This is a genomic window from Streptomyces liangshanensis, assembly GCF_011694815.1.
Classification (GTDB): domain Bacteria; phylum Actinomycetota; class Actinomycetes; order Streptomycetales; family Streptomycetaceae; genus Streptomyces; species Streptomyces liangshanensis.
In genome coordinates, this window is the sequence record NZ_CP050177.1 from 2838749 (window position 1) to 3067799 (window position 229051).

Below are 229051 nucleotides of genomic sequence, written 5' to 3' on the forward strand. Positions count from 1 at the left end.
AGGGAGGGGCCGACGACGGCGATCTCCCGCGGGCCGTCGAGGACGGCCTCGGCGACGGCGAGTCCCCAGCCGATGAAGCGCGGGACGCGCGGGCCGAGCGCCTTCACCACACCCAACGCCCCTTCGGCGGCGGCCCGGTGGCGGGCGGAGCCGGTGTGGGCCGCGTACGAGAGCAGGGCGCCGGCGGCGGCCGTCCAGCCGGAGGGGGTGGCGTTGTCCGTCGGGTCCTGGGGGCGGCGGATGAGCCGTTCCGCGTCGTGCGCGGTGTCGTAGAGCGTGCCGCGGCCGCCCTCACCGTCCCGGGCGACGAACTGGTCGAGCACAATGTCCAGCAAGAATCCGGCGAATTCCAGCCACGCTCCTTCCCCGGTCACCCCAGCCAGCGCGAGGAACCCTTCCGCCACATCGGCGTAGTCCTCCAGCACCCCGGCGTTGGTGCCGGCCACGCCGTCCTTGGACGTACGGGCCAGGCGCGCGGCGTCGTCCATGTGCAGCCGTACGAGCAGATCGGCGGCCTCGGTGGCCCGGTCGACCAGGTCGGGCCGGTCGAAGTAGGCGCCGGTCTCGGCCAGCGCGGCGATCGCCAGCCCGTTCCAGGCGGCCACGACCTTGTCGTCCCGGCCGGGGCGCGGCCGTTCCTCGCGCGCCTCCCGCAGCCGCCGCCGTACACCCTCGACCCGCTCGGCGTCCTCCACCCCTTCCCCCAGGGGCAGTTGCAGCACGGAGGCACCCTCCTCGAAGGTGCCTTCCTCGGTCACCCCGAAGTACCGCGCGGCGAACTCCCCGTCGGCGTCCCCGAGGACGCGGCGCAACTGCGCGGGCGTCCAGACGTAGAAGGCCCCTTCGATATGCCTCCCGCTTGTCTCGTCCTCACTGTCGGCGTCGAGCGCGGAGGCGAACCCACCCTCACCGGTGCGCAGTTCACGGACGATGAAGTCGGCGGTCTCCAGGGCGACGCGGCGCGCCAGGTCGGAGCCGGTGGCGCGCCACAGGTGGGCGTACACGCGGCACAGCAGCGCGTTGTCGTACAGCATCTTCTCGAAGTGGGGCACCACCCACTCCCGGTCCACGGAGTAGCGCGCGAAGCCGCCCCCGAGCTGGTCGTAGATCCCGCCCCTGGCCATCGCCTCACAGGTGTCGGCGGCCATCTGGAGGGCGCCCTCCGCCCCCGTACGACCGTGGTGGCGCAGCAGGAACTCCAGCACCATCGACGGCGGGAACTTGGGCGCCCCGCCGAACCCGCCGCTCCGCTCGTCGTACTCCCGGGTCAGCCCGAGCAGCGCCTGCGCGAGCTCCTCGTCGCCGGGCACCCCGTCCCCACCCTGCGCGAGCGACCGCCCGGCCAGCTCCCCCACGATCCGCGCGGCGACCTCGGACACCTCGTCCCGCCGCTCGGTCCACGCGGAGGTGACCCCTTCGAGCACCTGAGCGAAGGAGGGCATGCCCTGGCGGGGCGCGGGCGGGAAGTACGTCCCGAAGTAGAAGGGCTCCCCGTCGGCGTTCAGGAACACGGTCATGGGCCACCCCCCGTGCCCGGTGGCGGCCTGCACGGCCTCCATGTACACGGCGTCCACATCGGGCCGCTCCTCGCGGTCCACCTTGATGTTGACGAAGTGCCGGTTCATGTACGCGGCGGTGGTCGCGTCCTCAAAACTCTCGTGCGCCATGACGTGACACCAGTGACAGGCGGAGTAACCGACCGACAGCAGAACGGGCACGTCGCGGCGACGCGCTTCCTTGAAAGCCTCTGGCGACCAGGGCCACCAATCGACCGGATTGTCCGCATGCTGAAGGAGATAAGGCGAGGTCACACCAGCTAGCCGGTTCATACGAGCCAGCCTCTCACAGCGCCCCGGCTCGCTTCAGGAAGCACAGGACGAACCCCGCATTGAGTTAGGTCAACCGGCCCTAGACGCCCAAGTCGAAGTGAGGGGCGTCCGTGCCCGTGCAATCTCCGCTCCCCCTGCAGGGCGTTGCGGATGGTAGAACCATCATGAAGACACGGAATCGGTTCGTGCTGCAGGTCGGCGAGTCCAGGGGGGAAAGCCACGCTACGCCTTCGCAGCTGTATCGGCCTGGACTCGCCCACCGTCATTCGGTATCGATGTCCGCCTCCCCGGCCTCCTTGTCAGCCGACTTGATGCCCAGGCTCTCGATGAACTGCCTCTCTCGCGCGGCCACCTCATGCTGACGCGCGAGAATGAAGCCGGGGAATTCGTCGGTCTTGAGGTGCTCGATGGACGCGAGACTGACTCCGTGCGAGTCCAAAATGTCAGCCCTCCCCTCCTCTGCGAGCTTGATGAGCGCCTGCCGGATCGACACTCCTGGCGGTGTCCTCATGACGATCCGGTTGGCAGGGCTAGAAGCCCCCGGAACCCCACTTTGGGTAATGATGTGTCGATAGGTCTCGCTGTGTGCCGTCGCCAGCTGCTCCAGTACGTTGGCGGTGCTTCCGTCGAGGTTCTTCCGCTCCGGGAACGTCTGCAAATCCCAGAGAAGATAGGCGCGCACCCGAGCGCTGCGCAGGTCGAATCGTTCGGGAAAGGCACGGGCCCGTTCACCCGAATAGTTGAGCCCGCCCGTCCCCAGGGCGAAGGCCTTCATCTGCTGGATGAAGTTCCGAACCTGAGTAGTGGTGGCACCTGCGAAAGTACCTGCCAGCGACGTGGTCCAGAACCAGTTGCGGAGTTTAGCCCGTTGCTCCATTTCCACCTTTTCGGAAAAATGGAAGAAGACCGCAAGCAACAAAATCTGGATGTTATAGGGAACCAACCGGGCCAGCGGAACCCGGACTTCATCCCGCAAGAACTCAACCACCTCCTGCAGGATCCGATCAGTGTTCTCCACTGCAGTCATGAGATGGCTTTGGACCTTACGGGCCATCGTCTCCCAGGAGGTATCCCGCTGAACGTCCTCCTCACCGGACAACGCAAGGACAGTCTGGAAGATCGTCATAATCGGGATCTCACCAAATCCCGATCCAGCAACTCGCCCCTTGATTTCCTCCATCTTGTCACTGAGCGTCTCCGACCCGATATTTCCGTAGGTCAGGGCGGAAACCATCTGGTCGGGACGCATCTTCTGGCCGCTGCTGTTGATTCTCGAGAAAACCTCGATTGCCTGCTGGAGAGTACCTCCTTCCATGCGCACCACGGAGACCTTGTAGTTCTTCACCCGCTTCGCAATTCGCTCACTCTCCGTGGTGAGGCGGTCGGCTTCCTCTCTGGAGTCAGAGATTTCGGATAGTTTCCGTGCGTATTCAAGGAAGTCAAGGGTCCCCAGCACCGACCTCATGGGCAGGAAATTCCCAGGAACCGTCTCGCCGCGCTTCCAGTGGCGGTAGCGCACGCCGTCGTGAGCGGACCTGACAAGCGGCCGGTAAACCCACCACATCCAGTCCTCCTGCTGCGTCGACTGAGGGGCGTCAGCCGAGCGATGCAGGACCCCGAAGAGTGTCGAAAGCCGCTGATGACCGTCCAGCACGTAGGCGACCTTCGCCCCTTCCGGCGCCGGCGGGATGCTGCGCCCACCGATGGCATCCAGACTCTCGAGCTGCATAGTGGTCTCCCAGATGAGCAAGCTCCCCATCGGATAGCCTCGCTCCATGCTGTCGAAGAGCTGCAGCATCTGTTCGGGTCGCCAGAGGAACGGGCGCTGGAATTTCGGCACCCGCAACTCACCCTGCGAAATCCGCTCCAGTACCTGTTCCAGGAAGTGCACCTCTGGCACCACCGAAATGTCCTTGACCACCCCGAAGTCTCCCATTCTCAAATCACGCTCCGAATTATTTCGAACATTGATCTCAATTCTTGTGCCGCCCTGGTTCCTAGACCATCCAGATCGCGCTCAGATATGCCACCGCGCAGCACCTCTTCCAAGAACAGACTTGGCAAGTCCGTACCAAATCCCTCCTGGAGGACGATGAGATCCCGCTCTGCCACGTCGCCATATAGATCGCCGTGACGCTCCGGGACGAAGTAGGTGGTCCCTACCTTCTTGGAGCGCCGCTCCTTCCGGTTAGCACCCTTCTGGGGCTTTCCTTTGAATCCGTGCTTCATGTCGAAGTGAGCGCGCTGCTCCGGAGATAAATTCTTGAGCGCCTCCAAGCGCTTAGCCATGAAGGAAAACCCGGCAACTTTCCTTGGCTGCCGAGCCAGTACCCGGTTGGGAATATAGTTCTCCATCTCTCGAAAGCCGAGGACGTGTGAACTCACTCCTTCGTGGGCTGCAGCGTCGGCTTTCTCGTGATTATCAGTCCGATCCGCAGGATGGAAACTGTCGCTGTCGATGACAAGGACGACACGCCTAGTTCTGAAAAACTTCGCAGCCTGGTCGACCGCGTGCCGGATCGCACCATCCTTGCCACCTCCGTTGTACACACTGAGACGGTTGCCTTCCTTGGCATCGATGACGTCCTCACACCCCAGCAGACGCGCCAGCGCCTCGATCATCTGCCAGTCGTAGATGGCGTTCTCCACGACCAACACGGCCTGCCTCTCCAGGTCACGGATATCTCCCAACAACGTCTCGCCGGTCACCTTGACCACACCCGTGGTGTAACTGTTCGGTGCCCAGGCCTGCGCCATACTCGCCTTCTGCGCAAGCAGGAGGTAGGTCTGCGCAAGTACGGGGACATGCCGCTGCAAGAAGGTCTGAACGGCCTCCACGTCATGCGGGGAGACGACCCACTCGTGTCGTGCTTCCCTAAAGAACGCGATCAGCTTCAGTACCAATTCTGCGTTCTCGTCACCCTGACTGCCCCTCAGTAGGTCGACCGGTATCTCAACGCGCATCATTGATCCGATTCGCCTGCGCGTCCGCGAGGGCGCGAACCTCCTCGAAGTCCTCCGCGAAGACTCCTCGCGGCCAATAGTCGAGATTACCGAGAGCATCCACTTCGATCTTCCGCAGGGTAGCGGAGCCCTCGACCTGCTCAACGAAGTAGATTTTTACATCCTCCGCCCCCAGCCTCTGCTCCGCCACTCGCCGACGCAGCCTGAGGAGGAAGTTTTCGCTATGCGTCTCCACCAGGAAGCGCACTTGCGAATCCTGCACAGCATCGACATAGAGATCGGCAATTGCGGCGTGTGCCGAGGGATGAAGATGAAGCTCAGGCTCCTCCACGATTTCAATCACAGGCCTGATGGGCGGCTCCACCCGGTCAGCAGCCCGCTGAATCACGATCGGCAAGAACTGGATCACGCCGGTGCCTACATCATCGATGTGAACGACGAGATCTGTGTCGTGCAGGGAACGCAGCTTGGGAATGTACATGCCTGAGCCGACGTCGGCGACTTCGAGGCGCCACCCAGGAAGGATGCCTTCCAATAGGTTATTTACTTCTCGACCGATCAGACCTCGTCCAAACATCTCATCCGCGGCCAGCATTCCCAGGGCCCTGTCCCCCTGGGGGCCAACACTTCCCAGAGCCCTGGCCGGTGATCGAAAGGAGCGCTCCGGACTCTTCCTGAAAGGACCCAAATATCGAACCTCGTCGAGCCCTTCCCGAATTACTCTACTAACTCCACGGACACCACCGACAGAGTCCGACCAGTCATCCGATTCAGGCAACAGGCCACGAAAGCCAACTTTTCTCTCCTGCTGATCAACACGGTACGTCCGCTTGTCGGAAGAGTAAGCATCGAGACCGGGAACCCAGGAAAGGTTCACAACTTCCGCTCCGCTGGAAATTTCCAGCGCGGAGACCAGCTGCATCCCTTGATTGGCAATGTTTTGCACTTCGGCAGCAGCACTGACGACCTCACCACCTCCAATGCCGATCGACACCCCCAGATGAATGCGCCCGTGAGGCGAAGAACCGTGAACCAGATCGGAAAATGAAGGAATGGCTCCCTGAACCAAGTCCAAATCCAGAGGGTACGGGGAATCGCCGCGAATACCGATGGACACGAGCGGGAGCGCTCGCACGACCGCACTCTTTCCAGAATTGTTCCGCCCCATCACCACAGTGATCTTTCCCAGTTCCACCTCCTGCCGATCTCTGAAGCAGCGGTAGTTCTCCAGCGAGAACCGTTCCAAAGGCACCTGAGCCCCCGTTCGGTCAAACCATGTCCAGTGAGGCCACGCCCACCTCGATCAACATCACTCCGGGGGCGGGCGTAGGTACGGCAATACTGTCAGACGGCGGGATCCCAGTACCCGATTTCCGATCCTCTCGCTTGCTAGATACCCAAGGCCCGCCGCGAAGTCGGCCTTTCTGCGAGACCGGAAGACCCCGTGCGACCGGAGCCGGCAAATCACCGCTGCTAGAGTCCCGACGGCTGGACATCGGGCCCGTGTGGCGGGTCGGCTCCTGGGGGATGTGTGATCAAGGTCAGTGTCGTCGTGGCGGTGTACAACACGGGACGTTACGTGGAGGAGTGCGCCCCGTCGTTGCTGCGGCAGAGCCTGGGCGCCGACGAGTACGAGGTGATCTACGTCGACGACGGGTCGACGGACGACACCCTGGAGCGGCTGGAGAAGCTCGCCGCCGAGCACGCGCACGTGCGGGTGTTCACCCAGCCCAACTCGGGGTGGCCGGGGAAGCCGCGCAACACCGGCATGAGCCACGCCCGCGGGGAGTACATCCAGTTCGTCGACCACGACGACCTGCTGGGCCACGAGAGCCTGGAGCGGTTGTACGAGCACGCGAGCCGCAACAGGTCGGACGTCGTCATCGGCAAGATGTCGAGCACCATGGTCCGGCCCCGGCGGATCTTCCGGCACACGATCGACGCCACCACCGTCGAGCACGACGAGCTGATGCAGACGATGTCCCCGCACAAGATGTTCCGGCGGGCGTTCGTCGAGGAGCACGGGCTCCGGTTCCCCGAGGGGCCGTGGATCCTGGAGGACCTCCTCTTCGTCTCGGCCGCGTATCTCGCCGCCGAGCGCATATCGATACTCGGCGACTACCCCTGCTACTACTGGATGAAGCGGGACGACGGCGGCAACAACACCCGCCACCGCTTCGACCTGCGGCACGGCTTCTTCGACAACGTCCGGACGATCGTGCGGCAGATCAAGGACGGTACGGAGCCGGGCGACCTCCAGGACCGGCTGCTCTACCGGCTCTACCACGTCGAGATCCTCTCCCGGACGCGCGAGCCCGAGATCCTCGGCGTTCCCGAGGAGGAGCAGCGCCCCCGGTTCGACGAGGCGCGGCGCGTCGCGATCGAGGAGTTCCCGCCCGGCGTGCGCGACCGGCTGCCCGCCGTGTCCGGGCTGCGGGCCGCGCTGCTGGAGCGCGGGGACTTCGCGGCGGCGCGCGAACTGGCCGCGCGCGTCAAGGAGATCACCGTACGTCCCGAGGTCGGCGGTCTGCGCTGGGACGGGGGTGTGCTCACCGCGGACGTACGGCTGGCCGCGTACCGGGGCGACGGCGAACCCCTCGTCCTGGTCGAGCGGGAGGGCAAGCAGCTGCTCGACCCGGCGCTGCTCGACGGCGTACCGGGGGTGGCGGAGTGGGAGGTACGCGATCCCTTCGCCTACGCGTACGCGGATCTGGTCGTCAAGGACCGCGACCGCGAGGACTGGTGGTACCCGGAGGGCGACCTCGACGTCCGGCTGGAACCGCTGGGCGGCGGCCGCTCCCAGCTCGTCGCCACCGGCCGGCTGCGCCTCGACCCGGCCACGCTCGCGGGCGGCAGGCCGCTGGAGCGCGGGGTGCACGACGTGTGGGCGTACGTCCAGATGCTGGGGGTCGACCGGCACGTGCGGATGACGGTCGACGGCGAGGCGGGTACGACCGCGGTGGCCGGCCCCGCGCTCGTGGGGACACCGGGGCGGATCGCGATCCCGTACGTCACCGGGAGCGGGCAGCTCGCCCTCGACCTGGAGGAACGCCAGCGCCGGCTCCCCGACGACCTGGGCGCGGCGGTCAACACGCACCGCAGCGCGCGGCGCGGGCGGCCCGCCGAACCCGCCGAGCTGCCGCTGACCGGCCTCGTGGCCGCGGACGGGGCGCGGCTGCCGGTCAAGGTACGGATCGGCGAGGGCAAGCAGGCCGTCACGGTCGCGGCGGAGATCGTCGGCGGGGAGATCCCGGTGCTGCGCGTCCCGAGCCGGGTCAAGGCGCCGGCCGGACGCCACCCGGTGACCCTGCGCACGCCCGCCGGGGAGCGCCCGAAGGCAGGCCCGGTCGCGGTCGCCGTCATACACGACGGCCACCTGACCCGCCTGGAAGGCCCCGCCCACGAACCCTCCCCCACAGAACGCCTCACGGACGCGGTCACGGCAAACGGCCAGATCAGACGGGTACGGCGGGTACTGGGCCGAGCGACGCGACGCTCGGGCTGACGGACGCGGAGCGCCCAGAACGGCGTGGGACCGGCCACCGGCCCACGCCCCGCTCGCGCCTCACATCCCGTTGTAATAGTCCCTATGGCACACTGGATGCCATGAAGCAGACCCGCGCCGGAGGCACCGAGAACATCTCCGTGTCCATGCCCACCGACCTCGTCACGGAGCTCCGCTCGCGAGCCGGCCGGCGCGGTGTGTCCAGCTACATCACCGAGGCGGTCCGACACCAGCTCGCCATGGACGGCCTCGCGGAGATCGTTGCCTCGCACGAGGCCGATCACGGTCCGCTGACGGAGCAAGAGGTCGAAGAAGCCCGTCGCGAGTTGTTCGGAGAGGACATCCCTCAGGACACCGGACGGGACGCCGCGTGAAGGAGCAGCCCCCTCGTTCCCTGGTGCTCGACTGCCAGGCGCTCTCCCTGCTTCTCCGTGACGACCGCAAGATGGCGGCTCGCATCGAAGCCTCCCGGCAGGCCGGGGTTCCCGTGCTCGTGTCCGTGCTGACCATTGTCGAAGCGGTGCAGGGGAAGACGGACCTGGCGCGGTTGCACTGGGTCCTGTCCCGGCTGCGGGTGGAGCCGGTGAGCCAGGAGGACGCCCTGACCGCTGTAGCGCTGCTCCGGGACGCAGGCGGGTTGCACGGACACAAGTACGCCGTCGACGCTCTCGTAGCCGCACTGGCGCTTCGCGCGCCCGCCCCTGCTGTTGTACTGACCTCCGACCGCGACGACTGGTCGAAGCTCTGCGGGAACCGCGTGCTCATCAGAGAGGCGTGACCTCCGCGGAACGTGACCGGGCCTGGTCACAGCAGGGGGTCGATCTCGCTCGCGTTCATACCCCCCTCACCCCCCGACGCCGTCCCATCGCCCTCGCGCTCGCGGCGTCCCGGCAGGACAATGGCGTTCCATCGCCATGTTGAGGGGGACGCACATGCGGGAGAGTCACCGGGCCGAGGCCGAGCGGCTGTTGGTGCGGGCCGTGGAGGAGGAGGTGCGGCGGTCCGGGGGGCGGGTGGACGCCGGTGCGTTGCTGGGGCGGGGGCGGGACGCGCTCGACTCGTTGGCCGCCGGGGCGGAGGAGGAGTACGCCGCGTACGTACGGGCCCTCGACGCGGAGCGGCAGGGGCGGCCCGAGTTGTCGGCGCGGTTCAGCCGGCAGGCGCTCGGAACTCCCGCGCTGATCACGGCCGTTGCCGCGGCCGCCGCCATCGGCGCGGACGTCGCGCTCGGCACCGCCGCCGCCACCGCGCTCAGCGCCGGCGCGGTCGTCGCCGTCGCGGGGGCCGCCACCACCGTCGCCCGCGTCACCGCCTCCCACTGGCCGGCCGCGCACCGGCAGGCCGCCGCGGCCGGGCAGCCCGGCGGCGCCGAGCAACTGCGGCTCCAGTGGCTCACGGCGCTGGAGGTACGGGCCATCCGGCCGTTCCTCGACCAGCAGCGCGTCCTGACCTCCGCCACCCGGAGCACCACGAAGAAGCCCGCCGTCGCGCCCTCGCTGCGCGGCGGGGACCGCAGCGCGGCCGCCCGGCGCCGCAGCGTGCTGGAGCAGTCCTTCGGCCATCTCCCCCAGCCGGAGGGGCCGTTCGCCGGGCGTCGCGCCCACATGGCGCAGATCGCGCAGTGGGTGCACGCGGCCCGCGTGTCCACGGAGACGAAGCCGACCGTCGTCGTGCTCCACGGCGAACCGGGCTCCGGGCGCACCGCCCTCGCCGTACGGGCCGCGCACCAGCTCAAGGACCAGTTCCGCGGCGCGTGTGTCGTCGACCTGCGCGACGGCAGCGGCACCGGCGGCGCGAGCGAGGCGCCCCTGCCCACCCGCGACGCCCTGCTCCACCTGCTCAACCGCCTCGGCGCGCCCCGCGAGCAACTGCTGTTCCGCGAGCGGTCCTCCGCCGAGCAACAGGTCAGGAGGCTGGCCGAGTTGTACCACCAGCACCTCACCGGCCTCCCCGTCACCGTCGTGCTCGACGACGCCTCCGACCCCGAGCAGATACGCACCCTCGTACCCGAACGGTCCGACAGCCTGGTGCTGGTGACGGCACGTCAGCCGATCGAGCTGCCCGCCGACGTGCCCGCCTGGGTGCACCAGTTGCCCGTCGAGGCGCTGGACACCGTCGGCGCCGAGGAGCTGCTGCGCGAAGCCGCCGCGCACTCCGCCGAGTCGGCGGCCGCGCCCTACGACAGCCAGTCCACCGACCTGGTACGGGAGTTGTGCGGCGGCCTGCCCCTCGCCCTGCGCATCGCGGGGTCCTCGCTCGGCGCCCGCAGCACCCAGCAGCTCGCCGCCGAACTCTCCGTCGCCGGACGCGGGGTCGGGGCCGTCGAACGCGCCCTGTGGCTGCGCTACAACGACCAGAACGAGCAGACCCGCACCCTCCTGCGCCGCCTCGCCCTCGCGGGCCGCGCCTCCCTCGGCGCCGCCGCCGCGGCGGCCCTGCTGGGGACGGACGAGCAGGAGGCGGGTCAGCGGCTCGTCGCGCTGTCCCGGGCCGGGCTGATCGACCACGTCCGGTCCGGCCGCTACCGGCTGCACGACGCCGTGCGGATCTTCGCGTACGCCCGCCTCCTCGACGAGGAGGAGGCCTCGGACCGTACCGCCGCGCAGGAACGGCTCATCAGGAACTACGGCCAACTCGCCGCCTCCGTGATCCGGCTGGTCGACGGCAAGACGTCCACCCGGGCCGACCTGTTCAGGACCGCCGCCGGCGCCCACGGGTTCACCTCCCTAGACGCCGCGTTGCGCTGGCTGGACGACGAGTCGAGCTTCATCACCGCGACGCTCCGCCACGCCGAGGGCGTCGACCAGGGGGCCGTACTGAACCTGCTCGGCGCGCTCTGCGACTACTGCCTGCTGCGCGGCGACCTCTACCGCCTCGGCGAGATCAGCGAGTTGACCCAGGCCGTCGACCAAGGGCTGCTGGTCCGCTCGGTCCAGTGGCGTACGGGCATCGCCGCCCGCCAGCTCGGCGAGCTGGACAAGGCCCGTACGACGCTGACCTCGGTGGTCGACCTCTACCGGGAGGCGCAGCACGAGTCGGGGGCCGCCCTCGCGCTCTGCTCCCTCGGCATCACCCTCCACCACCAAGGCAACCTCACCGAGGCGTCGGCGAAGCTGCGCGAGGCGCTGGACCTCCAGTCGGCGAAGGAGCTGGCGGGCGACCGCGCCTGGACGCTCCACGCGCTGGCCGCCGTCGAACGCGACCGCGCCAACCTCGCCGAGGCCCTCACCCTCCTCTCCACCGCGCTGGTGCTCCACCGCGAGAACGAGTCCGTGCACGGCGAGGCCTGGTCGCACTTCCAGCTCGGGCAGGTGTGCCTGCGCATGGGTGACGTGCCGCGCGCCGAGTCCGAACTGCGCACCGCCTCCGACCTGTACGGCCGCACCCAGGACCGCCGCGGCGAGGCCTGGGCGCTCACGCAGCTGGCGAGGGCCAAGCTGGTGGACGGCGAACCCGCCCCGGCGGCCGGGCAGTTGCGCGAGGCGCTCGCCCGCCACCGCGAGAACGAGGACGCGCGCGGCGAGGCCTGGACGCTGTACTACCTCGGCCAGGCGCTGGAGGAGAGCGGCGAACCGGGGCAGGCCGTGCGGGAGTTGGAGCGGGCGCGCACGATGTTCTCCCGCATGCGGGACGTGTACGGGCTGGCCTGCGCCCGTCACCACTCGGGCCGGGTCACTCGCGACCAGCAGGCGGATCGGACGGGGAATCTGCGCAACTCGGGGTTCGCCCGCCAGTTGCTGGTCGACGCCCGCGCCGACTTCCGCCGCATCGGCGTCGCGCACGGCGAGGCGTGGACCTGCCTGGAGCTGGCCGTCATCGACGCGGGCAACAACCGCGCCGCCCAGGCCCTCCAGTTGTGCGACGAGGCGACGGCGCTCTTCACGTCGTACGACGACCGGCGCGGCGCGGACTGGTCACGCTTCCTGCGCTGCACACTGCTGCCCTACGCGTCGGCGGGGGGCGTCGAGGTGGGGTCCGTGGTCGCCGAACAGGAACTCGCCGAACTGGCGGCGGCGCGCCACCCGACCCGCGACGGCAAGCTGGAGGACTGCGCGGAGGCCTTCGCGGTGGTGCTGGACCGCGGCATCACCCTGGAGGCCGGCTGGCAGGCGTGGCGCCTGGGCATGATCCCCAACCGCCACGCGCGCGAGGTAATGGGCGTCCCGGTGGAGACAGCCCACCCCTGACGGGGTCCGGCACGGGCGGCGCGACGGTACGGGGCGTACGGGGCCTGCCTGTACGAGCCGGGCGCCGGCTGCGGGGCGACGGTACGGGTCACGCGTTGGCGGCGGCGCGGCAGCCCGGGGGCCGTACCCCTCATGGCGCGGCGGAGCCGGGGCCGTGCCCCTTACGACGCGGCGGGGCCGCGGGCCGGGGCGGCGGCCCGCCAGCCTCGGGGCGGACCCCCCGGCGACGAAGCGCGGCCGCAGGCCTGGGGCGTGCCCCTGATCGCGGGCCTAGGCCGCCTCGTCGTGGCGGCCGCTCGGGCGCCTGGGCGCCTCGGGTGGGCCGGGGGGCGGAGGCGGGCGGCGGGCCGCCCCCGGCTAGTTCTTGCCGGGCGTGGACGCCCGTCCCGGCACCCGGTCCGTCGGGGTGCCCGCTGTTGCCGTTGCTCGCGCCGGGGGCTCCGGGGCCTCCTTGAAGTCGACCTTTCCCATGTGGCGGTTCATCGACTTCATCAGCCACCACAGCCCCGCCGCCATCACCGCGAAGACGACGAAGCCGAGAACACCGGGAGTCACCTTGTTCTCGTCCAGCTCGGCCGCGAGAACAACGTGTGTCACTGCCTGGGTCGCATACATATCAGGCATTGTCGCGGATGCCCGCGAAGAGGTCGCTCTCGGGGAGGGATGTATCGACGTGCGACTTCGCGAGCTCGTACTCCTCGGTCGGCCAGACCTCCTTCTGGAGATCCATCGGTACCCGGAACCAGCCCCCCTCCGGGTCGATCTGCGTGGCGTGCGCGATCAGCGCCTTGTCACGGGTCTCGAAGAACTCCGAGCACGGGACGTGCGTGGTCAGGGTCCGCGGCTCGCGCTCGAAGTCGTCCCAGCGCTTCAGCCAGTCCTCGTACGGCGACTCCATGCCGCGGGCGAGCAGCGCCTCGTGCAGCGCGACCGTCCGGGGGAGGTTGAAGCCCTGGTTGTAGTAGAGCTTCTGCGGCTGCCAGGCGGGGCCGAACTCCGCCTCGGGGTACTTCTCGGTGTTCGCCGCGTCGTCGAACGCGATCATCGAGATCTTGTGGGTCATGATGTGGTCCGGGTGCGGGTACCCGCCGTTCTCGTCGTAGGTCGTGATGACCTGCGGCCGGAACGAGCGGACCAGCCGGACGAGCCGTCCCGCCGCCTCGTCCTCGTCCTCCAGCGCGAAGCAGCCCTCGGGCAGCGGCGGCAGCGGTTCGCCCTCGGGCAGCCCGGAGTCGACGAAGCCGAGCCACTCCTGCTCGACGCCGAGGATGTCGCGCGCCTCGTCCATCTCCTTCTTGCGGACCTCGTGGATGTGCTCCTCGATGTAGGAGTCACCCTGGAGCTTGGGGTTGAGGATGGAGCCGCGCTCGCCGCCGGTGCAGGTCACGACCAGCACGTCCACCCCCTCGGACACGTACTTGGCCATGGTGGCCGCACCCTTGCTCGACTCGTCGTCGGGGTGGGCGTGGACGGCCATCAGTCGCAGCTGGTCAGTCAAGACTCGATCCTCAGTGATTCGTCGCATCAGGCGGCTTCTATAGTGACGGATATCGGGGGGAGGAAATTCCGGCCGCCCGACTCCGAGAGGAACGACCATGGCTGTGGTACGCGAGCGGCTCCCCCAGGGACGCTACGGCCGCTCGGCCGACGAGCGCGCCGACCGCCGCCTCATGATCACCGGCGCTGTCCTCGGGGCGCTCGCGGTGGCCCTGCTCGGCTGGTACGGATACCACTCCATCGCCGGGCAGAGTGTGTCCGGGGAACTCATCAAGTTCAAGCGCGTTTCCGCCTCCTCCGTCGAGGCGCACCTGGAGGTCCGCAAGAGGAGCGGTGCCACCGGCACCTGCACCCTGCGCTCCCTCGCGGAGGACGGCACCGAGGTCGGCCGCAAGGACGTCCGCTTCACCAAGGGCGAGACGCGGGTCGACGAGATCGTCACGATCAGGACGACGGAGAGCGCCACCGCCACGGAACTCGTGGGCTGCACGACCGACTGAGGCGCGGGGGGCGCCGGCCCCCCGCCGACCGGGTCGGCCCGGGTCGGCCCGGGCCGCCAGAGCCGCCGACAGGGCCGCAGGCCCCGCGACAGCCCGTTTCGACCCACCGCACCTTGCCCCTCTGACCTGCGGTGATGTATTTCTGATGGCATTCGTCCTCCCCCTCCCGCCGCGAAATTGTTAGGCTCGTGGTTTCGCCCCACCGAGAAGGCACAATCTTCTGGGTAGGGCGTTGCTTTGTATTCCCAGTACCTACGAGGAGCACCTGTGACCCAGACCAGCGAGAACGTGACCTGGCTCACCCAGGACGCGTACAACCAGCTGAAGGCCGAGCTGGACTACCTGTCTGGTCCCGCCCGCACCGAGATCGCCAAGAAGATCGAGGCTGCTCGCGAGGAGGGCGACCTGCGGGAGAACGGCGGGTACCACGCGGCCAAGGAAGAGCAGGGCAAGCAGGAGCTCCGGGTCCGCCAGCTGACCCAGCTCCTCCAGAAGGCGAAGGTCGGCGAGGCCCCCGCGGACGACGGGGTGGTCGAGCCGGGCATGGTCGTGACCATCGCGTTCGACGGCGACGCCGACGACACGGTGACCTTCCTCATGGCGTCGCGTGAATACGCGAGCGCCGACATCGAGACGTACTCCCCGCAGTCCCCCCTGGGCTCGGGCGTGAACGGCAAGAAGGTCGGCGACGACGCGGAGTACGAGCTGCCCAACGGCAAGAAGGCCGCGGTGAAGATCCTCGCGGCCAAGCCGTACCAGGGCTGAGCGCGACACGAACGCGAGCAGGGCCTTACCGCGTCACACGAGGTGACGGGGCAAGGCCCTGCTGTGCGTACGGGGTCGGGCTCGCGGCCGGCGCGGACCCGCCTCAGACCGACGCGGAGCGGTACTTCCGTACGGCCAGCGTCCGGAACACCACGATGATCAGGATCGACCAGACCACCGAGGCCCAGACCGGGTGCTCCATCGGCCACGCCTGCGACGTCGAGACGCCCGGGTTCCCGAACAGCACGCGGCAGGCCTGCACGGTCGCGCTGAACGGATTCCAGTCGGCGATGTGCCGCAGCCAGGGCGTCATCTGGCTGGAGTCCACGAAGGCGTTCGAGATGAACGTGACGGGGAACAGCCAGATGATGCCGCCCGAGGTGGCCGCCTCGGGCGTCCGTACGGACAGACCGATGAGCGCGCCGATCCAGGTGAAGGCGTACCCCAGCAGGAGCAGCAGACCGAAGGCGCCCAGGACCCGTCCGAAGTTGGTCGGTTCCGCGGAGCCGGTGCGCCAGCCCACGATCAGGGCGACGATCGCCAGCACGAGCAGCGTGATGCAGGTCTGTACGAGGTCGGCGACGGTACGGCCCGTCATCACCGCGCCCCGGGCCATCGGCAGGGAGCGGAACCGGTCGACGAGCCCCTTCTGCATGTCGTCCGCGATGCCGGCCGCCGATCCGGCGGTGGCGAAGGTGACGGTCTGCGCGAAGATCCCGGCCATCAGGAAGTCCTTGTAGACCTGGGGGCTGGTGCTGTTGCCGACCTTGATGGACCCGCCGAAGACGTACGTGAAGAGGACCACGAACATCACCGGCTGGATGATCCCGAACAGGACCACCTCGGGGATGCGGGTCATCCGGATCAGGTTCCGGCGGGCGATGACCAGGGAGTCCCCGGCCGACTGGATGATCCCGCCGCGCGGCCGGGGGGCCGTGGTCCGCGGCGCGTCGCTGGTGATGCTCACTTCCCGGCCTCCTTGGCGGTGATGTCACTCTTTCCGGGGACGTCCCGGCCGGGCCCGCCGTCGTCGGCGCCGCCCTTTCCGGCGTCCTCGCGGCCGCCCTTCCCCGCGCCCTTGCCGCCGCCTCCACCGTTCTCGGGCTCCGCCTTCGCGCCCTCGGCCGCGTGGCCGGTGAGCGAGATGAAGACGTCGTCCAGGGTCGGGCGGCGCAGCCCGATGTCGTCGATCTCGACGCCCCGGCTGTCCAGCTCCCTGATGACCTCGGCGAGCAGCTTGGCCCCGCCGGTGACGGGGACGGTCAGCTTGCGGGTGTGCTCGGCGACCGCCACCAGTTCCTCGCCGCCCTTGCCGAAGCCGGCCAGGACCGTGCGGGTGGGCGCGATCTGGGCCTGTTCGTGGACGACGACCTCCACGCGCTCGCCGCCGGTCTGGGCCTTGAGCTGGTCGGCGGTGCCGCGCGCGATGACCTGGCCGTGGTCGATGACGCAGATGTCGTGGGCGAGGTGGTCGGCCTCTTCCAGGTACTGGGTGGTGAGCAGCAGGGTCGTACCGCCCGCCACCAACTCCTGGATGATGCCCCACAGTTGCTGGCGGTTGCGCGGGTCGAGTCCGGTGGTCGGCTCGTCCATGAACATCACGGGCGGCGAGACCACGAGCGCGGCGGCGAGGTCGAGCCGGCGGCGCATGCCGCCCGAGTAGGTCTTGGTCGTACGGTCGGCGGCGTCGGTGAGGTTGAAGCGCTCCAGCAGCTCGTCCGCGCGGGCCTTCGCGGCCTTGGAACGCATCTGGTAGAGCTGCCCGACCATCCGCAGGTTCTCGCGGCCCGTCAGGTACTCGTCGACGGCGGCGAACTGTCCGGACAGGCCGATGGACCTGCGGACCTCGTTCGGGTACTTCACGACGTCGATGCCCGCGACCTCGGCGCGGCCGCTGTCGGGCTGGAGGAGGGTGGTGAGGACCCGTACGGCGGTGGTCTTGCCCGCGCCGTTGGGGCCGAGGAGCCCGAGGACCGTGCCTTCAGGGACGTCGAGATCGACGCCGTCCAGAGCTCGTACGTCGCCGAAAGTCTTTACCAGGCCTTCGGCGTAGATGGCGCCTGGCATGTGGGTTCTCCCGAGTGGCGGTGAGGGTGTCGGTGCGCTGCGCTGCGTACGCAGAGCCTATGGCGACCCGCCCGTCGGCGCCCGGAATATCCCGGGTCCTGACGGAACGGGGTCAGGGCCGGAACACTAACGCGATATATCGCGAGTCACAAGCGGTTCCGGCACATCGGCGGGAGCCGGCCACACCGGACGCCGGCCACACCCGACGCCGACCGTGCCGGACGCCGGGAAGCCCCGCGATCCCCGCCCGCCCCCGCGTCAGCCGAGAATGGTGTACCCCGCCGCCCGCAACGCCTGGGCAACCGCCGCGCAGTGCGCGGCCCCCTTCGTCTCCAGGTGCAGTTCGACGTCCGCCTCCGTCAGCCCCAGCTTCGGATCGGTCCGTACGTGACCCACGTCCAGCACGTTCGCGTCGGCGACCGACAGCACCCCCAGCATCGTCGCGAGCGCGCCCGGCCGGTCCGTCACCCGCAGCCGCAGGCTCAGGTAGCGCCCGGCCGCCGCCATGCCGTGCCGCAGGATCCGCTGCATCAGCAACGGGTCCACGTTGCCGCCCGACAGCACCGCGACCACCGGCCCCCGGAACGCCTCCGGCGCGCTCAGCAGCGCCGCCACCGGGCTCGCCCCGGCCGGCTCCACCACCATCTTGGCCCGCTCCAGGCACAGCAGCAGCGCACTCGACAGCTCGTCCTCGGAGACCGTACGGATCTCGTCCACCAGCTCCCGCACCAACGGGAACGTCAGGTCGCCGGGGCGGCCCACCTTGATGCCGTCCGCCATCGTCTGCTGCGACCCGATCGTCATCGGCCGGCCCGCCCTGAGCGACGGCGGGAACGCGGCCGCGCCCTCCGCCTGGACACCGATCACCTTCACGTCGGGGCGCAGCGCCTTCACCGCGAGCGCGATGCCCGAGACGAGCCCGCCGCCGCCGAGGCCGACGACGATCGTCCGTACCTCGGGGACCTGCTCCAGGATCTCCAGGCCGACCGTGCCCTGGCCGGCGATGATGTCCGGGTGGTCGAAGGGGTGGATGAAGACCGCGCCCGTCTCGTACGCGTACTCCTCCGCGGCGGCCAGCGTCTCGTCCACGACCTGGCCGTGCAGCCGCACGTCGGCGCCGTACTCCCGGGTCGCCGCGACCTTCGGCAGCGGCGCGGCCAGCGGCATGAACACCGTCGACCGGACCCCCAGCAGCGTGGAGGCGAGGGCGACACCCTGCGCGTGATTGCCCGCGCTGGCCGCGACCACCCCGGCCGCGCGCTCCTCCGGGGAGAGCCCGGCGATCCGCACGTACGCGCCCCGCAGCTTGAAGGAACCCGTCCGCTGGAGGTTCTCGCACTTGAACAGGACCGGGGCGCCGACCAGTTCGGTCAGGTGCCGGCTGCCTTCGACGGGGGTGGTCCTGGCCACGCCCGAGAGCATCTTCTGCGCCCCCCGGATGTCGTCGAGGATCACGGTGCGCGCGGGGCCGGGGGTGAAACGGGACGGACCGAAGCTCATGCCTGCCAGTCTCGCAGCTCACCGCCGCGCCGGTGCCGGATCGCGTCCCGGAACCTGCCCCTGACGACGGGTTTCCGCAGGACAGGTACGGTCCGGGGTGTTGCCGCGTACTCTGTCCCCCACCAACCGACCACCGCACGAGAGAGCCCTAGCCATGCCCCCCATTCAGGACATGACTTCCGCTGCGTCGGCCTCCCGGGAGACGGTCACCGAACTTTCGGGCGACGCCGGCCTTCTGGATGCCCTCCAGCACCAGGTGGCCGTCTTCGCCCGCCGCGCCGAACAGACCCGGCTCGGCGGTATCGGGCAGGTCCGCAACTCGATGGACCGCGCCGCCTACCTGCTGCTCAACCGGCTCCACCAGGAAGGCCCGATGGGCGTCAAGGCCCTGGCCGCCGGGATGGGCATCGACTCCTCGACCGTCACCCGCCAGGTCGCGCCGCTCGTCGACACCGGCCTGGTCAAACGCACCTCGCACCCGGAGGACGGCCGCGCGGTCGTGCTCCAGTTGTCGGCGCGCGGCCAGGCGCGGCTCGAAGAGGTCCGCTCGTCACGGCGTGAGCTGATGGCGCAGGTCACCGACGGTTGGGCGGCGGAGGAGCGGGAGGCCTTCACCACACTGCTGACCCGGTTCAACGGCGCTCTGTCGGCCCGTCAGGCCGGACTCCCGCCCGGGGAGGGCGGCCCGTCCGTCGACCCGGAGGAGACGGGTCAGCCGACCCGCTGACGCCCGGCCGGGTCGCACCCGACCCGGCCCCGGGCCCGGCGCCGACGGGAACCGCCCTCTTGACCGTGGCCCCCCGCCGGGCCTCATATGAGGGCGTGCGACAGCGGCAGGCGGCCACGGACCGCCGGCGGGCCCGCGAGTTCGAGGCGTTCGTCGCGGGCGCGGCCGGCCGGCTTCTGCATGCGGCCACCCTGCTCACCGCGGAACCCGCCGACCCCGCATCGCCGCGCCCCGCGCCACGCGCCCAGCGGCTCCTGACCGCCGCGTTGGCCCGTACGTACGCGCGCTGGGACGAGCTGCGCGGCGAGGACCCGTACGACGTCACCCGCCAGGACCTCGCGCTGCGGTACGCCCACGGCGCCTGGCGCACCCGCCACCACACCGCGGGAATCCTGGGACCTCTGCGCCCGCGGGAACGGGTGGTGCTGGTGCTGCGGCTGTACGAAGGGGTGGCGGAGGAGCAGACGGCCGCGCTGATCGGGCTGCCGCCGGACCGGGTGCGGATGATCTGCGCACGGGCGGTGACGCGGGTACGGGAAGCGGCGTCGGTACGGGAAGCGGCCCGGACCCCGGCGGCACCGGCATCAGCACCGGCGCCGGCGCCGTCACAGGCACCGGCACCGGCACGGAAGGCGGCGGAATGACGCGTTCCGAGCGCGAGGAGGCCGAGGTCAGACAGCTGCTGGACGGCCCGCACCCCACCGTCCCCGCCGACCTCGCGCCCAGGGCCCTCGCCCGCGGCACCCGCCAACGCAACCGCCGCCGCACCGTGCGCCGGATCCTCTGGCTGACCCTGATCGCCGCCGTCGTCGCCTTCGCGGTCTGGGCGGCGGTCGCCGACCCGTGGAATCCCCCACCGATGCGGACGACCCCGCCCCTGGAGGGCGGTTGACCCACGCGAACCGCCTCCCGGGCGGAAGGGCCCGGGAGGCGGTGGAAGGCCGGGGAGCGCTCTAGCCCAGCGCCTGCTGGAGGTCCGCCAGCAGGTCGTCCGCGGACTCCAGGCCCACCGACAGCCGTACCAGGTCCGACGGGACCTCCAGCGCCGAGCCCGCCACCGAGGCGTGCGTCATGCGGCCGGGGTGTTCGATCAGGGACTCGACGCCGCCCAGGGACTCGCCCAGCGTGAAGAGCTTCGCGCGGTCGCAGACCGCGACCGCCGCCTCCTCGCCGCCCTCGACCTGGAACGACACCATCCCGCCGAACGCCTTCATCTGCTTCGCGGCGACCTCGTGGCCCGGGTGGTCGGGCAGGCCCGGGTAGAGGACCTTGGTGACCCGGGGGTGGCGGACGAGCATGTCCGCGATCCGGGTCGCGTTCTCGCTGTGCCGGTCCATCCGGACCGCGAGCGTCTTGACGCCCCGCAGCACCAGCCACGCGTCGAAGGGGCCGGCGATCGCGCCCATCGCGTTCTGGTGGTACGCCAGTTCCTCCGCCAGGTCCGCGTCGTCGACGACCAGCGCGCCGCCGACCACGTCCGAGTGGCCGCCCATGTACTTCGTCGTGGAGTGCACGACGACGTCCGCGCCCAGCGCGAGCGGCTGCTGGAGGTAGGGGCTGGCGAAGGTGTTGTCGACGACCAGCTTCGCGCCGGCCGCGCGCGCGACACCCGCGAGCCCGGCGATGTCGCTGATGTTGAGGAGCGGGTTCGAGGGGGTCTCGACCCAGATCGCCTTCGTACGGGGGGTCAGCGCGGCCCGCACCGCCGCCGGGTCGGAGGTGTCCGCGACGGACCACTCGACGCCCCAGCGCGAGACGACCTTCGCGAAGAGGCGGAACGTGCCGCCGTACGCGTCGTTCGGGATGACGACGTGGTCACCGGGCGACAGCAGCGTGCGCAGCAGGCAGTCCTCCGCGGCCAGGCCCGACGCGAAGGCGAGCCCGCGCCGGCCGCCCTCCAGGGCCGCCAGGTTCTCCTCCAGCGCGGTACGGGTCGGGTTGGCGCTGCGGCTGTACTCGTAACCGCCCCGCAGCCCGCCCACCCCGTCCTGCTTGTACGTGGAGACCTGGTAGATCGGGGGGACGACCGCGCCGGTGAGGGGATCGGCGGTGTTCCCCGCGTGGATGGCGACGGTCTCGAAGTTGCGGTGCTCGCCGCTGTGCTGGTGGCTCATGGGGACCGAGCGTAGCGCCGGAGAGCCGCCTCCCGCGTACGCCGCCCGGCACACCCCGTCCCCGTGACACCCCCGGCGTCCGGGACAATGGGGCCATGGAGATGCTCTGGTTCCTGTTCGCGATCGGCCTGTTGGTGCTGGCCTTCAGCCCTTATCTCAGGCGGCGGCGCGGCGGTCCCCGCCTGGTCGCGCCCGGTTCACCGGACGCCGCGGACCCGGCCGACTACGGATTCGTGCGGCAGGAGGAGCTGGACATCCGGCTCCCGGGGCCCGACGAGGACCTCCTCGACGTGCTCGACGTCGTCCAGGCCACCCAGGACTGGCGCCCCGCCGCCCGGCTGCTCGCCGCGACGCCGAAGGAGGGCGAGCTGCGCTGGCAGCGGGTGCAGGCCTTCGCGGGCGCCGCGTCGCTGGAGCTCCAGCAGCGGCCCGGGGTGGGCGGGACCTGGCTGCGGACGTGGCGGTCGGAGGCGCCGAAGGACGCGGGGGCGGCCGCGGTGTACGCGGAGTTCCTGGTCCAGCAGGCGTGGCGGACCTCGGCCGTCGGCGCGGACGACTTCCGGATCATCCTGGAGGAGGCCCGCACGCTGTGCGGCGAGGCGGCCCTGCTGGCGCCCGGCGACCCCGTCCCGTACATCGTCGAGCTGTCGGTGGCGCGGGGCCTCGGCTATCCGCACGACGGGTTCGACCAGGTGTGGGCGAAGGTCATCGACCGGGCGCCCGCGCACATGGGTGCGCACCTGGCGGCGCTGCGGTACTGGTCGGAGGCGTGGCACGGGTCGCGCGAGGAGGCGGACCACTTCGCGACGACGGCCGCCGCGCGGGCCGCGCAGGGCTCGCTGCTGGCCGCGCTGCCACTGTTCGCGGTGTACGAGCACCTTCCCGAGGTCAATCTGGTGCAGGGCTTCTACCGGAGCGCGGTGGTACGGAAGGCGGTGGAGGGCGCGCTGTTCGCGGTGCACGCGGCGCGGCACGACGACCCGATGCTGTCGCACGTACGGCACCTGCTGGTCCTCTTCCTCGTCCGGTCGGAGCGCTGGTCCGAGGCGATGAACCAGCTGGTGGGGGTGGACGGGCACGTCGGCGCCCTGCCCTGGACCCACACGCCCGACCCGGCGGCGGAGTACGCGGTGTACCGGGCGCTGGCGGTGGCGGGGTTCGAGGCGAACGGCGGCAGCACGGCGTCGCTCCCGGGGTGACCCGGGCCACCCGGCCCGCCTCGCCCGCCCGCACCCCGGCCACCGCGCCCCACCTGCCGGAACGGAATGTCCCGGGCCCCCCGCACGTTGTGAAGCACAGGACCCCACAGCCGAGGAGACCTGAGAGATGTTCGTGTCACGCCGTACCCCCGTACTCCCCACCCCCGAGCAGGCCCTGCGCGGCCGCCCCGAGCCCGAGTACTCGGTGCCGGCCCGCCACACGGTCCTCGGCAACCCCTTGACCGGCCCCTATCCGGAAGGCCTGGAGGTCGCCGACTTCGGCCTGGGCTGCTTCTGGGGGGCCGAGCGCAATTTCTGGCAGACCGAGGGCGTCTGGACGACGCTCGTCGGCTACCAGGGCGGCTTCACGCCGAATCCGTCGTACGAGGAGGTCTGCTCGGGCCTCACCGGTCACACGGAGGCCGTGCGGGTCGTCTTCGACCCCAAGGTCGTGTCGTACGCGGAGCTGCTGAAGCTCTTCTGGGAGTCGCACAACCCCACCCAGGGCTTCCGCCAGGGCAATGACGTCGGCAGCCAGTACCGCTCGGCGATCTACACCCACTCCCCCGCCCAGGAGAAGGCCGCGGCCGACTCCCGGACGTCGTACCAGCGCGTCCTGAACGACTCCGGGTACGGCGAGATCACCACGGAGATCGAGCCGTCGGAGGGCCGCCACTTCTACCCGGCGGAGGCGTACCACCAGCAGTACCTGGACAAGAACCCCTCCGGTTACTGCGGCATCGGCGGCACGGGCGTCTCCTGCCCGATCGGTGTCGCCCCGGCCGCGAGCTGACCTCACCACATGGGCTTCCGCGGGTTCGCGCGGGTGGTGCGTGACGAGAGGGAGCCCCTTGTTCGACGGCATGCCGCGCTGCGGTGTGCCGTCGGGCGTTTTTGCCCGCTCGGCTTCCACGCGACGTGGGCGTACGTGACGACCGTCGCGTTGCCCTCCCCGGACCCGCGCCGGGATCCGGTGGCGCTGGTGCGGGCGCTGGAGGTGCTGGAGGCGGGCCGGGCGGTTCATCTCAGCAACGTGGCGGAGTTCGCGGTCCGTCGTCGTACGGAGAAGGCGCACGGCCGCCGCACCCCGAGGGCCGGCGACACCGGACGCCCGCCCGGGCCGCACTGGCCCGGGGAAACGCCCCCTTCCCGGCTGGGACTTGTCGCCGCCGTGGCGGACCGGCACACCGCGTTCCGGCGCGGCCCGTACCCCGACGCGACGCTCGCCGATCCGGCGCGGGCGGGCCAACTGGCCGGTCTGCACGGCCGCCTGGACGCCTGCGCGGGCGCGTACCTCACCGGCCTCGGCCGCCCGGACGGCCCGGCCCGGCTCGAACTGGCCGACACCACGCGTGCCCTCGACGCCCTCGTCCGCTCCGGTCCCGCGCCCCTGAACGGGTACCTGCTGCCGTGGCTGCGCTTCGCCCGCCTGCTGGAGTACGCCTCGGACGCGGCGGGCTGACAACCCACCGGGCGACGCGCCCCCTCGTACCCCTCACTTCGTCAGTACGTTCGCCGCCACGATGACCAGCCCGATCAGCACGTCGACGGCGCCCACGCGGCACGCGGCCCACCAGTCGCGGCCCGCCGTCCTGGCCGCCCAGAGACCCCAGCCGAACAGCGCGGCGGTGTTGACGGTCAGGGCCGCGTCGATCGCCGCGTTCTCGCTCCACCAGCCCCAGAACGAGCCGAGCAGCAGCGCCCCTGTCGGGACGGCCGCCGCGACCAGCGGCCACTCCGTCAGCACCGAGCGGACGGTGCTCGCGGTCACGGGCTTCTCGTCGGCCGTACGGTGGGCGATCGCGTGGGCGTACCCGTGCCCCGTCGCCGAGACCAGGGCCGCGACCATGATCCATACGGCGTCGTAGCCGGGGTCGTCGGGGCCCGTGTCGTGGTCGAGCGCGGCGGCCAGGGCACTGGCCAGGACCGTTCCGTACACACCGCCGAACAGCAGCCGCTGGAGCGGTTCTTCGCGCCGGCCCGGAGGCTCGGGGGCACGGACGGGTTCGGACAAGGCGCCACCTCCCGGGACGAGGACGTCGTTCCACTCCGGAGATGTAACCGCACACCGGACATATCCCCCGCGAACCCGCACCCGGCCGTCGTGGCGCCCGGCCGGCGGCCCACCGGTGGTTTCCGGCCCCTCAAGCCCCAACCGCGTTATTTTGAAAGGCGTTTACCCCTCCCGAACCGCACCAAATGCTAGCGTTCACGCGCTCGTCGCCGGCCCGACGGTTCCGCTTCACTCCGTGGGGCCACGAGGGATGAGTGGATGTGCGCGCCCCCCGCAGCGCCGCTCCCCGTGCGGGTGCGCGCGCCCACGCCGAGACATGTGGAGACCGTATGAGCGGCTCGTCCCGTACGCCGTCCCAGCCCCGCGGAGCGAGAGCCCTCGCCGGCGGTCTGGCGGCCGGCGCCCTGGTGCTGGGCACCCTCCTCACCGGGAGCGGCCCCGCCCTCGCGGCCGACGCTCCCGCGACCGTGCCGGCGGCCCCTGTCAGCTGTACGGGCCCGAACGCGGCGGCGCTCTGCGCCCGGCCCGGCGACCTCCTGGACGTGACGCTCGACCAGCTGCACCCCACCCAGCCCGCCATCGGCTTCGACCAGATCTACTACAAGCTCGGCCGCTACAGCAGCCCCAAGGACGAGCAGGCCGGCGACCTCAACAAGCGCTTCGACGACTGGTGCGAGACCAACGGGCAGGAAGAGGCGGCGTCCGCGCTGCCCGGCGCCCGGATCTCCGACCCGTCGAGCTTCACCTGCACGGTCGCGGTCGGCGACGAGACGCCCGACACCCTCGCCCAGATGAAGACGGTCGTGGTCGGCCCCGGCGGCGCGCTGTACCTGACCGACGGGCACCACACCCTGACGTCCTTCCTGGAGACGCCCGACGGCGGCCCGAGGACGCACATCCGGCTGCGGGTCACGGGCAACCTGAGCACGCTGTCCACGGCCGCGTTCTGGAAGACCATGCAGGACAACAAGTGGGTCTGGCTGCGGGACGAGAAGAACGACCCGATCACCGTCGACCAACTCCCCACCCGCCTCGGCCTCGCGTCCTTCCACGACGACCCGTACCGCGGCCTCGTCTACCTCACCCGTGACATCGGCTACCAGGCACCGGCCGAGGCGGCCGAGTTCCTGGAGTTCTCCTGGGGCACCTGGCTGCGCGGGCGCCTGGACCTCGCGTCGTACGACCTCCGCGACCCCGCGTCGTACCTCTCCGCCGTCCGTACGGCCTCCGAGGCCATGTCCGCCACCCCCGGCGACACCGAGATCACGCCCGGGCTGACCGCCGACCAGGCGGGCCGCATGGCCGCGTGGAACGACGGCAAGAAGCCGACCGGCGGTGAGTTCGGAAAGCTGGGCCTCCCGCTCTCCGACAAGAAGCCCGGCAAGCTCGCCTTCGCCCTGGACTACCGCGCCAAGGTCGCCGTCCCGCCCGCCTGCACGAAGACACTGACCGGCGCGTACACCGGCCCGCTGGTGGTCACGTCCGGCGTCACCTGCCTGGACCGCACCCGCCTGACCGGCCCGGTCGTGGTCCGCGCGGGCGCGTCGCTGGTGTCGCGGGGCGCGGACATCACCGGTCCCGTCCAGGCGGTGGGTGCCCGTACGGTCAGCCTGTGCGGCACCCGGCTGACCGGCCCGCTCTCCGTTGTGAACACGACGGACCGGCTGACGCTGTCGGGCCCCGGCTGCACCGCGAACACCCTGAACGGCCCGGTCCAGCTCGTCGGCAACCCGGCCGAGGCACCGGTCCCGGCTCCGGCCGGCTGACCGCCTGACCGCCTGACCGCCCGCCGCCCGGCTTATTCGCTGGGCGCCGGGGGGCGGGGCCGCTACCGTTGACGGCATGTTCGCGCACTACTTCTTCCTCTGATTCCGGACCCGCACCCCAGGTCCGAAGAATCCACCCGCCATCAGGGGAAGAAGCATGCGCGAACGCGCCCAACTCGCGATGAAGCACGTCTCGAAGACGTACGGCGACCGGCCCGTCCTCGACCAGGTGTCGCTGACCGTACGGCCCGGCGAGAAGGCTGGGATCATCGGGGAGAACGGCTCCGGCAAGTCCACCCTGCTCCGCCTCCTCGCCGGGGCCGAGCGGCCGGACGACGGCGAGATCACCGTCCGGTTCCCGGGCGGCACCGGCCACCTCGCCCAGACCCTCGACCTGGCCCCGCCCTCCGGAGCGGGCCACCGGGACCGCATCGTCCGGGACACGGACCTGGAGGCGGACCGGGCCCGTACCGTCCAGGACGCCGTCGACGCCGCCCTCGCCGACCTGCGCGACCTCGAACGGCGGCTGCGCGCCGCCGAAGCGGCCCTCGGGTCGGCCGGACCCGCCGAACTGGCCGCGTACGGCGACCTGTTGACGGCGTACGAGGAACGCGACGGCTACCGGGCCGAGACCCGCGTCGACACCGCCCTGCACGCGCTCGGGCTCGCCCACCTCACCCGCGACCGCCCGCTGGACTCCCTGTCCGGCGGCGAGCGGTCGCGGCTGGCGCTCGCCTGCGTGCTGGCGCCCGCGCCGGAGCTGCTGCTCCTCGACGAGCCCACCAACCACCTGGACCTCCGGGCCACGACCTGGCTGGAGGACCAGCTCAGGACGCACCGGGGCACGGTCCTGGCCGTCACCCACGACCGGGTGTTCCTGGAGCGCATCGCGACCACGATCCTGGAGGTCGACCGGGACACCGGGGCGGTGACGCGGTACGGCGACGGCTGGGCCGGCTACCGCGCGGCGAAGGCCGCCGACCGCCGCCGCCGGGCCCAGGACCACGCCGAGTGGCTCGCCGAGGTGTCCCGTACGGAGGAACAGGTCGCCGCCGCCGGACAGCGCCTCGCGGTCACGGGCAAGGACCCGGGCCAGGGCTTCGGCAAGCACCGCCGCTCGCACGAGACGAAGCTGTCCGGGCAGGTGCGGGCGGCCCGGGAGCGGCTGGCGCGGCTGCGCCGGGAGCCGGTTCCCGCGCCGCCGGAACCGCTGCGGTTCACCCCGGGCCTGCGCACGGACTCCGCGCCGGGCGCGGCCGGTACGGAGCTCCTCCTCTCGCTCGAAGGGGTGACGGTCGGCGACCGGCTGCGGGTGGACGCGCTGTCCGTCGGGACGGGCGCGCGGCTGCTGGTGACCGGTCCGAACGGCGCGGGCAAGACCACGCTGCTGCGGGTGCTGGCGGGTGAACTGCGGCCGGACTCCGGGACGGTGCGCGGGCCGGACCGGATCCGCCGGGGCGCGGCCGGCGCGGGCGGCGTCGGTTACCTGCCGCAGGAGCTGCCCGCCGTCGCGTCGCCGCTGCCGCTGCTGGCCGCGTTCGCGGCGGGCCGCCCGGGGCCGCCGGACGAGCACGCGGACGAACTGCTCGGCCTCGGGCTGTTCCGCGAGGCCGATCTACGGGTCCCGGTCGCCGCGCTCTCGATCGGCCAGCGGCGGCGGCTGGAGCTGGCCCGCCTGGTGACCCGCCCCGCCGACCTGCTCATCCTGGACGAGCCGACGAACCACCTGGCGCTCGGCCTGGTGGAGGAGCTGGAGGCCGCCCTCGTGACGTACGCGGGCGCGGTGGTGGTCGTCTCGCACGACCGCCGCTTCCGCGACGGCTTCGCGGGCCGGCGCCTGGAACTGCGCGCGGGCCGCGTGGCGGAGCCCGCCCCGGCGGGGCGCGGAGCTCCCTGACCGGGGGTGTCCGTAAAGGGGCGTCTGTCCGGACGGGCGAACGATGCCGCTTTCGGCACACACCCTAGGGTGAGGAGCGTGCGCATGAGCGAGAAGACGGCGGAACAGGAACCGACGACGGCGGGGGGCGGCGGCCGCGCCGGGGCAACCAGGGGAGCGGCCCCGGCCGGCACTCTCCCCGGCAACCTCCCGGGCCACCGCCCCGCCGGCCTCCGCCGCCCCCCGTCCCCGGCCGCGCGCACCGGCCACCGCTCCGGTACGGCGTGGCGCGTGCCGCTCCTCGTGACCGCCGCCACCGTTCCCTTCTACGTGCTGTGGGCCGTCGTCCTCGCCACCGGCGGGGGCGACCTCGCCGCCCAGCTCGCCTGGGCCGGCTTCATGGCCCGGCATCCCGGCTCCGCGTACAACCTCTCCTGGTACGGCGGCACGCACACCGCCAACTACAGCGTCCTCGCTCCCCCGTTGATGGCGCTCCTCGGCGTCAGGACGACGTCCGTGCTGGCGGGGCTCGCCGGGACCTGGGCCATGGCGGCCCTGTTCGTACGGGCGAAGGTGCCGCACGCCCTGTGGCCCGCGCTGCTGGGCGCGCTGGCGCTCTGGTGCAACGTGGCGTCCGGGCGGACGACGTTCGCGGTGGGGGTGGCCGTCGGGCTGGCGGCGCTGCTGGTCCTCCTCCGGTCCGGGAGGCCGCGCCCGGTCCTCGTCGCGGCCTCCCTGTCCGCGCTCACCGCGCTCGCCAGCCCGGTCGCCGCGCTGTTCCTGGTGGTGGCGGGCGCCGCGTACCTGCTGGACCGGCGGTGGAGCAGGGCGGCCGCGCTGATCGGGCCGCCCTTCCTGGTGGTGGGGGCCGTCACGCTGCTCTTCCCGTTCCACGGCGAACAGCCCATGGCGACCGAGAAGTTGTCCATGCCGCTGTTCGCCTGCGCGGCCGTGTGGCTCGCGGCGCCGCGCGCCCCGCGCGGCTGGCTCACGGTACGGTACGGGGCGGTCGTCTACGCGGTCGGCGTGGTCCTGACGTACTCGATCGCGTCGCCGATCGGCACGAACGTCGAGCGCCTGATAGGGCTCGGGGGCCCGCCGGTGCTGCTCGCCGCGCTGCTGACCCGCGGCCTCGAACCGTCCCGGCTGACGAGCCTCGTACGCGGAGGTCCCCTGCGCGTCCTCCCGCACCTCGTGCTGGCGGCCGCCGTGGTGGTGAACACCGGATGGGTGATCGACAAGACCGACGACGACCTCGGGGTCTCCAACTCCGTGCCGTCCTGGGCCGCGCACCCCGAGGGCGTGATCGCGGAGCTGGACCGGCTGGGCGCGGACCGCACGCGCGTCGAGGTCGTCCCGGCCCGCAACCACCGGGAGGCCGAGGTCCTCGCCCCGTACGTCACGATGGCGCGCGGCTGGAACCGCCAGCTCGACGTGGAGCGCGGCCGGCTCTTCTACGACGGCACCTTCTCCCCCGCCACGTACCGGGCCTGGCTGGACCGCTGGGCGGTGGGGTTCGTCGTCCTGCCGGACGCGCGGCCGGACAGCCCCGCCGCGGCCGAGGCCGCGCTCGTACGGGACCCGCCGGACTGGCTGGAGCCGGTGTGGCACGACAGAGGGTGGGCAGTCTACCGGGTGCGGGACGCGGTGCCGCTGGTGTCCGCCCCGGCGGCGGTGGTGCGCGGCGGTGACGCGGAGCTGGTGGTACGGATGCCCGCGGCCGGCTCGGTGACGGTACGGATCGCCTACTCGCCCTGGCTCAGGGCGCCGGGCGCGTGTGTGGCGCGGGCGGGTGAGTGGACCCGGCTGACGGTCACGCGCGGCGGTGAGTACCGGCTGGGCTCGGCGTACCGGCTGTTCCGGTCGGACGGCTGCGGCTGACGGCCGCGCCCGGGCCCGCGACCCGTCCCGCGGACGGGCCTACAGCTTGGCGAGGAAGAGGCCGACCGGCCGCTCGCGCCGGTAGCCCAGGGCTTCGTTCACGGCGATCATCGACGTGTTGCTGTCGGCGACGGTCGTGCTGATCTCCCGTATGCCGGGGTGCAGTTCGTGCAGCGTCCCGAGGAGGTGGCGTTTCACCGCGCGGCCGAGGCCCCGGCCCCGGTGGGAGGGGACGACCACCGTGTCGTACTGGACGGCGCGGGTGCCCGCGGGGTCGCGCAGGACCAGTTCGGTGTAGCCGACGACGGCGTCACCGGCCGTGGTGTCGATGACGGCGGAGGTGAGGATCGCCCCGCCGCGGTCCTCGATGAGCCGGGCCGCGGCCCGCACTCTGCGGGTGTCCCAGCGCGGCACCCGCTCCTCCAGGGCCCCGCCCGGGGTGTCCTCCATCGCGTCGTGGGCGCGGGAGAAACCTTCCGCCAGCGCGTCGGGCACCACCCCCGACCAGTCGGCGAAGCGCAGCCCCGGCGGGAGCGCCGGCTCCGGGACGTCGTCGAGGGTCTGCCGGACCCGCATCACGTACCAGCCGAGCGGCAGGACGTTCGTGAAGCCGAGGCTGTCGACGAACGCCTCGCCCGCGCCGCCCAGTTCGAGGACGGTGGAGACCGAGGTCCGCCCGGCGGCGGCGAGTTCGTCCCGTATCGCCGTCCAGAGCGCGGCGCCGACACCGCCCCGCCGGGCGTCGGGCCGCACCACCAGGACGTCGAGGAACGCGGTGTGGAGGTGGGGCTCCTCGGTGAAGAGGACGAGCGAGGCGACCCCGTCGTACGAACCGTCGGCCGCCGTCGACACGAGGTGCTTGTTCCGTCCGCTCACCGGGGGCAGCCGCAGCTTCCCCGCGGTCTCGGACCGGCTGGGCTCGGGGACGGACGCCGGGAGATCGAGGACATGGGCGGCGGTGACCACCGCGTGCCAGGCGTCCGTCTCGGCGTCCGTGGGCGGGCTTCCCAGAGTGATCAGCATGAACCGAACCTACGCGTACGGGGGTGAAGACGCCCGCGAGTTGACGGGAGTCCGGGCAGGGGCGCCGCCCCACGGACCTCAGGCGGCGGTCGCGTTCTCGGTGACCGTGACCTTTCCCTTGCGGATGGTGGCGAGCCGGGGAGCACGACGGGCGATGGAACTGTCGTGCGTGACCATGATGAAGGTCAGCCCGTGCTCTTTCCAGAGGCCCTCCAGCAGTTCCATGATCTCGTCACGCATCGACTCGTCCAGATTTCCCGTGGGTTCATCGGCGAGCAGCACCTTCGGCCGCTTCACCAGGGCGCGCGCGATGGCGACCCGCTGCTGCTGGCCGCCGGACAACTCGCCCGGTACGTGACCGAGTCGCTCGCCGAGCCCGACGGACTCCAGGGCCTCGGCAGCCTGTTGGCGCCGGGCGGCGCCCTTGAGGCCGAGCGGGACGAGGGCCGTCTCGACGTTCTCCTGGGCGGTGAGGGTGGGGATCAGGTTGAAGCTCTGGAAGACGAAGCCGATGGACTCGGCGCGCACCTTGGTGAGCCGGGACTCGGGCAGGCTGCCCAGGTCGACGCCGTCGAGTTCGACGGTGCCCGCGGTGGGCCGGTCGAGCGCGCCGAGCATCTGAAGGAGGGTGGACTTGCCGCCTCCGGTGGGGCCCTGGATGACGAGCCTGCCGCCGTCCTCGATGGTCAGGTCGACGCCGGCGAGCGCGTGGACGGGCTTCTTTCCCCGGTGGTAGACCTTGGTGACGCCTTTGAGCTGGTACATCGTGCAACTCCTGCGGTGCGAGGGGAACGAAGGACGAGGTTCGGGTGAAGGGGGGCCGGGACGGGCGGGACGGGCTACTCGACCCGGCGCAGCGCGTCCGCCGGGCGCAGCCGGGAGGCGCGCCAGCCGCCGAAGCCGCCGGCGATCAGGCCGCCGCCGACCGCGAGGGCCACGGCGATCCCGATGGTGGCGAGGGACACGGGCGCGGTGAGCGCGACGTCGAGGGCCTTGGACGCGGTCTGCCGCGCCTGACCGCCGCCGAAGCCGCCGCCACCGCCGCCTCCACCGCCGCCTCCACCGAAGCCGCCGCGTCCGGTCGACGCGGACGCGATCTGTGCCTTGAGGGTCGGGCTGATGGCGGTCACGAGGTAGGCACCGCCGACGCCGAGGGCGATGCCGAGCACTCCGCCGAGGAGGCCGTTGACGAGGGCCTCGCCGATCACCTGGCGGGTGACGCGGCCGGACTTCCAGCCGAGTGCCTTGAGGGTGCCGAACTCCCGTACCCGGCGGCTGACCGCCGAGGAGGTGAGCAGGCCGGCGACGAGGAAGGCGGCGATCAGCACCGCGATGGACAGCCACTTGCCGACGCTGGTCGCGAGGTCGGAGGCGGTGGAGAGCGAGCCGGAGACGGTGTCGGCGAGGTCGGCGGAGGTGGTGACGGTCGTGCCGGGGATGTTCTTCTGGATGGTGGACTTGACCGCGCTGATCTGCTGCGAGTCCGACGCCTTCACGTAGACCGTGGTGATCTTGTCCTTGGAGTCGGACAGGGTCTGGGCCTGCTTCAGCGGCAGGTAGGCGTTGGCGGCGGCGTCGCCGCTGTCCGCCGTGGCCACCCCGATGATGCTGTACTTCGTCCCGGAGACGGTGAGGGTCTTGCCGACCGAGAGGTTGTTCTTCTTGGCGTAGGCGCTGTCGACGACCGCGACCTTCGCGTCCGTCTCCGTCGTCTTGAACGTACGGCCCGAGGTGATCTTCGACGAGGTCAGCGGGCCGAGCGCGGGCTCGGTGACGTCGGCGCCGTACAGGGTGAACGAGTCGACGTCGAAGTTGGCGCCGCCCCCGGAGACCCGGCCGCCGGTGCCGCCGCCCCCGCCGCCCTCGCGGCGGGTGCCCCCGTTCTCGTCGGGCTTGAACTCGCCCCGGGTGAACTGGCCGTTGATCTTGAGGACGTTCAGGCTCAGGCCGCCGACCGCGCCCGAGACGCCGCTCTGGTCGGCGACCTTGGTCACCGTGGAGGACGCCAGGGTCTCGAAGCCCTGGACGACCACGCGGTCGCTGCTCTGCGCCTTGCCGTCCCCGTCCTGCGCGTCGAACCTGAACCGGGGCCGGTCCGTGCCGCCCCCGGTCGCGGCGGGCGCGGCCTTGGTGACGGTCATGTCCGTGCCGAGGCCGTACAGCGATTGGAGGACCTTGTCCTGGGCGTTGCCCATACCGGCGGACACGGAGTTGACGACGATCACCAGCGCGATGCCGAGCGCGAGCCCGGAGGCGACGACCAGCGCCGCCTTCCTGCGGCGGCGCAGTTCGCGCCGGAGGTATGTGAAGAACATGGGCGTGAAGCTAGGCGCGCGGTGTGATGGTCGGTTGAGGCCCCGCTGAGAACGCGATGAGAACGCCGACGGCGGCGGACCCTCACGGGGCCCGCCGCCGACGGCGCGGGTGGATCGGACGGTGGATCAGGCCTGGGAGCCGGCCTGCCACTCGGACCACGACATGTTCCAGCCGTTCAGGCCGTTGTCGGGCTTGATCGTCTTGTCCGGGGAGTTCTTCACGATGACGACGTCACCGACGAGGGAGTGGTCGTAGAACCACGCGGCGGGCATGTTGGCGTCGCCCGCGCCCTTGACGTCCTGGAGGCCGACACAGCCGTGGCTGGTGTTGACGCTGCCGAAGACGGAGGGGGCGCCCCAGTAGTTGCCGTGGATGAAGGTGCCGGAGGTCGACAGCCGCATGGCGTGCGGGACGTCGGGGATGTCGTACTCACCCTTGCCGTCGTCGTCGGTGAAGCCGACCGTCGCGCCGTTCATCCGGGTCTCCTTGAACTTCTCGGAGATCACCATCTGACCGTTGTACGTGGGGTTGTCCGGCGAACCCGAGGAGATCGGGATCGTCTTGATCGTCTTGCCGTCCTGCGTGACGGTCATCGTCTTCGCCTTGGCGTCGACCGTGCTGACCTGGTTACGGCCGATCTTGAAGGTGACGGTCTTCTGCTGGACGCCGAAGAGGCCCTTCGCGCCCTCGACACCGTCCAGGTTCAGCTTGAGGGTGACCGTCGAGCCGCCCTTCCAGTACTGGTCGGGGCGGAAGTCCAGGCGCTGCTGGCTGAACCAGTGGCCGACGACCTGCTGGCCGCTGCTCGACGTGACGGTGATCCCGTCCTGCACGGCCTTCTGGTCGGTGATCGCCTTGTCGAAGTTGATCGAGACCGGCATGCCGACGCCGACGGTGGAGCCGTCCTCGGGGGTGAAGTTCCCGATGAAGCTGTTGGCGGGCGAGACGGTGGTGAAGGAGGCGTTCTCGAAGGCCTTGCGGCCCTTGCCGTCCTTCGCCGTCGCGGCGATCTTGTACGTCGTGGAGCGCTCCAGCTGCCCGTCGGGCTTCCAGCTGAGGCCGTCGGCGGCGACCGTGCCCTTGACGGCGGTGCCGTCGGCGGTCGTCATGGTCACGTCGGTGAGCGTGCCCTTGGTGACCGTGACCTTGGCGTCGTCGTTGATGCCGGCGTTCGACGCCCCGTCCCCGGGTGCGATGACTATCTTGGCCTCGGACGTCGCCTTGGCGGCCGCCTCGTCCACCTGGGCCTGCGAGGACTTCGTGCTGTCGGCGGCTCCCGCGTCCTTGTCGCCACCGTCGCTACAGGCCGAAAGGACCAGTACGCCACCGAGCAGTGCGGACGCGGCCATGAGGCCCCTGCGCCGCTTGCTGTCCGTCATCACACGTATCTCCATCGTCGCCGCTTACCCTGCCGATAACCCTTAAGAACACCTGTACCGGTTCGTCCGGTTCCACTTCGGCCGACGATGTGGTGCATGCCACTTGCCCTGCGCGCACGGCCGAGCCCCGGCCCGCCAGGAACAAGGACCGGGGCTTACCAGGGTGACACGACTCAGCGGGGGCCCTGACCGTCCCGGTGGTCGAAGCGCGATCCCCGGCCATCCGCCGTACCGCCGTCCCCCAGGAAGCCGCCGGGACCGTCGCCGCCTTCCTCGTCGTCTTCGTCTCCGCCCTCGTCCTCCCCGTCGTCCCCGCGGTCGTCCTCCCCGTCGTCCTCCGCCTCGTCGTCCTCGTCGAGCGCCCACTCCACCGCGTCGGGGTCGTAGTCGATCTCCTCGCTCGTCCACGACGCCTGCGCGAGCTCCACCCCCGGCACGTCCCTGACCAGGTCGTACGGCTCCACGAGGTACGCGAGGGCCTCCGCCGGCTCCTCCCGTACCGTCGCCCGCGCGTGGGCCCGCTCGTCCTCGCGCATGGTCTCGTCGGCGACGATCCGGCCCAGCGCGGCGGCGCTCAGCGCGTCGGGCCCGTCGATCTCCAGTACCAATTCGACCCGTAGCCGCACAAACCGTGATGTCTCAGAAGTGGTCATACGACGGAGCGTAGGGCTCCTGGCCTCCACGACTTTCCCGCGACCCGCTGCTTTCACTAGCATCAGCGCACCCAGCCAATTCGGCGTTGTCACAAGGGGGATCGATCACGTGTCCGTCGCACGCCGCCCGCTGCTGACCGCTACCGCAGCCGGAACCCTGCTCTGCGCCCTGTGGTTCGTCCCGTCCGCGAAAGCCGCGGAAGAGCACTCCGGCCCGGAACAACAGCCGGTCGCAGCCGGTCAGAGCTTCACCTCAGCCGGCCTCAGCACCACCTCCGAGGACTCCGGGACCTCGCAACCCCTGGCCCTCGCCGACACGGGCAGCGTGAGCACCACGCCGTACCTGATCGGCGGGACCGCGTTCCTCGGCATCGGCGCGGGCTTCGTCGCGTACTCGGCCCGAAGAAGCGCGAGCCTGATCTGACGTACGTGAGGGGCCGCCCGATGCACCGGGCGGCCCCTCACGCCTTTCCGCTCACTTTCGCCAGGCTCGGGCTCAAGCTCAAGCTCAAGGCTCAGGCGAGTGGGCCCGTGACGGCCTCCACGGCGGCGATCAGGCGGCCGTCCCGTACGAACGCGTCGGCGCCCGCGAGGTCGGGGGCCAGGAAGCGGTCGGGGCCCGGTCCCTCGACACCGGCGGCGCGCAGGGCGTCGATCGCGGCCCGCGAGGCGGGCGCGGGCGTCAGGCCGGCGCGCAGTTCGACGGCGCGGGTCGCCGCGTACAGCTCGACGGCGATGATCCGCGTCAGGTTGTCCACGGCGGTACGGAGCTTGCGCGCCGCCGACCAGCCCATCGAGACGTGGTCCTCCTGCATCGCGGAGGACGGGATCGAGTCGACGGACGCCGGGACGGCCAGCCGCTTCATGTCGCTGACCAGCGCGGCCTGGGTGTACTGGGCGATCATCAGGCCCGAGTCGACCCCGGCGTCGTCGGCGAGGAAGGGCGGCAGGCCGTGCGAGCGGTTCTTGTCGAGGAGCCGGTCGGTACGGCGCTCGGCGATGGAACCGAGGTCGGCGGCGGCGATGGCGAGGAAGTCGAGTACGTACGCGACGGGCGCGCCGTGGAAGTTGCCGTTGGACTCCACGCGGCCGTCGCGCAGGACGACGGGGTTGTCGACGGCGGCGGCCAGCTCGCGGTCGGCCACGATCCTCGCGTACGCCAGGGTGTCCCGGCCGGCGCCGGCGACCTGGGGGGCGCAGCGCACCGAGTAGGCGTCCTGGACGCGCGGGGCGGCGTCCTCCTGGAAGTGGCCGGTGAGGCCGGACCCGGCGAGGACCCGCAGCATGTTGTCGGCGCTGGCGCCCTGGCCCGGGTGCGGGCGGATGGCGTGCAGCTCGGGCGCGAGGACCTTGGCGGTGCCGAGGAGGGCCTCCAGGGTGAGCGCGGCGGTGATGTCGGCGGAGGTGTAGAGGCGGTGCAGGTCGGCGAGGGCCATGACCAGCATGCCGAGCATGCCGTCGGTGCCGTTGAGCAGGGCGAGGCCCTCCTTCTCGCGCAGCTCGACGGGGGTGATGCCGTGGGCGGCGAGCAGCTCGCCCGCGGGGCGCACGATCCCGTCGGGGCCTTCCGCGTCGCCCTCGCCCATGAGGGTCAGCGCGCAGTGCGAGAGCGGCGCGAGGTCGCCGGAGCAGCCGAGGGAGCCGAACTCGTGGACGACGGGGGTGATCCCGGCGTTCAGGACGTCCGCCATGGTCTGCGCGACCTCGGGGCGGACGCCGGTGTGGCCGGAGGCCAGCGTCTTGAGCCGCAGGAACATCAGGGCGCGCACGACGTCCCGCTCGACGGCCGGGCCCATGCCGGCGGCGTGGCTGCGCACGATGTTGCGCTGGAGCTGGGCGCGGAGGTCGGGGCCGATGTGCCGGCTGGCGAGGGCGCCGAACCCGGTCGAGACGCCGTAGACGGGCTCGGGCTTGGCGGCGAGCGCGTCGACGACCTTCCGCGCCTCGGCGATCGCGCTTCGCGCCTCCGCGCCGATCTCGACCTTGGCGTGGCCCCGGGCCACGGCGATGACGTCTTCGGCGGTGGTGCCCGTGGGGCGCAGGACGACGGTGTGCATATCCATATTCAGGAGCGTACGGATTGAATCGCAACGTGTCACTAGCGAAGCTTGGGGCCGGTTGGCCGCGCGGGTCACCGATTTGTCCTCAATCGCCGGACGGGCTTGATCGTGCCGCTGCGGCCCGGTGGCCATCCTCGGGTTGTCGCCGGGGGTCGGCCAGGGGCCATGTCCTGCACTGCATGTTTTACGTCGCGCTCACCAAGCTGTCCTGGTCACCCCCCGTCACGCGACACAAAACACGCTCTACGTTCCGGACACGACCCCTACCCGCCCCCCTCCCAGGCGCACGTCAAGACCAATCAAGCCCGTCCGGCGCTTGAGGACATCCTTGACCCGCACGGGACAACGGGCGCAACAATCCAGCCCGTCCGGCGATTGAGGACGTCTTTGACCGCAACGGTCACGGCCCGACCGCAACCCCTCTCAAGCCCGTCCGGCGATTGAGGACGTCTTTGACCCGCACGGGCAACGGGCACGAGCCGACCCCAGCCCGTCCGGCGCTTGAGGACAGCCTGAGCCGCGCCCGCGCACCCAGCCGACGCGCAAACCAAGCCCGTCCGGCGATTGAGGGCTCAGGGGGCGTCGCGGAAGCGGCGGCGGGACGGGGTGGGGGGTGGGGCGTCCGCGAGGCGCAGGACCGCGTCGTCACGCCCCGCCACCACCGGCCCCCCGGCCCGCGCCGCCTTGGCCCGATACTGGGCGGCGTCCGCCAGGCGGAACAGGCGCCGCGCGGACCGCACCTCCCCGATCGCGTCCCCCGTGGACGCCACCCCGCACGCCACCCCCTCCCCCAGTTCCAGCTCCGCCGCCCGCACGCACAACTCGCCCGCGACCGCGACCACCTCGTCCGCCGACGGCCCCACCGCCAGCAGGCAGAACTCGTCCCCGCCCAGCCGCGCCGCCACCGCACCCGGCAGTTTCGCCGCGCACAGGGACAGGACCGAGGCGAACCGTTCCAGCAACCGGTCACCGACCGCGTGCCCGTGCGTGTCGTTCACCTTCTTCAGGCCGTTCAGGTCGCAGACGACCAGGCTCGTGACGGAGCCGTCCGCCCGGTAGCGCCCGACCGCCTCGTCGAGCCGCATGTCGACCGCCCGCCTGTTCGCGAGCCCCGTCAGGGGGTCCGTGAAGGCGAGGCGGCGGACCTCTTCGAGCCGCTCGGTCTGGGCGATCCCCGACGCCACCACGGACGCGATCACGGTCGCGAAGTCCGCGTCGTCCCGCCCGAACAACGGCTCCCCCGTGCGCCGCGCCACGTACAGCTCACCCCACGCCCGCCCGTGCAGGATGATCGGCGCGACCACACAGCACCCCCGCCCCCGCCGCCGCAGCGCGGCCACCCGCTGGTGGCTGTAGCCGGGCGACCCGGCCGCCGCCCCCTCCGCGATCTCGACCCAGGCGTTCGGCCCCCCGCCCCCCGCCCACCGCTCGTGCAGGAACTCCGCGATCTCCGGGAACCGGTGGACGGGATACGCCTCGTCCTCGGGGAACTCCTCCTCCCCCGCCACCCGCTCCCCCGCATTGACCAGCACCCTGAGCCGCCCGAGGTCCCGTTCCCACACGGACAGCGCGCCGAAGCTCCCGCCGAGCGCCTCGCACGCCCCCTGCGCGGCGGCCCGCCAGGAATCGCGCGGTGCCTGGGCCGACGCCATGGCCTGCGCCAGCGACACCACCGCTCGCAGTCGCCCATCCACTCCCATCACCCCACCTTAGGGCGCTTTGGGATGATTTGATCACTCGGAGCGAGGGGCGCTCACTCTGCGTTCACCCGCCCACGCGCCCCCTCACCCGGTCACTCACCGGGCCACTGGGGCGTCCGCTTCTCGTTGAAGGCCGCGACCCCCTCCGCCCGGTCCCCGGAGAACGCGACCGACCGCCACGCCGCGTCCTCGACCTCCAGGCCGGCCCGCAGGTCAAGGCCCTGCCCGAGCCGCAGCGCGCGCTTCGCGGCGCGCAGGCCGACGGGCGAGTTCGCGGCGATACGGTCCGCGAGGGCCAGCGCCTCCTCGCGATCGTCGCCCTCGTCGACGAGCCGGTCGACGAGACCGAGATCACGCGCCTCCGCCGCCTCCAGACGCCGGGCCGTGAAGATCAGCTCCGCCGCGCGGGCCGCGCCGACCCGGCGCGGCAGCAGCTGCGTACCGCCCCCGCCGGGGATGACGCCGACCGACACCTCGGGCAGCCCGACCACGGCCGTACGGTCCGCGACGATCATGTCGCAGGCGAGCGCCAGCTCGAAGCCGCCGCCCAGGGCGAAGCCGTGCACGGCGGCGATCGCGGGCATGGGCAGCTCCAGGACCCCGGTGTACGCGGCCCGCGTGGTCGGCCGCTGCCGTACCAGGTCGGCGTCGGTGAAGGAGGCGCGCTCCTTGAGGTCCGCGCCGACGCAGAACGCGCGCGCGTGGGTGGACGTCAGGACCGTGACCCGTACGTCCCGGTCCGCGCCGAGCGCCGTGCACGCGGCGGCCAGGGAGCGGGCCATCTCGGTGGACACGGCGTTCATGGCCTTCGGCCGGTCGAGGACCAGCTCGGCGACGTACCCGGACTTCCGTACGACGACGAAGTCCCCGTACCTCTGCTCGGACCCACCCATGGCACACCCTCCCGGTTAACGACGGTTCACCGAGATCATAAAGGCCCCGCTTTTCTTCCCGGAAAGTTCCGTACAACTCTTTTCTTGATCGGCTGGTCTGACCTGACGAACACACAGAAAGCACTCGTGGAGTTACAGGGGGAACAAACATGCGTAAATCTCGTCGTGCTGCCATGGCCGCGGTCCTGACCGCACTCGCGGTCGGGGGAGCCACCACCGCCCTCGCGCAGCCCGCCACCGCGGCACCGGCCGCGGCGGCGGCCCAGGCCGCGTACAACGGCGTCTGTGGCTCCGGCTACAACGTCGTGAACTCGGCGGACATCGGCAAGCAGGGCACGGTGTACCTCACGTACAACGCCAAGACCGGGAAGAACTGCGCGGTCACGATCCGCAAGACCAGCGGAGCGCCCGTGTCCGTCTTCACCTACCTGGGAGTCTCCGAAACGGGTGCTTCCGACTTCGACAGCGGCAACTACACGTCGTACGCCGGGCCCGTCTACGTCTACGGGAAGGGCTACTGCGTCGACTGGGCCGGCGGCATCACCAACCAGGAAGTGTGGACCTACGGCTCGAACTGCGGCGCGCGGGTGGCCACCCGTGTGACGAAGACCGACGGCGCGACCCTGCGCTCGAAGGTCGCCGAGCCGAGCGCGACGGTGGCGGGCGGCACCCGCTGATCCACCGCGGCGGCACTCCCGCCTGACGGGCCGGCCCTCGTGTGCACCGGGGGCCGGCCCGGTCGTTCGAGCTGTGCCGCGGACCCGGATCAGGTGGTGCGTGCGGGGACCCGGCTCAGGTGGTGCGGCGGGCCAGGAGCCAGGGTTCGACCACGCCGAGGCCGCGGACCGGGCGCTGCCACATCGGCTGGAGTCCGAAGCGGTACGAGGGGGTCTCGCGCCCCTCCTTCTCCGCCTCGGCCGCGGCCTCGGCCGCCCCGGCCTCGGAGGCGGGGGCCTCGCCGGTACGGATCAGGTCCTCCGCGAAGGCGCCGTCGACCAGGACCGTGTCCTTGGGAGCTATCGAGGTGAGCCGGCTCGCGAGGTTCACGGTCGTCCCGAAGACGTCACCCATGCGGGTGGTGACCGTGCCGAACGCGATCCCCACGCGCAGCGCCGGCATCGTCTCGTCGTGCGTCATGGTCTCGATGAGGCGCAGCGCGATCTCGGCGGCGGTGCCGGCGTCGTCCGCCGCGAACAGGACCTCGTCGCCGAGGGTCTTGATCAGCCGGCCGCCGTGCGCGGCGACGAGGTCGGCGGAGGTCGTCTCGAACGCCTCGACCAGCTCGCCGAGCTCCTCCTCCTCCAGCCGGCGGGTCAGCCGCGTGAACCCGACGAGGTCGGCGAACCCGACGGCGAGGCGCCGGTCGACCATCTCGTCGTCGTCGGCGGCCTGGACGACGCGCCCCGTGGCGGCGGCGAGCTGGCGGCGCCACACGTAGACGAGGAACTCCTCCAGCTCCGGCAGGAGCAGCTCGACCAGCGGGTACGTGACCTCGGTCCGCGTCATGCCCGGCTCGGGGGGCTCGGTGAGGCCCTCCAGGAACGAGTCGATCTGCCACTCCGCGAGGCGGGCGGTGGTCTGCCCGGTGGACCGGGCGACCTGGATCGCCATGGGTTCGCTGAGCAGCCCGGCCTCCACGAGCCCGGCGAGGCGGCGCAGGGCGAGGACGTCGGCCTCGGTGAGGGCCTTGGCCTGGCCGATGTCGGCGAAGCCCATGGCACGCCAGAAGCGGGAGGCGAGGTCCATGGAGACGCCGGCGGTCCTGGCGGCCTGGAACGGGGTGTAGCGGCGGTCCGCGCCGAGGATGAGCTGCTCCAGCCGGATGGCGAGCGGGTCGTCGGTCGGTTCGGCCGTGTGGTCCACGATGTGGTGGGGGGTGGAGTGGGGGGAGGGGTCGGGGGTGGGCTTGGGCGGTTGCGCGTCGGCTCCGCTCGAATCGTCGACGGTCACCAGCCGCCTCCTGCCCGTTCCCTGCCCACAGTCCTGCCGATCTGTCGTGGATCGGGCTCAACGATACGACAGGTGTGCGCTGGCTCACGTCCAAGGGGTACCCGGGCGTGGTCCCCCCTCGACGAACGCCCCCCTTTCCCTGTCCTCAATCGCCGGACGGGCTTGATTGTGGCGCAGGCCCGTCGCGAGCGCGGCTCAAGGATGTCCTCAAACGCCGGACGGGCTGGAGGTGGCCCGGGCCCGATGCCCCTGCGGGTCAAAGACGTCCTCAATCGCCGGACAGGCTTGATTTGCCCGCAGCGGCACGATCAAGCCCGTCCGGCGATTGAGGACGACCGTGACCGCAACGCGGGCACCCACCCGCGCGGCCCCGGCCCCCGAGCCCGTCCGGCGATTGAGGACACGAAGCGCGTCAGCGCAGGTGGATCACGTCTCCCGCGCCCACCGGCACCCGCCCCGCCTCCTCCGTGGCCACCACCAGGCGCCCGTCCCCGTCAACGGCCACCGCCTCCCCCACCAGCTCCCGCTCCCCCGGCAGCAGGGCCCGGACCGTGCGGCCCAGCGTCGCGCAACCCGCCGCGTACGCCTCCTGGAGGCCTGACGCCGCCGGGTCGCCGCCCGCCTCGCGCCAGTCCCCGTACCACCGCTCCAGGGAACGCAGGACGGACCGCAGCAGCGTGTCCCGGTCCAGGGACACCGCGTTCGCCAGCGCCAGCGACCCCGCGGCCGGGACCGGCAGCTCCTCCTCCCGCAGCGAGACGTTCAGGCCGATGCCCACGACCACCGCCGCGTCCCCCGCCCGCTCCGCGAGAATCCCGCCCGCCTTGCGCTCCTCCCCGCCCACGGTGACCAGCAGGTCGTTCGGCCACTTGAGGGCCGTGTCCACGCCCGCCGACCGCGCCACCGCCGTCGCCACGGCCACACCGGTGAGCAGCGGCAGCCACCCCCACCGCTCGACGGGCACGGCGTCACCCGGCGTGAGGAGCACGGAGAAGAAGAGCCCGGAGCGCGCCGGCGCCGACCACCGCCGGTCCATCCGCCCCCGCCCCGCCGTCTGCTCCTCGGCCACCAGCACCGCGCCCTCGGCGCGCGGGTCCCGGGCGACGGCCGCCGCCGCGAGGTCCGAGTTGGTCGAGCCGGTGGTCGTGACGACGTCCAGGGACGTCCACAGGCCACCCGGCCGGATCAGCCCGCGCCGCAGCGCCTGGGCGTTCAGAGGCGGCCGCTCCAGGTCGGACCAGCGGCTGTGTGGGGTATCGGGATCGCTCATGCAAGCCACCCTAGATGTGGCAAACACCGCACTGCCGAACCGTATCCGCGCCGATACGCTACGGATCAGTAGCCAGGTACGCAGGAGAAGGAACAGCACCACCCCGGCACAGCAAGCGCGACCGAGCAAGCCCGACCCACCGCACCCGCAACCCCGCAGGGAGCCGCACCCCGATGTCCGAGCCCGAAACCGCCCACACCACCGCGGGCAAGATCGCGGACCTCCAGCACCGTATCGAGGAAGCCACGCACGCGGGCTCCGCGCGCGCCGTCGAGAAGCAGCACGCCAAGGGCAAGCTGACGGCACGCGAACGCGTCGGCCTGCTGCTCGACGAGGGCTCGTTCGTCGAGCTGGACGAGTTCGCGCGGCACCGCTCGACCGCCTTCGGCATCGAGAAGAACCGCCCGTACGGCGACGGCGTGGTGACCGGTTACGGCACGGTCGAGGGCCGCCCGGTCTGCGTCTACTCGCAGGACTTCACGATCTTCGGCGGCTCGCTCGGAGAGGTGTACGGCGAGAAGATCGTGAAGGTCATGGACTTCGCGCTGAAGACCGGCTGCCCGATCATCGGCATCAACGACGGCGGCGGCGCCCGCATCCAGGAGGGCGTGGTCGCCCTCGGCCTGTTCGCCGAGATCTTCCGGCGCAACGTGCACGCCTCCGGGGTCGTCCCGCAGATCAGCCTGATCGTCGGCCCCTGCGCGGGCGGCGCCGTCTACTCCCCCGCCATCACGGACTTCACGGTGATGGTGGACCAGACCTCGCACATGTTCATCACGGGCCCCGACGTCATCAAGACGGTGACCGGCGAGGACGTCGGCTTCGAGGAGCTGGGCGGAGCCCGTACGCACAACACCACGTCCGGCGTGGCGCATCACATGGCGGGGGACGAGAAGGACGCCATCGAATACGTCAAGTCCCTGCTCTCGTACCTCCCTTCGAACAACCTCTCCGAGCCGCCCGCCTTCCCCGAGCAGGCCGCGCTGGAGACGACCGACGAGGACCGCGAGCTCGACACGCTGATCCCGGACTCGGCGAACCAGCCGTACGACATGCACCTCGTCGTCGAACACGTGCTGGACGACGGCGAGTTCCTGGAGACGCAGGCGCTGTTCGCGCCGAACATCATCACGGGCTTCGGCCGGGTCGAGGGCTATCCGGTGGGGATCGTCGCCAACCAGCCGATGCAGTTCGCCGGCTGTCTGGACATCAACGCCTCGGAGAAGGCGGCCCGCTTCGTCCGTACGTGTGACGCCTTCAACGTGCCGGTGCTGACGTTCGTGGACGTGCCGGGCTTCCTGCCCGGCCTGGACCAGGAGTACGGCGGCATCATCCGGCGCGGCGCGAAGCTGATCTACGCGTACGCGGAGGCCACCGTCCCGCTGATCACGGTGATCACCCGCAAGGCGTTCGGCGGCGCGTACGACGTGATGGGCTCCAAGCACCTCGGCGCCGACCTCAACCTCGCCTGGCCGACGGCGCAGATCGCGGTGATGGGCGCGCAGGGCGCGGTGAACATCCTGCACCGCCGTACGATCGCGGCGGCCGGCGACGAGGACGCGCAGGACGCGGCCAGGGCGGGGCTGATCCAGGAGTACGAGGACGCGCTGCTCAACCCGTACGTGGCGGCCGAGCGCGGTTACGTCGACGCGGTGATCATGCCGTCGGACACCCGGGCCCACCTGGTGAAGGGCCTGCGCCAGCTCCGTACCAAGCGGGAGAGCCTGCCGCCGAAGAAGCACGGGAACATTCCGCTGTAGGCGACCCGGACGGCAGGAACGAACGGCAGGAACGGACGGCAGGAAAGGGGACGTGACGATGATCAAAGTGATACGCGGCAACCCGACTCCGGAGGAGCTGGCCGCGGCCCTGACGGTCGTACAGGCGCGGGTACGGGCCTCCGGCGCGGAGGCCGGCCCGCCCGAGCCGCCGGCCGCGTGGTCGGCCCCGGGCCGGGTGCTGAGGGACCGGCTTCCCGAGCCGGGGCCGCGCTCCTGGGCCCGTACGTACTGGCCCGGCTGACGGACGTGGTCCCCGGGACCGGAGCGCCCTGAGTACGTGTACTCAGGCGCCCCGGCCGGGTTCGCCGGAGGATCGGGGCATGCTGTGGTCCGACCCGAAGAACGAACCGCCGGAAGAACTGCGCGAGGGGCAGACCATGCTCCACCGCGCCGGAGTGGTCCTCGCGCTGGCGATGATCCTGGCGATGCTCGTCCTGGGGGTGCTGTGAGACCCGCCTGGGGTGCCGCGAGACCCGGCCTCCGCCGACAGCGGGCGGCCGCCCCGGCCCTACGATGGCCCGCATGACCGCTCCCCGTCGCAGGCTCGTGCTCGCCTCCGCCTCCCCCGCCCGCCTCTCCCTGCTCCGTCAGGCCGGGCTCGCGCCCGAGGTGATCGTCAGCGGGGTCGACGAGGACGCCCTGTCCGCCCCGACCCCCGCCGCGCTCGCGCTGCTGCTCGCGGAGGCCAAGGCCACCGCCGTGGCGGGCCTCCCCGGGACGGCGGGCGCGCTGGTCGTCGGCTGCGACTCCGTGCTCGACCTGGACGGCGAGGCCCTCGGCAAGCCCGCAGACGCCGAAGAGGCCACCACCCGCTGGAAGTCGATGCGCGGTCGCGAGGGGATCCTCAGGACCGGCCACTGCGTGATCGACACGGTGACCGGCCGCCGCGCGTCCGAGACCGCCTCCACGACCGTCCGCTTCGGCACGCCGTCGGACGCCGAGATCGCCGCGTACGTCGCGACGGGCGAGCCGCTGCACGTGGCGGGGTCGTTCACGCTGGACGGCCGCTCGGCGCCGTTCGTCGACTCGATCGAGGGCAGCCACGGGAACGTGATCGGCCTGTCACTGCCCCTGCTGCGTCGGCTGCTGGCCGAGCACGGGGTGCCGATCACCGATCTGTGGGTCTGAGGTTCCCGGATCCGAGGTCACCGGGTCCGAGAACTCCGGGCCGGACGGGGCCCGCGGGGCCGGCAGTTCCGACGCGCCCGGCGCGTCCGCGGGACCCACCAGCACCAGGACGACCAGCGCCAGCACCCCCGTCATCCACGCGAACGCCGTCCACCCCACCAGCCCGACCGTCAACGCGCCGAGCACGCCGTGCACCACCGCGCAGGTGATCAGCACGACCCGGCCGAAGCGGCCGGGGGCGCGGTGTGTCAGGGCCGTACGCATCATGATCACCGCGCACAGGACGAGGAAAAGGGCGGTCACGCCGCCCAGCGCCCACGTACCGGCGGACATGGCGTCGGGGTCGACGCCGGCCAGGGACATCCTCTGGTTGTGGACGACGGTGGCGAGCACCCCGTTGACGAACAGGAAGCCGACGGCCTCCACCAGCAGCACGCTCGCGGCCACCCAGGCCACGGGTCCGCGTATCACGGCACCACCCTCTTCAGCTGTTACCGGCAGTACGGACGACATCGCGCACGCTACTCACCGGTAAACGGCGGGACAAGGGCTTGGGCGGAAGCAAAGAATCCTGGGCCCGTTCGTAGAGAGTCAACAAAGAAACACGATCGAGCGCGGGGCACACTGACAGAGAAACGGACCGCACTCGACCGTTACTGTGCGGGGGAGGATCCGGGCGTACCGTGGTGCCACAAGGGAATTCGCGACTTGGGCAAGCCTCGACTCACGCTCCGTGTGGGCAAGCTCACCACTGGGGACGGGTCGAGGGGGCGTGTCGGCAGTCCCTAAACTCAGCTTGTTCCAAGGAGGGAGCCATCGTGCGCAAGGTGCTCATCGCCAACCGAGGCGAAATCGCTGTCCGCGTCGCCCGTGCCTGCCGGGACGCCGGAATCGCGAGCGTAGCCGTCTACGCCGATCCGGACCGGGATGCCCTGCATGTCCGCGCGGCCGACGAGGCGTTCGCCCTGGGCGGTGACACCCCGGCCACCAGCTATCTGGACATGGCCAAGGTGCTCGGGGCCGCGAAGGACTCCGGGGCGGACGCGGTCCACCCCGGCTACGGATTCCTTTCCGAGAACGCCGAATTCGCCCAGGCCGTCCTCGACGCCGGGCTGACGTGGATCGGCCCGCCGCCGCAGGCGATCCGCGACCTCGGCGACAAGGTCGCCGCGCGGCACATCGCGCAGCGCGCCGGCGCCCCGCTCGTCGCGGGCACGCCCGACCCGGTGTCCGGCTCGGACGAGGTCGTGGCGTTCGCCAAGGAGAACGGGCTGCCGATCGCGATCAAGGCGGCCTTCGGCGGGGGCGGGCGCGGGCTGAAGGTGGCCCGCACGCTGGAGGAGATCCCGGAGCTGTACGACTCCGCCGTGCGCGAGGCCGTCGCGGCCTTCGGGCGGGGCGAGTGCTTCGTGGAGCGGTACCTGGACAAGCCCCGGCACGTCGAGACGCAGTGCCTGGCCGACACGCACGGCAACGTGGTCGTCGTCTCCACCCGTGACTGCTCGCTCCAGCGCCGCCACCAGAAGCTGGTCGAGGAGGCGCCCGCGCCGTTCCTGAGCGAGGCACAGAACGCGGAGCTGTACGCCGCGTCGAAGGCCATCCTCAAGGAGGCCGGCTATGTGGGCGCGGGCACCGTCGAGTTCCTCGTCGGCGCCGACGGCACGATCTCCTTCCTGGAGGTCAACACCCGCCTCCAGGTGGAGCACCCGGTCACCGAGGAGGTCACCGGGATCGACCTCGTCCGCGAGATGTTCCGGATCGCCGACGGCGAGGAGCTGGGGTACGGGGACCCGGCGGTGCGGGGTCACTCCTTCGAGTTCCGTATCAACGGCGAGGACCCGGGCCGGGGCTTCCTGCCCGCGCCGGGCACCGTCACCACGTTCGCCCCGCCCACCGGCCCCGGTGTCCGCCTGGACGCGGGCGTCGAGTCGGGCAGCGTGATCGGCCCGGCGTGGGACTCCCTGCTGGCCAAGCTGGTCATCACCGGCGCCACCCGCGAGCAGGCGCTCCAGCGCGCGGCGCGCGCGCTCGCCGAGTTCGACGTGCAGGGCATGGCCACGGCGATCCCCTTCCACCGCGCGGTGGTCGCGGACCCGGCGTTCACCGCCGACCCGTTCACGATCCACACGCGGTGGATCGAGACGGAGTTCGTCAACACGATCCCGCCGTTCGCCGTGCCGTCCGACGGCGACGAGGACGAGTCGGGCCGCGAGACGATCGTGGTCGAGGTGGGCGGCAAGCGCCTGGAGGTCTCGCTGCCGACCAGCCTGGGCATGACCCTGGCCCGTACGGGTCTGGCCGCCGGCGCCCGCCCCAAGCGCCGCGCCACCAAGAAGTCGGGCCCCGCCGCCTCCGGCGACTCCCTCGCGTCCCCGATGCAGGGCACGATCGTCAAGGTCGCGGTGGAGGAGGGCCAGGAGGTCAAGGAGGGCGAGCTGATCGTCGTCCTGGAGGCCATGAAGATGGAACAGCCCCTGAACGCCCACCGCTCGGGCACGGTCAAGAGCCTGAACGCCACGGTCGGCTCGTCGGTCACCTCGGGCGCCCTGATCTGCGAGATCAAGGACTGACGAGGACCGCACCACACCCGACGAGAAGCCCCGGCCACCACCAGGCCGGGGCTTCCGGCGTTGTCGCCGCCCGGCCCCCGGCTCAGTCGTTCAGCGGCGGCGCAGGTCCGCCACGCGGGGGCGGTCCGTCGGTTGGGGGTCTGTCAGGGAGGTCGGGGCGCTGCGCAGTTGGGGGCCCGCCGGTGGTGCGGGGCGGGTGCGGCGCTGGCCGGGCAGGGGTACGTCCCGGCGGGGCCGGCCGCCCGACGGGACGCCGTCACCCGCCGGGGCGCCGGCTCCCGCGGGCCCGGTGCCCGCGACCGTGATCTGCACGCCCTGGTCGGCGAGCGCCTGGAGCTCCGTCCCCGCGCGGTCGTCGTGCGCGGGCGGTTCGTCGGTGACCAGCCGGCTGATCAGGTCGGTGGGCACCGTCTGGAACATGGTGTCCGTACCGAGCTTGGTGTGGTCGGCCAGCACGACCACCTCCGCCGCCGCCTGCACCAGCGCCCGGTCGACGCTCGCCGAGAGCATGTTGGACGTGGACAGGCCGCGCTCGGCCGTCAGCCCGCTCCCGGACAGGAACGCGCGGCTGACCCGCAGCCCCTGGAGGGACTGCTCGGCGCCGCTGCCGACCAGCGCGTAGTTCGAGCCGCGCAGCGTGCCGCCCGTCATGACGACCTCGACGCGGTTGGCGTGCGCGAGGGCCTGGGCGACCAGCAGGGAGTTGGTGACGACGGTCAGCCCGGGGATGCGCGCGAGCCGGCGGGCCAGCTCCTGCGTCGTCGTACCGGCGCCGACGACCACGGCCTCGCCCTCTTCGACGAGACTCGCGGCGAGGTCGGCGATGGCCGTCTTCTCCGCCGTTGCGAGATGGGACTTTTGCGGAAAGCCGGATTCTCGCGTGAATCCGCCCGGCAGTACCGCACCGCCGTGCCGGCGGTCGAGGAGTCCTTCTGCCTCGAGCGCCCGCACGTCCCGCCGGACGGTCACTTCGGAGGTCTGGACGACACGGGCGAGCTCACGGAGCGACACGGCCCCGTTGGCGCGCACCATTTCGAGGATCAATTGGCGACGTTCTGCAGCGAACACGAAACTGACAGTAACCCCAACGACCGTCTGCTTTCAGCAGTTTGCGGCGAATAACAGAAGTTGTACACAGACGAGCGTCCGAAGTGGTATTGGACGATCGGTACGGTGGCGAGGGCGCCCGCGCGCGGGACCGCGGGGCGCCCCCGGCCGCGCGTCAGGCCTCCTCGGCCGCCCTCTTCGTGTGCAACTGCCGCGCCACCTCGGCGATCGAGCCCGACAGCGACGGATACACCGTGAAGGTGTTCGCGATCTGCTCGACCGTGAGGCTGTTGTCCACGGCGACCGCGATGGGGTGGATCAGCTCGCTCGCGCGCGGGGCGACGACCACGCCGCCGACCACGATTCCCGTACCGGGACGAGCGAATATCTTGACGAAGCCGTCCCGGATGCCCTGCATCTTGGCGCGCGGGTTGCGCAGCAGCGGCAGCTTGACGACCCGGGCCTCGATCTTGCCGCTGTCGACGTCCGACTGGCTGTAGCCGACGGTCGCGATCTCCGGGTCGGTGAAGACGTTCGACGAGACCGTCTTGAGGTTCAGCGGGGCCACCGCGTCCCCCAGGAAGTGGTACATCGCGATACGGCCCTGCATCGCGGCGACGGACGCGAGCGCGAAGATGCCGGTCACGTCACCGGCCGCGTACACGCCGGGCGCGGAGGTACGGGACACCCGGTCGGTCTTGATGTGGCCCGAGTCCTTGACCACGACACCGGCCTCCTGGAGGCCCATCCCCCGGGTGTTGGGGATCGCGCCGACCGCCATCAGGCAGTGCGTACCGGAGATGACCCGGCCGTCCGCGAGGGACACCTCGACGCGGTCGCCGACCCGCTTGACGGCCTCGGCGCGCGAGCGGGACATCACGTTCATGCCGCGGCGGCGGAAGACGTCCTCCAGGACGGCGGCGGCGTCCGGGTCCTCGCCCGGCAGCACCCGGTCACGGGACGAGACGAGCGTCACACGGGAGCCCAGCGCCTGGTACGCGCCGGCGAACTCCGCGCCCGTGACACCCGACCCGACCACGATCAGCTCCTCGGGGAGCTCTTCGAGGTCGTACACCTGCGTCCAGTTGAGGATCCGCTCGCCGTCCGGCTGCGCGTCCGGGATCTCCCGGGGGTGCGCGCCGGTCGCGATCAGCACGGCGTCGGCGGTGAGCGACTCCTCGCTGCCGTCCGCCGCCGTCACGACCACCTGGCGCGACCCGTCCACGGCCTGCCGCCCGTCCAGCCGGCCGCGGCCGCGCATGACCCGCGCGCCGGCCCGGGTGACGGAGGCGGTGATGTCGTGGGACTGGGCGAGGGCGAGCCGCTTCACGCGCCGGTTGACCTTGCCGAGGTCGACGCCGACGACCCGCGCCTTCTGTTCGAGCGGAGGCGTGTCGTCCGCGACGATGATCCCCAGTTCCTCGTACGAGGAGTCGAAGGACGTCATCACCTCGGCCGTCGCGATGAGGGTCTTCGACGGGACGCAGTCGGTCAGCACCGACGCGCCACCGAGCCCGTCGCAGTCGACGACGGTCACCTCCGCGCCGAGCTGGGCGCCCACCAGGGCCGCCTCGTAGCCGCCGGGTCCGCCGCCGATGATCACGATCCGGGTCACGAAAAAGTCCGCCTCGCATGGTCGACCCGGCCCATCGACACCCCGGCCGGGGTTCCGGGGGTGTCCCCGGGGGATGCAGTCGTACCCCATTGTCCCGCACCCGCCAAGTGGATTCGTCCCCGCCCGTCAGGTTCCTCCACCGGAAGATCACCCGCCATCCGTCCGGACGTCCTGCCGGTGCACCGGCGGCCACGCCCCCACCTCCCGTACCCTCGGACCCATGTCGCTCTACGCCGCCTACGCCGGCAACCTCGACGCGCGGCTGATGTCCCGCCGCGCCCCGCACTCACCGTTGCGCGGGACCGGCTGGCTCAACGGCTGGCGGCTCACCTTCGGTGGGGAGCAGATGGGCTGGGAGGGAGCGCTGGCCACGATCGTGGAAGCGCCGCGTTCCCAGGTGTTCGTCGCGCTGTACGACATCGCGCCGATGGACGAGGACTCGATGGACCGCTGGGAGGGTGTCGGGCTCGACATCTACCGGCGGATGCGGGTGCGGGTCGACACGCTGGACGGCGAGGAGCCGACCTGGGTGTACGTGCTGAACGGGTACGAGGGCGGCCTGCCCTCCGCCCGTTACCTGGGCGAGCTGGCCGACGCGGCGGATTCGGCGGGGGCGCCGCACGACTACGTGATGGAGCTGCGCAAGCGCCCCTGTTGACGCTTCTCATCCTTTTGTCGGAAACGACAACTTAACGATCGCGGCACCGTCACCCCCGTCATCTACGCGCGTAGGACATGACCGGCTACGCTCATCCGCGTGAACGCATCTGTTATCCCGGCCTTCGCCGACGGACCTGCCGACCCCCATGCCGCCGCAGCCGAGGCCGCGGGCCTCCTGCGCGAGCTCACCGGCGCCGAAACCCACGACGTGGCCCTGGTGATGGGCTCGGGGTGGGGACCGGCCGTCGACGCGCTCGGGGAACCCGAAGCGGACTTCCCGGTGACCGAGCTGCCCGGGTTCCCGGCCCCCGCCGTCGCCGGCCACGGCGGCAGGATCCGCTCGTACAAGATCGCCGAGAAGCGCGCGCTGGTCTTCCTCGGCCGTACGCACTACTACGAGGGCCGCGGCGTCGCCGCCGTCGCCCACGGGGTCCGTACCGCCGTCGCCGCGGGCTGCAAGACCGTCGTCCTGACCAACGGCTGCGGCGGGCTCCGCGAGGGCATGCGCCCCGGCCAGCCGGTCCTGATCAGCGACCACATCAACCTGACGGCGGTCTCCCCGATCGTCGGCGCGCACTTCGTGGACCTGACGGACCTGTACTCCCCCCGGCTGCGCACGCTCTGCAAGGAGATCGACCCGGCGCTGGAGGAGGGGGTGTACGTGCAGTTCCCCGGGCCGCACTACGAGACGCCCGCCGAGATCAACATGGTCCGCGTGATGGGCGGTGACCTCGTCGGCATGTCCACCGTGCTGGAGGCGATCGCGGCCCGCGAGGCCGGCGCCGAGGTGCTCGGCATCTCGCTGGTCACGAACCTGGCCGCGGGGATCTCCGGCGCGCCGCTGAACCACGAGGAGGTCCTCCAGGCGGGCCGCGACTCGGCCACGCAGATGGGGGCGTTGCTGGCACGGGTGCTGGAACGCGTGTGACGCGCGGGGGTGTCGGGCCGGGGGCCGCGGGGGTGCCGGGCCGGGGGCCGCGGGGGTGTCGGGCCGGGGGCCGCGGGGGCGGGGTGCGCCCGGGCGGGCGTGGCACCGGGGGCTTCCCGGGGCGGGGCGTGCGGCGCCGGGGCGTTTCCGGTACGGCTCGTACGGCACCGGGGCACTTCCGGTACGGGGTGCGCGGCACCCAGGCACTTCCGGTGCGGGATGCGCGGCACCGGGGCGCTTCCGGTGCGGAGGCACTTCCGGGCCCGGCTCGGTGGGGCGGGGCTTGTGGTACGGGGGTGCTCCCCCGGGCCGGGCGGGCCGCGTTCCGTGGGCGGTGGCTCGTGCGCACCTGCCGCCGCGACGGTGACGGAACGCCGTTGAATGACAGGGCCTGTGGCCACCTCGGCGTCCAAGGGGCCCGTCACCGGGCACCAGTCCCCCGAGCCCCGGCCACAAGTCCCCCAGCTCCCTAGCCCCCCATCTCCCCCCATCCCCAGGTACAAGTACAGCTACAGGTACAGGCGCCGGTTCCGGCGCGAGGAGGTAGAGCCCCGTGCAGCAGGACCCCACCGTGCAGCAGGACGTCGTCACGCGCGCCAAGACCTGGCTGGCCGAGGACCCGGACGCGGACACCCGTGCCGAACTCGCCGCGCTCATCGACGCCGCCGACCTGGACGCCCTGACCGAACGCTTCTCCGGCACGCTCCAGTTCGGCACCGCCGGTCTGCGCGGCGAGCTCGGCGCCGGCCCCATGCGGATGAACCGCGCCGTGGTCATCCGGGCCGCGGCCGGCCTCGCCGCGTACCTCAAGGCGCGCGGGGAGGGCGGCGGGCTGGTGGTCGTCGGCTACGACGCCCGGTACAAGTCCGCCGACTTCGCCCGCGACACCGCCGCCGTGATGACCGGCGCGGGCCTGCGCGCCGCCGTACTGCCGCGCCCGCTGCCGACCCCCGTGCTGGCCTTCGCCGTCCGGCACCTCGGCGCGGTCGCCGGGGTCGAGGTCACCGCCAGCCACAACCCGCCCCAGGACAACGGCTACAAGGTCTACCTCGGTGACGGCTCCCAGATCGTGCCGCCCGCCGACGGCGAGATCGCGGCCGAGATCGCCGCCGTCGGTCCGCTGGCCGGCGTGGCTCGGCCCGAGGACGGCTGGGAGATCCTCGGGGACGACGTCCTGGACGCGTATCTCGCCCGTACGGACACCGTCCTGACCCCCGGCTCACCGCGGACGGTGCGGGTCGTGCACACCGCGCTCCACGGCGTCGGTACGGAGACGCTCCTCGCGGCCTTCGCGCGCGCCGGCTTCCCCGCGCCGACCCTGGTCGCCGAACAGGCCGACCCCGACCCGGCGTTCCCGACGGTGGCCTTCCCCAACCCGGAGGAGCCCGGTGCGATGGACCTGGCGTTCGCGACGGCGCGGCGCGCACGGCCCGACCTGATCATCGCCAACGACCCGGACGCGGACCGGTGCGCGGTGGCCGTGCCCGACGAGCACGCGGAGGACGGCGCGGGCTGGCGGACGCTGCGGGGCGACGAACTGGGCGTGCTGCTCGCGGCGCACCTCGTCGACAAGGGCGCGACCGGCACGCTGGCCGCCTCGATCGTCTCCTCGTCCCTGCTCGGCCGCATTGCGGAGGCGGCGGGGCTGGGGTACGAGGAGACGCTGACCGGCTTCAAGTGGATCGCGCGCGTCGAGGGTTTGCGGTACGGGTACGAGGAGGCGCTCGGCTACTGCGTGGACCCCGGCGGCGTACGCGACAAGGACGGCATCACGGCCGCGCTGCTGGTGGCGGAGCTGGCGTCCGAGCTGAAGGCCCAAGGCCGTACGCTCACCGACCTGCTGGACGACCTCGCGCTCGCGCACGGCCTGCACGCGACGGACCAGTTGTCCGTACGGGTCACGGACCTGTCCCTGATCACCGACGCGATGCACCGCCTGCGGGCCGACCCGCCGGTGGCGCTGGCCGGGCTGGACGTGGTCACGGCGGAGGACCTGAACGAGGGCGCGCGGGGGCTGCCGCCGACGGACGGGCTGCGTTACGTCCTGGACGGCCCGGGGAGCCGGGCGCGGGTGGTGGTGCGGCCCAGCGGCACGGAGCCGAAGATCAAGTGCTACCTGGAGGTCGTGGTGGGGGTGCCCTCGCGGGACGACCTGGGGGTGGCGCGGGCGGCCGCGGCACAGGTGCTGGCGTCCCTGAAGCACGACGTCGCGCTGGCGGCGGGCCTGGCGTAGGGGTCCCCGTCCGCCCGTCCCCGTCCGTCCGCCCGTCCGCGCCCGCCCGTCCCCGTCCGCCAGGTGCCGCGCTCGGGGTGAACCTCTCCCGCTCGCGAAACGTTTCCAAGGTGAGGCTTATCCCGTTTTGGCAGAGAGGCGAACTCATGGCACGCATCCTGGTCGCGTCCGTCCCGATCCCCGGTCATGTGGGGCCGCTGCGCAGGATCGCGGCGGATCTGGCGGGCCGAGGTCATGACGTGACGTTCGTCACCGGCTCCCAGTTCGCCGACTCGGCGGAAGCCGCCGGGCTGCGGTTCGTCGCCCTGTCGGGGATCGCGGACTTCGGGCCGGAGCGACAGGCCGAGGTCTACGCGGGCCGGGGCGCGCTCCGGCCGGGTCCGGAACAGTTGGACTACGACTTCGTCAAGGTGTTCTACGAGCCCGTGTCCGAACAGCACGCGACGCTCCAGCGCGTGCTGGCCGAGGCGCCCGGTGAGCCGACCGTGGTCCTCACCGACCAGTCCTTCATGGGGCACTGGCCGGTCCGGCTCGGCGCCCCCGGTATCAGGCCGGCGGCCTTCATCGGCATCGGCGTGGTCCCGCTCTCGCTGAACAGCGTGGACACCGCCCCGTTCGGCTTCGGGCTGCCGCCGGACAGCTCCCCCGAGGGCCGCGCGCGCAACGCGGAACAGAACAGCATGGTCGAGGGCATGTTCGCCCACTCCACGGGAGTACTGACCGGCATCCTGCGTGACCTGGGCGCCGACGCCGACACGATGCCGTTCCCGATGAACGCCATCGCGGCGCTCCCCGACCGTTTCCTCGAACTGGCCGTCGAAGGAGTCGAGTACCCGCGCAGCGACCTGCCGCCGGGCGTGCGCTTCGTCGGCTCGCTGCCGGCGGAACTCCCCGGGGACCTGTCGCTCCCGGAGTGGTGGGACGACGTCCTGGCGGCGGAGCGGGTGGTCGTGGTCACGCAGGGCACCACCGCCAACCGGGACCTCACCCAGCTGATCGAGCCGGCCACCCGGGCCCTGGCGGACCTGGACGCGCTGGTCGTGGTCACCACCGGCCGTCCCGACGCCACCCTCGCCGGGCTGCCCGCCAACGTCCGCGTGGCGGACCACATCCCGTACGCGGCCCTGTTCCCGCACACCGCCCTCCTGGTCACCAACGGCGGTTACGGTGCCTGCCTCCAGGCCCTCGCCCACGGTGTCCCCCTCGTGATCGCGGGGCAGAGCGAGGACAAGATCGAGGTCTCGGCGCGCCTGGCCTGGAGCGGCGCGGCGGTCAACCTGGCCACCGAGACGCCCGGTGAAGGTGATGTGCGCACGGCCGTGGACACCGTCCTCAAGGACCCCCGTTACCGCGAGCGCGCCAGGGAACTCCAGGCCGAGAGCGCGCGGCACGACGCCTTCGAGGAGATCGCGCACGCCGTCGAGGAGGTCCTGCACACCACGGGGTGAGGAGCCCGCGTCACGGGGGGCCACGCCAGACGAGGAGCATGTACGCCCCGAACCAGGCCGAGGCCACCACCGCCGAGGACACCACCACCCACGCCACCGGCCGCCGCGTACGGGCCACCGCGACCGCCACCGGCAGCAGCAACGGGAAGCCCGGCAGCAGGAAGCGGGCCCGGGGGAAGTACACCCCTCCGCTCCCCAGCACCACCACCAGCAGCACCCCCGTGAACACCAGCAGCACCCGCGGCTGGCGATCCGCCGCGCACACCAGGTACAGCGCGGCGGACGCCAGCAGCACCCCCGACACCACGACCAGGAACAGCTGCGGCCTGGTCTGGTACGCCAGCAGGTGGCGCAGTTCCCGTACGGTGTCGGCGCCCCCGTCCCACTGGTTGCGCCACAGCCGCTGCACCGCGAAGTACCCGTCCCAGCGGCCGACCCGCCACCCCACCCACGCGACGAAGGCCAGCCACCCCGCCGGCGCCAGCAGCGCCCCGATCCACGCGTCCCGCTCCCGGGTACGCCACCACGCCACGCCCGCGACGACGGCCACCGCCACCCCGACCGCGATCCCCGTCGGCCTGGTCAGCCCCGCGAGCGCGGCGCACGCCCCGGCCGCCACCCAGCGTTCCCGCAGCGCCCAGTACAGCGCCCAGGCGGTGAGCGCGGTGAACAACGACTCGGTGTACGCCATCCACTGCACCACCGCCACGGGCAGCGCGGCCCACAGCACGACCAGCACCACACCGGTCCGGGGCCCGTGCAGCAGGTCCCCGACGGCGAAGATCCCCCAGGCGGCGACCAGCGAGAACCCGGCGGCCAGCACGAGCGCGACCGAGGCGCGGGAGCCGGGGGTGACGGCGGCGACGGCCTTGACGAGGCCGGGATAGAGGGGGAAGAACGCGAGGCTGTTGGAGTCCATCGCCGTGCCGAGCGCCGTCGCGTAGCCGTGGTCGGCGATCCTGAGGTACCAGCGCGAGTCCCACGACCCGGCGAGCGTCGGCCACACGCCGTGCCCGCGCAGACGGGCCCACCGCGCGAGCACGAGCAGACCGAGCAGGCGGACGCCGAGGTAGGCGAGGAGCGCGGGGGCGGCGCGTACGCGGATCCTGACCCGAGCGGTGGGGGCGGGCGCGGCGGTGGTGGGGGTCGCGGTAGGGGGCACGGCGACCCTTTCTCCCGTACGGGGCGGGGAGAAGGCCGGGTCCGGCGCGCCTGTCGTCCGGGGTTCACCCGTACGGGGCCGGGTGCGGGTCCCCCGCCGACCGGGCCGCTGTCGCCCGTCAGCCCGTGGCGAGCAGCACGATCAGGACCACCAGACCCGCCAGCGCGGGGGCGATCACCTCGTACGCCCACCGCGCGACCGCCTCGCCCTGGGCCGACGCCCGCGTCCCGCCCCGCTCGGCGAGCTCGCGGAGTTCGACGACCGTCTGGTCGGCCTGGGCCATCCGCGCCTTCGTGTCGTTCACGTCGGCGGAGACGGACGTCACACCGTGGGGATCGTCGTGCGCCGACCGCGCCTGCCGCCGCGCCACCCTCTTCCGCTGCCGCAGCGACACCGGCACCGCCCACAGCTGGAACTTGCCGCCGCCCTCGGTGAAGACCTCGGCCGAGTACCCGGCCCGGATGTCCCGCACCGCCGCCCACGGCACCGTGATCAGCCGGAACGGGTTCCTGACGCGGAGCCGGTCCTCACCGGCGAAGACGGCCGGGCGCAGGGTGAACGCGATGACGAGCGGGACGACCAGCAGCAGCCCCGCGAGCGCGAGCCACGGGGTGCGGCCGGTGCCGTTGATGAGCGCGTCCCCGCCGAGCCAGACGGACAGCAGGAGCAGCATCACCCCGCCCGCGACCCCGCCCCCGGACCGGTAGACACGGTCGGCGTAGGTCGGCTCGGAGGGCTGGTCGGTACTCGTCATACCTTCGATTCTGCCGTACGCCGAAAAACCCCGCCCCGACCCCCGCCGCCGAACGGGCTTGGTTTGCGCGTCGGCCGGTCGCGCGGGCGCGGCTCACCGATGTCCTCAATCGCCGGACGGGCTTGAGAGGGTTGCGGTCAGGCCGTGACGGTTGCGGTCAAAGACGTCCTCAATCGCCGGACGGGCTGGATGTGGTCAGGGCCCGTTGCCCGTGCGGGTCAAGGATGTCCTCAAACGCCGGACGGGCTGGATGGGGCTCGGGCCCGTTGCCCGTGCGGGTCAAAGATGTCCTCAAACGCCGGACGGGCTTGATTTGTTTGGGCGTGCGCCTGGAAGGGGGGCGGGCAGGGGTCGTGTCCGGAACGTAGAGCGTGTTTTGTGTCGCGTGACGGGGGTTAACGGGACAGCAGGGTGAGCGCGACGTAAAACATGCAGTGCAGGACACGACCCCTGACCGACCCCCGGCGACAACCCGAGGATGGCCACCGGGCCGCAGCGGCACAATCAAGCCCGTCCGGCGATTGAGGACACAAAACAGCAACCCGCAGCCCCCGCCAAGGGCCACCCCTCTGTACACACCGCTACGCGCGTAGATATGCTCCCCTGGTGACCATGCCCAAAATCACCCCCGACCCGGCCACCCACGCGTTCGCCGACATCACCGCCTCCGACCGCTCGTTGCGCAGCTTCCTGCACGGGCTGCCCGGTGTCGACGCCGTCGGGCTGGAGGCGCGTGCCGCGTCGCTCGGTACGCGTTCGATCAAGACCACGGCCAAGGCGTACGCCATCGACCTGGCCATCTCCATGATCGACCTGACCACCCTGGAAGGCGCGGACACCCCGGGCAAGGTCCGGTCGCTCGCCGCCAAGGCGCTCCGGCCCGACCCGACCGACCGCACCGCGCCCACCACGGCCGCGCTCTGCGTCTATCCGGACATGGCCGCGACGGCCGTCGCCGCGCTCGCCGGTTCGGGGGTGAAGGTGGCGTCCGTCGCCACCGCGTTCCCGGCTGGCCGGGCCTCGCTGAGCGTGAAGCTCGCGGACACCCGGGACGCCGTGGCGGCGGGGGCCGACGAGATCGACATGGTCATCGATCGCGGCGCGTTCCTCGCGGGCCACTACCTCAAGGTGTACGAGGAGATCCGCGCCGTGAAGGAGGCCGCCGGCGCAGCCCGCCTCAAGGTCATCTTCGAGACCGGCGAGCTGTCCACGTACGACAACATCCGCCGCGCCTCCTGGCTCGGGATGATCGCGGGCGCGGACTTCATCAAGACGTCGACCGGCAAGGTCGGGGTGAACGCCACTCCCGCGAACACGCTGCTGATGCTGGAGGCCGTCCGCGACTTCCGGGAGCGGACCGGGGTGCAGATCGGCGTGAAGCCGGCGGGCGGGATCCGTACCAGCAAGGACGCGATCAAGTTCCTGGTGCTGGTGAACGAGACCGCCGGCGAGGACTGGCTGGACAACCACTGGTTCCGCTTCGGCGCGTCCAGTCTGCTGAACGACCTGCTGATGCAGCGTCAGAAGCTCAGCACCGGCCGGTACTCCGGCCCCGATTACGTCACGGTGGACTGAGGCAGAGATGGCATCCGAGAACGTGGCACACACGAACGCACCCACGGGCGCGCCCAAGAAGGCGGACGCCTTCGCGTACGCCCCCGCACCCGAGTCCCGCTCCCTCGTCGACATCGCGCCGAGCTACGGCCTGTTCATCGACGGCGAGTTCGGCGACGCGGCCGGCGGCAAGGTCTTCAAGACGGTCAGCCCCTCCACCGAGGAAGTGCTCTCCGAGGTCGCCCAGGCGGGGGCCGAGGACGTGGACCGGGCGGTCGGGGCGGCCCGCAAGGCCTTCGAGAAGTGGTCGGCGCTGCCGGGCTCCGAGCGCGCCAAGTACCTGTTCCGTATCGCCAGGATCATCCAGGAGCGCTCGCGCGAACTGGCCGTCCTGGAGACGCTCGACAACGGCAAGCCCATCAAGGAGACGCGCGACTTCGACCTCCCGACGGTCGCCGCGCACTTCTTCTACTACGCCGGCTGGGCCGACAAGCTCGGGCACGCGGGGTACGGGGCCGATCCGCGCCCGCTCGGGGTCGCCGGGCAGATCATCCCGTGGAACTTCCCGCTGATGATGCTCGCGTGGAAGATCGCCCCGGCGCTCGCCACCGGCAACACGGTGGTGCTCAAGCCCGCCGAGACCACGCCCCTGTCGGCCCTCTTCTTCGCGGACATCTGCCGCCAGGCGGGGCTGCCCAAGGGGGTCGTGAACATCATCACGGGGGACGGCGCGACCGGCGCGGAGCTGGTGGCGCACCCGGACGTGAACAAGATCGCCTTCACCGGTTCCACGGGCGTCGGCAAGGCCATCGCCCGGCAGCTGGCCGGCACGGACAAGCGGACCACGCTCGAACTGGGCGGCAAGGGCGCGAACATCGTCTTCGACGACGCGCCGATCGACCAGGCCGTCGAGGGCATCGTCACCGGCATCTTCTTCAACCAGGGGCAGGTCTGCTGCGCCGGTTCGCGCCTCCTCGTCCAGGAGTCCGTCCACGACGAGGTGCTGGACGCGCTCAAGCGCCGGCTGTCGTCGCTGCGCATCGGTGACCCGCTGGACAAGAACACGGACCTCGGCGCGATCAACTCCGCCGAACAGCTGGCCCGTATCCGGGCGTTGGCGGAGACGGGTGAGGCGGAGGGCGCGGAGCGCTGGTCGCCCGCGTGCGAACTGCCCTCCGCGGGCTACTGGTTCGCGCCCACGCTCTTCACGAACGTCACGCAGGCGCACACCGTCGCCCGCGACGAGATCTTCGGCCCGGTGCTGTCCGTCCTGACGTTCCGTACGCCCGAGGAGGCCGTCGCCAAGGCCAACAACAGCCAGTACGGGCTGTCCGCGGGCATCTGGACGGAGAAGGGTTCGCGCATCCTCGCCGTCGCGAGCAAGCTCCGGGCGGGCGTCGTCTGGGCCAACACGTTCAACAAGTTCGACCCGACCTCGCCCTTCGGCGGCTACAAGGAGTCGGGTCACGGCCGCGAGGGCGGCCGTCACGGCCTGGAGGCTTACCTCGATGTCTGACGAGCGACTGTCCGTCCTCAAGACCTACAAGCTGTACGTCGGGGGCGCGTTCCCCCGCAGCGAGAGCGGCCGGGTGTACGAAGTGACGGATTCCAAGGGCGCGTGGCTGGCGAACGCCCCGCGGTCGTCCCGCAAGGACGCGCGGGACGCGGTGGTCGCGGCCCGCAAGGCGTTCGGCGGCTGGTCGGGCGCGACCGCGTACAACCGCGGCCAGGTCCTCTACCGCGTCGCCGAGATGCTGGAGGGCCGCCGGGGCCAGTTCGCGCAGGAGGTCGCCGCGGCGGAGGGGATCTCCCGGTCCAAGGCGGCGGCGCTGGTCGACGCGGCGATCGACCGCTGGGTCTGGTACGCGGGCTGGACCGACAAGATCGCCCAGGTCGTGGGCGGCGCGAACCCGGTCGCGGGGCCGTACTTCAACCTCTCGACCCCGGAACCGACGGGCGTGGTGACCGTCCTGGCCCCCCAGGCGTCGTCGTTCCTGGGCCTGGTCTCCGTCCTCGCGCCGGTCATCGCGACCGGCAACACGGCGGTGGTCGTGGCGAGCGAGGCGTCCCCGCTGCCCGCGCTGTCGCTGGGCGAGGTGCTGGCGACCTCCGACGTACCGGGCGGTGTGGTGAACATCCTGTCCGGCGGGACGGCGGAGATCGCGACGCCCCTGGCCGCGCACCAGGACGTCAACGGCATCGACCTGACGGGCGCGGACGCGGACCTGGCGAAGGAGCTGGAGATCGCGGCTGCGGACAACGTCAAGCGCGTCCTGCGCCCCCGCGCCGACGACTGGTCCACCGACCCGGGCACCCGCCGCCTGACGGCGTTCCTGGAGACGAAGACGGTCTGGCACCCCACAGGCAAACTCGGGACCTCGGGCGCCTCGTACTGACCCCGACAGCCGCGCGAAGGCCCTGCCGTCCCTCCTTCGAGGGATGGCAGGGCCTTCGCGTGCACCGTACTGCCGGGCTTGCGATTCTGTGTGGATGACAGCCCCTGTCGGCCGCACCGACACCTACGCCCTGACGGAAGCCCGCACGAACTTCGGCGCCTTGGTAAGGCGGGTGGCACTCGCCCACGATCGAATCGTGGTCACCGACCGCGGTCACGTGTCCGCGGTACTGGTCAACCCCCAAGACCTGGCTGACCTTGAGGACTCGCTCGCCATCGCCGAGTACCGACAGAGCGTGGCCGATGGAACGGCACGATTCGTCACGCACCAGGACCTCAAACGCCAGCTCGGGCTGACTGACTAGCACGCCGCCCGTTCACCCGCTCACCCCGTCAGCACCCCCGCCACCGCCCCCGCCACCGGGAGGTCCTTGATCGCGCCGCCGCTGGTGACCGGGGCCGTCAGGCGGGCCGTCGAGACCGGCTTGAAGTCGGCGATCTGGGTGCCGACCGCGTTGTCCAGCGGGTCCACGCCCGTCCCGGCCAGCGGGTCCAGTTTGAGGCTCGTGATCGGGCCCACCGTATGCGTCAGGGACCCCGTGAGGCCCTTCACCGCCGCCGAACCGGCCCCTGCCAGCGGCGTGTCGTCCGAGGCGGCCACGGGCGCCGCGGCCGGTGCCGCGTCGGCCGCCGCGCCCGCCAGGCCGAGGGCCGCACCGGCCGCCGTGACGGTCAGACCGGCGCGCAGCAGCGCGCGGCGCGGAGAGGTGTGAGCTGCGTGACGTGCCATGGGAGTTCCTGCCTGGCCGAGCGGGGTGCGTCGGCCCAGTGAGTTGCGTGACCGGAAGAGCACTCAGCGTAGTTGACCGGCCCTCCCCGACACCAACAATTCACCCCGAACCCTCCCCGGGGATCCTCTTCGTCGGCCCGTACGCCAGACTGATGTCCCGTGAGCCCTCAACCGCACCCGACCAGGGTCGTGCTGCTCGCCGGCCCCTCCGGCTCCGGCAAGTCGTCCCTCGCCGCCCGCGCGGGACTGCCCGTGCTGCGCCTCGACGACTTCTACAAGGAGGGCGTCGACCCGACGCTCCCGCTGGTCCCCGGCAGTACGGACATCGACTGGGACTCGCCGCTGTCCTGGGACGCGGAGGCCGCCGTCGCGTCGATCGTGGAGCTGTGCCGTACCGGCCGGACGACCGTGCCCGTCTACTCGCTCGCGACCAGCTCGCGCGAGGACACGGAGGCCTTCGGCCTCGGCGGGGCGCCGGTGTTCGTCGCGGAGGGCATCTTCGCCGCCGAGATCGTCACCCGCTGCCGCGAGCTGGGCGTCCTCGCGGACGCGCTCTGCCTGCGGGGCCGCCCCTCCACCACGTTCCGCCGCCGCCTGCTGCGCGACCTGCGCGAGGGCCGCAAGTCGGTCCCGTTCCTGCTGCGCCGGGGCTGGCGCCTGATGCGCGCGGAACGCGGCATCGTGGCCCGCCAGACGGCCCTGGGCGCGTACCCCTGCGCGAGGGCCGAGGCGCTGGAACGTATCGAGGCCGCGGTGGCGGGAACGACCGTGGCGGAGACAGCCGTGGAAGCGGTGGCGGGGACGACGGCGGGAGCCGCTCCCGTTCCGGCCCAGTCCGCGACCGGCTCCGTGGCCTCGTCCGCCCCCGCCGCCGGCGGCCGTTGAGCGGCGCCACCCCCGCGCGCGCATGACGAAGCGGCCCGTACAGGACCCCCCGGACCTGTTCGAGCCGCTTCGCCTTTCCCCCCGTGCTTCCCCCCATTCCCCGCCGTCTCCCCCCGGGACGACGGGCCCAGCTTCCCCCTGCTGCCCTCAGGCGACCAGCTCGCCGAAGGACTCTTCCTCGTCACGGCCGAAGCTGAGGACCTGGTCCTCGCGCAGCCGGCGGAGCGACCGCCAGATGCTCGACTTCACCGTGCCGACACTGATGTCGAGGATGTCCGCGATCTCGGGATCGGTACGGCCCTCGTAGTAGCGCAGCACGAGCATGGTGCGCTGGGTCTCGGGGAGGCGGGAGAGCGCCTGCCAGAGGACCGCGCGCAGTTCCGTGCCGCGCATCGCGTCGGTGTCGCCCGCCGTCTCCGGCAGCTCCTCCGTCGGGTACTCGTTGAGCTTGCGCCTGCGCCAGGCGCTGATGTGCAGGTTGGTCATCGTGCGGCGGAGGTAGCCCCCGACCGCCGCCTTGTCGCTGATCCGGTCCCAGGCGCGGTACGTGGAGAACAGCGCGCTCTGGAGCAGGTCCTCCGCCTCGAACCGGTCGCCGGTCAGGTGGTAGGCGGTGGCGTACAGGGAGGCGCGGCGCTCCTGGACGTAGGCGGTGAACGCGGCTTCCGCGTTCTCCTTCTCCGCCGGGCCCCGCCGTTCCCCCGTGCCCTCCCCGTACGCCGTTCCCCCGTCGCCCGAACCCCCGTTGGCGCCCTCGACCACGTCGATCAGCGTCATGTAGGGCGAGGTCCTGCCCTGACGCCCGGCGCCGCGCACGCACCCCCGCCCGTTCACGGCGCCGGACTTCTCGGTGCTCCGCGTGACGTCGTGGAGACGCGTGACAACTGCGCTTGAGGTGGTGCCGTGCAGTGCGTTCATCTCGCGCCCCCCGTCGGTTGGAGTCTGTTCTTTTCCCTGTGCCAATGAGATTGCCGGGGCAGTTTCATGGACCTGTCCGCCGACTGTCACAGGCCTGTCACAGGGGTCGTGGCGGACCGCGAAACGAGGGTCGGGACAGTGGGAGCGCTCCAACTGTCGAACTCCGGTCCCCCCATGGGACAGAATGGCCTCCGTGCCTTTCCTGTTGCTGATCGAGGACGACGACGCCATCCGCACGGCCCTCGAACTCTCGTTGTCACGCCAGGGCCACCGTGTGGCCACCGCGGCGACGGGAGAGGACGGCCTGAAGCTGCTGCGCGAGCAGCGCCCCGACCTGATCGTGCTGGATGTGATGCTGCCCGGGATCGACGGTTTCGAGGTGTGCCGTCGCATCCGGCGTACCGACCAGCTGCCGATCATCCTGCTGACCGCCCGCAACGACGACATCGACGTGGTCGTCGGCCTGGAGTCCGGCGCGGACGACTATGTCGTGAAGCCGGTGCAGGGCCGGGTGCTGGACGCCCGGATCCGCGCCGTGCTGCGGCGCGGGGAGCGTGAGTCGACGGATTCCGCGTCGTTCGGCTCCCTGGTGATCGACCGGTCCGCGATGACGGTCACGAAGAACGGCGAGGATCTCCAGCTCACGCCGACGGAGCTGCGGCTGCTGCTGGAGCTGAGCCGCCGGCCGGGGCAGGCGTTGTCGCGGCAGCAGTTGCTGCGGCTGGTGTGGGAACACGACTACCTGGGTGACTCGCGTCTCGTGGACGCGTGTGTGCAGCGGCTGCGGGCGAAGGTCGAGGACGTGCCGTCCTCGCCGACGCTGATCCGTACGGTGCGTGGCGTGGGCTACCGGCTGGACGCCCCTTCGTGAGTGGCGTGGCGGTGGGGCACGGCCCGGACGGCGCTCCGGTGGACGACGGCGCGGGTGGCGCGCCGGGCGGCGGCCCGCGCGCCGCCGTGGACGGCGTGGCCGGCGGACCGGGTGACGCGCCGGATGGCGGCCCGGGTGACGGCGGTACGGCGGACGGCGGCGCGGCCAAGGGCCGGCCGGCCGGGAGCCGGGTCGCGCGCGGCAGCGCCGCGAAGAAGGCGTTCATGGCCGGGCTGCGCTGGACCAGCCTGCGGCTGCGGCTCGTCGTGGTCTTCGGCGCGGTCGCGCTGACGGCGGCGGTGTCGGCGTCGGGCATCGCGTACTGGCTCAACCGCGAGGCGGTGCTGACCAGGACGCAGGACGCGGCCCTGAAGGACTTCCGCCAGGGGATGCAGAGCCGCGCGGCGGACCTGCCGCTGCGGCCGCAGCAGAGCGAACTCCAGAGCACCGCGGAGCTGATGGCGGGCGACAGCCCCGGTTACAGCGTCCTGCTGATCGGCGAGCGGGCCCAGGGGAAGCCGATCGTGGGCGCCTCGGACCCGGACACCTTCACCCTGGACGACGTACCGGCCTCGTTGCGGAACGCGGTGAACCGGCAGCAGAAGGTGACGTCGGGCAACCAGTACCCGTTCCACCTCTTCTGGCAGCGCACGGAACGCAACGGGACTCCGTACCTGGTGGGCGGTACGCGCGTGATCGGCGGCGGCCCTACCGGCTACCTGTACAAGTCCCTGGACCAGGAGCGGGCGGACCTCAACTCGCTCGCCTGGTCCCTGGGCATCGCCACCGCGCTGGCCCTGGTCGGCTCGGCGCTGCTCGCGCAGGCCGCCGCCACGACCGTGCTCAAGCCGGTGCAGCGGCTCGGCGAGGCGGCGCGGCAGCTCGGCGAGGGGAAGTTCGCGACGCGGCTGCGGGTGTCGGGGACGGACGAGCTGGCGGAGTTGTCGCGTACGTTCAACAGCGCCGCGGAGTCGTTGCAGAAGAAGGTCGCGGACATGAGCGCGCGGGAGGAGTCCAGCCGCCGTTTCGTCGCGGACATGTCCCACGAGCTGCGCACTCCGCTGACGGCGCTGACCGCCGTGGCGGAGGTCCTGGAGGAGGAGGCGGACAGCCTCGACCCGATGATCGCGCCGGCCGTGACGCTGGTGGTGAGCGAGACGCGCAGGCTGAACGTGCTGGTGGAGAACCTGATGGAGGTCACCCGCTTCGACGCGGGCACGGCCCGGCTGGTCCTGGACGACGTGGATGTCGCCGACCAGGTGACGGCGTGCATCGACGCGCGGGCGTGGCTGGACGCGGTGGACCTGGACGCGGAGCGCGGCATCGTGGCGCGGCTGGACCCGCGCCGGCTGGACGTGATCCTGGCCAACCTGATCGGCAACGCGCTCAAGCACGGAGGTTCGCCGGTGGGGGTGGCGGTGCGGACGGAGGGTGAGGAGCTGGTGATCGAGGTACGGGACCACGGGCCCGGCATCCCCGAGGACGTCCTGCCGCACGTCTTCGACCGGTTCTACAAGGCGAGCGCGTCCCGGCCGCGCTCCGACGGCAGTGGCCTGGGGTTGTCGATCGCGATGGAGAACGCGCACATCCACGGCGGTGACATCACCGCGGCGAACGTGCCGGACGGCGGCGCGATGTTCGTCCTGCGGCTGCCGCGGGACGGCTCCAGCACCGCGGACGCGGACCTGGACCGCAATCGCGAGCTGGAGCGGGAACGCGGAGAGGAAGGGGACGTACGGTGACGCGCGTGAGCCGTACGGCCAGGGCCAGGGTGGCGGTGGGGGTGCTCGTCCTCGCGTTCTGCGCCACGGCGTGCGGGATCAGGACCACGTCGGTGCCGGTGGACGCCGGGCCCGCGCCGTCGCGGATGCCGTGCGAGGTGCCGCAGAAGGCCGTGATCACGCAGTCCTCGCCGGGCGTGCCGGTACGTGTCTACCTGGAGTGCTCGTCGGAGCTGGTGTCCGTGGAGCGGGCCGCGCGGATCCCGGCGGAGAGGACCCCCGACAGCCGCGCGCTCATCGCGCAGGCGCTGCTGGACGAGTTGCAGGCGCAGCCGTCGGCGGCCGAGCGCGAGGCCGGTTTCACCACGGAGGTGCGGGGGCCGCTGGTCGTGTCCCCGGGGCGCGCCGCCGATCCGGCGGGCACGCTGCGGCTGAGCCGCCAGCCGGAGGACCTGCCGACGGCCGCGCTCGCGCAGATCGTCTGCACGCTCGCGGAGAGCGAGGCGACGGACGGGAAGGTCGTGCTGGGCGGTCCCGGCGACTATCCGCCGCGCGGCTACGTGTGCGCGGCGGAGACGAAGACGCGGCCGGACGCGGCCGTACCGACGCTGGGGCCGGGCACGGCTTCCCCGTCCGTACCGGCGGCGGGTTCGGGGACGGCCTCCCCGTCGGCTTAGGACGGCGGGCGGGCGGTACGGGGCGTTCGGGTGATCCGGGTCTCAACCGGCTGTTCACAGGTGGGGGGCGGAACCGTTCGTCGCGGGCGCGGCGTCTTGGGATGCGTGCGCCAAGGCCCGGACGGCAGTGCCGTCATCCGTATCCGTACGGCGGGGCTCGTTCTCCTCGTCACGCATCTGTTGGTCGTGGCATGGCTGACGCTCCGCCCGCTCGACGTCATGTGGGTCACCGCGGCGAATCTTCGCCCCTTCGCGGGCATCAGAGCGGATCTCGCGCTCGGCCCCGTGGAGGCGTTCCGCCGTATCGCCGAGGGGCTGCTCCTGCTGGCCCCGCTCGGGGTGCTGCTGCCGGTGGCGGGCGGCCGGCTGGCCGTCTCCCCGTGGGCCTCCCTGGCCCGTACGGTCGCGGCCGGCGCGCTGATCTCGCTGGCCATCGAACTGCTCCAGACCGGCGTCCCTGGTCAGGTGGTCGACGTGGACTCGCTGATGCTGAACACGGCCGGGGTGGCCCTCGCGCATCTGGCGATCGTGCCCGCGACCCGGTCCCGGATGCGCCGCAGGAGGCGCTCGCACCCCACGGGTGGCCCCGCGTCCCAGGGGGACGACCAGGTGCCCCTCCCGTGGGAGGAGGCTCCTCAGGGGCCGACCCCGACGATTCCCAGGGTCGGCATGGCCCCCTAGAGCGAGGCGCGGACCCCGCCTCCGGGCGCACCATGGAGAGAAGGGGAGCTGCACGGACAGACTCCCGAACGGTCTCGCGAAGGAGCTCATCATGGCCGCATTGGTCCGCCCCCGAGAGGGACGCATGATCGGTGGAGTGTGCGCGGCGCTGGCTCAGCGCTTCGGCACCTCCGCGACCACGATGCGTGTGATCTTCGTGGTCTCGTGCCTGCTGCCGGGCCCCCAGTTCCTGCTGTACCTGGCGCTCTGGGTGTTCCTGCCCGGCGAGAAGCGCGGCGGTACGACGACTGCCTGGTGACGGTCCGCCGTCACATACGCGAAAGGGGCGCACACCCCGAACCACGGGTGTGCGCCCCTTTCGCGCGCGGTGCGCGGGCGGCGTCCGCCTCAGATCGCGGCGCCCTTGACCGGGAGGCCGCCGAGGAGACCCGCGGCCGGGCCCGCCTGGATCGCGCCGAGGGCGACGGGAGCGGTCTGCTGGATGGTGGTGAGGGCGCTGCGACCCGCGACGAGCGCGCCGTCGACGCCCATGGGGAGCTGCTCGGCGATGTCCTCCGACGGAAGCGTCTGGGAGACGAGGTCCAGCGCGCCTGCGGCGTCGGGCACCGACGGGGCGGCGGAGGCGCTGCCCGCGGCGGCGGTGGCGGCGAGGGCGGCACCGAGGGCGGCGACACCGAGAGTCTTGACAGCGGACTGCTTCATCTGGGTTTTCGTCCTTGGGGAAGGGGGAATGTGAGCGGCTCTGCAAGGTAGCCATCGCGCACGTCGCCCGCAAACACCGGGGCGCCACCGGAATTCTGTGTTCCCGGTGGCGCCCCGATGCCCGTACTTCCGCGATTCGGACGGCGGACTAGCTGGTCACAGCGGTCTGCTTGAACAGCCATTCGGATTTCAACTCGGCGTATCCGGGCTTGATCACGTCGTTGATCATGGCCAGTCGTTCATCGAAAGGAATGAATGCTGATTTCATCGCATTGACTGTGAACCACTGCATGTCGTCGAGCGCGTAGTCGAACGCGTCGACCAGCAGCTCGAATTCACGGCTCATGCTCGTCCCGCTCATCAAGCGGTTGTCCGTGTTGACGGTCGCGCGGAAATGCAGCTTCCGCAGCAGCCCGATGGGGTGCTCGGCGATCGAGGGGGCCGCGCCCGTCTGGAGGTTGGAGCTGGGGCACAGCTCCAGCGGGACACGCTTGTCCCGTACGTACGCGGCCAGGCGCCCGAGGGTCACCGCGCCGTCCTCGGCGACGTCGATGTCGTCGATGATCCGCACCCCGTGGCCGAGGCGGTCGGCGCCGCACCACTGGAGGGCCTGCCAGATGGACGGGAGCCCGAAGGCCTCGCCCGCGTGGATCGTGAAGTGGTTGTTCTCCCGCTTCAGGTACTCGAAGGCGTCGAGGTGGCGGGTGGGCGGGAAGCCCGCCTCCGCGCCCGCGATGTCGAAGCCGACGACGCCCGAGTCCCGGTAGCTGTTGGCCAGTTCGGCGATCTCCAGGGCGCGGGCCGCGTGCCGCATGGCGGTGAGCAGGGCGCCGACGCGGATGCGGTGGCCGTTCTCGCGGGCCCGCCGCTCGCCTTCGCGGAAGCCCGCGTTGACGGCCTCGACGACCTCTTCGAGGGTGAGGCCGCCTTCCAGGTGCTGCTCGGGGGCGTAGCGGACCTCTGCGTACACCACGCCGTCCTCGGCCAGGTCCTCCGCGCACTCGGCGGCGACCCGCACGAGCGCGTCACGGGTCTGCATGACGGCGCAGGTGTGGGCGAAGGTCTCCAGGTAGCGCTCCAGCGAACCCGAGTCGGCGGCCTCGCGGAACCAGAGCCCGAGCTTGTCGGACTCCTGCTCGGGCAGCGACGTGTAGCCCACCTCGCGGGCGAGGTCGATGATCGTGCCGGGGCGCAGCCCGCCGTCCAGGTGGTCGTGGAGAAGGACCTTGGGGGCGCGGCGGATCTGGTCGGCTGTGGGCGGACGGAAGGTCTGGCTCGTCATCCCCGCACTCTAACGCCTACGCGCGTAGAGTGTCCGGGGTCGATACGTAACAGTGACCGTGCGGACGGGTGGAGTACACCTGCCCTTCTGAGACTGTTCTGTTATGGGACAGCAGGCAGTTCCCGGTCCGGGGGAGCGCATGGCAGGCGGGGACGGGCAGGGGCGGTCGCGGCGCGGGGAGCCGCGGGCGCGGCTGGGGCGGGCCGTGCTGCCGCCGCCGGCGGGGTCGGCGACCGGCGGGGTGGTGCTGGTCCTCCCCGAGGGGGACCCGGTCTCGCTCCGTCGGCCCTCCCTCGTCTCGCACGCGGGCGTGCTGTCGCTCGCGAAGTCGTTGGCCAGGTCGGGGTCGGCCGAGGGGCTGGTGGTGCACGTCGTGCGCTACGGCCTGCGCGGCTGGAACGGCGTGGACGCGCGGCTCGCGGCGGACGCCCACTGGGCGGCGGACGAGGTGCTGCGGCGGTACGGCGACGTGCCGGTGTGCCTCGTCGGGCACGGCATGGGCGGCCGGGCGGCGCTGCGGGCGGCCGGGCATCCGGCGGTCAACTCGGCGCTGGCGATGGCGCCCTGGCTGCCGGAGGACGACATGGCGGGCGAACTGGAGCCGGTACGGCAGCTGGTGGGCCGCCAGGTCCTGATCATGCACGGCACGAACGACGCGCGGACCGATCCCGAGCTGTCCTACCGGCTGGCCGAGCGCGCCAAGAAGACGAACCGTGACATCTGCCGGTTCGAGGTCCACTCCGACGGCCACGCGCTGCGCCAGCACCACGGCGAAGTCCTCGCGCTGGCCACGGACTTCGTCCTGGGCGCGCTCCTGTCGCGCACGTACTCCCGCCCGGTCGCGGACGCGCTGGCGGCCCCACCGCCCCTGGGCCTGCGGATGCCCTTGGCGGCGGGGTTCGGTCGGTCGTTACGGCGGTAGGGCGGCCGTCACGGCGACGGGCGGGGCGGCCGTCGGGTCCCGTCAGTCCGGCAGGATCTGGCCGCGGCGGGAGAGCAGGAAGCGTTTGAAGGCCGCCACCGGTGGGGTGTCGGGGTGGCCGTCCAGCCAGGCCAGGCCGATCTCGCGGACGGCCCGGGGCGCCGTCACCGTCAACTCCACCACCCCGGGGCGGGCCACCGCGGGCGGCGGCAGCAGGGCGACCCCGAGGCCCGCCGCCACCAGGCCGCGCAGGGTCTCCGCCTCCTCCCCCTCGAACGCCACGCGCGGCTTGAAGCCCGCCTCGGCGCACAGGTCGTCGGTGATCCGGCGCAGCCCGTACCCCGGTTCGAGCGTGACGAAGGACTCCTCCGCCGCCTCCGCGAGGCGTACGCGCCTGCGCCCCGCCAGCCGGTGGTCGTCGGGGACGACCAGCCGCAGCCGCTGGACGTCGACCCGGCGGGCGACGAGGTCGGGGGCGTCCGGGACCGGTGAGGTCAGGCAGAGGTCCAGTTCGCCGGCGCGGAGGCGTTCGATCATCGCCTCGCCGTAGTTCTGGACGAGTTGGAACCGTACCCGCGGATGGTCCGCGCGGAAGGCCCGGATCAGACCCGGTACGGTCTCCGAGCCCATGGTGTGCAGGAATCCGAACGCGACCTTGCCGGACGCCGGGTCCGCGTCGGCCCGTACCGACTCGGCGGCCCGCTCCACCTCGGCGAGCGCCCCTTCGACCGAGGTGAGGAACGCCCGGCCGGCCGGGGTGAGCGAGACGGTACGGCCCTTGCGGGCGAACAGGGCGATCCCCAGGTCCTGTTCGAGCCTCACCATCGCCCGGGACAGCGTGGACTGCGGGACGCCCATGTCCTGCGCGGCCCGCGTGACGTGCTCGTGGCGGGCGACCCCGGCGAAGTACGCGAGGCGCGGGGCGAGCAGCGCGGGCCAGGACGCGGGGGCCAGGTCGGCCGGGACGGCCTGCGGGGACTCGCGCGTACCGTCACGTCCGGAGTCCCGCGGGCCCTCTCCCGCACCCTCTGATCTCGGTTGATGCACCATGGGATCGATTATCGCCATTCCGTGCATTGGACGCATGAGCGCACGGTGCCTACGTTCGTCGTATGCCTTCTGTCAGTACCGAGGCACCCGTCACCGCGGGTGCCTCCGCAGCACCGTCCGCCGTCTCCTCCCCCGCTCCGGGTGAACAGCTCACCCCCGGTGGCCCCGGCTACCGCCGCATGAGCCTCGCGCTGTTCGCCGCCGGGATCGCGACCTTCGCCCTCCTCTACTCCACGCAGGCCCTGCTGCCCGCGATCTCCGCGGACTTCGGGGTCACGGCCGGGCAGGCCAGTTGGACGGTGTCGGCGGCGACGGGCGCGCTCGCCCTGTTCGTCCTGCCGCTGAGCGCGCTCAGCGAGCGCTTCGGCCGGCGCACGCTGATGACCGCGTCGCTGGCGGTCGCCGTGGTGGTGGGGCTGCTGGTGCCGTTCGCGCCGAACCTGGAGTGGCTGGTGGCGCTGCGCGCCGTGCAGGGCGCGGCGCTGGCCGGGCTGCCGGCCTCGGCGATGGCGTTCCTCGCCGAGGAGGTGCGGCCGAAGGCGCTGGTCGCGGCGATCGGGCTGTTCGTCGCGGGCAACAGCATCGGCGGCATGAGCGGCCGTATCCTCACCGGCTGGGTCGCCCAGGCGTGGGGCTGGCGGGCGGCGCTGGCGGCGGTCGGGCTGCTGGCGCTCGCCTGCGCGGTGACCTTCCGCGTGATGCTGCCCCGGGCCAGGAACTTCACGTCGCGCACGCTGAGCCCCCGGGCGCTGGCGCGGACGGTCAGGGGTCACCTGTCCGATCCGCTGCTGCTGCGGCTGTACGCGATCGGCGGGCTGTTCATGACGGTGTTCGGCGCCGTCTACACCGTGATCGGCTACCGGCTGGTGGCGGCGCCGTTCCACCTGCCGCAGGGTGTCGTCGGCTCGGTGTTCGTCGTCTACCTGGTCGGTACGGTGTCCTCGGCGGCCGCCGGACGGCTCGTGGCGCGGCTGGGGCGGCGCGGCGCGCTGTACCTGGCCGTCGGCACGACCACGGCGGGCCTGCTGCTGACCCTGTCGGACGCGCTCGCCGCCGTCCTGCTCGGCCTGGTGCTGATCACGGCGGGCTTCTTCGCGGGCCACGCGGTCGCGTCGTCGTCCGTGAGCCGTACGGCGAGGACGGGGCGCGCGCAGGCGTCGGCGCTCTACCAGTCCTCGTACTACCTGGGCAGCAGCGCGGGCGGCACCCTGGGCGCGATCGCCTTCCACGCCGGCGGCTGGTCCGCCACGGTCTCGCTCGGCCTGCTGGCGGTGCTGGGCGTCGTGTCCCTCACCCTGTACGGCTCACGCCGCGCCCGCGTCGAGCGGCGCGCGACGGCGGCGGCGCGCTGAGCGGCCGAGTCCGCCGGCCGCCGCGGGGCGCGGGATCCCGTTACCGAATCGGGGTCCGGGGGCGTGCAACTACGTACACCGTTCGTCCGTCTATCTCCCTGAACACGCGCCGCGGAAGCAAGCGCCGCGCGTGGCCATTCCGGAGCGGGTAAGAGGACGGACGGGGCGGGACATGGGAAGCATCGGACGCAGAGGGGCCGTCGCGGCGGGGATCGCGGCGCTGGTGGTGCCGTTGACCGTGGCACTGGGCGGTACGCCCGCGCAGGCGGCGAGTTGCTCGACGAGCACGGGACCGAACCAGAAGCAGGTCGAGAAGTTCCTCGGCCGGCCGGTGGACGGCAAGCAGTCGGCCGCCGACTGCAAGGCCATCCGCGCCTTCCAGACGAAGCACGGCATCACGCCGACGATCGGCTACGCCGGGCCCGTCACCTGGGGCGTGATGGACCTCATGAACAAGCAGAAGGCCGCGGGCAAGACGCCCAACAAGGCCGGCAAGTGCCCGACCAACAAGGGCCGGATCGCCTGCGTCGACCTGACGCGTCAGCTCAGCTGGATCCAGGACGGCAAGAAGCTGGTGTACGGACCGGTCCCGGTGCGCACCGGCCGCGACAAGTACGAGACCAGGACCGGCCTGAAGAAGATCGGGTGGCGTCACAAGGACCACGTGTCGTCGATCTACGACGTGCCGATGCCGTACAGCCAGTTCTTCGACGGCGGCCAGGCGTTCCACTCGGTGGGCGTGAGCATGTGGAACCCGCCGGGTTCGCACGGCTGCGTCAACATGACGAAGACGGCCGCGGCGAAGTACTGGTCGCTGCTGAAGACCGGTGACGACGTCTTCGTCTACGGCCGGAAGCCCGGAACCTGAGCCGATTGTCAGTGGGGTGCGGTAGCTTCCGAGGACTGGTTCCAAGGGGGCGACTGGGGTGACCCGATGAGTGATCTCGCGACAACAGAGGATCTGGATTCCCGGCTGGAGAAACACCGGACGGAGCTGACGGGGTACTGCTACCGGATGCTCGGTTCGGCGTTCGAGGCCGAGGACGCCGTGCAGGACACGATGGTGCGGGCGTGGCGCAGCTTCGACAAGTTCGAGGGAAGGTCCTCGCTCAGGTCGTGGCTGTACCGCATCGCGACGAACGTCTGCCTGGACATGCTGAACGCGGGCAATCGCAGGGCCCGGCCGATGGACCTGTCCGCCGCGACGCCGGTGGCCCAGGCCCAGCTGAACGCGCGCCCCGAGGTGACGTGGCTGGAGCCGGTGCCGGACGGCCGGGTGCTGCCCTCGGTGGCGGACCCGGCCGAGCAGGCGGTGGAGCGGGAGACGATCCGGTTGGCGTTCATGGCCGCGCTCCAGCACCTGCCGCCGAAGCAGCGGGCGGTGCTGATCCTGCGTGAGGTGCTCGCCTGGAAGGCGAGCGAGGTCGCGGAGCTGCTGGGCACGACGGTGGCTTCGGTGAACAGCGCGCTCCAGCGGGCGCGGGCGACGATCGCCGAGTCGGAGCCGGCGTCGACGGACGCGGCGGATCCGCTGGACGAGGAGCAGAAGGAGCTGCTGGAGCGCTATGTCACGGCCTTCGAGGGCTACGACATGAAGGCGCTGACCGCGCTCCTGCACGAGGACGCGACGCTCTCCATGCCGCCGTACGACCTGTGGCTGCGGGGTCACGACGACATCGTGGGCTGGATGCTCGGGGTGGGTTCCGTCTGCCGGGGCTCGCGCCTCATCCCGACGGTGGCCAACGGCACCCCGGCGTTCGCGCACTACCACCCGGCCGAGGACGGCAACGGGCATACGCCGTGGGCGCTGATGGTGATCGAGATCGTGGACGGCCGGATCTCGGGGATCAACTCGTTCCTGGACACGGAGCGGTGGTTCCCGCTGTTCGATCTGCCGCCGAGGCTGGAGAAGGAGTAGGGGTGGCGTGCGGGCCGGTCCGTCCAGGACCGGCCCGCACGGTACGTATCCCTCCCCCGCGCCGTTACGGGTCGTCGTCCCGGTCCGGGTACGGCCCCACCAGGTCGGCGAGCCCCACGAGGTCCAGCAACAGCAGCAGCTCCCGCCCGGCCCCCGCCACCCGCAACCGCACCGCGCGCCGCCGGGCGGTGAGCCGCAACCGGGCGAGCGCGTCGACGGCCGCGAGATTGGGCCGCTCCAGCCCGCGCACGTCACACACCACCTCGGTGACCCCACCGCCCCGCAGCCGCGCGACCAACTCGTCGCACAACCGCGACACGTCACCGGCCCCGAGCCGGCCCGAGACGACAAGAACGATCGGTTTCGTGGCATCCACAACCACACAGACCGTCGCGGGGGCCGTAACTCATCGGGTGCCGGGCGGGGCCGGTGGACCGTTGGGGAAACCGCAGGTCAGGCGATGCGTTCCAGGACGACCGGGGTCGGTTCGTACGGGGTGCCCGGGGGGGCGATGTCGTACGTGGACTCCAGGGCCTCCTGGGCGTACGGGAGCTTTTCCGGGGTGTCCGTGTGGAGGGTCAGGAGGGGCTGGCCCGCGGTGACCCGGTCGCCGGGCTTCGCGTGGAGTTCGATGCCCGCGCCCGCCTGGACCGGGTCCTCCTTGCGGGCGCGGCCGGCGCCCAGGCGCCAGGCGGCGACGCCGACGCCGTACGCGTCGAGGCGGGTGAGGACGCCCGAGGAGGGGGCCGTGATCACGTGCTGCTCGCGGGCGACCGGGAGCGCCGCGTCCGGGTCGCCGCCCTGCGCCGCGACCATCCGGCGCCAGACGTCCATCGCCGAGCCGTCGGCCAGCGCCTTCGCCGGGTCGGCGTCGCGCAGGCCGGCCGCGTCGAGCATCTCGCGCGCGAGGGCGAGGGTCAGCTCCACGACGTCGGCGGGGCCGCCGCCCGCGAGGACCTCGACGGACTCGCGGACCTCCAGCGCGTTGCCCGCGGTGAGGCCCATCGGGGTCGCCATGTCGGTGAGCAGCGCGACCGTCAGGACGCCGTGGTCGTTGCCGAGGCCGACCATCGTGGAGGCCAGTTCGCGGGCGTCCTCGACGGTCTTCATGAAGGCGCCGGAGCCGACCTTGACGTCCAGGACGAGCGAGCCCGTGCCCTCGGCGATCTTCTTGGACATGATCGAGGAGGCGATCAGCGGGATGGCCTCGACGGTGCCGGTGACGTCGCGCAGCGCGTACAGCTTCTTGTCGGCGGGGGCCAGCCCGTCGCCCGCCGCGCAGATCACCGCGCCGGTGCTCTCCAGGACGTGCAGCATCTCGGCGTTGGAGAGCAGCGCCCGCCAGCCGGGGATGGACTCCAGCTTGTCGAGGGTGCCGCCGGTGTGGCCGAGGCCGCGCCCGCTGAGCTGCGGGACGGCCGCGCCGCACGCGGCGACGAGCGGGGCGAGCGGCAGGGTGATCTTGTCGCCGACGCCGCCGGTGGAGTGCTTGTCCGCGGTGGGCCGGGACAGCGCGGAGAAGTCCATGCGCTCGCCGGAGGCGATCATGGCGGCGGTCCAGCGGGCGATCTCGGTGCGGTTCATGCCGTTGAGGAGGATCGCCATGGCCAGCGCCGACATCTGTTCGTCGGCGACCTCGCCCCGGGTGTAGGCGTCGATCACCCAGTCGATCTGCTCGGGGCTGAGTTCGCCCCGGTCCCGCTTGGTGCGGATGACGGAGATGACGTCCATGGCGTGCGTTCCTTTCGGCACAACGGTGTGTGCGGTGGTGGAGGAAGGGGGTGGGGAAGGTGCTGGGGAAGGTGTACGGCCCCGGCGCCGCCGGGTCGCGGCGGCGGCGGGGCCGGGTCAGGGGGTGGGGCAGGGGCCGAGGGGCGGTGGGTGGAGAGTGCCGGTCAGCCCAGGTGTCCGGGGCCGAACGCCTGCGGGAGCATGTCGTCCAGCGTGCGGATCCCCGCCGGGGTCTCCATGACGAGCCCGGGGCCGCCGAACTCGTACAGCAGCTGTCTGCACCGCCCGCACGGCACCAGCACCTTCCCCGCGCCGTCGACGCAGGTGAAGTGGGTGAGGCGGCCGCCGCCCGTCAGGTGCAGGGCGGAGACCAGGCCGCATTCGGCGCACAGCGACAGCCCGTACGACGCGTTCTCGACGTTGCAGCCGCTGATCGTACGGCCGTCGTCGACCAGGGCCGCCGCGCCGACGGGATAGCCGGAGTACGGGGCGTACGCCCGGGACATGGCGTCCTGGGCGACCGCCCGCAGCTCCGTCCAGTCGACGTCGGCGCCGGCCTCCACCGTGCCCGCGGATCCCGCGGAGCCGTCGGCCGTCACTTTCCTTGTCCTCTTCGATAGCGCATGCCGTCAGCCTTGGGCATGCGCAGCCGCTGGGCCGACAACGACAGCACCAGGAGTGTCACGACGTACGGCGTGGCGCCGACGAAGTCCGAGGGGACGGTGTCGGTGACCAGGTACCAGACGAGGATGAGCAGCGCGGCGACCCCGCTCAGGATCGCCTGGAGGCGCGCCTTCCGGTACGCCTTCCACGCGGCGAGCAGCACCAGCAGCACCACGAGCAGGAGCAGCAGCGCGTGCACGGTCTCGCCGCCGTTGCGCAGCTGGAGCGCGTCGGAGAAGCCGAACAGGCCGGCGCCCATGGCGAGCCCGCCGGGCCGCCAGTTGCCGAAGATCATCGCGGCGAGGCCGATGTAACCGCGCCCGCCGGTCTGGCCCTCCAGGTAGATGTGCGAGGGCACGGTGGCGAGGAACGCCCCGCCGAGGCCCGCGAGGCCGCCGGAGATGGCGACCGCCATGTACTTGTACGAGTAGACGTTGACGCCGAGGGACTCGGCCGCGACCGGGTTCTCGCCGCAGGAGCGCAGGCGCAGCCCGAACGGGGTCCGCCAGAGCACCCACCAGCTGCCCACGAAGAGGACGGCCGCGAAGATCGTCAGGACGGAGAGGTTGGTGATCGCGCCGCCGAGGATGCCGGCGATGTCGGAGATCAGGAACCAGTGGTGTCCGGCCAGGGACGTGAGCCCGTCGGAGAGTCCCGGGATCGTGATGTCGGGGACGGAGTCGACGGGTGGGGACTGCTTGGGGTTGCCGCCCAGGGTCTGCGCCTCGCCGGCGTTGAAGAAGATCTTGGCGAGGTACTGGGTGACGCCGAGCGCGAGGAGGTTGATGGCCACACCGGAGACGATGTGGTCGACCCCGAACGTCACGGTCACGACGGCGTGGAGCAGGCCGCCGAGGACACCGAAGGCGATACCGGCGGCGATGCCCAGCCAGGGGTTGGTCTGCCAGCCGATCCAGCCGGCCCCGAAGGTGCCGAGGATCATCATGCCCTCAAGGCCGATGTTGACCACTCCGGCGCGTTCCGACCAGAGGCCGGCCAGGCCCGCGAGGCCGATCGGGACGGCGAGGCCGAGCGAGGCGCTGATCTGGCCGGCCGAGGTGAGCTGGTCGGCGCCGGTGAGGATCCGTACGAGGGAGAGCAGGATCAGCGCGCCCGCGACGATCAGGAGGATCCGCGCGAGGGTCAGCTTGCGCCGGGCCGGCTTGGCGGCCGGGGCCTTGGGCGCCGCGGGGGTGGGAGGCGGGGTGTCGGTCGTCGTGGCGGTCATCGGGCCACCTCCAGCTTCTGGGTCGTGGCCGCCTGGGCGGCGAGTTCGGCGCCGACCCGCTGCTGCTGGCGTTTGAGGCCGTACCGGCGGACGAGTTCGTAGGCGATGACGACGCACAGGACGATGACGCCCTGGATCACGCCGAGGATCTCCTTGTCGTAGCCGATCACTTCGAGGTGGTTGGTGGTGCGCTCCAGGTAGCCCCAGAGGAGGGCCGCGAGGGCGATGCCGATCGGGTGGTTGCGCCCGAGCAGCGCGATCGCGATGCCGGTGAAGCCGATGCCCAGCGGGAAGTCGTTGCTGTACATGTGGCTCTCGTTGAGCAGCGTCGGCATGCCGATGAGGCCGGCCATGGCGCCCGAGAGGATCATGCTGGTGAAGACCATCTTCTTGACGCTGACGCCGCTCGCGGCGGCGGCCGACTCGGACTGGCCGACGGCCCGCAGGTCGAACCCGAAGCGGGTGCGGCCGAGGACGAACCAGTAGGCGAGGCCGGCGAGCGCGGCGACGACGATGAATCCCCACAGCTGCCCGGCCGGGCCCATGTCCAGGGTGAAGAAGAAGGACGACTCGGGCAGCGGCTTGGTGGAGACCAGGGTGCCGGCGTCGTCCAGCTGGCCGAGCCGCTCGGGCTGGATCAGGTAGCCGATGATCGCGGTGGCGATGGAGTTCAGCATGATCGTCGAGATGACCTCGCTGACCCCGCGCGAGGTCTTGAGGATGCCCGCGATGCCGGCCCACATGGCGCCGACGAGCATGGCGACCAGGATGATGACCGGGATCTGGACGAGGGCCGGCAGGTGCAGCGCCCCGCCGACGACGGCCGCGGCGAAGGCCGCCATGCGGTACTGGCCGTCGACCCCGATGTTGAACAGGTTCATGCGGAAGCCGATGGCGACCGCGACACCCGCGAGGTAGTACGTCGTCCCCTTGTTGAGGATGTAGATCTGGCTGTCGCTCGCGGAGCCGTACGACAGCATGTCGTTGAACGCGTCGAACGGGTTCTTGCCGGTGGCGAGGATGACCAGCGCGGTGACGACGAGCGCCGCGACGAGCGCCAGGAGGGGCGCGCCGACGGCGAGGATCACCCGCTCCTTGTCCAGCCGGGAGGTGAGCTTCTTCATCGGGTCTCTCCCGCGGTGTCGCCAGTTTCGCCGTCGTGCGCTGTTTCCGGTGCTTCGCCGTCGCGCTGCGGGGGCACGGTGGCCGCGAGGTGGCCGGTGGCGGCGCCGGTCATGGCGGAGCCCAGTTCCTCGGGGGTGATGGTGGCGGGGTCGGCGTCGGCGACCAGGCGGCCCCGGTACATCACCCGCAGGGTGTCGGACAGGCCGATCAGTTCGTCCAGGTCGGCGGAGATGAGCAGGACGGCGAGGCCTTCGCGGCGGGCGTCCTTGATCTGGTCCCAGATCTGCGCCTGGGCGCCGACGTCCACGCCCCGGGTGGGGTGCGCGGCGATCAGCAGCTTGGGGTGGTGGCTCATCTCGCGGCCGACGATCAGCTTCTGCTGGTTGCCGCCGGACAGGGAGCCCGCGGTGACCTCGATGCCGGGGGTCCGTACGTCGTACTCGCGCACGATCCGTTCGGTGTCGAGGCGGGCGGCCTTGGCGTCGATGAGGCCGCGCCGGGAGTTGGGCGTCTCGGTGACGTGGCCGAGGATGCGGTTCTCCCAGAGCGGGGCCTCCAGGAGCAGGCCGTGGCGCTGGCGGTCCTCGGGGATGTAGCCGATGCCGCTCTCGCGCCGGGTGCGGGTGGGCGCGTGCGAGATGTCCGTGCCGTCCAGGGTGATGACCCCGCCGTCGGGGTCGCGCAGGCCCATGATCGCCTCGACGAGTTCGGCCTGGCCGTTGCCCTCGACGCCGGCGATGCCGAGGATCTCCCCGCGGTGGATGGTGAACCGGATGCCGGCGAGGACGTCGCGTACGACACCGTCGGTGTCGGTGGCGCTGAGCCGCAGGTCCTCGACCTTCAGCGCGGGGACGTCGGTGACGGTCGACTCGCGGGTCTCCGGGGACGGCAGCTCGCTGCCCACCATCAGCTCGGCGAGCTGCCGGGAGGTGGTGGTACGGGGATCGGCGCTGCCCACCGTCGTACCGCGGCGCACGACCGTGATCTCGTCGGCGACCGACAGCACCTCGCCCAGCTTGTGGGAGATGAAGAGGACGGTGAGGCCCTCGGACTTCAGCTCGCGCAGGTTGTCGAAGAGGGCTTCGACCTCCTGCGGGACGAGGACCGCGGTGGGCTCGTCCAGGATGAGCGTGCGGGCGCCGCGGTAGAGGACCTTGAGGATCTCCACGCGCTGGCGGTCGGCGACGCCCAGTTCCTCGACGAGGACGTCGGGGCGGATCCCGAGGCCGTACGCGTCCGAGATCTCCTGGATCTTCTTGCGGGCCCGGGAGCCGATGCCGTGGAGCTTCTCGCCGCCCAGGACGACGTTCTCCAGGACGGTGAGGTTGTCGGCGAGCATGAAGTGCTGGTGCACCATGCCGATGCCGCGGGCGATGGCGTCCGCGGGGCTGCCGAAGCTGACCTGCGCGCCGTCGACGGTGATGGTCCCCTCGTCGGGCTTCTGCATGCCGTAGAGGATCTTCATCAGGGTCGACTTGCCGGCACCGTTCTCGCCGCAGAGGGCATGCACGGTCCCTCGGCGAACGGTGATGTCGATATCGCGGTTGGCGACGACACCGGGGAAGCGTTTGGTGATGCCGCGCAGTTCGACGGCGGGAGGGCTGGACGCGTTGATGGCGCACTCTCCTCGGGAGAAGGAGCGTTGGGGCGGGGGGGCGTTCGGTGACGCTAGCGTGTCAACTCACGCCTACGCGCGTAGAGTTGGTACATCGTTATGGGCCCGGCAAAAGGGGCGGAACACCTTCACCGGGCCCGTACGCAGGGCCGGCGCCCGGTGGTGGACCGGGCGCCGGAACGGGTCACGGGGTGGTCTTGACCTTGATCGAGCCGTCGACGATCTTCGCCTTGGCGGCGTCGATCTTCGGCTGGATGTCGGCGATGAAGCCACCGCTCGTGGACAGCGACACACCGTTCTTGGCCAGCGAGTAGGCGTTGGTGCCCACCAGCGGCTTCTTGTCGTGGATCGACTTGACCAGGTCGTAGACGCCGACGTCGACGTTCTTGACGACCGAGGTCAGGATCGAGCTCTTGTACTTGGCCAGGGAGACCTGGTTGTACTGGTCGGAGTCGACGCCGATGGCCCAGGCGCCCTTGCTGCCGTTGACGGCCTCGATCGCGCCGGAGCCGGAGGAACCCGCGGCGCTGTAGATCACGTCGGCGCCGTTGTCGAGCATGCCCTGGGCGGCGGCCTTGCCCTTGTCGGGGCTGGCGAAGCCGGAGGTGTCCGAGCCGTGCGACAGGTACTGGACGTCGACCTTGATCTTCGGGTTGGTGTCGTGGACACCCTGGACGTAACCCGCCTCGAACTTCTTGATGAGGGGGACGTCCACGCCGCCGATGAAGCCGACGTGGTCCTTCTTCGTCTTGAGCGCCGCGGCGACGCCACCGAGGTAGGAGCCCTGCTCCTCGGTGAAGACGATGTTGTCGACGTTCTTCGCGTCGACGACCGAGTCGACGATGCCGAAGGTCACGGCGGGGAACTTCGCGGCCACCGACTTCATCGAGTTGGCGTACGCGTAGCCGATGCCGACGACCGGGTTGTAGCCCGCCTCGGCGAGCTGCGTCAGGCGGTCGACGCGGTCGGCCTCGGTGTCGGTGGTCTTGGCGGTCAGCTCCTTGACGTCACCGCCGAACTCGGCCTTGGCCTTGTCGACGCCGCGCGCGGCGGAGTCGTTGAAGGAGTGGTCACCGCGGCCGCCCACGTCGTAGGCGATGCCGACCTTGACGCCGGACTGCGCGGAGGACGAGCCGGAGGGGGCCGCGTCCTCCTTCGCCTTGTCCGCGGACGTACTGCCACACGCGGTGGCGGTGAGGGCGAGTGCAGCTGAGGCTATGCCCGCTACAGCGATCTTGGATACCCGGCGCACGAGGGGGCCCTTTCACTGGAAGCGCCTCCGTTGGCGCTGGTTTCGCGCCGATCGTAACGCGCGTAGATGTCAGTTAAAGACACGTTCACCAGTCGTTATCGGATCGTCCTCGAACCCGCGCGAGCACGGTGCGCGACCGTCCGGACACCCCGGGGAGTCGTGCGCTCCCCGGGGCTGGACACCCGCTGCTCAGGGGCCGGAGACCCGCTGTTCACCGGCGCGTACCCACCGCTCAGGCCAGCATCGCGGCGGCCGTGAACAGCTCCACGGCCACCTTGATCGCCTGCTCGTCGACGTCGAAGTCGCCCCGGTGGAGATCGTACCGGGCGCCGTCACCGGGCGGCCGGACGCCCAGACGGGCCATCGCGCCGGGCACCTGCTCCAGGTACCAGGAGAAGTCCTCGCCGCCGAGGCTCTGCTCGGTGTCCTCGATCGCGTACAACCCGCGGCGCGCGACCTGCGCGTCCCGCAGCAGTTCGGTGACGACGGCGTCGTTGACGACGGGCGGCACGCCCCGTACGTACGTGACCTCCGTCTTGGCGTGGTGCAGTGCGGCCACCTCGTCGACGGCGGCGTGGATGAGGTCGGGCGCGTCGTGCCACGCCGACAGCTCCAGGCAGCGGACCGTACCGGACAGCTCCGCGTGCTGCGGGATGACGTTGGCCGCGTGGCCCGACTCGATACGGCCCCAGGTGAGGACGAGCCCGGAACGGGCGTCGACCCGGCGGGCGAGGAGCGCGGGCACGTCGCCGGCCACCTTCGCGATGGCGGTGATCAGGTCCGTGGTGAGGTGCGGGCGCGCGGTGTGGCCGCCGGGGCCGTCGAGGGCGATCTCCAGCCGGTCGCAGGCGGAGGTGATGGCCCCGGCGCGCAGCCCGACGATCCCGGCGTCGACCTTGGGGTCGCAGTGCACGGCGATGATCCGGCCGACGCCCACCAGCGCCCCGGAGTCGATGGCCGCGAGCGCGCCGCCGGGCATGACCTCCTCGGCGGGCTGGAAGATCAGCCGCACCGGGTTCGGCAGGAGACCGCGGCGGTGGAGGTCGGCGAGGACCAGTCCGGCGCCGAGGACGGCGGTGGTGTGCACGTCGTGGCCGCAGGCGTGGGCGCGGTCGGGGACGGTGGAGCGGTACTCCACGCCGACCTTGGTGTCCGGGATGGGAAGCGCGTCGATGTCGCCACGGATGGCCAGCACGGGCCGTACGCCCTGCGCCGAGACCCCGCCCGCCTCGCCGATCTCCCCGATGTCGCAGATGAGCCCGGTCCCGCTGCGCAGGACCCGTGGTTCCAGCCCGGCCTGCTCCAGCCGCCGCTTGATCGCCGCGGTGGCGCGGAACTCCTGATTGCCCAGCTCAGGGTGCATGTGCATGTCCCGCCGGAAGGCGATCAGCTCGGCGCGCAGGCTCTCTGGGAGCGCACCGGGCAACGCTGCTTCGTCGGCCGGAGGGGCATCTGACTCGGGGGACGTCAAGTGGTTCACCTTCTGAAGATTAGGCCTCTTCCTAGGTCAACTACCCAGCGATCAACAAAAATTTCAGCCACACAGCCGAAAATCGGGCGGGGGCCGCTTGCGTCCAGTATCCGGAGGGTGGGCGGCCCGCCGCCACCGCGCGGCCCCGCCCGGGCCGGGGCGGGGTGCGGGTGGGTCAGGCGGTGAACGGGACGTGGGAGAGGCGGTGGACGTCTCTGGCCGTGGTGGTGACGCCCGAGAGGAAGCCCTGGGCGCGCGGGGAGGCCGATTCCTTCAGCCATTCCGGGGCGATGTCGCAGACCGCGACCCGTACGCCCGTGCCCGCCAGGGCCAGGGGCAGGGTGTGGACGACCGTCGACGGGAAGCTGAGGACCGTGCTGCCGATGGGGCCGCGGCGGGCGATCAGTTCCAGGGGCAGGTCGGGGCGGACGATCTCCAGGCCCGTTTCCGCGTGCAGCCGGTGGAGCTTGTCCACGCTCTCGCGGCGGTGCGCGAAGTAGCGGGCCACGTTGTGCGCGCGGGCCAGCGAGGTGACCGCCGCGATGTACTGGTCCACGTCCACCACGCCGGTCTCGACCAGCGAGGTGCCCACCATGTCCGCCGTCTCCGTGATCGACGGCGGGCCGAAGGTGGCCTTCGTCCACTCGAAGGTGTTCGGGGTGACCTCGATGCCCGGGGGCACCTGCTCCACCGGCATCGAGGTGAAGACCTCCACCGGGCGGTCGGCGGCCGGCGCGAGCCGCCGCCGGGCCGCCGCGGTGACCGGTGCCAGGACCAGTTCCCGCGGCCCCCGGCCGCTGCCGCGCCGGTGCCAGCGCACCAGGCGCTCCCCGCGGGCGACCTGGCCGATGAACTCCATGGTCGCCGTGCCGTCGTCCACGACCGTCAGCCGCTTGCCGCCGACGAGCGTGAGCAGGAGCTGTACGTACCGGGAGAACGGATCGCCGATGACGATCCGGTCCGCCTTGCGCAGCAGCGGTGTGAGCTGCCTTACGGTCCGCAGCGGCGCTCCCGCCCCGCCCCGGGCCTCTTCCCAGCGCACGGTGTGCCCCGCGTTGTGCGCCAGGTCGGCCATCCGCCTGAGCTGGCCCCGCGACATGGGGTCGGTCGGGGCCAGGACGACGACGGTGAGCGCGTCGGCCCGGGGGCCGGCGGTGGCGCCGGCGGTACGGGTCCCGGCGTCGGCCTCGTGACCGACGGCCGTCCTGGCCCACTCCAGCACGTTCAGCAGCTGGACCGGGCTCTCGACGAACGCGATCACTTGCGAGTGCGGGGCGCTGCCCGCGCTGGGGGTCGGCATGGTCGTCAGACCGTGGCCGGCTCGGCGGCCTCGGCGACGACGCCCGCGACGCGGCGGAGCTTCTTCATCGGGCCGAGCTCCGACTCGTACACCTTCTTGACACCGTCACCGAGGGACGCCTCGATCGTGCGGATGTCACGGACGAGGCGCTGGAGGCCCTGCGGCTCGACGGAGGCGGCCTGGTCGGAGCCCCACATGGCGCGGTCGAGGGTGATGTGGCGCTCGACGAAGACGGCGCCGAGGGCGACGGCGGCGAGGGTGGTCTGGAGACCGGTCTCGTGGCCGCTGTAGCCGATCGGGACGTTCGGGAACTCGGCCTGGAGGGTGTTGATCACCCGGAGGTTGAGCTCCTCGGCCTTGGCCGGGTACGTCGACGTGGCGTGGCAGAGCAGGATGTTCTCGCTGCCCAGCACCTCGACGGCGTGGCGGATCTGCTTCGGCGTGGACATGCCGCTGGAGAGGATGACGGTGCGGCCGGTGGCGCGCAGGGCGCGCAGCAGCTCGTCGTCGGTGAGGGACGCGGAGGCGACCTTGTGGGCGGGGACGTCGAACTTCTCCAGGAAGGCGACGGCCTCGGTGTCCCACGGGGAGGCGAACCAGTCGATGCCGCGCTTCTTGCAGTGCTCGTCGATCGTGCGGTACTCGTCCTCGCCGAACTCGACGCGGTGGCGGTAGTCGATGTACGTCATCCGGCCCCAGGGGGTGTCGCGCTCGATGTCCCACTGGTCGCGCGGGGTGCAGATCTCCGGGGTGCGCTTCTGGAACTTGACCGCGTCGCAGCCGGCGTCGGCGGCGACGTCGATCAGGGCGAGGGCGTTGTCCAGCTCGCCGTTGTGGTTGATGCCGATCTCACCCGTGACGTAGACGGGGCGACCGGGGCCGGCGGTCCGCGTGCCGAGGGTGCGCAGGCGGGAGGTGGCGTCGGTGCTCATGAGGGGTCCTTACTTGTCGTGGGTGTTGATCGTGTGGGGGGCGTGGTGCGGGCGGGGAGCAGGTGATGTGGGGGGCTGCTCCTGCCGTGCCGGTACGTGGAGTCCCGGCCCGAGCAACCAGGCGGCGATCTCGCGGATCGCCCCTTCGCCGCCCGGAGTCGTGGTGACGGCACGCGCGGCGGCGCGTACGGCGTCGTGGGCGCTCGCGACGGCCACCGGCCAGCCGACGAGCCCGAAGCAGCCGAGGTCGTTGACGTCGTTGCCGACGTACAGCACGCGCTCGGGCGCGATGCCGTGTTCGTCGCACCACTGCTTGAGCGCCAGGTCCTTGCGGTCGATGCCGTGCAGGACGGGGACCTGGAGTTTGCGGGCGCGGGCCGCGACGACCGGGTTCTGCTCGGTGGAGAGGATGAGCAGTTCCAGGCCGGAGCGGCGCAGCGCGGCGATGCCGAGGCCGTCGCCGCGGTGCACGGCGACCGTCTCGCGGCCGTCGGAGTCGATCAGGACCTTGTCGTCGGTCTGGGTCCCGTCGAAGTCGAGGACGACGGCGTCGATGTCGTCGTGGACGGGCAGGGCCGTCGGGTCGAGCAGCGGCGCCAGGGCGCGGGCGCGGGCCAGGTCGTGCGGGTCGTCGATCTCCAGGACCCGGGCGGGGTCGGTGGTGACGAGCGCGGTGCGGCCGAAGAAGCGGTGCTGGGCGGCGCGGAATCCGGCGGCGCGCATCGCGTAGGCGGCGCCGGTCTCCAGGTACTCCTGGGGCCGGTCCTGGCGGCGGGGGCGGTTGGCCTTGTCGTGGTTGACGCCGTAGCCGTCGCGCTCGGTGCTGCCCGTGCGGTCGTCGCGCCAGATGAAGCCGTGGGTGGGCGCGACGGTGAGGGCGGAGTCGGCGCCGTCCTCGGTGACGGCCGTCGCGACGCCGTCCAGGTCCTCGGCGGTGATGAACGGGCTGGTGCACTGGACCAGCAGCACGACGTCGGCGGTGATCCCGCGCATCGCGTGGTACGCGTCCATCGCGTGCAGGACGGCGGCCTCGCTGGTCGCGGTGTCCCCCGCGATGGCGGCGGGGCGCAGGACGACCTCGGCGCCGGCGGTCCTGGCGACGTCGGCGATGGCCGCGTCGTCGGTGGAGACGACGACGTCGGTCACGTGCCGGGCGGCGAGGCACGCGCGGACGGCGCGGACGACGAGCGGCACTCCGCCGACGGGGGCGAGGTTCTTGGCGGGCACGCCCTTGGATCCGCCGCGGGCGGGGATCACGGCGAGGACGGCGTTCATCTGTGCTCCTTGGTCCAGGGGCCGGTCCGTGGACGGGTCCACCCGGTGGTCCACGGGTCGGGGTGCGTCGCGGTGGGCCGCGGCCGGGCCGCTCACAGCTCGCCCATGCGGCGGATGACGGGGGCCACGCGCTGCACGCCGTGCCGGTAGGCGCCGCGCGCCGCTCCCCGTACGGCTTCGCGCACCGCGCGCCGCATCCGGGAGTTGTCGGCCGGCTCGGTCCTGGCGCCGGGCAGCGGGGTGCCGTCGGCGGCGAGGTGGTAGCGGGCGAGCAGGGGCGGCAGGTATCCGGGGGCGGTGGTGGCCGTGTAGTACGGGCGCAGCCGCGGCAGTCCGGGGGCGTCGAGCAGCTCCTCGACGTGCGCGCGGGCCTCGTCGAAGGCCGTCTCGTACGCGCCGTCGGCGGCGGCGACACCCTGCCGGCCGGCCCAGACGGCGTCGGCCTCCGGGCGGTACCCGCCGTCGAGCTGGTCCCAGGACGCGAGGCATCCGGAGCCGATGAAGTGGTGGTTGCCCAGCGGCTCACGGATGCCGAGGTCGGTGAGGATCGCGGTGGGGATGCGCCGGTGCAGCGATTCGAGCGCGGCGGTCGAGGAGACGGTGACCAGCAGGTCGGTGCGGTCCAGGACCTCGCCCATGTGCCCGTACACGAGCTTGAAGTTGGGCGGGAGGCCGCCGGGCAGCCGCTCGGCGAGCTTCTGGTACGGGAACTCCTCGATGTGCGTGGTCTGTTCGCCGGGCTTGCTGCGCAGCTTGAGGAGCACCTCGCGGCCCGGGTGGAGGCGGGCGTGCTCGGCGAGGCGCTTGAGGACGTACGTACGGTCGGCGCGGCTCACCGGTACGGACGGCTGGGCGGCGAAGACGACGGTGTCGCGGCCCTCCTCGGGCACGTAGCGGGCGCCGGCGAGGAAGGGCAGGGCGGCCTCGGTGACCGAGGAGGCGTCGGCGCCGACCCCTTCGTACACGTCGCGGAACCGCTCGGCGTCGTAACGGGAGTTGGCGAGGACGATGTCGGCGCCGTGGCGCAGGAGGAGTCCGTCGGACAGCTTCTCGTAGACCACGCCGACGTATCCGGTGACAACTAGGGGGCGGCGGGGCAGTTCGAGGGCCGCTATTCCGTGCAGCATCGCCTGGACGGCTCCGCCGACGAGGGCGAGGACGACGACGTCGTACGACTCGTTCCGCAGGTGCGTCAGGAATTCGACACCGGTCATTTCACGCGGGGCGTCCAATTCGGCGCCCACTTCGGCGAGCTGTCGGGCGGTGGGCGTGGCTCGGCCGCGCAGCAAGAACCCGCTGAGCTCGGTGTCGCGCTTTTCGGGGGCGATGCGGCGCGCGGTGAGCGAGCCCCATTTCCACCGGGTGTCCGAGTCGGCGAGCACTGCGACCCGGACGGCGTGACTGGTACGTGATGGCACGTCGTGGACGTTAGGAAGCCAACTCGTTGGTCTGCCCAACTCAACGGAAACGAAGGGTTAACAGAACACCTAAGGATGGGGGCGCCGAATTGCGGTCGTACTAATTCACCGTTCCGGTGCGCGCCGTTCATCTCACGTCCCCCCGGAAGTCAGGGGGAGTGGTCAGCCGACCTCTAGCGTCGGGCGGGTGGTCAAGCTCTCCGTCGTCGTGCCGTTCTACAACGTGCAGACATATGCTCCCGAAACACTCAGAAGCCTCCGCGCGAACGCAAGGGAGGACTTCGAGTTCATCCTCGTCGACGACTGTTCGTCCGACGAGACACCCGGGATACTCGCCCGGGCGGAGCGTGATCTCCCGGGGGCGGTCGTCCTCAGGCACGAGCGCAACAGTGGACTGGCCACCGCGCGGAACACCGGCATCGACGCGGCACGCGGCGAGTACGTCACCTTCCTCGACGGTGACGACTGGGTCGCTCCCGGCCACTACTCCCGCCTGGTCGCCGCCGCCGAGGGCCTCGGGACCGACTTCGTCCGTACCGACCACGTGCAGTTCACCGGCACGACGCGCACGATCCACCGCGTCCCGGTGGCCCGGCGCGACGAGGCGCTGGACCCGCGGGAGGCGATCCTGCCCGCCGACCGCTCCACGTCCGTCGACTATCCGTACGCCTGGGCCGGCATCTGCCACCGGCGCCTCGTCGACCGCGGTCTCGTGCGTTTCACCGACGGGCTGCGGACGGCGGAGGACCGGCCGTGGATCTGGCGGCTGCACCGCGAGGCCGAGTCCTTCGCGGTGGTCGGCCTGCTCGGGATCTTCTACCGGCGCGGCGTCGCCTCGTCGCTGACACAGATCGGTGACGTACGGCAACTCGACTACATCCGCGCCTTCGACCAGGTCATCGAGGAGATCTCGAAGGACCGCGAGGCCGACCGGTTCATGCTCAAGGCCGTCCGCACCTACTGCGCGATCATCTCCCACCACCTGGGATCCACCGACCGGTACGAGCCGTCCGTGGCGCGCAAGCTGCGTTCCCTGAGCGCGGGCGCGCTGAGACGGCTGCCGCAGGACGTCCTCAACGAGGCGCTGAACTCGATGGACCTGGAGCGTTCGACCCGGCTGCGACGGCTGCGCCGGCGGACGATGCCCGCGGGAAAGGCGGCCGCGTGATGACGTACTCCCCCTCGACCTCCGCCTTCACGTCCACGTCCACCGCGCTGCCCGGCGACCGGCCGACCACGCAGATCTTCTGCGTGTCCACGCTGTACGGGGCCGCCACCCTGGCCGCCGCGATCGACGCCGGTCTGTTCCGCCCGGCCGCCCGTCGCCTGCTGGTCGTCTGCAACAACGCGGCCTCGCCCGAACTGCACCCCGGCGTCGACCGGATGCCGGGCTTCGGGACGCTGCGCGACCGCTTCGACGACATCGTGTCGTGGAACGAGACCATCGCGCCCTTCCACCCGAAGAGCTGGGCCCCCCGGTCCGGCGACGTCCCGCTGTGGGAACGCCACCTGCGGCTCGCCTGGGCGCTCGGCGACGACCGGGTGGAGGTGACCGTCGAGTCGATCCAGGTCAACCCCGCCCTCGCGATCGCGGAGATCTTCACGGGCGCGCCGCTCACGGTGTACGCGGACGGCCTGATGAGTTACGGCCCCACCCGCTCGAAGATCGACCCGCTGATCGGCGGCCGGGTGCGCCGGCTCCTGCACCTGGATCTCGTACCCGGCCTCGCACCGCTGCTCCTCACGGAGTTCGGCGTCGAGGCGGAGCTGGTGCCCTCCGAGGAGTTCCGGCGGGTGCTGGAAGGTCTGGCGGACGCGGCGGAGGACATCGGGACGCCCTCGGTGGCTCCCGCCCTGATCCTCGGCCAGTACCTCTCCGCGCTGTCCGTCCTCACCCCCCAGGAGGAGGAGGAACTGCACGTCGAGATGGTGCGCGGCGCCGCCGCCCTCGGCCATACGCGGGTGGTGTTCAAGCCGCATCCGGCCGCTCCCGCCGCGTGGTCGGGCCTGCTCGCCGACGAGGCGGAGAAGGCCGGGATCGAGCTGACGGTGTTCGACAGCCCGGTCCTCGCGGAGGTGCTGTACCAGCGGCTCAAGCCGGCGCTGGTGATCGGCTGCTTCTCGACGGCGCTGTTCACCGCGTCCGCGTTCTTCGGCCTCCCGGTGGCCAGGACCGGAACGGCCGGCCTGCTGGAGCGGCTCTCGCCGTACCAGAACAGCAACCGCGTGCCGGTGACGATCGTGGACGCGCTGGTGACACCGCTGGACGACGACGGTTCGTTCGAACCGGAGGCCCGGATCGGCGAGCTGGTCACCGCCGTCGGGTACACCATGCAGCCGCAGATCCACCCGGGGCTGCGTCCCGCGGCGGAGGCGTACCTCTCCCGGCACCTGGACGAGCGGACGTGGCGCTTCTTCAAGCGCCGCCGCCTCACCGGGCTCGGGCTGCCGGGCGGGATCCCCGCGCAGTTCGCCGGGATCCCGCGCAACGCGACGGCACGGCGCATGGTGCGGCGGGCGCGGAAGCTGCGGCAGACGGTGCTGCGGGCGGGACCGAGGTAGGCCGGACCCGCCCGGCGGGCCCCTGCGGAGCTACGCGCTGCTCACCGTGAGCTTCACCGCGAAGCCCAGGAACAGGGCGCCCGCCGCCGTCGTCGCACCCGCCGAGAGGCGCTTGCGGCGGCGGAAGGCGGCGGCGAGCCGCGTACCGCCGAAGATCAGGGCCGAGAGGTAGAGCGCGCTGGCGACGTTCGCCAGGACGCCCAGCAGGACGAACGACAGGGCCGGGTGCGCGTACTCCGGGTCGACGAACTGCACGAAGAACGAGATGAAGAACAGGATCGCCTTGGGGTTGAAGAGGCTGATCAGCAGGGCCCTGCGGTACGGCCGCTCCACCGCCTCCGGCGCCGCCCCGGTGGCGTCCGCCGCCGCCTCGTCGGACCGCTCGTGGCGGCTGCGCCACAGCGCCCGGGCCGCGCGCAGCATCCCGACCGCGAGCCACGTCAGATAGCCGGCGCCCGCGTACTTCACGATCCCGAAGAGCAGCGGATTGCCCTGGAGGAGCGAGGCGACGCCCGCGGCGGACAGCACCATGAGCACGGTGTCGCCGCACCAGACGCCCATGGCCGCCCGGTAGCCGACGCGGACCCCGCGCCGGGCCGCGACGGACAGGACGTACAGCGAGTTCGGTCCTGGGAGCAGGACGATCAGCACAAGGCCGACCAGGTACGTCGGCAGATCCGTGACACCCAACATGAGCGCGAGTCTCGCAGACCCGTTCGTGTGCGCGCATCCGGGTTCCCGGGCGCCGCCGGGAAGCCTCCGGGTGTGAAGCGGTTTCTTTTCGGGGAGTTGCCCCAGGACTTCATGACTCAGAGGGAGAAACAGGGGAGCGACGATGCTCAGGACCTCCGCACTGCGCAGAGGGCTCGCGGCGGCGGCCGTGCTGGCCGTGGGTGCCGGCTGTACGGTCGGGCCGGGCGGCGACCGGCCGGCCGGGGCGGACGGCAAGCCGGGCGGCGGCGCGGGGGCGCTCGTCACCCCCGGGCCCGGGTCGTCGTCGGTCTCCGCGCCGCCCAGGCCGTCGAAGAATCCGGCCGCCCGGCCGGGCGGGGCCCGGACGAGCCCGGCGGCCTCCCCCGCCGCTTCCGCTTCTGCCTCCGCTTCCGCTTCCGCGCGCGAGCCGTCCACCCGTACGCCGTCGGCCCGTACCCCGTCCGCCCGTACCGCCTCGCCCGGCGCGGCGCGGCCGAGGACGGTGCTGGCGAGCGGCGCCACGAGCGACCAGGTGCGGGAACTCCAGGCGAGGCTGCGGCAGGCCGGCCACTTCGACCGCACACCGACGGGGTACTACGGCACGCTCACGGCGGCGGCCGTCTCGTCCTTCCAGGGCGGGCGCGGGCTGTCCCGTACCGGTACGACGGACGTCGTCACGTGGCGGAAGCTGCTGGGGACGACGCGGAAGCCGACCCGCGACGAGCTGTGGCCGCCGACGGAACGGCCGGTCGCGGCGCCCGATCCGCGGTGCCTGAAGGGGCGGGTGCTGTGCGTCAGCAAGAACAGCCGCACGCTGTCGTGGATGGTCGACGGGAGGCGTGTGTCGACGATGGACGTGCGCTTCGGTTCGCAGTACACACCGACGCGCGAGGGCACGTTCACGGTGTACTGGAAGTCCCGGCACCACGTCTCGACGCTGTACGACACCGCGATGCCGTACGCGATGTTCTTCAGCGGCGGCCAGGCGGTGCACTTCTCGGCGGACTTCGCGGCCCGCGGCTACTCCGGCGCCTCGCACGGCTGCGTCAACGTCCGCGACGAGGCGAAGATCGCGTCCCTGTTCGCCCAGGTCCAGACCGGCGACAAGGTAGTCATCTACTGGTAGTAGATCGCTTCCGTCGGTCTTCGACCGCGACCATCAATTGAGCAACCCCCACCGGCGGCAACCACATCCGCGAAAGCGGGCGCCGTCTTAGGCGCAAAGAAAGGGGCGCGGGCGGGACCGGGGGAACGTGTCCCGCCCGCGCCGATGCGCTGAGCCGAAGGTACGGGGGGAACCCCGGCTCGTTGCGCGGCCGATGACCAGTCGGCTCACCTACTACTGCGTCATGGTGCGCGAAAACGTCACACCTGATCGTTGATCAGGGGAACGCGCAGGTCAGAGCTGTTCGGAAGCGGTCGGCGCCGGTGTGGGGGGCGGCTCGGGCGGTGTCTCGCGTGGTGTCGCGGACGACTCGGGGGGCACCGGGGAATCGGCGGGTGAGCCCGGGCCCAACGTCGGGGGGTGCGTGGGGATGTGGGGCTCGTGCGGGTGGTCGGTGGGGTCGGTGGGGTCCGTCGGGCCGGTGGGGTCGGTGGGTGTTCCGTCGGTGGGGCCGTCGCCGGGGCCCGCCCCGCTCCCCTCCCCCGTACCGTTGCCGTTCTTGACGCCGCCACCGTGTCCGTGACCGTGACCGCGGCCCGGGCCCTTGCCGCCGCCCTCCCCCGTCGCCTTGACCTCCAGCAGCCAGTCGCAGAAGCGCCGGGCCCGTGCGGGGTCCTTGGCGGCCCGGTCCAGCTCTTCCTTGCGCGCCTCGTCGAGCTTGCCGTCGCGGTAGGCGAGACAGGCGGCGGCCGTCCTGCTGTACCAGGTGGAGCCCTTGACGCGGGGTGCTCCCGCGGACCAGTCGTGGTGCTTGCCCACCGGGCCGATCGGCTCCTCCGCGCCGTCACCGCCGTAGGCGCCCCCGCCCCGCGCCGGGGAGGTGGCGACCCCGCGGGACACCGAGGCGTCGGGGGTGGCCGGTCCCGTACCGCCGCCCATGGTGCCGGCGCCGTCCGCCCGGTCGGAGGGGAGCGGGTGCGGCGACCGCTCTCCCGTGTCCGCGCCCGCCTCCGTTTCGGCCTCCGCCCGGCCGGAGTGGTGACCGGTGCCGAGTTCGGCGTGCAGCACACCCCCGCCGCCCGCCACGGCCAGCCCGCCGAGGGCGCAGGCGGCGAGGGTCGCGGCGAGGCTCATCCGCAGGGCGCCGTGCCGCGCCGCGCGCGCGGGGACGGACCCGGGAGCCAGCCGTACCGTCGGCCCCGGCAGGTCCTGGACCGCGTCACCCACGCCGTTGGCCGACGCGCCGTCCACCGACCCGCCGCCGCGCTCCGCGCGTGTGGTCCGCGCCGCCGCGGCCCGGCGGTACGCGGCCAGCGCGGCCGCCTCTCCGGGGAGTTCACCACCGTTTGCGTACGTGACGTCCGCCATGTCCCGCAGGGTGTCGGAAAGCTGTTTCGCTCTGCCGCCGTCGCGGCCGTCGACTGCCTCTGCCCACTCACCGCGCAGGAGTCTTTCCGCCACGTCCCTGTCGAGCCACTGGTCACGCCCGTCGGCCATCACATGTCTTTCAGCGTCCGCAGGCGCGAATGCGTCACACCTCCGGACGCCGCGGCTCCCGCCCGTTTGCCGCGCTGCGGCGGAACGATGCCGAGCCCGGCGCTCCGACCTGCGGCGCCGCGCGGCGCCGTACGGGTCGCCGGGGCGGCCGTTCCCTCGTCCGTGCCCTCGCTCCGGGGGTAAGCGGTTTCCGCGACGGGGTCGAAACGGCGGCCTCCGCCCGTACCCCGCCCGAAGCCGCCCTCCCCGCGGTCGCCCCCCGCCGGGTCCTCGATGCCGTCGGCGTCCTCGGCGCCCAGCAGTTCGGCCAGCCGCTTGAGCCCGCGGTGCGCGGCGGTCCTGACCGCGCCGGGGCGTTTGCCCAGGGTCAGGGCCGCGCTCTTCGCGTCGAGCCCGACGACGACCCGCAGGACGACGGCCTCGGCCTGGTCCTGGGGCAGTTGGGCGATGAGGGCCATCGTGCGGCCGGTGGAGAGGGCCTCCATCGCCTCGTCCGCGGTGTCGGACTCGGCGGGCTGCCCGGTCAGTTCCGTCTCGTCGCCGCCGACGGCGGGCCGCCGGCCGCGCATCCGGATGTGGTCGAGGGCGCGGTTACGGGCGATCCTGGCGGCCCAGCCGCGGAAGCGGTCGGCGTCGCCGTCGAAGCGGTCGAGGTCGCGGGCGATCTGGAGCCAGGCCTCGGACGTCACGTCCTCGGCGTCGAGATCGCCGACGAGCGTGCGTACGTAGCCCAGCAACCGCGGGTGCACGGCGCGGTACACAGTCCGGAACGCGTTCTCGTCCCCGTCCTGTGCCGCGCGCACCGCGGCGGTCAGCTCCGCGTCGTCCCCCAGCACTCCCACAACCTGTCCTGAAATCGCGGCCGGTCATCACCGCGTCGACCCACGCTGTGCGGCACGCTACGGCCTGCGCGGGGCCTGCGTCCACAACTTGTACAACCTGCAACAACTTCCTGGCGATATGCGGTGTGACAGAAAACGCACGCATGGCGCTGGTAGGAGTACGGGGCCGTGATGCGGCTCCGCGGACGACGGCCGGGGCCTCTCCTGTGGGGGGTGGCGGCTCCGGTCGTCGTTCCGGCGAGGGGCCGGCGTGGGGCCGTCGTGGGTCAGCCGATGATGGCGACGGGGGCGTCCCAGGCGTTGCGGTCGACGGTGATGGTGTACCCGCCGCGTGTTTCCTTGCTGTTGACCATGTACTGGTGGGCGCGGCTGTGGTCGGTGAACAGCTTGGGGTCCCAGGGCCAGTCGGTGGTGGTCGTGTACTTGTTGTCCCACAGGGCGTACCAGAGGTTGCCGGGCAGGTCGGTCTTGTTGGTGGCGGTGGCGATGGCCTTGGCGCTGGAGCTGCTGAAGCCGTAGTAGCCGGCGCGGTAGTTCTTGGCGCGCAGGGTCTTGCTGAAGGACCGTACGTAGGTGAGTACGGCGTCGTTGCAGGCCTTGTCGGTGAGGGTGTACGGCTCCATGTCGAGGTAGACGGGGCTGCCGGCCTTCATGCCGAGCGCCGAGGCCTTGGTGACGGCGTCGGTGGCGTTGCTCGCGCCGAGGGAGGCCGCGTTGGCGGCGGTGAACTTCTCGGGGCTCTTGCCGCTCTGGCAGGGCGGCTGGGCGCCCACGTACAGGGGGATCAGCTTCCAGCCGGTGGCGTTGACCGACTTGACCCAGGACGCGGTCAGGTTCGGCTGCGCGCAGCCCCGGTTCTTCCCCCCGATGTACACCGCGGCGGCCCCGTACAGACCCCCGTGCCAGGCCTTCATCGCCGCCAGCGACGGCGCCGTGCACGCGTCGAAGGCCCGCCCGGTGTACGTCTTCTGCGCGGGCAGCGCACTCGCCGCCATCGACGTCTGCGCCGCGACCCCGGCACCTCCGGCGGCGACCACACCCGCCACACCCCAGGCGATGTAGCGGCCTCTCTTGGACAACCGGTGCTTGGACATTCCCCACCCCATTCTGATCTGCGAGAGCGCCGCCCGCGGAGACACACACGCGGGGGCGCGGGTACGGGACGCCGCGGCGCGAACCACGACACTCGTCCCTTACAGGGCGGCACGCTAGCACCGGCAGGTTTCGGGCGATCCACCGCACTTCGCGAGCCGCGTGGCGTCAGCGGGCCGCCCCGCCCAGCTCCCGGTAGGCCTCGCCGAGGGCGGCCAGGCTGCGGGACAGCTCGGCGCGGTTCACCGACGCGTAGCTGACCACCAGGGCCGGGGGGCGCGTGGTGTCGGCCAGGGTGTAGAAGCGGCCGCCGCGGACGAGGACCGAGCGGTTGCGGGCCGCGCGGACCAGGGCCTGTTCGTCGAGGTGGCGGGGGAGTTCGACGTACGCCTGGAGGCCGCTGTCGCGGCCCAGGAGGCGGGTGCCCGGGAGGTGGGCCGCGCACTGGCGGTGGACGACGGCGCGGCGCTTGTGGAACTCCGTGCGCATCTTGCGCTGGTGGCGGTCGAGGGCGCCGGTGTCGATGAAGCGGGCCAGCGTGAGCTGTTCGATGCCGGAGCAGCCGATGTCCCAGCCGGACCGTACGTGCTCGACGGACGCCATCAGTTCCGAGGGCGCGGCCAGCCAGCCCAGGCGCAGGGCGGGGGCGAGGATCTTGCTGGCGCTGCCGGCGTAGACGACCCGGTCGGGGGCCAGGCTCTGGAGGGCGGGCAGCCGGTCGGAGCGGTGCAGGAAGGCGCTGTCGAAGTCGTCCTCCAGCACATAGCCGTCCACCGCCCGCGCCCACGCGATGAGGCGCTCGCGGCGGTCCGTGCCGAGCCGGGCGCCGGTCGGGAAGTGGTTGCCCGGGGTCATGAGGACCGCGCGCACGCCGCTGCGCTCCAGGAGGTCCACCCGTAACCCGTCCTGGTCGACGGGTATGCCCACCGGCCGCAGGCCCGAGCTGGTGATGAACTCCCGTTCGCCGGGGTGGCCCGGGTCCTCGACGCCGAGCGCGGTGTGGCCCCGGTCGATGAGCACCTGGCAGATCAGCGCCAGCCCCTGGGCGAAGCCCGCGGTGAGCATCAGGTCCTCGGGGCGGGTGCGGACGCCCCGTACGCGGCCGAGGTATCCGGTCAGGACGTGCCGGGTGAGTGGTACGCCGGCGGGGGGCGCGTAGCTCAGTTCCTGGCGGCCCGCGTCGTTGATGACGGCGGTGAGGCAGCGGATCCACTCCTGGCGGGGGAAGGCCGCGATGTCCGAGGTGCCGGTGCGCAGGTCCCACAGCGCGCCCGCGGACTCACGGTCGCGGTCGGGCGCCACGAGGGTGGGGACGGCCTGGGACGCGGGGGGCTCCGAGACCGTGGTGCCCGACCCGCGTTTGGTCAGCAGGTATCCCTCGGCGGCGAGTTGCTCGTACGCCTCGACCGTGACGCTGCGGGACACCCCGAGATCGTGGGCGAGCTGGCGGGTCGAGGGGATGCGGGTGCCCGGCCGCAGGGAGCCGTTCTCGACCAGCCGGCGCAGGGAGTTGCGGACTTGGACCGCCAGCGGGAGGGGTGAGTCGCGGTCCACGGTGAGGGCGAGCTGCCACGGCAAAGTGGTCTTCTCCCTGACGCTCGAAGTGGTATGGCCAGGCATTCTCACATCTGGTGAAGTCGTTCCGCACACACATTCGCCGCCCCGGGGGGAACTGGGGCGGCCGGGGGGTGGCATGGGGGAAGGGGCCGGCGGAAGCCGGTCCCGCGGGACACGCGGTGCCGGGCGACGGGGCTCGACGTCGGCGTGCGTCCCTGTCCTCCTGGCCCCAATGGTCCGTCGGGCCAGAAAGGCTGTCGCTGTGTCTTTGATATCGGAATTAGCCAGGTCCGAGTCCGGTGCGACGGGTACGGAGGGGCGGGTCGGGGAACCCGCCGCCGCCGAGGGGGTACGGGTCCGGGTGGTCTCCGCGGAGCTGCCGCCCACGGATCCGCTGGGGCTCTACGAGACGCTGCTCCGGACGCGGGAGCCGGACGACGTCTATCTCTTCGAGAGCCTGGACGGCCCGATCCACGACCGGCACTACACCGCCGTGGGGTACGGGCGGCTGGCCGAACTGCGGGTCTTCGCCGACCGGGTGGAGCTGGTGGCGGCCGGGGAGCTGGAAGGGGCGCTGGCCGCGTCGCTGGCGGCGGTGGCCGGCGCCGGGCGCGGTGAGCCGGGCGGGGTGCTGCGGTGGCCGGCCGGGGACGCCGACGCCGTGTGGCGCATGCTGCGGGCGGTGCAGGGCGCGTTCGTGGTGGACACCGAGGTCCCGGCGAACACCTTCGCCTTCGGGTTCCTGACCACGCTGTCCTACGAGGCGGCCTGGCTCATGGAGGAACTCCCCGACCGGGAGGCGGGGTCGGAGCTGCCGCGCTGCACGCTGACCCTGTTCCGGGACACCGTCTGGTACGACGTGCGGGACGGCGGCGTACGTCATCTCTCCGCGCACGGCGACCGGTTGCCGCCCGATGCCGGGCCGCCCCTGCGGGAGGTGCTGGACGAGGTGCGGGCGCGCGGCGCGGAGGCGGTCGCGGTGGTGCCCGAGGCACCCGTACCGCTGTCGGTGCGGGACAACGTGGACGAGGCGACGTTCGTCGCGCGCGCCGAACGCTGCCTGGCCCACATCGGGGTGGGCGACAGCTACCAGATCCAGATCGGCCACCGGATCGACGTCGAGTCCGAGCTGACCCCGCTCCAGGTGTACCAGCGGCTGCGGCACCGCAATCCGTCGCCGTACATGTACCTGGTCCCGTGGGCCGGGCGGACGGTGATCGGCGCGAGTCCCGAGCTGTTCGTACGGATCCAGGACGGCACGCTCTCGATGCGGCCGATCGCCGGGACCGCGCCGCGCTCCGCCGACCCGGCGGAGGACGCGCGGCTGGTGGCGGGGCTGCGGGAGAGCGCCAAGGAGCAGGCCGAGCACGTCATGCTCGTCGACCTGTGCCGCAACGACATCGGCCGGGTGTGCGTGCCGGGCACCCTGAGCGTCGACACCATGATGGAGGTCGAACCCTTCGCGTACGTGCACCACCTGGTCTCCACGGTGTCCGGGCAGGTCAGGGACGGTACGGACGTGTGGGCGGCGGTCTGCGCGACCTTCCCGGCCGGCACCATGACCGGCGCGCCGAAGGTGCGCGCCATGGAGATCATCAGCGAGATCGAGGACAGCCCCCGGGGCATCTACGCCGGGGCGCTCGGGCTGGTGGACGTACGCGGCTTCGCGGTGCTCGCGCTGTGCATCCGCACCGCCGTCCACGACGGGCTGCGCTACAGCACGCAGGCGTCGGCGGGCGTGGTGGCCGACTCCGTACCCGCCGACGAATGGCGCGAGACGCTGGCCAAGATGAGCGCCACGTACTGGGCGCTGACGGGTGAGGAGCTGTTGAAGTGAGGATCCTGCTCGTCGACGCGTACGACAGCTTCAGCCACATCATCGACCAGTACCTGCTGACGCTGGGGGCCGAGACCGAGGTGGTGCGCTCGCGCACCCGCACGGTGGAGCAGCTGGTGGACTCGGCGCCCGACGCGGTGGTCCTGGGCCCGGGCCCCGGGCACCCGGCCGACTCGGGGCACGTGGAGCTGGTGCACGCCTTCGCCGGGCGCGTGCCGCTGCTCGGCGTGTGTCTCGGCCACCAGGCGATCGGGCTCGCGTACGGGGCGGAGATCGCCGTCGCGAAGCACCTGATGCACGGCAAGACGAGCCCGGTCGAGCACGACGGGCGGGGCGTGTTCGCGGGCGCCGTCACGCCGCTGACCGTCACCCGCTACCACTCGCTGATCGTCACCGGGCCGGTGCCGGAGCTGGCGGTGACGGCGACCTCGCTGGACGACGGCTACGTGATGGGGGTGCGCCACCGGACCCTCGCCGTCGAGGGGGTGCAGTTCCACCCGGAGAGCGTGACGACCCACGACGGGCTGCGGCTCTTCGAGAACTTCCTCGCGGGTGCGAGCGGTTCGCCGCGCGCCGCGGCGGGCGCGGCCGCGGGCTGACGGCCCCCAAGTGGCCTCCCGGAATCGCCGGGAATTGGCCACATCCGGACACCTGAGGTCTCCCTACTGTCTGACGTGTCATCAGCGGTTCCAGGACCACGCACACCACAGACCCGAAGGACCCCCCATGGACAGCACCTCCCCCGGCGCGAGCACGCTCGCGGTCACGATCGACGCGCGCCTGTCGGAGCGCGTGCCCGCCTACGTGCTCGGCCTGATCGCCGTACCGGACATCGACGTCGTCAAGGACGCGCCGGCCGTCGACGCCCTCCTCACGGCCGCCGAGGACGCGCTGCACGCCGAGAAGCTCAGCAAGGCGGACGTCTCCGCGCTGCCCGCGATCGCCGCGTGGCGCGACGCCTACCGGGCGGTCGACGTCAACCCCAACCGCTTCCCCTGCGCGGCCGAGTCGGTGCTGCGCCGGGTCGCCAAGGGGGACCGGCTGCCGCGCATCAACGCCCTGGTGGACCTGTGCAACGCGGTGTCGCTGGCCGGGCGGTTGCCGGTCGCCTCGTGCGATGTGGGCGACATCCGGGGCGAGTTGTCGGTCCGGCTCGCGGACGGGGGCGAGACGTACCTGCCGCTCGGCGCGCCGGACGCGCCGGAACACCCCGACGCGGGCGAGGTCGTCTACGCGGACGGCCGGGGCCGCGCCCACTCGCGGCGGTGGAACTGGCGGCAGGGCGACGTGGTCAAGACCGGTCTCGGGCGGCGCCGGATCCTGCTCACCGTCGAGGCCGCGCACGACGGCGGACGGGACGCCGTCGAGGAGTCGCTCGGCCGGCTCGCGGAGTCGCTGGCCGGTCTCACCGCGACGTACGGGAGGCCGCTGGTCCTGGACCGGGCCACGCCGACCGGGGTGCTGTTCGGCGCCCCGGCGGCCGTGCCGGTCCGCTGAGCCCGCGCCCCCACCCGACCCGTACGAGGAGACCCGCATGAACCGTTCCATCCTGGTGGTGTACCGGCCGGCCGCAGGCCGCTACACCTCGCAGTTCCGCAGCGTCGTCGAGGCCGCCGACTCCCTGGGCGTGCGGACCGTGGTGCTGCTGCCCACCGGCTGGGAGGACGTCCCCGAGACCGCGGGGCTGCCCTGCTACCACGCCGACCTGGACGACACCGCCGCCGTGCGCGCCGCGGTCGACACCGTCTGCGCCGAGCACCGCGTCGAGCGGATCTTCCCGCTCTTCGAGGGTGACGTGCTCGCGGCCGGCCGGTGCCGCAAGGACCACGGCATCCCCGGCCTCACCCCGGACCAGGCGCTCAACTTCCGCGACAAGAACGTGATGCACCGCAGGGCCGAGGAGCTGGGGGTACGGGTGGCCCGCTCCTGCCGCCCCGACACGATCACCGCGGTCGCCGAGTTCGCCGCCGAGGTGGGCTACCCGGTCGTCATCAAGCCGTACGCGGGCTGGGCCTGCGGCGACACCTACCGGGTGGACGGCCGCGAGGACCTGGACCGGGTCTGGGACGCGATGGGCGACGACCGGCACGAGTACCGGGTCGAGGAGTTCATCCGCGGCACCGAGTTCCACGTGGACTCGCTGCTCCAGAACGGCGAGGTCGTCTTCGAGCAGCTCTCCCGCTACACGTACTCCGTGCTGGAGTACCTCGACGAGCCCGGCGGCACCATCTCCCGCAAGCACGACCTGACCACCCGCGAACAGCGCATCCTGGACCTGAACGCCCTGGTCCTGCGGGGGTTCGGGATGAGCACCGGCGTGGTCCACGCGGAGTTCTTCCTGCCGGACGACGACGGCGACATCGTCTTCGGCGAGGCGGGGGCGCGGGCGGGCGGCGGTTCGATCGTCCCGGCCATCGAGGCGGGGCGGGGCATCAACCTCGCCGGTGAGTGGTGCCGCCTCGAACTCGACCCGGACCACCGGCCGGCCGCCCGGCTCGGGCCGGAGATCGGCACCGAGTACCTCAGCTCCGCGCGGTACGGGCGCATCACCGCCATCACCACGCCCGAGCAGCTGACCGCGCTCGACACGGTGCTGGACGCCGACGTGTGGAAGAGCGTCGGCGACGTCCTGGCCCCGCCGACCGCGTCCAACGACGTGCTGGGCTGGTACGTGTGCGAGGGCACCGACTTTGAGGACGTCCGGGCCCGGTTCAAGACCGTACGGGACGCGTTCCGCGTCGAGACCGAACAGCCCGGCGCGTGACGGGACACCCGGGGAGAGGAGGCCGTGCTGTGTGGCTGACCCGTTTCGCGGAGCTGCCGCTCGCGCTGCGCGTGCTCTTCCTCGCGTCCTTCGTCAACCGCGCGGGCATGTTCGTCTTCCCGCTCCTCGCCGTCTACCTCGTACGGGGCGAAGGCCTGAGTCCCGGCGAGGCGGGGCTGCTGATCTCGGTCGGCAGTACGGGCCTCCTGGTGGGCAGCCTGCTCAGCGGCCCGCTCTGCGACCTGCGCGGCCGGCGCACCGCGCTGCTGACCGCGCTGCTCCTGAACGCGGCGGGCTACCTGGGCCTCGCCGTCTTCGACGGACCGCCGTGGACGTACGCCGCGCTGCTGTTCGTCGCCCTCGTCGGGATGGGCATGTTCAGCCCGGCGTCCAACACGCTGGTCGCCGACCTCACCACCCCGGAGCAGCGGCCCTTCGCGTACACGATCAGTTACGTCGGCAACAACCTCGGCATGGGCATCGGCCCGCTGCTCGGCGGGGTCGCGGCGGCCTACTCGTACCAGCTGATGTTCGCCGGGAACATCCTCGCCGGGCTGGCGTGCGCCGCGATGATCCTGGTCTGGGTGCCGCGCGACCGGCGCGGCCGGGCCGGCGGCGCCAAGGAGAAGGCGCCCCGGGGCTCCCTGGGCCACCGCCACGTCCTGCTGATCGTCCTGGTCTCCTTCTTCTACGTCGCCCCGCTGATCGGCCTGGAGTACGCGCTGCCGCTCGCCGTCACGACGGCGCTGAACGAGTCGGCGGGGCTGGTCGGCGCCGTCTACACGATCAACAGCGTGGTCGTGGTCAGCCTCGGCCTGTTCCTGGAGAAACACATCCGGGCGTACGGCACCAAGCCGCTGCTGCTGGCCGCCGGGGCGCTGTGGGCCCTGGGGCTGGCCGTGATCGCCTTCGCCTTCTCCCTGCCCGCCATCCTGCTGTCCACGGTGGTGTGGACCCTCGGCGAGATCATCGCGTCCGTCGTGGTGCCCACCTACATCGCCGACCACGTCGACGAACGCCGGGTCGGCGGCTTCATGGCACTGAACGGCTTCGTGCTCGGCGTGGCCCGGCTCGTCGTGCCGGTCGGCCTCGGCGTCATCTGGACGTCGCACGGCCACGAGCCGGTCTTCCTCACCCTGTTCGCCGCCCCGCTGCTCGGCATGGCCGCCTTCGCGCTGCTGCGCGTCAGGCCGTCCCCGGGCGCGTCCGCGGCCGGACCCCCTGACCCTGTCGCCGCGCCCGACGCGGCACGACAGGCCAACTGACCGCATCCGTCGCGGCGTTCAGTTCCGTTCCACCGCGTCCTGTTCCGCTCCGTTCCGTTACGTTCCGCTCTGTTCCGTTCCGTTCCGTACGGAGATCCGTCGCACCGCACCCACTACAGAGAGCAGCCATGTCCCAAACCAAGTTCCTGCTGTCCGAAGACCGTCTCCCGACCACCTGGTACAACGTCGTCGCGGACCTCCCGAAGCCGTTGGAACCGATGCTGCACCCCGCGACCCGTGAACCGGTGACGCCCGCGGACCTGGAGCCCCTGTTCCCGCCGGAGCTCATAGAGCAGGAGTTCACCACCGCCCCGACCGTGGACATCCCCGGCGCCGTGCTGGACGTCTACAAGCAGTGGCGGCCCAGCCCGCTGGTCCGGGCCCGCCGCCTGGAGAAGGCGCTGGACACCCCGGCGCGCATCTACTTCAAGAACGAGGGCGTCAGCCCGGCCGGCAGCCACAAGCCCAACACGGCCATCCCGCAGGCGTACTACAACAAGCAGGCGGGGGTGGAGCGGCTCACGACCGAGACCGGCGCGGGGCAGTGGGGCAGCTCCCTCGCCCTGGCCTGCTCGTACTTCGGCCTCGTCTGCGAGGTCTACATGGTCAAGGTGAGCTACCAGCAGAAGCCCTACCGCCGGGGCCTGATGGAGACCTTCGGGGCGAGCGTCACCGCCAGCCCCAGCACCCTCACCGCCGCGGGCCGGGCCGCGCTCGCCGCCGACCCCGACTCCCCCGGCAGCCTGGGCCTGGCCATCTCCGAGGCGGCGGAGGCGGCGGTCATGAGCAACGGCACCGCGAAGTACGCGCTCGGCTCGGTGCTCAACCACGTGCTGATGCACCAGACGATCATCGGCCAGGAGGCCCAGCTCCAGATGGAGCTGGCCGAGGACTACCCGGACATCCTGATCGGCGCGGCCGGCGGCGGCTCCAACTTCGGCGGCCTGGTCCTGCCCTTCCTCGGCGAGCAGCTGCGCGGCGGGCGCGGCGTCCGGGCCATCGCCGTGGAGCCGGCCTCCTGCCCGACCCTGACCACGGGCGCGTACGAGTACGACTTCGGCGACACCGCGGGCCTGACGCCGATGGCCAAGATGCACACCCTCGGCCACGACTTCGTGCCGCCGAGCATCCACGCGGGCGGGCTGCGCTACCACGGCATGTCGCCCATCATCAGCGCCCTGAAGGACCTCGACCAGCTGGAGGCCCGCGCCGTCCCGCAGACCGCGTGCTTCGAGGCGGGGGTCACCTTCGCCCGCCACGAGGGCATCGTGCCGGCGCCGGAGTCGACGCACGCGGTGCGCGTCGCCATCGACGAGGCGCTGGCCTGCAAGGAGACCGGCGAGGCGAAGAGCATCCTGTTCTCGCTCTCCGGGCACGGCCACTTCGACATGCAGGCCTACATCGACTACTTCGCAGGGAAGCTCACGGACTGATCAGCACGGGAGAGGGGGGCGGACCGTGGGGGCCCGCCCCCGAACGACCGACTTGGGGGCTGTTCATGCAGGACACGCAAGGAGCACGTCCGGTCGTACTCGGCATATCGGGCTCCGAAAGGCCCGGCGGCAACACCGATCTCGCACTCGATTACGCGGGCCGCCTGGTCCGCCGGCGCGGGGCCGTCTTCCGCACGATCCACCTGCGGGACCACCGCATCTCACCGTGCAGTCCGTGCGGCGACTGCAACGTGCGGACCACTCCGTGCGAGGTGAAGGACGACATGCCCGCCATCGTCGAGGAGATGAAGCGGGCCGACGCCATCATCTACGCCGTGCCCGTGCACGGCTTCGGCCTGGCGCACCTGATGCAGATCTTCATCGAACGCGCGGGCGTCGGGTTCCTGCGCTTCGAGCGTCCCCTCGCCAACAAGGTGGGCGGGATCATCGTCACCAGCCGGCGCTACAGCGACGCCTCGGTGCACAGCCAGCTCGTCGACAACCTCCTGCTCAACCGGATGATCCTGGTGGGCAGCGGCTTCCCCGCGCTGCTGCGCAACACGGCGCGGGAGCCGGGCCTCAACGACACCGAGGGCCTGGACGCCCTGGAGCGCATGACCCACCGCATGATCGACATGACGCTGCTGCTCCACCGGCACCAGGCCGCCACCGGTGAGCCGGTGCTGCTGCCGGACGACCGCAACGAACGGGTGGCACGCGCCCCCTCGATGTCCTGAGGCCGCGTCCCCCTTCCGCTCGACCCCTCCCCCCGCACGCGCGTGCCCCGCACCCTCCTGTCCCGCGCACCCCTCCCCCCGCACGCCCCTGTCCTCAGCACGGCCCTGTCAAAGGAGAGACCACGCCATGACCACCACCACGCCCGCCCTCGTCGGGATCGACTTCGACTCCATCCCCTGGGAGAAGTGGCACAAGCCCGGCGCCGACGGCCGGGTGAAGATCGCGTACACCGGCGGCCTGCGCGTACGGCTGATGGAGCTGCCCGCCGGCTTCGACGAGAAGGAATGGTGCGAGCGGGGCCACCAGGGCTACGTGCTCCAGGGCGAGTTCACCATCCACTTCGACAACCGCTCGGTGCCCTGCCGCCCCGGGATGGGCTTCGTCATCCCCGGCGACGAGCGGCACCGCTCGCAGGGCTCCGACAGCGAGCCGACCGTCGTGTACGTGATCGACCAGGTGACCGAGGCGTGAGCGGGACGACCGGCGCCCCCGCCGCCGAGGGGGCCGCGGCCGGCCACGCCCGCATCGACGAGCTGCGCGGCTCCATCGACGTACTGGACCGGCAGATCGTCCGGCTCCTGGCCGAACGCACCGGCGTGGTGATGGAGTTGACCGAGCACAAGCGCGACGAGCAGACGGTCCGCTCCCCCGGCCGGGTGGAGCAGGTGATCGAGAAGGTACGGCGCCTCGCCGACGAGCAGGGCATGCCGCCGGGGATCGCGGAGGCCACGTACCGCACGCTCATCAAGGAGCTGACGGACCTTCAGATGGTGCGGCTCGCCGAGCGGCGGGCCGCCGCCGCGGAGGGTGCGCGGTGACGCGCCCCCGCCTCGCCGACCTGCGCACCGCGCTGGCCGGGCTCGACCTGATGCCCGGCGAGCTGGTGCGCGTACGGGAGGAGGTGCCGGCCCGCTTCGGGGTCTCCTCGCGTTACGCGAAGTGGGCCGGCACCCCGGCCCCGCCGCCGACGGGCCCCGGCCCCGCGGTCCTCTTCGAGCGGGTCACGCCCGGTGCCCCGGGCGCGGAGGCCCGGGCCGTGCTGATGGGCCTGTACGGCACCCGCCGCCGGGCCGCCGCCCTGCTGGGGACCACCCCGGCGCGCCTGCCGCGCCAGTTGCTCGACGCGGTCGCGTCGCCCGTCCCGCCGGTACGCGTCCGGCGGGACCGGGCCCCGGGGCGCGGCGAACTCGCGCCGGACCTGACAGCGCTGCCGGTGCCGGTGCTCACGGACGAGGACGCCGGGCCGTACCTGACACTCGGGGCGGTCCTGGCGACCGACCCGGAGACCGGCGTACGGAACCTGTCGGTCCACCGGATGTGCGTGCAGGGCCCCGACCTGCTGTCCATCTGGATGGTGCCGGGCCGGGACCTGGAGACCGCGTACAGGGCGGCGCTGCGCGCCGGGCGTCCGCTGCCCGTCGCGATCCACCTGGGCCTGGGCCCGGCGGTGCTGCTCGCGTCCTGCTGCCCGGCCTCCCTGGTGCCGCCCGGGACGGACGAGCTGGCGGTGGCGGGGGCGCTGGGCGGGGCGCCGGTGGAGCTGGCGCCATGCCGCACGGTCGGCGCGGAGTACATCGCGGACGCCGAGTACGTGCTGGAGGGCGAACTGCTCGCGGACCACGCGCCGGAGAACCCGCGGGGCCCGGCGGCCACGCCCGAGTTCCTCGGCTACCAGGGCCGGGCGCACCCCTCGCTGCCCACCGTCCGGGTCACCGGGATCACCGCGCGGGACGGCGCGATCCTCCAGGCGGTGTCGGGGCCCGGGCACGAGCAGTCGGTGCTGCTGGGCTTCGGGATGGAGGCCGCGGTGCTCGGCCGGCTGCGGGAGCTGGACGCCCCGGTCAGGTCGGTGCTCTGCCACACGGCGGGGGGCGGCCAGCTGATGCTGGTGATCCAGTGGGAGCGCAAGCGCTCCTCCGCCGACGACGAAGTGGTGCGCAAGGCCTCGGAATCCGTCCTGGAGGAGTTCAGGATGGCGAAGACGGTCGTCTCGGTGGACGAGGACGTGGACGTGGAGTCCGACGCCGACCTGTGGTGGGCGATGACCACCCGGATGCAGGCGGACCGGGACGTGGTGGTGCTGCCGGACCGGGAGGGGTTCCCGCTCGACCCGACGCAGTCCCCCGCGTACTCCCCGGCCCTGTCGGCGGAGGGCCGGACGGCGAAGGTGGTCTTCGACTGCACGGTGCCCTTCGCCCAGCGGGACCGCTTCCACCGGCCCCGCTTCACACCGGACGGTTCCTGACCTCCCGTACGACGGCCGCCAGCAGCGCCACCCCTTCGGTGATGCGGGCGGTGGTCAGGGCCGCGTACCCCATGAGGAAGGCCGGTTCGGACGGCGGGTCCTGCACGAAGTAGCCGGACGCGGGGTAGATCCGTACCCCGCGGCCGGCCGCCAGGCGGGCGATCTCGTCCTCCCCGGCGCCGCGGGTCCCGGTCAGGGTCACCAGGACGTGCAGGCCCGCCGCCGCGCCGGAGATCCGCACCTCGGAGCCGAAGTGCTCCAACAGGGCCTCGATGAGGCGGCTGCGGCGCTGCCGGTAGAGGCGGGTCATCCGGCTGATGTGGCGGGCGTAGGCGCCGGAGGAGATGAACAGGGCCAGGGCGTCCTGGTCGACGGTGGGCGTGAGCCGGTCGGTGATCCACTTGATGCCGAGGAACGGCTGCACGAGGTGCGGCGGGAGGATCGCGTACCCGATCCGCAGCGCCGGGAAGAGCGTCTTGCTGAAGCTCCCGACGTAGACGACGGTGTCGCGGTGCCGGGCGGCGGCCAGCGCGGGCAGGCGCTCGGCGGTGAAGGTGAACTCGTTGTGGTAGTCGTCCTCCAGGACCGTCGCGCCCCGCGCGTACGCCCACTCCAGCAGGGCGAGCCGGCGCGCCTCGGACATGATGAGGCCGGTGGGGAACTGGTGGGACGGCGTCACGTACACCAGCTTGACCAGCGCCGGGTCGTGCCCCCGGGCCCGCACGCAGGCGTCGATGTCCTGGACGCGCAGCCCTTCCTCGTCCACCGGTACGGGGACGACGGCGGCCTCGGAGCAGCCGAAGACCTGGCGGAGCACGGTGTGGCTGGGGTCCTCGATGACCACGACGTCGCCCGGTCCCACCAGCAGCCGGACCAGGATGTCCATGGCCTGGGTGGCGCCGCCGGTGACCATGATCCGCTCGGCGGACGCGTCCAGCGCGCGGCTCTGCCGGACGAGCGTCGCGATCTCGGTGCGCAGGGCGGGCGAGCCCTCGGCGGGGCCGTAGCCGAGGGCGGCGGCGTCGGCCCGGCCGTAGGCGTCCTGGAGGGCCTGTAACCAGCGGGCCACGGGGAAGTCGGCGAGCGCGGGGGTGCCGTGCCGGAAGTCGAGCCCGCCGCCGGGGTGGTGGGTGGGCGGCGGTTCCCAGGGCTGCCAGAGGGCGTTGCCGCCGTCGGTGGAGCGGGGCGGCTGGGGGGCGAGCGCGGCGGGGGCGGTACGGCGGGGGCGCGGGACGTCGCCGTCGGCGATCGCGGCGACGCGGGTGCCGGAGCCGCGCCGGGCGGTGAGGATGCCGTGGGCGCGCAGGAGTTCGTAGGCGCGGGTGATGACGGTGCGGGACACGTCGAGTTGGAGGGCGAGTTCCCGGGAGGCGGGTACGGCGTCCCCGGGCCGCAGCCGCCCGGAGCGCACGAGCACGGTGATCCGGTCGCACACCTGCTGCTGCAAGGGTGTGGCACTGTCCCGGTCCAGGGCGATGAGCAGCTCCGACGACCCCACGCGTGTCCCCCTCAGTCCCCCGCGGCCACCGTCGAGTCTCGCACGCGGGCGGGGGCCGCCCGGCCGTCAGCCGCGGGAGCGGGCGCGGCGGGAGACGACGGCGCGCAGGACGCGCTGGCCCTCCGTCGAGAGGTCCATGACGTGGCGCAGGGCCGCGGCGTCGGCCGGGTCGGCGAGGATCTCCAGGATGCGGATCTGGCGCCGCAGTTCGCCCGCGACGAGCGGTCCGACGCCGTCGGCCGCCGGGTCCGTACCGTCGCCGTCGGCGCCCGTGCCGTCCTCGCGGCAGCGGGCGAGCCGCTCCTCGGCGGTGGCGCTCACGCTCTCGCCCACCACGTCGAAGCGCTGGTGGATCTCCAGCGCGACCACCGAGCAGGTGTCGGCCCAGGCGCGCAGCGATTCGACGCCCCAGTCCGAGGGCGCCGAGCCGAGCATGGTCCGTACGAGCACGGTGGCGACGTTCGGCGTGGCCCCGGCGTCGAGCGCCTGGTCGAGGACGTCCCTGGTCTCGGCCAGCCGGGCCGACCAGTCGCCCTCGCCGGTCACGATGCCCGCCCACAGCGGTCTCAGGGCGTCGGGTTCCTCGGCGAGCAGGGGCAGGCACCGGTCGAGGCAGGCGAGCCCGCTCGCGGCGAGGGCGCGCTCGTCGGCTGCGGCGATCAGTTTCACCAGGCTCATGTACGTCTCCCGTCGTGGACGCGGTACCGACCACTGCTGCACACTACTGCGCCGAACGGCTGAAATGCGTCACCGGGGAGGAGGTGAAGTGCGCGCGATGGGACGGAAAGCGACGAATCGTTCCGCTGCTCTGACGGGGTGTCAGGGCAGCGGAACGATTCGCCGCCGTACAGATCCGGCCGGGTCCGTACGGTCCGTCAGCCGGTGCCGACCTGTCCCGCGAGCGTTTTGAAGCCGTTCCAGCTCAGCGCGGGCCGCACCGGGTTCCAGACCTTCTGCGCCACCGCGTTGAGCGGCAGCCGGATGCCGGCCGCCACCTGGTCCTGGGTCTGCGCGTTGGGGAAGTCGCCCCAGACCGCGAGCAGTCCGCCCAGGATCTGCTTCGAGAAGCGCGCGGGCACGGCCGTGGTGCCGCGCAGGACGAACGGGGTCCACTCCTCGTAGATCCGCTGCCCGGTCGGGTAGACGAAGTTGTTGGGCTGGCCGAGCACGTAGTACAGGTACTCGTCGTTGAAGTTGACGACCTTGCGCCCGGCGTTCAGGTAGTCCAGCGGCGGGCGCGCGCCGATCTCGCGGCCGGTCCAGTACTGGACCTCCAGGTCCGGGTCCGCCTGGACGACCCCGCCGCTGAAGATGCCGTCGTTCCAGACCCGCAGGGTGCGCTTGAAGGGGGCCATCACAGCGGCCCGGTCGTTCGTCCAGCCGGTCGTGAGGTCCTGGACGCGGGCGTTCGCGCCGAACCGCTGCCGGGCGGCGGTGGCCAGGTTCGGGAACGACGCCTGGGGGTTCGAGACCATCAGCGCCGGGTATTCGTCGGCGCCGAGGTTCCAGATCTTCCCCTTGAACAGCCCGGCGTACTCCCGCAGCAGGTCGTCGATGATCCGCGCGGACGCCGCCTGCGCGATGTCGATGGCCCCGCCCGCGCGGACACCGTTGACGTTGCGCAGTTGCAGCGAGGGGTGCGGGGCGATGACCGCGCCGAGGTGGCCCGGGTTGTCGATCTCCGGCACGACGGTGACGTGCAGCCGGGCCGCGAGGTCGAGGATCCGCTGCACCTGGGCCTTGGTCAGATGCTGCGCGGAGACGATCTCGGGGTGGGTGGTGGAGGCGATCCGGAAGCCCTGGTCGTCCGAGAAGTGCAGGCCCAGCTGGTTGAGCTTGAGGTCGGCCATCTCGCGGACCCGGTCCTCGATCCAGTCCGGGGTGTAGAACTTGCGCGCGATGTCGACGTTCAGCCCGCGCTGGGCGCGGTCGGGCCGGTCCCGTACGACCCCTTCCGGCATGGTGCCGCTCGCGCGGACCGACTGCTTGAGGGTGCGGGTGCCGTAGAAGACGCCCGCCTGGTCGGGGCCGGTGATCCGGACCTGGTTGTTCCGTACGGTCGCGGTGTACGACTCCGCCGCGCCCTTGCCGGACACGGCGAGGACGACGTCACCGGAGCGGGCGGCGACCGCCCCCCGGTAGCCGATCCTCAGTTCCTGGGCGATCAGCCGGCCCTCGTCGGCCAGTCCGGCGCTCGCGCGGCCGGAGGCGATGACCACCCCGCTCTTCGCGCCGGGCCGCCAGCCGGGACCGCGCGCCGCCTCGTGCGAGCGGACGGAGGGGATGACGCGGGGCGCCGAGGACAGGGCGGACGTCCGCGAGGGGGACGGCGGGGGTGTCGAGCTGGCGGAGGTGCGCTCCACGGACGAGGACGAGGTGGCGGCGGACGGCGAGGGGGCCGACGCCGAGGGCGTACGGGTCCCGGAGGACGAGCCGGAACCGGAGCCTCCGGAGCCGCAGCCCGCCACGGTGACCGCGGCGACCGAGACCGCCACGCCGGCCGCCAGGGCGCCGCGCCGCTTCCGCGCCATGCGCGCTATCCGTATCATCCGACAACCTCCCGCTTTGGCCAGATCTAAGCCGAAGGTCCCACGGTGCCGTCCATCACGCGCGCCGAAACTCTTCCTTCCGAGTGAAAATCGCGCATCCGTCGGACTCTTCGCACCGGCCGTCGATAACGTGGGGGCACATCCCCACTTCCACTTCGCGCCCCTCCCGCACAACCACCGCGCCCTTTCGCACGTCTGTCTTTACGACCACCCCCACGACGCGCTCCACCCAGGACCGTTTCCGCCCGTTGCCACCCCTTACCACCCCGCCCTTCCCGTCTTCTTGCTCATACGTATGCCGTCAGGCCGTCCGCCTCCAGGCCGCGTTCGAGGAGCCCACGCTGTCCAGCGCATCCCACGCCGGCCCCCGCGACGACCTCCACCGGTTCAACACCGCCCCGGCCCGCGACGCCGAAGCCGCCCTGCTCACCTGCTGCGGGAACCGCCGGTGGGCCCAGCGGCTCGCCGCCCACCGCCCCTACCCGGACCTCGACGCCCTGTTCGCGGCGGCCGACGAGGCCAGCTACGACCTGTCGCACGCCGACCTGACGGAGGCGCTCGCCGCCGAGTCGTCCCCCGGGCCCCTGCACAGCGCGCCCCCGGCCGCGCGGACCGCCCTGCGCGCCGCGCACGCCGCGTACGAGAGCAGCTTCGGGCACGCCTTCGTCATCAGCCTCGACGGATACGCCCCCGAGGAGCGCCTCGACCAGGTGCTGAGCGGGATCCGTACCCGCCTGTCCCACGACCCCGACCACGAACGGGCCGTATCGGCCGACGAATTGCGCCGCGTCGTACGGTCCCGAATTGCCGCGCTGATCGCCGGGCCGCGGGAATCCAGCGAGAAAGTGCATACAGTATCCAATAATTCGGCCTGCCCCGATAGCCCGTCCGTGGCCGTTTGATTGGGTGTTTGATCACACCTGTCGACCCCGGGCGAGTGGACGGAAAATACGTCGCTACGATGGCCGGGGCCGGTGGACCGTACCCGGCCGGGTACGACCGACACCACTGTGCTTGATTGAGTAGAAGATGGCGGCCGGCCCCGATCCTTGCTCCCGGAGGGTTTTTCCGTGCCGGCTGGAACGCTGTACCGCGGCCGGGAAGGTATGTGGTCCTGGGTGGCTCATCGAGTCACCGGCGTCCTCATTTTCTTCTTCCTGTTCGTACACGTACTGGACACCTCGCTCGTCCGCGTCTCTCCCGAGGCCTACGACGATGTCGTGGCGACCTACAAGAACCCGGTCGTCGCGTTGCTCGAGTACGGCCTCGTGGCCGCCATTCTCTTCCACGCGCTCAACGGCCTGCGCGTCATCGCCGTGGACTTCTGGTCCAAGGGCCCCCGCTACCAGAAGCAGATGCTCTGGACCGCGGTCGGCATCTGGGTGGTCCTGATGCTGGGTGCCCTCTATCCCGTGCTCGGCCACGCCGTACGCGAAGTCTTCGGGAGTGCCACCCATGTCAGCTGACACCACCGCCAAGATCGGCCCCGTCGAGGGCGCGAGCCTGTACGACGCCGACAACCCGGCGCCGCTCATCGAGGCCCCGCGCAAGCGCACCGGGAAGACGCCCAAGTCGACCCGCGGCAACTTCGAGATGGCCGCGTGGCTCTTCATGCGGCTGTCCGGTGTCGTGCTGGTCGTCCTGGTCATCGGCCACCTGATCATCCAGCTCGTCCTGGACGGCGGGGTGACCAAGATCGGCTTCGCGTTCGTCGCCGGCCGCTGGGCGTCGCCGTTCTGGCAGATCTGGGACCTGCTGATGCTGTGGCTGGCGATGCTGCACGGCGGGAACGGCCTGCGCACCGTCATCAACGACTACGCGGAGCGCACCACCACGCGCCTCTGGCTCAAGGGCCTCCTGTACACCGCGACGGTGTTCACCATCTTCCTCGGCTCGCTGGTGATCTTCACCTTCGACCCGAACATCCGTTAAACCGGGGCTGACGAGACTCTCATGAAGATCCATAAGTACGACACCGTCATCGTCGGCGCCGGTGGCGCCGGTATGCGCGCGGCCATCGAGTCGACCAAGCGCAGCCGTACCGCCGTGCTGACGAAGCTCTACCCCACGCGCTCCCACACGGGCGCGGCGCAGGGCGGCATGGCCGCCGCGCTCGCCAACGTGGAGGAGGACAACTGGGAGTGGCACACCTTCGACACGATCAAGGGCGGCGACTACCTGGTCGACCAGGACGCCGCCGAGATCCTGGCGAAGGAGGCCATCGACGCGGTCCTCGACCTGGAGAAGATGGGCCTGCCGTTCAACCGGACGCCCGACGGCACCATCGACCAGCGCCGGTTCGGCGGGCACTCCCGCAACCACGGCGAGGCGCCGGTGCGCCGGTCCTGCTACGCCGCGGACCGCACGGGCCACATGATCCTCCAGACCCTCTACCAGAACTGCGTCAAGGAGGGTGTGGAGTTCTTCAACGAGTTCTACGTCCTCGACCAGTTGATGGCCGAGGTCGACGGCGTGAAGGTGTCCGCCGGGGTGGTCGCCTTCGAGCTGGCCACCGGCGAGATCCACATCTTCCAGGCCAAGTCGGTCATCTACGCGTCCGGCGGCACCGGCAAGTTCTTCAAGGTGACGTCCAACGCGCACACCCTGACCGGTGACGGCCAGGCCGCCTGCTACCGGCGCGGACTGCCCCTGGAGGACATGGAGTTCTTCCAGTTCCACCCGACGGGCATCTGGCGCATGGGCATCCTGCTCACGGAGGGCGCCCGCGGCGAGGGCGGCATCCTGCGCAACAAGGACGGCGAGCGCTTCATGGAGAAGTACGCGCCCGTCATGAAGGACCTCGCCTCGCGTGACGTCGTCTCGCGCTCCATCTACACGGAGATCCGCGAGGGCCGCGGCTGCGGGCCCGAGGGCGACCACGTCTACCTCGACCTCACGCACCTGCCGCCGGAGCAGCTGGACGCCAAGCTGCCCGACATCACCGAGTTCGCGCGCACGTACCTGGGCATCGAGCCGTACACGGACCCGATCCCGATCCAGCCGACCGCGCACTACGCCATGGGCGGCATCCCGACCAACGTCCAGGGCGAGGTGCTCGCCGACAACACCACGGTCGTCCCCGGCCTGTACGCGGCCGGCGAGGTCGCGTGCGTGTCGGTGCACGGCGCGAACCGCCTCGGCACCAACTCCCTGCTGGACATCAACGTGTTCGGCAAGCGGTCCGGCATCGCCGCCGCGGAGTACGCCGCGAAGCACGACTTCGTCGAACTGCCCGACAACCCGGCGGAGTTCGTCGCGAACCGGGTCGAGCACCTGCGTAACTCCACGGGCAAGGAGCGGGTCGCCGCGCTGCGCCTGGAGCTCCAGGAGACCATGGACGCGAACGTCATGGTGTTCCGTACCGAGCAGACCATCAAGACGGCGGTCGAGAAGATCGGCGAGCTGCGCGAGCGCTACCTGAACGTGTCCATCCAGGACAAGGGCAAGCGCTTCAACACGGACCTGCTGGAGGCCATCGAGCTGGGCAACCTGCTCGACCTGGCCGAGGTGATGGCGGTCTCCGCGCTCGCCCGCAAGGAGTCCCGCGGCGGTCACTACCGCGAGGACTACCCCAACCGCGACGACGTGAACTTCATGCGCCACACCATGGCGTACCGCGAGGTCGGCGACGACGGCAACGAGTCGATCCGTCTCGACTACAAGCCGGTCGTCCAGACCCGCTACCAGCCGATGGAGCGTAAGTACTGATGTCCACAGCCACCATGGACCGGGTCGAGGCGGCCTCCGCCGCCTCGCACCTCATCACGGTCACCTTCCGGATCCGCCGCTTCAACCCGGAGGTCTCGGCCGAGGCGACCTGGCAGGACTTCCAGATCGACATCGACCCCAAGGAGCGGGTCCTCGACGGTCTCCACAAGATCAAGTGGGAACTGGACGGGTCGCTCACCTTCCGCCGCTCGTGCGCGCACGGCATCTGCGGCTCGGACGCGATGCGGATCAACGGCAAGAACCGGCTGGCGTGCAAGACGCTGATCAAGGACATCATCTCGCCCGACAAGAACGGGGTGTCCAAGCCGATCACGGTCGAGGCCATAAAGGGCCTGACGGTCCTCAAGGACCTGATCGTCGACATGGACCCGTTCTTCCAGGCGTACCGCGACGTGATGCCGTTCCTCGTCACGACCGGCAACGAGCCGACGCGTGAGCGCCACCAGACCGCCGAGGACCGCGAGCGGTTCGACGACACCACCAAGTGCATCCTGTGCGCGGCGTGCACCTCGTCCTGCCCGGTGTTCTGGAACGACGGCCAGTACTTCGGCCCGGCGGCCATCGTGAACGCCCACCGCTTCATCTTCGACTCGCGTGACGAGGCCGGCGAGCAGCGGCTGGAGATCCTCAACGACAAGGACGGCGTGTGGCGCTGCCGCACGACGTTCAACTGCACGGACGCCTGCCCGCGCGGCATCGAGGTCACGAAGGCGATCCAGGAGGTCAAGCGCGCGCTGATCACGCGTCGCTTCTGACACCCGGCGCCGGGCGTTGCAATACGGCTTCAAGAGGCCCGCTTCCGTACGTACTCCGTACAGAATCGGGCCTCTTCTGTGCCAGGATCGGAGGACGACCAGAGACCGGTACGGCCGACGTCGAATCCGGGCCAGGGGAAACGGGGAGCGAGATGACCGAGCCGAATCCGTACGCGGACGGGGAGTACAAGTGGGGCCCGGGGCAGCCGCAGGGGGCGCCGGAGTACGACTTCCCCCAGCCGACCCTCGCCGACGGCCAGATCCCGCCCCCGCCCGCACCGGGCTACGGCTACCCCCAGGGCACTCCCCCGTACGGCTACCCGCACCCGGGCGCGGCGATGACCCCGGCCCCCGCCCACGGCGGCACCCCCCTGGTGACGATCGGCGACATCACGGTGATCGGCGACTCGATCGTGACCCCGTCGGGCACGCTGCCGCTGCGGGGCGCGGTGTGGAACGCGACGGACCTGTCGCGTACGGAGGAGAAGATCCCGGCCCACGCGATCGTCCTGGCGATCGTCTTCTTCCTCTTCTGCCTGATCGGCCTGCTCTTCCTGCTGATGAAGGAGCGCACGACCACGGGCTTCATCCAGGTCACGGTGACGAGCGGCGGCATCCACCACTCGACGATGATCCCGGCGAACAACCCGCACGCGTTCCAGGCGGTCATGGGCCAGATCGCGTACGCCCGCTCGATCAGCGCGATGTGAGGCACCGTGACGAACGAGCCGGCCAAGCCCGGTGTCGAGGTTCCGGCGGGTGACCCGCCCGCGGAGCTGACGATCCGGGACCTCGTGATCGGGGACGGGCCCGAGGCGCTGCCGGGCCGGGTGGTCCAGGTGCACTACGTCGGGGTGACGTTCGCGTCCGGGACGGAGTTCGACTCCTCCTGGGAGCAGGACCGGCCGTTCAAGTTCGCCGTGGGCGGGGGCCGGGTCATCAAGGGCTGGGACCGCGGGGTGCGGGGCATGCGGGTCGGCGGCCGGCGCGAGATCATCGTCCCCCCGCGTCTGGGGTACGGCGGTCAGTCCCCCTCCGCGTTCATCCCGCCGGGCTCGACGCTGATCTTCGTCGTGGACCTGCTCACGGTCGCGGGCGGGCCGCCGGAGCGGGCCTGACCGGCCGGTCGAGGATGCCCGCGCGGTTGGCCGCCGTGAGCCAGGGCGGGAACGCGCAGAGCAGGCGGTCGTAGAGTTCCGCGTCCGAGGTGCGGGCTATGTCGTCGACCGTGAAGAAGGACGCGTTGTCGACGGGCCGTCCGGGGAGGGTGTCGAGGCGGGACAGGACGCCGTAGTCGGCGCGGCCGAGGCCCACGAACTGCCAGAAGAGCGGCTCCTCCACGGAGGCGCGCAGTTCGGCCTCGATCTCGCGGTCGCGGTGCACGCCGCCGTCGGAGAAGAAGAGGACCAGGGTCGGGGCCGGCGCCGGGTTCTCCCGTACGTACGCGCGGACCGCCGCCATGGCCTTGTGCTCCTCGTTCCGGATGCCGACGGCCCGCATGTCCGTCTGGCCGGGCAGCAGCCCGCGACGGGGCCTCCGGGGGCGGCCGAAGAGGCGGAACTGCCCCACGCGTACGTGCAGGCGCAGCCATGCGGGCAGCCCCGCGAGGTCGACGTCCGGCAGCCGGGCCGGGTTCGACGCGAACGTCCAGGCCCGCATCCCGCCGCGCTCGTCCAGGCGCGCGGCGACGGCGGCGACGCGCTCCACCAGGTCGGCGACCACACCCCGGCTGTAGAGCCCCGCCATGGACCCGGACGCGCCGAGGACCAGGACCACCCGCGCGCTCGCGGCGGCCACGCCGTAGTGGTGGAGGGCGAGGTCGACCTGCGCGGTGCGCAGGGACAGGCGCTTGCGCAGATCCCCGGGAAGCTGTTCCTCGTCCGCCACGTGCGCCTCCCGGTCGCGGGATACGGATGCCATCACTCCAGTCTGCTCCTGTTCGCGCGCCTCCGTGACACCGATGTCAACACTCGTCGCGAACGGCCGGATCGAGCCGTATTGAACATGTTCAAAGTTAGGGTTACAGTCCATGACAAGAGCTTTTGAACACGTTCAAGAGGAGGGTGGGGCATGGACCTCACTGTGGTCGCGTATGTGATCTATCTGGCGGTCAGCCTGGCGCTGACCGTATGGGTCGCCTGGACACTGAGCCGGGCGGGCCGGGTGTTCCTCGCCGATGTGCTGCACGGCAACGAGAAGCTCGCCGAAGCCGTCAACCACCTGCTGGTGGTGGGCTTCTACCTGGTCAACCTCGGCTTCGTCGCGCTCTACCTCAAGGGCGGTGACAGCGTCGGCAGCGCGCGCGAGCTGTTCGAGGCGCTGTCCGTGAAGGTCGGCGTGGTCCTGCTCGTGCTCGGCGGGATGCACCTCGCCAACGTGTACGTGCTCAACCGGATCCGGCGGCGCGGCATCATGGAACGTGACCAGATCCCGCCGGTGCCCCCGGCGGGCTGGACCGGCACGCCGTCCCCGTGGTCGGCGCCGACGCCGCCGCCCGCCGGGGCCTGAGCGTCATGGGCACCCCTCACGCACACACGGCCGTACGGGGGTTGACCGTGCTGTACGACGCGAACTGCCCGCTCTGTCTCCACCTGCGCCAGTGGCTGCTGCGCCAACGGGCGCTCGTACCGCTGGACCTGGTGCCCGCCGCCTCGCCCGAGGCGCGGCGGCGGTTCCCCGGCCTGGACCACGCCGGCACCCTGGACGAGATCACCGTGATCGGTGACGGCGGCCAGGTCTACCGGTCCACCGCCGCCTGGATCGTGTGCCTCTGGGCGCTGGCCGAACACCGCGCCAAGGCCCACTGGCTCGCCACCCCCTCCGGCGCCCCGTTCGCCCGGGTCACGGTCCTGGCGGCGGCGAAGTACCGGCGGCTGACCGCCGCCCCGTGCGACGCGGCGTCGGGGTGCGGTGCGGCCCCGGGGTCGCACTAGGCTCGGTGCTTGTGAAGGACGAGAAGGACGCCAAGGCCCCCAAGAGCGAGCAGACCCGGACGCTCATCCTCGAGACCGCGCTGCGGCTGTTCCAGGAGCGCGGGTACGACAAGACGACGATGCGGGCCATCGCGCAGGAGGCCGGGGTCTCCGTCGGCAACGCGTACTACTACTTCTCGTCCAAGGAACACCTCGTCCAGGGCTTCTACGACCGGATCGCCGCCGAACACCGGGCGGCGGTCCGGCCCGTGCTCGACACCGAGACCGACCTGGAGACGCGGCTGACCGGGGTGCTGCTGGCGTGGCTCGACATCGCCGCCCCGTACCACGAGTTCGCGGCGCAGTTCTTCAAGAACGCCGCCGACCCCGAGAGTCCGCTCAGCCCCTTCTCCCCCGAGTCGGAGCCCGCCCGCGAGGCGGCCATCTCCGTCCACCGGGAGGTCCTCTCCGGGTCGAAGGCGAAGGTCGCCGACGAACTGGTCGGCATCCTCCCGGAGTTGATGTGGCTCTCGCAGATGGGCCTGGTCCTGTACTGGGTGTTCGACCGCTCGGAGAACAGCGCGCGCAGCCGCCGCCTGGCCGAGCGCGGCGCCCGCCTCACCACCCGGGGCGTCTCGCTCTCCCGCTTCCGGGTGCTCCGGCCCCTGGTCCGTGACGTGCACGAGCTGTTCACGGACTTCCTGCCGGGCATGGCGGAGGCCGCGTCGGCCAGAAAGCGGCGCTGAGCGCGTCGTACGGCGGGGGGAGCGGGCGCCGACCCCGGGGCCCGGGCGCCGGGCTCGGGCCCCTCAACGCATCAGCGTCTCGAAGCCGTTCTTGTCGCAGTACCCCGCGATGAGCCCTCCCGCCCCGTCCTCCCCGCGCACCGCCGCCGCCGTGGCCTCCCCCAGGGTCCGGCCCCCGCCGACGGGTTCGTCCCGGAGCGGTCGCATCGCGTCGAGGACGTTCTCGGCCTGGCCCGCGACCTCGTCGTACCCCGTCGGGTCCGGCTCCTCCGCGGCCTCCTCGTTCATCTCCCTCTGCCACTGCCCCAGTTGCGTGCAGTAGTTCTGCCGCCGGTCGGCGAGGGTCCGGTCGTCCGGGCCGGAGGAGCATCCGGCCGCGAACACCCCCAGGGCGAGCACCGGCAGTACCGCTCCGAGCAGGACCCGCGCCCGGGTGCCTCCGCGGCGCGGACCTCGTCCGTTCATCGGTGTCATCACGGTCAGGCCTGGCGCGAGGCCAGCTCCACGACCGTGATGTCCGACGGGGCGCCGACCCGGACCGGCGGGCCCCAGGCGCCCGCGCCCCGCGTCACGTACAACTGCGTGTCGCCGTACCGCTCCAGACCGGCCACGGTCGGGTTGGCCAGCTCCGCGAAGTAGTTGCCCGGCCAGAGCTGGCCGCCGTGGGTGTGCCCGGAGAGCTGGAGGTCGACCCCGTGGCGTACGGCGTCGTGGATCACGATCGGCTGATGCGCGAGGAGGACGGACGCCCTGCCCCGGTCGCGGTCGCCGAGGGCCTTCGCGAAGTCGGGCCCGTCGCCCTCGCTCTCGCCCGCGATGTCGTTGACCCCGGCGAGGTCGAAGCCCGCGATCTCCACGCGCTCGTTCACCAGCGGCCGCAGCCCCAGCTCCCTGACGTGGTCCACCCACTCCTGCGCGCCCGAGAAGTACTCGTGGTTGCCGGTCACGAAGAACGCCCCGTGCCGCGCCTCCAGACCCGCGAGCGGTACGGCGGCCGGGCCGAGGTCCTCGACGCTGCCGTCCACGAGGTCGCCCACGACGGCGATGAGGTCGGGCCGGGTGGAGTTGATGGTGTCGACGATGCGCTGGGTGTGGGCGCGGCCCAGGATCGGCCCGAGGTGGATGTCGCTGACGACGGCGATCCGGTACCCGTGGGCGGCGCGCGGCAGCTTGGCGAGCGGGACGGTGACCCGCTTGACGCGGGGGCCGCGCAGGACGCCGTAGGTGCCGTACCCGACGGTCGCGGCGGCGGCGGTCGCGACGGCCCCGCCGACGACGCGCGAGACGAACAGGCGGCGGGAGGGGACGGCGAGGGCGGGCTCGGCCCGGTCGGGGCCGGCTATGACCGTCCCGGCCGCCGGAGCACCCGGGCCGGCCTGCTCGGCGGAACCGGCTGACCGCGCCCCGGCGGGCTGCGCGTCGCCTTCGGACCGTACGACCGGCTGTACGTCACCCCCGGAGGCCGCGGAGGCCGCGCCCCGCACCCCGTCCCCGCGCTGTGCGCGCCGCTCCAGGTACCGCAGCAGGAGCGGCCGTACCGCCTCCCCCACCAGCAGCGCCAGCAGCAGGTACATCAGCACCGCGAGCCAGAGGTACCCCGGCCACGCGAGAAGCTGCTTGAGCAGGAACGGCGCCTCGCTCCGCCCCGCGATCTGCGCGCCCACGGCCAGGACCGGCAGGACGAACGCCGCGACGGTCCCGGCGCGGCGGGCCGCCCCGCCCGCCCGCGTGGTGTCCCGCACGAGCCGCCGCCACACATACCAGTGCGCCGCCACCACCAGGGCGACGGCCACCAGCACCACCAGAACGACCACGACGACCACGAACGGCCCCCAGCTTCTGTAGTCCGCACCTCTTGCGTCCGCCCGTCCCGGGCGGCGGGACCGCACCGGCCCCGGGCGACAGTCTGCCGGGCAGCCGAACGGGCGCGCGGGCCGGGGGCACGGCCGGCGGCGCGGGCCAGTCTCGCTGACGTACCGTCAGGAAGCGGGCGGGGCAGGCCGGCTGGGGATACGGGTGTCCTCGGCGGGGGCGGTGGCCGTATCCCGCCGCAGGGCGCGCACGCCCCGGAACCCGATCGTGCCCACGGCCGTCCCCAGGAGGAAGGACGTGACGGCGAGCAGCAGGTGGACCCAGAAGTAGGCGGTCGGGTCCCCCGCGCCGTCGAACGCCAGGCCGCTGGCGTCCTGCCACAGATTCTTGACGAAAGTGATCCAGATGAACCAGCTCCACACCCCGAACGCGAGCAGGAACCAGGACACGCGGCGGCTGAGCTTCATGGATTCAGTATCGACGCCGCTGTTCCGGGCCCGGCGGCGGGGTGCGGCGGCCCGGCCGGGCACGGCCGGGATCCCGCTGGGCGGTACGGGGGTACGGCTGCCCGGTACGGAGGTACGGACGCGGCGGTTCACCCCGTCGATGTCGGATTCGGGTGACGCGCCCTGTACGTTTTCGGTCGTGCCCGCTCTGAAAAAGACCGCGTTGACGATCTTCGCCGCCGCCTTGCTGCCTGTTCTGACCGTCGTGCCCGCGTCGGCGGACAGCGCGTCCAAGAAACCGAGCCCCGGCAAGACGCCCACGCCCCCGGCCGCGATGTCGACGGTCGGCGGGGCCCGCCTCGGCCGGCCCGGTACGCAGGTGGATCTCGGTCCCGGCGCCCCCGTCCTGCCCAAGAAGCTCAGCGGCCGGTCGTGGATCGTCGCCGACGCGGAGTCGGGCGACGTCCTGGCCGCGCACAACGCGCACTGGCGGCTGCCGCCCGCCTCCACGCTCAAGATGCTCTTCGCCGACACGCTGCTGCCCCGGCTGCCGAAGGAGCAGGAGCACAAGGTGGTGGCCTCCGACCTGGCCGGGATGGGTGACGGCAGCAGCCTGGTGGGCGTGAAGGAGAACCTGACCTACAGCGTCCACGACCTGTGGCTGGGCGTCTTCCTGCGCTCGGGCAACGACGCCGTGCACGTCCTGTCCGCCATGAACCACGGCGTGAAGAAGACCGTCCAGGACATGCAGCGGCACGCGGAGGAGCTCCAGGCGCTCGACACGACCGTCGTGACCCCGGACGGGTACGACGAGAAGGGCCAGGTCTCCAGCGCGTACGACCTGACCCTGTTCGCCCGCTCGGGGCTCCAGAAGAAGGACTTCCGGGAGTACTGCTCCACCCAGTCGGCGAAGTTCCCGGGCGACGTCGCGAAGGTGAAGAAGGGCAAGAAGCCGGAGAAGGACGCCAAGGGCCAGCCCAAGCGGGACACCTTCGAGATCCAGAACACCAACCGGCTGCTCACGGGCGCCAACGGGGTCACCCCGTACCAGGGGATCGCCGGGGTGAAGAACGGCTACACCTCGCACGCCGGCTCGACCTTCACCGGGGTCGCCGAACGCAACGGCAGGGTGCTGCTGGTCACGGTCATGAACCCGTCCTCGGACGAGAGCCAGGCCGTCTACCAGGAGTCCGCGCGGCTGCTGGACTGGGGGTTCGCCGCCAGTGGCAAGGTCAAGCCGGTCGGGGAGCTGGTGCCGCCGAGGTCGGCCCGTACGGACGCCTCGAAGGCGAGCGGCGGCCCCACACCGGCCCCGGGGGCCACCGAGACGCCCGCCCCGGCGGTGGCGGTGGGCGCCTCGAAGGACGGGACGAGCGGGATGGGCATCGCGCTGGCCGTGGTGGGCGGGGTCGTGGCGCTGCTGGCGGGCGCCGGGTACCTGGTCAACCGCCGCTGGCCGTCGAACCGCCGCCTTCCCCGTCCCTGAGGGGGCGGCCGTCCGCGTCCCTGCGCGGGCCGGGGGCCACTTCCTCGCCCTCCTCCCCCTCCTCCCTCTTCAGTTCGCGCCTCAGGTCCCGCTTGCTGCCCGTCGCCGTCCAGGCGGCGCAGAACAGCAGGAGCTTCGCGGTGAAGTTGATCCACAGCAGCAGCGCGATGGGGACGCCGAACGCGCCGTACATCGTCTTGCCGGCCACGTTCGTCAGGTAGCCGCCGAGCAGCAGCTTGAGGAGTTCGAAGCCGACGGCGCCGATCGCGGCGGCGACGAAGAGCCGGCGGCGCGGCGGGTTCACGCGCGGGAGCAGCGTCAGCACGTACAGCAGGATGAGGAAGTCGGCGACGGCGGCCGTCAGGACGGCGCTGGCCTGGAGCAGTATGCCGCCCGCCCCGTCCTGGGAGATGCCCAGGTGCCTGGCCGTCCAGCCGATCGCGGTGGAGCCGAATCCCGAGGCGCCGAGCGAGACGAGGCCGACCCCGCTGAGGCCGACGAGGACGACGGCGTCCTTGGCGCGGACCACGAACGGGTTGCCCTGGTCGAGGTGGTCCTTCTCCCACACGGCCCGCAGGCAGTCGCGCATGGCGGTGATCCAGCTGACGCCGGTGAACAGGAGCAGCAGCCCGGCGACCACCCCGACCGTGCCCGCGTTGGCCACCAGGTTGTTGATGTCGAGCTGCTTGGAGATGCCGGGCACCTGGTCGGTGAGGCTGTGCTCGACGCGGTGGAGCTGGCTGTCGCTGAGCAGTGCCGCGCCGATCGCGGCGGCGACGGTGAGCAGCGGGAAGAGCGCCACGAAGCTGATGAACGTGATCGCCGCCGCCAGCCGGGTCCAGTGCACCCGTTCGAGCGTCTCGTACGAGCGCCAGGCGTGCGTGCGCAGGAAGCGGGCGACGAACGGGCCGATGACGGGGAGCTTGCTCAGCCAGTCCATGGAGGAGATGTACCCCCGCATCGGGAAACCAGTGCCGGGGTCCCCCGGAAGCGCGGGCGGGTCCTGGGGGCGGTCACAGGTCGGCGACCGCCAGTCCGTACATCGCCAGCCACACCAGGCCGATGACGGCGAGCGGGCGGTCGCGCAGGACGACGTCCTCGGGGGCGCCCGCCGTGCCGCGGTCGGCGAAGACCGCGTACCGCAGGACGGCCAGGATGAACGCGATCATCGAGAGCTGGCGCCAGGGCAGCAGGCCGCCGTCGGCGGTGCCGCCGCTCTCCAGGGCCCACAGGCAGTAGGCGAGGACCGCGACGCCGGCCGCGAGCTGCCAGACGAACCGCAGGTAGCCGGTGGTGTACGAGGTGAGCAGGGCCCGGGTCGCGCCGGCCGCGCCCTCCATGCGGACGGCTTCCGAGTAGCGCTTGGCGGCGACCATGAAGAGCGCGCCGAAGCCGGCGGTGATCAGGAACCAGCGGGAGAGCGGGATGCCGAGGGCGACCCCGCCGATCATCGCGCGCATCAGGAAGCCGGTGGTGACCACGGCGAGGTCGACGACGAGGACGTGCTTGAGCCAGACGCAGTAGGCGAGTTGCATGACGACGTAGGCGCTCAGCAGGGCGGCGGTCATCGGCGTGCAGAGGGCGGCCGCGCTCCCGGTGGCGGCCGCGGCGAGCAGCGCGCCCGCGCCGTACGCGACGGGTACCGGGACCTGCCCGGCGGCGACGGGCCTGCGGCGTTTCTCGGGGTGGGCGCGGTCGGCCTCGGCGTCCCGCGCGTCGTTGACCAGGTAGACGGCGGAGGCGGCGGCCGTGAACAGGACGAAGACGAGGGCCAGTTGTACGGCGGTGTGGCGGGAGTCCAGCTCGCCCGCGGCGGCCGGGGCGGCGGCCACCAGCACGTTCTTGACCCACTGGCGGGGGCGCGCGGTCCTGATCAGGCCGGCGGGGAGGCGGAGGGGGCCCCGGGCGGGGAGGGGCGGGCGGCGGGGGCCGGGGGCGCGGCCGGACTGTTTGACGAGGGTCGCGGCGCGCTCGGTCACGGGCTCAGCCATGGCGGCCTCCCCCGGCCGCCGCGGGGAGCCGGGCGGCGGCCGGCCGTCCGCGGTGCCGGGCGGTGCCCGCCCGGGCGGTGAGGGCGCCGAGCAGGGCGCCCGCGACGACGTCGGACGGGTAGTGGACGCCGGCCACCAGCCGGGAGACGCACATGGCCGCCGCGAGGGGCGTCACCCACCGCCCGCCGGGGGGCCGCAGGGCGCCGAAGGCCACGGCGGCGGCCGCGGCCGAGGCGGCGTGGGAGCTGGGGAAGGAGTGCCGTCCTGCGGTGCGGACGAGGGGCGCGAAGGTCGCGGGGGCGGGGCGCGGGCGGCGTACGACCCGCTTGACGCCCATGCTCGCGAGGTGCGCGGCGCCGACCAGGGCGGTGGCGCGGAGCCAGGTGCCGCGCCGTTCCCGGTCGGTGGCGGCGCCGAGGAGGCCGGCCGCGAGCCACAGGGCGCCGTGCTCGCCGCCGGCCGAGAGGGCGCGGGCGGCGGTGGCGACGCGGGGCCGGGTCCCGTACCCCCGCAGCGCGGCCAGGACGCGGTGGTCGGTGTCTCCGTACGTTCCGCAGGACATGGGCCTCCCCTTTCACCAAGGGGCCACCCTTGCCCGTATTCGCATGATTTTCGGCTTGTCGTCCCACGACACTCCCCCAACCACCCGTTCATACGAGTTCCTCAGGCATTGGGTCAGGCAGTGCACCAAAGGCGACAAAGAATGAGGTATGGGGCGATACGGTCACCTCCATGTCTGTCGATACCTTGTCTGCCGCCACCGGGCCTGTCGATACCACCGTCTCCATGACCGGCTGGGGCCGTACCGCCCCCACCACCGCCCTGCTGGTACGTCCCCGCTCGTACGCGGAGGCCGCCGCCGCCGTACGCGACTGCGGACGCCGCGGCTCGATCGCCCGGGGGCTCGGCCGGGCCTACGGCGACGCGGCGCAGAACGCGGGCGGCTCGGTCCTCGACATGACGGCCCTGGACCGCGTGCGCTCGATCGACGCGGAGGCGGGGGTGGTCGTCTGCGACGCGGGGACCAGCCTGCACACGCTGATGAAGGTGCTGCTGCCGCTCGGATGGTTCGTCCCGGTCACCCCCGGGACCCGTTACGTGACGGTCGGCGGGGCCATCAGCGCCGACATCCACGGCAAGAACCACCACGTCTCCGGCTCGTTCTCGCGCCACGTCCGGTCCCTGGACCTGCTGACGGCGGACGGCGAGATCCGTACGGTCCTGCCCGGCACTCCGCTCTTCGACGCGACGGCGGGCGGGATGGGGCTCACCGGGGTGATCCTGTCGGCGGCCTTCCAGCTCCACCCGGTCGCGACGACGCTGATGTCCGTCGACACGGAACGCGCCACCGACATCGACGACCTGCTGGCCCGGCTCACCAGCACCGACCACCGCTACCGGTACTCGGTCGCCTGGATCGACCTGCTCGCCCGGGGCCGGGGCGCGGCACTGGGGCGCGCCGTCCTGACCCGCGGGGACCACGCGCCCCTGGACGCGCTGCCGGCCCGCGCGCGCCGGCGCCCGCTCGCCTTCCGGCCCGTGCGGCTGCCCGCCGCGCCCTCCCACCTGCCGTCGGGCCTCCTGGGACGGACCACGGTCGGCGCCTTCAACGAGCTCTGGTACCGCCGGGCGCCCCGGCGGCGGACCGGCGAACTCCAGCAGCTGACCTCGTTCTTCCACCCGCTCGACGGCGTGCCGCACTGGAACCGCGTCTACGGACGGGACGGCTTCGTCCAGTACCAGTTCGTCGTCGGGTACGGGCAGGAGGAGACGCTGCGGCGGATCGTGCGCAGCATCGCGCGGCGCGGCTGTCCCTCGTTCCTCGCGGTGCTCAAGCGGTTCGGCGAGGGCGATCCGGGGTGGCTGTCGTTCCCGATGGCCGGCTGGACCCTGGCGCTGGACATCCCCGTCGGGCTGACCGGCCTCGGCTCGTTCCTGGACGAGCTGGACGAGGAGGTCGCGACGGCGGGCGGCCGGGTCTACCTCGCGAAGGACGCGCGGCTGCGGCCCGACCTGGTCACCGCGATGTATCCGCGCCTCGACGACTTCCGGGCGCTGCGGGGCGAGCTGGACCCGCGGTCGGTCTTCACGTCCGACCTCGCGCGCCGCCTCGGCCTCTGACGCCCACTGCCCTGTTTCCCCCCACCTCTCAAGGAGATCCCCGATGAAGGACGCCTTCGGTATCCCGCAGTCCTTGCTCATCCTCGGAGGCACGTCCGAGATCGGCCTGGCCACCGCCCGCCGCATGATCGCCCGGCGCACCCGTACGGTCTGGCTGGCCGGCCGCCCCTCCCCCGACCTGGAGAACGCCGCCGACGGGCTGCGCGCGCTGGGCGCGGACGTCCGTACGGTCGACTTCGACGCCCTGGACCCGGCCTCGCACGAGGAGACCCTCGGGAAGGTCTTCGCGGAGGGCGACATCGACATGGTGCTGCTGGCGTTCGGGGTCCTCGGCGACCAGGCGCGCGACGAGGCGGCGCCGCTCGCGGCGGTGCGGGTGGCGCAGACCAACTACACCGGGGCGATCTCGGCCGGGCTGGTGTGCGCGGGCGCCCTCCAGACGCAGGGGCACGGCTCGCTGGTGGTGCTGTCGTCGGTGGCCGGGGAGCGCGCGCGGCGCGCCAACTTCATCTACGGGTCGAGCAAGGCCGGCCTCGACTCGTTCGCCCAGGGGCTGGGCGACGCGATGCACGGCACGGGGGTGCAGGTCATGATCGTGCGGCCCGGGTTCGTCCGGTCGAAGATGACGGCGGGCCTGGAGGAGACGCCGCTGGCCACCACGCCGGAGGCGGTGGCGCTGGCGATCGAGCTGGGACTGCGGCGCCGCTCGGAGGCGGTGTGGGTGCCGGGGGCGATGCGCGTGGTGATGTCGGCCCTGAGGCACCTCCCGCGCCCCCTGTTCCGACGGCTGCCGGTCTGAGACCGGCAGCCTGCGCTGAACCTCAGCCCTTGGCGGACTTCCCCTTGGCCTCGTCCTGCTGCCGGGCCGTGTACTGCCCCGCGTCCAGGAAGGTCTGGATCTCGGTGGGGGTGCCGTTCAGTGCCTTGCGGCCGGCCGCCTGCACGGCGGGACCGCCCGTGCTGATGATCTGGGCGATGCGCACGCGGTTGTCCTGGAGGCGGGCCTGGTACTGACCGAGGTCGATGAACACCTGGATGTCCTGGGCGGTGCCGTCCAACGCCTTGGTGGCCGCCTCCCGCACGGTGGGGCCTCCGCTGCTGAGGAGCTGGGCGGTGCGTACCCGGTTGTCCTCCAACCGGGCCCGGTACTGCCCCACCTCCAGGAAGAAACGGATGTCCTGGGCCGTACCGTCCAACGCCTTGGAGGCATCCCTCTGCACCCCTTTGCCCCCGACGCCGAGGATCTGGGTGACACGGACCCGGTCGTCCTCCAGACGAGCCGCGTACTGGCCCGTCTCCAGGAAGGTCCGCATGTCCTCCGGTGTACCGTCGAGCGCCTTCTGCGCCGCCGCGCGCAGTCCCTTGCCGCTGAACTCGTCAGCGAGGATCTTCAGGATGGCGACCCTGTCCTCCTCCGCCGGATCCGCGGCATCCGCGACCGCGTCCGCGGCCCGGACGGAGGCGGAGGACGCCGGCGACGAACTGTCCTGGGCGGCGATCACGGGAGAGGCGATCAGGACAGCCGAGGCGACGGCTGCCACGGAGGCGACCGTCGAGACGCGGGTCAACTTCATATGCATGACCAACCTTTTCCCAGGAGATGGCGTGGCTTTGCATACGGTAAGGGATCTCTCCGCTCCGATCACCCTATTTATAAAGGCGGTTACGGCCTGAGCGAGGGGGTGGCCCGGTCCGCGGGGGTGCTCTGCGAGGGCACCCCCGGGATCTCGCCGCCGCCGCCGAACGCGTACTCGTGCAGCTTGCGCCAGACCAGGTCCTCGCCCTGCTCGTACAGCGCGAAGGAGGTGCAGCTCCAGTGCGCCGCGTAGTCGGCCAGCTCCGCGTAGGCGCGGTCCATCGCCTCCTCGGCGATGCCGTGGGCCACGGTGACGTGGGGGTGGTACGGGAACTGGAGTTCCCGTACGAGCGGGCCCGACGCGTCCCGTACCCGCTTCTGGAGCCAGGCGCAGGCCGAGGCGCCCTCCACGACCTGGACGAAGACGACCGGGGAGAGGGGGCGGAACGTACCCGTGCCGGACAGCCGCATCGGGAACGGCCTGCTGGCCGCCGCGACGGCCGCGAGGTGTGCCTCGATCGCGGGCAGGGCCGCCGCGTCGACCTCGGTCGGGGGCAGGAGGGTGACGTGGGTGGGGATGCCGGGCGCGGCCGTGTCGCCGAAGGCCGCACGCCGCTCCTGGAGCAGGCTGCCGTACGGCTCCGGGACCGCGATCGAAACGCCGAGCGTTACGGTCCCCACGTCGTTCTCCTCAGTCCGTGTGTGTCGGGTGGTGGTGCGGGTTCGCGCGGGTCGCGCGAGACGGTGCCGCCCGTCAGTGTGACGGTCGTACCGCCCGGCTGACCAGCACCCCCCGAGGTCGGGATTCCGCGACTTCGGGGGGCGCCGGGCCAGGGTCCGGTGCTCGGTCGGTGCTTGTCGGTGCCCGTCCGTGCTCGTCAGTGCTCGTCAGTGCTTGGCGGGCAGGAAGCCGACTCTGTCGTACGTCTGGGCGAGGGTCTCCCCCGCCACCGTACGGGCCTTCTCGGCGCCACCGGCCAGGATCGAGTCCAGCGTCTCCGGGTCGTCCAGGTATTCCTGGGTGCGCGCGCGGAACGGTGTGACGAAGTCGACCACGACGTCGGCCAGGTCCGTCTTCAGGGCGCCGTAGCCCTTGCCCTCGTACTTCTGCTCCAGCTCGGCGATCGTGGCGCCCGTCAGCGTGGAGTAGACGGTGAGCAGATTGCTCACGCCCGGCTTGGCCGCCGTGTCGAAGACGATCTCGCTGCCGGTGTCGGTGACCGCGCTCCTGATCTTCTTGGCGGTCGCCTTGGGCTCGTCGAGCAGGTTGATCAGGCCCTTGGGCGTGGACGCCGACTTGCTCATCTTGATCGTGGGGTCCTGGAGGTCGTAGATCTTCGCGACCTCCTTGACGATGTGCGGCGCCGGGACCGTGAAGGTCGGGCCGAAGCGCGTGTTGAACCGCTCGGCCAGGTCACGGGTCAGTTCCACGTGCTGCCGCTGGTCCTCGCCGACCGGGACGGAGTCCGCCTGGTAGAGCAGGATGTCGGCGACCTGGAGCACCGGGTACGTGAACAGCCCGACGGTCGCGCGGTCCGTGCCCTGCTTGGCGGACTTGTCCTTGAACTGCGTCATCCGGGAGGCCTCGCCGAAGCCGGTGATGCAGTTCATGACCCAGGCGAGCTGGGCGTGCTCGGGCACGTGACTCTGGACGAAGAGCGTGCACCGCTGCGGGTCGAGACCGGCCGCGAGCAGCTGCGCGGCCGCGAGGCGGGTGTTGGCCCGCAGCTCGGCCGGATCCTGCGGAACCGTGATCGCGTGCAGGTCCACGACCATGTAGAACGCGTCGTGGGTCTCCTGGAGCGCGACGTACTGACGGACGGCGCCGAGGTAATTCCCGAGGTGGAACGAACCGGCGGTGGGCTGGATACCGGAGAGAGCGCGGGGACGGTCAGAAGCCATGCTCATCATTGTCTCAGGTGGCACGGACAGCTCCGCGACGGATCTCCGGGGACGGGGGAACGGATCCGGCGGACGGGGAGCGGCGCCACGCCCGGGGACCCCGGAGCCCCCAGAAAACCTGTTGGCGGGCGGTGGCGGCCGCTGCTACTTTTCCGGCGGCCGTGCGACAGAACGAGGAGGTGGTACCCGTGAACGCTGTTTCGACATGGGTGCTCCCCTCCGGGGTCACGGTCGGGCGATAGGTCGTCCGGGAGCGCCGTTCCACGAGCACTCCCGAAAGGCACGACCATGCGATTCATCTCCGAGCACCGTTCCGGCGACGGTGTCCTCGCGCGCGAGTTCATCCTCGGCGAGATCCCCGGCACCCTGTGGACGCCCGACCAGGCACCTGACCAGGCACCCGGCTCCGCCGCACCCGCCCCGCTGATCCTCATGGCCCACAACAACGGCCTGCCCAAGGCGGAGCCCCGGCTGGTGGCCCGGGCCCGGCGGTCGGCGGCGCGCGGCTACGCGGTGGCCTCCATCGACGCGGCCGGCTGCGGTGACCGGCCCCGTTCCGCCGCCGCCGAGCGGGCCCGCGCGGATCTGCGCCGCGCGATGCGGGCCGGCGAGCCGGTGGACGGCATCTTCGAGTCCCTCGTCGGCCCGCTGGTCGACCACGCAGTCCCGGAGTGGCGGACCACCCTGGACGCCCTCCTCGACCTGCCCGGGATCGGCGGCCCGGTCGGCTACTCCGGGTGGGCCGCCCTCGGCATCCGGCTGGTGGTGGCCGACCCGCGGGTCGCGGCCGTCGGCCTCTTCGCCGGGGGGTACGTGCCCCTTGCCGTGCGCGAGGAGGCGCGGCGGGTCACCGTTCCGCTGCTGCTCCTGTTCCAGTGGGACGACGAGGGCAACCCCCGGCAGCGGAACCTGGACCTGTTCGACGCCTTCGGCACCCGGGAGAAGACGCTGCACGCCAACATGGGCGGCCACACCGGCACCCCGTGGTTCGAGGCGGAGGACGCGGCCCGGTTCTTCGACCGGCACCTGAGGCCGGACGGAAACCGGCCCCTCTGAGGCGGGCCGGGCGCCGGGGCGTGTCCCCGGCGCCCGGAGCGCCGTCAGCGGGCGGGAAGGGCGCCCCTAGGCGGGCAGGCCCGGGGCCGGGTAGGTGGACATCAGGGTGGCGACCTCGGTGCGGATCGTCGTCAGGGTGGGCTCGTCGCCCTCGGCCGCCGCCCTCACGGCGCGGTCGATCCAGTCGGCGACCGTCGCCATGTGGGCGGTGGTCAGGCCCCGGGAGGTCAGGGACGGGGTGCCGACGCGGATCCCGGACGGGTCGAAGGGCTTCCTCGTGTCGTACGGGACGGTGTTGTAGTTCACGACGATCCCCGCGCGGTCGAGGGCCTTCGCGGCGATCTTGCCGGGGACCTCCTTGGGCGTGAGGTCGATCAGGACCAGATGGTTGTCCGTGCCGCCCGACACGAGGTCGAAGCCGCGGGCGAGCAGTTCGTCCGCGAGGGCCCTGGCGTTGGCGACGACGGCGTGCGCGTACTCGCGGAAGGAGGGGCGCGCCGCCTCGTGGAGGGCGACCGCGATGCCGGCCGTGGTCTGGTTGTGGGGGCCGCCCTGGAGGCCGGGGAAGACCGCCTTGTCGAGGGCCTTGGCGTGCTCCTCCCGGGACAGGAGCATCGCCCCGCGCGGGCCGCGCAGGGTCTTGTGGGTGGTGGTGGAGATGACGTCGGCGTACGGCACCGGCGAGGGGTGGGCGCCGCCCGCGATCAGGCCGGCGATGTGGGAGACGTCGGCGACGAGCAGCGCGCCGGACTCCTGGGCGATCTCGCCGAAGGCGGCGAAGTCGATGGTGCGGGGCAGGGCCGTACCGCCGCAGAAGATCAGCTTGGGGCGCTCCTTGAGGGCCAGCTCACGGACCGCGTCGAAGTCGATCAGGCCGGTGTCCTGGCGCACGCCGTACTGGACCCCCCGGAACCACCGGCCGGTGGCCGACACGCTCCAGCCGTGGGTCAGGTGGCCGCCCATCGGGAGGGCCATGCCCATGATCGTGTCGCCCGGCTCGGCGAAGGCGAGGTAGACCGCGAGGTTGGCGGGCGAGCCCGAGTAGGGCTGGACGTTGGCGTGCTCGACGCCGAAGAGCGCCTTGGCGCGGTCGACGGCGAGCCGCTCGACCTGGTCGATGACCTGCTGGCCCTCGTAGTAGCGGCGGCCGGGGTAGCCCTCGCTGTACTTGTTCTGGAGGACCGTGCCCGAGGCCTCCAGGACGGCGGACGAGACGTAGTTCTCGCTGGGGATCATGCGCAGGGTCTCGGCCTGCAACCGCTCCTCGGCGCCGACGAGGGCGGCCAGGTCGGGGTCGGTGGCCGACAGTGCGGGATGGCGGGGTGCGGGTGTCATGGCGTCCTCCGGGGCGATCCGCTGCTGGGTCGTTGTCCCGGGGCGCCCAGGCGGACGGCACCTCGTACGTGTCGCACCGCACGGCTCCCCCGCGGTCGTTTCCGCGTTCGCCAGTCGCCGTACGGTACGGCCAGCCTAGAGGCTTTCCGGCGAGGGCACGCCGAGACGGACGTTTCGAGGCCCTGGTGTCGAGTGACGGGAGAAACTGGGGGTTGTCCCTGCCTGCGCCGGACAGCTTGTCCCGGACGACCTTCCCGGACGACCGGACCCGCTGTCCCGGACGAACGGAGTACCCGTGTCGACAACGGAGAACGCCATCGCCTCGGCCGAGGCCCACAGCGCGCACAACTACCACCCGCTCCCCGTCGTCGTCGCGTCGGCGGACGGCGCGTGGATGACCGACGTCGAGGGGCGGCGCTTCCTCGACATGCTCGCCGGGTACTCGGCGCTCAACTTCGGTCACGGCAACAGACGGCTCATCGACGCGGCGAAGGCGCAGCTGGAGCGGGTGACGCTCACGTCGCGGGCGTTCCACCACGACCGGTTCGCCGCGTTCTGCGCCCGGCTCGCGGAGCTGTGCGGCATGGAGATGGTGCTGCCCATGAACACGGGCGCGGAGGCGGTGGAGACAGCCGTCAAGACGGCCAGGAAGTGGGGGTACCAGGTCAAGGGGGTACCGGACGGCCGCGCGAAGATCATCGTCGCGGGCAACAACTTCCACGGCCGGACGACGACGATCATCAGCTTCTCCACGGACACCGAGGCGCGCGCGGACTTCGGTCCGTACACGCCGGGCTTCGAGATCGTCCCGTACGGCGATCTCACCACGCTGGAGGCCGCGATCACGCACAACACCGTGGCGGTGATGCTGGAGCCCATCCAGGGCGAGGCGGGGGTGCTGGTGCCGCCGCCGGGCTATCTCGCGGGGGTACGGGAGCTGACGCGCGAGCGGAACGTGCTGTTCGTCGCGGACGAGATCCAGTCGGGCCTGGGCAGGACCGGGAAGACCTTCGCGTGCGAGCACGAGGGGGTGGTCCCGGACATGTACGTGCTGGGCAAGGCGCTGGGCGGCGGGGTGGTGCCGGTGTCGGCGGTGGTGTCCTCGGCGGAGGTCCTGGGGGTGTTCCGGCCCGGTGAGCACGGTTCGACGTTCGGCGGCAATCCGCTGGCGTGCGCGGTGGCGCTGGAGGTCGTGGCGATGCTGGAGAGCGGGGAGTTCCAGCGGCGGGCGGCGGAGCTGGGCGACCATCTGCACCGGGAGCTGGGGCTGTTGGTGGGCGCCGGGGGTGTGGAGGCCGTGCGCGGGCGGGGGTTGTGGGCCGGGGTGGACATCGCGCCGTCGAAGGGCACGGGGCGGGAGATCTCGGAGCGGCTGATGGAGCGGGGGGTGCTGGTGAAGGACACGCACGGCTCGACGATCCGGCTGGCGCCGCCGCTGGTGATCAGCAAGGAGGACCTGGACTGGGGGCTCGACCAGCTCAGGGCCGTACTCGCCGAATAGGCGCCGCGTCGTCCCGGTGGGGGCGGTGCGGCGGGCTCTCAGAGGATGACGTGGGGCAGGAAGCGGGCGTACTCGTCGGTGACCGGGCCCGACGACTCGCGGATGCCGAGTCCCGCCGCCTCGTTCTCCACGACCCACGCGCCCAGCACCACCCGGTTGCCGTCGAAGTCGGGCAGGGGCGCCAACTCCTGGTAGCAGGACGGCTCGTCGGGCGTGGCGGGCGGGCCGCCCGGTTCGTGGAGAGTGACGCCCGCGCCCTCGCGGCCGAGCAGCGGCTTGGCCACGTAGCCGCCCCGGTCGGCGAGTTCGCGGGGGCCGTCGAGATAGGCGGCCAGCAGGTTGGGGTGGCCCGGGTACAGCTCCCAGAGGACGGCGAGCAGCGCCTTGTTGGACAACAGCATCTTCCAGGCCGGCTCGATCCAGCAGGTCGTCCCGGTGCCGCCCCCGTTGTCGAGGGTGTCCAGGACGTGCGGGCCGAACCGGTCGGTGGTCAGCCACTCCCACGGGTAGAGCTTGAAGCAGCTGCGGACGAACCGCAGCCGCTCGTCCACGAAGCGGCCCGACAGGTGGTCCCAGCCGAGCCGTTCGACGGACAGCGCGTCGGTGGCGAGGCCGGCCTGCGCGGCGGTCTCGCGCAGGTACGCGACCGTCATCAGGTCCTCGCCCAGCTCGTCCCCGTCGGAGTGGACGAAGTGCACGGGGCCGGGCGGCAGAAGGGGGGCCTGGTGGCGCCAGGCGTCCACGAGCCGTTCGTGGAGGGAGTTCCACTGGTCGGCGCCGGGGAAGCGCTCCTCCATCCAGAACCACTGGGCACTGGCGGCCTCGACCAGCGAGGTGGGCGTGTCGGCGTTGTACTCCAGCATCTTGGCCGGGCCCGTACCGTCGTAGCGCAGGTCGAACCGGCCGTAGACGGTGGGCAGTTCGGCGCGGCGGCGCCACGACTCGGCGATCAGCGACGCGAGTCGCGGATCGGTGATGCCGAGGTCGGCGAACCGTTTGTGCTCCACGATGTACGCGGCGGCGGCCAGGCACATCGTGTGCAGCTCCTCGACGACCTCCTCCAGCGCCTCGACCTCGGGCAGCGTGAAGCTGTAGTAGGCGCTCTCGTCCCAGTACGGGCGCAGGGAGCCGTCGGGGTGGCGGGTCAGCGGATAGATGACGCCCTGTTCCTCGACGGTCTGCTGCCAGCCGGGGCGGGGCGTGATGGTGTGACGTTTCATCGGCGGGTCTCCGGCCGGTCCGCCGCGTCAGCCACCGCTGGAGCCGGAGTGCCCGAAGCCGCCCCGGTCGACCGCCGACTTGTCGAAGCTGCCGCCCTTGGCCTTGCCGTTCTTCAGGGAGCCGCCGTAGTAGTACGCGCCGCGGCCGTTGTCGTCGTCGCACTCGTACTTCGGCAGCTTCTCGTGGGTCACCCGGTCCACGCACCGCTTGTCGGGGTCGGATCCGCACGCGGTGAGCGTCAGCGCCAGCATTCCCATGCCGCCGAGCACCACTCCGCTCGACCTCAGTCTCCGTTGCCGCGCGGTCATGCGCCGTCCTCCCCCTCGGATACGGAAACGGCCCCGCGCGCGGCCCCGGATCCGGGGCCGCACACAGGTCCGTCCGTACGAACAATCGACCGAACCGGCGCCCAGCCTAGCCCTGTCCTAGGAAGAGGCCCCGGAGGCCTCGTCCGCGAACCCGCCGTACGGGCGGGTGATGCACTCCAGGGCGTGGCCGGCCGGGTCGAGGAAGTAGACGCCGCGACCGCCGTCGTTGTGGTTGATCTCGCCGGGGCGCGCGCGGTGCGGATCGGCGTAGTAGGTGAGCCCTTCGGCCTGGATACGGGCGAAGACGGCGTCGAACTCCTCTTCGCTCACCAGGAACGCGTAGTGCTGCATGACGATCGACTCCGCGGGGATCGTCGCGAAGTCGAGGGTGACGCCGTTGCTCAGGTCGACGGGGATGAACGGGCCCCATTCGGTGCCCATTTCGAGTCCCATGACGCGACAGAAGAAGGTCGCGGATTCCCGGTTGTCACGGGAGTGGACGATGGTGTGATTCAACTGGACCGACACAGTGGATTGCCTCCGTAAGGCAACTCACGGGCTACCTCCATGCCTCACCCGGACGGTGACCGACACGCGATGCCGTACGGAAGATCCTAGACGCGCCCGCGCCTGCTGTCAGCGCGCTTTCGCGACACCGGTGGTCAGGGCAGCGGTGGTTGGCGGCAGCGGTGGTCAGGGCAGCGCGCCGTGCGTTAGCGACCGCGCCGGTCAGGGCAGCGCGCGGCACAGCGCTTCCAGCGCGCCCGCCCACGCGCTGACCGACGGGGTCCCGTACCCGACGACCAGCGCGTCCGGTCCCGGGGGCGCCGACTCGTGGCGGAAGCGCGCCAGGCCGCTGACCGCGAGCCCCTGCCGGGCCGCCGACTCGACCACGGACCGTTCGGTGCCCGGGGGGAGTTCGACCAGGGCGTGCAGCCCCGCCGCGATGCCGGTCACGCGGATGTCGGGTCGCCCGGCGAGCGCCTCGACGAGCTGGTCGCGGCGGCGCCGGTAGCGCAGCCGCATGGAGCGGACATGACGGTCGTACGCGCCCGAGGCGACGAACTCCGCGAGCGTCAGCTGCTCCAGCGCGCTCGACGCCCAGTCGCTCTCCCCCTTCGCCGCCGTCACCTCCGCGACCAGCCCCTCGGGCAGCACCATCCAGCCCAGCCGCAGCCCGGGCGCGAGGGACTTGCTCGCGGTCCCGAGGTACACCACGCGCTCCGGGTCGAGCCCTTGAACGGCACCGACCGGCTGGCGGTCGTACCGGAACTCCCCGTCGTAGTCGTCCTCCAGGACCAGCCCGTCGCTCACGCGCGCCCAGTCGACGGCGGCGGCGCGCCGGTCGGGGTGGAGCGCGACACCCAGGGGGAACTGGTGCGCCGGCGTCAGCAGCACCGCCCCGGCGCCCGGTACGTCCGGCAGCTCCTGGGTGCGGGTGCCGTACCCGTCCACGGACAGCGCGGGCGTGCGGATGCCCGCGTCCGCCAGCAGCTTCCGGTGCTCGCCGAGCCCGTACGCCTCGACGGCCACCGCGCGTGTCCCGCGCGCCCTGAGGACCGTGCCCAGCAGGGCCAGGCCGTGGACGAAGCCCGAGCAGATCACGATGCGCTCGGGGGCCGCGTACACCCCGCGCGCCCGGGCCAGGTAGTCGGCGAGGACGGCGCGCAGCTCGGGGCGGCCGCCCGGATCGCCGTACCCGAACGCCTCCTGGGGCGCGTCGGTCAGCGCGCGGCGGGCGGCCGCGAGCCACTGGGCGCGGGGGAATCCGGCGAGGTCGGAGGCGCCGGGCAGGAGGCTGTACGTGGCCCTGCGGCGGGTGGGCCTGGTCCGGGGCGGGGCGGGCGCGGGGGTGCGGGGTGTCGCGCGCCGGGCGACGCGGGTGCCCGAGCCCTGCTGGGCGGTGAGCCAGCCCTCGGCGACCAGTTCGCCGTAGGCGTCGGCGACCGTGTTGCGGGCGATGCCGAGGTCGGCGGCGAGGGAGCGGGACGAGGGCAGCCGGGCGCCGGGGGCGAGCCTGCCGGTGCGGACGGCCTCGCGCAGGGCGTCCATGAGGCCGGTGCGCAGGTGGGGGCCGCGCAGCTCCAGGTGCAGGTCGGTGCCGAGGACGGTGTGGTGGTCGGACGCGCGGCGCGCCTCGCGGGAGCCCTCGCCGGAGCCCTCGCCGGGCTGCTCGCCGGGCGCCGTATTGGCCCAGGAATCCGTCATGGAAGTGGACCATACGCCTGTGCCACCGCCTCCTTATCGTCGACAGCATGACAAGCACGGACACCACCGGAACAGAAGCGGTCGCGACGACCGACCACGCCCACACGTACGCCCCCGAGCACACCCCCCGCCTGGCCATGGCGACGTTCGCGCCCGAGGTCTACAAGGCGATGGTCCGCCTGGACGCGGCGGCCAGGAAGGGCGTCGAGCCGACGCTGCTCGAACTGGTCAAGATCAGGGCGTCGCAGATCAACCACTGCGCGTTCTGCCTGGACATGCACTCCAAGGACGCGCTGGCGGCCGGCGAGTCGGTCGAGCGGATCATCCAGCTGAGCGCGTGGGAGGAGTCGCGGCACTTCTACACGCCGAAGGAGATCGCGGCGATCGAACTGACCGAGGCCATCACCGTCCTGACGGACGGCTTCGTGCCGGACGCGGTGTACGAGCGGGCCGCCGCGCAGTTCGACGAGACCGAACTGGCCCACCTGATCGCGGCGATCACCGTGATCAACGGCTGGAACCGCTTCTCCGTGGCGACCCGGGCCGTCCCGGGCCACTACACGCCGGGCTCGCTCAAGCACTGAGCCGGGCGGGGCGGGTCGTCCCCCTCCCGCGAGCTCTACGTCCACCTCCCCCTCGCCCTCCACCTCCCCCTCCGACTCAACGGGATACGAGAACCGATGACAGCCTCGGCCTTCCGCGCCCTCCACCACGACCGCCCCGCCGGTGACCCGCTCGTCCTGCCGGGCCCCTGGGACGCCGCCAGCGCCCGGGCGTTCGTGGACGCGGGCTTCCCGGCGCTCGCCGTGCCGAGCGCGGGGGTCGCCGCCTCGCTCGGGTACGAGGACGGCGCGACCCCGGCGGACGAGATGTTCGCGGCGATCGCCCGGATCACGCGCGCCGTCGCCGTCCCCGTCTCGGCGGACATCGAGGACGGGTACGGCCTCGCGCCCGGGGAGTTGGTGGCCCGGCTCCTGGACGCCGGGGCGGTGGGCTGCAACCTGGAGGACTCGTCGGGCGGTGTCCTCCAGGACGCGCGGCGGCACGCGGACCGGCTGGCGGAGGTACGGGCGGCGGCCGGCGGCCGGTTGTTCGTCAACGCGCGCGTCGACACGTTCCTCCACGGCGCCGGCGACCCGGCGGAGGCGGTGGCGCGGGCCCGGCTGTACGTGGCGGCGGGCGCGGACTGCATCTACCCGATCGCCGCGCCGGCCACGGCACTCGCCGCCGTCCGCGCCGGGGTCGAGGGACCGGTCAACGCCCTCGCGACGCCGGACGGCCCCGCCGTCGCCGAGTGCGGCCGGCTCGGCGCGACCCGCGTGACGTTCGGCCCGGCGCTCCAGCGCCGGGCGACGGCGGCGGCGCGGGAGATCGCCGGGCGGCTGCGCGGCTGACGACGGCGGGCGTACCGGCGCCGGAGGACGGGGGTCCCCGGCGCCGGAAGCGCTCCGGACCGCGTCAACTCCCGCCGCGTTGTGACCGGAAGGCTGCGGCGCGTTTTGTCGTGCGTGCGCAAGGTCGTGTTCATCGGGCGGTCGCGGAGGCGGACGAGGGTTCGCGTGCTTGACGAAAGACCCCCGAAAGGAACAACGATGGCCACATCGAACGAATCGGCCGACCTGCCCGACGGGCTCAGCCGCCGCCACGCGCTGGGCCTGCTGGGAACGGCCGGCGCCGGCGCCGCCGCGCTCCCGCTCCTGGGCGCCACCCCGGCCGCGGCGGACACGTCCTTCGGCTCCCCCGCCTTCCACCCCACCGCCGACGCGGGCGGCGCGCCGCCGGTGCAGGGTCTGCACCTGACCTTCGGGGCCGACCCCAGCAGCCAGATGGTCGTCTCCTGGCTCACCGACGGACCCGTCAAGCGGCCCCGCGTGATGTACGGGACGCCGGAGCACGGCTTCGGTTCCAGCACGGCCGCCAGGACCCGTACGTACACCGACGGCAAGTCCGGCCGGGTCGTGTACGTCCACCACGCCGAGCTGTCCCGCCTCAAGCCCGCCACGGACTACGTGTACATGGCCTCGCACGACGGGGCGACCCCCGACAGCGCCGTGTTCCGGACCGCGCCGCGCGGGCGGGCCCCCCTCACCTTCACCAGCTTCGGCGACCAGTCGGCGCCGCAGGTGACCTGGTCGGCCGACGGCACCAGCATCATGGACGCCAACTCGACGCCCGCCACCAAGGACATCGTCACGGGCATCGAGCAGGTGGCGCCCCTCTTCCACCTGCTCAACGGCGACCTCTGCTACGCGAATCTCGACGTCGACCGGGTCCGCACCTGGAACAACTTCTTCACCAACAACACCCGTTCGGCGCGCTTCCGGGCGTGGATGCCGGCGGCCGGCAACCACGAGATCGAGAAGGCCAACGGCCCGATCGGACTGGGCGCCTACCAGACGTACTTCGACCTGCCGTCCACCGAGACCGACGCCGAACTCGACAACCTCTGGTACGCGTTCACCGCCGGATCGGTGCGGGTGATCGTGCTCCAGAACGACGACAACGCCCTCCAGGACGGCGGCGACGTGTACATCAGCGGCTACTCCGGTGGCCGCCAGCTCGCCTTCCTGGAGAAGGAGTTGCGGGCCGCCCGCTCCTCCCGGGACATCGACTGGATCGTCGTCGCCATGCACCAGGTGATGATCAGCTCCACCGACGCCAACGGCGCGGACCTCGGGCTGCGGCAGAAGTACGGGCCCCTCTTCGACAAGTACGGCGTCGACCTCGTCCTGTGCGGACACGAGCACAACTACGAGCGCTCCCTCGCCGTGCGCGGGGTGGTCTCGGGCAGCGAGACGCTCACCCCGAACCCGGTGTCGTCGGCGACGGACGCCATCGACACCACCCACGGCACCGTGCACATGATCCTCGGCGGCGGGGGCGTCTCCGGGACGACCAACCAGTCCTTCTTCAAGGACGGGACCGCGAAGGTGATCACGGCGGTGTCGGCGTCCGCGCCGGCCGGGTCCAAGCGCACCTCGACCTACGTCAAGGAACAGGCCGTCTGGACGGGCGTCCGCGACGTCGACCACCCGTACGGCTTCGCGTCGTTCACCGTCGACCCCGGGCGGCACGCCGGTGACACGACCACCCTGCACGTCACCTACTACAACGTGAACAAGCCCGACGGCGACCTGTCGGTCTTCGAGAAGTTCACCCTGCACCGCAAGCGCTCCGACGGAAAGCGCTGATCCTTCCCGCTCCCCGATCGACGAGGCCCTCCTCAGGCCCCGGCCGCACCCACCTTGCGCACGTGGGTGTCGCCGGGGCCGAGCCGTCGGCCGTCCGCCGCGTGGATCTCCAGGGGCCGCAGCGGCTGCCGCCGCTCCCGGTCCAGCAGCTCGGAGTGCTCCTCCCCGGGCGCGAAGAAGTGCGCCTCGCCCCACTGGCGCAGGGCCACGACCACGGGGAACAGGTCCTCGCCCTTGGGCGTCAATACGTACTCGTGGTACGCGCTCCCGTCCGACGCCGGTACGACGTCGAGGATCCCGCCCGCGACCAGGGCCCGCAGCCGGGTGGTGAGGATGTTCTTCGCCACGCCCAGGCTCCGCTGGAACTCCCCGAAGCGGCGGCTGCCGTCGAACGCGTCGCGCACGATCAGCAGCGACCACCAGTCCCCGATCGCGTCGACCGACCGGGCGACCGGGCACTCGTCCTCGTCGAACCGCGTCCGCTTGACCATACTGTCCGCCCTCCACGTCGCCCACCTCCCGCCTCTCTCCTGCGGCGGCCTGGTTGCAACATGCTACCAGTTGCCGCTACCGTCCCTCTGGTGGCTACTTGCAACCAGATCACGCCGCCGACCCGGCCCGCCCTCTCCCGGCGTACGACCCTGCTCTTCGCCGTCGCCAGTGGCGCCGCCGTCTCGAACGTCTACCTCGCCCAACCCCTCCTCGCCACGCTGAGCCACGACCTCGGCATCGGCGCCGCGACCGTCGGCGCCGTCGTCACCCTCACCCAGGTCGGGTACGGGCTCGGGCTGTTCTTCCTCGTCCCCCTCGGCGACCTGGTCGACCGCAGGCGCCTGGTGGTGGCGCAGCTGCTCCTGCTGGCCGCCACGCTGGCCGCCGTGGGCACCGCGGCGACCGCGCCGATCCTGCTGACCGCGCTGGCCGCCACCGGCTTCCTCGCCGTGGTGACGCAGAGCCTGATGGCGTTCGCGGCGTCCCTCGCGGAACCGGTGCGACGCGGCCGGGTCGTGGGGGCGGTGACCAGCGGGATCGTGACGGGCATCCTGCTCGCCCGCACCGCGTCCGGCGCGCTGGCCGACCTCGCGGGCTGGCGGGCGGTCTACCTCTGCTCGGCGGCGCTCACCCTCGTCCTGACCGTGGCCCTGCACCACGCGCTGCCCCGGAGCACGCAACCGGACCCGCCCGCACCCGCCGCTCCACGCCTGGCCTACCGCGCCCTTCTGCGCTCCACGCTCGCGCTCTTCGCCGAGGAGCGGGTCTTCCGGATCCGCGCGCTCTTCGCCCTCCTGGTCTTCGCCGCGTTCGGCACCCTCTGGAGCTGCGTCGCGCTCCCGCTCAGCGAGCCCCCGCTCTCCCTCTCGCACACGGCCATCGGCGCGTTCGGCCTCGCGGGCGCGGCCGGCGCCCTCGCGGCGGCGCCCGCCGGGCGCCTGCACGACCGGGGACTCGGAGCCCGCACGACCGGAGTCGCCCTGGCCCTGCTCGTCGTGTCCTGGCTGCCGCTCGCCCTGACCCGGCAGTCCCTGTGGGCGCTGGCGATCGGCGCCGTGCTCCTCGACCTCGCCGTCCAGGCCGTCCACGTCACCAACCAGAGCATGATCTTCGCCCTGCGCCCCGACGCTGGCGGCCGGCTGATGGGCGGATACATGGTCTTCTACTCGATCGGCAGCGCGGTCGGCGCTCTCGCCTCGACGGCCGTGTACGCCCGGGCCGGCTGGGGTGCGGTCTGCGTCCTGGGCGCGGTGTTCAGCGTGCTGGGCCTGCTGCTCTGGGCCGTCACCACGCCCCGCCCCCGCCGGGTCACGGCGTGAGCCCCCGGCCGCGCGCCGCCGCCAGCCAGCCCGGATAGCGCGCCAGCAGCAGTTCGTACAACTGGTCGTCCGTCAGCCCGGCCGGGTCGCGGACGGAGAAGAACCCGATGTTGTCCAGGTAGGGCCCCGGCCGGGCACTCAGGTCCGCGAGGAACTCGAACTCGTCCGGCTCCCCGATCGCCATGAACTGCCAGAACACCGGCTCGTAACTGGAGGACCGCAGGTGCTCCAGGGCCACCTCCTTCTCACTGGTCGCGCCGTCGGTGACGAACAGGACGAACACCGGCGGCTCGCCCGCCCCGGGACCCGCGAGCAGCGGGACCGACCGCGAGTCCGCCGAGCCGACGTAGCGCCCCCGCACCAGGCCCATCGCCTCGCCGTAGTCGGTCGACGCGCCGACATCCGCCTCCTGGTAAAGCGTCCCGATCCTCCCCCGGTAGTCGTCCGGTCCCATGGCGCCCGCCTCCTCCGCGAAGGTGGCGAACGGGAAGACGTCGACCTCGCCGTTGTCGTCGAGGCGCAGGGCCAGCGCCAGGACCCGTTCGGCGAGGGCCTGGACGTGGCCCGCCTCGTAGAGGTCGGACATCGACGCCGACATGTCGAGGCAGAGCGCGACCCGCGCGGTGTGCTCGGCCAGGCCGTGCCTCTCCAGAGGGACCGCGGCCTTCTTGGTGTACGAGAGCAACTCGGCGTGCCCTTCGTCGGCCAACCTCTTCTCCATCGAGATCAGCCGCGCCTTCTTGAGCCGGGACGACGGTAAGGAGACGGGTGAGGGCTGCGGTGACAAGGCCTCCGGGCCCGGCTCCTCGTCCGCGACCGCGACGCCGAAGTCCGTCGCCAGACCGGCCAGCCCTGACGCGTACCCCTGCCCCACCGCACGGAACCGCCAGCCGTCCGCGCGCCGGTACACCTCACCGAAGACGAAGGCCGTCTCCGTCGTCGCGTCGCCGATGTCGAACGCGACCACCATCGCGCCCGTACCGGCGTCGGTCACCTGGAGCCGCAGCCCGGGGACGCGCCCGAACGGCCCCCCGTCGGCCGACGCCGCCAGCACCACCGACACCACCTCGTCCGGGACCCGCCCCAGGTCGAGCCCGAGGCACTCCTCGCCGGGCCGCCCCGGCTCGCGGACCACCGCGCCCGACGGATGGACCGGCTGGTTGTAGAAGACGAGGTCGTCGTCACCCCGCACCCGCCGCCGCCCGTCGAGCACCAGCGCGGACGCGTCCACGTCGGGCACACCGGGACCGGGTCGCCAGGTGAGGGTGGCGCGCAACTCCGTAGCAGAGAGAGGGATGTTGGCGCCCTTGGCAAGGTGGGTCATGCTTCCACCGTGCCACGGGCGAAGCCGCCGACCGGGCGCCAGGACCCGCCTGCGGCAGGGCTGTTACCGGCCCGCTACTCCGTCACGCCGCCGACTGCCAGGGCGGCCACGCCCGCTCGTTCGCCGCCGTCTTCATCTTCGTCTTCGCCGAGTCGGCGTCGCACCCATCCATGTACACGAGCACCTTCACCTCCGTGATCGGGACCGTCCGGAACAACCTCTGCGGTGCGCGAGGGGAACGCCCCGCATGAGGTAGACGCCCGGGACCACCGGAATGGGAGATGCCACTTTCCCGCCCCCTCCCGCCCACCTCTCGCCGGCGCGGCCGTCAGCCGGCGAATCGGCGCGTGGGGTGTGGGGTGAGGTTCTGGTAGACGTGCTTGGCCTCGCGGTACGTGGCGAGGGCGGTGGGGCCCGACGTGCGTCCGGTGCCGGACCTGCCGAAGCCGCCCCACTCCGCCTGCGGGAGGCAGGGGTGGAAGTCGTTGATCCACACGGTGCCGTGCCGCAGCCGCCCGGCGACCCGGCGCGCGCGGCCCGGGTCGCTGCTCCAGACGCCGGCGGCCAGGCCGTACGCGGTGTCGTTGGCGAGCGCGACGGCCTCGTCCTCCGTGCGGAAGGTCTCGACGGTCAGGACGGGCCCGAGGATCTCGTCCCGTACGACCCGCATCCCGCGGTGGCACTGGTCCAGGACGGTCGGCGCGTAGAAGTACCCGTCGGCGGACCGCTCGTCGGACGGCTCAGGGCGCCCGCCGCCGGACCGCAGGACCGCGCCCTCCGCGAGCGCCGACGCGACGTACTCCTCGGTCCTCGCCAACTGCCCGGCGGAGACGAGCGGTCCGCACTCCACTCCCTCCGCCGTGCCGCGCCCGAGCCGTATGCGCTCGGCGCGCCGGGCCAGTTCGCCGACGAAGCGCTCGCGTACGGACTCCTCGACGATCAGCCGGGACCCGGCCGAGCGAGCCTGGCCGCTGTGGACGAAGGCCGCGTTCAGTGCCTGGTCGACGGCGGTGTCGAAGCCTTCCGTGGTGGCGCAGGCGTCGGCGAAGACGACGTTCGGGTTCTTGCCGCCCAGCTCCAGGGCGACCTTCTTCACGCCGGGGGCCGCCGCCCGCGACACCTCCGTGCCGCCATTCGGGCCGCCGGTGAAGGACACCAGGTCCACGTCGGGGTGTGCGGCGAGCCGGACGCCGACCGCGGCGCCCGCGCCGGTGACCAGGTTGGCGACCCCGGCGGGCAGGCCGGCCTCGGCGAGCAGGTCAATGAGGTCGACCGTCGTGAGCGGGGTGAGCGCGCTGGGCTTGACGACAAGGGTGTTGCCCGCGGCGAGGGCCGGCGCGATCTTCCGGCCGGCCTGGAGGAGCGGGGAGTTCCAGGAGGTGATCAGCGCGCAGACCCCGACGGGTTCGTGGACGACCACGCTGAGGACGGTGTCGGAGCCCGCGTCGACGACCCGGCCGCCGCTCTCGCTCGTCACCAGGTCGGCGAAGTACCGGAAGGTGTCGGCGGCGCGGTCGACGTCGTCGCGGCCCTCCTCCAGCGTCTTCCCGGAGTCCTGGCTCTCCAGCAGCGCGATCTTCTCGCGGTTGCGGATGAGCAGGTCGGCGGTACGGCGCAGCAGCGCGGCCCGTTCGGCGACCGGGGTCCGCGGCCAGGCGCCCGCGTCGAACGCCGTACGCGCCGCGACGACCGCCGCGTCCGCGTCCTCCGTACCGCCTTCGGACACCACGGCGAGAACCGTCGCGTCGGCGGGGTCGAGGATGTCGCGTGTGGCGCCGGAGGCGGCTTCGCGCCACTCTCCGCCCACGTGGATCGTCTGCTGTGCCGACACGTCGCGTCTTGCCTTCCCTTACCGGTACGTCCTCCACCAGGGAGAACTTGCGGTCGGGGCGCCTGCCCCAGGGGGTGGGAAGCATGCGCGTCCGGTGGCCGGAAGTGCGCGGAGTCACGTCGGGGAAGGCGGGCCGGGAACGTACGAGGCCCCGATCCGCCCGGGTACGCCGGCGGATCGGGGCCTCGCGGAGAATCAGATCAGGCCCAGCTCGCGCACCGCGTCGCGCTCCTCCTGGAGCTCCTTCACGGAGGCGTCGATCCGCGCCCGCGAGAAGTCGTTGATGTCCAGGCCCTGGACGATCTCGTACACGCCGTCCTTGGTGGTGACCGGGAAGGACGAGATGATGCCCTCCGGCACGCCGTAGGAGCCGTCCGACGGGATGCCCATGGAGGTCCAGTCACCCTCGGCGGTGCCGTTGACCCAGGTGTACACGTGGTCGAGGGCGGCGTTGGCGGCGGACGCGGCCGAGGACGCGCCACGCGCCTCGATGATCGCGGCGCCGCGCTTGGCGACGGTCGGGATGAACGTGTCGGCCAGCCACGCCTCGTCGTTGACGGTCTCCGCGGCGTTCTTGCCGGCGATCTCCGCGTGGAAGATGTCCGGGTACTGCGTGGCGGAGTGGTTGCCCCAGATGGTCAGGCGGCGGATGTCGGACACGGCCGCGCCCGTCTTCCGGGCGAGCTGCGAGATCGCGCGGTTGTGGTCCAGGCGGGTCATCGCGGTGAAGCGCTCGGCCGGTACGTCCGGGGCGGCGGCCTGGGCGATCAGCGCGTTCGTGTTGGCCGGGTTGCCGACGACGAGGACCTTGATGTCGTCCGCGGCGTTGTCGTTGATGGCCTTGCCCTGCGGCTTGAAGATGCCACCGTTGGCGGAGAGCAGGTCGCCGCGCTCCATGCCCTTGGTACGGGGGCGGGCGCCGACCAGCAGCGCGACGTTGGCGCCGTCGAAGGCGACGTTCGGGTCGTCCGTGATCTCGATGCCGCGCAGCAGCGGGAACGCGGAGTCGTCGAGCTCCATCGCCGTGCCCTCGGCGGCCTTGAGACCCTGCGGGATCTCCAGGAGACGCAGTTTGACCGGCACATCCGCGCCGAGCAGATGGCCGGAGGCGATGCGGAAGAGCAGCGCGTAGCCGATCTGGCCGGCCGCGCCGGTGACGGTGACATTCACGGGAGTGCGGGTCATGGCGATCTCCGTAAGACAGCTGGATGGCGGGGGGTCCCTGCCCCTGATGCGGGACATCTCCCCGGCGCCGGTCGGGGTTCCGGACTCAACCCCGATGCGAATCTTGACGTGAAGAGATATCCAGCGGTCAGGCTATCGGACCCCAAGGCCCCTGGATCCCCGCCCCCTTTGTGGCACGGCTCACCACCTTGACGCCGTGCGGCCGGCGGCCCCGTGGCGGCGGGCAACCGTCGATCCCCTCCGCCGCGTCCCTGACGTCGTGTCCGGGGACGCGTCCCCGGACACGGAAGACGGCGACCGTCCTCCCTCGGGGGAGGGGACGGTCGCCGTCTTCCTTAGGAGGCGCGTCGCAACGCGCCCCGGAGGCCGCGTTCCTACGGCACGGTCGAGTGGACGATGTCCTCCAGGAACGGGATCTCCAGCCACGGCCTGGGCTGCGTCATGAGGGCGAGCATGATGATCACCACGCCGAGCAGCCCGTACGTGACCATGTCCGTGAAGCGCGAGCGCACGGCGAGCATGCCGACGGACGGCAGGACCCGGCGCAGGACGGCGCCGCCGATCAGCGCGACGCCGATGAGGATCGTGCCGATCCGGAACGCCTCGTCGAAGGGGTGCGTGCCGACGATCAGGAGCCCGACGCCGGTGGTCCCGAGGACGCTGAGCAGCGGCCACTGCCGGGCGGGAGCGGGCGCGTCCGAGGGCGCGGCCCGGCCGCCGCCCTCGGGGCGCGCGGTGTCCGTCGTGACGGCGGAGAAGCGCCGCGACTCGGGGGTGCTGTCGGTCGCGGGGCGGTTGTCGGTCGCGGGGGCGCTGCCGCCGGTCTCGACGCTCCTGCCGGTCTCCGAGCCGTTGCCGGAGTCGGGATCGGGGTCGGGGTCGGGGTCAGTGGCGGTCCCGGTGCCGGGGCTGCTGTCGGTCCCGGACGACCCGCCTGGCACAGCCGCGGCCGGATCCGGTGCGGAGTCGGCCCGTACGCCCGCGTCGGCGCCCGAGTCGGCCCCGGCGCCGGCATCGGGGCCCGCTTCCGCGCCGGCAGCCACGCCCGGGCCGGCACCCGCGTCCGCCACCACCCCGGCCGCGTCAGCGTCAGCGTCAGCGTCAACGCCCGCGTCCACCTTCGCCGGCGCCTCCACCACGCCCACCGAGGCAGCCTCCCCCGCCCCCGCGACGGCCGGCTCCACGGCGACCGCCTGCCGCGGACCTTCCGGCTCGGGCGTGTCACTCGCGCTCGTACCAGCACCCATGGGTGCCCCTTTCCCGTTCGGACCCGGTCGGCGTCAGCCCGCGGCGACGGCGCGTTCGGCCGCCTCGACCACGTTGACCAGCAGCTGGGCACGGGTCATCGGGCCGACACCGCCGGGGTTCGGCGAGATCCAGCCGGCGACCTCGGCGACCCCGGGGTGGACGTCCCCGACGATCTTGCCGTTCTCGTCCCGGCTGACGCCGACGTCGAGGACTGCCGCGCCCGGCTTCACGTCCTCGGGCTTGATGATGTGCGGCACCCCCGCCGCCGCCACGATGATGTCGGCCTGCCGGAGGTGCGCCGACAGGTCGCGGGTGCCGGTGTGGCACTGCGTCACGGTCGCGTTCTCGGACTTGCGGGTCAGGAGCAGCGGGATCGAACGCCCCACCGTGATGCCGCGTCCCACCACCACCACGTGCGCGCCCGCGATCTCGACGCCGTGGTGGCGCAGCAGCTGGATGATGCCGTACGGGGTGCAGGGCAGCGGCCCGCTCTCGTTGAGCACCAGCCGGCCGAGGCTCATGGGGTGCAGCCCGTCCGCGTCCTTGGCCGGGTCCATCAGCTCCAGGACCCGGTTGGTGTCGATGCCCTTGGGCAGCGGCAGTTGCACGATGTACCCCGTGCACTCGGGGTTGGCGTTCAGCTCCGCGACCACGGCCTCGATCTCTTCCTGGGTCGCGGTGTCGGGCAGTTCGCGCTGGATCGACGCGATGCCGACCTCCGCGCAGTCGCGGTGCTTGCCGTTCACGTACCACCGGCTGCCAGGATCGTCCCCGACCAGCAGCGTCCCCAGGCCGGGCAGGACGCCCCGCGCCGTGAGGGCCGCCACGCGGGCGGTCAGGTCGGACTTGATCGCGGCTGCGGTGGCCTTGCCATCGAGAATCTGGGCGGTCATGGACCCATCCTCGCGGATGGACCCGTCCCGGTTCCAATTAGGGGCCCCTCCGGGCGGCGGGGGCCCTGCCCGGGACGTGACGGATCCGCCCAGGTTGCACTTGCACAACGCATACGGATACCGACTGGACAAAAAGAGGACAGTCCTACCAGCATGATCGGCGCACCACAGCGGGCAGTGCGGGGGGCCGGACCGCTTACGTACCACCGATTCCTCCGCGCGGACCGCGCCGTCCCGCATTCCATCGGAGGAAGTCCCCAAATGAGCTTCGGCGATCCCCAGAACCCGTACGGGCAGCAGCCCGGCCAGCCCGGTCAGCCTGGTCAGCCCGGTCAGCCGCCCCAGCCGGGTTACGGCTACCCCCAGCAGGCCCCGCAGGGCGTGCCCCAGCAGGGGTACGGCTACCCCCAGTCCGGCGGACCGGCGCCCTACGCCGCCCCGCAGGGCCCCGGATACGGCGGCATGCCGGAACTCGCCAGCTGGGGTTCGCGTGTCCTCGGCACCCTGGTCGACGGTCTCGTCCTCCTGGTGCCGTACATCATTGTCTTCGCCGGTGCCGCCATCGGCGGCGGCTTCGGCACCTTCCTGCGCCTGATCGGCCTCCTCGCGGTCTTCGCGGTGGCCATCTGGCAGCTGATCCAGGAGGGCAAGACCGGCCAGACCATCGGCAAGAAGGCCCTGAACATCCGTCTGCTGCGCGAGGCCGACGGCCAGCCGCTCGGCGTGGGCATGGCGTTCGTCCGCCGTCTCGCCCACTTCCTCGACGGCATCATCTGCTACATCGGTTTCCTGTGGCCGCTGTGGGACTCGAAGAACCAGACGCTCGCGGACAAGGTCTGCTCGTCGCTGGTCATCAAGTCCAACTAAGGGCATGGCGGACCAACCCGGCGCGTTAGCGCCACCGCGCGAAGGCCGCGCTCCCGTCCGGGAGCGCGGCCTTCGTCCTTGCGTTGTCCTTGTACGGCAGCGGGTCAGTGGAAGAAGTGCCGCGTCCCCGTGAAGTACATGGTCGCGCCGGCCTTCCGCGCCGCCTCGACCACCAGCTCGTCACGGACCGAACCGCCCGGCTGCACCACGGCCCTGACGCCCGCCTCCAACAGGATCTCCAGCCCGTCGGGGAACGGGAAGAAGGCGTCGGACGCGGCGAACGAACCGCGCGCCCGCTCCTCCCCCGCCCGCTCCACCGCGAGCTTCGCGGAGTCGACCCGGTTCACCTGGCCCATGCCGACGCCCACCGACGCGCCGCCCTTCGCGAGCAGGATCGCGTTGGACTTGACCGCGCGGCTCGCCCGCCAGGCGAAGGCCAGCTCGGCCAGCTCCGCCGCGGACAGCGCCTCGCCGGTCGCCAGCGTCCAGTTCGCCGGGTCGTCGCCCGCGGCCTGGAAGCGGTCGGTGGCCTGGAGCAGCGCCCCGCCGTCGATGGCCTTGACCTCGACCGCCGTGGCGGGCGCGTCGGCGCAGCGCAGCACGCGGATGTTCTTCTTGCGGGCCAGCACCTCGACGGCGCCGTCCTCGTAGTCCGGGGCGACGATGACCTCGGTGAAGATCTCGGCGACCTGCTCGGCCATCTCCACGGACACCGGGCGGTTGACGGCGATCACGCCGCCGAACGCGGAGAGCGGGTCGCACGCGTGTGCCTTGCGGTGCGCCTCGGCGACGTCGTCGCCGATCGCGATCCCGCACGGGTTGGCGTGCTTGATGATCGCGACACACGGCTCGGGGTGGTCGTACGCGGCACGGCGCGCGGCGTCCGTGTCCGTGTAGTTGTTGTACGACATCTCCTTGCCGTGCAGCTGCTCGGCGTCGGCCAGGCCGCCGCCCTCGGCGCCGGTGTAGAGCGCGGCGGGCTGGTGCGGGTTCTCGCCGTAACGGAGCACGTTCTTACGGAGGTACGTCGCTCCGAGGAAGTCCGGGAGGCGGTCCGCGGCGGACCCGCTGTCGGCCTCCGCGTCGACGGCCGCGTAGTCGGCGGCGAACCAGGACGCCACGGCCACGTCGTACGCGGCGGTGTGCTGGAACGCCTCCGCGGCGAGCCGCTTACGGGTCGTCAGGTCGAACCCGCCGTGCTGTACGGCCGCGAGGACGTCCCCGTACCGCTCCGGGCTGGTGACGACCGCCACGGACGGGTGGTTCTTGGCCGCGGCGCGCACCATCGAGGGGCCGCCGATGTCGATCTGCTCGACGCACTCGTCGTCGGTCGCCCCGGAGGCGACCGTCTCGCGGAACGGGTACAGGTTGACGACGACCAGCTCGAACGGCTCGATGTCCAGCTCGGCCAGCTGCTCGCGGTGCGCGTCGAGCCGCAGGTCGGCGAGGATGCCGGCGTGCACGCGCGGGTGCAGGGTCTTGACGCGGCCGTCCAGGCACTCGGGGAAGCCCGTCAGCTCCTCGACCTTGGTGACCGGCACCCCGGCGGCGGCGATCTTCGCGGCGGTGGAACCGGTGGAGACCAGGGTGACCCCGGCCTCGTGCAGTCCACGGGCCAGCTCTTCCAGGCCCGTCTTGTCGTAGACGCTGACCAGCGCGCGGCGGATCGGCCGCTTGGTACCTTCGGCGGTCACTGGATCGTTACCTTTCGTCCCTCAATGCGGTAGCCGTGCCGGGCCAGACGCCCCACGACATCGACGAGCAGGCGCCGCTCGACCTCCTTGATGCGCTCGTGGAGCGCGACGCCGTCGTCCGAGTAGTCCTCGTCCCTGACCTCCACCACGCCCTGCGCGATGATCGGGCCCTCGTCGACGCCTTCGTCGACGAAGTGGACGGTGCAGCCGGTCACCTTCACGCCGTGCGCGAGCGCGTCCCGTACGCCGTGGGCGCCGGGAAAGCTGGGCAGCAGGGCGGGATGGGTGTTCACGAACCGGCCGCCGAAGCGCGCGAGGAACTCCTTCCCCACGATCTTCATGAAGCCGGCCGAGACCACGAGGTCCGGCTCGTGGGCGGCGGTCGCCTCGGCAAGCGCCGCGTCCCACGCGGCGCGCGTCCCGTGGTCCCTGACCCGGCACACGAAGGTGGGGATCCCGGCGCGCTCCGCCCGCTCCAGGCCCACGATGGAGTCCCGGTCGGCGCCGACGGCCACGATCCGCGCCCCGAAACCGGCGGGGTCGGCGGCGATGGCGTCGATGAGCGCCTGGAGGTTCGTACCCGAACCGGAGACCAGGACCACGAGCCGGGCCGGTCGGCCGGCGGGGGGCAGGGAGGCCACGGTGGGCGCCTTTCTGGGAGCGGGCACGGCCTCGCCGAGCGTGCGGGGCCGGTGTGGTCGGCGGCTTTGTGTGGTCGTACGAACGGATCACGATCCCCGATACGGGGAACTCTACGAAGGAGCCGACCGTCAGCAACGATACCGGCACACCGAGCGGCCCCCACGGGACGGGGGCCCGGCCGGGAGGTAGCGTCTGGGGACAGGGTTCTGTCTCCGGGACGGCCCATACGACACAAGACCCCCGCGCGCTGGGTCTGAGGGGAAGACGTTCACCAGATGCAGGACCGACGCCGCCGCACGGCACCCCACCTCCCGCCGCCCTCCGGGCCGGTGCTGCTGCTGCGGGAACGCCAGTCCTCCTCCACGGGGGCACCGGATCCCACGGGGGCGTCGGGCGGTTCCCAGGCGGGCGATTCCCGGGCGGGCGGTTCCCAGGAGTCCGGTGAGCCCTCGGGATCCTCCTCCGGCGGCAACGCCGACGACAATCCGTTCGCGCCGCCGCCCGCCGACCGGCCCGACCAGCCGTGGCGGCCCCGGCTGCCCGAGAACGGCGGCGCGCCGGACGGCGGGTCCGACTCCGACCGGGGCGACCGCGGCGGCTGGGGAAGCCAGTGGAGCAGCCGCCAGCCCGGCCGCTCCTCGGGCGGCTTCGGGAGCCGTCCCGGGAACCAGGGCGGCGGGCAGAACGGGCAGAACGGCCCCGGCAACGGCCGGCAGGACGGCCCCGAAGGAGGCCGGGGCGGCCTGCGCTGGGACCCGACCGACCCGGTCCAGCGCCGCGCCCGCTACGCGCTGCTGTCCGGGATGTGGGCCTTCTTCTTCGTGCTCTTCGACTTCCCGGAGATCGCGCTGCTGCTCGGCGCGCTGGGCGTCTACTGGGGCGTCAGCTCCCTGCGCGACAAGCCCCGGCCGGCGGCCGACACGTCCGCCTCCTCGGGCCCCGGCTCCGCCTTCCGTACGGCCACGACCCCGGACCGTGCCGCTCCCGCGGCGCAGAACCCGGCGCCGGGCGCGGGGGCGAACGTGAACCGCCAGCAGAAGACGGCGGCGGTGAGCGGCCTGGTGACGGCCGGCCTGGCGCTGGCGCTGGTGGCGGCGACGTTCACCGTGCAGCTCGCGTACCGCGACTACTTCACGTGCGTGAACGACTCGCTGACGCAGGAGGCCCGGCTGTCCTGCAACAGCCAGCTGCCGGACTCGCTGCACTCGATCTTCGGCGTCAAGGAGTGACGTCCGGCCGGTCCGGGGCAGTTTCCGGGTCCGGCTTCGTCTCCTGGACCTCTCTCACCACCTGAACCTCCTCCCCGGAGCCGTCCTCCCCGCCGGAGGGCGGCTCCGGCACCGGCGGGAGCAGCGGTACGGCGGGGAAGTCGGCCATCAGGCCGCCCGACGCGTCCTTGATCGCGGCCCACCGCGCCTCCCGCGTCTCCCGGTCGTGCCAGGCGGCGGCCGGCAGGACGTCGTACGACTCCGGGTCCGGACCGACGGGAGGGGCCGCCGCCACGACGGGGGCCTTGCCGTCCTTCGCTACCCCCTCCGTGTCCGCCGCCCCGGCCTCGGCCGCTCCCGCCCCGACCCCCGCCGTGGCCCCTGCCGTGGCCACCCCCGCGGCCGCCGTCCGCCGCCAGGGCGCCCACCACGCCCCGCGCCCGGCGCCCCCGCCGGCGACAACCCCACCGTCGGCACCCCCGCTGTCGGCGCCCGAACCGTCGGCACCCGGGCCGTCGGCACCCGCGCCCGGTACGACCGACACGCCCGGGTCCGGCTTCACCCGCCGCTCGCGCAGCCGCCACACCCGGATCAGCAGCGCCACCGGCACCCCGACCCCCACCAGCCACCCCAGCGCCGCCAACCCCGTCAGCCACCCCACAGGTCCGAAGGCGGCCAGGTCGGCGTTGCCCAACGGCCCGCCCGCGGCCGCCGCCAGAATCCCCGTCAGCAGCGCGCCCAGCGCACCCCCGAGAGCCGCCGTCAGCGCCGTCGCGCGCAGCGTCCACGCCTCCTCCCGTACGGCGAAGGGCGGCGCCGCCACCCGTACCGTGAACCACGCGACCACCACCCCCGCCACCACCGGCACCCCCGCGGCCGCCCAGTGCAGCGGGGTCCCGTGGTCCTGCGGCACGGCGGCGAGCAGCGGGAACGACGGCAGCGCTGGCGGGCCCGTGATGCCCAGCGGGGTGACCGTGGCCGCCGTACCGAGCGCGAAGCCGGGCCCCAGGCCGTAGGCGGCGGCCCAGGCGGCGGCGTTCGGCACCAGCGCGAGCCCGAGCAGGAGGACGGCGAACCGCCCCGACCAGTCGCCCGCGAGCTGGGTGAACGACAGCTGCGCCGCGCCCCCGTGCCACACCAGCGAGGCCCCGACGAGCAGCGCCCCGCCGCCCAGCAGCGCCAGGACCGCGGCGGCGGCCGCCCGCAGCGCGACGGCGGTCCTGCGCCGGGCGGGCGGTGCCCAGACGGTACGGACGAGGCGTTCCCGTACCCCCGCGGGCAGCCACAGGGGCAGGGGGCCGACCGGCCGGCCGCTGCCGGACCACGCGCCGACGGCCGTGGAGAGCACCGTCACCAGCGGCAGCAGGAGCGCCGCGCGGACGGGGTGCGCGGTGAGCGGTCCGCCGGAGACGTAGAACACGACGGCGCCGCCGACCAGCAGGTATCCGGCGGAGATGGTGGCCACGGCGCCGAGCGCGGTGAGCTGCGGCCTGCCCTCCTCCGGTTCGAGGGCGTCCCTGGCCGCGCGGTGGGTGAGCCACACCGGCAGGGCCAGGAGCAGCAGGGGGACCACCCCGAGCGGCGCGGGCGCCCCTGACATGGTGTCGGGCCGCACCAGCTCGACGCCGTGCGCGAGCAGCCAGAGGGCCGCGGCGACGTGGAGGGCGCCCCGGGCGCCGCTGTCGGGGTAGGGCGAGGTGATCCACATCCCCATGACCAGCACGGCGAGTGCCCCGAGGCCGAGGCCCGCGGCGATGGCCCCGCGGAGGAAGGACGCGGTCAGCGCGGCGGCCCGGCCCCGTTCCGCCGCCGAGGCCGAGGCCGAGGACAACGTCGTGCTGCGATCGGTCACTTGGGTCACGGCGCCATGCTGCCAACGACACGCGCTTTATCCGGGTAACAAGCTAATGACCGTGGTGTCGCTCAATATATGTTTATGTACTTTTTCACCCGTTCTCCCAAGGACCGCGACGCGCGTACGGACGCGGCGGGGCCCGGCCCCTTCACGCCCGCGCAGGCCTTCGACGCGCTGTACACCCACGCCGCGCCCTCTCTCGTACGGCAGGCGTACCTGCTCACCGGGCGGCGCGCCCTGTCCCAGGAGTCCGTCGAGCGGGCCTTCCACCAGGCGTGGGGGCGCTGGCCCGAGGTCGCGGTGGACCGGGATCCGGCGGGGTGGGTACGGGCGGCGGCGTACGAGTACGCCCTGTCGCCCTGGCACCGGCTGCGCCACGGCCGGCGGGGCCCCGACCTGATCACCGGTCAGCGGGACGGCGGGGACGGGCGCGCGCTGCGCGAGGCGCTGCTCGCACTGCCGCCGCGCTACCGCCGCGTCCTGATGCTGTACGACGGGCTGGGCCTGGACCTGCCGGAGACGGCGGCGGAGACGGAGGCGAGCACGCTGGGGACGGCGCGGCGGCTGCTGAACGCGCGCGAGGCGGTGGCGGGCCGGCTGCCCGAACTGGCGGACCCGGACGCGCTGCACCAGCGGCTGGGGACGCTGGCCCGGACGGTGACCCCGCCGGCCATTCCGCCGGCGCGGGCGGTACGGAGGAGTGCCGAGCGGCGCGCCCGGTTGTGGACGCGGGCGGCGATCGCCTTCACGGCGTTGATCGTGGGGGCGACCGGCTTCACGCTGGCCACGGCGCCCACCCGGTACTGGGAGCCGCTGGCGGCCGCGCGGCCGGTCGACGGCGTACCGGTCACGAGCGGTCCCGAGGCGTGGACCGAGCAGGATCTGACGCTGCGGGACCGCCTGCGCGACGAACCGTTCCACGGCCCGCAACGGCTGGTCCCGCTGCCCCTCTGAGGCGCTCGGCCCGGGCCGCCCTCGCGGTGGCCCGGGCCGTTGTGCCGTGCTGTCAGGCCGTGGTGCCGTCAGCCGTCGTGTCAGCCCGCGAGGATCGCGCGGGCCAGCGCAGCGGTCTCGGTCGGCGTCTTGCCGACCTTCACGCCCGCGGCCTCCAGGGCTTCCTTCTTCGCCTGGGCCGTACCGGAGGAACCGGAGACGATGGCGCCGGCGTGGCCCATGGTCTTGCCCTCGGGCGCGGTGAAGCCCGCGACGTAGCCGACGACCGGCTTCGTGACGTTCTTCGCGATGAAGTCGGCCGCGCGCTCCTCGGCGTCGCCGCCGATCTCGCCGATCATGACGATCAGGTCGGTGTCGGCGTCGGCCTCGAACGCGGCGAGCGCGTCGATGTGCGTCGTACCGATGACCGGGTCGCCACCGATGCCGACGGCGGACGAGAAGCCGAGGTCACGGAGCTCGTACATCATCTGGTAGGTCAGCGTGCCGGACTTGGACACGAGACCGATGCGGCCGGGCTTGGTGATGTCGCCCGGGATGATGCCGGCGTTGGACTGGCCGGGGGTGATCAGGCCGGGGCAGTTCGGGCCGATGATCCGGGTCTTGTTGCCCTTCACGCCCGCGTACGCCCAGAACGCCGCGGAGTCGTGCACCGCGATGCCCTCGGTGATCACGACGGCGAGCGGGATCTCGGCGTCGATCGCCTCGATCACGGCGGCCTTGGCGAAGGCCGGCGGGACGAAGACGACGGAGACGTCGGCGCCGGTCTTCTCGATGGCCTCGGCCACGGACCCGAACACGGGTACGTCGGTGCCGTCGAAGTCGACGGACGTGCCGGCCTTACGGGGGTTGACGCCGCCGACGATGTTCGTGCCGTCGGCGAGCATGAGCTTGGTGTGCTTCATGCCCGTGGCGCCGGTCATCCCCTGGACGATGACCTTGCTGTCCTTGGTGAGGAAGATAGCCATGGTTGTGGTTTCCCTCGTCCTTACTTCGCTGCTGCGGCGAGCTCGGCGGCCTTGTCGGCCGCGCCGTCCATGGTGTCCACGCGCCGCACGAGCGGGTGGTTGGCGTCGGACAGGATCTTGCGACCCAGCTCCGCGTTGTTGCCGTCGAGGCGCACGACGAGCGGCTTCTCGACGTTCTCGCCCTTGGACTCCAGCAGCTCCAGGGCCTGCACGATGCCGTTGGCGACCTCGTCGCAGGCGGTGATGCCACCGAAGACGTTGACGAACACGGACTTGACGTCCGGGTCGCCCAGGATGATCTCCAGGCCGTTCGCCATCACCTCGGCGGACGCGCCGCCGCCGATGTCGAGGAAGTTGGCGGGCTTCACGCCGCCGTGGGCCTCACCGGCGTACGCGACGACGTCGAGGGTCGACATGACCAGACCCGCGCCGTTGCCGATGATGCCGACCTGGCCGTCGAGCTTGACGTAGTTGAGGTTCTTCGCCTTGGCGGCGGCCTCCAGCGGGTTCGCCGCGGCCTTGTCCTCCAGCGCCTCGTGCTCCGGCTGGCGGAAGTCGGCGTTCTCGTCGAGCGAGACCTTGCCGTCCAGCGCGATGATCTTGCCGTCGCCCGACTTGATCAGCGGGTTGACCTCGACCAGGAGGGCGTCCTCCTTGATGAAGACGGTCCACAGCTTCTGGAGGACGTCCGCGACCTGGTCCGCGATGTCGGCCGGGAACTTCGCGGCGGCGACGATCTCGGCGGCCTTCTCCGGGGTGCAGCCCTCGTAGGCGTCGACCGGGATCTTGGCGAGCGCGTCGGGGTTCTCCTCGGCGACGACCTCGATCTCGACACCGCCCTCGACGGAGGCCATGGCGAGGAAGGTGCGGTTGGTGCGGTCGAGCAGGAAGGAGACGTAGTACTCCTCCGCGATGTCCGCGGTCTCGGCCAGCATCACCTTGTGGACCGTGTGGCCCTTGATGTCCATGCCCAGGATCTGGCCGGCCTTCTCGACGGCCTCGTCCGGGTCGGCGGCCAGCTTGACGCCGCCCGCCTTACCGCGTCCACCGACCTTGACCTGCGCCTTGACGACAGCCTTGCCGCCGAGACGCTCGGTCACCTCGCGGGCCGCCTCAGGCGTCTCGATGACTTCACCGGCCAGCACCGGTACACCGTGCTTGGCGAAGAGGTCCCTCGCCTGATACTCGAACAGGTCCACGCGTGTCCGTCCCTTTGTGTTCTGAAATCCGCAGCCTGGTGATCGCGGGTTCGTTGTCGGCGTGGGCGTGCCGCGAAGGGCAACGTGACTGCGCTGTCACTGAGGAAGGCGTACACGCTGTCCGGTACGCGGCATGTCCGTCTCGCAGGTTATCCCCGTGGGCGGTGGGTCCCTAAATCGCGGATCACACCTGAGCGGTGATACCTGTCACAGAGCGCCCCGGACAGACCCTAGGCCGTCTCGGGGACGGGCAGCGGGCGCTTTTCCAGCGCCGCCGCCATCACCTCCGGGAACAGGTCGGGCGTGCAGGCGAAGGCGGGCGCTCCGAGCGCCGCGAGGGCCGCCGCGTGCTCCCGGTCGTAGGCCGGGGCGCCTTCGTCGGACAGCGCGAGCAGCGCGACGAACTCCACCCCCGACGCCTTCATCGCCGCCACCCGTTTGAGCATCTCGTCGCGTATCCCGCCCTCGTAGAGATCACTGATCAGGACGACCACGGTGTCGGCGGGGCGGGTGATGCGCGCCTGGCAGTAGGCGAGGGCGCGGTTGATGTCCGTGCCGCCGCCGAGCTGGGTGCCGAAGAGGACGTCGACGGGGTCGTCCAGCTGGTCGGTGAGGTCCACGACGGCGGTGTCGAAGACGACGAGCCGGGTGTCGAGGGTGCGCATCGAGGCCAGGACCGCGCCGAACACCGACGCGTACACGACGGACGCGGCCATCGAGCCCGACTGGTCGATGCAGAGGACGACCTCCTTCTTGACGGCCTGCGAGGCGCGGCCGTACCCGATGAGGCGCTCGGGGACGATCGTGCCGTGCTCGGGCAGGTAGTTCTTGAGGTTGGCCCGGATCGTGCGGTCCCAGTCGATGTCCCGGTGGCGCGGCCGGTTGATCCGGGCGGACCGGTCGAGGGCGCCGGTCAGGGTGGCGCGGGTACGGGTGGCGAGGCGCTTCTCGATGTCCTCGACCACCTTGCGGACGACCGCGCGGGCGGTCTCCTTCGTCGTCTCGGGCATGGCCTTGTTCAGGGACAGGAGCGTGCCGACGAGGTGGACGTCGGCCTCGACGGCCTCCAGCATCTCGGGCTCCAGGAGGAGCGCGGAGAGCCCGAGCCGGTCGATGGCGTCGCGCTGCATGACCTGGACGACGGAGCTGGGGAAGTACGTACGGATGTCGCCCAGCCAGCGGGCGACGGCCGGCGCGGACGCCCCGAGCCCCGCGGACCGGCTGTCGCGGGCGCCGCCCCCGGCGCCCCCGGCCTTGCGGGAGCCGTAGAGGGCGGAGAGCGCGCCGTCCATGGCCGCGTCCGCGCCGCCGAGGGAGCAGCCCGTGCCGTCGGCGCCGTCCCCGCCGAGCACGAGGCGCCAGCGGCGCAGCCGCTCGTCGGCGGCGGATTCCGTACGGTCGGTGGTCATCGCTTTCCTTCCGGTACGAGGGCGTTCCCGGCCGGGACGTGGGCCTGTCCGGTGCCGGCTCCCAGCAGCAGGCGCAGCACCGGGAGGACGGCGTCCGCGCGCGCCGTGTCGAGCGTGGCGGCGAAGCCGGGGGCGGCCGCTTCGTGCGGTGCGGCCGTCGTGGTCGCCGGGCCGGTCGTGGGGCCGCGCCTGAGCAGCTCGCCCAGCGTGCGCCTGACGCCCGGTTCGTACGCGGAGAACGTGCGGCGCAGCAGGGGCAGCACGTCCGTGAACGCCTCGGCGGGCACGCCGGTCAGCCAGGTGTCGACCAGGCCGAGGAGGCGGGCGTCGTGGACGAGGAGCATGCCTCCGCCGGGCGCGCCGCCGACGAAGCCCTCGATCCAGGCCGCCGCGTCGGACGGCGGGGTGCCGGGCGAGAGGGCGAGCCCCATGAAGCGGGCGGCGTCGTCCTCGGGGAGCCGGCCGTCGTCCAGCAGGAGGCGGGCGGCGCGTCCCCGGATGACGCCGGGGATGGTGTCCCGTCCGGCGAGCTTGAGCAGGACGGCCCCCCAGCGCGCGGCGAGATCGCGGTCCCGGACGGCGGGGAGCAGGCCGACGGCCGTGTGGACGCCGTCGAGGTGGGTGCGCATCTGGGCGGCGCCGTCCGCGTCGAGTCCGGCGCACGCGGGCGGCAGGCCGACGCAGACGCGCTCGGCGAGCCCCGCCGCGACCTCGCCGAGGGCGGCGGTGTCCGTGGAGCGTACGTCCCCGTACCGCAGCGAGCGGGCCAGGGCGGGCAGGGCCTGGGCGAGATGGCCGACGTCCGCGTCGAGGGCGGCGCGGTCGGCGAGGGCGCGCATGACGACGGGCAGCGCGTCCGGCAGCCCGGCCAGCAGGCACTGCTCGGCGAGGGCAGTGATGTCGGAGAGGGCGGTCGCCGAGGCCGCCAGCGACTCGGCCCGGGCGGTGGCGGCCGCGAGCACGGTCGTGCCCCAGACGCCGGCCTCGGCGACCTTCACGTACAGCTCGGGCTCCCAGCGCAGCCGCCAGCTCTCCCGGAAGGTGCCGGTGCTCCCCCGGCGGCCGCCGGGCTCGCCCCAGCCGATGCCGAGCAGCCGCAGCCGGTGCAGGAGCCTGCTCCTCGCGGCGTCGGTGTCCTTGCGGAGGTCGAGGTCCACCTCGCGCTCGTGCGCCTCCGGTTTGAGGCGCAGGGTGCGCTGGGTCCTGGCGAGGTCGCGCTGGAGCGGCACGGCGGGCGCCGCGTCGGGCACCTCGCCCAGGACGTCGCCGACCACCAGCCGGTCGTGGACGAGCGCGAGCGGCACGTCCGACCCCTCGCACATCACGGCCCGGACGGCGTCCGTGGTCTCCGTGAGCCCGGCGAGGGGGCGGCCGCGCATCACGGCGAGGGTCTCCGCGAGCCGGACGGCCTCGATGACGTGGGCGGAGGACACCGTCCGGTCCTCGTCGCGCAGCAGGCCGGCGACCTTGGTCAGCCAGCGCTCCACGGGCCGGTCGGGCGCGGCGAAGAGATGGCCGTACCAGCCGGGGGAGTCGATCCCCGCGCCGTACCCGCTGTGGCGGGCGAGCCTGCGGTGGGTCCAGGGCACCCATGTCATCTCCGCCCTGACCTTGGGCAGTCCCTTGAGCAGCGCGCGGTCCGCGGTGGCGGTGTACGGGCCGGTGAGGGCGGGGACGTGCCAGGCGCCGCAGACGACGGCGACCCGGTCGTCCCCGAACTCCTTGCGGGCGGCGCGCAGGTGGATCCGCATGTGGGCCTCGCGGACGAGGTCCCGGCGCTGTCCTCCGGAGCCGTACTCCTCGCGCAGGGCGCCCATGGCCTCGGCGACCGCGTCGAACGGCGCGAACGGGTCGCCCGCGCGGCCGGGGCCCCGGTGCTCGACCGCGTCCTCCCACCACCGCTCGGGGTCGTCGTACCCGGCGGCCTCCGCGAGTACGGCGAGCGGATCGATCCGAAGCCCGCTGCGGTCTCCCTCTGCCTCGCCGTCTCCCCCGCCCGCTCCCTCGCCGTCCCTCTCCTCGTCTTCGCCCTCTTCGCCGTCCTCGGCGGGGAGCGCGAGCGAATGGGCGGCCGGCAGGTCGATGAACCGGACCGGTACGTCATGGGCCAGCGCCCACCGCAGCGCCACCCATTCGGGCGAGAACTCGGCCATCGGCCAGAAGGCCGCCCGACCGGGATCGTCCACCGCGTGGGCCAGGAGCGCGACCGGAGGCCTCATCGTCCCGTCGGCGGCCAGCGCCACCAACGCGTCCCCCTCGGGCGGTCCTTCGACGAGGACGACCGCGGGCGCCGCCGCGTCCAGCGCCCGCAGCACGGCCCGCGCGGACCCGGGCCCGTGGTGCCGGACGCCCAGCAGCAGCGGCCCCCGCCGGGCCGGCGCGGCGTCGCTCGTCGTGGGCCTCTCCGGGGCGCGCGCCGTCATGCGCCCACCTCGCGGCACGCGCGGTAGAAGTCCTTCCAGCCGTCGCGCTCGCGGACCACCGTCTCGACGTACTCCTGCCAGATCACCCGGTCCGCCGCCGGGTCACGGACGACCGCGCCCAGGATGCCCGCCGCCACGTCGCCGGGGCGCAGGACGCCGTCGCCGAAGTGCGCGGCCAGCGCGAGGCCGTTGGTGACGACCGAGATCGCCTCCGCCGTGGAGAGCGTCCCGGAGGGGGACTTGAGTTTCGTGCGCCCGTCGGCCGTGACGCCGTCGCGCAGTTCGCGGAAGACCGTGACGACGCGGCGGATCTCGTCGATGCCCTCGGGGCCGGGCGGCAGGTCGAGCGAGCGCCCCAGTTGGCCGACGCGCCGGGAGACGATGTCGACCTCGGCCTCCGGGGTGGCCGGCAGGGGCAGGACCACGGTGTTGAAGCGCCTGCGCAGCGCGCTCGACAGGTCGTTGACGCCCCGGTCGCGGTCGTTGGCCGTCGCGATGAGGTTGAAGCCGCGGACCGCCTGCACCTCCTGCCCCAGCTCGGGGATCGGGAGTGTCTTCTCGGACAGGATCGTGATCAGCGAGTCCTGTACGTCGGCCGGGATACGGGTCAGCTCCTCGACCCGCGCGGTCATGCCCTCGGACATGGCCCGCATCACCGGGCTGGGGACGAGCGCGTCGCGGCTGGGGCCGTGGGCGAGCAGCTCCGCGTAGTTCCACCCGTACCGGATGGCTTCCTCGGGGGTGCCCGCCGTGCCCTGCACGAGCAGGGTCGAGTCGCCGCTGACGGCCGCCGCGAGGTGCTCGGACACCCACGTCTTCGCGGTGCCGGGCAAGCCGAGCAGCAGGAGTGCCCGGTCGGTGGCCAGCGTCGTGACGGCGACCTCGACGATCCGGCGCGGGCCCACGTACTTGGGCGTGATCACCGTGCCGTCGGGGAGTGCGCCGCCGAGGAGATAGAGGGCCACGGCCCAGGGCGACAGGCGCCAACGGACGGGCCGCGGCCGGTCGTCGGCCGCGGCCAACGCCCTCAGCTCGTCGGCGAACGCGTGCTCGGCGTGCGGTCGCAGGACCTCGCCGCCGGTGGTGTCCGTGGTCTCGGGCACGGTCATGGATCCCCCTCCAGATCGATGGACCGGGTGTGGGTTCCACCGTGCACCACGCCACTGACAATCGGCGGTCGTCGCTGGTCAGAGGGCCATGGCCGCCTGACGCGGGGTCACTGCACGATCGGCGAGACGGCGATGCAGCCGCCGGCCGCGACCGTTCCGGCGCCCTCGGCCTCCTTGATGACCTTGCCCTTGTAGGTGATCGTGCACTTCACCTCGGCGCCGGCCACGTCCAGCGCCATCGGCATGACGCCGGGCGGCGTGATGCCCTTCAGCGTGACCGTCTTCTTCCACGGCAGGGTGGGCTTCTCGACTGTCTCGATCTTGGGGGCGGTCGCCGTGCCGCCACTCGCGTGGTAGTCGATCGAGTCGACGTTCGTGCCCGTGACCTCGTAGGTGACCTCGTACGTCTCGTTGACGGCCTTGTCGACCTCGTCGGTGACGGCCTTGTCCACCCGGTCGGCGGCCTCGGTGCAGGCGCCGAGGCCGAACGCGAGGCCGGTGACGGCGGCGGTGGTGACGATGGCGCGGACGGTGCGGTTCATCAAGGGTCCCCCTGGTGGGCATGGGTCGTGCGGAGCAGCCACGATAGCAAAGGGAAGGCAAAGCGCCCCCGATGCGCGCCTGACGAATCCGCAGGTCAGACGGATTGTCAGTGGGGCGTTCTACCGTCGTACACATGGATAAAGCGGGGGTGCGCTGGACGACGGAACAGGTGCTGGCACTGGCTCCTGACGACTCATCACGCAAGGCGGGCAACAAGCTGAGCACGGCCGGTCCGTGGTCGGAGGCGGGGAGCAGCGCCGCGGGGGCGGTGTGGGGCCTGTGCAAGGGCAGCGGCAGCAAGCCGTACCGGACGGTGGTCGACACCACGGGCCCCGCGTACAAGTGCAGTTGTCCCAGCAGGAAGTTCCCGTGCAAGCACGCGCTCGGGCTGCTGCTGCTCCGGGCGGCGGACGAGGCGGCCGTGGGCGAGGCCGAGGCACCGGACTGGGCGCGGGAGTGGCTCGACACCCGGGAGAAGCGGAGCGGCGGGGAGGGCGGCGGCGGGGGTACGGCGGCGCCGGCCGCCGATCCGGAGGCGGCGCGCCGCAGGGCGGAGCGCCGGGCGGGGCGGATCACGGCGGGGGCGGTGGAGTTGGAGCAGCGGTTGGCGGATCTGCTGCGGGGTGGTCTCGCCTCGGCGGAGCAGGCGGGGTACGGACTGTGGGAGGAGACCGCCGCCCGGATGGTCGACGCGCAGGCGCCCGGTCTGGCGTCACGGGTGCGGGAGCTGGGCGCGATTCCCGGTTCGGGGCCGGGCTGGCCGGCGCGGCTGCTGGAGGAGTCGTCGCTGCTGCACCTGCTGAACGCGGGCTGGCTGGGTCTCGACGGGGTGCCGGAGCCGCTGGCCACGACGGTCCGCACCCGGGTCGGCCTGCCGTCGCCGTCCTCCGGTGCGCCGGTGCGGGACCACTGGCTGGTCCTGGCGCAGTACGACACGTCGGACGGCAAGGTCGTCACCCGCCGTGTCTGGCTCCGCGGCCGGGACTCCGGCCGCTGGGCGCTGGTCCTGTCCTTCGGGGCGGCGGGCAGGTCCCCGCAGCTGTCCCTGCCGGTGGGGGCGCTGCTCGACGCGGCGGTCACCCCGCACGGAGGCGGGGGTCAGCTGCGCGCCGACTGGGGCGAGCAGTTCGGGGCCCCGGGCGCGGTGGGCGGGCCGCCGCCGGGCGGGTCCACGTCCGACGCGCTGGCGGCGTACGGCTCCGCGCTGCGCGACGATCCGTGGCTGGAGTCCTGGCCGGTGACGCTGACGGACGTCATACCCGTCCCCGGCCCGGGCGGCGGCTGGCAGGTGGCCGACGCGAACGGGGAGTCGGCGCTGCCCCTGGCCCCGGCGGCGCTCGCGCGGCCGGGCCTGTGGAAGCTGGCCGCGCTGTCCGGCGGCGGTCCCGTGACGATCTTCGGCGAGTGCGGACACCGCGGCTTCCACCCGTTGGCGGGCTGGTCGCCGGAGGCGACGGGGACGGTGGTCCTGACGTAACGGCGGGGGCAGGGCCGGGCCGGTCGGGGGTGGCGGGGGGCGCTCGCCTGTGAGCGTGCGGGGGCCGAACCTGCATGCTTCCAGCCGCGTTTGACGGCCCCTCGACCCTTGCCCCCCCCCGGCCCGGACCTCACGCCGCGCGTCGGCCGCACCGGTGCCGTCGTACCCCGTACCCCGTGCCGCGGTCCCGGCGGCAGACCCGCCACCGTCCCTTCTCGCAGTACACGTTCGGAGGACCCGATGACCGACACCACTACCACCGCGGACCGTACGAGCACCCTCGCCGGCGAAACGGCCGCGACCGCCACCGTCCCCGACGCGGGGGGAACGCCGTGGGAGGACCTTGTCGTCTCGGCGCTGCTCGGTACGGACCGCCGTACCCCGCCCGCCGGGATCCTGGCCGCCGGCAAGGACGCGCCGGTGGCCCTGCTGGACGCGGCCGCCCTCCTTACCGTCCGCCGCCGGGCGGGGCTGCTGCCCGCGCGGGCGGCGGAACGTCCCGAACCGGCGCCGCGCGACACCCGCCCGCCGCTGCCCGAGCCGGCCCGGCAGCGGCTGGTCCAGTTGCTCGCCGACCGGGCGGCGCCCGCGGGCGCGGGCGGGCGGCGCGGTACGGCACCGGACCTCACCGAGCTGCTGCCCCAGTGGCTCGCCACGGCGGGCGCGTACGGCTACCGCGCGCCCGCGTCCGTCCTGCCCGCGCTGCTCGACGCGGCCCGGGCCCGTACCGATCTGCGACCGGGCGCCCTCACGTTCGCGGGGCCGCGCGGGCTCTGGCTGGCCCGGCTCAATCCGGAGTGGAAGTTCGCCCTGCGGGGCGCGCCGGGCGGCTCGGCACTGCCGGACGTGCACGACAAGGAGGCCGTCGGGGCGCTCTGGCAGGAGGGCCTGTTCGTGGAACGCGTGACCCTGCTGGCGGCCGTCCGGGCGGCGGGGCCCGAGGCGGCGTTGGAGTTGCTGGCCTCGACGTGGCAGACCGAACGGGCCGAGGACCGGCTGATGTTCCTCGACTCGCTGCGTACGGGGTTGTCGGGGGCGGACGAGGCGTTCCTGGAGCAGGCGTTGTCCGACCGCAGCCGTAACGTCCGCTCCACCGCGGCCGAACTGCTCTCCGCCCTGCCGCGGTCCGCGCTGGCCGGGCGGATGGCGGCGCGGGCGGTGACCTGCGTGAGCCTGGACCGTACGGGGGACGGGTCGGCGATCGCCGTCGAGGCGCCGCACGAATGCGACACGGACATGCAGCGGGACGGCGTGGTGGCCACACCCCCGGCGGGTCGCGGTGAACGGTCCTGGTGGCTGGGCCAGTTGGTGGAGGCGGCCCCGCTCGGCGTCTGGCCGGAGCGGCTCGGGGGCCGGGCGCCGGAGGAGATCGTCACGCTCCCCGTGCGGGACGGCTGGCAGGACGAACTGCACGCGGCCTGGTGCCGGGCGGCGGTGCGCCAGCGCGACGCGCACTGGTCGCGGGTGCTCCTGGGGCCGCCCTCCGCGTCGCCCGCGGCCGGCCCCGGCACGTCGTCCTTCGCGGAGCGGGCCAAGCTGCTGGCCACGCTGGAGGGCGGGGAGCGCGCGGAGTGGGTCGCCGCGTTCATCGCCGCGCACGGCTTGTCGGAGGCGTTCCAGCTGCTGGGCGTGTGCGCGGTGCCCTGGGCGGACCCGCTCGGACGCGCGGTGGTCGACGCGCTCGACATCGCCCGGGACGCGGGCAGCTACCCGTGGAGTTTCAGCGGTGTCATGGGCCTCGCCGAGCGCTGCCTGAACCCGTCCGAGGCGGGCCGCCTGGAACTGCTCACGGCCACCCCGGACGAGACCGAGGCCGCGTCGCCGGGGGCGGGCGGCTACTGGTCCGAGGCGTTCCAGCGCCTGGTCTCGACGCTGCGCCTGCGCGCCACGATGCAGGCGGAACTGGCCCCGCCCGCACCCGCCCGACGGGGCGTCACGCCTCCGTCGGCTGGCGGACGTTCGTGTTGACCCACTCCACGATCGCCGTGGTCGTCGCGCCCGGGGTGAAGATCTCCGCCACGCCCTTCTCCTTCAGCGGGGCGATGTCCGCCTCCGGGATGATGCCGCCGCCGAAGACCTTGATGTCCAGCGCGTCGCGTTCCCCGAGCAGGTCGATGACCTTCGCGAAGAGCGTGTTGTGGGCGCCCGAGAGGATGGACAGGCCGATCGCGTCGGCGTCCTCCTGGATCGCCGTGTCCACGATCTGCTCGGGGGTCTGGTGGAGCCCGGTGTAGATGACTTCCATCCCGGCGTCCCGCAGCGCACGCGCGATCACCTTGGCCCCACGATCGTGCCCGTCGAGACCCGGCTTGGCCACCACCACGCGGATCGGACCGGTCACACCCATCACTGCCTCCACAACCGACTGCGCCGTCATTGGCACGGGTCCCCGCGCCCGCCTAGGCCCGGAGTAGTGAACGAACGTTATCCCCAGCATCCCGCACCCCGCTGTTTCGCGAAGGCCCGCGAGGGGGAAATCACACAGGGGGCCCCGCGCTTCGTACGGGAGGTCGGCCGTGAAGGTGTTGCCTTTCTCCCTGCCGCTCCGGTCGCCGCCCCCGTTCCCCGTGCCGCCCATGCTGCGGGCCCTCACCCTCGACCTGGCGATCCTCACCGGCCATCTGGTCCTCTACCCGACCGGAATCGGCCAGGAGCGCCGCGCCCCCGCCCTGGCGCCCGGGACGGGCCGGCTCCCCACCGGGGGCGGCTCCCGGCCCCCCGTCGTGATGCTGCACGGATTCGTCGACAACCGCTCGGTCTTCCTCCTCCTGCGCCGCTCCCTCGCCCGGCACGGCTGGCACCACCTCGTCTCGCTGAACTACTCGCCGCTGACCTGCGACGTCCGCGCCGCCGCCGAGCTGCTCGGCCGGCACGTCGAGGAGATCTGCGCCCGTACGGGACACGCCCGGGTGGACGTCATCGGCCACAGCCTGGGCGGCCTGATCGCCCGCTACTACGCACAGTGCCTGGGCGGCGACACCCGGGTACGGACCCTGGTCACCCTGGGCACCCCGCACGAGGGCACGGCCGTGGCCCCGCTCATGAGCGCCCACCCCGTCGTCCGGCAGATGCGGCCGGGCTCCTCCCTCATCGAGGAGCTGCGCGGGCCGGCCCCCGGCTGCCGTACCCGCTTCGTGAGCTTCTGGAGCGACCTCGACCAGCTGATGTCACCGGTCGGCGCGGCCCGCGTCACCCACCCCGACCTCGTCAGCCGGAACGTCCGCGTCACCGGCGTCGGCCATCTCGCCCTGCCGGTGCACCCGGCGGTCGTGTCCGGCGTCCGACACGCCCTGGAGCCGGACGAGTTCACGGCGGCGGCGAGGACCACCCGGCCGGCGACCGGTCAGGACGGCGGCTCGTCGGTCGCCTAGGGCGGGTCTGGCGGCCCGAACCCCCCGGAAGACCCGGTCCCCGCCCCCGCTTTCTCGCGCTTTTCCTCGAACACCCCTCGAACGTAGGGCCAAAGCTGTGCCCGCACTCCCCCGAAACACGGCCGAATGCCCGTTTCCGCGAAAGTCAAAACTTGCCGAAGATTGTCGGCGTCGCATACCGCCGGGTACAGTCGCGGCCATTGCTTGCTCCGGGCTCCCGACCCACCATCAGGGCCGGCCCCCCGGAAGGTCCTGCTGCCGAGGCGAGAGAGAAGTTGGTGAACGACCAGCACACCAACGCCGGGTACACCACGCACGACGGGTACCAGAACGGCAGCTTCCAGACCGACCCTCTCTTCGGCAACCTGTCGGGCGGTTACGAAACCCCCCAGGCCACCGGCGAGTACACCAGCACCCCGTGGGACTCGGGTGCCCACCAGACGGTCGGTACGGCCGGAGTCGGCACGGTCACGTACGACGCCTACGCGGCGCCGCAGTACGACACCACGGGACAGTGGGACGCGGACGCCTGGAACCAGGCGAACCCGCTCACCCAGCAGGATCCGCCGAACGGGGCGGACACGGCGGGGCAGTTCGCGACCGGGACCTTCGGTTACGACGCCCAGGGCCACCCCCCGACCGCGCAGTTCGACGTCAGCGCCTTGCAGGCCGGCCAGCCCTACGGGTACGACGCGACCGCCCAGTGGGTGGCGCCCACCTACGAGACCGGGGCGTACGACGCCACCGCGTGGAACGGGCAGGAAACGCCGTACCAGCAGGACGGAACGCCGTACCCGCAGGACGGGACGGCCTACCAGGCCGGGGAGCACTACCCGCCGGAGGCCGCGTACCAGGACGGGACCCCGTACCAGCAGGCCGAGGAGCACTACCAGCCCGGGGCCGGGTACGAGACGGACGCCGGGTACGGGCACGACACGCCCGCGCCGTACCACGCCGACGGGCAGTACGCCGAGGACGGGCCGTACGCGGAGGACGCGCACACCGATCCGGCGGACGAGGACTTCCATGACCACGCCGGGGACGCCGGGGACGGCGACCCGCTCGCGGAGTCCGTACCCGCCGCGCACGGCGTGCACATGGAGGAGACCATGACCGCGCCCGCGATCGTGCTCACCCCGCGCCCAGTGGGCCGCTCCGCGGGCGGCAACGGCAGCCGGGGCCGCCGCCGTACCCCCGCCAAGCGCTCCGCCCTCCTCACCATCGCCGTCCCCTCCGCCTGCGTCATGGGCGTGGCGGGCATCGCCGCCGCGTCCGTCGGCGACCTCGCCGGCGAGGACAAGCCGGACAACACGGTCTCCACGCAGGCCGCCGACGTCAGCTCCGCGAAGAAGATCGCCGCCGCCAACGCGCAGGTGGACAGCCAGGTCATGGCCATGAGCGCCGACGCCCGCGACTTCGGCGACCGCGCCAGCCGTACGCAGGAGCGCATCGACCTCCAGGCCCGCAAGGAAGCCGAGAAGCAGAAGCGGCTGGCCGACGCGGCGCGCAAGGAAGCGCTGCGCCCCAAGTTCGCCCTCCCGGTGGCGCAGCACGGCCTGAGCGCCTTCTTCGGCCAGGCCGGCGTCAACTGGATGTCCGTGCACACCGGGATCGACTTCCCCGTCTCGTACGGCACCCCGGTGATGGCGGCGACGGACGGCACCGTCCGCACGCAGTACAACACCGCCTACGGGAACATGGCCATCGTGACCTCCCCCGACGGCACCGAGACGTGGTACTGCCACCTCAGCAGTACGAAGTTCCGCTCCGGCAGCGTCAAGGCGGGCGACGTCATCGCCTACTCGGGGAACTCCGGCAACTCCACCGGCCCCCACCTGCACTTCGAGGTACGGCCCGGCGGCGGCGCGGCGATCAACCCGCTGCCCTGGCTCCAGAGCCACGGCCTCAACCCGCAGTAGGCGGGCGGCGGCGAAGCGCACGTAGGACGGGCCCCGGTCCGGCCCCCGAGGGGGTCAGGACCGGGGCCCGTCCCGTGACCGCTACAGCTTCTCGACCGGCGCGTACCGCAGCAGCAGCCGCTTGGGCTTCTCGTCCCCGAAGTCCACCGTCGCCTGCGCGTCCGCGCCCGTGCCCGTCACGGCCATGACCGTGCCGAGCCCGAACTGGTCGTGCGTCACCCGGTCCCCCACCACCAGGGCGATGACCGGCTTGTCGGCCGTACGCCGCGTGGCGAAGCCCGACGCGCCGCCCGACCGCGAGCGCGCGGCGCTCGACGACAGCGAGGACGTGATCCCGGACGTGGGGCCCGCCGGGATCTGCGCGCCCGTCCGCTTCCACTCCAGGTGCTGTCCCGGGATCTCCTCCAGGAACCGCGACGGCGGGTTGTACGCGGGCTGTCCCCAGGCGCTCCGCATGGAGGAGCGGGTCAGGTAGAGGCGCTCGCGGGCGCGGGTGATGCCCACGTACGCGAGTCGGCGCTCCTCCTCCAGCTCCTTGACCTGGCCGAGGGCGCGCATGTGCGGGAACACGCCGTCCTCCAGGCCCGTCAGGAACACCACGGGGAACTCCAGGCCCTTGGCGGTGTGCAGCGTCATCAGCGTGATGACACCGGAGCCGTCCACGTCCTCGTCGGGGATCTGGTCAGAGTCGGCGACCAGCGCCACCCGCTCCAGGAACTCGGCGAGCGTGCCGGTGGTGGTCGGGGCGGCGGGCGCGCCGGCCGCCCCGTCACCGCCTGTTCCGTCAGCGGCGGCCGCCGCCGCGCCTTCGGCCTGCGCGCGCTCCTGCTCGAACTCCAGGGCCACCGCGGCCAATTCCTGCAGGTTCTCGATCCGGGTCTCGTCCTGGGGGTCGGTCGAGGCCTGCAACTCCGCCAGGTAGCCGGTCCGTTCGAGCACGGCCTCCAGGACCGTCGCGGGTCCCGCGCCGGACTCCACGACCGTACGGAGCTCCTCCATCAGCGTGTTGAAGCGCTTGACCGCGTTCGACGAGCGGGCCGCCATGCCGTACGCCTCGTCCACGCGCCGCAGCGCCTGCGGGAAGGTGATCTTCTCCCGCAGCGAGAGCGCGTCGATCATCGCCTCCGCGCGGTCCCCGATGCCGCGCTTGGGCACGTTGAGGATCCGGCGCAGCGGGACCGTGTCCTCGGGGTTGGCCAGCACGCGCAGGTAGGCCAGCACGTCGCGGACCTCCTTGCGCTCGTAGAACCGCACCCCGCCGACGACCTTGTAGGGCAGGCCGACCCGGATGAAGATCTCCTCGAAGACACGCGACTGCGCGTTCGTCCGGTAGAAGATCGCGACGTCGCCCGCCTTGGCGTCGCCCGCGTCCGTCAGCCGGTCGATCTCCTCGGCGACGAACTGCGCCTCGTCGTGCTCGGTGTCGGCGACATAGCCCGTGATCAGGGCGCCCGCGCCCGCGTTCGTCCACAGGTTCTTGGGCCGGCGGCTCTCGTTGCGCTCGATGACCGCGTTGGCCGCGCTGAGGATCGTCTGCGTCGAGCGGTAGTTCTGCTCCAGCAGGATCGTGCGCGCGTCCGGGTAGTCCTCCTCGAACTGGAGGATGTTACGGATCGTGGCGCCCCGGAAGGCGTAGATGGACTGGTCGGCGTCACCGACCACACACAGCTCGGCCGGGTCGTCGCCCTCCCCGGAGGGGCCCACCAGCTCCCGTACGAGGGTGTACTGCGCGTGGTTCGTGTCCTGGTACTCGTCCACCAGGACGTGCCGGAAGCGCCGCCGGTAGTGCTCGGCGACGTCCGGGAACGCCTGGAGCAGGTGGACGGTGGTCATGATGATGTCGTCGAAGTCCAGCGCGTTGGCCTCGCGCAGGCGCGACTGGTACATCCGGTAGGCCTCGGCGAGCGTCTTCTCGAAGCCGTCGGCGGCCCGGTCGGCGTACGTCTCCTCGTCGATCAGCTCGTTCTTCAGGTTCGATACCTGGGCGCTGAACGCCTTCGGGGGGTGCCGCTTGGGGTCCAGGTCCAGATCGCGGCAGACGAGCGCCATCAGGCGCTTGGAGTCGGCCGCGTCGTAGATCGAGAAGGACGAGGTGAACCCGAGCTTCTTGGACTCGCGGCGCAGGATCCGTACACACGCGCTGTGGAAGGTCAGCACCCACATGGCCCGCGCCCGGGGGCCGACGAGCTGCTCGACCCGCTCCTTCATCTCGCCCGCGGCCTTGTTCGTGAACGTGATGGCCAGTATCTCGCCGGGGTGCACGCTGCGGGTGCCCAGCAGGTGCGCGATCCGGTGGGTCAGGACGCGGGTCTTGCCCGACCCGGCGCCGGCCACGATGAGCAGGGGCGAGCCGGTGTGGACGACGGCCGCGCGCTGCTCCTCGTTGAGCCCTTCGAGCAGCGCGGCCGGGTCCACGACCGTGCGCGGGGCGCCGTCACGGTGGTACGGATCGCGGGGCGGTGGCACGTCGAATACACCTCCGAAGAGGTCGTCGGGGATCCGCTCCGGCGGCTCCCGGTCCTGGTCCTCGGGCGGCGGCGGGTGCTCGTCCCCGGAGGGCTGGAGGTCCGCCAGGAAGCTGTCGTCAAAGAGGCTGCTCATCGCCCTCCGAGTCTAGGCCGCCGGACTGACAGCCCGCTCCCGCCTCGGGGAGTCCGCGGGTGGCCGGACGTGGTCGGCGCTGGTCGGCGCCGGCCGACGGTCGAACAGTCACCCAAAGTAATCGTACACTTCCCGAAAAGCGACTCGAACACGCTTCATGCGGTCACCGTCGCAAAGGTCACGAAAATGTATCGGGCATATCGGCCATCGTCCTTCACATGAGCGCCACACTTTGGCTAGCTTGTTTGATCAGGCACTCCGCAATTCCCACTGCGGTCCACGGAAGGAATGCCGATCTTGGCATCGCATCGCAAGTCCCGCGGCACCGGCGGAGTCCGTTCCAGCTCCCCCGCCGTCGGGCTCACCACGGCGGCGCTCGCCTCCGTCACGCTCCTCTCGGCCCAGAGCGCCGATGCCGCGCCCGCCGTGTCGCAGCCGTCCGTGGAGGACGTGCAGAAGAAGGTCGACGCGCTGTACCGCCAGGCGGGCAGCGCGACGCGGCAGAACGCGCAGGCCAAGGAGCCGGCGAAGACCGCGAAACCGCCCAGGGGCGCGCGGTCCAAGGAAGCGGCGGAGACCGGCCGGGAGACCCGGGTCGCGGAGCCGGCGCCGCGCCCGCAGCCGCGCCGCGCGGCGCCCCTCCAGGGGGACGCGATACGGCCGGCCGCGGCGACCACCTTCGCCACCGGCCCCCAGGTCCCCCGGCCCGCGCCCGCCCGCCCCGCGCCCACCCAGCTGGTCCCGCAGCAGCCGGCACCGCAGCGGCCCGTCTCCTCGCCGCTCGTCCCGCAGCAACTCGTCCCGCAGCCGCTCGTCCCGCCGCAGCCGACGCGCGCGCCCCGGGTCGTGCCGGCCCAGGGCCCGGTCCCGGCCTCGGCCCCCGTCGCGGCTCCCGCCGCGCAGGGCGCGGAGCCCCAGGCGGCCCTGCGCCTCAGCAAGTTGACGGTCCAGGAGAAGCTGTCCACGACCAGGGCGCTGCTGTCGCGGCTGGTCCAGGAGAAGACGGCACAGGCACAGGCGCAGGCCGAAGCACGGGCGTTGGCCGAGGCCCAGGCCCAAGCCCTCGCGGCCCAGGCCCAATTGGACGCTCAAGCCCTGTCGGACGCGCAGGCCCAATTGGACGCGCAGGCCCGCGCGGAGGCCGAGGCCCAGGCCCAGGCGGCCCAGGAACAGGCACTGGCCGCCCAGCAGGCACAGACCCCGCTCCAGCCGACCCCCGCCCCCGCCGTCACTCCCGCGCCCGTTCCTACCCCCACACCCACTCCTGCCCCCGCCCCCGACAGCACCTACGCCACCAAGGCCGCCAAGGTCCTGGCGTTCGCGCGCGCACAGATCGGCAAGCCGTACGTGTCCGGCGCCACCGGCCCCAGCTCGTACGACAGCACGGGCCTGACCCAGACCGCCTGGCGGGTGGCGGGCGTGGACCTGCCGCGTACCACCTGGGAGCAGGTGAGCGCGGGCACGAACATCACCACCCAGGACCTGCTGCCCGGCGACCTGGTCTTCTTCTACGACGACATCAGCCACGTCGGGATCTACACCGGCGACGGCATGATGATCCACGCCCCCGAGCCGGGCGCGAACGTCCGCGAGGAGTCGATCTACTACCTGCCGATCCACGGCAGCGTCCGCCCGGCCTGACCGCCCTGATCCGGTCCTGATCGAAAGAGGGACAAGGAGGACGCGGGCAGCGGATCGTACGGTCATAAAGCGCCCAGGACCTTTCACCTGCTGCCAATACCCGCCATGTCGACACCGCGCCGTGACCTTCACCTAGCGTCCTTCTCCAGGTGGCCTCCCCCCGCCACCCGGCCCGCACGGCCGCGAACCGTGTGACGTTGGACCAGTAAGGAAGTGGACGCCCTCGTGGCAGCGCACCGGAAACACAAACAGCGCCCGCTCACCGGCCCCGCCGGTCGTACCGCCGCCACCCTCGCGCTGGCGGGCGCCGCGACCGCGACGGCCGGAGCGTCGGCCGGATCCGCCCACGCGGAACCGCGCCTGACGGCGGCTCAGGTCAAGTCGAAGGTCGACAAGCTCTACGAGCAGGCCGAGGCCGCGACCGAGCGGTACAACGGGGCGAAGGAGAAGGCCGACGACGCCCGTGACGCGCTGAACGAGCTGCGCGACGAGGCCACCCGGCGCACGGAGCGGCTCAACAGCTCGCGCGCGGCGCTCGGTTCGATCGCCACCGCGCAGTACCGGGCCGGCGGCCTCACCCCCACCGTCCAACTCGCCCTCAACTCGGACCCGGACACGTTCCTCCAGGCCGCCGCCCTCGCCGAACGGACCGCCGCGCACCAGTCCACGACGGTCACGCGGATCCGCAAGGAACTGGCGACGATCGCGGAGTTACGGACCCGGGCCGACGACCGGCTCGTGGACCTGAAGGCCCGTCAGAACGAGGTGGCCGCGCAGAAGGCCACCGTCCAGAAGCGGCTGACCGCCGCCGAGGACCTGTTGGACACGCTCACCGCCCAGGAGCGCGCCCGGTACGCCGAGCAGGAGGCGGCGGGCCAGGACCGCGCGGTCCCGTACGCCGCGGACGGGGCCGCGCGGACGGCGGCCGTCACCCGCGCCGCCCGCACCGCCACCCGCCCCGCCACGCAGGCGCCCAGCAGCCGCGCCGCCGCGGCCGTCGCCTTCGCGTACGCCGCGATCGGCAAGCCGTACGTGTGGGGCGCCACCGGCCCCGGCTCCTTCGACTGCTCCGGACTCACCCAGGCCGCCTGGCGCGCGGCCGGCGTCGCCCTCCCCCGGACCACGTACACCCAGATCAACGCGGGCCGGCGCGTCTCCCGCGCCCAGCTCGCCCCCGGTGACCTGGTGTTCTTCTACTCGGGCATCAGTCACGTCGGGATCTACATCGGCGACGGGAAGATGATCCACGCCCCCCGGACCGGCTCGACCGTCCGGATCGCCCCCCTCGACCAGATGCCCTTCGCGGGCGCCACCCGCCCGGTGTAGGCACCCGCCGGCCCGCTCAGTTCGCCGGCGCCGGCGCCGGGCTGTTGTGGTAGGCGGCGATCAGCCACCGGCCGTCCCGCTTCTCCAGCACCCAGGTCGCGTTCACCTTGCGGGCGTCCGGGACCTCGGTCTCGCCGGCGAAGAGGATGCCGGACTCGCTGACAACGATCGCGCCGACCTCGCCGAGGAAGCGGAGGCTGAGCTGCTTGTTGGCGGTCGAGCTGCCCTTGAGCGGCCCGTCGAAGGCCAGCGCCATGCTCCGCCGGATCGCGTCACGGCTGTCGCGGAGCGAACCGGTCATGATGGCGGTGGCGTCCGCGGTGTAGTCGGCGACCATGCCGTCGGCGTCGCCGGCGTCCCACGCCCGGTAGGAGGCGACCAGCACGGCCCTGATCGCCGCCACGTCTTCCGTACGACCCTCTGACATCGGGTTCTCCCTGGTGAACGGTTCGCCCGGGGTGTTCCGGGCGAACTCGTCACTACATACCGGCGCCGGGGTCGGAACTCATCGCGCCCCGGTCAGGAGATGTCTTCGCGTTCGAGAGGTCTTCGAGTTCGGTCGGCAGGCCGAAGGCCGCGAAGACCTCGGGATCCTGGAAGACCGAGTTCCGGCTGATGCCTTCGGCGGTGACGGTGAAGACCTGGAGCGTGTGCAACCGGTAGCCGTCACCGGCCCGCTGGTAGGCGGCGAACCCGGGCTGGCCGCCGTTGGCCGTGAGGGGCTCCAGCCGCCAGTCCGTTCCGGCCGCCTCGAAGACCCACTCCATGAACAGCCCGTAACCGCCGCGGCCGGTGAACCAGTTGAGCATCGGCGGCATCTCCATGAGCACGTCCTCGGTGAGCAGCCGCTTGAGCCCCTCCACGTCGGCCCGCTCGAACGCCGTCATATAGCGGTCGACCCAGGCGCGCTGCTCGGCCGCGGACGGCTCGCCGAGACGTTCCTGCCCCACCCCGGTCTCCTTGAGCCGCGCCCGCGCCCGTTGCAGCGAACTGTTCACCGACACCGTGCTCGTACCGAGGATCCCCGCCGCCTCGAACGCGGAGAAACCCAGCACGTCCCGCAGGATCAGCGCGCCGCGCTGACGCGCCGACAGATGCTGGAGGGCAGCCGCGAACGCGAGACGCAGGCTGCTGCGGTCGATCGCGGCCGCGGCCGGATCGACCGCCGTCACCAGGGCGTCCGGCAGGGGCTGGAGCCAGGGATTCTCCCCCCGGACGAGCGGCCCGAGCGGATCCGACGCGGCCACCAGCCCCGACGGCAGGGGGCGGCGGCCGCGGGCCTCCAGAGCGGTCAGGCAGACGTTCGTCGCGATCCGGTAGAGCCAGGTGCGCAGCGAACTGCGGGTGTCGTCGTACCGCTCCCGCGCCCGCCAGGCCCGCAGGTACGTGTCCTGGACCAGGTCCTCGGCGTCGTGGGCGGAGCCCAGCATCCGGTAGCAGTAAGCCAGCAGCTCGTTGCGGAACGGTTCGATCCGGCCCGCGAAACCGTCCTCGCCTGCCGTCACGTCCGAGCTCCTTCTCCGTCGCCGCCAGGAGCAACCTACGTCGTGCCGGCCGGCCCGGTGTCGCCGGACTGGCCCCCGCCGGGATGCCGGGGAACCGGTGCCGGGTCACGATGGGCGCGGATGGCCGCCGGTCCGTGAGCCCGTGAGCCCGTGAAGGGGAAGCCGTGATACGTGTGACACGCCGAGGACGGACAGCCGCCGTACGGGCCACGGTCCTCGGCGTGGGGGCCCTCTTCGTCCTCGCCCCCGTCGGCGTCACCCCCCGGGGCTGCGGGGATCTCTCGGGGGGCCGCCTGTGCATCGAGGGGCCGATCGGCGGCAAGGGGGGCTTCACCACCCGGTACGTGCAGCACGACGGCGGCCCCGACCTCGCCGTACGCCTCGGTTACCAGCGCAAGGACGACCGCCTCACGGCGTTCGCGGACTGGTTCGGTACGCGGCGCACGCGCGACGGGGTCGCCGCGCTCGGCGGCCACCTCGACACCGAGCCCGGCGAATGCATCCGCGGGGTGCTGCTGGACCCCGAGGGGCAGGCGTACGTCACCCAGTGGCAGTGCGACGACTGACCCGCTCAGACCAGCCTGCGGGCCGTCGCCCAGCGCGTCAGCTCGTGCCGGTTCGACAGCTGGAGCTTGCGCAGCACCGCCGACACGTGCGACTCGACCGTCTTCACCGAGATGAACAGCTGCTTCGCGATCTCCTTGTACGCGTACCCCCGGGCGATCAGCCGCAGCACCTCCCGCTCCCGCTGCGTCAGCCGGTCCATGTCCTCGTCGACCGGCGGCGCGTCCGAGGACGCGAAGGCGTCCAGGACGAACCCGGCCAGCCGGGGCGAGAAGACCGCGTCGCCGTCCTGCACCCGGAAGATCGAGTCGACCAGGTCGGTCCCGGTGATCGTCTTCGTGACATAGCCGCGGGCGCCGCCCCTGATCACCCCGATGACGTCCTCCGCGGCGTCCGACACGGACAGCGCCAGGAACCGCACCGGGTTCTCCGCCGCCGCCATCAGCGGCGCGCAGCGGCGCAACACCTCGACGCCGCCGCCGCCCGGCAGGTGGACGTCGAGGAGGACGACCTCGGGGCGGGTCGCCGTGATCACCGTGACGGCCTGGTCGACGTCGGCGGCCTCGCCGACCACCTCGACGCCGGTCTGCTCGGTGCGGCCGATCTCGGCCTGCACCCCGGTACGGAACATCCGGTGGTCGTCGACGAGCACCACCCGCGCGTGCCGCCCCGCGCCGCCCTCCGCCGGATCCCCCGGCGTGCCCGCGGTGCCCTCGGCCTGTACGCCTTCGCCGCTCATCGTCCCTGTCCCCTCGCCCTCATCAGTGCTTGTCCCGTCTCATCCGTACGGTACGGTCCCGGGCCCGCGCCGGGCACCGCCCGGTCGGCCCTTCCGTCCCGCCCGGCCCTTCCCGCGTCCCCCGCCGGCCCGTCCCCCAGCCCCCGGCCCCGCGCCCCGCGCCCCCGCCTCAGTCCGCCCGTTCCATCTCCAGCTCGACCTCCGTGCCCCCGTCCGGCACCGCCCGCAGCCGCGCCGTCCCCCCGTGGCGCTGCATCCGCCCGATGATCGACTCCCGCACGCCCATCCGGTCGTCCGGGACCGCGTCCAGGTCGAAGCCGGGCCCCCGGTCCCGTACGGAGAGGAAGACCGTGCGCCCGTCGACCTCGGCGAAGACCTGCACCGCCCCGCCGTCGCCCCCGTACTTCGCGGCGTTGACCATGGCCTCGCGCGCGGCCTGCATCTGCGCGGCCAGCCGGTCGTCGAGCGGGCAGTCGCCGACGACGACCACCTCGATCGGCACCCCGTGGTAGTCCTCCACCTCCGCCGCGGTCCGCTTGACCGCGTCGGCGAGGGTGGCCGGTTCGTCCGCCTCCTCCTTGCCCGTGCCCTCCGGGTTGTAGAGCCAGGCGCGCAGCTCGCGTTCCTGGGCGCGGGCGAGCCTGCGGACCTCGCCGGGCTCGTCCGCGTTGCGCTGGATCAGGGTGAGGGTGTGCAGGACGGAGTCGTGGACGTGCGCGGCGACCTCGGCGCGCTCCTGGGCGCGGATCCGCATGAGCCGCTCCTCGGAGAGGTCCTGGGTCATCCGGACGAGCCAGGGCCCCATGAGCAGCGCGACCCCGGCGACGACGGCGATCGCGCCGGTGAGGACGTTGCCGAGCTGGGCGGCCGCGCCCCTGACCACCATGAAGACGGCCAGGCCGAGACCGACCAGGGCCACGCCCGCGAAGCCGCGGGCCAGTTGGAGCAGCCTGCGGCGGCGGCCGACGTCGGTCCAGCGCGCCCGGCGCGCGTTGTCGGCCTGGCGCCAGACCAGGACGACGCCCGCGCCGATCAGGAGGGTGGGCCAGATGTAGCGGTCGGCGTGGTTGCGGCCCAGGTTGACGTTGCCGACGAACACCGCGGCGCCGATCACCAGGGCGACCAGCGCGAAGACCTGCCCCTTGTCGGGCTTGCGGAGCCGGCGCCGGCCGTCGGGGCTGGTCTCGAAGAGCGAGCGCGGCCCGGTCGTGGTGCCGCCGACGCCGAGCGGGACGACGATCCAGAAGACCGCGTACAGGAGCGCGCCGAGTCCCTCGGCGAAGAAGAGGCCGAGGAAGACGAGCCGTACCCACACGACGGGCAGCCCCATGTGCCCGGCCAGCCCGCGGGCCACGCCGCCGAGGAGCCGGCCGTCGGCGCTGCGGTAGAGCTTGCGCGTCGGCTGGTCCTCCGGCGCGGGGGCGCGGGAGTACGAGGGCGGGGCGGAGCGGGGCGGGGCGGCCGGCATGTCATTGATGGTCACACGGCGGCGCGGCTCCTGGCATCAGGGTCAGGGCCCTGACCCGACCCTGACCCGACCCTGAGTACCCCGTCCCCGTCGGCCGCCGTATGCGGACCGCGCGCGTATCGCGGACGGCCCCGAGGGGCGAATATCAGGGAGAGGCCAGGGTCGGGGCGGGTGGAGGCGCGGCTCGCGCGCGGTCACCATGGAGCTATGACCCCGCCGCCGTCCCCGCCGCCCCCGGCGCCCCCCGCGCCTCCCGAGGCCTCTCCTGCCCCGCCCGTCACCGGGGCGGCGCCGCGTCTGGCGCGTACCCCCCGGCAGAAGGTGTTCGCCGGGGTCTGCGGCGGCCTCGGGCGGTACTGCGACGTCGATCCGGTGATCTTCCGGATCGTCGTGGGGGTGCTCTCGGTGACCGGCGGCATCGGTCTGATCTTCTACGGCTTCGCGTGGCTGCTGATCCCGCAGGAAGGCGAGGAGGAGAACGAGGGGCGCAGGCTGCTGTCGGGCCGGGTCGAGGGCGCCTCGCTGATCGCGGTGCTGCTCGCGCTGATCGGCTGCGGGCTGTTCCTGTCGATGGTGGGCAACGGGGGGACGCTCGGTTTCGCGGCGATGCTCTCGGTCGCGGTCGCCGGCGCCGGGGTGTGGTCGCAGCGCCGCCGGGCGGCCGCGCCGGACGGCGGTCCGCTGGACGCGGCGACGGCGCACGCGGTGGGGGAGGCGCCGCCCGAGACGAAGGCGCCGCCGTCGCCGGGCAGTCCGTCCTGGTGGCGGGACCCGATCGTGAAGGACGGCACCACGGGCCCGATCGCGGGCGACTACCTGTGGGGCCCGGCGAGCGCGGCCGAGACCCCCTGGCCGCCGGGGGCGCCGGGGGCGCCGGGCGAGGACACCCCGCCCCCGTCCCGGCGCCTCGGCCGGCCGGGTCCGCGGGCCATCGGCGGCGCGGTGTTCGTGATAGCGATGATCGCGGGCGGCCTCGGCACGGGCCTGTCCTGGCACACGCAGCCGCTCGGCACGAGCCTCCAGATCGGGCTGTCGGCGGCGCTCGCGGTCCTCGGGATCGGCCTCGCGCTGAGCGCGTTCCTGGGCCGTACGGGCGTGGGGACGCTGTTCCTCGCGGTGGTCGTGGGCGGGCTGCTCGCCGCGTCGGCCTCGATCCCCAAGGACATCACCACGAAGTGGGGCCGCGAGACGTGGACCCCGGCCTCGTACCTCGCCGTGGAATCCCGCTACCAGCTCGGGTCGGGGGTCGGGACGCTCGATCTGGGCGGCCTCGCCGTGCCGGCCGGGCGAACGGTCCGTACGCACGCGGAGGTCGGCGCGGGGCGGTTGAAGGTCGTCGTCCCCGCCGGGGCGACCGTGGTGGTGCGCGCCGAGGCGGGGCTCGGGGACCTCAGGCTGCCGGGGCAGCCGCCGAACGACGTGGACATCTCCCCCGCCAACCAGCAGAAACGCACCCTCGCGCCGCGTGCGGGCGCGGACCCGGCCGGCACGATCGTGCTGGACGTCTACGTCGGTTTCGGACAGGTGGAGGTGACCCGTGCCGCGTCATGAGTTCAGGCCGGGGCGGCTGGTCGCGGGCGTGACGGTGGTGGGCGCGGCGGTCGCCTACGCGGGCGACGCCGCGGGTGTGTGGTCGATCGCGTGGTTCGCGGTCTTCCCCGTGCTCGTCGGCGGCTTCCTCGTGGCCGCCGTGGTGGCCCTGGTCCACTACCTCATGCGGCGACGGCGGTCGGCGAGGACGGCGTCCAGCGAGAACATCGACGTGCCGGCGAGTACGAGCGGCAGCCAGGCCATGAGGTAGACGAGGTCGTTGCCGTAGTAGTACGGGGTGGCCTGCCAGCTGACGGTCAGCCACAGGCTCAGCGAGATGACGGCCCCGCCGAGCGCGGCGACCCGGCCGAACAGCCCGACCAGCGTGCCCAGGCCCACGGCGAGTTCACCGAGCGCGATGGCGTAGCCGAATCCCGAGGGGCTCTTGAGCGCGAGGTCGACCAGGGCGGGTATGGCCGCGCTGTCCCGTACGCCGCGCATCATCTCGCCGACCGAACCGGCCCCGGACGAAGCGAAGAAGCCGCTGGTGGTGAGCTTGTCGATGCCCGCGTAGACGAACGTGACGCCGAGGAAGAGCCGGAGCGGCAGCAGGGCGTGCCGCGCCGCGAGCTCCCGCAGGCCGCCGGGCCGGTCGCCGCCGGTGCCGACGCCGCCGATCCGACCGTAGCTCTCTGTCCGGTAGTTGTGTGCCATCGCCGGTCCCGCCTCTCCCTGTCCGCCGACGCAAGGACATATGTCCGTGCGTTCCTCGCACATGCATACGTACAGGACGCGTCCGGCACTCAGCGGTCGGAGGACGGGCCCCGGGGGACCCGGGGCACCGGCTCAGTCCATGACCTCGACGGTGACCCGGTTGGTCTCCACCCCGGCCGCCGTCACGACCTGCACCTCGACCGTACCGGGCTCCACCTCCACCGGGACAGGCACGGTCAGCGTCGTGTCCGACGGGTTGGCGAAGCCGCCGGGCACCGGCACCAGCGGGACGTGGACGTGGACCGCGCCGATCCGCACGACCATGCCGGCCAGCCGGTCCGGGGTGCCCGCGCCCGGGGGTACGAAGCCGGCGCCGCGGATCTCGATGTCGTCGCCGGTACGGATGGGGGCGTCCAGGTCCCCGGCCTCCCGGGCCCGGACGACCGACAGGACGACGGGCCGGCCGCCCTCCGCGTACTTGCCCGCGAAGTAGGTGGCGGCGGAGACGGCGGCGAGCAGGGCCAGCGCCCAGGGCAGGTCGGGGAGTTGCCCGGGCCGCCGGGCCAGCAGGACGGCGGAGAAGAGGACCGCGACCGCGTTGAGCAGCGCGTACTGGACGTCGGTGAAGGCGGCGCGCCCCGCGTCGTCGCAGAGCAGGTCGGCCAGGCGTGGCCGCTCGGCCCGTACCTTCTGGAGCCGCCGGCCGAGGACCCGCGAGGACACGACGTGCCGTACGACGACGGCGACGGCGCACACGACGGCCAGCACGGTCACCAGGCCGGCGCCCCGGGCCAGGTCGAGCCCGGCGATCAGGTCGTCGCGCCGGGACGTCCCCGACGCGCCCGCGAGCTGGAGCGCGAGGACGAGGACGGCGAAGACCACGAACAGCACCCAGGCGGAGGCGACCGTACGGGACGTGGAGAGCCGGTTGTCCTCGCCGATCAGCGGCGCGAGCAGGCCGCCCTTGGCGCGGTGCAGCCGGGCGGCGCCGGTCAGGAGCCCGGCGACCACGAGGGCCGCGAGCAGACCGGCCGTACGGGCCCCGGTCCACCCGGCGCCTATCGCGGTCGCCGTCTGCGCCAGCGCGAGGACCACGACCCCGCCCCAGACGACCTGGAGCGTGCGCAGCCACACCGCGTGCAGCCAGGCGTCGCCCGCCTCGCGGCTGCGGTCGGCCACCTCGCGGGCGGACTGGGTGAGTTCGTCGGAGACCCACTGGCGGGAGGCCCCCGCGGAGTGCGCGACGGCGGCGGGCAGCCCGTGCCCCGCGGCCAGTTCGTCGCGCTTCGCCAGGAACGCGGCCACGGCCCGCCGGTGCCCCTCGCGCGCTCCGTGCGGGCAGTCACCGCACGTACAGCCTCCGCCGTGCGCGCCCTGTCTCGCCTCTTGCACCGCCACGCCGAACGCCGCCCTTCCCCGGGAGTGAACATTCCGTCGCGGTGAACTTCCCTGCGACGCCCGGGAATTGTCCCGCACAAAGGGGCGCGGATGGGCCCCCGGGCCGGTCGGTCCGGGTGACGAGACGGTCACGTTGTTCGCGGTGCGGCCGCCGCCGCGCGACACAATGGGCGGCATGACTGACAACTCACCGCTGGTCGCCCTGCTCGGTCTGGAGAAGCACGTGGAGGGCGGCTGGTTCAAGGAGACCTGGCGGACCACCGGGACGGCCACCCCCGAGGGCTATCCGGGGCCGCGCGCCCACGCGACCGGGATCTACTTCCTGCTGCACCCCGGCGAGCGGTCGCGCCGCCACCGGGTGCGCTCGGACGAGGTGTGGCTGTGGCACCGGGGCGGGCCGCTGCGCCTGTACATCGGCGGTACGAAGGACGATCCGTCGGGCGCCGAGGAGCACCTGCTCGGGCCGGGCGTGGAGAACGGCGAGCGGCCGCAGCTGCTGGTGCCGGCCGGGGCGTGGCAGTCGGCGGAGCCGGCCGGGGACGAACCGGTGCTGGTGACGTGCGTGGTCGCGCCGGGCTTCGACTTCGCGGACTTCACGCTGGACCCGGCGGACCCGCCGCCGTCGGCGGGCTGATCCGCGGGGGACGCGGTCCGCGGCCGGTCAGTCGAGGACGGCGTCCAGGGAGACGACCGGGAACTTGCGCGAGGTCCGCTTCTCGTACTCGTGCGCGTCGGGCCAGTACTCCGTCCACACGCCGTACAGCTCGGCCCATCGCGGATCCGAGGGCCGTACGACGGTCGCCTTCGCCCGGATCGTGCGCTCGCCCACCTCCAGCGTCACCTCGTCCATCTCCGCGACGTTGGCGACCCACAGCGGTTCCCTCTCCGCGCCGCCCTCGGAGGCGCAGACCAGGAGACTGCCGTGGTGGGTGGCGTAGACCAGGGGTTTCACCCGCTCGGCGCCGCTCTTCCTGCCGATCGTGTGCATCAGGAGCAGGTGCTTGCCCGCGAAGCGGCCGCCCACCACACCGTGGTGCGAGCGGAACTCGTCGATGACCGTCGCGTTGTAATCACTCATGTGTTCATGGTCCCCACGGGCATCAGGGGCCGCAACGCGGGGGCGGCGCCGTCCGGCGCCGCCCCCGCCCCGCTCACTCCCACTCGATGGTGCCCGGCGGCTTGCTCGTCACGTCCAGGACCACCCGGTTGACGTCGGCGACCTCGTTGGTGATGCGGGTCGAGATCTTCGCCAGCACGTCGTACGGCATCCGCGTCCAGTCGGCGGTCATCGCGTCCTCGGACGAGACGGGCCTGAGCACGATCGGGTGTCCGTACGTCCGGCCGTCGCCCTGCACGCCCACGGAGCGCACGTCGGCGAGCAGGACCACCGGGCACTGCCAGATCTCCCGGTCGAGACCGGCGAGGGTCAGCTCCTCGCGCGCGATGGCGTCCGCCGCGCGCAGCAGGTCGAGCCGCTCCCTGGTGACCTCGCCGACGATCCGGATGCCGAGCCCGGGGCCGGGGAAGGGCTGGCGCTGGACGATCTCGTCCGGCAGGCCGAGCTCCTGGCCGACCATCCGGACCTCGTCCTTGAACAGCTTGCGCAGCGGTTCGATCAGCTGGAACTCGATGTCGTCGGGCAGCCCGCCGACGTTGTGGTGCGACTTGATGTTGGCGGTGCCGCTGCCGCCGCCGGACTCCACGACGTCCGGGTAGAGCGTGCCCTGGACGAGGAACGCGACGTCCTCGCCCTCGGCGCCCGCCTCCGCGACGATCTCCGCCTGGGCCTGCTCGAAGACCCGGATGAACTCGCGGCCGATGATCTTCCGCTTCTGCTCGGGGTCCGAGACCCCGGCGAGCGCGGTGAGGAAGCGCTCCTCGGCGTCGACGACCTTGAGCTGGACGCCGGTCGCGGCGACGAAGTCCTTCTCGACCTGCTCGGTCTCGCCCTGGCGCATCAGGCCGTGGTCGACGTACACGCAGGTCAGCTGGGAACCGATGGCCTTCTGTACGAGGGCGGCGGCGACGGCGGAGTCCACGCCGCCCGACAGCCCGCAGATGGCGCGCTTGGTGCCGACCTGCTCACGGATGAGGGCGACCTGCTCGTCCACGACGTTGGTGGTGGTCCAGGTCGGCTCGATGCCGGCGCCCCGGTAGAGGAAGTGCTCCAGGACCTGCTGGCCGTACGTGGAGTGCATCACCTCGGGGTGGTGCTGGACGCCGTAGAGCTTCTTCTCGTCGTTCTCGAAGGCCGCGACCGGCACGACCTCCGTGGACGCGGTGACGGTGAAGCCCTCGGGGGCGGCGGAGCAGGCGTCGCCGTGCGACATCCAGACGGCCTGCTCGGCGGGGGTGCCCTCGAAGAGCGTGGAGCCGGTCTGGGAGACGTGCAGAGGGGTACGGCCGTACTCGCGCGCCCCCGTGTTGTCGACGGTCCCGCCGAGGGCCGTCGCCATCAGCTGGAAGCCGTAGCACATGCCGAAGACGGGCACGCCCGCCTCGAAGATCTCGCGGTCCAGCCGCGGCGCCCCTTCCGCGTACACGGAGGACGGGCCGCCGGAGAGGATGATCGCCCGGGGCTTCCTGGCCAGCATCTCGGCCACCGGCATCGTGGACGGGACGATCTCGCTGTACACCCGGGCCTCGCGGACGCGGCGGGCGATGAGCTGGGCGTACTGCGCGCCGAAGTCGACGACGAGAACGACGTCGGGGGCGGCGGGGGGTGCTGCGGGCACGGGCGGCCTTCCGGCGGTGGCGAGTGCGGGGTCCTGGGTCCCCTGGATTTCCCCTCGATTCTAACGGGGCCCGGGACGCCGCTAGACTGTGCTCATGCGCAAGCACTCGACCTTCGTCTTTACCTATGGCACCGGCCCGTCCGGCTGCCATGGTCGTGCTGCTTGAACTGACAAGCGACTTCCCAGGCGCCCCGGGCCTTCAGGCTCCGGGGCGTCTGTCGCGTTCGGGGCCGTACGGCCGGGCACGACCCGAACGAGGACACCATGCCGGACCCCACGACCACGAACCCCACCCCTTCCGCGACCCCTTCTCCCGCGGCCGACACCACGGGCGCCCGCACCCCCGAGGCGGCGGAGCTGATCGGCGGCGCGCGGGAGCGCATCGACGCCCTGGACGAGCGGATCATCGGCCTCGTACAGGAACGGATGGCGGTCTCCGCGGCCGTCCAGCGGGCGCGGATGACCTCGGGCGGCCGCCGCATCCACCTGTCCCGCGAGAACGAGATCCTCGGCCACTACAGGGAAGCGCTGGGCAGGCCCGGTACGGCACTGGCGATGACCCTGCTGGAGCTGAGCCGGGGCCGCGCCTGACCTCGCACGCGCGTGCGGGCCCCGCCTCACCCGTACGGCGCGTGACCGGTTCGTACGGGCCTTCGTTGGACCGTGCGTCCGTGAGCGTGTGGCGTGCCGCACCGGCACGCCGTGGGACCGCGCCCCCGGCGCCCGTGACCGGTAGGCAGGGGACAGCAGCCCGGTCACCCAAGGCCGGGCGGTCCGGGGACGCCCGGGCCGCCCGGCCTGATCAGGCCGGCTGCCACACCCAGTTGCGCCGCTCGTACAGCACCTCGAACCCGGCCCGCCGCATGTTGTGCAACGAGGAGTTGTGCTCGCCCGGGGCCTCCGCCCCGGTCTCCGCCACCAGCCACCCGCACCCCGCCGCCGCGGCGGCCCTCGCCCGCGCGGCCAGGAACGCCGACTGCGCGCCCCGCCGCCGCGCGTGCGGCAGCGTCGCCGCGCCGAAGAACTGCGCCGCGTCCCCGTGCACGTGCATCGTGGCCGTACCGACCAGCTCGCCGTCCAGCCACGCCCCGTACGGATGCCAGCCGGCGCGGCCGACACCCCCGGCGATCATCGCGCCGAGGTGCTCCTCCGGCATCCCGAAGCCCCGCATCATCAGCGCGCCCCACTCCGCCGCGTCCCGCGCCTCCACCGGCGCGACCCGCACCCCCGCCGCGGGCCGCCCGGGCTCCTCGGCGCGGGCCAGGGCCTCGTCGGTCGGACAGGCGAGCTTCACCCAGGCCGAACCCGCCGACAGGTTCTCCCTCGCGCAGATCTCGGACCAGTCCTCGGGCAGCACGGAAGGCGCCAGCTGCAACACGGCCAGCGGCGTCCCCCGCGACCGGTAGAAGGCGCAGACCTCCCCGATCAGGTCGGCGGTCACGGGCTCCTCGAAGCCGAAGCCGAGCGCCTTGCTCCAGTAGCGGGCCGGGTCGTCGCGGACCGAGAGCGCCACGCCGCCCCCGATCCTGGCGGCGTCCATGCCGAGCGCCGCCCGCACGCCCGGGGGCGCGGCGAGCTCGCCGTCGTACATGGCCTCGGCCTCGGACAGTTCGGGAAGACCCGGGGGCAGGGTTGGCGTCACGGTGTACCTCACAACAAGAACACGGAATGCACGCAGCATAGGCACACCGATGTGACGTACGACACTTCAGGATTCTGTGAAGGTCACGACAACCATTCGCTCCTGTCACAGGTCATGCATGCGTTGCGCGAAACGCGAGGGGCGCTGCACTCGGAGGGGGGTGCAGCGCCCTTCGCGTACGTTCACGACGCGGGCCGGGGCGGCCGGTCAGGCCGTCCCCGGCTCCGGCTTCCGCTTCGGCGGCACCTTGGGGACTTCCAGGAACGGCAGCCTCAGTGCGCCGAACGCCTCCGCCGGGACCGCCGGCGACCGCGGCGCCACCGCCGCCGGCCGGACGTACGCCGCGCCCTGCTCCGGACGCGGGTCGGGCTCGCCCTTGTTGGGCCAGAGCGCCATCGCCCGTTCCGCCTGGGCCGTGATCGTCAGCGACGGGTTGACGCCCAGGTTCGCCGAGACCGCGGAGCCGTCGACCACCGAGATGCCCGGATGCCCGTACAGCCGGTGGTACGGGTCGACGACCCCCTCGTCCGGCGAGGCGCCGATCACGCAGCCGCCGAGGAAGTGCGCGGTGAGCGGGGTGCCCATCAGCTCGCCGACGTTGCTGCCCGGGAAGCCGTTGATCTCCTCGGCGAGCAGCCGGGCGGCCCGCGCCGCCTCGGGTATCTGCTTCGGGTTAGGCGCGCCGTGTCCCTGGCGTGCCGTCAGCATGCCCTTCCCGACGCCGCCCGGTCTGCGGTACGTCGTCAGGGAGTTGTCGAGCGACTGCATCACCAGCCCGATGATCGTGCGCTCCGACCAGCGGCGGTTGGACAGCGAGCGGAGCAACTGCACCGGGTGGGCAAGGGCGTTGGCCAGCCAGGCCCGCACCCGCCGGTCGCTGTGGGGGACCTGGAGGACGGACAGCGCGCCCATCGCGTTGGAGCCCCGGCCGTAACGGACCGGCTCCACATGGGTGTGGGCGTCCGGGTGGATCGAGGACGTGATGGCGACCCCCCGGGTGAAGTCGGCCCTCGGCGTGCCGTGCCGGGCGCGGTAGCGCCGGTTGTCGGTCTGCGCGCCCACCAGGGCCTCGGAGTTGGTACGGGTCAGCTCGCCGAGCCGCGCCGGGATCCGGGGCAGCAGCCCCTCGTCCCGCATCGTGTGCAGCAGGGTCTGCGTGCCGTACGTCCCCGCCGCGATCACCACCTGGCGGGCCCGCAGGACGGTACGGGCGCGCCGCCTCCGCCTGCCTCGCGCGGCGGTCGGAACGGTGGTGACGCGGTGGCCGCCCGCCGGGTCCTCCGTGACGGCGACGACCGAGGTCATGGGGTGGACGACGGCCCCGGCCCGCTCGGCGAGGTACAAGTAGTTCTCGTTGAGGGTGTTCTTCGCGCCGTGGCGGCAGCCCGTCATGCACTCACCGCACTCGACGCAGGCGCGGCGCGGGGGGCCCGCGCCGCCGAAGTACGGGTCGTCGACGGTCGCTCCCGGCCGCGCCCTGGCCGTACCGTCCGCGTCGTCGCCGTCCCCGAAGAAGACGCCGACCGGGGCGAGATGGAAGGTGTCGCCGACTCCCATCGCCTCGGCCGCCGCCCTCAGGTGGACGTCGGAGGGGGTGACGGTCGGGTTGAGCCGGACCCCGAGCATGCGCCGCGCCTGGTCGTAGTACGGCCTCAACTCCCCCTCCCAGTCGGTGATCGAGGCCCATTGCGGGTCCTCGAAGAACGCGGCCGGGGGTACGTAGAGGGTGTTGGCGTAGTTGAGCGAGCCGCCGCCGACGCCCGCGCCGGCCAGCACCATCACATGGCCGAGGAGGTGGACGCGCTGGATGCCGTAGAGGCCGAGGGCCGGGGCCCAGAGGTAGTTCCTGAGGTCCCAGGAGTTCTTCGGGAGGCTCGCGCGGGTGAAGCGGCGGCCGGCCTCCAGGACGCCGACGCGGTAGCCCTTCTCCGTGAGCCGCAGCGCGGAGACCGCGCCGCCGAAGCCCGAACCGACCACGACGACGTCGTAGTCGTACGCGTGGTCCCCGTCCTCGCGCCCGTTCTCGCGCCCCTTTTCGTCCACGTGCTCGCCCACCCCCGCCGTCCTCTCAGTGCAGCCGGAACGCCTTCATCAGGCGCAGGCTCCGGGTCATGAGCGCCGCGTACTTCTCGTCGTCCATCCCGAACGCCGGCCCCAGCGGCAGGAGTCGCTGGTGCGCGATCGTCTGGGCCTCGGTGAACTTGAGGATGCCCTCCGCCCCGTGGCGCCGGCCGAGCCCCGAGTCCTTCATGCCGCCCATCGGCGCCCGGACGCTCCCGTACGCCGCCGCGTAGCCCTCGTTGATGTTGACCGTGCCGGCCCGCAGCCGCGCCGCGATCTCGTGGCCCCGGCGGGCGTCCTTCGTCCACACGCTCGCGTTGAGGCCGTACGCGGTGGAGTTGGCCAGTCCGATCACCTCGTCCTCGTCGCCGAAGCGGTAGACGGAGACCACCGGTCCGAACGTCTCCTCCGCGCACACCGTCATCGGCGCCTCGACCCCGTCGAGGATGGTCGGCTCGTAGAAGTACGGTCCGACGTCGGGCCTGGCCACCCCGCCCGCGACGAGGGTGGCGCCCTTGGCGACGGCCTCCTCGACGTGCCGGACGACCGTCCTGAGCTGGTTCTCGCCCGCGAGGGAGCCCATGTCGGCGCCGTACGCGAGAAAGTTGCCGAGGCGCATGGCCTTCGTCCGGGCGGCGAACCGCTCCACGAACGCGTCGGCCACCGACTCGTGCACGTACAACCGCTCGATGGAGATGCAGAGTTGGCCGGCGGAGGAGAAACAGGCCCGGACCGCGCCCGCGGCCGCCTTCTCCACGTCCGCGTCCCGCAGGACCAGCATGGCGTTCTTGCCGCCCAGCTCCAGCGAGGCGCCGATCAGCCGGTCGGCGGCGCCCCTGGCGACCTCGCGGCCGGTACGGGTCGAGCCGGTGAAGGAGACGTAGTCGGCGTGCTTCACGAGCTCCGGGCCGATCACCGGGCCCTCGCCCAGGACCACCTGGAAGACATCGGCGGGCAGCCCCGCCTCGACCAGCAGGTCACGGGCCCACAGGGCGGTGAGCGCGGTCTCGGTGTCGGGCTTCATCACCACGGCGTTCCCGGCGGCGAACGCGGGCAGCGCGTCCCCGGCGGACAGCTCCAGCGGGTAGTTCCAGGGCGCTATCTGCCCCACCACCCCCCGGGGCCCGCGCAGTTCGGTGACCTTCGTCAGGGTCGGCACGGCCCCGGTGTGGCGTCTGGGCCGCAGGTACGACGCGGCGTGGCGCCCGTAGTGCCGGGCCTCCACGGCCAGGCCCTGGACCTCCTCGTGCGCGTGCAGCCGCGCCTTGCCGGTCTCCAGCTGGATCAGGTCGAGCACCTCGGCCTGCCGCTCCAGCACCAGGTCGTGGAAGCGCAGCAGCACGGCGGCCCGCTGCCGTACGGGCAGCGCGGCCCAGAGCGGCTGGGCGGCGCGGGCGCGCGCGAACGCGGTCGCGACGTCCTCGGGGGTGGACTCGGGCAGGTCGGCCAGCTTCTCACCGGTGAACGGGCTGTGCCCGGCCGTCCGCCCGGACCCGACCACGCCGTGGGTCAGCTGGGCGATCACCTCGGGGGTGACCACGTCGGCGGCGGTACGCGCCCCGGCCGGGGCGGGGGCGACGGGGTTGGTCCCGAGAGCGGCGGGGGCCTGCGAATCGGTCATGGGCCCGAGCGTATGCCGCGCCCCCACCCTTTGGGTACCCGGCAGTAACCACTTCACTTCTCCGCGAGCAGCGGGGTGATCACCTCGCGGAGACCGTCGGCGCCGATCGCCCGGAGCGCGCGGGCCGCGATCCTTCCCTCACGGTCGAGGAAGATCGTGGACGGGAGCGTCTGGGGGTTGAGGGTGCCCTTGGGGAAGCCGTCGAGTATCAGCTTGCCCGTCGGGTCGTACAGGCTCGGGTACGGGAGGCCGAGGTCCTTCTGGAAGGCGAGGGCCGGGATCCGGTCGGGGTCGCGGGTGTCGATCCCGACGAACGCGACCCCCTTGCCCTCCGTCTCCTTCGCGACCTCCACGAAGTGCGGGGCCTCAGCGATGCAGGGCGGGCACCAGGAGCCCCAGACGTTGATCACGACCACCTGGCCCTTGCGGTCGGCGATGTCGAGCGGCCGCCCTTCGAGCGTCCTGCCGGCGAGCGCGCGGGGCAGGACCCGCTCCCCCGCCGGGACGACCGCGACACCGTCGGCACCCGCCGCGCCGCCCGTTCCCGTACCACCCCCGGACCCGCCGGCGTCGCACGCCGACAGGGCCAGCGCGACGGTGACGACCAGCGCGGTCAGCACGGCGGTACGGGGGGCACGGGAGGCGCCCGTACCGGAACGTCTCACCCGGTCTCCTCGGGCGGGGCTTCCCAACTGCGCAGCACGCGGTCGAACTGACGGCGCGTGGTCTCCCAGTCCTCCTCGGGACCCGACATGTACAGCGCGTACTCCGTCTCGCCGCTGTCCGAGAAGTACATCTGGTCGATGGCGTGCCGGGGGCCGGGGTGCCCCTGCTCCTCGTCCCAGGTGAACTCCCAGACCGCGGACAGGGTCTGGTCCCGGAACGTGTTCCGCTCCAGCCTGACCTTCTGGTAGGTCGCGCGCTTCTGGAACTGGTCCTCCAGGTCGAGCAGATGCGCGTACGGGTCGGGGAACTGCGGGGTGTCGACGCTGATCCGGATGAAGTGGTCGCCGTCGTCGGGCGTGTAGTCGATTTGGCTGCCGTCCGTCCGGCGCTCCCAGCCGTCGGGGACGTTGAGGCTGAATCCCGCGGGGTCCTCGACGCGGTGCCAGCCGGCCGGGACGGTCGGGTCCTTCTGGGGCCGGGGCGGGTCCTGCGCGTCCTGGGAGTCCTGGGGCTTCCCCTCCGTACCGCTCCCGTCCGTACCGCTCCCGCCGGACGTGGCGCCGCCGGAGACGCTCGGGCGCGGCTGCGCCGAATCGTCCGTGGAACCGCCCCACTTGAGGGCCGCGAAGCCACCGCCTGTGCCGAGGACCGCGGCGACCACGATCGCGATCACCGCGGTACGGCGCCGGCCGGGCCGGCGCGCGGGGCCGGGCGTCCCGGTCGGCGCCGGGGTGCCCGGCGGCGGGGTGGCGGAGGCGGGGAGCGGCGGCCCGAAGCCGGTCGGGGCGGGAGGGGCGGGCCCGGCGGGTACGGGCGTCGGGGGCGGCGTGCCCGCCTCGGGCGCGGGCGCGGGGAGGGGCGCGGTCACCTGCGTCGGCACGTACACCGGCTCCCCCGAGGACGTACGTCCCGCCGCCACGTCGCGCAGCATCATCTCGGTCTCGGCGGCGCCGGGCCGTACCGCCGGGTCCTTGGCCAGCAGCGCGGCGATCACCGGCTCCAGCTCCCCGGCCCGGTCGGCGCGGGGCGGCTCCTCCGTGACCACGGCCTGCATGGTCGACAGCGGTGACGTGCGGCGGAACGGCGAGACGCCTTGGACGGCGGTGTACAGCGTCACCCCGAGCGACCAGAGGTCGGAGGCGGGGCCGGGATCGGCGCCCCGGACCCGCTCGGGTGCCAAGTAGTCGATGGAGCCGACCAGTTCGCCGGTCCTGGTGATCGTGGCGTCGCCCTCGATCGCCGCGATGCCGAAGTCGGTGAGCAGGACGTTGCCGTCCCGCGCGAGCAGGACGTTCCCGGGCTTCACGTCGCGGTGCAGCACCCCGGCGCCGTGTGCGGCGCGCAGCGCGCCGAGCACCTGGAGGCCGATCCTGGTCGCCTCGCGCCAGTCGATGCGCCCGGCGTCCTTGGCGGCGTCGGCGAGCGAGGGGCCGTCCACGTACTGCATGACGATCCAGGGCCGGCCGTCGTGGTCGAGGACGTCGTGCACGGTCACCACACCGGGGTGGGTGATCCGGGCGGCGGCCCGGGCCTCCTTCTGCGTGCGCTGGTGCAGTACGGCCCGGTCGGCCTCGTTGACGTACCGTCCGGCGGTCAGCTCCTTCACCGCGACCGTGCGGTGCAGCACCTCGTCGTGTGCGCGCCACACCTTGCCCATGCCGCCGCTGCCGATGCACTCGCCCAGTCGGTACCGCCCGGCGAGCATCAGTCCGGCGCCGGTCTCCGCGCCCGTTCCCTGTGAGTGTTCCACGTCCCCCGCCCTGTTCCTTGCCCCCAGGTTACGGAGGGGAGGCGGGCGCGCGGAACCTCGGGTGGCCGACGGAGACGACACTGTGACGCCGGGGGCCGGGGGGCCGGGTGGGGACAACGGGCCCTGGGGAGTGCGGTGTCGGCGCTCCGGGACGTGTCCGGGCCGCGCTCCCGCCCCTCCCCGCGGGGCCCCCTCGCCCCGTCACGCGAAGGTCAGTCGGTCACCTGGTAGGCGGACGTGGCCTGCTGGTACATCTCGCTGACCCTGTCCCGCTGGCTGTCCGGGCCGATCACCTGGATGACGTGGTAGCGGCCCGCGATGACCACCGCGAGGTTGCGGACGTACACCTCACGGCCGTTGTTGTCCGTCCAGGTGAACTGCCCCTCCGCCATCGCCTGGCGGCCGACGTCGATCCGCCGCAGCCCGGAGGCGCTGGACCAGGAGGAGTCGCGGAACGGCTGGAGTTCCCGTTCCCTCTCGCGCTGGTAGACCATCGGGTCGGCGCCGTTGTCCGCGACGGAGTCCCGGCCGGGGACGACGATCAGCGTGAAGTCGCCGCCGACGTACCGGACCTGGCCGCTGTCGTTGATGGGACGCCGCTGCCAGTTCTCCCCGACGGCGATCCGGAATCCCTCGGGGTCCTGGCGCAGCGCGAAGCCCTTGGCGAGGTTGACCGCGGGTCCGGAGGCGGGCGGCGCGGACGGCTTCTTCGGCGGCGGATCCGCCTTCTCCGTACCGGACTTGTCCGGCTCGGACGTCCGCGGCCCGGGCGGCGGTGACCCGGCGGAGGAACCGGTGGGGGTCGCCTCGCCGACGCTCTGCCCCTGCTGCGGGTCGGCCTTCGGCATGAACATCACGGCGAAGGCGATGGCGGCGACGAGCAGCAGCAGGATCAGGATGAGCAGGGTGCGGCCGAGGGAGCGGGGCGTGCGGTTGCCGGGGCCGCGCGGGGAGCGCGACGACCGGTCGTACAGCTCCTCGGTCTCGTACTCCTGGCGGTCGAACTGCTGGCGGACGAACGGCTGGCGCTCGGTGCGGTACGACTCGTTCTCGACCCGCTCGTCGCGGTGGCCGCCGCTTTCGTACCGGGCCTCCCGCTCCTCCTGCCGGGGCTCGTGGCGCTGCTCGGCCGCGACGGCGGACCTGCCGCCGTCCTTCGCCGCGCGCTCCTTGCCCTTCTTGTGCCGGTGGCGTCCGCCGGTCAGGCCGCTGCGGCGCTTGCGCACCAGCTCGCCCCGGCGGCGCTTGATGGGCAGCCTGCCGTCGACGGACGGCACCTGGACGACGTCCAGACCCGCTTCCGGTTCGGGCGCCGACCGGACGAGCGAGCGCAGCCAGCCGCGCAGCTCCTCGAAGTCGGGCCGTTCCGTGGGGTCCTGGCGGAGCAGCGACTCGACGACGGGGCGCAGCGGGCCGCACTCCTCGGCGAAGGCGGGCGGTTCGGCGACGACGAGCTGGACCAGCTCGGCGGCGCTCTCCTCCGGGTACGGGGCGTGGCCCTGCACCGCGCGGTAGAGGAGCGCGCCGAGCGCCCACAGGTCGGTGGAGGGGCCGATGGGCGGGGCGAGTTGCCAATTCTCGTGGACGGGGCCCGCCTGCTCGGGGGCCCACCGCTCGGTGACGGCGCCGACGATCGCGATGCGCGCCTGGCGGGCCCGCTCGGCGGCGAGGGGCGTGGCGGGGCCGCGGTACGCCGGTACGGAACCGCTCGCCACGACGTCGTCCCAGCGCCCGGCGACGGCCTGGCCGCTGACGGCGGGGAGGTTCGGGGAGTGCCGCTGGGCGTCGGCGCGCAGCGCGTCGCGGGCGCCACTGGGATGCCAGCTCCCGCTGCCGGGGCCGGTGTACGGGGTGTCGCCGCTCCGCGCCATGGCCGCGCCCGGCGTACCACCGCCGCCGGCGGGCAGCGCGGGGCGCCCGCCGCCGGCCGGCCGCCGGGGTCCGTCCCCGCCGGGCCCGTACGTTCCGTCGCGACCGTCCCCGGACGCGGGCCCGTGCGGCGCGGCGCCCGGCTGCCCCGTACCGCCGCCCGTGCCGAACGGGCCTTGTGCGTGCGGGCCGTAGGGGTTGCCGCCGCCCGCCGGGACGGAGCCCGACGAGTCGTTCCAGGGGGCCGGGCCGTCGCGCCAGGTGCCGGCCAGCTCCGCGCGGTACGGCAGCGGCGGGTCGTCGTCGTTCTCGTCGTCGTCCGCGTAGGCGTCGGCGTCCTCGGCGTGGTGGCGGTCGTCCGCCCGCGGCGGCTGCGCCCACCAGTCCTGGCCGGGCCCGCCGCCGCCCGGTGCGTTGGCGCCGGGTCCGTTGGCGCCGGGTCCGTTGCCGCCGGGTCCGTTGCCGCCGGGCGCGCCTGCGCCCGGTCCGGTGGCGCCCGGCCCCGCGGCGCCCGGTCCGTTGCCGTCCGGCTGCCTCGGGACGGCCAGGGGCACCGGGCCCGTGTCGGCCGCGCGCTGCTGCTCCTCCGTCACGCGGGCGGCGGCCCGCGCCCCCGCGCGGTACGCGGCGATCGCGCCCGCGCGCGCCGCGCGGATGTCCCCCGACGCGCTGCCGCCGCCGGGCAGCGCCGGCTGGCCGCCGAAGGGCGCCGGGATGCCCGGCGTGCCGTGCTGGGGGCGGGGCATCGCGCCGGACGTCCCGGACGACCCGCCGTACGGCACCCCGGCCGTCTGCCCCGGCACCTCGGGGGCCGCCGTACCGCCGTACCCGTAGCCGTACCCGGCCTGTCCCCGCTCCGGGCGCGGCAGCCCCGGCAGCCCGGGCTCCCCCTGCTCGGAACCCTGGAGCTCGGAACCCTGGAGCTCGGCGCCCTGAGCCCCGGGACCGTACGCCTCGGGAATCTCGTGGGGCGCGGGAATCTCGTAGGACGCGGGGCTCTCGTGGGGCGCCTGGATCGCGTGGGGCTCGGGAGCCTCGGCCGCCACGTCCTGCCCGGCCTCCCACGACGCGCCCGGCTGTTCCCCGGCGGGCTCGGGCGGGAGCGGCATGCCCGGCACCCCGGGCGCCACCGGCACCGGCGCGTACCCGCAGAGCGCCTCCTCCGCCGCTCCCGCCGCGAGGCCGGTCAGCACCACCCGCCCGTCGTCGCAGACGAGCACGGTGCGCGCGGTGATGTTGCGGTGCGTCCAGCCGTGGCCGTGGAGCACCCGCACGGCGGTGAGCACGTCGGCCGCGATCTCCGCGGCCCGGTACGGGTTGAGGGGCCTCTCGGCGAGCAGCGCCGCCAGCGGCCGCGCCGTGATCAGTTCGCTGACGATCCACAGCGACCCGGACTCCGCGAACACGTCGAAGACCTGGTCGAGCCGGGGGTGGTCGGGGATCTGCGCGGCGCTCTGCGCGGCCTCGATGGCCCGCCGCACCGCCGGGTCGGTCGGCCTGCGCGGCTCCCGCCCCGAGGCGCGCCGGGGCGTCGCGCCGCCGTCCGCGTCGATGACCTCCGCCTCGACGACCTCGGGCAACGGCACCTGCCGTACCAGGACTTCCTGGCCGCTGTACGTGTCGAAGGCCCGGGTCTCGGCGAGTTCGTACTCGTCGGAGGGGGGCAGGGGAAGGCGATAGCGGTCGGCCAGCACCCGTCCCGCGTAGTCGTCCACAGCGCCTCCCCACACACGTGCCGTCTCCCGGTCCCGGAGACCCGCGAAACCGCCAATTCCGGTCGTTTACCGGCCCATTGTGGATGCGTACGGTTCGCGACCTCTCACGATACGTGGCCGCGGGCAAACGCGCCGCAGGGTCGCGGCAACCCGTACGGGAACGTTCGGATCCCACCGGCCGAACAGGCGGCCTTGACACCCAGAACCCGCTGCTCCGGAGGAGGTTGCCCGCCCGGCGGCCGTTCAGTCCTTCGGCTTGAACGTCTTGAAGGCCGTCTCACGCAGGGTCCGGCACTCCGCGCCGTCCCATTCGCTGTCCTTGCAGCGGATCAGGATGGCGTACCCGTGGCCGCTGTCGACCCGGAAGCCGCGGTTGAGGGCCCGCGCCCGCTGGCCGTTCTCCGTATAGCGCCACTGCCAGTCGGCGACCGTCGGGTAGCCGTTGTACGAGACGGTCTCGATGCCGAGGTCCTCGTAGCCGGGGATGCCGCTTCGTATCGCCTGCCGCTGCTGGACCCACGAGGCCTTGGCGTCGGTGCCGGGGCTGCTGGTGTAGTCGATCTGGACGCGCGGGAGGCCGCCGCTGACCAGGCTGTACTTGCCGCCGGAGTTCTGCCCCGCGATCCCGTGCTTCTTGTATCCCTCGGGCAGGGCCATCGTGAAGTGGAACTGGGTGTCCGTGACCGTCGCGTACCCGGCCGGTATCGCCCCGCCACCGCCCTTGCCCTTGCCTTCGCCGCCCTTGCCACTGCCCTTGCCGCTGTCGGACGAACCGGAGTTGTCCTGCGCGTCGCCGCCCTTGTCGTCCGCGGAACCGGCGGAGGCGGCGGAGTCCGTCGCGGCGCCGGAGGGCTCGGCGTCGGCGCTCTTCCCGCCGTTGGGCTCCGCGCTCCCGTCCTTGCCGGTGTCCTTGCCGTCGTCCTCGGTGCCGGCCGCGGCCCCGGCGGAGGAGGAGGCGCCCTTGCCCTGGTCCGTGCCCCCGTCGGGGCCCCCGCCCAGCGAGACAGCGAGGATCGTGCCCAGGACGGCGAGGACGGCGACGATCCCGATGATGATCAGCGTGCGCCGGGGCACCACATCGGTGAGCGAGGCCTTCGGCGGGGCGGGCCGGGCCGGGGCGAGCGGCTCGGGAGCGGGGGCCGTTCTGACCGCCGCCGACGCGCTCCGTACGGAGGAACGCAGCGCCCCGCGCACCCGGTCGGCCGACGCCTCGCCCGAAGGCCTGGCGGGCCTGCCCTGCTTGACGAGCTTGTCGCGGCCCGGCACGGGCGGCAGCGGGACGACCCGGGTGGCCTCGGGACCCGGCTCGGGCTCGACGGGCCGGTCGGGCGCGTCGACGACGGCCTGGAGCAGCGCCCGCGCGCCGCTGTCGTCCAGTCGCCGTTCGGGGTCCTTGTCGAGCAGGCCGTAGATGACGTCCGTGAGCGGCCCGGCGTGCTTGGGCGGCTCCAGCGGCTCGGTCATCACGGCCGTGAGCGTGGCGATCGCGGAACCCTTGTCGTACGGCGGGCTGCCCTCGACCGACGCGTACAGCAGCCCGCCCAGCGACCAGAGGTCGGCGGCGGGGCCCGGCTTGTGGCCGCGGGCGCGCTCGGGCGAGATGTACGAGGGGGCGCCGACGAGCATGCCCGTCGAGGTGACCGAGGGGTCGCCCTCGACCTGCGCGATGCCGAAGTCGGTGAGGACCACCCGCCCGTCCTCGGCGATCAGCACGTTCGACGGCTTCACGTCGCGGTGCAGGATGCCCTCGCGGTGGGCGGAGCGCAGCACGTCGAGGACGGCGAGTCCCACCTCGGCCGCGCGCCGGGGCGACAGCAGGCCGTCCTCACGGACGGCCTCGGCGAGGGACTTGCCCTCGACCAGCTCCATGACGATCCAGGGGCGGTCGTCCTCGTCCACGACGTCGAAGACGGTGACCGCGCCGTTGTTGCGGATCCGGGCGATCGCCTTGGCCTCGCGCAGCGTGCGGGTGATGAGCCGGCGCTTCTCGTCGTCGTCGATGCTGGAGGGGAAGCGCAGCTCCTTCACCGCGACCGTACGACCGAGCATCTCGTCGAGCGCGCGCCAGACCGTGCCCATGCCACCGCGCCCGAGGACGGCGCCGAGCCGGTACCTGCCCGCGAGCAGGCGTCCCTCGGGGCTCCCGTCGGCGCTCTTCTCCGCGTCCTGACCGGGCTCGTCCCGCTGGGGCTCCTGCGCCGTGTCCCGCGACTGCTCCGCCTCCGACATGCGTCCCCTCTGCGATCCCTGATCCTGGCCCGCGACTGCCACCCGCACACGTGCTGCCGTAACGCGCCCTGGCAGAGCCTTCATTGTCCCTCACTCCGGGACCACCACTGATCCCGGGTCCGCCGTCGACCGGGAGGGAGACACGGTGAGGGACCCCCACCATGCCACTACCCCCGGCCTCGTTGATCACCCGGCAGGTCAGAGCCCTGTTCGGAAACGGAACGGACGTGCCCGCGGCCCGGCGGGGCGCCCTGACCGGAAAGAGCCGGCCGGATCCCTCCCGTCAGATCGGCAGGATGTCCGGAGCGCCCAGCCGCGCCGCGTCCGCTGTCAGGTCGTCAGGCTGCCGCTGCGACTCGCGCTCCGCCTCCACCCTCTTCTCGTAGTGCTCGACCTCCCGCTCCACCCGGTCCTTGTCCCAGCCGAGGACCGGCGCCATCAGCTCGGCGCACTCGCGCGCGCTGCGCGTGCCCCGGTCGAACGTCTCGATGGAGATCCTCGTCCGCCGGGTCATGACGTCGTCGAGATGGCGCGCCCCCTCGTGCGACGCGGCGTAGACGACCTCGGCCCGCAGGTAGTCCTCGGCGCCGGTCAGCGGCTCGCCCAGGCCCGGGTCGGCGGCGATCAGCTCCAACAGCTCCTCGGTGAGCGTCCCGTAGCGGTTCAGGAGGTGCTCCACCCGGACCACGTGCAGGCCGGTGCGCGCGGCGATCCTCGCCCGCGCGTTCCACAGCGCGTGGTACCCCTCCGCGCCGAGCAGCGGCACGTCCTCCGTGACGCACTCCGCCACCCGCTGGTCGAGGCCGTGCACCGCCTCGTCCACGGCGTCCTTCGCCATCACCCGGTACGTCGTGTACTTGCCGCCGGCCACGACGACCATGCCCGGCACCGGGTGCGCGACGGTGTGCTCGCGGGAGAGCTTGCTCGTGGCGTCCGACTCCCCGGCGAGCAGCGGGCGCAGCCCCGCGTACACCCCCTGGACGTCGTCCCGGGTCAGCGGGGTCCGCAGGACCGCGTTCACGTGCTCCAGCACGTAGTCGATGTCCGCGCTGGAGGCCGCCGGATGGGCCTTGTCCAGGTCCCAGTCGGTGTCGGTAGTGCCCACGATCCAGTGGCGGCCCCACGGGATGACGAACAGCACCGACTTCTCCGTGCGCAGGATCAGGCCCGTCGAGGAGTGGATGCGGTCCTTGGGCACGACCAGGTGGATGCCCTTGGAGGCGCGGACGTGGAACTGCCCCCGCTCGGCGATCAGCGCCTGGGTGTCGTCCGTCCACACCCCGGTCGCGTTGACCACCTGCTTGGCGCGGATCTCGTACTCCCCGCCGGCCTCCTCGTCCCGCACCCGCGCGCCGACGACCCGCTCGCCCTCGCGCAGGAAGCCGACGACCCGGGCGCGGGAGGCGACCTGCGCGCCGTACGTCGCCGCCGTGCGGACCAGCGTCGCCACGTACCGCGCGTCGTCCATCTGCGCGTCGTAGTACTGCAACGCCCCCACCAGGGCGTCCTTCTTGAGGCAGGGCGCCACCCGCATCGCGCGGCGGCGCGAGAGGTGACGGTGCGTCGGCAGACCGCGGCCGTGCCCGGACGACACGGACATCGCGTCGTACAGCGCCACGCCCGAGCCCGCGTACAGCCGCTCCCAGCCCTTGTGCTGCAACGGGTAGAGGAAGGCGACCGGCTTGACCAGGTGCGGCGCGAGCTTCTCCAGCAGCAGGCCGCGCTCCTTGAGCGCTTCCCGTACGAGGGCGAAGTCGAGCATCTCCAGGTAGCGCAGGCCGCCGTGGATCAGCTTGCTCGACCGGCTGGACGTGCCGGACGCCCAGTCGCGGGCCTCGACGAGGCCGGTGGACAGGCCGCGGGTCGCCGCGTCCAGCGCGGTCCCCGCGCCGACCACCCCCGCGCCCACCACCAGCACGTCCAGCTCGCGTTCGGCCATCGCCGCGAGCGCCTGGGCGCGCTCCGCAGGTCCCAGTGTCGCTGTCTTCACCGCTGCCTCCCGTCGTCCCCCGAGTGGGTCGGACTCCGCGCGCCCGGCGGTGCCGGGCCCACGGATCGATTCTGTCCGCAGACCCGGACTTCAGCCACCGCCTGTGGACAACGCCGGCCGACGGCCACACGACTCAGCGGAAAACCCGGCACTCCCGGGCCCCGCAATGCCGCATATCGGTCATATTTACGCCTAGTCTGACAGTGCGCTTGCTCGTTCTGTCCACACGGCTTGCGTTCACTGTCCACTCCGGTTAAGGGAAGGGCGGCCACCGCCATGCCCGCAGATCTCGCCGTCATCGGACTCGGCCATCTCGGCCTGCCCCTCGCCCAGGCCGCCGTAGCCGCCGGGATCGACACCATCGGCTACGACACCGACTCCACCCCCGTCGCACGGCTCGCGGCCGGCCACCCCCCGGTCGAGGGCTCGCTCAGCGCCTCCGACATCCGCCGGATGCTCTCGGGGGGCTTCCGGCCGACGACCAACCCGACCGAGCTGGGCCGGGTCCGTACCGCCGTGATCTGCGCGCCCACCCCCCTCGGGGCGGACCGCACCCCCGACCTCACCGCCATCGGCGACGCGGCCCGCGCCCTGGCGCCCCGGCTGCGCCCCAACACCACCGTCCTGCTCGAATCGCCCGCCGCGCCCGGCACGACCGAGGGCTTCCTGCGCGCCGTCCTGGAGGAGGGCTCGGGGCTCAGGGCCGGACGCGACTTCCACCTCGCGTACTCCCCCGGCCGGATCGACCCGGGCAACCGCACCCACGGCTACGCCAACACGCCCAAGGTCATCGGCGGCCTCACCCCCGCCTGCACCGAATCGGCCGCCGCCTTCTACGGACGCCTCACCGACAAGGTCGTCCGGGCCCGCGGGCCGCGCGAGGCCGAGACCGTCAAACTCCTGGAAACGAACTTCCGGCACGTCAACATCGCCCTCGTCAACGAGATGGCGGTGCTCTGCCACGACCTCGGCGTCGACCTCTGGGACGTCATCCGCTGCGCCGAGACCAAGCCCTTCGGCTTCCAGGCGTTCCGCCCGGGCCCCGGCGTCGGCGGCCACGGCGAGCCGATGGACCCCAGCTACCTCCCGCACGCGGGCCGCACCCCCGGGCACCCCCTGCGGATGGTGGGCCTGGCCCAGGAGATCAACACGCGGATGCCGCAGTACGTCATCCAGCGCTGCGCCACCCTCCTCAACGAGCACGGCAAGTCCGCGCGCGGCGCGCGCGTGCTGCTGCTGGGCGTCACCTACAAGCCGGACCTGGCCGACCAGGAGAGCTCCCCGGCCACCGAGATCGCCTGCCGCCTGACGGACCTGGGCGCGGTGGTCAGCTACCACGACCCGTACGTCCCCGACTGGCGCGTCCGCGACGTCCCCGTCCCCCGCGCGGACTCCCTCTACGAGGCGGCGGCCAACGCGGACCTGACGGTCCTCCTCCAGAACCACCGCACCTACGACCTCCAGGGCCTCGCGGTAAAGGCCCAACTACTCCTGGACACCCGAGGAGCAAGCCCGGCGGGCGCGGCGTACCGACTCTGAAAAGGGCGGGGGCGTGTCGGACCTGGCTGCTACTGTCCAGGGCCATTGTGCGCAGGTCATGCGCACGACACTTCCCTGGGGGGATTCGCATCATGAGCCAGCCCGTTCCGCCACCCGGCAATCCGTTCGCCGAGGGCGCCGTCCCGCCGGCGCCGTTCGTCCCGCCGCCGCCCGCGCGGAACAACGTGGGCCTCGGCCTCGCGGCCGCCCTGGGCGCCGCACTCGTCGCAGCCGGGGTCTACGGGGGAATCGTCGGGGCCATCGAGCGCGAGATCGGCTTCCTCGCCATCGGCGTCGGCTACCTCGTCGGTCTCGCTGCCGGCAAGGTCGGCGGGCCCAACCCGGCGCTGCCCGCCGCCGCCGCGGCGCTGTCGCTGGGTGCCGTCTACGTCGGCCAGCTCTTCGGCCTCGCGATCCTCATCGGTAAGGAGGTCGGCGTCGGCACGACGGAAGTCCTGCTCGACCACTTCGGCCTGCTGACCGAGGCGTGGAAGGAGGACGCGGACCCCATGAGCTTCCTGTTCTTCGCGATCGCCGCCTTCGCGGCGTTCTCGGGCGCCAAGAAGGCCGCTTCCTAAGGACGTACCGGCGACCGTACGGCCGGAAAAGGGGCTTGCCCGGACCGACAGCCCGGTCCGGGCAAGCCCCTTCGCGCAGTCGTACGACCCCGGCGCGACGCGCGACGCCTCAGCGGCGGTGCTGGGAGTCGCCCACCGCTACCTCGACGCGCTGGAACTCCTTGAGTTCGCTGTAGCCCGTCGTCGCCATCGCACGCTTCAGCGCGCCGAAGAAGTTCATCGACCCGTCCGGGCTGTGCGAGGGGCCCGTCAGGACCTCCTCCGTGCTCCCGACGATCCCCAGGTCCACCAGCTTGCCGCGCGGCACGTCCTCGTGGACGGCCTCCATGCCCCAGTGGTGCCCCTTGCCCGGCGCGTCCGACGCGCGCGCCAGCGGCGAGCCGATCATCACCGAGTCCGCGCCGCACGCGATCGCCTTCGGCAGGTCGCCGGACCAGCCGACCCCGCCGTCCGCGATGACGTGCACGTACCGCCCGCCGGACTCGTCCATGTAGTCCCGCCGCGCCGCCGCGACGTCCGCCACGGCCGTCGCCATCGGGACCTGGATGCCCAGCACGTTACGGGTCGTGTGCGCGGCGCCGCCGCCGAAGCCGACGAGCACCCCCGCCGCGCCCGTACGCATCAGGTGCAGCGCCGCCGTGTACGTGGCGCAGCCGCCGACGATGACCGGGACGTCCAGCTCGTAGATGAACTGCTTCAGGTTCAGCGGCTCGGCCGCCCCCGAGACGTGCTCGGCGGAGACCGTCGTCCCGCGGATGACGAAGATGTCGACCCCGGCGTCCACCACGGCCTTGGAGAACTGCGCGGTGCGCTGCGGGGAGAGCGCGGCCGCCGTGACCACCCCGGAGTCGCGCACCTCCTTGATACGGCGGCCGATCAGCTCTTCCTTGATCGGCTCGGCGTAGATCTCCTGGAGCCGGCGGTTGGCGGTCGCCTCCTCCAGACCGGCGATCTCGTCGAGCAGCGGCTGCGGGTCCTCGTAACGGGTCCACAGGCCTTCGAGGTTGAGCACCCCCAGGCCGCCCATCTCACCGATGCGGATCGCCGTCGCCGGGGAGACGATGGAGTCCATCGGAGCGGCCAGGAACGGCAGCTCGAACCGGTAGGCGTCGATCTGCCAGGCGATCGAGACCTCCTTCGGGTCCCGGGTGCGCCGGCTCGGGACGACGGCGATGTCGTCGAACGCGTACGCCCTGCGGCCGCGCTTGCCGCGCCCGATCTCGATCTCAGTCACGATGTGTGGCCTTTCCCTCTACGTCTGCCGGTCCAGTATCCCCGACGCACCCGTGAGGGGCGGGTCCGCTACCGGACCCGCCCCTCAGGGACACGCTGAACGATCAGTGCTGGTTGTAGTTCGGCGCCTCGACGGTCATCTGGATGTCGTGCGGGTGGCTCTCCTTGAGGCCCGCCGCGGTGATCCGGACGAACCGGCCCTTGTGCTCCATCTCGTCGATGGAGGCGGCCCCCACGTACCCCATGGTCTGGCGCAGTCCGCCGATCAGCTGGTGCAGCACGGCGCCGAGCGGGCCGCGGAACGGCACCTGGCCCTCGATGCCCTCGGGCACCAGCTTGTCGTCCGAGGACACCTCGCCCTGGAAGTAGCGGTCCTTCGAGTACGAACGGGCCTGGCCGCGCGACTGCATCGCGCCGAGCGAACCCATGCCCCGGTACGACTTGAACTGCTTGCCGTTGATGAACTGGAGCTCGCCCGGCGACTCCTCGCAGCCCGCGAGGAGGCTGCCCAGCATCACCGTGGAGGCACCGGCGGCCAGCGCCTTGCCGATGTCGCCCGAGTACTGGAGGCCGCCGTCGCCGATGACCGGGATGCCGGCCGCGCGGCAGACCACCGCGGCCTCGTAGATCGCCGTGACCTGCGGGACGCCGATACCGGCGACCACGCGGGTCGTGCAGATCGAACCGGGGCCCACGCCGACCTTCACGCCGTCCACCCCCGCGTCGATCAGCGCCTGCGCGCCGTCGCGGGTGGCGACGTTCCCGCCGATGACGTCCACCGGGACGCTCGACTTGATCTTGGACATCCAGCTCAGCGCGTTGCTGTTGTGGCCGTGCGAGGTGTCCACGACCAGGAAGTCGACCCCGGCGGCGACCAGCGCCTGGGACCGCTCCAGCGCCTCGGGGCTGGCGCCGACGGCGGCGCCGACGAGGAGCCGGCCCTCGCCGTCCTTCGCCGCGTTCGGGTACTTCTCCGCCTTGACGAAGTCCTTGACCGTGATGAGGCCCTTGAGGATGCCCGCGTCGTCGACCAGCGGCAGCTTCTCGATCTTGTGGCGCCGCAGCAGGTGCATGGCGTCCACGCCGGAGATGCCGACCTTGCCGGTGACGAGCGGCATGGGGGTCATGACCTCGCGCACCTGGCGGCCGCGGTCCGACTCGAAGGCCATGTCACGGTTGGTGACGATGCCGAGCAGCTTGCCCGCGCGGTCGGTGACCGGGACCCCGCTGATACGGAACTTGGCGCAGAGCTGGTCGGCCTCGGCCAGCGTCGCGTCGGGGTGCACCGTGATCGGGTCGGTGACCATGCCGGACTCGGAGCGCTTGACCAGGTCGACCTGGTTGGCCTGGTCGGCGATGGAGAGGTTGCGGTGCAGCACGCCCACGCCACCCTGCCGTGCCATGGCGATCGCCATGCGGGCCTCGGTGACCTTGTCCATCGCGGCGGAGAGCAGCGGGATGTTCACGCGGACGTTGCGGGAGACGAGGGACGAGGTGTCCACCTGGTTCGGCAGGACCTCCGAGGCGCCCGGCAGCAGCAGCACGTCGTCGTATGTCAGCCCGAGCGTCGCGAATTTCTCAGGCACTCCGTCGACGTATGCAGTCATGACACCTTCCCCAGATGGCTTGATCGGTGCGGATGTCCATGCTAACGGGCCGCGCGAGCGTCTCATTCCACGGTCAAGGTCACTGATCGGCTTTGTATGTTCGTACGGCTCCGATGACCGGCGACGACCACTTCCCGGTCCGGGAGGTGGCCGGATCGCCCACTCGCGGTCCTTCTCACGGTGCGGCTCACTGGTCGGCTCACTGTTCGGCCAGGGCGCGCAGTCTGCTGAGGGCCCGGTGCTGGGCGACTCTGACCGCGCCCGGGGACATGCCGAGCATCTGCCCGGTCTCCTCGGCGGTCAGGCCGACCGCGACCCGCAGCACGAGCAGTTCGCGCTGGTTCTCCGGCAGGTTGGCCAGGAGCTTCTTGGCCCATTCGGCGTCACTGCTGAGCAGCGCCCGCTCCTCGGGCCCGAGCGAATCGTCGGGGCGTTCCGGCATCTCGTCGGACGGGACGGCCGTGGATCCCGGGTGCCGCATGGCGGCGCGCTGGAGATCGGCGACCTTGTGCCCGGCGATCGCGAAGACGAACGCCTCGAAGGGGCGGCCGGTGTCGCGGTAGCGCGGCAGGGCCATCAGGACCGCGACGCAGACTTCCTGCGCGAGGTCTTCGGTGAAATGACGCGCGTCACCCGGCAGCCGGCTCAGCCGCGTCCGGCAGTAGCGCAGCGCGAGCGGGTGGACGCGGGCCAGGAGATCGTGCGTGGCCTGCTCGTCGCCGTCGACAGCACGATGAACGAGCGCACCGATCACCGTGGTCTCGTCATCGCGCATCGGTCCATGGTGCCTTGACGGCTCCTGATCAGTGGCACCGCGTCCGTAGTTGTGCACCGAAGCGTTATGAGCGGGTGCGGCAGAACTCATCCCCTGCGCCCTCCCCTCGCGCTCGTCCGACTCGTCCCCGAGGAACTCCACATCTTCAAGGATGCGGCATGGCGCGGGAAACGGTGGCGTACGGCAGTCCCCCAGGGGAAGCCGCCCCGCTCGCACAGGTCTTGTCGCCCGTAAGGGCCCCTGTCCGCGAGCGGGGCGGCACCCGCTGGGGACTGCCTCAGCGCACCAGGCCCCAGCGGAAGCCGAGGGCGACCGCGTGGGCGCGGTCCGAGGCGCCGAGCTTCTTGAAGAGCCGGCGCGCGTGGGTCTTGACCGTGTCCTCGGAGAGGAACAGCTCACGCCCGATCTCCGCGTTGGACCGGCCGTGGCTCATGCCTTCGAGCACCTGGATCTCGCGGGCGGTGAGCGTGGGCGCGGCGCCCATCTCGGCCGAGCGGAGCCGGCGCGGGGCGAGGCGCCAGGTCGGGTCCGCGAGCGCCTGCGTGACCGTCGCGCGCAACTCCGCGCGTGAGGCGTCCTTGTGCAGGTAGCCCCGGGCGCCGGCGGCGACCGCGAGCGCCACCCCGTCCAGGTCTTCCGCGACCGTGAGCATGATGATCCGGGCGCCCGGATCGGCGGACAGGAGCCGGCGGACCGTCTCGACACCGCCCAGGCCGGGCATCCGGACATCCATCAGGATCAGGTCCGACCGATCGGCGCCCCAGCGGCGGAGGACTTCCTCGCCGTTGGCCGCCGTCGTCACGCGCTCGACGCCGGGCACGGTCGCGACCGCGCGGCGGAGCGCCTCTCGGGCAAGCGGGGAGTCGTCGCAGACGAGGACGGATGTCATGACCGTCCTCCGCAGCTGATGCGCGTCACCTTGGGCCTCCAGGCTGAGTACATATCGTCACCTGTGCGATTGACGCTCTCGGACATGTGCCCGATCGCTCGTTCTCTCAACCGCCTCGCACATTCAACGACGGTCACTCGAAAGAGTTACGGGTCGGACGATCGACTTCGACACTCCCCGTGAGGGCCCGCGTACGCAACAGAGCGGCCCCGGCCACCTGCCACCCATCCCGAGCTATGCCCCATTTAGCGGCTTTTCTTCACTTTTGACGGTGTCTGACGCTAGATTCACCATGAGTCATATTTACATCTACTTAGATAGTAGATGTACGGTCGTGATGAGATCGGAAGATCGGCCCGTATCCGCTTCAGTACGGTTTCAAGGGGACATGAGCAATGGCAGATTTCTCCCGCCTTCCCGGACCGAACGCAGATCTGTGGGACTGGCAGCTCCTCGCGGCTTGTCGTGGCGTCGACAGCTCGCTCTTCTTCCACCCGGAGGGGGAAAGGGGTGCGGCGCGGAGCGCGCGCGAGAACTCGGCGAAAGAGGTGTGCATGCGGTGCCCGGTCCGCGCGGAGTGCGCGGCGCACGCGCTGGCGGTGCGGGAGCCGTACGGCGTGTGGGGCGGCCTGACGGAGGACGAGCGCGAGGAGCTGATGGGGCGGGCGCGCACCCGGCTCGTCTCGGCGTCGTCGAGCTCCCACGGCACGAACGGCCACGACCGCCAGCACGATGAGGACCACGACCACCACGAGCGGCACGACCGCCACGCCGACGACTGAGCGTCGCGCCCGGATACCGAAGAAACGTTCCTGCGTCCCGGCCGGAACCCGCAGGGCCCGCCCCGGCCGCGGGTCTCAGCGTGCCGCCGCCAGGACCAACTGGTCGAGCGTCGCGGCGACGGCCGGCACCCGCGCGAGGTCCGGCAGCGTCAGCGCCACGACCTCCCGCTCGACGGACGGCTCCAGCGCGAGCGTCCTGACCCCCTCCGTACGGACGGACCGCAGCGCCAGCTCCGGCAGCACGGCCACGCCCAGACCCGCCGCGACCAGGCCGATCACGGCCGGGTGGTCGTCGGTGGCGAAGTCGATCCTGGGCGTGAACCCGGCCCGCGCGCAGGCGTCGACCAGCTGCTCCCGGCAGCGCGGGCAGCCCGCGATCCACGGCTCGCCCGCCAGGTCGCCGAGCCCGGCCGAGGCGGCGTCCGCCAGCGGGTGACCCTCCGGGACCAGGCCGACGAGCCGGTCCACCAGCAGCGGTCTCACGACGAGGCCGTCCCACTCCGCCTCCGCCGCGGACCCGCCGTACCGGAACGCGAGCGCCACCTCGCACTCGCCGTCCCTGAGCAGGGCCGCCGACCGGGGCGGCTCCGCCTCCACGAGCGAGACGCGGGTGCCGGGGTGGGCGGCGCGCAGCGCGGCCAGCGCGGTGGGGACGAGGGTGGAACTGCCGCTGGGGAAGGACGCGAGCCTGACCCGGCCGGCCCGCAGCCCGACGATCGCCGCGATCTCCTCCTCGGCGGCGGTGAGCCCGGCGAGGATGCCCGTGGCGTGCCGGACGAGGACGTCGCCGGCCTGGGTGAGGCGCATCTCACGCCCCGACCGGACGATGAGCGGAGTGCCCGCCGACGCTTCGAGCGCCTTCATCTGCTGGCTGACCGCCGGCTGGGTGCATCCCAGTGCCCGCGCGGCCGCCGAGTAGGAACCGGTGGCGGCCACGGTGCGCAGCACGCGGAGATGACGGGCCTCGATCATGTGGCGACTATAAGACATGCTTGGGGTTCGCGGCGGTCGAGGGGTAGAACCTTTGAGGCGGATCCGGTTAGCTTGCCGTCATGAAGCTTCTGACCGTGAACGCGGGGCGACCCAGGCGCATGCCGTACACCGACGCGGCGGCGGGTGGGGTCACGGGCATCGACAAGCAGCCGGTGGAGGGTCCCGTGTGGGTGGCGGACCCGGGACCGAAGGGGGTGGGCGGGAGCGGGGTCGGCGGTGACACGGTCTGCGACCTGCGCCATCACGGCGGCTCGGACCAGGCGGTGTACGCGTTCGCGCGGGAGGACCTGGACTTCTGGGAGGGGGAGCTGGGGCGCCCGCTGGCCAACGGGGTGTTCGGGGAGAACCTGACCACGTCGGGGGTCGACATCAGGAACGCGCTGATCGGCGAGCGCTGGCGGATCGGCCCCGATCTGGTGCTGGAGGCGACGAGCGGCCGCATCCCGTGCCGCACGTTCCAGGGCTGGCTCGGCAAGGAGGGGTGGATGAAGCGCTTCACGCACCGGGCCGTCACGGGCGCCTATCTGCGGGTGATCACCCCGGGCGAGATCCGGGCGGGCGACCCGGTCGAGATCGTGCACCGTCCGGCGCACGACGTGACGGTCACGCTGGCGTTCCGGGCCGTGACCCTGGAGCGGGAGCTGCTGCCGCGGCTCCTCGTCGCCGGCGAGGCGCTGCACGCGGAGAAGTTGAGGATCGCTGGAGAGTACGTCGAGAAATACGGGAGGATCGGTCGCCCCGCGGTCGGGGGGACGCCCGCGCGCGCGAGCGCGGAAGAGGCCGGGCAGGCCCCCGGGGCGGCGGACCCGGCTCTCGCCAACCAGCCCTGACCTGCGGCTTGTTGAGCGCGTTCGCCTCGGTATACCTGATGCCTAGGGGATGCCCCTGAGAGGGATACGGGTCCCCTCGGGGGCGCTTGAGGGTGGCCCCCGATGGCCCGGCGCCGCGCCCGCCGGGACTCTCGTCGCATGTCCGGTCTCAAGCGTGTTCTCATCATTCTCACGTCCGTCGCGTTTGTCCTCGCCCTGGCGCTCGGCGGTGGCGCCGCGTGGTTCTACTCCAGCGCCAAGGTGTCCACGGTCGGACGCGGCGGCTTCCGCAACCAGTTGGTGGTTCCCCCGCTCGCGAGGTCCACCGTCGCCGCCGACGGCACCCGGGTGTTCGACCTGCGGATGCGGGCGGGCACGACGGAGTTCAAGGACGGCCAGGAGACACCCACCTGGGGCTTCAACGGGAGCTACCTCGGTCCGACCCTGCGGGCCGAGCGCGGCGAGAAGGTCCAGGTCCGGGTCAGGAACGCGCTGGGCGTCCCCTCCAACGTGCACTGGCACGGGATGGACCTGCCGGCCCGGATGGACGGGGGTCCGCACCGGATGATCGCGCCGGGGAAGACCTGGTCACCGCGGTGGACGATCGCCCAGCCGGCCGCGACGCTCTGGTACCACCCGCACCCGCACGGCGAGACCGAGGACCACGTCCAGCGGGGCCTGGCCGGGATGTTCCTCCTCGACGACGCCAGGTCCCGCGCCCTGGCGCTGCCCCAGCGCTACGGCGTGGACGACCTGCCGGTCATCGTGCAGGACGTGAAGTTCGACGGGGCCCGCTTCGACCACGGACACGGCGTGGCCCAGAGCGTCGGGTTCCTCGGCGACCGGACGATGGTGAACGGGACGCTCGACCCGTACCGCGTGGTGGGGGACGAACAGGTACGGCTGCGGCTGCTCAACGCGTCGACGGCCCGGACGTACAACTTCGGCTTCGACGACAGCCGGGCGTTCTCGCTCGTCGGCACCGACGGCGGGCTCGTGGAGCGGCCCGCCCGCATGGACCGCGTCCAGCTGTCGCCGGGCGAACGGGCCGAGATCGTGGTGCGCGTGCGCCCCGGCGAGCGGACGGTCCTGCGCAGTTACCCGCTCGACGTCGGCATGGACTTCTTCAACCAGCGCTTCAACGGCGGCGACGACACCTTCGACATCCTGGAACTGCGGGCCGCGTCCCGGCTGCGCCCCTCGCCCGCGCTGCCCGCGACCCTCGGCAAGCTGGAGGTGCCGGACGGCAAGGACGCGGTGCGCGGGCGCTTCTTCGACCTCAAGCTCTCCGGGATCAACGGGCGGAAGATGGCGATGGGCCGGATCGACGAGACGGTCACGCGCGGCACGACGGAGACCTGGACGGTACGGAACACCAACGGGATGCCGCACAACTTCCATGTCCACGGCGTGCAGTTCAGGGTCCTCAGCGTGAACGGCCGGCCGCCGGGGCCGGCGCTGCGCGGGGCGAAGGACACGGTGTTCGTCCCGAACGGCACCACGGTGAAGCTGGCGATGCGCTTCACCGGACCGGCCGACCCGAACGCGCCGTACATGTTCCACTGCCATCTCCTCCTCCACGAGGACCAGGGAATGATGGGGCAGTTCGTGGTCGTGGAGAAGGGACAGAAGGCGGGCCGTCCACCCATGGAACACGCCCATCGGGGTCACTGACACAGGCGCTAACGTGCCGCCTATGACGACTGCTTTGATTACGGGCGCGACGGCGGGGATCGGTGCCGCCTTCGCGCGGCGGCTGGCGGCGGACGGACACAACCTGGTGCTGGTGGCGCGCGACGTGGACCGTCTGCGCGAACACGCCACCGAACTGCACGACCGGCACGGCATCGAGGCGGAGGTGCTGAGCGCGGACCTCTCCACCGAGGACGGGATCGAGGCGGTCGAGCGGCGGCTGTCGAAGCCCACGCAGCCGGTCGACCTCCTCGTGAACAACGCGGGGTTCGCCAACAAGGGGCCGTTCCTGGAGGTCCCCATGGCCGACGAACTCGTCATGCTGAAGGTGCATGTCGAGGCGGTGCTGCGGCTGACGTCGGCGGCGGTCACCGGGATGAGGGCGCGCGGCCGGGGCGCGGTGGTCAACGTGGCGTCGGTGGCGGCGTTCGTGCCCCGGGGGACGTACGGCGCGTCGAAGGCCTGGGTCGTGCAGTTCAGCCAGGGGCTGGCCCGGGAGCTGGTGGGGTCGGGGGTACGGGTGATGGCACTGTGCCCCGGCTTCGTACGGACCGAGTTCCACGAGCGGGCCGGGCTGGGGACCGAGCGGATCCCCGACTGGATGTGGCTCGACGCGGACAAACTGGTGGCCGCCGCGCTGGGGGACCTGGCCCGCGGCAGGGCCGTGTCCATCCCCGACCCGCGGTACAAGGCCCTGATGGCGGGGGTGAAGCTGGCTCCGCGCGGGCTGCTGAGCGGCCTCACGTCGAAGACGGGGCGCAAGTACGGCCCGCAGTAGCGGGCGCCACGGCGGCGCACCCCGCCCAAGTCACCTCCCGCACGTATCGATGATCGAACGATCGAATGTGCCGGCGTTCGATCGTACGCATTAGGGTCGGTCGTCCGGGACGCACCCGTGCCCGGGACGCCGTACTTGCGAGGGGACCGCCACCGTGCGCGAAGGTGCCGCCGAACGTCATGACCGACTGCTGAACCTGGTCCGCGAGCGCGGCACGGTCCGGGTGTCCGACCTCGCCGACCGGCTCGGGGTGTCCCCCGTGACGGCGCGCCGCGACGTGGAGGCGCTGGCCGCCAGGGGGCTGCTGGACCGGGTGCACGGTTCGGTCTCGTGGCCGGAGCGGCAGGGCCCCGCCGGGATCGCGCCCGGTGGCGGCGGTCCGGTCATCGGGCTGCTCGCGCCCGCGGCCGCCTACTACTTCGCCGAGGTGATCCGCGGGGCGCACGAGGCCGCCGCCCGGCTCGGCGCCCGGCTGATCCTGCGGGTCTCCGACTACCGGCCCGAGGACGACGCCGCCCACGCCGCGGGCCTGCTGGCGGCGGGCGCCGAAGGACTGCTGCTGGCGCCCAGCTGGACCGAGCCCGGCCACCCCGACACGTACGGCGACTGGATCGCCCGGCTGCCGGTGCCGACCGTGCTGGTGGAGCGGCGCGGGGCGCCCGGCGGGCCGCTGGCCGGCCTGGACCGGGTCTGCTCCGACCACGCGCACGGGGTCCTGATCGCCGTACGGCACCTGGTGGGCCTCGGGCACGGCGCCCCGCTGCTGGTGGCCCGGCGCGACAGCCCGACGGCGACGGCGGTACGGGCCGGGTACGTCCAGGCACTCGGCCTCCTCGGGCTGACCGCGCCGGGGCCCGTGATCGACTCGGCGTCGCCGGAACGGGACGCCGAGGGCTTCGAGGAGGCCGCGCGGGCGGTCCACGCGGCGGTACGCGACGGCAGGGCGACGGCCGCGCTGACGCACAACGACGAGGACGCGATCCGGCTGGTCCGGCGCCTGGCCGAACGGGGGGTACGGGTCCCCGGGGACCTCGCCCTCATCACGTACGACGACGAGGTGGCGGCCCTCGCGGACACCCCGCTCACCGCGGTCGCCCCGCCCAAGCGGGAGGTCGGGCGGTGTGCGGCGGAGCTGCTGGTGGAGCGGCTGACGGCGCCGGACCGGGACGCGGACGAACCGCGCCGCCACGTGGAGCTGCTGCCGCGCCTGCGGGTGCGCTCCTCCACCTGACCCCCTCCCCTTTCGATCATATTTCGATCAATCAATCTTTCGCTCTTGACTTCGCTCACACCGGATCGAAGGATCACGGCCACCGCCTGTCCCCCGCACGCACAGGAGCCGCGCCGTGAGCCGCAGTTGGTCCCGTTCTCTCCATGCCTGTGTCGGCGCCGCCACCGCGCTGGCCGCTCTCGCCGCCCTCACGGCGTGCGGCGGCGGCGCCGACGCACCCGCCGAAGGCACCGCGGAGCATCCCGTCACCGTCACGTTCTGGGCCTGGACCAAGGGGTCCCAGGAAGTGGTCGACGCCTTCAACGCCTCGCACGACACGATCAAGGTGAAGTTCGAGGAGATCCCCTCGGGCGGCAACGGCGGCTACCCCAAGATCGCCAACGCCGTGAAGGCCGGGATCGCCCCCGACCTGCTGTCCATCGAGTACCCGATGCTGTCCCAGTTCGTGAGTCAGGGCGCGCTCCAGGACCTGAGCTCCTACCTCACCGACGACATAAAGAAGAAGTTCCTGCCGCAGACGATCAGGCTGACCACGCTCGGCGGCCGCAACTGGGCCGTCCCCTTCGACGCGTCCCCGCAGGTCTTCTACTACCGCAAGGACTTCTTCGAGAAGCACCACCTCACGCCGCCGCGCACCTGGGACGAGTTCCGTACCACCGCCGCGCGGGTCAGGAAGGCCGCCCCGGACACCCGGATCGCCAGCTTCTTCCCCGACGACCCGACCTTCTTCCAGGCGATGGCCTGGCAGGCCGGCGCCCGGTGGTTCACCACCGACACCGCCGAGGACGCCTGGCGCGTCAACACCACCGACCCCGCCACCCTCAGGACCGCGACGTACTGGCAGGGGCTCATCGACGACGACCTCGTCGACACCTCGTCCTCGTTCAGCCCCGAGTGGACCAGCGGCCTCAAGCAGGGCACGCTCGTCGGCTACCTCGGCGCGTCCTGGAGCGCGGGCGTGCTCGCCGGCATCGTGCCCGAGGAGAAGGGCAAGTGGGCGGCGGCGCCGGTGCCGAGCTGGGACGCGGCGCACCCGGCCAGCGGAATGATCCAGGGCTCCACCTTCGCCGTGAGCGACAACAGCCGGAAGAAGGCGGCCGCCGTCGAGTTCGCCCTCTGGATGGCCACCTCCGAGGCGGGCATCGAGGCCCGGATCGGCGCGAGCACCTCCACCGCCCTGCCCGCCTCCCCCGCGATGGTCCCCGTCGCGCGCGACGCCGTCGACACCAGCTTCTTCGGCGGCCAGGACCTCTACGGCCTCTACCTCCGCGCGGGCAGGTCGATCAAGCCGGACTGGACCTGGGGCCCGAGCACCGGCGCCACCAACTCCGCGCTGGGCGACCGGCTCCGCGAAGCCGTCGGCGGCGACTCCACCCTCTCCCACGCCGTCCGAACGGCCCAGGACGCCACCGTCGCCGACCTCAAGAAGCGCGGCCTGAACGTCGAGGACGCCTCATGAGCACCGAAGCGACCCGGGAAACACCCCCGGCGACGACCCCGGCCCCCGCCCCGGCGGCCGGGCCCACCGCCCGTACCACCGCCCGGGGCCCGAAGCGGCCCGGCAGCGCCACCCGCACGGGCCTGGCCGCCACCGTCCTGCTCACCCCGTTCTTCGCCCTGTTCACCGTGGCGATGGTGATACCCGTCGGCTACGCCCTCTGGCTCAGCCTGTTCACCGAGAAGGCGTCGGGCCTCGGCTTCGACGGACCCCGTACCGTCTTCCACGGCCTCGGCAACTACACCGAGGCCCTCGGCGACCCGGCGTTCCGCGACGGCTTCCAGGTGCTGCTCGGCTACTGCGCCTTCTACATCCCCCTGATGGTCGGCGGCGCGCTGATCCTCTCCCTGCTGCTGGACACGGCCCTCGCCCGCGCCCGGCGCTTCTTCCAACTGGCGCTCTTCCTGCCGCACGCCATCCCCGGCCTGATCGCCGCCCTGATCTGGATCTACCTCTACACACCGGGGCTCAGCCCCGTCATCAACGCCATGGACGCCGGCGGGTTCGGCTTCGACTTCCTGTCCACCGACGGCATCCTGCCCTCGGTGGTCAACATCGCCCTGTGGGAGTGGCTCGGCTACAACGTCGTCATCTTCTACGCCTCGCTCCAGGCCGTCGACCGCTCGCTGCTCGAAGCGGCGACCGTGGACGGGGCCGGACAGTGGCGGCTCGCGTTCAGCATCAAGATCCCCCTGATCCGCTCCTCGCTGGCGCTGGTGCTCCTCTTCACGGTCATCGGTTCGCTCCAGCTCTTCACCGAGCCGCTGATCCTCAGCCGCTCGGGCGCGTCCGTGCCCAGCACCTGGACGCCGAACATGTACGCGTACAGCGCGGCCTTCCAGCGCAACGACTACGGCCTGGCCGCCGCCGCGTCCGTCCTCATCGCCCTCGCCGCCGCCGCGCTCTCCTTCGGCGTCACCCGATTCTCCAACCGGAAGGAGGCACGAGCAGCATGACGTCCCCCCTCGTCACCCGCCGGCCGGGCGGCAGCCGATGGCTGTCCCGGTCCGCGGTCAACGGCGTCCTGGTCCTGGCCGCCGCCTACACCCTCTTCCCCCTGATCTGGCTGGTCACGGCCGCCACCAAGGACGCCGGGAACCTCCTCGGCGGAGACGTCTTCTCGTTCCAGGGCTTCGACCTCGCCCGGAACCTCTCCGACCTGACGACGTACCAGGACGGCATCTACTTCCGGTGGTACGGCAACTCGCTGCTCTACGCGGGCGTCGGCGCCCTCGGCTGCTCGCTGGTGAGCGTCGCCGCGGGCTACGCGTTCGACAAGTACCGCTTCCGCGGCAAGGAGAAGCTGTTCGCCGTCGTCCTGCTCGGCGTGCTCCTGCCCTCCACGGCCCTGTCCCTCCCCCTCTACCTGCTGGCCGTGGAGACCCACACCGTCAACACCTACTGGTCCGTGCTGATCCCCGTCCTGGTCAACCCGTTCGGCGTCTACCTGTCCCGGATCTTCAGCGCCGGCTACGTCCCGGACGAGGCACTGGAGGCCGCCAGGATCGACGGCGCGAGCGAGTTGCGCGCCTTCTGGTCCATCGGTCTGCGCATGATCATGCCGGGCTTCGTGACCGTCTTCCTCTTCCAGTTCACCGCCGTCTGGAACAACTTCTTCCTCCCCCTCGTGATGCTCTCGGACAAGAACCTCTATCCGCTGAGCCTCGGCCTCTACAACTGGCACAGCAACGCCAACGCGACCCCGGACTTCTACCCGATGGTCGTGACCGGCTCGCTCCTCGCCGTCACCCCGCTGATCATCGCCTTCGTCACCCTCCAACGGCACTGGAAGGCCGGCCTCACGGCGGGCAGCGTCAAGTGACCCGCCCCACCAAGACCCGCGCACCGAGAACCGAGACCCGAGGAGCTTGAGTTCCACCATGCCAGCCCCCACCGACAACCGCCCCGCGGCCCTGCTCTCCATGGGCCCCGGCATCGCCGAGCGGCTGTTCACCGACGACCACCGGACCCGCCTGACCGGCCTCGTCCGCACCGATCCCGCCCTGGTCGCCCACCGGCTGACCGACCCGGCGCCCGCGGTGGCCGCCGCCCTCGCCGACGCCGAACTGCTCGTCACCTGCTGGGGAGCGCCCCCGCTCACCGCCGGCGTCCTCGACGCCGCGCCCCGCCTGCGGGCCGTCGTCCACGCGGCCGGCTCGGTCAAGCACCACATCACCGACGCCTGCTGGGAACGCGGCATCGCCGTCACCTCGGCCGCCGCCGCCAACGCCCGCCCGGTCGCCGAGTACACGCTCGCGGCGATCCTCTTCGCGGGCAAGAACGTCCTGGCCTCCGCCCAGCGCTACCGGAACCTGCGCACCCACCACGACTGGCGCGAGGAACTGGACAACGCGGGCAACTACCGCGGTACGGTCGGGATCGTCGGCGCCTCCCGCATCGGCCGCCGCGTCATCGAGCTGCTGCGCCCCTTCGACCTGGACGTCCTGCTGTACGACCCGTACGTCGAGCCGGCCGAGGCCGCCGCGCTCGGCGCGGTCCTCGTCACGCTGGACGAGCTGTGCGCGCGCAGCCGGATCGTGTCGGTCCACGCGCCGCAGCTCCCCGCCACGGAGCACATGATCGGCGCCGCGCAGCTGGCCGCGATGGCGGACGGTTCGACGCTGATCAACACCTCACGCGGGTCGCTCGTCGACGAGGACGCGCTGCTGCCGGAGCTGATCGCGGGCCGCCTCCACGCCGTACTGGACGTGACGGAGCCCGAACTGCCGCCCGCCGACTCGCCGTTGTACGACCTGCCGAACGTCCTGCTGACCCCGCACGTCGCGGGGTCGCTCGGCGGGGAGATCCACCGGATGGCGGACCAGGCGCTCGACGAGGTGGAGCGCTGGACGAAGGGCCTGCCCTTCGCCGACCCCGTACACCCGGCGCGGCTGGACGTCTCGGCCTGACGGGACGGTCCGGTACGCGCGAAAGCCCGGCGCCCCTCGCGGGGTGCCGGGCTCTCGGCGGTCGCACACAACCTCAGTGGCTGTGACCGTGGCCGTGACCGGCCTCGGCCTCTTCCTCGGCCGGCTTCTCGACGACCAGGGTCTCGGTCGTGAGCAGCAGGGAGGCGATCGACGCGGCGTTCTCCAGCGCGGAGCGCGTGACCTTGACCGGGTCGATGACGCCGGCCTTCACCAGGTCGACGTACTCGCCGGTCGCGGCGTTGAAGCCGTGGCCCTTGTCGAGCTCGGAGACCTTCGAGGTGATGACGTAACCCTCGAGGCCGGCGTTCTCGGCGATCCAGCGCAGCGGCTCGACCACGGCGCGGCGGACGACCGCGACACCGGTGGCCTCGTCGCCGGACTTGCCGAGGTTGCCCTCCAGGACCTTGGCGGCGTGCACCAGGGCGGAGCCACCACCGGAGACGATGCCCTCCTCGACCGCGGCGCGGGTCGCGGAGATGGCGTCCTCCAGACGGTGCTTCTTCTCCTTGAGCTCCACCTCGGTGGCGGCGCCGACCTTGATCACGCACACGCCGCCGGCCAGCTTCGCGAGGCGCTCCTGGAGCTTCTCGCGGTCCCAGTCGGAGTCCGTGGACTCGATCTCGGCCTTGATCTGGTTGACGCGGCCGACGACCTCGGTGTGGTCGCCGCCACCGTCGACGATCGTGGTGTCGTCCTTGGTGATGGTGACGCGGCGGGCGGAGCCCAGCACGTCCAGGCCGGCCTGGTCGAGCTTGAGGCCGACCTCCTCGGCGATGACGGTCGCGCCCGTGAGGGTGGCGATGTCGCCGAGCATGGCCTTGCGGCGGTCACCGAAGCCGGGGGCCTTCACCGCGACCGCGTTGAACGTGCCGCGGATCTTGTTGACGACGAGCGTGGAGAGCGCCTCGCCCTCGACGTCCTCGGCGATGATCAGCAGCGGCTTGGAGCCACCCGCGGCGATGACCTTCTCCAGCAGGGGCAGCATGTCCTGGATGGAGGCGATCTTGCCCTGGTTGATCAGGATGTACGGGTCGTCGAGGACGGCCTCCATACGCTCCTGGTCGGTCACCATGTACGGGGACAGGTAACCCTTGTCGAAGGCCATGCCCTCGGTGAAGTCGAGCTCCAGGCCGAAGGTGTTGGACTCCTCGACGGTGATGACACCGTCCTTGCCGACCTTGTCCATCGCCTCGGCGATGAGGTCACCGACCTGCTGGTCCTGCGCGGAGAGCGCGGCCACGGCGGCGATGTCGGACTTGTCCTCGATCGGGCGGGCGGTCGCGAGGAGCTCGTCGGACACGGCCTTGACCGCGGCGTCGATGCCCTTCTTGAGGGAGGCGGGGGACGCGCCGGCGGCGACGTTGCGCAGGCCCTCGCGGACGAGCGCCTGGGCCAGGACGGTGGCGGTGGTGGTGCCGTCACCCGCGATGTCGTTGGTCTTGGTCGCCACCTCCTTCACCAGCTGGGCGCCGAGGTTCTCGTACGGGTCGTCGAGCTCGACCTCGCGGGCGATCGTGACACCGTCGTTGGTGATGGTCGGGGCGCCGAACTTCTTGTCGATGACGACGTTGCGGCCCTTGGGGCCGATCGTCACCTTCACCGTGTCGGCAAGCTTGTTGACGCCGCGCTCGAGGGCGCGACGGGCGTCCTCGTCGAACTTCAGGATCTTCGCCATGGGAGCTTCTCTAGTCCTCTCGAACGAACTGCGCCCCCGTCCGCCCGGCAATCGCAGGGTGGCCGAGGGCGCAGCTCACAAGCAAAACTTTCGGTGAATTACTTCTCGATGATCGCGAGTACGTCGCGAGCCGAGAGGACGAGGTATTCCTCGCCGCTGTACTTCACTTCGGTGCCGCCGTACTTGCTGTACAGAACGACATCGCCGACGGAAACGTCGAGCGGGAGACGCTCGCCGTTCTCGAAACGGCCCGGGCCCACGGCCAGGACGACGCCCTCCTGGGGCTTCTCCTTGGCGGTGTCCGGGATGACCAGGCCAGAGGCCGTGGTCTGCTCGGCGTCGAGCGGCTGGACCACAATGCGGTCCTCGAGCGGCTTGATGGCAACCTTGGTGCTGGCGGTCGTCACGATCCGACCTCCCCCTTCGGAGATCTCACGGGGTGAACTGTCTTGGGTGGCGACCGGGTGGATCCGTCGTCGCGGGTGCCGGATCCGCCAGTCGCGCTTTGGCACTCTCCAGTGGGGAGTGCCAGACCCGAGACTATGACCGCGATTAGCACTCGGTCAAGCGGAGTGCCAGTGAGGTTGCGCGTGGCGGCCGCGTCCGGACGCGGAAACGCCCGTACGGGGAAGGGTCCCCGTACGGGCGTGCGAGCGCCGGGCAGGTGCCCGGGGTGCCACCGGGCGGGCGCCCGGGGGCCGTTCAGACGTAGTCCTCCAGCCTGGCCACCGCGTACCCCTTGTCCGTGATGGTCTTCATCACACGCCGGACCATGTCGGGCATGGAGCCCTTCCAGTCGTCGCGCCCCCGGAAGTGGGTGAGGACGATGTCACCGGGGTGCAGGTCCCGGTCCCACTCGCGCCACTCCATGTGGTCGGGGAACGCCTCGGCCGCCCACAGCGGTACGGCGGTGACACCGCAGGACTTGGCGACGCGCAGGGTGTCGCCGTTGTAGTTGCCGTACGGCGGGCGGAAGAGGCGGGGCCGCTTCCCGTACCGCTTCTGCATCACGTCCTGCTGGCCGCAGATCTCGTGCTTCTGCTCGGCGTAGGACAGGCCGGGCAGGTAGCGGTGGTGGAGCGTGTGGTTGTGCAGCGCGACCCCGCGGTCCCGCATCCGGGCGAAGTAGCCGTAGTCGTCGTTGATCACGTAGTCGCTGAGGAAGGCGCTGTACGGGATCTTCAGCTCGGTCATCATGCGCAGGAACTCGGGGTCCTTCTCCGCGCCGTCGTCGATGGTCAGGAACACGACCTTGTCCTTGACCGGGACGGTGGTGAAGACCGGCGGGAGCGTGGCACCGCCGGAGACCTCGAAGCCCTTACGGGTCCTGATCACGGGCTTGACGGCGGGGGGCGGGGGCGCGGTCAGGGGGGTCCTGGCGAGCTTCCAGCGCCTGGCGGCGACGGTACGGAGGGCCTCGGCGCGGCGGAGGTTCTCGGCGTAGGCGGCGAGGGCGCCGGCGGGGCCGCCCTGGGGGGCCTTCCGCGCCTGGTCGGGCTTCCCCGCCTGGTCGGGCTTCTGCGCCTGATCGGGCTTCTGCGGGGCTCCTTGCGGGGCCGGGTGGCCCGTTGCCGCCCCGGGACGGGCGTACTTCGCCTCCGCCGACTCCCCGCCGCAGCCGGACGCGAGCGCGGCGACGAGCAGGGCGGCCACCAGGGCGCGCGCGTGTCCAAATTCTCGCTTTTGTCGTAAAAGCTGCATGGCGCTGCATCCTGTCAGCGCCACACACGCCGGGCCGGTACGACTCGCCGTACTACTCCAGGTCCGTCAGCTCGTCGGCGTAGATCTTCGAAAGGGGCTGGGGCCCGATGTACTGCTGGCAGTTGCACTGCCTGCGCTCGTACTTCAGCGGCTTCTTGTCCTCGTCCCACTCCGTCGCGACCTCGACGTCCTCGTGGCACTTCCCCCGCTTGTCGTGCTTCGCCAGGTGGTGGGTGCACCCGCAGACGGGAACGGGTGGCTTGTGGGCCTCCTCAAGGGCCTTGCGTTCGTCCTCGGCCAGCTTGAGACGTTCCATCATGCGCTCGTGACGTGTGTGCAGCGCGGTGCGGCCCGTGTCGGCCACCCATCCGAAGCCGCCCACGATGAAGAAGACGAAAAGCCACCAAATCCATTCCATCCGCCGCCCCTTAACCCTGAATGGCGCATGCGTTCCCTCTCCAGGATAGGACTCGGGCTGTAGGAGGCACCTCAGCGGTGAGCGCCACCGCCCCTGCGGACCGGCACCGGATCCAGCAAACGCCCAGCCCAGCGCTGGTGCCCGAGGGACCGGACAAGTCCCAGCAGACCGGTCACCAGGAGGGTGCTCCCGAGACCCAGCGCGTACACGGTCGCACTCAGCGTGACCGTATCCATCCTGGTCACCGCGCGGCCCGCCACGGCCGCCCCGGCCAGGCAGAGGCCGACGGAGGGCAGCAGCCACAGGACGGACCGGCCGTGCGCGCGTACCCGCTGGTCCGTGACGGGTTCCGGGCCGAGGAAGGCCCACGCGTCCAGCCGGTCCCGTACGTCCTGGTCCCGGCGCACCCAGAGGCCGAGCGCGACGGCGGCGGAGATCAGGAGGGCGGCGGCGAGGGCCAGCGCGACGAGGCCGTTCAGCAGGCCGAGGCCGCCGTCCTCGATGCTCCGGACCGCGAGCCCGACGGCGGCCCAGCCGAGCACGGCGACGGCGGCGGTCACCCAGAGCAGCAGCAGGCGCCGGACGGCGAGGGCGCGGCGGGCGAGGGCGAGGACGGTGGCGTCGCGCTCGGCGAGCAGCTCGGGGGGAAGGGGGCCGAATCCGGCCTCGGGGCGGTCCTGGCGCTCACCCGGGGCGCCGGGGCCGTCCTCGCCCTCGACCTCGCGCTCATCCGGGGCGCCGGGGCTGCCCTCGCCCTCGCCCTCGACCCCGACCTCGCTCTCGCCCGGGGCGCCGGGGCCCGCTTCCTCCCCGGCCCACCCCTCCTCCTCCCCCACCCCGTCCTCGAACCCCTCCACGGGCGGGGGCTCCGGGGGGTACGGCGGCAGCGCGAGGCGGTTGATCACTCGCCAGAGGGTAGCGGCGGGTAGCCTCTGCGGCGATCACCCACCGCCCGCCCCACCGCCCCGGAAGGCCCCGGCCATGACCACGGAACGCATCGGACCCCCCGCCGTCGCCGGGGAGCGCGTCATGCTGCGCGCCTTCCTCGACTACCACCGGGCCACCCTCGCCCTGAAGACGGACGACCTCTCCGACGAGGACCTGCGCCGCCGCTCGATGCCGCCGTCCACGCTGACCCTCCTCGGGCTCGTACGGCACATGGCGGAGGTCGAGCGCGCGTGGTTCCGCCGCGTGATCAACGGCGAGGACGTCCCGCTGGTGTGGTCCGAGGACGGCGACTTCCAGGTGGCGTACGAGGTCGGCACGGCCACCCGCTCCGAGGCGTTCGCCGCCTGGGAGGCCGAGGTCGCCCACTCCCGCCGGATCGAGGAGGAGGCGGAGTCCCTCGACGTCACGGGCTACTCGGCGCGGTGGGAGGAGGACGTCTCCCTGCGCATGGTGATGCTGCACCTGATCCACGAGTACGCCCGCCACAACGGCCACGCGGACTTCCTCCGCGAGGGAATCGACGGAACGGTGGGCGCCTGAGCGGCACAAAGCGGCCCCTGGCAACCGCGCCGAATCGGCAGCTCCGTGAGATCCCGTCACCCCGGTCCTCGGCGGATCGCCG

General features: G+C 72.3%; 206 protein-coding genes, 1 pseudogene and 1 riboswitch (1 of these 208 only partly in view). Of the genes and pseudogenes, 98 read left to right on the forward strand and 109 right to left on the reverse strand.

All coding sequences use genetic code 11. The features are described from left to right. From HA039_RS12045 to HA039_RS12060, 4 genes are all read right to left on the reverse strand, one after another. Nucleotides 1-1829, reverse strand: partial view of a thioredoxin domain-containing protein gene (locus HA039_RS12045; RefSeq protein ID WP_167027952.1) — the 5' portion only. Its footprint begins 235 nt before the window's first position; only the first 1829 of its 2064 coding nucleotides appear in the window; its start codon is at nt 1827-1829; its stop codon lies off the left edge, out of view. Between the two features lie 262 nt (nt 1830-2091). Further along, nucleotides 2092-3750: a DUF262 domain-containing protein gene (locus HA039_RS12050; RefSeq protein WP_243869372.1), complete on the reverse strand. Its 1659-nt coding sequence runs from the start codon at nt 3748-3750 to the stop codon at nt 2092-2094. Nucleotides 3751-3767: 17 nt separating this feature from the next. Further along, nucleotides 3768-4796, reverse strand: coding sequence for a hypothetical protein (locus tag HA039_RS12055; RefSeq protein ID WP_243869374.1), 1029 nt, complete (start codon nt 4794-4796; stop codon nt 3768-3770). After that, nucleotides 4783-6045, reverse strand: a complete 1263-nt coding sequence (locus HA039_RS12060) for a DUF3696 domain-containing protein (RefSeq protein WP_167027958.1) — start codon at nt 6043-6045, stop codon at nt 4783-4785. Before HA039_RS12060 ends, HA039_RS12055 begins: the two co-directional genes overlap by 14 nt. Before the next feature lie 279 nt (nt 6046-6324). Here HA039_RS12060 and HA039_RS12065 point away from each other — a divergent pair, with 279 nt between their 5' ends. The 4 genes from HA039_RS12065 to HA039_RS12080 all read left to right on the forward strand — a co-directional run bounded on the left by HA039_RS12065 (nt 6325) and on the right by HA039_RS12080 (nt 12485). Next, nucleotides 6325-8298 carry a glycosyltransferase family 2 protein gene (locus HA039_RS12065; RefSeq protein WP_167027965.1) on the forward strand — a complete coding sequence of 658 codons (1974 nt, stop codon included), beginning with the start codon at nt 6325-6327 and terminating at the stop codon, nt 8296-8298. A gap of 101 nt (nt 8299-8399) precedes the next feature. After that, the gene (locus tag HA039_RS12070) at nt 8400-8672 is read left to right on the forward strand and encodes a hypothetical protein (protein ID WP_167027971.1); all 273 of its coding nucleotides are present in this window, start codon (nt 8400-8402) and stop codon (nt 8670-8672) included. Beyond that, nucleotides 8669-9076 (forward strand): PIN domain-containing protein, encoded by a 408-nt coding sequence (locus HA039_RS12075; protein WP_167027977.1) that lies wholly within the window; start codon nt 8669-8671, stop codon nt 9074-9076. Before HA039_RS12070 ends, HA039_RS12075 begins: the two co-directional genes overlap by 4 nt. Before the next feature lie 154 nt (nt 9077-9230). Continuing rightward, entirely contained in the window at nt 9231-12485 is a 3255-nt protein-coding gene (locus tag HA039_RS12080) for a tetratricopeptide repeat protein (RefSeq protein WP_167027982.1), read from the forward strand. Between the two features lie 357 nt (nt 12486-12842). On the opposite strand, the gene HA039_RS12085 is transcribed toward HA039_RS12080, so the two are convergent. Together HA039_RS12085 and mca are read right to left on the reverse strand one after the other, a co-directional pair. Next, nucleotides 12843-13100 (reverse strand): hypothetical protein, encoded by a 258-nt coding sequence (locus HA039_RS12085; RefSeq protein ID WP_167027988.1) that lies wholly within the window; start codon nt 13098-13100, stop codon nt 12843-12845. A gap of 1 nt (nt 13101) precedes the next feature. Beyond that, nucleotides 13102-13983, reverse strand: a complete 882-nt coding sequence (mca, locus tag HA039_RS12090; protein WP_167027993.1) for a mycothiol conjugate amidase Mca — start codon at nt 13981-13983, stop codon at nt 13102-13104. A 97-nt stretch (nt 13984-14080) separates the two neighbouring features. Here mca and HA039_RS12095 point away from each other — a divergent pair, with 97 nt between their 5' ends. Both HA039_RS12095 and greA read left to right on the forward strand, forming a co-directional pair. Beyond that, nucleotides 14081-14482 (forward strand): DUF4307 domain-containing protein, encoded by a 402-nt coding sequence (locus tag HA039_RS12095; protein ID WP_167027996.1) that lies wholly within the window; start codon nt 14081-14083, stop codon nt 14480-14482. Between the two features lie 267 nt (nt 14483-14749). Continuing rightward, on the forward strand, nt 14750-15247 hold the full coding sequence (gene greA, locus HA039_RS12100) for a transcription elongation factor GreA (RefSeq protein ID WP_161310259.1): 498 nt from the start codon (nt 14750-14752) through the stop codon (nt 15245-15247). A 103-nt stretch (nt 15248-15350) separates the two neighbouring features. Here the strand turns inward: greA and HA039_RS12105 are convergent, their stop codons facing one another. The 3 genes from HA039_RS12105 to ilvA form a co-directional block, all read right to left on the reverse strand. Then, nucleotides 15351-16214 carry an ABC transporter permease gene (locus HA039_RS12105; RefSeq protein WP_243869376.1) on the reverse strand — a complete coding sequence of 288 codons (864 nt, stop codon included), beginning with the start codon at nt 16212-16214 and terminating at the stop codon, nt 15351-15353. Beyond that, a complete protein-coding gene (locus HA039_RS12110) occupies nt 16211-17314 on the reverse strand; it encodes an ATP-binding cassette domain-containing protein (RefSeq protein ID WP_167027999.1) in 1104 nt (367 codons plus the stop codon). Before HA039_RS12110 ends, HA039_RS12105 begins: the two co-directional genes overlap by 4 nt. 258 nt (nt 17315-17572) lie before the next feature. After that, the gene (gene ilvA / locus HA039_RS12115; protein WP_167028003.1) at nt 17573-18814 is read right to left on the reverse strand and encodes a threonine ammonia-lyase; all 1242 of its coding nucleotides are present in this window, start codon (nt 18812-18814) and stop codon (nt 17573-17575) included. A 154-nt stretch (nt 18815-18968) separates the two neighbouring features. On the opposite strand from ilvA, the gene HA039_RS12120 reads away from it, so the two are divergent. The 3 genes from HA039_RS12120 (at nt 18969) to HA039_RS12130 (ending at nt 20433) form a co-directional block, all read left to right on the forward strand. Next, nucleotides 18969-19541, forward strand: a complete 573-nt coding sequence (locus tag HA039_RS12120; protein WP_208298600.1) for a MarR family winged helix-turn-helix transcriptional regulator — start codon at nt 18969-18971, stop codon at nt 19539-19541. 95 nt (nt 19542-19636) lie between these two features. Beyond that, complete coding sequence (locus tag HA039_RS12125; protein WP_208298601.1) at nt 19637-20185, forward strand: sigma factor-like helix-turn-helix DNA-binding protein; 549 nt, start codon at nt 19637-19639, stop codon at nt 20183-20185. Beyond that, nucleotides 20182-20433, forward strand: a complete 252-nt coding sequence (locus tag HA039_RS12130) for a hypothetical protein (RefSeq protein WP_167028009.1) — start codon at nt 20182-20184, stop codon at nt 20431-20433. The genes HA039_RS12125 and HA039_RS12130 overlap by 4 nt, the downstream gene beginning before the upstream one ends. Nucleotides 20434-20494: 61 nt before the next feature. Here the strand turns inward: HA039_RS12130 and HA039_RS12135 are convergent, their stop codons facing one another. Beyond that, nucleotides 20495-21655: a cystathionine gamma-synthase gene (locus tag HA039_RS12135; RefSeq protein WP_167028012.1), complete on the reverse strand. Its 1161-nt coding sequence runs from the start codon at nt 21653-21655 to the stop codon at nt 20495-20497. Between the two features lie 95 nt (nt 21656-21750). On the opposite strand from HA039_RS12135, the gene HA039_RS12140 reads away from it, so the two are divergent. From HA039_RS12140 to HA039_RS12150, 3 genes are all read left to right on the forward strand, one after another. After that, nucleotides 21751-22854 carry a hypothetical protein gene (locus HA039_RS12140; RefSeq protein WP_167028015.1) on the forward strand — a complete coding sequence of 368 codons (1104 nt, stop codon included), beginning with the start codon at nt 21751-21753 and terminating at the stop codon, nt 22852-22854. Between the two features lie 127 nt (nt 22855-22981). Next, nucleotides 22982-23647 carry a peptide-methionine (S)-S-oxide reductase MsrA gene (gene msrA, locus HA039_RS12145; RefSeq protein WP_167028018.1) on the forward strand — a complete coding sequence of 222 codons (666 nt, stop codon included), beginning with the start codon at nt 22982-22984 and terminating at the stop codon, nt 23645-23647. Nucleotides 23648-23782: 135 nt separating this feature from the next. After that, the gene (locus HA039_RS12150) at nt 23783-24316 is read left to right on the forward strand and encodes a hypothetical protein (protein ID WP_167028021.1); all 534 of its coding nucleotides are present in this window, start codon (nt 23783-23785) and stop codon (nt 24314-24316) included. 33 nt (nt 24317-24349) lie between these two features. Here HA039_RS12150 and HA039_RS12155 read toward each other — a convergent pair whose 3' ends face one another. Beyond that, a complete protein-coding gene (locus HA039_RS12155) occupies nt 24350-24868 on the reverse strand; it encodes a hypothetical protein (RefSeq protein WP_167028024.1) in 519 nt (172 codons plus the stop codon). A gap of 329 nt (nt 24869-25197) precedes the next feature. On the opposite strand from HA039_RS12155, the gene HA039_RS12160 reads away from it, so the two are divergent. The 3 genes from HA039_RS12160 (at nt 25198) to HA039_RS12170 (ending at nt 30391) form a co-directional block, all read left to right on the forward strand. Continuing rightward, entirely contained in the window at nt 25198-26634 is a 1437-nt protein-coding gene (locus HA039_RS12160; protein ID WP_167028027.1) for a ParB/Srx family N-terminal domain-containing protein, read from the forward strand. A gap of 157 nt (nt 26635-26791) precedes the next feature. Further along, complete coding sequence (abc-f, locus tag HA039_RS12165; protein WP_167028030.1) at nt 26792-28531, forward strand: ribosomal protection-like ABC-F family protein; 1740 nt, start codon at nt 26792-26794, stop codon at nt 28529-28531. A gap of 270 nt (nt 28532-28801) precedes the next feature. Continuing rightward, nucleotides 28802-30391 (forward strand): hypothetical protein, encoded by a 1590-nt coding sequence (locus HA039_RS12170; protein ID WP_167036652.1) that lies wholly within the window; start codon nt 28802-28804, stop codon nt 30389-30391. A gap of 39 nt (nt 30392-30430) precedes the next feature. Here the strand turns inward: HA039_RS12170 and HA039_RS12175 are convergent, their stop codons facing one another. The 5 genes from HA039_RS12175 to HA039_RS12195 form a co-directional block, all read right to left on the reverse strand. Further along, nucleotides 30431-31414, reverse strand: coding sequence for a GNAT family N-acetyltransferase (locus HA039_RS12175; protein WP_167028033.1), 984 nt, complete (start codon nt 31412-31414; stop codon nt 30431-30433). 78 nt (nt 31415-31492) lie between these two features. After that, nucleotides 31493-32179, reverse strand: a complete 687-nt coding sequence (locus tag HA039_RS12180; RefSeq protein ID WP_167028036.1) for an ABC transporter ATP-binding protein — start codon at nt 32177-32179, stop codon at nt 31493-31495. Between the two features lie 74 nt (nt 32180-32253). Beyond that, on the reverse strand, nt 32254-33729 hold the full coding sequence (locus tag HA039_RS12185; protein ID WP_167028039.1) for an ABC transporter permease: 1476 nt from the start codon (nt 33727-33729) through the stop codon (nt 32254-32256). 126 nt (nt 33730-33855) lie between these two features. Continuing rightward, complete coding sequence (locus HA039_RS12190; protein ID WP_167028042.1) at nt 33856-35124, reverse strand: L,D-transpeptidase; 1269 nt, start codon at nt 35122-35124, stop codon at nt 33856-33858. A gap of 158 nt (nt 35125-35282) precedes the next feature. Beyond that, nucleotides 35283-35762 carry a hypothetical protein gene (locus HA039_RS12195; RefSeq protein WP_243869377.1) on the reverse strand — a complete coding sequence of 160 codons (480 nt, stop codon included), beginning with the start codon at nt 35760-35762 and terminating at the stop codon, nt 35283-35285. 109 nt (nt 35763-35871) lie between these two features. Here HA039_RS12195 and HA039_RS12200 point away from each other — a divergent pair, with 109 nt between their 5' ends. Beyond that, nucleotides 35872-36186: a hypothetical protein gene (locus HA039_RS12200; RefSeq protein ID WP_167028045.1), complete on the forward strand. Its 315-nt coding sequence runs from the start codon at nt 35872-35874 to the stop codon at nt 36184-36186. 91 nt (nt 36187-36277) lie between these two features. On the opposite strand, the gene hutH is transcribed toward HA039_RS12200, so the two are convergent. From hutH to HA039_RS12215, 3 genes are all read right to left on the reverse strand, one after another. Then, on the reverse strand, nt 36278-37825 hold the full coding sequence (gene hutH / locus HA039_RS12205; RefSeq protein ID WP_167028048.1) for a histidine ammonia-lyase: 1548 nt from the start codon (nt 37823-37825) through the stop codon (nt 36278-36280). Nucleotides 37826-38394: 569 nt separating this feature from the next. After that, a complete protein-coding gene (locus tag HA039_RS12210) occupies nt 38395-39522 on the reverse strand; it encodes a GGDEF domain-containing protein (RefSeq protein ID WP_167028051.1) in 1128 nt (375 codons plus the stop codon). Between the two features lie 92 nt (nt 39523-39614). Continuing rightward, nucleotides 39615-40415: an enoyl-CoA hydratase/isomerase family protein gene (locus HA039_RS12215; RefSeq protein ID WP_167028054.1), complete on the reverse strand. Its 801-nt coding sequence runs from the start codon at nt 40413-40415 to the stop codon at nt 39615-39617. 149 nt (nt 40416-40564) lie between these two features. Between HA039_RS12215 and HA039_RS12220 the strand changes: the two genes are divergently transcribed. Further along, the gene (locus HA039_RS12220; RefSeq protein WP_243869379.1) at nt 40565-41092 is read left to right on the forward strand and encodes a spore-associated protein A; all 528 of its coding nucleotides are present in this window, start codon (nt 40565-40567) and stop codon (nt 41090-41092) included. Nucleotides 41093-41207: 115 nt separating this feature from the next. On the opposite strand, the gene HA039_RS12225 is transcribed toward HA039_RS12220, so the two are convergent. After that, nucleotides 41208-42365, reverse strand: a complete 1158-nt coding sequence (locus HA039_RS12225; RefSeq protein WP_167028057.1) for an adenylate/guanylate cyclase domain-containing protein — start codon at nt 42363-42365, stop codon at nt 41208-41210. A 412-nt stretch (nt 42366-42777) separates the two neighbouring features. Then, nucleotides 42778-43635: a biotin--[acetyl-CoA-carboxylase] ligase gene (locus tag HA039_RS12230; protein ID WP_167028060.1), complete on the reverse strand. Its 858-nt coding sequence runs from the start codon at nt 43633-43635 to the stop codon at nt 42778-42780. Between the two features lie 173 nt (nt 43636-43808). On the opposite strand from HA039_RS12230, the gene HA039_RS12235 reads away from it, so the two are divergent. From HA039_RS12235 to HA039_RS12245, 4 genes are all read left to right on the forward strand, one after another. Continuing rightward, nucleotides 43809-45395, forward strand: a complete 1587-nt coding sequence (locus HA039_RS12235; protein WP_167028062.1) for an acyl-CoA carboxylase subunit beta — start codon at nt 43809-43811, stop codon at nt 45393-45395. Nucleotides 45396-45453: 58 nt separating this feature from the next. Continuing rightward, nucleotides 45454-45657: an acyl-CoA carboxylase subunit epsilon gene (locus HA039_RS12240; protein WP_167036655.1), complete on the forward strand. Its 204-nt coding sequence runs from the start codon at nt 45454-45456 to the stop codon at nt 45655-45657. A 79-nt stretch (nt 45658-45736) separates the two neighbouring features. Then, nucleotides 45737-45865, forward strand: coding sequence for a morphogenic membrane protein MmpB (gene mmpB / locus HA039_RS34375; RefSeq protein ID WP_279592827.1), 129 nt, complete (start codon nt 45737-45739; stop codon nt 45863-45865). A 64-nt stretch (nt 45866-45929) separates the two neighbouring features. Beyond that, a complete protein-coding gene (locus HA039_RS12245) occupies nt 45930-46544 on the forward strand; it encodes a nucleoside triphosphate pyrophosphatase (protein ID WP_208298602.1) in 615 nt (204 codons plus the stop codon). On the opposite strand, the gene HA039_RS12250 is transcribed toward HA039_RS12245, so the two are convergent. Further along, nucleotides 46479-47015, reverse strand: a complete 537-nt coding sequence (locus HA039_RS12250; protein WP_243869381.1) for a hypothetical protein — start codon at nt 47013-47015, stop codon at nt 46479-46481. The genes HA039_RS12245 and HA039_RS12250 overlap by 66 nt on opposite strands. Nucleotides 47016-47362: 347 nt before the next feature. Here HA039_RS12250 and HA039_RS12255 point away from each other — a divergent pair, with 347 nt between their 5' ends. Next, entirely contained in the window at nt 47363-49114 is a 1752-nt protein-coding gene (locus HA039_RS12255; RefSeq protein ID WP_167028068.1) for an acetyl/propionyl/methylcrotonyl-CoA carboxylase subunit alpha, read from the forward strand. 90 nt (nt 49115-49204) lie between these two features. On the opposite strand, the gene HA039_RS12260 is transcribed toward HA039_RS12255, so the two are convergent. Together HA039_RS12260 and HA039_RS12265 are read right to left on the reverse strand one after the other, a co-directional pair. Then, nucleotides 49205-50146 (reverse strand): DeoR/GlpR family DNA-binding transcription regulator, encoded by a 942-nt coding sequence (locus HA039_RS12260; protein WP_243870075.1) that lies wholly within the window; start codon nt 50144-50146, stop codon nt 49205-49207. A 190-nt stretch (nt 50147-50336) separates the two neighbouring features. Beyond that, a complete protein-coding gene (locus tag HA039_RS12265; RefSeq protein ID WP_167028074.1) occupies nt 50337-51776 on the reverse strand; it encodes an NAD(P)H-quinone dehydrogenase in 1440 nt (479 codons plus the stop codon). Nucleotides 51777-51996: 220 nt separating this feature from the next. On the opposite strand from HA039_RS12265, the gene HA039_RS12270 reads away from it, so the two are divergent. The 4 genes from HA039_RS12270 (at nt 51997) to HA039_RS12285 (ending at nt 57045) form a co-directional block, all read left to right on the forward strand. Next, a complete protein-coding gene (locus tag HA039_RS12270; protein WP_167028077.1) occupies nt 51997-52434 on the forward strand; it encodes a gamma-glutamylcyclotransferase family protein in 438 nt (145 codons plus the stop codon). Between the two features lie 99 nt (nt 52435-52533). Next, a complete protein-coding gene (locus HA039_RS12275; protein ID WP_167028080.1) occupies nt 52534-53364 on the forward strand; it encodes a purine-nucleoside phosphorylase in 831 nt (276 codons plus the stop codon). Nucleotides 53365-53935: 571 nt separating this feature from the next. After that, a complete protein-coding gene (locus tag HA039_RS12280; RefSeq protein ID WP_167036658.1) occupies nt 53936-55597 on the forward strand; it encodes a phospho-sugar mutase in 1662 nt (553 codons plus the stop codon). 146 nt (nt 55598-55743) lie between these two features. Continuing rightward, nucleotides 55744-57045 (forward strand): glycosyltransferase, encoded by a 1302-nt coding sequence (locus HA039_RS12285; protein ID WP_167028083.1) that lies wholly within the window; start codon nt 55744-55746, stop codon nt 57043-57045. A 10-nt stretch (nt 57046-57055) separates the two neighbouring features. On the opposite strand, the gene HA039_RS12290 is transcribed toward HA039_RS12285, so the two are convergent. Both HA039_RS12290 and HA039_RS12295 read right to left on the reverse strand, forming a co-directional pair. Continuing rightward, a complete protein-coding gene (locus tag HA039_RS12290) occupies nt 57056-58207 on the reverse strand; it encodes a hypothetical protein (protein WP_425086333.1) in 1152 nt (383 codons plus the stop codon). Between the two features lie 118 nt (nt 58208-58325). Beyond that, nucleotides 58326-58961 (reverse strand): PH domain-containing protein, encoded by a 636-nt coding sequence (locus tag HA039_RS12295; RefSeq protein WP_167028086.1) that lies wholly within the window; start codon nt 58959-58961, stop codon nt 58326-58328. 612 nt (nt 58962-59573) lie between these two features. Between HA039_RS12295 and deoC the strand changes: the two genes are divergently transcribed. From deoC to HA039_RS12315, 4 genes are all read left to right on the forward strand, one after another. Beyond that, nucleotides 59574-60536 carry a deoxyribose-phosphate aldolase gene (gene deoC / locus HA039_RS12300; RefSeq protein WP_167036663.1) on the forward strand — a complete coding sequence of 321 codons (963 nt, stop codon included), beginning with the start codon at nt 59574-59576 and terminating at the stop codon, nt 60534-60536. Nucleotides 60537-60543: 7 nt separating this feature from the next. Beyond that, a complete protein-coding gene (locus tag HA039_RS12305; protein ID WP_167028089.1) occupies nt 60544-62031 on the forward strand; it encodes an aldehyde dehydrogenase family protein in 1488 nt (495 codons plus the stop codon). Beyond that, on the forward strand, nt 62024-62911 hold the full coding sequence (locus HA039_RS12310) for an aldehyde dehydrogenase family protein (protein WP_167028092.1): 888 nt from the start codon (nt 62024-62026) through the stop codon (nt 62909-62911). The genes HA039_RS12305 and HA039_RS12310 overlap by 8 nt, the downstream gene beginning before the upstream one ends. 94 nt (nt 62912-63005) lie before the next feature. Further along, a complete protein-coding gene (locus tag HA039_RS12315) occupies nt 63006-63275 on the forward strand; it encodes a type II toxin-antitoxin system Phd/YefM family antitoxin (protein WP_167028095.1) in 270 nt (89 codons plus the stop codon). A gap of 20 nt (nt 63276-63295) precedes the next feature. On the opposite strand, the gene HA039_RS12320 is transcribed toward HA039_RS12315, so the two are convergent. Continuing rightward, nucleotides 63296-63700: a hypothetical protein gene (locus HA039_RS12320; protein WP_167028098.1), complete on the reverse strand. Its 405-nt coding sequence runs from the start codon at nt 63698-63700 to the stop codon at nt 63296-63298. A gap of 159 nt (nt 63701-63859) precedes the next feature. Here HA039_RS12320 and HA039_RS12325 point away from each other — a divergent pair, with 159 nt between their 5' ends. Further along, complete coding sequence (locus HA039_RS12325) at nt 63860-64585, forward strand: uridine kinase family protein (RefSeq protein WP_243869383.1); 726 nt, start codon at nt 63860-63862, stop codon at nt 64583-64585. Nucleotides 64586-64732: 147 nt separating this feature from the next. Here HA039_RS12325 and HA039_RS12330 read toward each other — a convergent pair whose 3' ends face one another. Next, complete coding sequence (locus tag HA039_RS12330; protein WP_167028101.1) at nt 64733-65503, reverse strand: SigE family RNA polymerase sigma factor; 771 nt, start codon at nt 65501-65503, stop codon at nt 64733-64735. Between the two features lie 193 nt (nt 65504-65696). On the opposite strand from HA039_RS12330, the gene afsQ1 reads away from it, so the two are divergent. The 5 genes from afsQ1 to HA039_RS12355 all read left to right on the forward strand — a co-directional run bounded on the left by afsQ1 (nt 65697) and on the right by HA039_RS12355 (nt 69751). Then, complete coding sequence (gene afsQ1, locus HA039_RS12335) at nt 65697-66374, forward strand: two-component system response regulator AfsQ1 (protein ID WP_161312356.1); 678 nt, start codon at nt 65697-65699, stop codon at nt 66372-66374. Next, the gene (locus HA039_RS12340; RefSeq protein ID WP_425086334.1) at nt 66272-68116 is read left to right on the forward strand and encodes an ATP-binding protein; all 1845 of its coding nucleotides are present in this window, start codon (nt 66272-66274) and stop codon (nt 68114-68116) included. The genes afsQ1 and HA039_RS12340 overlap by 103 nt, the downstream gene beginning before the upstream one ends. A 5-nt stretch (nt 68117-68121) precedes the next feature. After that, the gene (locus HA039_RS12345) at nt 68122-68772 is read left to right on the forward strand and encodes a hypothetical protein (RefSeq protein WP_243869385.1); all 651 of its coding nucleotides are present in this window, start codon (nt 68122-68124) and stop codon (nt 68770-68772) included. A gap of 105 nt (nt 68773-68877) precedes the next feature. Continuing rightward, entirely contained in the window at nt 68878-69453 is a 576-nt protein-coding gene (locus HA039_RS12350) for a VanZ family protein (protein ID WP_167028106.1), read from the forward strand. Nucleotides 69454-69544: 91 nt separating this feature from the next. Then, nucleotides 69545-69751, forward strand: a complete 207-nt coding sequence (locus tag HA039_RS12355) for a PspC domain-containing protein (RefSeq protein WP_167028109.1) — start codon at nt 69545-69547, stop codon at nt 69749-69751. Nucleotides 69752-69840: 89 nt separating this feature from the next. On the opposite strand, the gene HA039_RS12360 is transcribed toward HA039_RS12355, so the two are convergent. After that, a complete protein-coding gene (locus HA039_RS12360) occupies nt 69841-70155 on the reverse strand; it encodes an ATP-binding protein (protein WP_167028112.1) in 315 nt (104 codons plus the stop codon). 148 nt (nt 70156-70303) lie between these two features. Beyond that, nucleotides 70304-71437 carry an adenosine deaminase gene (locus HA039_RS12365; protein WP_167028115.1) on the reverse strand — a complete coding sequence of 378 codons (1134 nt, stop codon included), beginning with the start codon at nt 71435-71437 and terminating at the stop codon, nt 70304-70306. 139 nt (nt 71438-71576) lie between these two features. Here HA039_RS12365 and HA039_RS12370 point away from each other — a divergent pair, with 139 nt between their 5' ends. Beyond that, nucleotides 71577-72359: an alpha/beta hydrolase gene (locus HA039_RS12370; protein ID WP_243870078.1), complete on the forward strand. Its 783-nt coding sequence runs from the start codon at nt 71577-71579 to the stop codon at nt 72357-72359. Nucleotides 72360-72401: 42 nt separating this feature from the next. Here the strand turns inward: HA039_RS12370 and HA039_RS12375 are convergent, their stop codons facing one another. Next, nucleotides 72402-73409, reverse strand: coding sequence for a LysR family transcriptional regulator (locus HA039_RS12375; RefSeq protein ID WP_243869387.1), 1008 nt, complete (start codon nt 73407-73409; stop codon nt 72402-72404). 62 nt (nt 73410-73471) lie between these two features. Between HA039_RS12375 and HA039_RS12380 the strand changes: the two genes are divergently transcribed. The 3 genes from HA039_RS12380 to HA039_RS12390 all read left to right on the forward strand — a co-directional run bounded on the left by HA039_RS12380 (nt 73472) and on the right by HA039_RS12390 (nt 76679). Continuing rightward, complete coding sequence (locus HA039_RS12380) at nt 73472-74761, forward strand: MFS transporter (protein ID WP_167028121.1); 1290 nt, start codon at nt 73472-73474, stop codon at nt 74759-74761. Nucleotides 74762-74933: 172 nt separating this feature from the next. After that, the gene (locus HA039_RS12385; RefSeq protein WP_167028124.1) at nt 74934-75629 is read left to right on the forward strand and encodes a L,D-transpeptidase family protein; all 696 of its coding nucleotides are present in this window, start codon (nt 74934-74936) and stop codon (nt 75627-75629) included. A 66-nt stretch (nt 75630-75695) separates the two neighbouring features. After that, nucleotides 75696-76679, forward strand: coding sequence for a sigma-70 family RNA polymerase sigma factor (locus HA039_RS12390; protein ID WP_167028128.1), 984 nt, complete (start codon nt 75696-75698; stop codon nt 76677-76679). A gap of 64 nt (nt 76680-76743) precedes the next feature. On the opposite strand, the gene HA039_RS12395 is transcribed toward HA039_RS12390, so the two are convergent. The 12 genes from HA039_RS12395 to HA039_RS12450 form a co-directional block, all read right to left on the reverse strand. Then, nucleotides 76744-77055 (reverse strand): STAS domain-containing protein, encoded by a 312-nt coding sequence (locus HA039_RS12395; protein WP_167028131.1) that lies wholly within the window; start codon nt 77053-77055, stop codon nt 76744-76746. A gap of 77 nt (nt 77056-77132) precedes the next feature. Further along, nucleotides 77133-78410 carry a thymidine phosphorylase gene (locus HA039_RS12400; RefSeq protein WP_167028134.1) on the reverse strand — a complete coding sequence of 426 codons (1278 nt, stop codon included), beginning with the start codon at nt 78408-78410 and terminating at the stop codon, nt 77133-77135. Between the two features lie 164 nt (nt 78411-78574). Beyond that, nucleotides 78575-78973: a cytidine deaminase gene (locus HA039_RS12405; protein WP_167036671.1), complete on the reverse strand. Its 399-nt coding sequence runs from the start codon at nt 78971-78973 to the stop codon at nt 78575-78577. 32 nt (nt 78974-79005) lie between these two features. Continuing rightward, complete coding sequence (locus HA039_RS12410; protein ID WP_167028137.1) at nt 79006-80301, reverse strand: ABC transporter permease; 1296 nt, start codon at nt 80299-80301, stop codon at nt 79006-79008. Continuing rightward, entirely contained in the window at nt 80298-81425 is a 1128-nt protein-coding gene (locus tag HA039_RS12415) for an ABC transporter permease (protein ID WP_167028140.1), read from the reverse strand. The genes HA039_RS12410 and HA039_RS12415 overlap by 4 nt, the downstream gene beginning before the upstream one ends. After that, complete coding sequence (locus HA039_RS12420) at nt 81422-83011, reverse strand: ABC transporter ATP-binding protein (RefSeq protein WP_167036674.1); 1590 nt, start codon at nt 83009-83011, stop codon at nt 81422-81424. Before HA039_RS12420 ends, HA039_RS12415 begins: the two co-directional genes overlap by 4 nt. Before the next feature lie 214 nt (nt 83012-83225). Further along, nucleotides 83226-84293: a BMP family lipoprotein gene (locus HA039_RS12425; RefSeq protein WP_167028143.1), complete on the reverse strand. Its 1068-nt coding sequence runs from the start codon at nt 84291-84293 to the stop codon at nt 83226-83228. 232 nt (nt 84294-84525) lie between these two features. Further along, nucleotides 84526-85764, reverse strand: a complete 1239-nt coding sequence (locus HA039_RS12430; RefSeq protein WP_167036677.1) for an amidohydrolase — start codon at nt 85762-85764, stop codon at nt 84526-84528. Between the two features lie 175 nt (nt 85765-85939). Further along, nucleotides 85940-87064 (reverse strand): hypothetical protein, encoded by a 1125-nt coding sequence (locus HA039_RS12435; RefSeq protein WP_167028146.1) that lies wholly within the window; start codon nt 87062-87064, stop codon nt 85940-85942. Between the two features lie 5 nt (nt 87065-87069). Then, nucleotides 87070-87996 (reverse strand): N-acetylneuraminate synthase family protein, encoded by a 927-nt coding sequence (locus HA039_RS12440; protein WP_167028149.1) that lies wholly within the window; start codon nt 87994-87996, stop codon nt 87070-87072. Between the two features lie 9 nt (nt 87997-88005). Beyond that, nucleotides 88006-89271, reverse strand: a complete 1266-nt coding sequence (locus tag HA039_RS12445; protein ID WP_167028152.1) for an acylneuraminate cytidylyltransferase — start codon at nt 89269-89271, stop codon at nt 88006-88008. Nucleotides 89272-89363: 92 nt separating this feature from the next. Continuing rightward, entirely contained in the window at nt 89364-90689 is a 1326-nt protein-coding gene (locus tag HA039_RS12450) for a DUF6716 putative glycosyltransferase (RefSeq protein ID WP_243869389.1), read from the reverse strand. Between the two features lie 187 nt (nt 90690-90876). Between HA039_RS12450 and HA039_RS12455 the strand changes: the two genes are divergently transcribed. Then, entirely contained in the window at nt 90877-91857 is a 981-nt protein-coding gene (locus tag HA039_RS12455; RefSeq protein WP_167028158.1) for a glycosyltransferase family 2 protein, read from the forward strand. Then, the gene (locus HA039_RS12460) at nt 91857-93251 is read left to right on the forward strand and encodes a polysialyltransferase family glycosyltransferase (RefSeq protein ID WP_243869392.1); all 1395 of its coding nucleotides are present in this window, start codon (nt 91857-91859) and stop codon (nt 93249-93251) included. Before HA039_RS12455 ends, HA039_RS12460 begins: the two co-directional genes overlap by 1 nt. 30 nt (nt 93252-93281) lie before the next feature. On the opposite strand, the gene leuE is transcribed toward HA039_RS12460, so the two are convergent. Next, nucleotides 93282-93944 carry a leucine efflux protein LeuE gene (gene leuE, locus HA039_RS12465; RefSeq protein WP_167028160.1) on the reverse strand — a complete coding sequence of 221 codons (663 nt, stop codon included), beginning with the start codon at nt 93942-93944 and terminating at the stop codon, nt 93282-93284. A gap of 142 nt (nt 93945-94086) precedes the next feature. Between leuE and HA039_RS12470 the strand changes: the two genes are divergently transcribed. After that, nucleotides 94087-95070: a L,D-transpeptidase family protein gene (locus tag HA039_RS12470; protein WP_167028163.1), complete on the forward strand. Its 984-nt coding sequence runs from the start codon at nt 94087-94089 to the stop codon at nt 95068-95070. Between the two features lie 273 nt (nt 95071-95343). Here the strand turns inward: HA039_RS12470 and HA039_RS12475 are convergent, their stop codons facing one another. From HA039_RS12475 to pdxR (HA039_RS12490), 4 genes are all read right to left on the reverse strand, one after another. Next, the gene (locus HA039_RS12475) at nt 95344-96546 is read right to left on the reverse strand and encodes a hypothetical protein (RefSeq protein WP_167028166.1); all 1203 of its coding nucleotides are present in this window, start codon (nt 96544-96546) and stop codon (nt 95344-95346) included. Beyond that, the gene (locus HA039_RS12480; RefSeq protein WP_167036683.1) at nt 96546-97382 is read right to left on the reverse strand and encodes an RNA polymerase sigma factor; all 837 of its coding nucleotides are present in this window, start codon (nt 97380-97382) and stop codon (nt 96546-96548) included. The genes HA039_RS12475 and HA039_RS12480 overlap by 1 nt, the downstream gene beginning before the upstream one ends. A gap of 272 nt (nt 97383-97654) precedes the next feature. Further along, complete coding sequence (locus HA039_RS12485; RefSeq protein ID WP_167028169.1) at nt 97655-98482, reverse strand: glycoside hydrolase domain-containing protein; 828 nt, start codon at nt 98480-98482, stop codon at nt 97655-97657. A gap of 166 nt (nt 98483-98648) precedes the next feature. Further along, complete coding sequence (pdxR, locus tag HA039_RS12490) at nt 98649-100100, reverse strand: MocR-like pyridoxine biosynthesis transcription factor PdxR (protein WP_208298603.1); 1452 nt, start codon at nt 100098-100100, stop codon at nt 98649-98651. 199 nt (nt 100101-100299) lie between these two features. On the opposite strand from pdxR (HA039_RS12490), the gene HA039_RS12495 reads away from it, so the two are divergent. The 10 genes from HA039_RS12495 (at nt 100300) to HA039_RS12540 (ending at nt 110319) form a co-directional block, all read left to right on the forward strand. Beyond that, nucleotides 100300-101874 carry an anthranilate synthase component I family protein gene (locus HA039_RS12495; protein ID WP_243869394.1) on the forward strand — a complete coding sequence of 525 codons (1575 nt, stop codon included), beginning with the start codon at nt 100300-100302 and terminating at the stop codon, nt 101872-101874. Continuing rightward, on the forward strand, nt 101871-102473 hold the full coding sequence (locus HA039_RS12500) for an anthranilate synthase component II (protein ID WP_167028172.1): 603 nt from the start codon (nt 101871-101873) through the stop codon (nt 102471-102473). Before HA039_RS12495 ends, HA039_RS12500 begins: the two co-directional genes overlap by 4 nt. Before the next feature lie 127 nt (nt 102474-102600). After that, a complete protein-coding gene (locus HA039_RS12505; protein WP_167028175.1) occupies nt 102601-103371 on the forward strand; it encodes a B3/B4 domain-containing protein in 771 nt (256 codons plus the stop codon). Between the two features lie 37 nt (nt 103372-103408). Beyond that, entirely contained in the window at nt 103409-104638 is a 1230-nt protein-coding gene (locus HA039_RS12510; protein WP_167028178.1) for an ATP-grasp domain-containing protein, read from the forward strand. Between the two features lie 29 nt (nt 104639-104667). Beyond that, nucleotides 104668-105903: an MFS transporter gene (locus tag HA039_RS12515; RefSeq protein ID WP_167028181.1), complete on the forward strand. Its 1236-nt coding sequence runs from the start codon at nt 104668-104670 to the stop codon at nt 105901-105903. A gap of 128 nt (nt 105904-106031) precedes the next feature. After that, nucleotides 106032-107336 carry a TrpB-like pyridoxal phosphate-dependent enzyme gene (locus HA039_RS12520; RefSeq protein WP_167028184.1) on the forward strand — a complete coding sequence of 435 codons (1305 nt, stop codon included), beginning with the start codon at nt 106032-106034 and terminating at the stop codon, nt 107334-107336. Between the two features lie 65 nt (nt 107337-107401). Then, nucleotides 107402-108073, forward strand: coding sequence for a flavodoxin family protein (locus HA039_RS12525; protein WP_167028187.1), 672 nt, complete (start codon nt 107402-107404; stop codon nt 108071-108073). A 127-nt stretch (nt 108074-108200) separates the two neighbouring features. Beyond that, nucleotides 108201-108545 (forward strand): cupin domain-containing protein, encoded by a 345-nt coding sequence (locus HA039_RS12530; protein WP_167028190.1) that lies wholly within the window; start codon nt 108201-108203, stop codon nt 108543-108545. Then, nucleotides 108542-108892 carry a chorismate mutase gene (locus HA039_RS12535; RefSeq protein ID WP_167028192.1) on the forward strand — a complete coding sequence of 117 codons (351 nt, stop codon included), beginning with the start codon at nt 108542-108544 and terminating at the stop codon, nt 108890-108892. Before HA039_RS12530 ends, HA039_RS12535 begins: the two co-directional genes overlap by 4 nt. Further along, nucleotides 108889-110319: a UbiD family decarboxylase gene (locus HA039_RS12540; RefSeq protein ID WP_208298605.1), complete on the forward strand. Its 1431-nt coding sequence runs from the start codon at nt 108889-108891 to the stop codon at nt 110317-110319. Before HA039_RS12535 ends, HA039_RS12540 begins: the two co-directional genes overlap by 4 nt. Here HA039_RS12540 and pdxR (HA039_RS12545) read toward each other — a convergent pair. The 3 genes from pdxR (HA039_RS12545) to HA039_RS12555 form a co-directional block, all read right to left on the reverse strand. Continuing rightward, nucleotides 110300-111817 carry a MocR-like pyridoxine biosynthesis transcription factor PdxR gene (pdxR, locus tag HA039_RS12545; RefSeq protein ID WP_167028194.1) on the reverse strand — a complete coding sequence of 506 codons (1518 nt, stop codon included), beginning with the start codon at nt 111815-111817 and terminating at the stop codon, nt 110300-110302. The genes HA039_RS12540 and pdxR (HA039_RS12545) overlap by 20 nt on opposite strands. A gap of 66 nt (nt 111818-111883) precedes the next feature. Beyond that, nucleotides 111884-112495 carry a hypothetical protein gene (locus HA039_RS12550; RefSeq protein WP_167028196.1) on the reverse strand — a complete coding sequence of 204 codons (612 nt, stop codon included), beginning with the start codon at nt 112493-112495 and terminating at the stop codon, nt 111884-111886. Between the two features lie 197 nt (nt 112496-112692). Next, a complete protein-coding gene (locus HA039_RS12555) occupies nt 112693-114366 on the reverse strand; it encodes a beta-N-acetylhexosaminidase (protein WP_167028199.1) in 1674 nt (557 codons plus the stop codon). Nucleotides 114367-114707: 341 nt separating this feature from the next. On the opposite strand from HA039_RS12555, the gene HA039_RS12560 reads away from it, so the two are divergent. The 7 genes from HA039_RS12560 to HA039_RS12590 all read left to right on the forward strand — a co-directional run bounded on the left by HA039_RS12560 (nt 114708) and on the right by HA039_RS12590 (nt 119968). Continuing rightward, nucleotides 114708-115268 (forward strand): 2-oxo-4-hydroxy-4-carboxy-5-ureidoimidazoline decarboxylase, encoded by a 561-nt coding sequence (locus HA039_RS12560; RefSeq protein WP_167036695.1) that lies wholly within the window; start codon nt 114708-114710, stop codon nt 115266-115268. Nucleotides 115269-115436: 168 nt separating this feature from the next. Beyond that, the gene (gene sdhC, locus HA039_RS12565) at nt 115437-115832 is read left to right on the forward strand and encodes a succinate dehydrogenase, cytochrome b556 subunit (RefSeq protein WP_167028202.1); all 396 of its coding nucleotides are present in this window, start codon (nt 115437-115439) and stop codon (nt 115830-115832) included. Continuing rightward, nucleotides 115822-116298, forward strand: a complete 477-nt coding sequence (locus HA039_RS12570; RefSeq protein WP_167028205.1) for a succinate dehydrogenase hydrophobic membrane anchor subunit — start codon at nt 115822-115824, stop codon at nt 116296-116298. Before sdhC ends, HA039_RS12570 begins: the two co-directional genes overlap by 11 nt. 21 nt (nt 116299-116319) lie before the next feature. Continuing rightward, nucleotides 116320-118074 (forward strand): succinate dehydrogenase flavoprotein subunit, encoded by a 1755-nt coding sequence (sdhA, locus tag HA039_RS12575; protein WP_167028208.1) that lies wholly within the window; start codon nt 116320-116322, stop codon nt 118072-118074. Continuing rightward, a complete protein-coding gene (locus HA039_RS12580) occupies nt 118074-118850 on the forward strand; it encodes a succinate dehydrogenase iron-sulfur subunit (protein ID WP_167028211.1) in 777 nt (258 codons plus the stop codon). Before sdhA ends, HA039_RS12580 begins: the two co-directional genes overlap by 1 nt. A gap of 152 nt (nt 118851-119002) precedes the next feature. Then, nucleotides 119003-119560 carry a hypothetical protein gene (locus tag HA039_RS12585; RefSeq protein WP_167028214.1) on the forward strand — a complete coding sequence of 186 codons (558 nt, stop codon included), beginning with the start codon at nt 119003-119005 and terminating at the stop codon, nt 119558-119560. A 6-nt stretch (nt 119561-119566) separates the two neighbouring features. Then, the gene (locus tag HA039_RS12590; protein ID WP_167028217.1) at nt 119567-119968 is read left to right on the forward strand and encodes an FKBP-type peptidyl-prolyl cis-trans isomerase; all 402 of its coding nucleotides are present in this window, start codon (nt 119567-119569) and stop codon (nt 119966-119968) included. Here the strand turns inward: HA039_RS12590 and HA039_RS12595 are convergent. Continuing rightward, nucleotides 119934-120728: pseudogene (locus HA039_RS12595) on the reverse strand (vWA domain-containing protein); the annotation flags it as partial. The gene HA039_RS12590 and the pseudogene HA039_RS12595 overlap by 35 nt on opposite strands. Before the next feature lie 192 nt (nt 120729-120920). On the opposite strand from HA039_RS12595, the gene HA039_RS12600 reads away from it, so the two are divergent. The 3 genes from HA039_RS12600 to HA039_RS12610 are packed head-to-tail and all read left to right on the forward strand — an operon-like array spanning nt 120921 to nt 122508. Then, nucleotides 120921-121358: a hypothetical protein gene (locus tag HA039_RS12600; RefSeq protein ID WP_167028223.1), complete on the forward strand. Its 438-nt coding sequence runs from the start codon at nt 120921-120923 to the stop codon at nt 121356-121358. A gap of 5 nt (nt 121359-121363) precedes the next feature. After that, entirely contained in the window at nt 121364-121783 is a 420-nt protein-coding gene (locus HA039_RS12605; protein WP_167028226.1) for a thiol-disulfide oxidoreductase DCC family protein, read from the forward strand. A 5-nt stretch (nt 121784-121788) separates the two neighbouring features. After that, nucleotides 121789-122508 (forward strand): TetR/AcrR family transcriptional regulator, encoded by a 720-nt coding sequence (locus tag HA039_RS12610; RefSeq protein WP_388332815.1) that lies wholly within the window; start codon nt 121789-121791, stop codon nt 122506-122508. A 63-nt stretch (nt 122509-122571) separates the two neighbouring features. Here HA039_RS12610 and HA039_RS12615 read toward each other — a convergent pair whose 3' ends face one another. From HA039_RS12615 to HA039_RS12625, 3 genes are all read right to left on the reverse strand, one after another. Further along, complete coding sequence (locus HA039_RS12615) at nt 122572-122973, reverse strand: hypothetical protein (protein ID WP_167028232.1); 402 nt, start codon at nt 122971-122973, stop codon at nt 122572-122574. A 14-nt stretch (nt 122974-122987) separates the two neighbouring features. Then, on the reverse strand, nt 122988-124331 hold the full coding sequence (locus HA039_RS12620; RefSeq protein WP_167028235.1) for a metallophosphoesterase: 1344 nt from the start codon (nt 124329-124331) through the stop codon (nt 122988-122990). Nucleotides 124332-124487: 156 nt separating this feature from the next. After that, nucleotides 124488-124787 carry an SCO4848 family membrane protein gene (locus tag HA039_RS12625; RefSeq protein WP_167028238.1) on the reverse strand — a complete coding sequence of 100 codons (300 nt, stop codon included), beginning with the start codon at nt 124785-124787 and terminating at the stop codon, nt 124488-124490. A 178-nt stretch (nt 124788-124965) separates the two neighbouring features. On the opposite strand from HA039_RS12625, the gene HA039_RS12630 reads away from it, so the two are divergent. Next, nucleotides 124966-126252, forward strand: a complete 1287-nt coding sequence (locus HA039_RS12630) for a D-alanyl-D-alanine carboxypeptidase family protein (protein ID WP_341830058.1) — start codon at nt 124966-124968, stop codon at nt 126250-126252. On the opposite strand, the gene HA039_RS12635 is transcribed toward HA039_RS12630, so the two are convergent. The 3 genes from HA039_RS12635 to HA039_RS12645 all read right to left on the reverse strand — a co-directional run bounded on the left by HA039_RS12635 (nt 126209) and on the right by HA039_RS12645 (nt 128805). Continuing rightward, entirely contained in the window at nt 126209-127192 is a 984-nt protein-coding gene (locus HA039_RS12635; protein ID WP_167028244.1) for a YihY/virulence factor BrkB family protein, read from the reverse strand. The two genes, HA039_RS12630 and HA039_RS12635, sit on opposite strands and share 44 nt — an antisense overlap. 73 nt (nt 127193-127265) lie before the next feature. Then, nucleotides 127266-128243, reverse strand: coding sequence for a decaprenyl-phosphate phosphoribosyltransferase (locus tag HA039_RS12640; RefSeq protein ID WP_425086335.1), 978 nt, complete (start codon nt 128241-128243; stop codon nt 127266-127268). Then, the gene (locus HA039_RS12645; protein ID WP_167028247.1) at nt 128236-128805 is read right to left on the reverse strand and encodes a phosphatase PAP2 family protein; all 570 of its coding nucleotides are present in this window, start codon (nt 128803-128805) and stop codon (nt 128236-128238) included. The genes HA039_RS12640 and HA039_RS12645 overlap by 8 nt, the downstream gene beginning before the upstream one ends. Before the next feature lie 170 nt (nt 128806-128975). Between HA039_RS12645 and dprE1 the strand changes: the two genes are divergently transcribed. Beyond that, the gene (dprE1, locus tag HA039_RS12650) at nt 128976-130364 is read left to right on the forward strand and encodes a decaprenylphosphoryl-beta-D-ribose oxidase (RefSeq protein ID WP_167028250.1); all 1389 of its coding nucleotides are present in this window, start codon (nt 128976-128978) and stop codon (nt 130362-130364) included. Nucleotides 130365-130407: 43 nt separating this feature from the next. Then, nucleotides 130408-131163: a decaprenylphospho-beta-D-erythro-pentofuranosid-2-ulose 2-reductase gene (dprE2, locus tag HA039_RS12655; protein ID WP_167028253.1), complete on the forward strand. Its 756-nt coding sequence runs from the start codon at nt 130408-130410 to the stop codon at nt 131161-131163. A 22-nt stretch (nt 131164-131185) separates the two neighbouring features. On the opposite strand, the gene HA039_RS12660 is transcribed toward dprE2, so the two are convergent. The 3 genes from HA039_RS12660 to trpS form a co-directional block, all read right to left on the reverse strand. Next, nucleotides 131186-131944 (reverse strand): ALF repeat-containing protein, encoded by a 759-nt coding sequence (locus tag HA039_RS12660; protein ID WP_167028256.1) that lies wholly within the window; start codon nt 131942-131944, stop codon nt 131186-131188. An 83-nt stretch (nt 131945-132027) separates the two neighbouring features. Beyond that, entirely contained in the window at nt 132028-132621 is a 594-nt protein-coding gene (locus HA039_RS12665; RefSeq protein ID WP_167028259.1) for a 2'-5' RNA ligase family protein, read from the reverse strand. Between the two features lie 207 nt (nt 132622-132828). Next, nucleotides 132829-133842, reverse strand: coding sequence for a tryptophan--tRNA ligase (trpS, locus tag HA039_RS12670; RefSeq protein WP_167028262.1), 1014 nt, complete (start codon nt 133840-133842; stop codon nt 132829-132831). Between the two features lie 288 nt (nt 133843-134130). Here trpS and HA039_RS12675 point away from each other — a divergent pair, with 288 nt between their 5' ends. Continuing rightward, a complete protein-coding gene (locus HA039_RS12675) occupies nt 134131-134898 on the forward strand; it encodes a dienelactone hydrolase family protein (RefSeq protein ID WP_167028265.1) in 768 nt (255 codons plus the stop codon). A gap of 66 nt (nt 134899-134964) precedes the next feature. Here HA039_RS12675 and HA039_RS12680 read toward each other — a convergent pair whose 3' ends face one another. Then, complete coding sequence (locus HA039_RS12680; RefSeq protein ID WP_167028268.1) at nt 134965-136233, reverse strand: serine hydroxymethyltransferase; 1269 nt, start codon at nt 136231-136233, stop codon at nt 134965-134967. 37 nt (nt 136234-136270) lie between these two features. Then, a riboswitch (ZMP/ZTP riboswitch) is annotated at nt 136271-136361 on the reverse strand. A gap of 167 nt (nt 136362-136528) precedes the next feature. On the opposite strand from HA039_RS12680, the gene rocD reads away from it, so the two are divergent. Continuing rightward, nucleotides 136529-137734 carry an ornithine--oxo-acid transaminase gene (rocD, locus tag HA039_RS12685; RefSeq protein WP_167028271.1) on the forward strand — a complete coding sequence of 402 codons (1206 nt, stop codon included), beginning with the start codon at nt 136529-136531 and terminating at the stop codon, nt 137732-137734. A gap of 38 nt (nt 137735-137772) precedes the next feature. On the opposite strand, the gene HA039_RS12690 is transcribed toward rocD, so the two are convergent. From HA039_RS12690 to pdxR (HA039_RS12705), 4 genes are all read right to left on the reverse strand, one after another. Continuing rightward, nucleotides 137773-138954, reverse strand: coding sequence for a glutathionylspermidine synthase family protein (locus tag HA039_RS12690; protein ID WP_167028274.1), 1182 nt, complete (start codon nt 138952-138954; stop codon nt 137773-137775). 27 nt (nt 138955-138981) lie between these two features. Further along, nucleotides 138982-139263, reverse strand: coding sequence for a hypothetical protein (locus HA039_RS12695; protein ID WP_167028277.1), 282 nt, complete (start codon nt 139261-139263; stop codon nt 138982-138984). Between the two features lie 117 nt (nt 139264-139380). Beyond that, complete coding sequence (locus tag HA039_RS12700) at nt 139381-139791, reverse strand: VOC family protein (RefSeq protein ID WP_167028281.1); 411 nt, start codon at nt 139789-139791, stop codon at nt 139381-139383. Nucleotides 139792-139992: 201 nt separating this feature from the next. After that, nucleotides 139993-141471, reverse strand: a complete 1479-nt coding sequence (pdxR, locus tag HA039_RS12705) for a MocR-like pyridoxine biosynthesis transcription factor PdxR (RefSeq protein WP_167028284.1) — start codon at nt 141469-141471, stop codon at nt 139993-139995. 47 nt (nt 141472-141518) lie between these two features. On the opposite strand from pdxR (HA039_RS12705), the gene HA039_RS12710 reads away from it, so the two are divergent. The 3 genes from HA039_RS12710 to HA039_RS12720 all read left to right on the forward strand — a co-directional run bounded on the left by HA039_RS12710 (nt 141519) and on the right by HA039_RS12720 (nt 144662). Continuing rightward, nucleotides 141519-142055 (forward strand): carboxymuconolactone decarboxylase family protein, encoded by a 537-nt coding sequence (locus tag HA039_RS12710; RefSeq protein WP_167028287.1) that lies wholly within the window; start codon nt 141519-141521, stop codon nt 142053-142055. Nucleotides 142056-142151: 96 nt separating this feature from the next. Next, nucleotides 142152-142865: an isocitrate lyase/PEP mutase family protein gene (locus tag HA039_RS12715; RefSeq protein ID WP_167028290.1), complete on the forward strand. Its 714-nt coding sequence runs from the start codon at nt 142152-142154 to the stop codon at nt 142863-142865. Nucleotides 142866-143063: 198 nt separating this feature from the next. Then, the gene (locus tag HA039_RS12720; protein ID WP_167028293.1) at nt 143064-144662 is read left to right on the forward strand and encodes a purple acid phosphatase family protein; all 1599 of its coding nucleotides are present in this window, start codon (nt 143064-143066) and stop codon (nt 144660-144662) included. Nucleotides 144663-144694: 32 nt separating this feature from the next. Here the strand turns inward: HA039_RS12720 and HA039_RS12725 are convergent, their stop codons facing one another. Next, nucleotides 144695-145153, reverse strand: coding sequence for a winged helix-turn-helix transcriptional regulator (locus HA039_RS12725; RefSeq protein WP_167028296.1), 459 nt, complete (start codon nt 145151-145153; stop codon nt 144695-144697). A gap of 87 nt (nt 145154-145240) precedes the next feature. Here HA039_RS12725 and HA039_RS12730 point away from each other — a divergent pair, with 87 nt between their 5' ends. Beyond that, complete coding sequence (locus HA039_RS12730) at nt 145241-146473, forward strand: MFS transporter (protein WP_425086411.1); 1233 nt, start codon at nt 145241-145243, stop codon at nt 146471-146473. On the opposite strand, the gene HA039_RS34380 is transcribed toward HA039_RS12730, so the two are convergent. The 5 genes from HA039_RS34380 to HA039_RS12755 all read right to left on the reverse strand — a co-directional run bounded on the left by HA039_RS34380 (nt 146463) and on the right by HA039_RS12755 (nt 152954). Beyond that, nucleotides 146463-147797 carry a VWA domain-containing protein gene (locus HA039_RS34380; RefSeq protein WP_167028301.1) on the reverse strand — a complete coding sequence of 445 codons (1335 nt, stop codon included), beginning with the start codon at nt 147795-147797 and terminating at the stop codon, nt 146463-146465. The genes HA039_RS12730 and HA039_RS34380 overlap by 11 nt on opposite strands. Nucleotides 147798-148125: 328 nt before the next feature. Then, entirely contained in the window at nt 148126-149628 is a 1503-nt protein-coding gene (locus HA039_RS12740) for an aldehyde dehydrogenase family protein (protein WP_167028304.1), read from the reverse strand. 195 nt (nt 149629-149823) lie between these two features. Beyond that, nucleotides 149824-150813: a malate dehydrogenase gene (locus HA039_RS12745; RefSeq protein WP_167028307.1), complete on the reverse strand. Its 990-nt coding sequence runs from the start codon at nt 150811-150813 to the stop codon at nt 149824-149826. A 374-nt stretch (nt 150814-151187) separates the two neighbouring features. Continuing rightward, complete coding sequence (locus HA039_RS12750) at nt 151188-152060, reverse strand: DUF3017 domain-containing protein (RefSeq protein ID WP_167028310.1); 873 nt, start codon at nt 152058-152060, stop codon at nt 151188-151190. Between the two features lie 33 nt (nt 152061-152093). Further along, the gene (locus tag HA039_RS12755) at nt 152094-152954 is read right to left on the reverse strand and encodes a bifunctional methylenetetrahydrofolate dehydrogenase/methenyltetrahydrofolate cyclohydrolase (protein ID WP_167028313.1); all 861 of its coding nucleotides are present in this window, start codon (nt 152952-152954) and stop codon (nt 152094-152096) included. A 261-nt stretch (nt 152955-153215) separates the two neighbouring features. On the opposite strand from HA039_RS12755, the gene HA039_RS12760 reads away from it, so the two are divergent. Continuing rightward, nucleotides 153216-153821: an RDD family protein gene (locus tag HA039_RS12760; protein ID WP_167028316.1), complete on the forward strand. Its 606-nt coding sequence runs from the start codon at nt 153216-153218 to the stop codon at nt 153819-153821. Nucleotides 153822-153925: 104 nt separating this feature from the next. On the opposite strand, the gene purH is transcribed toward HA039_RS12760, so the two are convergent. Then, nucleotides 153926-155515 (reverse strand): bifunctional phosphoribosylaminoimidazolecarboxamide formyltransferase/IMP cyclohydrolase, encoded by a 1590-nt coding sequence (gene purH / locus HA039_RS12765; protein ID WP_167028321.1) that lies wholly within the window; start codon nt 155513-155515, stop codon nt 153926-153928. Next, nucleotides 155512-156156 carry a phosphoribosylglycinamide formyltransferase gene (gene purN / locus HA039_RS12770; protein WP_208298606.1) on the reverse strand — a complete coding sequence of 215 codons (645 nt, stop codon included), beginning with the start codon at nt 156154-156156 and terminating at the stop codon, nt 155512-155514. Before purN ends, purH begins: the two co-directional genes overlap by 4 nt. 276 nt (nt 156157-156432) lie before the next feature. Here purN and HA039_RS12775 point away from each other — a divergent pair, with 276 nt between their 5' ends. Then, a complete protein-coding gene (locus HA039_RS12775) occupies nt 156433-157386 on the forward strand; it encodes a hypothetical protein (RefSeq protein ID WP_167028324.1) in 954 nt (317 codons plus the stop codon). On the opposite strand, the gene HA039_RS12780 is transcribed toward HA039_RS12775, so the two are convergent. After that, nucleotides 157376-159226 (reverse strand): cell division protein PerM, encoded by a 1851-nt coding sequence (locus tag HA039_RS12780; protein WP_341830015.1) that lies wholly within the window; start codon nt 159224-159226, stop codon nt 157376-157378. The genes HA039_RS12775 and HA039_RS12780 overlap by 11 nt on opposite strands. A gap of 75 nt (nt 159227-159301) precedes the next feature. Between HA039_RS12780 and HA039_RS12785 the strand changes: the two genes are divergently transcribed. Further along, nucleotides 159302-160174, forward strand: a complete 873-nt coding sequence (locus HA039_RS12785) for a sigma factor-like helix-turn-helix DNA-binding protein (protein WP_341830016.1) — start codon at nt 159302-159304, stop codon at nt 160172-160174. An 80-nt stretch (nt 160175-160254) separates the two neighbouring features. Here HA039_RS12785 and sucD read toward each other — a convergent pair whose 3' ends face one another. From sucD to HA039_RS12815, 6 genes are all read right to left on the reverse strand, one after another. Next, on the reverse strand, nt 160255-161139 hold the full coding sequence (sucD, locus tag HA039_RS12790; RefSeq protein ID WP_167028330.1) for a succinate--CoA ligase subunit alpha: 885 nt from the start codon (nt 161137-161139) through the stop codon (nt 160255-160257). Nucleotides 161140-161159: 20 nt separating this feature from the next. After that, nucleotides 161160-162338, reverse strand: a complete 1179-nt coding sequence (gene sucC / locus HA039_RS12795; RefSeq protein ID WP_167028333.1) for an ADP-forming succinate--CoA ligase subunit beta — start codon at nt 162336-162338, stop codon at nt 161160-161162. A gap of 230 nt (nt 162339-162568) precedes the next feature. Beyond that, entirely contained in the window at nt 162569-163747 is a 1179-nt protein-coding gene (locus HA039_RS12800; protein WP_167028336.1) for a VWA domain-containing protein, read from the reverse strand. Then, nucleotides 163744-166170, reverse strand: a complete 2427-nt coding sequence (locus tag HA039_RS12805; RefSeq protein WP_167028339.1) for a DUF5682 family protein — start codon at nt 166168-166170, stop codon at nt 163744-163746. The genes HA039_RS12800 and HA039_RS12805 overlap by 4 nt, the downstream gene beginning before the upstream one ends. After that, a complete protein-coding gene (locus tag HA039_RS12810) occupies nt 166167-167279 on the reverse strand; it encodes an ATP-binding protein (protein WP_167028342.1) in 1113 nt (370 codons plus the stop codon). The genes HA039_RS12805 and HA039_RS12810 overlap by 4 nt, the downstream gene beginning before the upstream one ends. Nucleotides 167280-167386: 107 nt before the next feature. Next, the gene (locus tag HA039_RS12815) at nt 167387-167821 is read right to left on the reverse strand and encodes a hypothetical protein (RefSeq protein ID WP_167028345.1); all 435 of its coding nucleotides are present in this window, start codon (nt 167819-167821) and stop codon (nt 167387-167389) included. A 134-nt stretch (nt 167822-167955) separates the two neighbouring features. Here HA039_RS12815 and HA039_RS12820 point away from each other — a divergent pair, with 134 nt between their 5' ends. Together HA039_RS12820 and HA039_RS12825 are read left to right on the forward strand one after the other, a co-directional pair. Continuing rightward, nucleotides 167956-169299 (forward strand): SWIM zinc finger family protein, encoded by a 1344-nt coding sequence (locus HA039_RS12820; protein WP_208298607.1) that lies wholly within the window; start codon nt 167956-167958, stop codon nt 169297-169299. 240 nt (nt 169300-169539) lie between these two features. Continuing rightward, entirely contained in the window at nt 169540-171267 is a 1728-nt protein-coding gene (locus tag HA039_RS12825) for a DUF5691 domain-containing protein (protein WP_243869402.1), read from the forward strand. Here the strand turns inward: HA039_RS12825 and icmB are convergent. After that, nucleotides 171233-171646: a coenzyme B12-dependent isobutyryl CoA mutase small subunit gene (gene icmB / locus HA039_RS12830; RefSeq protein WP_167028348.1), complete on the reverse strand. Its 414-nt coding sequence runs from the start codon at nt 171644-171646 to the stop codon at nt 171233-171235. The genes HA039_RS12825 and icmB overlap by 35 nt on opposite strands. A gap of 229 nt (nt 171647-171875) precedes the next feature. On the opposite strand from icmB, the gene HA039_RS12835 reads away from it, so the two are divergent. Then, nucleotides 171876-172670 (forward strand): esterase/lipase family protein, encoded by a 795-nt coding sequence (locus tag HA039_RS12835; RefSeq protein WP_167036707.1) that lies wholly within the window; start codon nt 171876-171878, stop codon nt 172668-172670. A gap of 278 nt (nt 172671-172948) precedes the next feature. Next, nucleotides 172949-174589 carry a M23 family metallopeptidase gene (locus HA039_RS12840; RefSeq protein WP_167028351.1) on the forward strand — a complete coding sequence of 547 codons (1641 nt, stop codon included), beginning with the start codon at nt 172949-172951 and terminating at the stop codon, nt 174587-174589. 81 nt (nt 174590-174670) lie between these two features. On the opposite strand, the gene pcrA is transcribed toward HA039_RS12840, so the two are convergent. After that, nucleotides 174671-177190: a DNA helicase PcrA gene (gene pcrA / locus HA039_RS12845; RefSeq protein WP_167028354.1), complete on the reverse strand. Its 2520-nt coding sequence runs from the start codon at nt 177188-177190 to the stop codon at nt 174671-174673. A gap of 288 nt (nt 177191-177478) precedes the next feature. On the opposite strand from pcrA, the gene HA039_RS12850 reads away from it, so the two are divergent. Next, a complete protein-coding gene (locus HA039_RS12850; protein WP_208298608.1) occupies nt 177479-178831 on the forward strand; it encodes a C40 family peptidase in 1353 nt (450 codons plus the stop codon). 225 nt (nt 178832-179056) lie between these two features. Then, complete coding sequence (locus HA039_RS12855) at nt 179057-180157, forward strand: C40 family peptidase (protein ID WP_167028359.1); 1101 nt, start codon at nt 179057-179059, stop codon at nt 180155-180157. A gap of 16 nt (nt 180158-180173) precedes the next feature. Here HA039_RS12855 and HA039_RS12860 read toward each other — a convergent pair whose 3' ends face one another. Together HA039_RS12860 and HA039_RS12865 are read right to left on the reverse strand one after the other, a co-directional pair. Continuing rightward, nucleotides 180174-180584, reverse strand: coding sequence for an SgcJ/EcaC family oxidoreductase (locus tag HA039_RS12860; RefSeq protein ID WP_167028362.1), 411 nt, complete (start codon nt 180582-180584; stop codon nt 180174-180176). Between the two features lie 52 nt (nt 180585-180636). Continuing rightward, nucleotides 180637-181662, reverse strand: coding sequence for a sigma-70 family RNA polymerase sigma factor (locus HA039_RS12865; RefSeq protein WP_167028365.1), 1026 nt, complete (start codon nt 181660-181662; stop codon nt 180637-180639). A 164-nt stretch (nt 181663-181826) separates the two neighbouring features. Here HA039_RS12865 and HA039_RS12870 point away from each other — a divergent pair, with 164 nt between their 5' ends. Next, nucleotides 181827-182228 (forward strand): hypothetical protein, encoded by a 402-nt coding sequence (locus HA039_RS12870; protein WP_167028368.1) that lies wholly within the window; start codon nt 181827-181829, stop codon nt 182226-182228. A 5-nt stretch (nt 182229-182233) separates the two neighbouring features. On the opposite strand, the gene HA039_RS12875 is transcribed toward HA039_RS12870, so the two are convergent. Together HA039_RS12875 and HA039_RS12880 are read right to left on the reverse strand one after the other, a co-directional pair. Then, nucleotides 182234-182965, reverse strand: a complete 732-nt coding sequence (locus tag HA039_RS12875) for a LuxR C-terminal-related transcriptional regulator (protein WP_279592828.1) — start codon at nt 182963-182965, stop codon at nt 182234-182236. 169 nt (nt 182966-183134) lie between these two features. Continuing rightward, nucleotides 183135-184433 (reverse strand): ATP-binding protein, encoded by a 1299-nt coding sequence (locus HA039_RS12880; protein WP_167036711.1) that lies wholly within the window; start codon nt 184431-184433, stop codon nt 183135-183137. Between the two features lie 207 nt (nt 184434-184640). Here HA039_RS12880 and HA039_RS12885 point away from each other — a divergent pair, with 207 nt between their 5' ends. Together HA039_RS12885 and HA039_RS12890 are read left to right on the forward strand one after the other, a co-directional pair. Next, nucleotides 184641-185984 carry a PspC domain-containing protein gene (locus HA039_RS12885; RefSeq protein WP_167028371.1) on the forward strand — a complete coding sequence of 448 codons (1344 nt, stop codon included), beginning with the start codon at nt 184641-184643 and terminating at the stop codon, nt 185982-185984. Continuing rightward, entirely contained in the window at nt 185971-186234 is a 264-nt protein-coding gene (locus HA039_RS12890; RefSeq protein ID WP_167028374.1) for a hypothetical protein, read from the forward strand. Before HA039_RS12885 ends, HA039_RS12890 begins: the two co-directional genes overlap by 14 nt. Here the strand turns inward: HA039_RS12890 and HA039_RS12895 are convergent. Both HA039_RS12895 and HA039_RS12900 read right to left on the reverse strand, forming a co-directional pair. Next, entirely contained in the window at nt 186141-186677 is a 537-nt protein-coding gene (locus HA039_RS12895; protein WP_167028377.1) for a DoxX family protein, read from the reverse strand. The genes HA039_RS12890 and HA039_RS12895 overlap by 94 nt on opposite strands. Nucleotides 186678-186809: 132 nt before the next feature. After that, nucleotides 186810-188075 (reverse strand): hypothetical protein, encoded by a 1266-nt coding sequence (locus HA039_RS12900; RefSeq protein ID WP_167028380.1) that lies wholly within the window; start codon nt 188073-188075, stop codon nt 186810-186812. 175 nt (nt 188076-188250) lie between these two features. Between HA039_RS12900 and HA039_RS12905 the strand changes: the two genes are divergently transcribed. Next, nucleotides 188251-188709, forward strand: a complete 459-nt coding sequence (locus tag HA039_RS12905) for a cupin domain-containing protein (protein ID WP_167028383.1) — start codon at nt 188251-188253, stop codon at nt 188707-188709. 27 nt (nt 188710-188736) lie between these two features. On the opposite strand, the gene HA039_RS12910 is transcribed toward HA039_RS12905, so the two are convergent. Continuing rightward, entirely contained in the window at nt 188737-189153 is a 417-nt protein-coding gene (locus HA039_RS12910; protein ID WP_167028386.1) for a nitroreductase/quinone reductase family protein, read from the reverse strand. Nucleotides 189154-189226: 73 nt separating this feature from the next. Then, nucleotides 189227-190810 (reverse strand): glutamine-hydrolyzing GMP synthase, encoded by a 1584-nt coding sequence (gene guaA, locus HA039_RS12915; protein ID WP_167028389.1) that lies wholly within the window; start codon nt 190808-190810, stop codon nt 189227-189229. 264 nt (nt 190811-191074) lie between these two features. Between guaA and HA039_RS12920 the strand changes: the two genes are divergently transcribed. Next, nucleotides 191075-191401 (forward strand): chorismate mutase, encoded by a 327-nt coding sequence (locus HA039_RS12920; RefSeq protein ID WP_167028392.1) that lies wholly within the window; start codon nt 191075-191077, stop codon nt 191399-191401. Nucleotides 191402-191612: 211 nt separating this feature from the next. Here the strand turns inward: HA039_RS12920 and HA039_RS12925 are convergent, their stop codons facing one another. The 8 genes from HA039_RS12925 to HA039_RS12960 all read right to left on the reverse strand — a co-directional run bounded on the left by HA039_RS12925 (nt 191613) and on the right by HA039_RS12960 (nt 206353). Continuing rightward, entirely contained in the window at nt 191613-192452 is an 840-nt protein-coding gene (locus tag HA039_RS12925) for a GNAT family N-acetyltransferase (RefSeq protein ID WP_167028395.1), read from the reverse strand. Nucleotides 192453-192659: 207 nt separating this feature from the next. Next, complete coding sequence (locus tag HA039_RS12930; RefSeq protein ID WP_167028398.1) at nt 192660-194507, reverse strand: GMC oxidoreductase; 1848 nt, start codon at nt 194505-194507, stop codon at nt 192660-192662. A 13-nt stretch (nt 194508-194520) separates the two neighbouring features. Further along, on the reverse strand, nt 194521-196134 hold the full coding sequence (locus tag HA039_RS12935; RefSeq protein ID WP_167028401.1) for a succinic semialdehyde dehydrogenase: 1614 nt from the start codon (nt 196132-196134) through the stop codon (nt 194521-194523). Between the two features lie 53 nt (nt 196135-196187). After that, nucleotides 196188-196799 carry a TlpA family protein disulfide reductase gene (locus HA039_RS12940; protein WP_243869404.1) on the reverse strand — a complete coding sequence of 204 codons (612 nt, stop codon included), beginning with the start codon at nt 196797-196799 and terminating at the stop codon, nt 196188-196190. Beyond that, nucleotides 196796-198505: a serine/threonine-protein kinase gene (locus HA039_RS12945; RefSeq protein WP_425086412.1), complete on the reverse strand. Its 1710-nt coding sequence runs from the start codon at nt 198503-198505 to the stop codon at nt 196796-196798. Before HA039_RS12945 ends, HA039_RS12940 begins: the two co-directional genes overlap by 4 nt. Nucleotides 198506-198762: 257 nt before the next feature. After that, a complete protein-coding gene (locus HA039_RS12950) occupies nt 198763-202134 on the reverse strand; it encodes a protein kinase (protein ID WP_167028407.1) in 3372 nt (1123 codons plus the stop codon). Between the two features lie 243 nt (nt 202135-202377). Further along, entirely contained in the window at nt 202378-204363 is a 1986-nt protein-coding gene (locus tag HA039_RS12955; RefSeq protein ID WP_167028410.1) for a serine/threonine-protein kinase, read from the reverse strand. A 283-nt stretch (nt 204364-204646) separates the two neighbouring features. Then, on the reverse strand, nt 204647-206353 hold the full coding sequence (locus HA039_RS12960) for a glycerol-3-phosphate dehydrogenase/oxidase (RefSeq protein WP_167028413.1): 1707 nt from the start codon (nt 206351-206353) through the stop codon (nt 204647-204649). Nucleotides 206354-206629: 276 nt separating this feature from the next. Between HA039_RS12960 and HA039_RS12965 the strand changes: the two genes are divergently transcribed. Continuing rightward, nucleotides 206630-207892, forward strand: a complete 1263-nt coding sequence (locus HA039_RS12965) for a nucleotide sugar dehydrogenase (RefSeq protein WP_167028416.1) — start codon at nt 206630-206632, stop codon at nt 207890-207892. Nucleotides 207893-207984: 92 nt separating this feature from the next. Next, nucleotides 207985-208470, forward strand: coding sequence for a hypothetical protein (locus HA039_RS12970; protein WP_167028419.1), 486 nt, complete (start codon nt 207985-207987; stop codon nt 208468-208470). 109 nt (nt 208471-208579) lie between these two features. On the opposite strand, the gene HA039_RS12975 is transcribed toward HA039_RS12970, so the two are convergent. The 4 genes from HA039_RS12975 to HA039_RS12990 form a co-directional block, all read right to left on the reverse strand. Continuing rightward, nucleotides 208580-209704 carry a GuaB3 family IMP dehydrogenase-related protein gene (locus tag HA039_RS12975; protein WP_167028422.1) on the reverse strand — a complete coding sequence of 375 codons (1125 nt, stop codon included), beginning with the start codon at nt 209702-209704 and terminating at the stop codon, nt 208580-208582. A gap of 103 nt (nt 209705-209807) precedes the next feature. Then, complete coding sequence (gene guaB / locus HA039_RS12980) at nt 209808-211310, reverse strand: IMP dehydrogenase (RefSeq protein WP_167028425.1); 1503 nt, start codon at nt 211308-211310, stop codon at nt 209808-209810. A gap of 199 nt (nt 211311-211509) precedes the next feature. Further along, a complete protein-coding gene (locus HA039_RS12985; protein ID WP_161307647.1) occupies nt 211510-212085 on the reverse strand; it encodes a sigma-70 family RNA polymerase sigma factor in 576 nt (191 codons plus the stop codon). Between the two features lie 277 nt (nt 212086-212362). Beyond that, nucleotides 212363-212974 carry a response regulator transcription factor gene (locus tag HA039_RS12990; RefSeq protein WP_003948568.1) on the reverse strand — a complete coding sequence of 204 codons (612 nt, stop codon included), beginning with the start codon at nt 212972-212974 and terminating at the stop codon, nt 212363-212365. Between the two features lie 395 nt (nt 212975-213369). On the opposite strand from HA039_RS12990, the gene HA039_RS12995 reads away from it, so the two are divergent. Next, on the forward strand, nt 213370-213756 hold the full coding sequence (locus HA039_RS12995) for a WhiB family transcriptional regulator (RefSeq protein WP_243869406.1): 387 nt from the start codon (nt 213370-213372) through the stop codon (nt 213754-213756). A 75-nt stretch (nt 213757-213831) separates the two neighbouring features. Here the strand turns inward: HA039_RS12995 and HA039_RS13000 are convergent, their stop codons facing one another. Beyond that, nucleotides 213832-214728 (reverse strand): LysR family transcriptional regulator, encoded by an 897-nt coding sequence (locus HA039_RS13000; RefSeq protein ID WP_167028428.1) that lies wholly within the window; start codon nt 214726-214728, stop codon nt 213832-213834. Between the two features lie 80 nt (nt 214729-214808). Between HA039_RS13000 and HA039_RS13005 the strand changes: the two genes are divergently transcribed. From HA039_RS13005 to HA039_RS13040, 8 genes are all read left to right on the forward strand, one after another. Beyond that, nucleotides 214809-215579: an MOSC domain-containing protein gene (locus HA039_RS13005; RefSeq protein ID WP_167028430.1), complete on the forward strand. Its 771-nt coding sequence runs from the start codon at nt 214809-214811 to the stop codon at nt 215577-215579. A 138-nt stretch (nt 215580-215717) separates the two neighbouring features. After that, nucleotides 215718-217232, forward strand: a complete 1515-nt coding sequence (locus tag HA039_RS13010; RefSeq protein WP_167028434.1) for a multicopper oxidase family protein — start codon at nt 215718-215720, stop codon at nt 217230-217232. A 22-nt stretch (nt 217233-217254) separates the two neighbouring features. After that, a complete protein-coding gene (locus HA039_RS13015) occupies nt 217255-218028 on the forward strand; it encodes an SDR family NAD(P)-dependent oxidoreductase (protein WP_167028437.1) in 774 nt (257 codons plus the stop codon). A gap of 154 nt (nt 218029-218182) precedes the next feature. After that, the gene (locus HA039_RS13020; RefSeq protein ID WP_167028440.1) at nt 218183-219259 is read left to right on the forward strand and encodes a substrate-binding domain-containing protein; all 1077 of its coding nucleotides are present in this window, start codon (nt 218183-218185) and stop codon (nt 219257-219259) included. A gap of 115 nt (nt 219260-219374) precedes the next feature. Beyond that, nucleotides 219375-220718, forward strand: a complete 1344-nt coding sequence (locus tag HA039_RS13025; RefSeq protein WP_167028443.1) for an ABC transporter substrate-binding protein — start codon at nt 219375-219377, stop codon at nt 220716-220718. Next, entirely contained in the window at nt 220715-221713 is a 999-nt protein-coding gene (locus HA039_RS13030; protein WP_167028446.1) for a carbohydrate ABC transporter permease, read from the forward strand. The genes HA039_RS13025 and HA039_RS13030 overlap by 4 nt, the downstream gene beginning before the upstream one ends. After that, nucleotides 221710-222579 (forward strand): carbohydrate ABC transporter permease, encoded by an 870-nt coding sequence (locus tag HA039_RS13035; protein WP_167028449.1) that lies wholly within the window; start codon nt 221710-221712, stop codon nt 222577-222579. Before HA039_RS13030 ends, HA039_RS13035 begins: the two co-directional genes overlap by 4 nt. Before the next feature lie 58 nt (nt 222580-222637). Further along, the gene (locus tag HA039_RS13040) at nt 222638-223666 is read left to right on the forward strand and encodes a hydroxyacid dehydrogenase (RefSeq protein WP_167028452.1); all 1029 of its coding nucleotides are present in this window, start codon (nt 222638-222640) and stop codon (nt 223664-223666) included. Between the two features lie 73 nt (nt 223667-223739). Here the strand turns inward: HA039_RS13040 and groL are convergent, their stop codons facing one another. From groL to HA039_RS13065, 5 genes are all read right to left on the reverse strand, one after another. Further along, nucleotides 223740-225362, reverse strand: a complete 1623-nt coding sequence (gene groL, locus HA039_RS13045) for a chaperonin GroEL (RefSeq protein WP_167028455.1) — start codon at nt 225360-225362, stop codon at nt 223740-223742. Nucleotides 225363-225460: 98 nt separating this feature from the next. After that, the gene (groES, locus tag HA039_RS13050; protein WP_023539274.1) at nt 225461-225769 is read right to left on the reverse strand and encodes a co-chaperone GroES; all 309 of its coding nucleotides are present in this window, start codon (nt 225767-225769) and stop codon (nt 225461-225463) included. Between the two features lie 295 nt (nt 225770-226064). After that, nucleotides 226065-227063 (reverse strand): polysaccharide deacetylase family protein, encoded by a 999-nt coding sequence (locus tag HA039_RS13055; RefSeq protein ID WP_167028458.1) that lies wholly within the window; start codon nt 227061-227063, stop codon nt 226065-226067. A 52-nt stretch (nt 227064-227115) separates the two neighbouring features. Then, nucleotides 227116-227481 (reverse strand): hypothetical protein, encoded by a 366-nt coding sequence (locus tag HA039_RS13060; protein WP_167028461.1) that lies wholly within the window; start codon nt 227479-227481, stop codon nt 227116-227118. A gap of 71 nt (nt 227482-227552) precedes the next feature. Next, a complete protein-coding gene (locus HA039_RS13065; protein ID WP_167028463.1) occupies nt 227553-228386 on the reverse strand; it encodes a hypothetical protein in 834 nt (277 codons plus the stop codon). 76 nt (nt 228387-228462) lie between these two features. Between HA039_RS13065 and HA039_RS13070 the strand changes: the two genes are divergently transcribed. After that, nucleotides 228463-228969, forward strand: coding sequence for a DinB family protein (locus HA039_RS13070; RefSeq protein WP_167028467.1), 507 nt, complete (start codon nt 228463-228465; stop codon nt 228967-228969). Nucleotides 228970-229051: the final 82 nt, after the last annotated feature.

Coding starts and splice junctions, on each gene's coding strand:
- HA039_RS12055 (WP_243869374.1), bottom strand. CDS start 4,796: ATGATGCGCGTTGAGATACCGGTCGACCTACTGAGGGGCAGTCAGGGT.
- HA039_RS12070 (WP_167027971.1), top strand. CDS start 8,400: ATGAAGCAGACCCGCGCCGGAGGCACCGAGAACATCTCCGTGTCCATG.
- HA039_RS12080 (WP_167027982.1), top strand. CDS start 9,231: ATGCGGGAGAGTCACCGGGCCGAGGCCGAGCGGCTGTTGGTGCGGGCC.
- HA039_RS12085 (WP_167027988.1), bottom strand. CDS start 13,100: ATGTATGCGACCCAGGCAGTGACACACGTTGTTCTCGCGGCCGAGCTG.
- HA039_RS12095 (WP_167027996.1), top strand. CDS start 14,081: ATGGCTGTGGTACGCGAGCGGCTCCCCCAGGGACGCTACGGCCGCTCG.
- HA039_RS12110 (WP_167027999.1), bottom strand. CDS start 17,314: ATGCCAGGCGCCATCTACGCCGAAGGCCTGGTAAAGACTTTCGGCGAC.
- ilvA (WP_167028003.1), bottom strand. CDS start 18,814: ATGAGCTTCGGTCCGTCCCGTTTCACCCCCGGCCCCGCGCGCACCGTG.
- HA039_RS12120 (WP_208298600.1), top strand. CDS start 18,969: ATGCCCCCCATTCAGGACATGACTTCCGCTGCGTCGGCCTCCCGGGAG.
- HA039_RS12130 (WP_167028009.1), top strand. CDS start 20,182: ATGACGCGTTCCGAGCGCGAGGAGGCCGAGGTCAGACAGCTGCTGGAC.
- HA039_RS12135 (WP_167028012.1), bottom strand. CDS start 21,655: ATGAGCCACCAGCACAGCGGCGAGCACCGCAACTTCGAGACCGTCGCC.
- HA039_RS12140 (WP_167028015.1), top strand. CDS start 21,751: ATGGAGATGCTCTGGTTCCTGTTCGCGATCGGCCTGTTGGTGCTGGCC.
- msrA (WP_167028018.1), top strand. CDS start 22,982: ATGTTCGTGTCACGCCGTACCCCCGTACTCCCCACCCCCGAGCAGGCC.
- HA039_RS12160 (WP_167028027.1), top strand. CDS start 25,198: ATGAGCGGCTCGTCCCGTACGCCGTCCCAGCCCCGCGGAGCGAGAGCC.
- abc-f (WP_167028030.1), top strand. CDS start 26,792: ATGCGCGAACGCGCCCAACTCGCGATGAAGCACGTCTCGAAGACGTAC.
- HA039_RS12175 (WP_167028033.1), bottom strand. CDS start 31,414: ATGCTGATCACTCTGGGAAGCCCGCCCACGGACGCCGAGACGGACGCC.
- HA039_RS12180 (WP_167028036.1), bottom strand. CDS start 32,179: ATGTACCAGCTCAAAGGCGTCACCAAGGTCTACCACCGGGGAAAGAAG.
- HA039_RS12185 (WP_167028039.1), bottom strand. CDS start 33,729: ATGTTCTTCACATACCTCCGGCGCGAACTGCGCCGCCGCAGGAAGGCG.
- HA039_RS12190 (WP_167028042.1), bottom strand. CDS start 35,124: ATGGAGATACGTGTGATGACGGACAGCAAGCGGCGCAGGGGCCTCATG.
- HA039_RS12195 (WP_243869377.1), bottom strand. CDS start 35,762: ATGACCACTTCTGAGACATCACGGTTTGTGCGGCTACGGGTCGAATTG.
- hutH (WP_167028048.1), bottom strand. CDS start 37,825: ATGGATATGCACACCGTCGTCCTGCGCCCCACGGGCACCACCGCCGAA.
- HA039_RS12210 (WP_167028051.1), bottom strand. CDS start 39,522: ATGGGAGTGGATGGGCGACTGCGAGCGGTGGTGTCGCTGGCGCAGGCC.
- HA039_RS12215 (WP_167028054.1), bottom strand. CDS start 40,415: ATGGGTGGGTCCGAGCAGAGGTACGGGGACTTCGTCGTCGTACGGAAG.
- HA039_RS12220 (WP_243869379.1), top strand. CDS start 40,565: ATGCGTAAATCTCGTCGTGCTGCCATGGCCGCGGTCCTGACCGCACTC.
- HA039_RS12230 (WP_167028060.1), bottom strand. CDS start 43,635: ATGAGCGATCCCGATACCCCACACAGCCGCTGGTCCGACCTGGAGCGG.
- HA039_RS12235 (WP_167028062.1), top strand. CDS start 43,809: ATGTCCGAGCCCGAAACCGCCCACACCACCGCGGGCAAGATCGCGGAC.
- HA039_RS12240 (WP_167036655.1), top strand. CDS start 45,454: ATGATCAAAGTGATACGCGGCAACCCGACTCCGGAGGAGCTGGCCGCG.
- mmpB (WP_279592827.1), top strand. CDS start 45,737: ATGCTGTGGTCCGACCCGAAGAACGAACCGCCGGAAGAACTGCGCGAG.
- HA039_RS12245 (WP_208298602.1), top strand. CDS start 45,930: ATGGCCCGCATGACCGCTCCCCGTCGCAGGCTCGTGCTCGCCTCCGCC.
- HA039_RS12260 (WP_243870075.1), bottom strand. CDS start 50,146: ATGGTGCGCGCCAACGGGGCCGTGTCGCTCCGTGAGCTCGCCCGTGTC.
- HA039_RS12270 (WP_167028077.1), top strand. CDS start 51,997: ATGTCGCTCTACGCCGCCTACGCCGGCAACCTCGACGCGCGGCTGATG.
- HA039_RS12285 (WP_167028083.1), top strand. CDS start 55,744: ATGGCACGCATCCTGGTCGCGTCCGTCCCGATCCCCGGTCATGTGGGG.
- HA039_RS12295 (WP_167028086.1), bottom strand. CDS start 58,961: ATGACGAGTACCGACCAGCCCTCCGAGCCGACCTACGCCGACCGTGTC.
- deoC (WP_167036663.1), top strand. CDS start 59,574: ATGCCCAAAATCACCCCCGACCCGGCCACCCACGCGTTCGCCGACATC.
- HA039_RS12305 (WP_167028089.1), top strand. CDS start 60,544: ATGGCATCCGAGAACGTGGCACACACGAACGCACCCACGGGCGCGCCC.
- HA039_RS12310 (WP_167028092.1), top strand. CDS start 62,024: ATGTCTGACGAGCGACTGTCCGTCCTCAAGACCTACAAGCTGTACGTC.
- HA039_RS12315 (WP_167028095.1), top strand. CDS start 63,006: ATGACAGCCCCTGTCGGCCGCACCGACACCTACGCCCTGACGGAAGCC.
- HA039_RS12320 (WP_167028098.1), bottom strand. CDS start 63,700: ATGGCACGTCACGCAGCTCACACCTCTCCGCGCCGCGCGCTGCTGCGC.
- HA039_RS12330 (WP_167028101.1), bottom strand. CDS start 65,503: ATGAACGCACTGCACGGCACCACCTCAAGCGCAGTTGTCACGCGTCTC.
- HA039_RS12355 (WP_167028109.1), top strand. CDS start 69,545: ATGGCCGCATTGGTCCGCCCCCGAGAGGGACGCATGATCGGTGGAGTG.
- HA039_RS12360 (WP_167028112.1), bottom strand. CDS start 70,155: ATGAAGCAGTCCGCTGTCAAGACTCTCGGTGTCGCCGCCCTCGGTGCC.
- HA039_RS12365 (WP_167028115.1), bottom strand. CDS start 71,437: ATGACGAGCCAGACCTTCCGTCCGCCCACAGCCGACCAGATCCGCCGC.
- HA039_RS12370 (WP_243870078.1), top strand. CDS start 71,577: ATGGCAGGCGGGGACGGGCAGGGGCGGTCGCGGCGCGGGGAGCCGCGG.
- HA039_RS12375 (WP_243869387.1), bottom strand. CDS start 73,409: ATGGTGCATCAACCGAGATCAGAGGGTGCGGGAGAGGGCCCGCGGGAC.
- HA039_RS12380 (WP_167028121.1), top strand. CDS start 73,472: ATGCCTTCTGTCAGTACCGAGGCACCCGTCACCGCGGGTGCCTCCGCA.
- HA039_RS12385 (WP_167028124.1), top strand. CDS start 74,934: ATGGGAAGCATCGGACGCAGAGGGGCCGTCGCGGCGGGGATCGCGGCG.
- HA039_RS12390 (WP_167028128.1), top strand. CDS start 75,696: ATGAGTGATCTCGCGACAACAGAGGATCTGGATTCCCGGCTGGAGAAA.
- HA039_RS12400 (WP_167028134.1), bottom strand. CDS start 78,410: ATGGACGTCATCTCCGTCATCCGCACCAAGCGGGACCGGGGCGAACTC.
- HA039_RS12410 (WP_167028137.1), bottom strand. CDS start 80,301: ATGACCGCCACGACGACCGACACCCCGCCTCCCACCCCCGCGGCGCCC.
- HA039_RS12415 (WP_167028140.1), bottom strand. CDS start 81,425: ATGAAGAAGCTCACCTCCCGGCTGGACAAGGAGCGGGTGATCCTCGCC.
- HA039_RS12435 (WP_167028146.1), bottom strand. CDS start 87,064: ATGCCGACCCCCAGCGCGGGCAGCGCCCCGCACTCGCAAGTGATCGCG.
- HA039_RS12440 (WP_167028149.1), bottom strand. CDS start 87,996: ATGAGCACCGACGCCACCTCCCGCCTGCGCACCCTCGGCACGCGGACC.
- HA039_RS12445 (WP_167028152.1), bottom strand. CDS start 89,271: ATGAACGCCGTCCTCGCCGTGATCCCCGCCCGCGGCGGATCCAAGGGC.
- HA039_RS12460 (WP_243869392.1), top strand. CDS start 91,857: ATGACGTACTCCCCCTCGACCTCCGCCTTCACGTCCACGTCCACCGCG.
- leuE (WP_167028160.1), bottom strand. CDS start 93,944: ATGTTGGGTGTCACGGATCTGCCGACGTACCTGGTCGGCCTTGTGCTG.
- HA039_RS12470 (WP_167028163.1), top strand. CDS start 94,087: ATGCTCAGGACCTCCGCACTGCGCAGAGGGCTCGCGGCGGCGGCCGTG.
- HA039_RS12475 (WP_167028166.1), bottom strand. CDS start 96,546: ATGGCCGACGGGCGTGACCAGTGGCTCGACAGGGACGTGGCGGAAAGA.
- HA039_RS12485 (WP_167028169.1), bottom strand. CDS start 98,482: ATGTCCAAGCACCGGTTGTCCAAGAGAGGCCGCTACATCGCCTGGGGT.
- pdxR (WP_208298603.1), bottom strand. CDS start 100,100: ATGCCTGGCCATACCACTTCGAGCGTCAGGGAGAAGACCACTTTGCCG.
- HA039_RS12505 (WP_167028175.1), top strand. CDS start 102,601: ATGGACAGCACCTCCCCCGGCGCGAGCACGCTCGCGGTCACGATCGAC.
- HA039_RS12510 (WP_167028178.1), top strand. CDS start 103,409: ATGAACCGTTCCATCCTGGTGGTGTACCGGCCGGCCGCAGGCCGCTAC.
- HA039_RS12520 (WP_167028184.1), top strand. CDS start 106,032: ATGTCCCAAACCAAGTTCCTGCTGTCCGAAGACCGTCTCCCGACCACC.
- HA039_RS12525 (WP_167028187.1), top strand. CDS start 107,402: ATGCAGGACACGCAAGGAGCACGTCCGGTCGTACTCGGCATATCGGGC.
- HA039_RS12530 (WP_167028190.1), top strand. CDS start 108,201: ATGACCACCACCACGCCCGCCCTCGTCGGGATCGACTTCGACTCCATC.
- HA039_RS12550 (WP_167028196.1), bottom strand. CDS start 112,495: ATGAGCCTGGTGAAACTGATCGCCGCAGCCGACGAGCGCGCCCTCGCC.
- HA039_RS12555 (WP_167028199.1), bottom strand. CDS start 114,366: ATGATACGGATAGCGCGCATGGCGCGGAAGCGGCGCGGCGCCCTGGCG.
- HA039_RS12570 (WP_167028205.1), top strand. CDS start 115,822: ATGTCAGCTGACACCACCGCCAAGATCGGCCCCGTCGAGGGCGCGAGC.
- sdhA (WP_167028208.1), top strand. CDS start 116,320: ATGAAGATCCATAAGTACGACACCGTCATCGTCGGCGCCGGTGGCGCC.
- HA039_RS12580 (WP_167028211.1), top strand. CDS start 118,074: ATGTCCACAGCCACCATGGACCGGGTCGAGGCGGCCTCCGCCGCCTCG.
- HA039_RS12585 (WP_167028214.1), top strand. CDS start 119,003: ATGACCGAGCCGAATCCGTACGCGGACGGGGAGTACAAGTGGGGCCCG.
- HA039_RS12600 (WP_167028223.1), top strand. CDS start 120,921: ATGGACCTCACTGTGGTCGCGTATGTGATCTATCTGGCGGTCAGCCTG.
- HA039_RS12605 (WP_167028226.1), top strand. CDS start 121,364: ATGGGCACCCCTCACGCACACACGGCCGTACGGGGGTTGACCGTGCTG.
- HA039_RS12615 (WP_167028232.1), bottom strand. CDS start 122,973: ATGAACGGACGAGGTCCGCGCCGCGGAGGCACCCGGGCGCGGGTCCTG.
- HA039_RS12625 (WP_167028238.1), bottom strand. CDS start 124,787: ATGAAGCTCAGCCGCCGCGTGTCCTGGTTCCTGCTCGCGTTCGGGGTG.
- HA039_RS12635 (WP_167028244.1), bottom strand. CDS start 127,192: ATGGACTGGCTGAGCAAGCTCCCCGTCATCGGCCCGTTCGTCGCCCGC.
- HA039_RS12640 (WP_425086335.1), bottom strand. CDS start 128,243: ATGGCTGAGCCCGTGACCGAGCGCGCCGCGACCCTCGTCAAACAGTCC.
- HA039_RS12645 (WP_167028247.1), bottom strand. CDS start 128,805: ATGTCCTGCGGAACGTACGGAGACACCGACCACCGCGTCCTGGCCGCG.
- dprE1 (WP_167028250.1), top strand. CDS start 128,976: ATGTCTGTCGATACCTTGTCTGCCGCCACCGGGCCTGTCGATACCACC.
- dprE2 (WP_167028253.1), top strand. CDS start 130,408: ATGAAGGACGCCTTCGGTATCCCGCAGTCCTTGCTCATCCTCGGAGGC.
- HA039_RS12660 (WP_167028256.1), bottom strand. CDS start 131,944: ATGCATATGAAGTTGACCCGCGTCTCGACGGTCGCCTCCGTGGCAGCC.
- trpS (WP_167028262.1), bottom strand. CDS start 133,842: ATGGCTTCTGACCGTCCCCGCGCTCTCTCCGGTATCCAGCCCACCGCC.
- HA039_RS12675 (WP_167028265.1), top strand. CDS start 134,131: ATGCGATTCATCTCCGAGCACCGTTCCGGCGACGGTGTCCTCGCGCGC.
- HA039_RS12680 (WP_167028268.1), bottom strand. CDS start 136,233: ATGACACCCGCACCCCGCCATCCCGCACTGTCGGCCACCGACCCCGAC.
- HA039_RS12690 (WP_167028274.1), bottom strand. CDS start 138,954: ATGAAACGTCACACCATCACGCCCCGCCCCGGCTGGCAGCAGACCGTC.
- HA039_RS12695 (WP_167028277.1), bottom strand. CDS start 139,263: ATGACCGCGCGGCAACGGAGACTGAGGTCGAGCGGAGTGGTGCTCGGC.
- pdxR (WP_167028284.1), bottom strand. CDS start 141,471: ATGACGGATTCCTGGGCCAATACGGCGCCCGGCGAGCAGCCCGGCGAG.
- HA039_RS12710 (WP_167028287.1), top strand. CDS start 141,519: ATGACAAGCACGGACACCACCGGAACAGAAGCGGTCGCGACGACCGAC.
- HA039_RS12715 (WP_167028290.1), top strand. CDS start 142,152: ATGACAGCCTCGGCCTTCCGCGCCCTCCACCACGACCGCCCCGCCGGT.
- HA039_RS12720 (WP_167028293.1), top strand. CDS start 143,064: ATGGCCACATCGAACGAATCGGCCGACCTGCCCGACGGGCTCAGCCGC.
- HA039_RS12725 (WP_167028296.1), bottom strand. CDS start 145,153: ATGGTCAAGCGGACGCGGTTCGACGAGGACGAGTGCCCGGTCGCCCGG.
- HA039_RS34380 (WP_167028301.1), bottom strand. CDS start 147,797: ATGACCCACCTTGCCAAGGGCGCCAACATCCCTCTCTCTGCTACGGAG.
- HA039_RS12745 (WP_167028307.1), bottom strand. CDS start 150,813: ATGACCCGCACTCCCGTGAATGTCACCGTCACCGGCGCGGCCGGCCAG.
- HA039_RS12750 (WP_167028310.1), bottom strand. CDS start 152,060: ATGGGTGCTGGTACGAGCGCGAGTGACACGCCCGAGCCGGAAGGTCCG.
- HA039_RS12755 (WP_167028313.1), bottom strand. CDS start 152,954: ATGACCGCCCAGATTCTCGATGGCAAGGCCACCGCAGCCGCGATCAAG.
- HA039_RS12760 (WP_167028316.1), top strand. CDS start 153,216: ATGAGCTTCGGCGATCCCCAGAACCCGTACGGGCAGCAGCCCGGCCAG.
- HA039_RS12775 (WP_167028324.1), top strand. CDS start 156,433: ATGCAGGACCGACGCCGCCGCACGGCACCCCACCTCCCGCCGCCCTCC.
- HA039_RS12785 (WP_341830016.1), top strand. CDS start 159,302: ATGTACTTTTTCACCCGTTCTCCCAAGGACCGCGACGCGCGTACGGAC.
- sucD (WP_167028330.1), bottom strand. CDS start 161,139: ATGGCTATCTTCCTCACCAAGGACAGCAAGGTCATCGTCCAGGGGATG.
- HA039_RS12800 (WP_167028336.1), bottom strand. CDS start 163,747: ATGACCACCGACCGTACGGAATCCGCCGCCGACGAGCGGCTGCGCCGC.
- HA039_RS12805 (WP_167028339.1), bottom strand. CDS start 166,170: ATGACGGCGCGCGCCCCGGAGAGGCCCACGACGAGCGACGCCGCGCCG.
- HA039_RS12810 (WP_167028342.1), bottom strand. CDS start 167,279: ATGACCGTGCCCGAGACCACGGACACCACCGGCGGCGAGGTCCTGCGA.
- HA039_RS12815 (WP_167028345.1), bottom strand. CDS start 167,821: ATGAACCGCACCGTCCGCGCCATCGTCACCACCGCCGCCGTCACCGGC.
- HA039_RS12820 (WP_208298607.1), top strand. CDS start 167,956: ATGGATAAAGCGGGGGTGCGCTGGACGACGGAACAGGTGCTGGCACTG.
- HA039_RS12825 (WP_243869402.1), top strand. CDS start 169,540: ATGACCGACACCACTACCACCGCGGACCGTACGAGCACCCTCGCCGGC.
- icmB (WP_167028348.1), bottom strand. CDS start 171,646: ATGGGTGTGACCGGTCCGATCCGCGTGGTGGTGGCCAAGCCGGGTCTC.
- HA039_RS12835 (WP_167036707.1), top strand. CDS start 171,876: ATGCTGCGGGCCCTCACCCTCGACCTGGCGATCCTCACCGGCCATCTG.
- pcrA (WP_167028354.1), bottom strand. CDS start 177,190: ATGAGCAGCCTCTTTGACGACAGCTTCCTGGCGGACCTCCAGCCCTCC.
- HA039_RS12850 (WP_208298608.1), top strand. CDS start 177,479: ATGCCGATCTTGGCATCGCATCGCAAGTCCCGCGGCACCGGCGGAGTC.
- HA039_RS12860 (WP_167028362.1), bottom strand. CDS start 180,584: ATGTCAGAGGGTCGTACGGAAGACGTGGCGGCGATCAGGGCCGTGCTG.
- HA039_RS12875 (WP_279592828.1), bottom strand. CDS start 182,965: ATGAGCGGCGAAGGCGTACAGGCCGAGGGCACCGCGGGCACGCCGGGG.
- HA039_RS12880 (WP_167036711.1), bottom strand. CDS start 184,433: ATGCCGGCCGCCCCGCCCCGCTCCGCCCCGCCCTCGTACTCCCGCGCC.
- HA039_RS12885 (WP_167028371.1), top strand. CDS start 184,641: ATGACCCCGCCGCCGTCCCCGCCGCCCCCGGCGCCCCCCGCGCCTCCC.
- HA039_RS12895 (WP_167028377.1), bottom strand. CDS start 186,677: ATGGCACACAACTACCGGACAGAGAGCTACGGTCGGATCGGCGGCGTC.
- HA039_RS12905 (WP_167028383.1), top strand. CDS start 188,251: ATGACTGACAACTCACCGCTGGTCGCCCTGCTCGGTCTGGAGAAGCAC.
- HA039_RS12910 (WP_167028386.1), bottom strand. CDS start 189,153: ATGAGTGATTACAACGCGACGGTCATCGACGAGTTCCGCTCGCACCAC.
- HA039_RS12920 (WP_167028392.1), top strand. CDS start 191,075: ATGCCGGACCCCACGACCACGAACCCCACCCCTTCCGCGACCCCTTCT.
- HA039_RS12935 (WP_167028401.1), bottom strand. CDS start 196,134: ATGACCGATTCGCAGGCCCCCGCCGCTCTCGGGACCAACCCCGTCGCC.
- HA039_RS12945 (WP_425086412.1), bottom strand. CDS start 198,505: ATGCTCGCCGGGCGGTACCGACTGGGCGAGTGCATCGGCAGCGGCGGC.
- HA039_RS12955 (WP_167028410.1), bottom strand. CDS start 204,363: ATGTCGGAGGCGGAGCAGTCGCGGGACACGGCGCAGGAGCCCCAGCGG.
- HA039_RS12965 (WP_167028416.1), top strand. CDS start 206,630: ATGCCCGCAGATCTCGCCGTCATCGGACTCGGCCATCTCGGCCTGCCC.
- HA039_RS12970 (WP_167028419.1), top strand. CDS start 207,985: ATGAGCCAGCCCGTTCCGCCACCCGGCAATCCGTTCGCCGAGGGCGCC.
- guaB (WP_167028425.1), bottom strand. CDS start 211,310: ATGACTGCATACGTCGACGGAGTGCCTGAGAAATTCGCGACGCTCGGG.
- HA039_RS12985 (WP_161307647.1), bottom strand. CDS start 212,085: ATGCGCGATGACGAGACCACGGTGATCGGTGCGCTCGTTCATCGTGCT.
- HA039_RS12990 (WP_003948568.1), bottom strand. CDS start 212,974: ATGACATCCGTCCTCGTCTGCGACGACTCCCCGCTTGCCCGAGAGGCG.
- HA039_RS12995 (WP_243869406.1), top strand. CDS start 213,370: ATGGCAGATTTCTCCCGCCTTCCCGGACCGAACGCAGATCTGTGGGAC.
- HA039_RS13000 (WP_167028428.1), bottom strand. CDS start 214,728: ATGATCGAGGCCCGTCATCTCCGCGTGCTGCGCACCGTGGCCGCCACC.
- HA039_RS13005 (WP_167028430.1), top strand. CDS start 214,809: ATGAAGCTTCTGACCGTGAACGCGGGGCGACCCAGGCGCATGCCGTAC.
- HA039_RS13010 (WP_167028434.1), top strand. CDS start 215,718: ATGTCCGGTCTCAAGCGTGTTCTCATCATTCTCACGTCCGTCGCGTTT.
- HA039_RS13015 (WP_167028437.1), top strand. CDS start 217,255: ATGACGACTGCTTTGATTACGGGCGCGACGGCGGGGATCGGTGCCGCC.
- HA039_RS13030 (WP_167028446.1), top strand. CDS start 220,715: ATGAGCACCGAAGCGACCCGGGAAACACCCCCGGCGACGACCCCGGCC.
- HA039_RS13035 (WP_167028449.1), top strand. CDS start 221,710: ATGACGTCCCCCCTCGTCACCCGCCGGCCGGGCGGCAGCCGATGGCTG.
- HA039_RS13040 (WP_167028452.1), top strand. CDS start 222,638: ATGCCAGCCCCCACCGACAACCGCCCCGCGGCCCTGCTCTCCATGGGC.
- groL (WP_167028455.1), bottom strand. CDS start 225,362: ATGGCGAAGATCCTGAAGTTCGACGAGGACGCCCGTCGCGCCCTCGAG.
- HA039_RS13055 (WP_167028458.1), bottom strand. CDS start 227,063: ATGCAGCTTTTACGACAAAAGCGAGAATTTGGACACGCGCGCGCCCTG.
- HA039_RS13060 (WP_167028461.1), bottom strand. CDS start 227,481: ATGGAATGGATTTGGTGGCTTTTCGTCTTCTTCATCGTGGGCGGCTTC.
- HA039_RS13070 (WP_167028467.1), top strand. CDS start 228,463: ATGACCACGGAACGCATCGGACCCCCCGCCGTCGCCGGGGAGCGCGTC.